Source organism: Microbispora sp. NPDC088329, from assembly GCF_040685655.1.
Taxonomy (GTDB): domain Bacteria; phylum Actinomycetota; class Actinomycetes; order Streptosporangiales; family Streptosporangiaceae; genus Microbispora.
Genome location: NZ_JBFBIP010000002.1, coordinates 224,578 through 454,290 on the forward strand (window position 1 = coordinate 224,578; position 229,713 = coordinate 454,290).

Annotated in this window: 200 protein-coding genes, 1 tRNA gene, 4 pseudogenes and 1 riboswitch (1 of these 206 only partly in view); of the genes and pseudogenes, 60 read left to right on the plus strand and 145 right to left on the minus strand. The window is 71.8% G+C overall.

Going from position 1 to position 229,713, the window contains the following annotated elements; genetic code table 11:
• Positions 1 to 112: the end of a hotdog fold thioesterase gene (locus tag AB0O28_RS05500; protein ID WP_363637246.1), read on the plus strand. Its footprint begins 269 nt before the window's first position; only the last 112 of its 381 coding nucleotides appear in the window; the start codon falls outside the window, past its left edge; it ends in the stop codon at positions 110 to 112.
• A 290-nt stretch (positions 113 to 402) separates the two neighbouring features.
• Here AB0O28_RS05500 and AB0O28_RS05505 read toward each other — a convergent pair whose 3' ends face one another.
• From AB0O28_RS05505 to AB0O28_RS05525, 5 genes are read right to left on the minus strand one after another with little or no spacing between them, the layout of a single operon-like run.
• Entirely contained in the window at positions 403 to 1,257 is an 855-nt protein-coding gene (locus tag AB0O28_RS05505) for a hypothetical protein (RefSeq protein WP_363636594.1), read from the minus strand.
• A gap of 21 nt (positions 1,258 to 1,278) precedes the next feature.
• Complete coding sequence (locus tag AB0O28_RS05510; protein WP_363636596.1) at positions 1,279 to 2,130, minus strand: ABC transporter ATP-binding protein; 852 nt, start codon at positions 2,128 to 2,130, stop codon at positions 1,279 to 1,281.
• Positions 2,127 to 3,056 (minus strand): ABC transporter ATP-binding protein, encoded by a 930-nt coding sequence (locus AB0O28_RS05515; protein WP_363636598.1) that lies wholly within the window; start codon positions 3,054 to 3,056, stop codon positions 2,127 to 2,129. Before AB0O28_RS05515 ends, AB0O28_RS05510 begins: the two co-directional genes overlap by 4 nt.
• Positions 3,046 to 4,032 carry a branched-chain amino acid ABC transporter permease gene (locus tag AB0O28_RS05520; protein ID WP_363636600.1) on the minus strand — a complete coding sequence of 329 codons (987 nt, stop codon included), beginning with the start codon at positions 4,030 to 4,032 and terminating at the stop codon, positions 3,046 to 3,048. The genes AB0O28_RS05515 and AB0O28_RS05520 overlap by 11 nt, the downstream gene beginning before the upstream one ends.
• 12 nt (positions 4,033 to 4,044) lie before the next feature.
• Positions 4,045 to 5,334: a branched-chain amino acid ABC transporter permease gene (locus AB0O28_RS05525; RefSeq protein WP_363636602.1), complete on the minus strand. Its 1,290-nt coding sequence runs from the start codon at positions 5,332 to 5,334 to the stop codon at positions 4,045 to 4,047.
• Positions 5,335 to 5,621: 287 nt separating this feature from the next.
• On the opposite strand from AB0O28_RS05525, the gene AB0O28_RS05530 reads away from it, so the two are divergent.
• A complete protein-coding gene (locus AB0O28_RS05530) occupies positions 5,622 to 6,062 on the plus strand; it encodes a hypothetical protein (RefSeq protein WP_363636604.1) in 441 nt (146 codons plus the stop codon).
• A gap of 99 nt (positions 6,063 to 6,161) precedes the next feature.
• Here the strand turns inward: AB0O28_RS05530 and AB0O28_RS05535 are convergent, their stop codons facing one another.
• Both AB0O28_RS05535 and AB0O28_RS05540 read right to left on the minus strand, forming a co-directional pair.
• Positions 6,162 to 7,451, minus strand: a complete 1,290-nt coding sequence (locus tag AB0O28_RS05535; RefSeq protein ID WP_363636606.1) for an ABC transporter substrate-binding protein — start codon at positions 7,449 to 7,451, stop codon at positions 6,162 to 6,164.
• A gap of 197 nt (positions 7,452 to 7,648) precedes the next feature.
• On the minus strand, positions 7,649 to 8,245 hold the full coding sequence (locus AB0O28_RS05540; RefSeq protein WP_346227737.1) for a response regulator: 597 nt from the start codon (positions 8,243 to 8,245) through the stop codon (positions 7,649 to 7,651).
• 121 nt (positions 8,246 to 8,366) lie between these two features.
• Here AB0O28_RS05540 and AB0O28_RS05545 point away from each other — a divergent pair.
• Positions 8,367 to 8,440 (plus strand) — tRNA-Leu (locus AB0O28_RS05545).
• 212 nt (positions 8,441 to 8,652) lie between these two features.
• On the opposite strand, the gene AB0O28_RS05550 is transcribed toward AB0O28_RS05545, so the two are convergent.
• Both AB0O28_RS05550 and AB0O28_RS05555 read right to left on the minus strand, forming a co-directional pair.
• Positions 8,653 to 9,210 carry a hypothetical protein gene (locus tag AB0O28_RS05550; RefSeq protein ID WP_363636609.1) on the minus strand — a complete coding sequence of 186 codons (558 nt, stop codon included), beginning with the start codon at positions 9,208 to 9,210 and terminating at the stop codon, positions 8,653 to 8,655.
• A 52-nt stretch (positions 9,211 to 9,262) separates the two neighbouring features.
• Positions 9,263 to 10,441: a helix-turn-helix domain-containing protein gene (locus AB0O28_RS05555; protein ID WP_363636611.1), complete on the minus strand. Its 1,179-nt coding sequence runs from the start codon at positions 10,439 to 10,441 to the stop codon at positions 9,263 to 9,265.
• Between the two features lie 187 nt (positions 10,442 to 10,628).
• Between AB0O28_RS05555 and AB0O28_RS05560 the strand changes: the two genes are divergently transcribed.
• From AB0O28_RS05560 to AB0O28_RS05585, 6 genes are all read left to right on the plus strand, one after another.
• Positions 10,629 to 11,519, plus strand: a complete 891-nt coding sequence (locus tag AB0O28_RS05560) for an ABC transporter ATP-binding protein (RefSeq protein ID WP_363636613.1) — start codon at positions 10,629 to 10,631, stop codon at positions 11,517 to 11,519.
• Entirely contained in the window at positions 11,516 to 12,400 is an 885-nt protein-coding gene (locus AB0O28_RS05565; RefSeq protein WP_363636615.1) for an ABC transporter ATP-binding protein, read from the plus strand. Before AB0O28_RS05560 ends, AB0O28_RS05565 begins: the two co-directional genes overlap by 4 nt.
• The gene (locus AB0O28_RS05570; protein WP_363636617.1) at positions 12,400 to 13,290 is read left to right on the plus strand and encodes a branched-chain amino acid ABC transporter permease; all 891 of its coding nucleotides are present in this window, start codon (positions 12,400 to 12,402) and stop codon (positions 13,288 to 13,290) included. Before AB0O28_RS05565 ends, AB0O28_RS05570 begins: the two co-directional genes overlap by 1 nt.
• Before the next feature lie 148 nt (positions 13,291 to 13,438).
• Complete coding sequence (locus tag AB0O28_RS05575; RefSeq protein ID WP_363637248.1) at positions 13,439 to 14,509, plus strand: branched-chain amino acid ABC transporter permease; 1,071 nt, start codon at positions 13,439 to 13,441, stop codon at positions 14,507 to 14,509.
• The gene (locus tag AB0O28_RS05580) at positions 14,470 to 15,756 is read left to right on the plus strand and encodes an ABC transporter substrate-binding protein (RefSeq protein ID WP_363636619.1); all 1,287 of its coding nucleotides are present in this window, start codon (positions 14,470 to 14,472) and stop codon (positions 15,754 to 15,756) included. The genes AB0O28_RS05575 and AB0O28_RS05580 overlap by 40 nt, the downstream gene beginning before the upstream one ends.
• A gap of 161 nt (positions 15,757 to 15,917) precedes the next feature.
• Positions 15,918 to 16,343, plus strand: coding sequence for a thioesterase family protein (locus AB0O28_RS05585; protein ID WP_363636621.1), 426 nt, complete (start codon positions 15,918 to 15,920; stop codon positions 16,341 to 16,343).
• A 13-nt stretch (positions 16,344 to 16,356) separates the two neighbouring features.
• On the opposite strand, the gene AB0O28_RS05590 is transcribed toward AB0O28_RS05585, so the two are convergent.
• The 8 genes from AB0O28_RS05590 to gltB all read right to left on the minus strand — a co-directional run bounded on the left by AB0O28_RS05590 (position 16,357) and on the right by gltB (position 30,928).
• On the minus strand, positions 16,357 to 16,965 hold the full coding sequence (locus AB0O28_RS05590; RefSeq protein WP_363636623.1) for an NAD(P)-binding oxidoreductase: 609 nt from the start codon (positions 16,963 to 16,965) through the stop codon (positions 16,357 to 16,359).
• Entirely contained in the window at positions 16,962 to 17,132 is a 171-nt protein-coding gene (locus tag AB0O28_RS05595) for a hypothetical protein (protein ID WP_363636625.1), read from the minus strand. The genes AB0O28_RS05590 and AB0O28_RS05595 overlap by 4 nt, the downstream gene beginning before the upstream one ends.
• A gap of 198 nt (positions 17,133 to 17,330) precedes the next feature.
• The gene (locus AB0O28_RS05600) at positions 17,331 to 19,250 is read right to left on the minus strand and encodes an ABC transporter ATP-binding protein (protein WP_363636627.1); all 1,920 of its coding nucleotides are present in this window, start codon (positions 19,248 to 19,250) and stop codon (positions 17,331 to 17,333) included.
• On the minus strand, positions 19,247 to 21,028 hold the full coding sequence (locus AB0O28_RS05605; protein ID WP_363636629.1) for an ABC transporter ATP-binding protein: 1,782 nt from the start codon (positions 21,026 to 21,028) through the stop codon (positions 19,247 to 19,249). The genes AB0O28_RS05600 and AB0O28_RS05605 overlap by 4 nt, the downstream gene beginning before the upstream one ends.
• A gap of 140 nt (positions 21,029 to 21,168) precedes the next feature.
• Positions 21,169 to 22,602: a pyruvate kinase gene (pyk, locus tag AB0O28_RS05610; protein ID WP_363636631.1), complete on the minus strand. Its 1,434-nt coding sequence runs from the start codon at positions 22,600 to 22,602 to the stop codon at positions 21,169 to 21,171.
• 442 nt (positions 22,603 to 23,044) lie between these two features.
• On the minus strand, positions 23,045 to 24,685 hold the full coding sequence (locus AB0O28_RS05615) for a S8 family serine peptidase (protein WP_363636633.1): 1,641 nt from the start codon (positions 24,683 to 24,685) through the stop codon (positions 23,045 to 23,047).
• A 176-nt stretch (positions 24,686 to 24,861) separates the two neighbouring features.
• Entirely contained in the window at positions 24,862 to 26,346 is a 1,485-nt protein-coding gene (locus AB0O28_RS05620; protein ID WP_363636635.1) for a glutamate synthase subunit beta, read from the minus strand.
• Positions 26,347 to 26,401: 55 nt separating this feature from the next.
• Positions 26,402 to 30,928, minus strand: coding sequence for a glutamate synthase large subunit (gene gltB, locus AB0O28_RS05625; RefSeq protein WP_363636637.1), 4,527 nt, complete (start codon positions 30,926 to 30,928; stop codon positions 26,402 to 26,404).
• Between the two features lie 158 nt (positions 30,929 to 31,086).
• On the opposite strand from gltB, the gene AB0O28_RS05630 reads away from it, so the two are divergent.
• From AB0O28_RS05630 to AB0O28_RS05640, 3 genes are all read left to right on the plus strand, one after another.
• The gene (locus AB0O28_RS05630) at positions 31,087 to 32,667 is read left to right on the plus strand and encodes a bis-aminopropyl spermidine synthase family protein (protein WP_363636639.1); all 1,581 of its coding nucleotides are present in this window, start codon (positions 31,087 to 31,089) and stop codon (positions 32,665 to 32,667) included.
• Between the two features lie 978 nt (positions 32,668 to 33,645).
• On the plus strand, positions 33,646 to 34,353 hold the full coding sequence (locus tag AB0O28_RS05635) for an ABC transporter ATP-binding protein (RefSeq protein ID WP_363636641.1): 708 nt from the start codon (positions 33,646 to 33,648) through the stop codon (positions 34,351 to 34,353).
• The gene (locus AB0O28_RS05640; RefSeq protein WP_363636643.1) at positions 34,350 to 36,404 is read left to right on the plus strand and encodes a hypothetical protein; all 2,055 of its coding nucleotides are present in this window, start codon (positions 34,350 to 34,352) and stop codon (positions 36,402 to 36,404) included. Before AB0O28_RS05635 ends, AB0O28_RS05640 begins: the two co-directional genes overlap by 4 nt.
• Positions 36,405 to 36,447: 43 nt before the next feature.
• Here AB0O28_RS05640 and AB0O28_RS05645 read toward each other — a convergent pair whose 3' ends face one another.
• From AB0O28_RS05645 to AB0O28_RS05775, 27 genes and pseudogenes are all read right to left on the minus strand, one after another.
• On the minus strand, positions 36,448 to 37,356 hold the full coding sequence (locus AB0O28_RS05645; RefSeq protein WP_363636645.1) for a hypothetical protein: 909 nt from the start codon (positions 37,354 to 37,356) through the stop codon (positions 36,448 to 36,450).
• Complete coding sequence (locus AB0O28_RS05650) at positions 37,353 to 38,072, minus strand: VIT1/CCC1 transporter family protein (RefSeq protein WP_363636647.1); 720 nt, start codon at positions 38,070 to 38,072, stop codon at positions 37,353 to 37,355. Before AB0O28_RS05650 ends, AB0O28_RS05645 begins: the two co-directional genes overlap by 4 nt.
• The gene (gene lgt / locus AB0O28_RS05655; RefSeq protein WP_363636649.1) at positions 38,069 to 39,097 is read right to left on the minus strand and encodes a prolipoprotein diacylglyceryl transferase; all 1,029 of its coding nucleotides are present in this window, start codon (positions 39,095 to 39,097) and stop codon (positions 38,069 to 38,071) included. Before lgt ends, AB0O28_RS05650 begins: the two co-directional genes overlap by 4 nt.
• A gap of 73 nt (positions 39,098 to 39,170) precedes the next feature.
• Positions 39,171 to 40,154, minus strand: a complete 984-nt coding sequence (locus AB0O28_RS05660; RefSeq protein WP_363636651.1) for an ADP-ribosylglycohydrolase family protein — start codon at positions 40,152 to 40,154, stop codon at positions 39,171 to 39,173.
• 106 nt (positions 40,155 to 40,260) lie between these two features.
• Positions 40,261 to 40,950, minus strand: a complete 690-nt coding sequence (locus AB0O28_RS05665) for a hypothetical protein (RefSeq protein ID WP_363636653.1) — start codon at positions 40,948 to 40,950, stop codon at positions 40,261 to 40,263.
• Between the two features lie 346 nt (positions 40,951 to 41,296).
• Positions 41,297 to 42,043 (minus strand): thioredoxin domain-containing protein, encoded by a 747-nt coding sequence (locus AB0O28_RS05670; RefSeq protein WP_363636655.1) that lies wholly within the window; start codon positions 42,041 to 42,043, stop codon positions 41,297 to 41,299.
• Between the two features lie 51 nt (positions 42,044 to 42,094).
• Positions 42,095 to 42,664, minus strand: a complete 570-nt coding sequence (locus AB0O28_RS05675) for a DoxX family protein (RefSeq protein WP_363636657.1) — start codon at positions 42,662 to 42,664, stop codon at positions 42,095 to 42,097.
• 137 nt (positions 42,665 to 42,801) lie between these two features.
• Positions 42,802 to 43,596 (minus strand): tryptophan synthase subunit alpha, encoded by a 795-nt coding sequence (gene trpA / locus AB0O28_RS05680; protein ID WP_363636659.1) that lies wholly within the window; start codon positions 43,594 to 43,596, stop codon positions 42,802 to 42,804.
• Between the two features lie 23 nt (positions 43,597 to 43,619).
• Positions 43,620 to 44,825 carry a tryptophan synthase subunit beta gene (gene trpB / locus AB0O28_RS05685; protein ID WP_363637250.1) on the minus strand — a complete coding sequence of 402 codons (1,206 nt, stop codon included), beginning with the start codon at positions 44,823 to 44,825 and terminating at the stop codon, positions 43,620 to 43,622.
• Positions 44,826 to 44,890: 65 nt separating this feature from the next.
• Positions 44,891 to 45,715, minus strand: coding sequence for an indole-3-glycerol phosphate synthase TrpC (gene trpC / locus AB0O28_RS05690; protein ID WP_363636661.1), 825 nt, complete (start codon positions 45,713 to 45,715; stop codon positions 44,891 to 44,893).
• Positions 45,716 to 45,860: 145 nt separating this feature from the next.
• The gene (locus tag AB0O28_RS05695; protein ID WP_363636663.1) at positions 45,861 to 46,292 is read right to left on the minus strand and encodes a DUF2752 domain-containing protein; all 432 of its coding nucleotides are present in this window, start codon (positions 46,290 to 46,292) and stop codon (positions 45,861 to 45,863) included.
• A 5-nt stretch (positions 46,293 to 46,297) separates the two neighbouring features.
• Complete coding sequence (locus AB0O28_RS05700) at positions 46,298 to 46,651, minus strand: CD225/dispanin family protein (RefSeq protein ID WP_363636665.1); 354 nt, start codon at positions 46,649 to 46,651, stop codon at positions 46,298 to 46,300.
• A 57-nt stretch (positions 46,652 to 46,708) separates the two neighbouring features.
• A complete protein-coding gene (locus tag AB0O28_RS05705) occupies positions 46,709 to 47,098 on the minus strand; it encodes a DUF4190 domain-containing protein (RefSeq protein ID WP_363636667.1) in 390 nt (129 codons plus the stop codon).
• A 173-nt stretch (positions 47,099 to 47,271) separates the two neighbouring features.
• On the minus strand, positions 47,272 to 47,898 hold the full coding sequence (locus AB0O28_RS05710) for a Trp biosynthesis-associated membrane protein (RefSeq protein ID WP_363636669.1): 627 nt from the start codon (positions 47,896 to 47,898) through the stop codon (positions 47,272 to 47,274).
• Entirely contained in the window at positions 47,895 to 48,245 is a 351-nt protein-coding gene (hisI, locus tag AB0O28_RS05715) for a phosphoribosyl-AMP cyclohydrolase (RefSeq protein WP_346227706.1), read from the minus strand. The genes AB0O28_RS05710 and hisI overlap by 4 nt, the downstream gene beginning before the upstream one ends.
• A 109-nt stretch (positions 48,246 to 48,354) precedes the next feature.
• Complete coding sequence (locus AB0O28_RS05720; RefSeq protein ID WP_363636671.1) at positions 48,355 to 49,317, minus strand: LLM class flavin-dependent oxidoreductase; 963 nt, start codon at positions 49,315 to 49,317, stop codon at positions 48,355 to 48,357.
• Positions 49,318 to 49,347: 30 nt separating this feature from the next.
• A complete protein-coding gene (locus AB0O28_RS05725) occupies positions 49,348 to 51,546 on the minus strand; it encodes a peptidase domain-containing ABC transporter (RefSeq protein WP_363636673.1) in 2,199 nt (732 codons plus the stop codon).
• On the minus strand, positions 51,543 to 54,371 hold the full coding sequence (gene lanM, locus AB0O28_RS05730; RefSeq protein WP_363636675.1) for a type 2 lanthipeptide synthetase LanM: 2,829 nt from the start codon (positions 54,369 to 54,371) through the stop codon (positions 51,543 to 51,545). The genes AB0O28_RS05725 and lanM overlap by 4 nt, the downstream gene beginning before the upstream one ends.
• 82 nt (positions 54,372 to 54,453) lie before the next feature.
• Positions 54,454 to 54,657 (minus strand): hypothetical protein, encoded by a 204-nt coding sequence (locus AB0O28_RS05735; protein WP_363636677.1) that lies wholly within the window; start codon positions 54,655 to 54,657, stop codon positions 54,454 to 54,456.
• Between the two features lie 102 nt (positions 54,658 to 54,759).
• A complete protein-coding gene (locus tag AB0O28_RS05740; protein WP_363636679.1) occupies positions 54,760 to 57,759 on the minus strand; it encodes a type 2 lanthipeptide synthetase LanM family protein in 3,000 nt (999 codons plus the stop codon).
• Positions 57,760 to 57,849: 90 nt separating this feature from the next.
• Complete coding sequence (locus AB0O28_RS05745) at positions 57,850 to 58,035, minus strand: plantaricin C family lantibiotic (RefSeq protein WP_363636681.1); 186 nt, start codon at positions 58,033 to 58,035, stop codon at positions 57,850 to 57,852.
• A gap of 141 nt (positions 58,036 to 58,176) precedes the next feature.
• The gene (locus tag AB0O28_RS05750; RefSeq protein WP_363637252.1) at positions 58,177 to 58,503 is read right to left on the minus strand and encodes a helix-turn-helix transcriptional regulator; all 327 of its coding nucleotides are present in this window, start codon (positions 58,501 to 58,503) and stop codon (positions 58,177 to 58,179) included.
• A gap of 610 nt (positions 58,504 to 59,113) precedes the next feature.
• Positions 59,114 to 59,605 (minus strand): annotated as a pseudogene (locus AB0O28_RS05755) (hypothetical protein); the annotation flags it as partial.
• 58 nt (positions 59,606 to 59,663) lie between these two features.
• Positions 59,664 to 59,771: pseudogene (locus AB0O28_RS05760) on the minus strand (helix-turn-helix domain-containing protein); the annotation flags it as partial.
• 113 nt (positions 59,772 to 59,884) lie between these two features.
• Entirely contained in the window at positions 59,885 to 60,109 is a 225-nt protein-coding gene (locus AB0O28_RS05765; RefSeq protein WP_363636683.1) for a hypothetical protein, read from the minus strand.
• 174 nt (positions 60,110 to 60,283) lie between these two features.
• On the minus strand, positions 60,284 to 62,080 hold the full coding sequence (locus tag AB0O28_RS05770; protein WP_363637254.1) for an ABC transporter ATP-binding protein: 1,797 nt from the start codon (positions 62,078 to 62,080) through the stop codon (positions 60,284 to 60,286).
• A 46-nt stretch (positions 62,081 to 62,126) separates the two neighbouring features.
• On the minus strand, positions 62,127 to 63,905 hold the full coding sequence (locus AB0O28_RS05775) for an ABC transporter ATP-binding protein (protein WP_363637256.1): 1,779 nt from the start codon (positions 63,903 to 63,905) through the stop codon (positions 62,127 to 62,129).
• A gap of 305 nt (positions 63,906 to 64,210) precedes the next feature.
• Between AB0O28_RS05775 and AB0O28_RS05780 the strand changes: the two genes are divergently transcribed.
• From AB0O28_RS05780 to AB0O28_RS05790, 3 genes are all read left to right on the plus strand, one after another.
• A complete protein-coding gene (locus tag AB0O28_RS05780) occupies positions 64,211 to 64,846 on the plus strand; it encodes a TIGR03085 family metal-binding protein (RefSeq protein ID WP_363636685.1) in 636 nt (211 codons plus the stop codon).
• A 102-nt stretch (positions 64,847 to 64,948) separates the two neighbouring features.
• On the plus strand, positions 64,949 to 65,113 hold the full coding sequence (locus tag AB0O28_RS05785; RefSeq protein ID WP_363636687.1) for a hypothetical protein: 165 nt from the start codon (positions 64,949 to 64,951) through the stop codon (positions 65,111 to 65,113).
• Positions 65,114 to 65,276: 163 nt separating this feature from the next.
• Entirely contained in the window at positions 65,277 to 65,438 is a 162-nt protein-coding gene (locus AB0O28_RS05790) for a hypothetical protein (RefSeq protein ID WP_167530286.1), read from the plus strand.
• Between the two features lie 349 nt (positions 65,439 to 65,787).
• Here the strand turns inward: AB0O28_RS05790 and AB0O28_RS05795 are convergent, their stop codons facing one another.
• Positions 65,788 to 66,075, minus strand: coding sequence for a chorismate mutase (locus AB0O28_RS05795; RefSeq protein WP_363636690.1), 288 nt, complete (start codon positions 66,073 to 66,075; stop codon positions 65,788 to 65,790).
• A 231-nt stretch (positions 66,076 to 66,306) separates the two neighbouring features.
• Here AB0O28_RS05795 and AB0O28_RS05800 point away from each other — a divergent pair, with 231 nt between their 5' ends.
• Positions 66,307 to 66,537: a hypothetical protein gene (locus AB0O28_RS05800; protein WP_363636692.1), complete on the plus strand. Its 231-nt coding sequence runs from the start codon at positions 66,307 to 66,309 to the stop codon at positions 66,535 to 66,537.
• Between the two features lie 41 nt (positions 66,538 to 66,578).
• On the opposite strand, the gene hisF is transcribed toward AB0O28_RS05800, so the two are convergent.
• The 9 genes from hisF to hisD all read right to left on the minus strand — a co-directional run bounded on the left by hisF (position 66,579) and on the right by hisD (position 72,840).
• On the minus strand, positions 66,579 to 67,349 hold the full coding sequence (hisF, locus tag AB0O28_RS05805) for an imidazole glycerol phosphate synthase subunit HisF (protein ID WP_363636694.1): 771 nt from the start codon (positions 67,347 to 67,349) through the stop codon (positions 66,579 to 66,581).
• 63 nt (positions 67,350 to 67,412) lie between these two features.
• Positions 67,413 to 67,832: a RidA family protein gene (locus AB0O28_RS05810; RefSeq protein ID WP_363636696.1), complete on the minus strand. Its 420-nt coding sequence runs from the start codon at positions 67,830 to 67,832 to the stop codon at positions 67,413 to 67,415.
• On the minus strand, positions 67,829 to 68,554 hold the full coding sequence (gene priA / locus AB0O28_RS05815; RefSeq protein ID WP_363636698.1) for a bifunctional 1-(5-phosphoribosyl)-5-((5-phosphoribosylamino)methylideneamino)imidazole-4-carboxamide isomerase/phosphoribosylanthranilate isomerase PriA: 726 nt from the start codon (positions 68,552 to 68,554) through the stop codon (positions 67,829 to 67,831). Before priA ends, AB0O28_RS05810 begins: the two co-directional genes overlap by 4 nt.
• 4 nt (positions 68,555 to 68,558) lie before the next feature.
• Entirely contained in the window at positions 68,559 to 68,942 is a 384-nt protein-coding gene (locus AB0O28_RS05820; protein WP_363636700.1) for a hypothetical protein, read from the minus strand.
• Between the two features lie 134 nt (positions 68,943 to 69,076).
• Positions 69,077 to 69,709 carry an imidazole glycerol phosphate synthase subunit HisH gene (gene hisH, locus AB0O28_RS05825; RefSeq protein ID WP_363637258.1) on the minus strand — a complete coding sequence of 211 codons (633 nt, stop codon included), beginning with the start codon at positions 69,707 to 69,709 and terminating at the stop codon, positions 69,077 to 69,079.
• Positions 69,706 to 69,858 (minus strand): hypothetical protein, encoded by a 153-nt coding sequence (locus AB0O28_RS05830; RefSeq protein ID WP_363636702.1) that lies wholly within the window; start codon positions 69,856 to 69,858, stop codon positions 69,706 to 69,708. The genes hisH and AB0O28_RS05830 overlap by 4 nt, the downstream gene beginning before the upstream one ends.
• Positions 69,858 to 70,463 (minus strand): imidazoleglycerol-phosphate dehydratase HisB, encoded by a 606-nt coding sequence (gene hisB / locus AB0O28_RS05835; RefSeq protein ID WP_363636704.1) that lies wholly within the window; start codon positions 70,461 to 70,463, stop codon positions 69,858 to 69,860. The genes AB0O28_RS05830 and hisB overlap by 1 nt, the downstream gene beginning before the upstream one ends.
• Positions 70,460 to 71,536, minus strand: a complete 1,077-nt coding sequence (locus AB0O28_RS05840) for a histidinol-phosphate transaminase (protein WP_363636705.1) — start codon at positions 71,534 to 71,536, stop codon at positions 70,460 to 70,462. The genes hisB and AB0O28_RS05840 overlap by 4 nt, the downstream gene beginning before the upstream one ends.
• Entirely contained in the window at positions 71,533 to 72,840 is a 1,308-nt protein-coding gene (hisD, locus tag AB0O28_RS05845; protein WP_363636707.1) for a histidinol dehydrogenase, read from the minus strand. Before hisD ends, AB0O28_RS05840 begins: the two co-directional genes overlap by 4 nt.
• A gap of 199 nt (positions 72,841 to 73,039) precedes the next feature.
• Here hisD and AB0O28_RS05850 point away from each other — a divergent pair, with 199 nt between their 5' ends.
• From AB0O28_RS05850 to AB0O28_RS05860, 3 genes are all read left to right on the plus strand, one after another.
• Entirely contained in the window at positions 73,040 to 73,804 is a 765-nt protein-coding gene (locus tag AB0O28_RS05850; RefSeq protein ID WP_363636709.1) for a DeoR/GlpR family DNA-binding transcription regulator, read from the plus strand.
• Between the two features lie 75 nt (positions 73,805 to 73,879).
• Positions 73,880 to 74,236: an arsenate reductase family protein gene (locus tag AB0O28_RS05855; protein ID WP_363636711.1), complete on the plus strand. Its 357-nt coding sequence runs from the start codon at positions 73,880 to 73,882 to the stop codon at positions 74,234 to 74,236.
• Positions 74,237 to 74,387: 151 nt separating this feature from the next.
• The gene (locus tag AB0O28_RS05860) at positions 74,388 to 75,272 is read left to right on the plus strand and encodes an alpha/beta hydrolase (RefSeq protein WP_363636713.1); all 885 of its coding nucleotides are present in this window, start codon (positions 74,388 to 74,390) and stop codon (positions 75,270 to 75,272) included.
• 282 nt (positions 75,273 to 75,554) lie between these two features.
• On the opposite strand, the gene AB0O28_RS05865 is transcribed toward AB0O28_RS05860, so the two are convergent.
• Complete coding sequence (locus AB0O28_RS05865) at positions 75,555 to 78,179, minus strand: DUF222 domain-containing protein (RefSeq protein ID WP_363636715.1); 2,625 nt, start codon at positions 78,177 to 78,179, stop codon at positions 75,555 to 75,557.
• 224 nt (positions 78,180 to 78,403) lie between these two features.
• Here AB0O28_RS05865 and ybaK point away from each other — a divergent pair, with 224 nt between their 5' ends.
• Together ybaK and AB0O28_RS05875 are read left to right on the plus strand one after the other, a co-directional pair.
• Entirely contained in the window at positions 78,404 to 78,901 is a 498-nt protein-coding gene (gene ybaK, locus AB0O28_RS05870) for a Cys-tRNA(Pro) deacylase (protein WP_363636717.1), read from the plus strand.
• A 77-nt stretch (positions 78,902 to 78,978) separates the two neighbouring features.
• Positions 78,979 to 80,436, plus strand: a complete 1,458-nt coding sequence (locus tag AB0O28_RS05875; RefSeq protein ID WP_363636719.1) for an amidase family protein — start codon at positions 78,979 to 78,981, stop codon at positions 80,434 to 80,436.
• On the opposite strand, the gene AB0O28_RS05880 is transcribed toward AB0O28_RS05875, so the two are convergent.
• On the minus strand, positions 80,433 to 80,918 hold the full coding sequence (locus AB0O28_RS05880) for a hypothetical protein (protein ID WP_363636721.1): 486 nt from the start codon (positions 80,916 to 80,918) through the stop codon (positions 80,433 to 80,435). The two genes, AB0O28_RS05875 and AB0O28_RS05880, sit on opposite strands and share 4 nt — an antisense overlap.
• Before the next feature lie 128 nt (positions 80,919 to 81,046).
• Between AB0O28_RS05880 and murA the strand changes: the two genes are divergently transcribed.
• From murA to AB0O28_RS05900, 4 genes are all read left to right on the plus strand, one after another.
• Complete coding sequence (gene murA / locus AB0O28_RS05885; protein WP_363636723.1) at positions 81,047 to 82,351, plus strand: UDP-N-acetylglucosamine 1-carboxyvinyltransferase; 1,305 nt, start codon at positions 81,047 to 81,049, stop codon at positions 82,349 to 82,351.
• A 52-nt stretch (positions 82,352 to 82,403) separates the two neighbouring features.
• Positions 82,404 to 85,148, plus strand: a complete 2,745-nt coding sequence (locus AB0O28_RS05890; RefSeq protein ID WP_363636725.1) for a transglycosylase domain-containing protein — start codon at positions 82,404 to 82,406, stop codon at positions 85,146 to 85,148.
• A 66-nt stretch (positions 85,149 to 85,214) separates the two neighbouring features.
• Positions 85,215 to 85,583, plus strand: coding sequence for a hypothetical protein (locus tag AB0O28_RS05895; protein ID WP_363636727.1), 369 nt, complete (start codon positions 85,215 to 85,217; stop codon positions 85,581 to 85,583).
• Positions 85,584 to 85,587: 4 nt separating this feature from the next.
• A complete protein-coding gene (locus AB0O28_RS05900; protein ID WP_363636729.1) occupies positions 85,588 to 88,176 on the plus strand; it encodes a tetratricopeptide repeat protein in 2,589 nt (862 codons plus the stop codon).
• Between the two features lie 334 nt (positions 88,177 to 88,510).
• On the opposite strand, the gene dnaE is transcribed toward AB0O28_RS05900, so the two are convergent.
• Entirely contained in the window at positions 88,511 to 92,032 is a 3,522-nt protein-coding gene (gene dnaE / locus AB0O28_RS05905) for a DNA polymerase III subunit alpha (protein WP_363636731.1), read from the minus strand.
• A 79-nt stretch (positions 92,033 to 92,111) separates the two neighbouring features.
• The gene (locus AB0O28_RS05910; protein WP_363636733.1) at positions 92,112 to 93,131 is read right to left on the minus strand and encodes a chorismate mutase; all 1,020 of its coding nucleotides are present in this window, start codon (positions 93,129 to 93,131) and stop codon (positions 92,112 to 92,114) included.
• Positions 93,132 to 93,500: 369 nt separating this feature from the next.
• On the opposite strand from AB0O28_RS05910, the gene AB0O28_RS05915 reads away from it, so the two are divergent.
• Positions 93,501 to 96,191 carry a serine/threonine-protein kinase gene (locus tag AB0O28_RS05915; RefSeq protein WP_363636735.1) on the plus strand — a complete coding sequence of 897 codons (2,691 nt, stop codon included), beginning with the start codon at positions 93,501 to 93,503 and terminating at the stop codon, positions 96,189 to 96,191.
• Between the two features lie 188 nt (positions 96,192 to 96,379).
• Here AB0O28_RS05915 and AB0O28_RS05920 read toward each other — a convergent pair whose 3' ends face one another.
• The gene (locus tag AB0O28_RS05920) at positions 96,380 to 96,871 is read right to left on the minus strand and encodes a hypothetical protein (protein ID WP_363636737.1); all 492 of its coding nucleotides are present in this window, start codon (positions 96,869 to 96,871) and stop codon (positions 96,380 to 96,382) included.
• Between the two features lie 237 nt (positions 96,872 to 97,108).
• Positions 97,109 to 97,882 (minus strand): MerR family transcriptional regulator, encoded by a 774-nt coding sequence (locus AB0O28_RS05925; protein ID WP_363636739.1) that lies wholly within the window; start codon positions 97,880 to 97,882, stop codon positions 97,109 to 97,111.
• A 201-nt stretch (positions 97,883 to 98,083) separates the two neighbouring features.
• On the opposite strand from AB0O28_RS05925, the gene AB0O28_RS05930 reads away from it, so the two are divergent.
• Positions 98,084 to 98,788, plus strand: a complete 705-nt coding sequence (locus tag AB0O28_RS05930) for a GNAT family N-acetyltransferase (RefSeq protein ID WP_363636741.1) — start codon at positions 98,084 to 98,086, stop codon at positions 98,786 to 98,788.
• A 15-nt stretch (positions 98,789 to 98,803) separates the two neighbouring features.
• Here AB0O28_RS05930 and AB0O28_RS05935 read toward each other — a convergent pair whose 3' ends face one another.
• The gene (locus AB0O28_RS05935) at positions 98,804 to 99,304 is read right to left on the minus strand and encodes a hypothetical protein (RefSeq protein WP_363636743.1); all 501 of its coding nucleotides are present in this window, start codon (positions 99,302 to 99,304) and stop codon (positions 98,804 to 98,806) included.
• A gap of 47 nt (positions 99,305 to 99,351) precedes the next feature.
• Positions 99,352 to 99,966 carry a 30S ribosomal protein S4 gene (gene rpsD, locus AB0O28_RS05940; protein WP_363636745.1) on the minus strand — a complete coding sequence of 205 codons (615 nt, stop codon included), beginning with the start codon at positions 99,964 to 99,966 and terminating at the stop codon, positions 99,352 to 99,354.
• A gap of 67 nt (positions 99,967 to 100,033) precedes the next feature.
• Here rpsD and AB0O28_RS05945 point away from each other — a divergent pair, with 67 nt between their 5' ends.
• From AB0O28_RS05945 to AB0O28_RS05975, 7 genes are all read left to right on the plus strand, one after another.
• The gene (locus tag AB0O28_RS05945) at positions 100,034 to 100,753 is read left to right on the plus strand and encodes a DUF2470 domain-containing protein (RefSeq protein WP_363636747.1); all 720 of its coding nucleotides are present in this window, start codon (positions 100,034 to 100,036) and stop codon (positions 100,751 to 100,753) included.
• Positions 100,754 to 101,037: 284 nt separating this feature from the next.
• On the plus strand, positions 101,038 to 102,450 hold the full coding sequence (locus AB0O28_RS05950) for a PLP-dependent aminotransferase family protein (RefSeq protein ID WP_363636748.1): 1,413 nt from the start codon (positions 101,038 to 101,040) through the stop codon (positions 102,448 to 102,450).
• Positions 102,451 to 102,820: 370 nt separating this feature from the next.
• Entirely contained in the window at positions 102,821 to 103,630 is an 810-nt protein-coding gene (locus tag AB0O28_RS05955; protein ID WP_363636750.1) for an AfsR/SARP family transcriptional regulator, read from the plus strand.
• A 58-nt stretch (positions 103,631 to 103,688) separates the two neighbouring features.
• Positions 103,689 to 104,231, plus strand: coding sequence for a dihydrofolate reductase family protein (locus AB0O28_RS05960; RefSeq protein ID WP_363636752.1), 543 nt, complete (start codon positions 103,689 to 103,691; stop codon positions 104,229 to 104,231).
• 275 nt (positions 104,232 to 104,506) lie between these two features.
• The gene (locus AB0O28_RS05965; RefSeq protein WP_363636754.1) at positions 104,507 to 106,336 is read left to right on the plus strand and encodes a cellulose binding domain-containing protein; all 1,830 of its coding nucleotides are present in this window, start codon (positions 104,507 to 104,509) and stop codon (positions 106,334 to 106,336) included.
• A gap of 190 nt (positions 106,337 to 106,526) precedes the next feature.
• Positions 106,527 to 107,675, plus strand: coding sequence for a sensor histidine kinase (locus AB0O28_RS05970; RefSeq protein WP_363636756.1), 1,149 nt, complete (start codon positions 106,527 to 106,529; stop codon positions 107,673 to 107,675).
• The gene (locus AB0O28_RS05975; RefSeq protein WP_363636757.1) at positions 107,672 to 108,307 is read left to right on the plus strand and encodes a response regulator transcription factor; all 636 of its coding nucleotides are present in this window, start codon (positions 107,672 to 107,674) and stop codon (positions 108,305 to 108,307) included. The genes AB0O28_RS05970 and AB0O28_RS05975 overlap by 4 nt, the downstream gene beginning before the upstream one ends.
• A 54-nt stretch (positions 108,308 to 108,361) precedes the next feature.
• Here AB0O28_RS05975 and AB0O28_RS05980 read toward each other — a convergent pair whose 3' ends face one another.
• Together AB0O28_RS05980 and AB0O28_RS05985 are read right to left on the minus strand one after the other, a co-directional pair.
• Positions 108,362 to 109,792, minus strand: coding sequence for a M1 family metallopeptidase (locus AB0O28_RS05980; protein ID WP_363636759.1), 1,431 nt, complete (start codon positions 109,790 to 109,792; stop codon positions 108,362 to 108,364).
• Positions 109,793 to 109,857: 65 nt separating this feature from the next.
• Entirely contained in the window at positions 109,858 to 112,689 is a 2,832-nt protein-coding gene (locus AB0O28_RS05985) for a M14 family zinc carboxypeptidase (RefSeq protein ID WP_363636761.1), read from the minus strand.
• A gap of 411 nt (positions 112,690 to 113,100) precedes the next feature.
• On the opposite strand from AB0O28_RS05985, the gene AB0O28_RS05990 reads away from it, so the two are divergent.
• Positions 113,101 to 115,068, plus strand: coding sequence for a protein kinase (locus AB0O28_RS05990; RefSeq protein WP_363636763.1), 1,968 nt, complete (start codon positions 113,101 to 113,103; stop codon positions 115,066 to 115,068).
• A 93-nt stretch (positions 115,069 to 115,161) separates the two neighbouring features.
• Entirely contained in the window at positions 115,162 to 116,787 is a 1,626-nt protein-coding gene (locus AB0O28_RS05995; protein ID WP_363636765.1) for a serine/threonine-protein kinase, read from the plus strand.
• Between the two features lie 44 nt (positions 116,788 to 116,831).
• Here the strand turns inward: AB0O28_RS05995 and AB0O28_RS06000 are convergent, their stop codons facing one another.
• Genes AB0O28_RS06000 through AB0O28_RS06010 form a run of 3 tightly spaced genes read right to left on the minus strand, consistent with a single transcriptional unit; the run spans position 116,832 to position 118,751 of the window.
• Positions 116,832 to 117,761 (minus strand): RluA family pseudouridine synthase, encoded by a 930-nt coding sequence (locus AB0O28_RS06000; RefSeq protein ID WP_363636767.1) that lies wholly within the window; start codon positions 117,759 to 117,761, stop codon positions 116,832 to 116,834.
• A complete protein-coding gene (gene lspA, locus AB0O28_RS06005) occupies positions 117,754 to 118,392 on the minus strand; it encodes a signal peptidase II (protein WP_363636769.1) in 639 nt (212 codons plus the stop codon). Before lspA ends, AB0O28_RS06000 begins: the two co-directional genes overlap by 8 nt.
• The gene (locus AB0O28_RS06010; protein WP_363636771.1) at positions 118,356 to 118,751 is read right to left on the minus strand and encodes a TraR/DksA C4-type zinc finger protein; all 396 of its coding nucleotides are present in this window, start codon (positions 118,749 to 118,751) and stop codon (positions 118,356 to 118,358) included. Before AB0O28_RS06010 ends, lspA begins: the two co-directional genes overlap by 37 nt.
• Before the next feature lie 806 nt (positions 118,752 to 119,557).
• Here AB0O28_RS06010 and ileS point away from each other — a divergent pair.
• On the plus strand, positions 119,558 to 122,716 hold the full coding sequence (gene ileS / locus AB0O28_RS06015) for an isoleucine--tRNA ligase (RefSeq protein ID WP_363636773.1): 3,159 nt from the start codon (positions 119,558 to 119,560) through the stop codon (positions 122,714 to 122,716).
• 89 nt (positions 122,717 to 122,805) lie between these two features.
• Here ileS and AB0O28_RS06020 read toward each other — a convergent pair.
• From AB0O28_RS06020 to mraZ, 19 genes and pseudogenes are all read right to left on the minus strand, one after another.
• A pseudogene (locus AB0O28_RS06020) lies at positions 122,806 to 123,003 on the minus strand (DUF3099 domain-containing protein); the annotation flags it as partial.
• A 61-nt stretch (positions 123,004 to 123,064) separates the two neighbouring features.
• On the minus strand, positions 123,065 to 125,317 hold the full coding sequence (locus tag AB0O28_RS06025) for a hypothetical protein (protein ID WP_363636775.1): 2,253 nt from the start codon (positions 125,315 to 125,317) through the stop codon (positions 123,065 to 123,067).
• A gap of 46 nt (positions 125,318 to 125,363) precedes the next feature.
• Positions 125,364 to 126,227, minus strand: coding sequence for a DivIVA domain-containing protein (locus AB0O28_RS06030; RefSeq protein ID WP_363636777.1), 864 nt, complete (start codon positions 126,225 to 126,227; stop codon positions 125,364 to 125,366).
• A gap of 49 nt (positions 126,228 to 126,276) precedes the next feature.
• On the minus strand, positions 126,277 to 126,564 hold the full coding sequence (locus tag AB0O28_RS06035) for a YggT family protein (protein ID WP_030509057.1): 288 nt from the start codon (positions 126,562 to 126,564) through the stop codon (positions 126,277 to 126,279).
• An 83-nt stretch (positions 126,565 to 126,647) separates the two neighbouring features.
• On the minus strand, positions 126,648 to 127,175 hold the full coding sequence (gene sepF, locus AB0O28_RS06040) for a cell division protein SepF (RefSeq protein ID WP_363636779.1): 528 nt from the start codon (positions 127,173 to 127,175) through the stop codon (positions 126,648 to 126,650).
• A 134-nt stretch (positions 127,176 to 127,309) separates the two neighbouring features.
• Positions 127,310 to 128,008 carry a YggS family pyridoxal phosphate-dependent enzyme gene (locus AB0O28_RS06045; protein WP_363636781.1) on the minus strand — a complete coding sequence of 233 codons (699 nt, stop codon included), beginning with the start codon at positions 128,006 to 128,008 and terminating at the stop codon, positions 127,310 to 127,312.
• Positions 128,009 to 128,032: 24 nt separating this feature from the next.
• On the minus strand, positions 128,033 to 129,481 hold the full coding sequence (gene ftsZ / locus AB0O28_RS06050; protein WP_363636784.1) for a cell division protein FtsZ: 1,449 nt from the start codon (positions 129,479 to 129,481) through the stop codon (positions 128,033 to 128,035).
• Positions 129,482 to 129,728: 247 nt separating this feature from the next.
• Positions 129,729 to 130,400 (minus strand): FtsQ-type POTRA domain-containing protein, encoded by a 672-nt coding sequence (locus AB0O28_RS06055; RefSeq protein ID WP_363636786.1) that lies wholly within the window; start codon positions 130,398 to 130,400, stop codon positions 129,729 to 129,731.
• Between the two features lie 43 nt (positions 130,401 to 130,443).
• A complete protein-coding gene (murC, locus tag AB0O28_RS06060; protein ID WP_363636788.1) occupies positions 130,444 to 131,868 on the minus strand; it encodes a UDP-N-acetylmuramate--L-alanine ligase in 1,425 nt (474 codons plus the stop codon).
• The gene (gene murG, locus AB0O28_RS06065) at positions 131,865 to 132,944 is read right to left on the minus strand and encodes an undecaprenyldiphospho-muramoylpentapeptide beta-N-acetylglucosaminyltransferase (protein ID WP_363636790.1); all 1,080 of its coding nucleotides are present in this window, start codon (positions 132,942 to 132,944) and stop codon (positions 131,865 to 131,867) included. The genes murC and murG overlap by 4 nt, the downstream gene beginning before the upstream one ends.
• Positions 132,941 to 134,425 carry a putative lipid II flippase FtsW gene (ftsW, locus tag AB0O28_RS06070; RefSeq protein WP_363636795.1) on the minus strand — a complete coding sequence of 495 codons (1,485 nt, stop codon included), beginning with the start codon at positions 134,423 to 134,425 and terminating at the stop codon, positions 132,941 to 132,943. The genes murG and ftsW overlap by 4 nt, the downstream gene beginning before the upstream one ends.
• Positions 134,422 to 135,798 (minus strand): UDP-N-acetylmuramoyl-L-alanine--D-glutamate ligase, encoded by a 1,377-nt coding sequence (gene murD, locus AB0O28_RS06075; protein ID WP_363636797.1) that lies wholly within the window; start codon positions 135,796 to 135,798, stop codon positions 134,422 to 134,424. Before murD ends, ftsW begins: the two co-directional genes overlap by 4 nt.
• Positions 135,780 to 136,856: a phospho-N-acetylmuramoyl-pentapeptide-transferase gene (gene mraY / locus AB0O28_RS06080; RefSeq protein WP_363636799.1), complete on the minus strand. Its 1,077-nt coding sequence runs from the start codon at positions 136,854 to 136,856 to the stop codon at positions 135,780 to 135,782. Before mraY ends, murD begins: the two co-directional genes overlap by 19 nt.
• Positions 136,853 to 138,220 carry a UDP-N-acetylmuramoyl-tripeptide--D-alanyl-D-alanine ligase gene (gene murF / locus AB0O28_RS06085; protein WP_363636802.1) on the minus strand — a complete coding sequence of 456 codons (1,368 nt, stop codon included), beginning with the start codon at positions 138,218 to 138,220 and terminating at the stop codon, positions 136,853 to 136,855. Before murF ends, mraY begins: the two co-directional genes overlap by 4 nt.
• 60 nt (positions 138,221 to 138,280) lie before the next feature.
• Positions 138,281 to 139,852: a UDP-N-acetylmuramoyl-L-alanyl-D-glutamate--2,6-diaminopimelate ligase gene (locus tag AB0O28_RS06090; RefSeq protein ID WP_363637260.1), complete on the minus strand. Its 1,572-nt coding sequence runs from the start codon at positions 139,850 to 139,852 to the stop codon at positions 138,281 to 138,283.
• A 124-nt stretch (positions 139,853 to 139,976) separates the two neighbouring features.
• Entirely contained in the window at positions 139,977 to 141,707 is a 1,731-nt protein-coding gene (locus tag AB0O28_RS06095) for a penicillin-binding protein 2 (RefSeq protein ID WP_363636804.1), read from the minus strand.
• A 950-nt stretch (positions 141,708 to 142,657) separates the two neighbouring features.
• A complete protein-coding gene (locus AB0O28_RS06100) occupies positions 142,658 to 143,509 on the minus strand; it encodes a hypothetical protein (protein WP_363636805.1) in 852 nt (283 codons plus the stop codon).
• Positions 143,506 to 144,429, minus strand: coding sequence for a 16S rRNA (cytosine(1402)-N(4))-methyltransferase RsmH (rsmH, locus tag AB0O28_RS06105; protein ID WP_363636807.1), 924 nt, complete (start codon positions 144,427 to 144,429; stop codon positions 143,506 to 143,508). The genes AB0O28_RS06100 and rsmH overlap by 4 nt, the downstream gene beginning before the upstream one ends.
• A gap of 286 nt (positions 144,430 to 144,715) precedes the next feature.
• On the minus strand, positions 144,716 to 145,147 hold the full coding sequence (gene mraZ, locus AB0O28_RS06110; protein WP_079318531.1) for a division/cell wall cluster transcriptional repressor MraZ: 432 nt from the start codon (positions 145,145 to 145,147) through the stop codon (positions 144,716 to 144,718).
• Between the two features lie 479 nt (positions 145,148 to 145,626).
• Here mraZ and AB0O28_RS06115 point away from each other — a divergent pair, with 479 nt between their 5' ends.
• The 3 genes from AB0O28_RS06115 to AB0O28_RS06125 all read left to right on the plus strand — a co-directional run bounded on the left by AB0O28_RS06115 (position 145,627) and on the right by AB0O28_RS06125 (position 150,496).
• On the plus strand, positions 145,627 to 146,607 hold the full coding sequence (locus AB0O28_RS06115; protein WP_363636809.1) for a MoxR family ATPase: 981 nt from the start codon (positions 145,627 to 145,629) through the stop codon (positions 146,605 to 146,607).
• 161 nt (positions 146,608 to 146,768) lie between these two features.
• A complete protein-coding gene (locus tag AB0O28_RS06120) occupies positions 146,769 to 148,010 on the plus strand; it encodes a DUF58 domain-containing protein (protein WP_363636811.1) in 1,242 nt (413 codons plus the stop codon).
• 35 nt (positions 148,011 to 148,045) lie between these two features.
• A complete protein-coding gene (locus tag AB0O28_RS06125) occupies positions 148,046 to 150,496 on the plus strand; it encodes a DUF3488 and transglutaminase-like domain-containing protein (RefSeq protein ID WP_363636813.1) in 2,451 nt (816 codons plus the stop codon).
• Between the two features lie 178 nt (positions 150,497 to 150,674).
• Here the strand turns inward: AB0O28_RS06125 and AB0O28_RS06130 are convergent, their stop codons facing one another.
• The 16 genes from AB0O28_RS06130 to AB0O28_RS06205 all read right to left on the minus strand — a co-directional run bounded on the left by AB0O28_RS06130 (position 150,675) and on the right by AB0O28_RS06205 (position 164,379).
• The gene (locus AB0O28_RS06130) at positions 150,675 to 151,052 is read right to left on the minus strand and encodes a DUF3040 domain-containing protein (RefSeq protein ID WP_363636815.1); all 378 of its coding nucleotides are present in this window, start codon (positions 151,050 to 151,052) and stop codon (positions 150,675 to 150,677) included.
• 147 nt (positions 151,053 to 151,199) lie between these two features.
• A complete protein-coding gene (locus tag AB0O28_RS06135) occupies positions 151,200 to 152,444 on the minus strand; it encodes a DNA polymerase IV (protein ID WP_363636817.1) in 1,245 nt (414 codons plus the stop codon).
• A gap of 42 nt (positions 152,445 to 152,486) precedes the next feature.
• On the minus strand, positions 152,487 to 153,209 hold the full coding sequence (locus tag AB0O28_RS06140) for a methyltransferase domain-containing protein (RefSeq protein WP_363636819.1): 723 nt from the start codon (positions 153,207 to 153,209) through the stop codon (positions 152,487 to 152,489).
• Positions 153,210 to 153,294: 85 nt separating this feature from the next.
• On the minus strand, positions 153,295 to 153,705 hold the full coding sequence (gene nusB / locus AB0O28_RS06145; protein WP_363636821.1) for a transcription antitermination factor NusB: 411 nt from the start codon (positions 153,703 to 153,705) through the stop codon (positions 153,295 to 153,297).
• Between the two features lies 1 nt (position 153,706).
• Positions 153,707 to 154,267, minus strand: a complete 561-nt coding sequence (efp, locus tag AB0O28_RS06150; RefSeq protein WP_346228513.1) for an elongation factor P — start codon at positions 154,265 to 154,267, stop codon at positions 153,707 to 153,709.
• 25 nt (positions 154,268 to 154,292) lie between these two features.
• A complete protein-coding gene (locus tag AB0O28_RS06155; RefSeq protein ID WP_363637262.1) occupies positions 154,293 to 155,351 on the minus strand; it encodes a Xaa-Pro peptidase family protein in 1,059 nt (352 codons plus the stop codon).
• A 111-nt stretch (positions 155,352 to 155,462) separates the two neighbouring features.
• Positions 155,463 to 157,253 (minus strand): FtsX-like permease family protein, encoded by a 1,791-nt coding sequence (locus AB0O28_RS06160; RefSeq protein WP_363636823.1) that lies wholly within the window; start codon positions 157,251 to 157,253, stop codon positions 155,463 to 155,465.
• A 5-nt stretch (positions 157,254 to 157,258) separates the two neighbouring features.
• Positions 157,259 to 158,014 (minus strand): ABC transporter ATP-binding protein, encoded by a 756-nt coding sequence (locus AB0O28_RS06165; protein WP_363636825.1) that lies wholly within the window; start codon positions 158,012 to 158,014, stop codon positions 157,259 to 157,261.
• On the minus strand, positions 158,011 to 158,544 hold the full coding sequence (locus AB0O28_RS06170) for a PadR family transcriptional regulator (RefSeq protein ID WP_363636827.1): 534 nt from the start codon (positions 158,542 to 158,544) through the stop codon (positions 158,011 to 158,013). Before AB0O28_RS06170 ends, AB0O28_RS06165 begins: the two co-directional genes overlap by 4 nt.
• A 178-nt stretch (positions 158,545 to 158,722) precedes the next feature.
• A complete protein-coding gene (locus tag AB0O28_RS06175; protein ID WP_363636829.1) occupies positions 158,723 to 159,757 on the minus strand; it encodes an LLM class F420-dependent oxidoreductase in 1,035 nt (344 codons plus the stop codon).
• A gap of 109 nt (positions 159,758 to 159,866) precedes the next feature.
• Complete coding sequence (locus AB0O28_RS06180; protein WP_363636831.1) at positions 159,867 to 160,442, minus strand: nucleotidyltransferase family protein; 576 nt, start codon at positions 160,440 to 160,442, stop codon at positions 159,867 to 159,869.
• Positions 160,439 to 161,542: an XdhC/CoxI family protein gene (locus AB0O28_RS06185; protein WP_363636833.1), complete on the minus strand. Its 1,104-nt coding sequence runs from the start codon at positions 161,540 to 161,542 to the stop codon at positions 160,439 to 160,441. Before AB0O28_RS06185 ends, AB0O28_RS06180 begins: the two co-directional genes overlap by 4 nt.
• Positions 161,535 to 162,755, minus strand: a complete 1,221-nt coding sequence (locus AB0O28_RS06190; RefSeq protein WP_363636835.1) for a VWA domain-containing protein — start codon at positions 162,753 to 162,755, stop codon at positions 161,535 to 161,537. The genes AB0O28_RS06185 and AB0O28_RS06190 overlap by 8 nt, the downstream gene beginning before the upstream one ends.
• On the minus strand, positions 162,748 to 163,650 hold the full coding sequence (locus AB0O28_RS06195) for a MoxR family ATPase (protein ID WP_363636837.1): 903 nt from the start codon (positions 163,648 to 163,650) through the stop codon (positions 162,748 to 162,750). Before AB0O28_RS06195 ends, AB0O28_RS06190 begins: the two co-directional genes overlap by 8 nt.
• A 114-nt stretch (positions 163,651 to 163,764) precedes the next feature.
• Positions 163,765 to 164,106: a metalloregulator ArsR/SmtB family transcription factor gene (locus AB0O28_RS06200; protein WP_363636839.1), complete on the minus strand. Its 342-nt coding sequence runs from the start codon at positions 164,104 to 164,106 to the stop codon at positions 163,765 to 163,767.
• A gap of 129 nt (positions 164,107 to 164,235) precedes the next feature.
• Positions 164,236 to 164,379, minus strand: coding sequence for a hypothetical protein (locus AB0O28_RS06205; protein ID WP_363636841.1), 144 nt, complete (start codon positions 164,377 to 164,379; stop codon positions 164,236 to 164,238).
• Between AB0O28_RS06205 and AB0O28_RS06210 the strand changes: the two genes are divergently transcribed.
• Together AB0O28_RS06210 and AB0O28_RS06215 are read left to right on the plus strand one after the other, a co-directional pair.
• Positions 164,378 to 164,743 carry a hypothetical protein gene (locus AB0O28_RS06210; RefSeq protein WP_363636843.1) on the plus strand — a complete coding sequence of 122 codons (366 nt, stop codon included), beginning with the start codon at positions 164,378 to 164,380 and terminating at the stop codon, positions 164,741 to 164,743. The genes AB0O28_RS06205 and AB0O28_RS06210 overlap by 2 nt on opposite strands.
• A gap of 33 nt (positions 164,744 to 164,776) precedes the next feature.
• Complete coding sequence (locus AB0O28_RS06215) at positions 164,777 to 165,391, plus strand: metal-dependent phosphohydrolase (protein WP_363636845.1); 615 nt, start codon at positions 164,777 to 164,779, stop codon at positions 165,389 to 165,391.
• A 125-nt stretch (positions 165,392 to 165,516) separates the two neighbouring features.
• Here AB0O28_RS06215 and AB0O28_RS06220 read toward each other — a convergent pair whose 3' ends face one another.
• Positions 165,517 to 165,783 carry a DUF4031 domain-containing protein gene (locus AB0O28_RS06220; RefSeq protein WP_363636847.1) on the minus strand — a complete coding sequence of 89 codons (267 nt, stop codon included), beginning with the start codon at positions 165,781 to 165,783 and terminating at the stop codon, positions 165,517 to 165,519.
• Between the two features lie 1,045 nt (positions 165,784 to 166,828).
• Here AB0O28_RS06220 and AB0O28_RS06225 point away from each other — a divergent pair.
• Positions 166,829 to 167,422: a hypothetical protein gene (locus tag AB0O28_RS06225; protein WP_363636849.1), complete on the plus strand. Its 594-nt coding sequence runs from the start codon at positions 166,829 to 166,831 to the stop codon at positions 167,420 to 167,422.
• Between the two features lie 24 nt (positions 167,423 to 167,446).
• Here the strand turns inward: AB0O28_RS06225 and AB0O28_RS06230 are convergent, their stop codons facing one another.
• Positions 167,447 to 168,580, minus strand: coding sequence for an epoxide hydrolase (locus AB0O28_RS06230; RefSeq protein ID WP_363636851.1), 1,134 nt, complete (start codon positions 168,578 to 168,580; stop codon positions 167,447 to 167,449).
• Between the two features lie 89 nt (positions 168,581 to 168,669).
• Here AB0O28_RS06230 and AB0O28_RS06235 point away from each other — a divergent pair, with 89 nt between their 5' ends.
• The 6 genes from AB0O28_RS06235 to AB0O28_RS06260 all read left to right on the plus strand — a co-directional run bounded on the left by AB0O28_RS06235 (position 168,670) and on the right by AB0O28_RS06260 (position 176,133).
• A complete protein-coding gene (locus AB0O28_RS06235) occupies positions 168,670 to 169,635 on the plus strand; it encodes a YafY family protein (RefSeq protein ID WP_363636853.1) in 966 nt (321 codons plus the stop codon).
• A 69-nt stretch (positions 169,636 to 169,704) separates the two neighbouring features.
• Complete coding sequence (locus AB0O28_RS06240) at positions 169,705 to 170,559, plus strand: ABC transporter permease (RefSeq protein ID WP_363636855.1); 855 nt, start codon at positions 169,705 to 169,707, stop codon at positions 170,557 to 170,559.
• Positions 170,532 to 171,356 carry an ABC transporter ATP-binding protein gene (locus AB0O28_RS06245; protein WP_363636857.1) on the plus strand — a complete coding sequence of 275 codons (825 nt, stop codon included), beginning with the start codon at positions 170,532 to 170,534 and terminating at the stop codon, positions 171,354 to 171,356. Before AB0O28_RS06240 ends, AB0O28_RS06245 begins: the two co-directional genes overlap by 28 nt.
• Complete coding sequence (locus tag AB0O28_RS06250) at positions 171,353 to 172,342, plus strand: ABC transporter substrate-binding protein (RefSeq protein ID WP_363636859.1); 990 nt, start codon at positions 171,353 to 171,355, stop codon at positions 172,340 to 172,342. The genes AB0O28_RS06245 and AB0O28_RS06250 overlap by 4 nt, the downstream gene beginning before the upstream one ends.
• A complete protein-coding gene (locus tag AB0O28_RS06255) occupies positions 172,339 to 173,508 on the plus strand; it encodes an LLM class flavin-dependent oxidoreductase (RefSeq protein ID WP_363636861.1) in 1,170 nt (389 codons plus the stop codon). Before AB0O28_RS06250 ends, AB0O28_RS06255 begins: the two co-directional genes overlap by 4 nt.
• Before the next feature lie 99 nt (positions 173,509 to 173,607).
• Positions 173,608 to 176,133, plus strand: a complete 2,526-nt coding sequence (locus tag AB0O28_RS06260; protein ID WP_363636863.1) for a CHAT domain-containing protein — start codon at positions 173,608 to 173,610, stop codon at positions 176,131 to 176,133.
• Between the two features lie 15 nt (positions 176,134 to 176,148).
• Here the strand turns inward: AB0O28_RS06260 and AB0O28_RS06265 are convergent, their stop codons facing one another.
• From AB0O28_RS06265 to AB0O28_RS06285, 5 genes are read right to left on the minus strand one after another with little or no spacing between them, the layout of a single operon-like run.
• Entirely contained in the window at positions 176,149 to 177,123 is a 975-nt protein-coding gene (locus AB0O28_RS06265) for an ATP-binding protein (protein ID WP_363636865.1), read from the minus strand.
• Positions 177,124 to 177,132: 9 nt separating this feature from the next.
• Entirely contained in the window at positions 177,133 to 177,456 is a 324-nt protein-coding gene (locus AB0O28_RS06270; protein WP_363636867.1) for a hypothetical protein, read from the minus strand.
• Positions 177,457 to 177,484: 28 nt separating this feature from the next.
• Positions 177,485 to 177,955, minus strand: coding sequence for a hypothetical protein (locus AB0O28_RS06275; protein WP_363636869.1), 471 nt, complete (start codon positions 177,953 to 177,955; stop codon positions 177,485 to 177,487).
• A gap of 24 nt (positions 177,956 to 177,979) precedes the next feature.
• Complete coding sequence (locus AB0O28_RS06280) at positions 177,980 to 178,468, minus strand: hypothetical protein (RefSeq protein WP_363636871.1); 489 nt, start codon at positions 178,466 to 178,468, stop codon at positions 177,980 to 177,982.
• Positions 178,469 to 178,500: 32 nt separating this feature from the next.
• Positions 178,501 to 179,091: a hypothetical protein gene (locus tag AB0O28_RS06285; RefSeq protein WP_363636873.1), complete on the minus strand. Its 591-nt coding sequence runs from the start codon at positions 179,089 to 179,091 to the stop codon at positions 178,501 to 178,503.
• 263 nt (positions 179,092 to 179,354) lie between these two features.
• On the opposite strand from AB0O28_RS06285, the pseudogene AB0O28_RS06290 reads away from it, so the two are divergent.
• A pseudogene (locus AB0O28_RS06290) lies at positions 179,355 to 180,583 on the plus strand (macro domain-containing protein).
• 8 nt (positions 180,584 to 180,591) lie between these two features.
• Here AB0O28_RS06290 and AB0O28_RS06295 read toward each other — a convergent pair.
• From AB0O28_RS06295 to ribD, 8 genes are all read right to left on the minus strand, one after another.
• Positions 180,592 to 182,214, minus strand: coding sequence for a CATRA conflict system CASPASE/TPR repeat-associated protein (locus tag AB0O28_RS06295; protein WP_363636875.1), 1,623 nt, complete (start codon positions 182,212 to 182,214; stop codon positions 180,592 to 180,594).
• 10 nt (positions 182,215 to 182,224) lie between these two features.
• Positions 182,225 to 182,587: a CATRA system-associated protein gene (locus AB0O28_RS06300; RefSeq protein ID WP_363636877.1), complete on the minus strand. Its 363-nt coding sequence runs from the start codon at positions 182,585 to 182,587 to the stop codon at positions 182,225 to 182,227.
• Positions 182,588 to 182,934: 347 nt separating this feature from the next.
• Positions 182,935 to 183,384 (minus strand): PH domain-containing protein, encoded by a 450-nt coding sequence (locus tag AB0O28_RS06305; protein WP_363636879.1) that lies wholly within the window; start codon positions 183,382 to 183,384, stop codon positions 182,935 to 182,937.
• 146 nt (positions 183,385 to 183,530) lie between these two features.
• Entirely contained in the window at positions 183,531 to 184,001 is a 471-nt protein-coding gene (ribH, locus tag AB0O28_RS06310) for a 6,7-dimethyl-8-ribityllumazine synthase (protein WP_363636881.1), read from the minus strand.
• Positions 184,002 to 184,115: 114 nt separating this feature from the next.
• Entirely contained in the window at positions 184,116 to 185,405 is a 1,290-nt protein-coding gene (locus AB0O28_RS06315) for a bifunctional 3,4-dihydroxy-2-butanone-4-phosphate synthase/GTP cyclohydrolase II (protein ID WP_363636883.1), read from the minus strand.
• Entirely contained in the window at positions 185,402 to 186,037 is a 636-nt protein-coding gene (locus AB0O28_RS06320; RefSeq protein ID WP_363636885.1) for a nicotinamide mononucleotide transporter family protein, read from the minus strand. The genes AB0O28_RS06315 and AB0O28_RS06320 overlap by 4 nt, the downstream gene beginning before the upstream one ends.
• Entirely contained in the window at positions 186,034 to 186,630 is a 597-nt protein-coding gene (locus AB0O28_RS06325; protein ID WP_363636887.1) for a riboflavin synthase, read from the minus strand. Before AB0O28_RS06325 ends, AB0O28_RS06320 begins: the two co-directional genes overlap by 4 nt.
• 1 nt (position 186,631) lies before the next feature.
• The gene (ribD, locus tag AB0O28_RS06330; protein WP_363636889.1) at positions 186,632 to 187,714 is read right to left on the minus strand and encodes a bifunctional diaminohydroxyphosphoribosylaminopyrimidine deaminase/5-amino-6-(5-phosphoribosylamino)uracil reductase RibD; all 1,083 of its coding nucleotides are present in this window, start codon (positions 187,712 to 187,714) and stop codon (positions 186,632 to 186,634) included.
• Between the two features lie 157 nt (positions 187,715 to 187,871).
• Positions 187,872 to 188,023: riboswitch (FMN riboswitch) on the minus strand.
• Between the two features lie 338 nt (positions 188,024 to 188,361).
• On the opposite strand from ribD, the gene AB0O28_RS06335 reads away from it, so the two are divergent.
• The 5 genes from AB0O28_RS06335 to AB0O28_RS06355 all read left to right on the plus strand — a co-directional run bounded on the left by AB0O28_RS06335 (position 188,362) and on the right by AB0O28_RS06355 (position 194,399).
• The gene (locus tag AB0O28_RS06335) at positions 188,362 to 189,381 is read left to right on the plus strand and encodes an ABC transporter permease (protein ID WP_363636891.1); all 1,020 of its coding nucleotides are present in this window, start codon (positions 188,362 to 188,364) and stop codon (positions 189,379 to 189,381) included.
• A gap of 32 nt (positions 189,382 to 189,413) precedes the next feature.
• The gene (locus AB0O28_RS06340; protein WP_363636893.1) at positions 189,414 to 191,210 is read left to right on the plus strand and encodes an ABC transporter substrate-binding protein; all 1,797 of its coding nucleotides are present in this window, start codon (positions 189,414 to 189,416) and stop codon (positions 191,208 to 191,210) included.
• A gap of 76 nt (positions 191,211 to 191,286) precedes the next feature.
• Positions 191,287 to 192,267, plus strand: a complete 981-nt coding sequence (locus tag AB0O28_RS06345; RefSeq protein ID WP_363636895.1) for an ABC transporter permease — start codon at positions 191,287 to 191,289, stop codon at positions 192,265 to 192,267.
• A 39-nt stretch (positions 192,268 to 192,306) separates the two neighbouring features.
• The gene (locus tag AB0O28_RS06350; protein WP_363636897.1) at positions 192,307 to 193,371 is read left to right on the plus strand and encodes an ABC transporter ATP-binding protein; all 1,065 of its coding nucleotides are present in this window, start codon (positions 192,307 to 192,309) and stop codon (positions 193,369 to 193,371) included.
• Complete coding sequence (locus AB0O28_RS06355; protein WP_363636899.1) at positions 193,368 to 194,399, plus strand: dipeptide ABC transporter ATP-binding protein; 1,032 nt, start codon at positions 193,368 to 193,370, stop codon at positions 194,397 to 194,399. Before AB0O28_RS06350 ends, AB0O28_RS06355 begins: the two co-directional genes overlap by 4 nt.
• 21 nt (positions 194,400 to 194,420) lie before the next feature.
• Here AB0O28_RS06355 and rpe read toward each other — a convergent pair whose 3' ends face one another.
• The 22 genes from rpe to pyrR form a co-directional block, all read right to left on the minus strand.
• Positions 194,421 to 195,092, minus strand: coding sequence for a ribulose-phosphate 3-epimerase (gene rpe, locus AB0O28_RS06360; RefSeq protein ID WP_363636901.1), 672 nt, complete (start codon positions 195,090 to 195,092; stop codon positions 194,421 to 194,423).
• A 245-nt stretch (positions 195,093 to 195,337) separates the two neighbouring features.
• On the minus strand, positions 195,338 to 196,225 hold the full coding sequence (locus tag AB0O28_RS06365; RefSeq protein ID WP_363636903.1) for an MBL fold metallo-hydrolase: 888 nt from the start codon (positions 196,223 to 196,225) through the stop codon (positions 195,338 to 195,340).
• 231 nt (positions 196,226 to 196,456) lie between these two features.
• Positions 196,457 to 197,965: an RsmB/NOP family class I SAM-dependent RNA methyltransferase gene (locus AB0O28_RS06370; RefSeq protein WP_363636905.1), complete on the minus strand. Its 1,509-nt coding sequence runs from the start codon at positions 197,963 to 197,965 to the stop codon at positions 196,457 to 196,459.
• 250 nt (positions 197,966 to 198,215) lie between these two features.
• The gene (fmt, locus tag AB0O28_RS06375) at positions 198,216 to 199,145 is read right to left on the minus strand and encodes a methionyl-tRNA formyltransferase (protein ID WP_363636907.1); all 930 of its coding nucleotides are present in this window, start codon (positions 199,143 to 199,145) and stop codon (positions 198,216 to 198,218) included.
• Positions 199,145 to 199,693, minus strand: a complete 549-nt coding sequence (def, locus tag AB0O28_RS06380; RefSeq protein WP_363636909.1) for a peptide deformylase — start codon at positions 199,691 to 199,693, stop codon at positions 199,145 to 199,147. Before def ends, fmt begins: the two co-directional genes overlap by 1 nt.
• Before the next feature lie 46 nt (positions 199,694 to 199,739).
• On the minus strand, positions 199,740 to 200,981 hold the full coding sequence (locus tag AB0O28_RS06385) for a hypothetical protein (protein WP_363636911.1): 1,242 nt from the start codon (positions 200,979 to 200,981) through the stop codon (positions 199,740 to 199,742).
• Between the two features lie 23 nt (positions 200,982 to 201,004).
• Positions 201,005 to 202,687, minus strand: a complete 1,683-nt coding sequence (locus tag AB0O28_RS06390; protein ID WP_363636913.1) for a hypothetical protein — start codon at positions 202,685 to 202,687, stop codon at positions 201,005 to 201,007.
• A gap of 40 nt (positions 202,688 to 202,727) precedes the next feature.
• Positions 202,728 to 204,971, minus strand: coding sequence for a primosomal protein N' (locus tag AB0O28_RS06395; protein ID WP_363636915.1), 2,244 nt, complete (start codon positions 204,969 to 204,971; stop codon positions 202,728 to 202,730).
• A 357-nt stretch (positions 204,972 to 205,328) separates the two neighbouring features.
• Positions 205,329 to 206,516, minus strand: a complete 1,188-nt coding sequence (gene metK / locus AB0O28_RS06400; protein ID WP_363636917.1) for a methionine adenosyltransferase — start codon at positions 206,514 to 206,516, stop codon at positions 205,329 to 205,331.
• A 187-nt stretch (positions 206,517 to 206,703) separates the two neighbouring features.
• A complete protein-coding gene (locus AB0O28_RS06405; protein WP_363636919.1) occupies positions 206,704 to 207,072 on the minus strand; it encodes a hypothetical protein in 369 nt (122 codons plus the stop codon).
• A 68-nt stretch (positions 207,073 to 207,140) separates the two neighbouring features.
• Positions 207,141 to 208,439: a bifunctional phosphopantothenoylcysteine decarboxylase/phosphopantothenate--cysteine ligase CoaBC gene (coaBC, locus tag AB0O28_RS06410; RefSeq protein WP_363636921.1), complete on the minus strand. Its 1,299-nt coding sequence runs from the start codon at positions 208,437 to 208,439 to the stop codon at positions 207,141 to 207,143.
• 14 nt (positions 208,440 to 208,453) lie between these two features.
• The gene (gene rpoZ, locus AB0O28_RS06415) at positions 208,454 to 208,717 is read right to left on the minus strand and encodes a DNA-directed RNA polymerase subunit omega (RefSeq protein ID WP_030508986.1); all 264 of its coding nucleotides are present in this window, start codon (positions 208,715 to 208,717) and stop codon (positions 208,454 to 208,456) included.
• Positions 208,718 to 208,730: 13 nt separating this feature from the next.
• The gene (gmk, locus tag AB0O28_RS06420; protein WP_363636923.1) at positions 208,731 to 209,291 is read right to left on the minus strand and encodes a guanylate kinase; all 561 of its coding nucleotides are present in this window, start codon (positions 209,289 to 209,291) and stop codon (positions 208,731 to 208,733) included.
• A 122-nt stretch (positions 209,292 to 209,413) separates the two neighbouring features.
• Complete coding sequence (gene mihF, locus AB0O28_RS06425; protein WP_030450375.1) at positions 209,414 to 209,737, minus strand: integration host factor, actinobacterial type; 324 nt, start codon at positions 209,735 to 209,737, stop codon at positions 209,414 to 209,416.
• A 275-nt stretch (positions 209,738 to 210,012) separates the two neighbouring features.
• Positions 210,013 to 210,711 carry an orotidine-5'-phosphate decarboxylase gene (gene pyrF, locus AB0O28_RS06430; RefSeq protein WP_363636926.1) on the minus strand — a complete coding sequence of 233 codons (699 nt, stop codon included), beginning with the start codon at positions 210,709 to 210,711 and terminating at the stop codon, positions 210,013 to 210,015.
• Positions 210,708 to 211,682 (minus strand): dihydroorotate dehydrogenase, encoded by a 975-nt coding sequence (locus tag AB0O28_RS06435; protein WP_363636928.1) that lies wholly within the window; start codon positions 211,680 to 211,682, stop codon positions 210,708 to 210,710. Before AB0O28_RS06435 ends, pyrF begins: the two co-directional genes overlap by 4 nt.
• Before the next feature lie 21 nt (positions 211,683 to 211,703).
• A complete protein-coding gene (locus AB0O28_RS06440) occupies positions 211,704 to 212,561 on the minus strand; it encodes a dihydroorotate dehydrogenase electron transfer subunit (RefSeq protein ID WP_363636930.1) in 858 nt (285 codons plus the stop codon).
• Between the two features lie 74 nt (positions 212,562 to 212,635).
• Positions 212,636 to 215,914, minus strand: coding sequence for a carbamoyl-phosphate synthase large subunit (carB, locus tag AB0O28_RS06445; protein ID WP_363636932.1), 3,279 nt, complete (start codon positions 215,912 to 215,914; stop codon positions 212,636 to 212,638).
• Positions 215,907 to 217,022 (minus strand): glutamine-hydrolyzing carbamoyl-phosphate synthase small subunit, encoded by a 1,116-nt coding sequence (gene carA / locus AB0O28_RS06450; protein WP_363636934.1) that lies wholly within the window; start codon positions 217,020 to 217,022, stop codon positions 215,907 to 215,909. Before carA ends, carB begins: the two co-directional genes overlap by 8 nt.
• Positions 217,019 to 218,320 carry a dihydroorotase gene (locus AB0O28_RS06455; RefSeq protein WP_363636936.1) on the minus strand — a complete coding sequence of 434 codons (1,302 nt, stop codon included), beginning with the start codon at positions 218,318 to 218,320 and terminating at the stop codon, positions 217,019 to 217,021. Before AB0O28_RS06455 ends, carA begins: the two co-directional genes overlap by 4 nt.
• Before the next feature lie 26 nt (positions 218,321 to 218,346).
• A complete protein-coding gene (locus tag AB0O28_RS06460; RefSeq protein WP_363636938.1) occupies positions 218,347 to 219,282 on the minus strand; it encodes an aspartate carbamoyltransferase catalytic subunit in 936 nt (311 codons plus the stop codon).
• Positions 219,279 to 219,836 (minus strand): bifunctional pyr operon transcriptional regulator/uracil phosphoribosyltransferase PyrR, encoded by a 558-nt coding sequence (gene pyrR / locus AB0O28_RS06465; RefSeq protein WP_363636940.1) that lies wholly within the window; start codon positions 219,834 to 219,836, stop codon positions 219,279 to 219,281. The genes AB0O28_RS06460 and pyrR overlap by 4 nt, the downstream gene beginning before the upstream one ends.
• A 444-nt stretch (positions 219,837 to 220,280) precedes the next feature.
• Here pyrR and AB0O28_RS06470 point away from each other — a divergent pair, with 444 nt between their 5' ends.
• Complete coding sequence (locus AB0O28_RS06470) at positions 220,281 to 220,775, plus strand: transcriptional regulator (RefSeq protein ID WP_030508976.1); 495 nt, start codon at positions 220,281 to 220,283, stop codon at positions 220,773 to 220,775.
• 121 nt (positions 220,776 to 220,896) lie between these two features.
• Positions 220,897 to 222,141 (plus strand): arginine deiminase, encoded by a 1,245-nt coding sequence (locus tag AB0O28_RS06475; protein ID WP_363636943.1) that lies wholly within the window; start codon positions 220,897 to 220,899, stop codon positions 222,139 to 222,141.
• A 45-nt stretch (positions 222,142 to 222,186) separates the two neighbouring features.
• Here AB0O28_RS06475 and AB0O28_RS06480 read toward each other — a convergent pair whose 3' ends face one another.
• Together AB0O28_RS06480 and AB0O28_RS06485 are read right to left on the minus strand one after the other, a co-directional pair.
• Positions 222,187 to 222,624 carry an SAV_6107 family HEPN domain-containing protein gene (locus AB0O28_RS06480; protein ID WP_076432068.1) on the minus strand — a complete coding sequence of 146 codons (438 nt, stop codon included), beginning with the start codon at positions 222,622 to 222,624 and terminating at the stop codon, positions 222,187 to 222,189.
• A 398-nt stretch (positions 222,625 to 223,022) separates the two neighbouring features.
• The gene (locus AB0O28_RS06485; RefSeq protein ID WP_363636945.1) at positions 223,023 to 223,883 is read right to left on the minus strand and encodes a L,D-transpeptidase family protein; all 861 of its coding nucleotides are present in this window, start codon (positions 223,881 to 223,883) and stop codon (positions 223,023 to 223,025) included.
• Between the two features lie 126 nt (positions 223,884 to 224,009).
• Between AB0O28_RS06485 and AB0O28_RS06490 the strand changes: the two genes are divergently transcribed.
• Together AB0O28_RS06490 and AB0O28_RS06495 are read left to right on the plus strand one after the other, a co-directional pair.
• Positions 224,010 to 224,486, plus strand: a complete 477-nt coding sequence (locus tag AB0O28_RS06490; protein WP_363636947.1) for a YbaK/EbsC family protein — start codon at positions 224,010 to 224,012, stop codon at positions 224,484 to 224,486.
• A 43-nt stretch (positions 224,487 to 224,529) separates the two neighbouring features.
• Complete coding sequence (locus tag AB0O28_RS06495; protein WP_363636949.1) at positions 224,530 to 225,102, plus strand: GNAT family N-acetyltransferase; 573 nt, start codon at positions 224,530 to 224,532, stop codon at positions 225,100 to 225,102.
• A 41-nt stretch (positions 225,103 to 225,143) separates the two neighbouring features.
• Here the strand turns inward: AB0O28_RS06495 and metF are convergent, their stop codons facing one another.
• Positions 225,144 to 226,073 carry a methylenetetrahydrofolate reductase [NAD(P)H] gene (gene metF, locus AB0O28_RS06500; protein ID WP_363636951.1) on the minus strand — a complete coding sequence of 310 codons (930 nt, stop codon included), beginning with the start codon at positions 226,071 to 226,073 and terminating at the stop codon, positions 225,144 to 225,146.
• A 139-nt stretch (positions 226,074 to 226,212) separates the two neighbouring features.
• Here metF and AB0O28_RS06505 point away from each other — a divergent pair, with 139 nt between their 5' ends.
• Positions 226,213 to 227,280, plus strand: coding sequence for a polyprenyl synthetase family protein (locus AB0O28_RS06505; RefSeq protein WP_363636953.1), 1,068 nt, complete (start codon positions 226,213 to 226,215; stop codon positions 227,278 to 227,280).
• A 100-nt stretch (positions 227,281 to 227,380) separates the two neighbouring features.
• Here the strand turns inward: AB0O28_RS06505 and thiE are convergent, their stop codons facing one another.
• The 3 genes from thiE to AB0O28_RS06520 are packed head-to-tail and all read right to left on the minus strand — an operon-like array spanning position 227,381 to position 229,660.
• Positions 227,381 to 228,034 carry a thiamine phosphate synthase gene (gene thiE, locus AB0O28_RS06510; RefSeq protein ID WP_363636955.1) on the minus strand — a complete coding sequence of 218 codons (654 nt, stop codon included), beginning with the start codon at positions 228,032 to 228,034 and terminating at the stop codon, positions 227,381 to 227,383.
• Positions 228,035 to 228,063: 29 nt separating this feature from the next.
• Positions 228,064 to 228,438, minus strand: coding sequence for an Rv2175c family DNA-binding protein (locus AB0O28_RS06515; protein ID WP_363636957.1), 375 nt, complete (start codon positions 228,436 to 228,438; stop codon positions 228,064 to 228,066).
• A 43-nt stretch (positions 228,439 to 228,481) separates the two neighbouring features.
• Positions 228,482 to 229,660, minus strand: coding sequence for an FAD-dependent oxidoreductase (locus tag AB0O28_RS06520; RefSeq protein WP_363636959.1), 1,179 nt, complete (start codon positions 229,658 to 229,660; stop codon positions 228,482 to 228,484).
• Positions 229,661 to 229,713 lie beyond the last annotated feature (53 nt).

Below are 229,713 nucleotides of genomic sequence, written 5' to 3' on the forward strand. Positions count from 1 at the left end.
CCGGGTGCACGGCGGGCGCACGCTCGCGACGTACGCCATCGAGATCACCGACGACGAGGGCGGCGCGGTCTGCACGGCCCGCCTGACCTGCATGCTCAGGGACGCCCGCTGAGGCCTGCCGGCACGCGGACCGCGGTCTCGCGAGCCGGCCGGGCGAGCACCACGAAACCCCCCTTACGACGCATTGGGCCCCATAACGGAACGCCTTGCGACTCTCTTTGCACGGGAGTCGCTCGGGTCGCTACCGTTGTGGCTCCAGAGCCCGTGGGATGACCGAGTAGACAACGTGCGGAGCCGGGGAAGCTGTGTACGGTCCCAAAGGCTCCCACGGGCTCACCGCCATTCGTGCCCGTCAGGCCGGTCCCGCGGCCGGCGTGTGAGGCCGGGCGGGCAACGGCCCGATCAGCGGGGCTCGGCGCAGACCTCGGTGATGTAGGACTCGAAGAGCCGCTGGGTCGGCTGATCCGGCACGACGATCAGCCGATAGGTCTGCGTCCCGGCCGCGGACGCCCACAGGGAGAACAGGAAGGCCTGCTTGGCCTCTCCCATGGCGTGCCGGTCACACCGGCTCGGCGTCACGACGACGGGCAGGTCACGCGTGCCGGTGAGGACGGCCACCGGCTTCCGTTCTCCCGACGCCGGCCGCAGGTCGTAGTGGGTCGTGCCGGCGATGTCCTGGATGGTCACCGGCCCGGCGCCCGTTTTGAGGCCCACCCGCAGCGCTCCTCGCAGCTCCCGCCCGGACCGGGTCCAGCCGGCGCCGAAGGTCACGTCGATGGACTGCTTCAGCAGGAACTCCCCGCACTCGGTGTTCACCAGTTGCCGCAGCAGCGGGTCGGGATGAGGAACGCGCCACCTGACCTCGTGCAGCGGGCCCTTCCCGACCGACACGTGCGCCACCACGGTCGCCGGTTCGACGTCGGGGATGCGCGTGGACGCACAACGGGCGGCCCCGTAGGAGATGGGAAAGTCCGTACGCGGAGTCCTTCCCAGGACCGTGTCCACCGGCTGGGGCGGCGTCTCCCGGAAGGAGTCCGTGAGCAGTCGCACGTCCTTGAAGTACACCGGAGTGGCGGTGTCGTTGCGTACGGCCACCTGCATCTTGTGCACCGGGACGTCCGAGCGGTTCTGCTGCAGGCTGACGCTGACGCCGGGCGGGGGCTCGGCCGGCGGTTCGGCGCCGTCGCCGCAGCCGGCTGCCGTGACCACGGCGACGACCGCCGCGGCGAGCAGGGAAAACCGCCGCCACTCCCCCACCCGAATGCTCCTCGTCTCGCGTCAGGCCCTCGCCAGTGTGCCCAGGTAGAGCTCGATCACCTTGGGATCGTTGATGAGATCGCGCCCGCTCGCCATGTACGCGTTGCGCCCCTGGTCGAGCACGTAGCCCCGGTGGCAGATCTGCAGGCACCGCCGGGCGTTCTGCTCGACCATGATGACGGTCACGCCCGCCTTGTTGATCTGCTGGGCCTGGATGAAGACCAGGTCCTGCAGTTTGGGCGAAAGACCCGCGGACGGCTCGTCCAGGAGGAGGACCGACGGCTCGGTCATGAGCGCACGGCCCATGGCGACCATCTGCCGCTCACCTCCCGACAGTGAGCCGGCGCGCTGCTTTCGGCGCTCCCGGAGGGCGGGGAAGATCTCGCAGACGAACTCGAACCGTTCCTTGAACTTGCCGGGCACCTGGAAGGCGCCCATCTCGAGGTTCTCCTCGATGCTGAGGCTGGGGAAGACGTTGTTCGTCTGCGGGACGTAGCCGACCCCGCGGGACACAAGGGAATGGGCCTTGAGGTTCGTGATGTCCTCGCCGTTCAGGGTTACCGTGCCGCTGCGCACGGGCACGAGCCCGAACAAGGTCTTGAGCAGGGTCGACTTGCCGGCGCCGTTGGGGCCGATGATGCCGATCAGCTCGCCCTTCTTCACGTACAGGTCCGCGCCGTTGAGAATGTTGACGCCGGGGATGTAACCGGCGTACAGCTCGTCGGCGCGCAGGAGCGCATCCTGGGCGCCGGCCAGGTGGTCGGAGCGGTCGGTGACGGCCGCCCGCGACTCGGCCTCGCCGGCGGTCTCGGGCCGCTCCTCGCCGACGGGGACGTCGAGCGCGGGGTCGCGGTCTGACTCGGGGGCGGTCATGCCTTCTCCTCGATCTCCGACTCCAGCTCGGCCTCGGCCTCCTGCAACTGCTCCTCGGCCTCCTCCGCGGACAACGGCGCGTCGTGGTGGGCGCCCAGGTAGGCGTCGACCACCCTGGGGTCCGACATGATGGTGTCCGGCGGGCCCTCGGCGATCACCGAACCCTGGGCCATCACGACGACCCAGTCGCTGATGTCGCGGACCATGTCCATGTCGTGCTCGACGAACAGCACCGTCATGCCCTCCTCGCGCAGGTCCTTGACGTGACCGAGCAGCGACTGGGTGAGGGCGGGGTTCACGCCCGCCATGGGCTCGTCGAGCATGACCAGTTCGGGGCCGACCATCAGCGCGCGGGCCATCTCCAGGAGCTTGCGCTGGCCGCCGGACAGGGACCCGGCGAAGTCCTCGCGCTTCGCGGCGAGCTTGAAGCGCGTGAGGAGCTCTTCCGCGCGTTCGGTGATCTCGTTCTCCTGGCGGCGCCAGATGCCCGGGATCAGCGCGCGGAAGAAGTTCTCCCCACGCTGGCCCTGCGCCCCGAGGCGCATGTTCTCCATCACGGTCAGCCGGGACAGGGCCTTGGTGAGTTGGAACGTGCGCACCATGCCCTGCCGCGCGACGCGGTGGGCGGGCATGCCCTTCAACTGCTTGCCGTTGAAGGTCCACGACCCCTCGTCGGCGGTGTCGAACCCGGTGAGCTGGTTGAAGAACGTCGTCTTGCCCGCGCCGTTCGGGCCGATCAGCGCGGTGATCGACCCTCGCTGGATCTCCAGGTGCTCGACGTCGACCGCCGTGAGGCCGCCGAACCTGCGTACGACCTTGTCGATGACCAGGATCGGGTCGGGCTTGGGGACCCCGGGCTCGGTGGGCAGGCCTTCGAAGACGGCCAGCGCGGCCGCCTTCCTGGTGGTGACGGCTTCAGCGTGCATCGAGCGCGATCTCCCTCTTGTCGCCGAAGATGCCCTGGGGCCGGTAGATCAGCAGGAGTATCAGGCCGACACCGACGAGCATGTAGTTGATGGAGCCCACCTGGTTCACGCTGATGAACGTGATCACGTGGTTGTTGACGGCCTCCTCCATGCCGGTCTTCACCAGGATCAGCAGCAGCCAGAAGATCGCCGCGCCCACCACGGGCCCGAGCACACGCGCCGCGCCTCCGAGGATGAGGACGGTGTACGCGAAGAACGTGATCTCGGTGCTGAACAGGTCGGGCTGGGTGGCGGCCCGGCTCAGCGCGAAAAGGAAGCCGCCCAGCGCGCCGACGACACCGCCGAAGACGAGCGCCTGCATCTTGTAGGCGAACACGTTCTTGCCCAGGCTCCGCACCGCGTCCTCGTCTTCGCGGATCGCCTTGAGCACCCGGCCCCAGGGGCTGTTCATCACGAGGTACACCAGGACGCACGCCAGGGCGACGAGCACCCAGCCGACCGTGAGCACCCACATGGTGCGATGGTCGAACCCGATGGGCCCGATGCCGTACTCGCCCGGCGAGTAGGGGTTCATGGCGTAGAAGTCGTCGGAGAACGCCTCCAGGCCGTCCGTGCCCCCGAAGGTGTCCCGGAGTGCGACGGATCGCACGACCAGGCGCACGATCTCCGCGGCGGCGATGGTGACGATCGCCAGGTAGTCCGCTCTCAGCCGCAGGGTGGGAATGCCGAGGAGAAGGGCGAACACGACGGCGCCGGCGATGCCGGTGGCGATGCCCACCCAGAAAGGCAGGCCGAACGTCGCGATCGTGGTGGCCAGGCCGTACGCGCCCACCGCGAGGAAGCCGGCCTGCCCGAAGTTCAGCAGGCCCGTGTACCCGAAATGAATGTTCAGGCCGATCGCCGCGAGCGCGTAGATCACCGCTTCGGTGCCGATCCCCGCCTCTATCGCCCGCGTGAAGATGAGGTTCCAGTCCATGAGGCTGCCTTCCTACCCGATGCGCTCGCGGCGCCCGAGGATGCCTTGCGGCCGGACGAGAAGAACGATGATGAGCACGGCAAGCGCTCCCACCGTCTTCAACTCCGGCGGAATCCACAGCGTCGAGACCTGGACGAAGAGCCCCACCACGAGGGAGCCGACCAGGGCCCCGAAGGCGGTGCCGAGTCCGCCGAGGGTGACGCCCGCGAACATCAGCAGCAGCACCTGCTGCCCCATCTGGTAGTTGAGGATCTGCGTGGTCCCGAGCAGCACTCCCGCGAGGCCCGCGACCGCGGCGCCCATCGCCCAGACGATTCTGACGATGCGGTCCACGTTGATGCCGGAGGAGGCGGCGAGCGCGGGATTGTCGGAGACCGCGCGGGTCGCCTTGCCCAGTCGCGTGAACAGCAGGGCCGACCCCACCAGGATCAGGACGAGGATCTCGACACCCATGGCCACCAGGCTCTTGGGGGTGGTGGAGATCGGCCCGATCTGGATGCCGTCCTGGGCGACGTACTGCCGGTAGGGCACGTTCTCCCCGCCGAACAGGAACAGGAGCAGATAACGCAGGAAGATCGCCACACCGATGGAGATGATCATCATGGCGATCAGCCCGCTCTTCCGCCGGCGCAACGGGCCCCAGAAGAAGCGTTCCTGCCCGTACCCGAAGATCCCGGCCACGATCACCGCCAGCGGCGCGGCGAGGAGCAGGTGCAGGCCGAGCGTCGTGTTGAAGACGTAGGCGATGAAGGCGCCCACGGTCAGCAGCTCACCGTGCGCGAAGTTCGTGAGTCCGGTCGTCCCGAAGATCAGCGAAATGCCCAGGGCTCCCAGGGCGATCACCAGGCCGAGATTGAGCCCTTCGAACGCCAGCTGGGCGAACTCGTCCCAGAAGGTGCTCTCGTCGTCGGCGGAGGCCGTGCCTCCCTGGTCGGCGCCCCCCTGCGCGGCGCCGGCCGGCACCAGGGGGAACAGGACGTTGCGCTTGTTGCCCTCGAACACCTGCAGGGTGAGCGAGGTGCGGTCCTTGAACTTCAGCGCGACACCCGCGGGAAGGGTCGCCTGGTCCAGCGTCACCTTGTACGTGCCCGCCTTGGGAACGGGGATCTCCCACTTCCCCTCGGCGTCGGTCGCCGCATCGCCTACCGGCGCGTCGGCCTCCGTCACCGCGGTGATCTTCACGCCCTGCACTGGCTGGCCCTGGCTCTGGAGTGTGCCCCGCAAGCCCTCACCGTCCGCCCACGCCGCGGAAGAAGTGAGCAGGATGACGAGACCGCCCAGGAAGGCCGTGAACGCAATCACGGCTCTGCGCAATGGTGCTCCCTCAAATGATCTTGTCGGGTTCGTGTCCCGAGGTAGGAGGCGGGATCGTGCCGCCCACTTTCGTCGGAGCTTAGTTCCCAACGTCCTATTACCTATGGTTTGTCACTGATTGGTGACCAGTGTGTGGCCCAGGTGTGAGCAATACCGAGGTCAGAGGCTACTTGGACCTCCTTCGCGGCGGAACCGGCCGTGTCGATGCGCCTCCCCCGTCCGCGGCGAGGTTTCGAAGAGACCCCCGCGCGCGACGAGGATGCTTCCATGGATCCATGAACAGGCGTCCCCTGGCCTTCCCCGTGGGAGCGGCGCTGGCCCTCCTCACTCTCGCCGCGTGCGGTTCCCCCGCCCTTCCTCCGGCGCCTTCGCCGTCCTCGTCCGCGCATTTCCTCGTGGGCGCGGATTTCGGCGACGACCCCTGCGCCCGGATCGTCTCCGCGATCGGATACGCGGAGCCCCTGCTGGTGCCGGCGGGCGAAGAGGACACGCAGAAGTTCGGTGAGGGGGTGCGCGGCAGGCTCGCCTACGTGCACGGTGTCGTGCTCGAGTACGGCCCGCGCCTGCCGCGCGAACTGCTTCCCTATGAACCGGTCCTGGTGGCGACGACGGATCGGCTCTCGCCGGCGGCCACCCCGTTCGATCAGCAGGTCGGCGCGCTCAAGGAGTACAGGGCCGCGGCCGCCGCCGTGAAGAAGGGATGTCCCGCCTCCTGAAACGCGGCGGCGGAACCCACGGCGGCGACCAGGCCGCGGCCATGCCGAGGGCCCCGGCCGAACGCCAGGGCCCTCCATCTGCCGCTTCCCGGACTCTCGTCAGCTGATCTTGCCGGACTGGTAGCCCACGTTCTTGTACTTGTTGTCGTCGCCGTACTGGTAGACGCCGATCGTCGCCTCGGTCGGGTCACCGGCGTCGCTGAACTCGACCGGCCCGCTGATGCCGTCGTAGTCGATGTCCTTGCCGGCCTTCAGCAGCTCGACGCAGGACTTGAAGTCCTTGCACTTCTCGCCGCCCTTGCTGACCTCCACCAGCTTGGACGCGATGCCCTTGCCCGAGTCGTCCTGTGCGGCCTCGGCGGCCAGCGCGAGCAGATTCGTCGCGTCGTAGGCCTCCGGCCCGTAGGTGAAGTCCTTCAGCTCCGGGTCGACCTCGAGGATCTTCTTGCGGAAGTCGTCCGGGGCGGCCGCGCCGGGGATGGTCCCCTTGATGCCCTTCAAGGTGCCCTTCGGGAAGTCGTCGGCGTAGTCGGCCGTGTTGCCGTCGACGAAGTAGATCTTCACCTTGTCCGGGCCCAGGCCCTGCTTCTTCAGCTCGGGAATGATCTTCGTGGTCTCGTTGAACGCGATGAGCGCGATGGCCTTCGGCTTGGCGGCCTTGATCTTGGAGACGTCCGCGGAGAAGTCCGCGGCCGCCGGGTCGTACGCCGTCTTCGCCACGACCTCGCCACCACCGCTGGTGACCGACTTCTCCACCTCGTCTGCCAGCCCCGTGCCGTACGAGTCCTGCCGGTTGAGGATGGCGACGCTGTCACTGCCGTCCTGAATGATCAGGTCACCCAGCACGCGGCCCTGCAGCACGTCCGAGGGAGCGGTGCGGAAGTACAGGCCCTTGTCGTTGTAGGTGGTGAACTCCGGCGAGGTGTTGGCCGGCGAGAACTGCACGACGCCGGCATTGGTGATCTTGTCGATCACCGTCTTCGACACACCGGACGAGGCGGCCCCGATGATGGCGTCCGCCTTCTGCTGCAGCAGCTTGTCAACAGACTGGGAGGCAATGTCCGTCTTCGTGTCGCCCGAGTCCGTGTCGATCTCGGTCACCGGCTTGCCCAGAACACCGCCGGCGTCGTTGATCTCCTTGACGGCCAGCTTGATTCCGGCGAACTCCGGCGGGCCGAGGAAGGCCAGGTCGCCCGTCTGCGGCAACAGCGCGCCTAGGGTGAGAACGCCGTCACCCTGGGCGGTGGTGGCGGCGGGCGCGGAGGACTGGGCCGCCGGTGCCGAGGACGCCGGCGCGGCGCTGTCCTCGCCGCCGCCACAGGCCGTCAGCGCGAGGCTGGCGGCCGCGGCGACGGCCAGCGCCCGCCCAAGGGGGGCAATGCGGATCATGAAGCATCTCCTTCATCCAGGCCCGGGAATCGGCAGCGCTGCCGACTGGTACCCGATCGAATGGCTGAAAGGTACATAGGCCAGCCACGGCCCGACCAGGGATGCATCAGAACTGTCCGCACTTGGATGCGGAGTCGTAATAACTCCTCAACCGTGGCCCGCGGGCCCCTACCAGGAGCCTTCCGGGCGCGCACCGCTCACGCGGGCGGCTGGGCCTCGCCCCCGCTCTCGTTCACCACGATCTGCGCCACCTGGCGCATGCTCATGCGCCGGTCCATCGACGCCTTCTGGATCCACCGGAAGGCCTGCGGCTCCGTCCACCCGTGCTGGGCCATGAGCAGGCCCTTCGCCCGCTCCACGAGCTTCCTGGTCTCCAGCCGCTCCGAGAGGGTGGAGACCTCCTTCTCCAGCGCGGCGATCTCCTCGTGCCGGCTGACCGCCATCTCGATCGCCGGAACGAGGTCGCCCTTCGTGAACGGCTTCACCAGGTAGGCCATCGCACCCGCGTCCCTGGCCCGCTCGACCAGGTCGCGCTGCGAGAACGCGGTGAGGATGAGGCACGGCGCGATCCGTTCGGAGACGATGCGCTCGGCCGCGGAGATCCCGTCGAGCACGGGCATCTTCACGTCCAGGATCACCAGGTCGGGGCGGAGCTCCATGGCGAGCTTGACCGCTGTCTCGCCGTCGCCGGCCTCGCCGACCACGGCGTAGCCGTCCTCCTCGAGCATCTCCTTCAGGTCGAGGCGGATCAGCGCCTCGTCTTCCGCGATCACCACTCGCCTCTGCGTACTCACGCACAAGAGGTTACCGACGTCCGCTACATTAGGACCACGGCAGGGGATGCCCCAAGCGATCTCCGTAACAGATCGATGGCTGAGGGATAGCCGTTGCCAGAGCTGGACAAATCCAGAAATAGCCCCGATAGACCAATCGGCAGAGTCGATGGCCTCAAAATCCATTCAGTGTGGGTTCGAATCCCACTCGGGGCACGTGCACCAGGTGCGATCGGCAGGAGCGGCCGGCGGCCAGCGCGACCGTGGTCATGCAGCCTCTCTGATGCGCCATGGTCGTGCTCGAGTCGGCACCGGTGACATACTGTGATCGCCGGGCTCCGCTGGGGCCGCGGAAGTGAGGCCGGGACCTCCCGATGGAATCGGGCGCCCGGCCTTCGCGATTTCGGGTCAGACCCGGCGGCGAGCGGCTACAAGAACTCGATCTTCGGCCGGATGATGTCGAAGCTCTCACCCTCGCCTCCAAGGCACCACACGACACTGCCCACGAGCACGTCGGCAAGCCAGAGCAGAGGTTCGTCCACCGACCTCCTCCATTCCGCCTGCAGGCTCCGCCCGGCTCGTCCGGCCCCTCGCAGCGCGCCCACCAACGCGCGATCTCGTCTGTCATGCCACTGGTCGCGCGCCTCGATGCAGACCGTCTCCACCTTCTGCTGAGACAGCTCACACAGGAGTCTGTCGAGACAGAGGCGCCTCGCTCGTTCCGCTCTACCGTTCTCCGGATAGATGTCGACTACAACCATCGCCCGTAACGGCATTCCTGCCACCAGCTCGGTGATGAGCGATTGACGAGCGGGGGATTCGTCCCGCCGGTGAATGCTCTGGCTTCTGCCAACCCTGAGACCCAGCAACCGCTCTCGCGGGTCCGCACAGACATGCTCGTCCAGCAGTACGGCTGCCAGGGCATGGACATGGGCGTCACCGCTCCTGCGCCGCATGCTTTCGTCGATGAACGCCAAGAGAGCCACAGCGGGCGAATGATACGCATTGTTACCACTCTGTCACTCTGAATGCGCGAAATCAGCCGCCGGGGAGGAGGCGGACGGCGTCGAGGGCGAGGGAGAGCTCGACGACGTCCAGGGGACGGGCCAGCGAACGGCCGGTGAGCTGCTCGATACGGCGCACCCGATTGAAGACGGTGTTGCGGTGGCAGTAGAGTTCGGCCGCCGCCCGGGCCGCGGACCCCTCGCAGCGCAGCCACGCCTCGAGCGTCGCCAGCAGCACGCCGCCGTCGGGTGAGGCGGTGATCGGGCCGAGGACGCCACCGGCGAGGTGCCCGGCCAGCTCCGGCTGGCAGACCACCAGGGCGGCGGGCAGCCGCCGGTCGAGCCGTGCGATCTCCGGCCCGGTGCCCGAGCAGGTGCGCATGGCCACCTCCGCCAGGCGGCGGGCCGTGCCCAGGTCGGCGAGGCTCTCCACCACCGGGCTGACGCCGGCGCTCGCGCATACGACCGGAGCGATGGCGGCGACCAGGTCGTCCAGCTCCCGGCCGCCGAGATACACGACCGCCACCTCCAGGTCGGGGCGCATACGCCAGAGGAAGCGCAGCCCGCCGATGTCGTCGGGCCGGTGCACCCGGTCGGGCTGGGCGGGCAGCCGTGTCGCGACGACCGCATAGCGTCCGTGCTCGGGCAGGCCGAGGGCGCCGGCCGCCACGCCGGCCACCGCGGGATCGGCGCGGCCCTCCAGGAGGGCGTCGAGCATGGCGTCCACCCGCTGGTTCGTCCGGCCGAGCAGCTCGTTCTCCCGGCGGCGGTAGGCGTCGGCCGCCGCCACGGCCTGGCGGTCGATGGCATGCCACACGTGGGTGGCGCTGCGCAGCAGGGCGGGCAGCCGTTCGGGGCCCTGGTCGCCGATGATGCCGATGAAGCCGTCCCAGGTCACCTGCGCCGCCAGCCGGTAACTGCGCATGAGCGAGTCCAGCGGGAGCCCGAACTCGGCCCGCCTGCGCCCGACCGTCTGGGCGTAGGCGACGTCACGCCGCTCGTGCCGGGGCTGCAGGATCGCGGTGATGCCGACACGCAGCCCCTCGTGGGTGCTCTTCCAGTGGTCCTCGTAGGGGACCGTCATGCGGTAGGCCTCGTCGCTTTCCCTGCCGCGCTTCACCAGCTCGTCGGCGAGCTCGGGAAGCCGTTCCAGCAGGCCCGCGGCGGAGGCCCGCAGCATTTCGCGCACCTCGGAGTCCGTCCTGGACCTCATGTCCCGAATGTGCCAGCCGGCCGCGTCCGGAACAAGGTTCGGTTTTCGTTTCGTGATGCGGGACTGTGCTGGAGCACAACCCGCGGGCTACGGGCGTGGGCCGGCGTCCCGACTTGCCTCCCGGTGCTGGACGGCCCTCGACCACGGTGGGTTGGGTGTGCCTTCATCGAAGTCACAGGAGGCGCGGATGTTCGGTGAGGCGGGCCCGGCAACCGGCGGCCCGGAGATCGGGAGCCCGGAGACTGCGAACCCGGAGACTGCGAACCCGGAGACCGACGGCCTCGAGATCAGAGGCCTGGAGGTGCGGTACGGCCCCGTGCGCGCCCTGCGGGGCGTCCACCTGGCCGTGCCCCGCGGTTCGGTGGCGGCGGTGCTCGGCGCGAACGGCGCGGGCAAGACGACGCTGCTGCGTGCTGTGTCGGGGACGTTGCGGTTCCACCGGGGCTCGATCACGTCGGGGACGGTCGCCTTCGGCGGACTCCGGCTCGACGGCGTGCCGGCGGCGGCCGTCGTCCGGCGCGGAGTGGTCCAGGTGCCGGAGGGACGGCGGGTGTTCGCCCGGATGACGGTCGCGGAGAACCTGCGCGCCGGTGCGCTGGGCGTGCCGGGCAGGCGGGCGGCGGCGGCCCGTGAGCGGGTGCTCGGCCTCTTCCCGGTGCTGGCCGAGCGCGCCCATCAGCGGGCGGGCCTGCTGTCGGGCGGTGAGCAGCAGATGCTGGCCATCGGCCGGGCGCTCATGGCCGGGCCCTCGCTGCTGCTCCTGGACGAGCCGACGCTCGGGCTCGCGCCGCTGATGGCGGCCCGGATCGCCGAGACCGTGCGGCAGATCAACGCCCAGGGCACGTCGGTGCTGCTGGTGGAGCAGAACGCGGCGATGGCTCTCGCCCTGGCCGGGCGGGCGTACGTGCTGGAGGTGGGCGAGGTGGCGCTGTCGGGGCCGGCGGCGGACCTGGCGGCCGGCGACGAGGTGCGCCGCCGATACCTGGGCGTCGGCGTGCCCGAGACAGACCGACCGGTCGGTACCGACCCCGCGCGGGCGAGGCGAGAGAGAAACGGGCTGACGAGATGGACGGCATGACGCACCGCCTCGGCGAACCGCCCGCGCAGCTCACGCGGCGCCTTCGCGTGCTCCAGAGAAACCAACCGGTCGGTACGGTCGACGGCGACGGGCCGGTGGAACTCGTGGTCAGCGAGGTCACGGTCCGGTTCGCCGGGCTCATCGCACTCGACGCGGTCAGCTTCACCGTGGCCCCCGGCGCCGTGCACGCGCTGATCGGCCCGAACGGCGCGGGCAAGTCGACCTGCTTCAACGTGCTGTCGGGCGTCTACCGCGCCGCCTCCGGCAGCGTGCGCCTGGGCGGCGCCGAGCTGACCTCGCTTCGCCCGCATCGGGTGGCGGCGCTGGGCGTGGCTCGGACGTTCCAGAACATCGCCCTGTCCCCGCGGCTGACGGTCCGCGACAACCTCATGCTCGGCCGGCACCGCCTGACCCGGGCCGGTCTCGTGTCGGCCGGCCTGCGGCTGCCCTCGGCCAGGCGTGAGGCCCTACGGCACGGCGCGCGCGTGGCGGAGATCGCGGAGTTCACCGGTGTCGGCGACGTGCTGTCCGCCCCGGTGGGGCTGTTGCCGTACGGCACGCAGAAGCGGGTGGAGCTGGCCCGGGCGCTGTGCATGGAGCCGCGGCTGTTGCTGCTGGACGAGCCGGTCGCGGGGATGAACGGCGGCGAGCGGCGGGAGATGACGGCCCTCATCCGGTCGGTGCGCGACAGCCTCGGCATCTCGATCCTGCTGGTCGAGCACGACATGGGCATGGTCATGCGGATCGCCGACGCCGTGACGGTGCTCGACTTCGGCAGGCGCATCGCGGACGGGCCGCCCGAGGAGGTCCAGCGCGACCCCGAGGTGATCCGCGCCTATCTGGGCGACTTCGGCGACGACCACAGCGGCGGGGAGGCGTGATGGCGGTCTTCCTGGAGCTGCTCGTCAACGGCGTCTCGGTCGGAGCCGTGTACGCGCTGATCGCGCTCGGCTTCGTGGTGATCTTCAAGGCGACCGAGGTGGTCAACTTCACTCACGCGTCGCTGCTGCTGGCCGGCGGTTACGTGATCGCCCGGTTGCACCCGCTGATCGGATTCTGGGCGGCGCTGGCCGCCGGGGTCGCCGCGGCGGCGCTGGTCGGCGCGCTGGTGGAGTTCCTGATCCTGCGCCGGGCACGCGCCGGCTCGCGCGGCGTGCCGGCCATCGTCACGATCGGCGTGGACATCCTGCTCACAACCGAGCTCACCCGCCAGATCGGCACCGAGGTGCTCGCCCTGGGCGACCCCTGGGGCGACCGGGTGCTGCGGCTTGGCCCGATCACGGTCGCCGAGACCCGCGTCGTCGCCCTCGTAGTGGCCGCCGCGCTGATCGTGGCGTTCCTGCTCGCCTTCAGGTTCACCGGCTGGGGTGTGGCGATGCGCGCCACGGCCGAGGACGCGGAGACCGCCGCGCTGATGGGCGTGCGGCTCGGCCGGGTGTCACTCAGCGCCTGGGCCGTCGCCGGGGCGCTGGCCGCGGTCGCGGCGGTGTTCCTGTGCGTCTTCCCGACGCCGGGTCTCGACAGGGGCACGGCCGCGGTGGCGATGAAGGCGTTTCCCGCGGCCATCCTCGGCGGGCTCGACTCGACCACGGGCGCGCTGGCCGGAGGGCTGATCGTGGGCGTCACCGAGACGCTGATGAACGGCTACCAGAGCGAGCTGGCCTTCCTGGGCCGCGGCATCGGCGACGCGGCGCCGTTCCTCGTCATGATCGTGATCTTGCTGCTGCGGCCCTCCGGGCTGTTCGGCACGAAGGAGCCGGCCCGTGTCTGAGCCCACGCCCGCGCCCGGCACGGCCCCCGCCGGGACACCCTCGCCAGACACCCGCACAGCCGGCGCGCCCGCGCTCACCGCGTTCACCGTGCCCACCGCACCCACCGTGCCCACGCCCGCCACGTCCGGGCGGCGCGCGTTCCGGCCCCTGCGGGCCGCGCTGTGGGCGGCGGCGCTCGCGGTGGCCGTCGCGGTGGCCGTCGCGGTGCCCTTCTACCTGGAGGGGTTCTGGCTGCAGGCGGGGCTGTTCGCGATGTCGGCGGCGATCGGCGCGATCGGGATCACCCTGCTGACCGGGGCGACCGGGCAACTGTCCCTGGGACATGCCTTCTTCCTCGCGGTCGGGGCGTACTCCTACGTCTCCCTGTCGTCGGACGCAGGGCTGCCGACGCCGCTCGCGGCCGTGGCGGCGGTGGCCGTCGCGGGGGTGTCCGGTGGCCTGTTCAGCCCGATCGCGGGCCGCCTCAGGGGCGCGTACCTCGGCATCGCCACGCTCGGCCTGATCTTCGCCGGGCAGCACATCCTGTTCAACGCCGAGCCGGTGACCGGCGGCTTCAACGGACGGCCGGTGCCGCCGATGGAGCTGTTCGGTCTCGTCTTCGCCGACACTCCGGAGCTGGTGGTGCTGAACGTGCCGTTCGGTTCGCTCGAACGGCTGTGGTTCCTCGGGATCGTGCTGCTCGCGGGGGCGGCGGCGTTCGCCAAGGGCGTGCTGCGCGGCCGCCCCGGCCTGGCGATGAACACGATCAGGGACCACGAGATCGCCGCGGGGGTCATGGGCGTCCCCGTCGCCCGGTACCGCGCGGGCGTGTTCGTCCTGTCGTCCATGTACGGCGGGCTCGCCGGGGTGCTGGTCGCCCTGGTCTTCCAGCAGGTCGTGCCGGACTACTTCGGCGTGCTGCTGTCGCTCGACTACCTCGCGATGATCGTGATCGGCGGCCTGGGGTCGGTCGCCGGGGCGGTCGCCGGGGCCGCGTTCGTCTCCCTGCTCCCCCAGCTGCTCACGCGCTACAGCGACGCCCTGCCGCTGGTGGCCGAGCCGGGTTCCGGCGGGGTCTCCCCCGCCGAGGCCGCGCGGATCCTCTACGGCGCCGCCGTCGTCGCGGTGGTGCTGTTCCTGCCCGGCGGTCTGGCCGGGCTCGCCACGCGGCTCGGCCGCGTTCGACTCAAGGAGCTCAGATGGGCGAAATCGGCACCCGCGCCGGCGTCGCGGCGATAACCCTGCTGTCCCTGGCCGTCGCGGCCTCGGCCGCGGGCTGCGCCAGCGGCAAGGCCACGGGCGGTGGCGGAGGCGCCGGGGCCGCGGCCGGCGGTGACGGGACCAAGACTGGCCCCGGCGTCACGGCCACCACGATCACCGTGAGCGCGCTCACCGACCTCACCGGCCCGTACGCGTCGTTCGGTAAGAGCCAGACGCAGGCGCAGCAGCTGTACTTCGACCAGGTCAACGCCGCCGGTGGCGTCTGCGGCCGCAAGTACGAGCTGGTCGTGCGCGACCACGGCTATGACACGCAGAAGGCGGTGGCCGCCTACACCGAGGTCGCGCCCAAGTCGGCGGCCATCGTGCAGTTCATCGGATCCCCGATGATCACCGCGCTGAAGCAGCGCATCGACGGCGACAAGCTGCTCACGATCCCGATGGCGTGGGCGACCACGCTGCTCGGCAGCCGGGCCATCCAGGTGACCGGCACGACGTACGACGTCGACATGATCAACGCTGTCGAGTTCCTGACGAAGGAGAAGGGGATCAAGTCCGGCGACAAGATCGGGCATCTGTACTTCGAGGGCGACTACGGCGAGAGCTCGCTGAACGGCTCGACGTACGCCGCGGGCAAGCTCGGCCTGGAGGTCGTCGAACAGAAGATCAAGGCGACCGACCAGGACATGAGCGCGCAGGTGGCGGCGTTCAAGGCGGCCGGGGTGAAGGCGGTGCTCGTCTCGGTGGGCCCCCGGCAGACGGCCTCGCTGGTCGGCGTGTCCCTGGCCAAGGGCATGGACGTGCCCTTCGTCGGCAGCAACTCGGCGTACTCGCCGCAGCTGCTCGCGACGCCGGCCGGGCCGGCCCTGCTGAAGGACTTCTCCTACGTGTCGGCGGGGACGCCGGTCAGCGCGCAGAACCCGGCGATGCGGAAGCTGGCGGCCGACTACCGGGCGAAGTATCCAGGCGAGACGCTCGACAGCGGCGTGCCCACCGGCTGGAGCGCGGCGATGATCGTGGACGAGGCGATGAAGAAGGCGTGCGAGGCGAAGGACCTCACCCGGGAGGGCGTTTTGACCGCGCACCGCTCGCAGTCGAACTTCGGCGGCGACTTCGGCACGCCGATGGACTTCACGTTCTTCGACAAGCCCGCCTCCCGGTCGTCGTACGTGCTCAAACCCGATAAGGCGGCGCTCGGCGGCGCGGTGGTCTCCAGGGAGGCGGAGGTCTCCGAGCTGGCGAAGGACTACCCGGTGCCGGTGGGCTGACAGGGACAGGCCGGCGCCCGCGCCGGGGTGGGTGCTCGCTACTATCCCGGTACCGAACAATCGTCTGGAGAATCGATGCGACGCACCGTCTACGGCGAGGACCACCGGACCGGGGAACCCGCCGCCGGACGCATGGCTCCGGCCTCCAGGGACCTGGGCCTGTGAAGGACCGAGCAGCGTATCCGCACTGGCGGGACGTGCCCACCCGCTGGCAGGACAACGACGTCTACGGGCACGTCAACAACGTCGTGCACTACTCGCTGATGGACACCGTGATCAACACCTGGCTGATCGAGGAGGCCGGGCTGGACATCCACGAGGGCCCGGCCATCGGGCTGTGCGTGGAGTCACGCTGCTCCTACCGGGCCTCGGTGTCCTTCCCGCAGGTGATCGGCGTGGGCCTGCGGATCGGTCACCTCGGCAGGTCCAGCGTGCGCTACGAGCTCGGCCTGTTCGCCGGGGACACGCTGGTCGCCGAAGGCGTCTTCACCCACGTCTTCGTGGACCGGCGCACCCGCCGCCCGGTGGAGATCGGCCCGCCCCTGCGTCCCGCCATGGAGCGCCTCCTCCCTCCACCTCCGGCATGATCTCGTAGTCGGCTCAGCGCCCGTGGACGTTCACGGCCACGCCGCTCAGGTGACCCTCCTGCGCGATGTCCAGCAGGGTGTTCGCCACGTCCGCCCGGGTCAGGGCACGCGGCTTGGCCGGCAGCTCGCGGTGGATCACGACCGCCCCGGCGGCGGGCCGGTCGGTGAGCCGGGTCAGCCGGACGATGGTCCAGTCCAGGTCGCTCGCCCGGACGGCCTGTTCCAGGTCGCGGGCGTCGGCATAGGGGACGGCCAGCAGGCGGCGCAGCAGCCACATGAGCGGGAACGGCCTGCGGGCGACGATCGGGTAGGGGGTGGTGACGATCAGCCGCCTGACCCCCGTCTCGGTCATGGCCCGCATGATGGTGCGGGTGGCCTGCGCCGCGCGGTGCGGGTCGCGACTGTCGCCGCCGTTGATGATGGAGATCACCGCGTCGGCGCCCGCCACGGCCGTGCGCATCTTCTCCGGGTCGCGGCCGTCGCCTTCGACCACGACGTGCGGCCGCGCCTCCAGGGCCGCGGCGTCGCGGGTGAAGGCGGTGACCCGGTGGCCGCGCCGCAGCGCCCCGGCCAGGACGTGGCGGCCGGTGCGGCCGGTCGAGCCGACAAGAGTGAGGTTCACGACTCCACCGCCCGGGTGATCGCATCGGCGCTGCCGTCGATGCGGTATTCGAGGCCGGGGGTGCGGTAGCGGCCCACGATCGTGACCGGGTCCTCCCGGCCGAAGGCCGGTTCGTACGGCGGGCGCGTCAGGAAGGCGTGGAAGCCGGACGTCACTCGGGTTCTCATGACCGGCAATCGTCGCCCTGCGGGAGACCGGCGTCGTCCCGCTCACGGAGTCATCTGCCGCTACCTCACAGGGATCACCCGCGACCGGCCGGGCTAAGACGCCGGGAGTAGTCCGGCGATCGCGAGACCACGAACGACGTCCGGCATGCGTGTACGGCCCGCGCGCGGATGTGCACGATCAGGCGGGGTGGGAGGGGATCAGGCGAGGCTGTCGAGCCAGGCGCGGTGGAGGCGGGCGAAGCGGCCGGCGCCGGCGATCAGCCGATCCGGTGGGCCGTCCTCCACGATCCGGCCGTGCTCCATCACGAGCACCCGGTCGGCGATCTCCACGGTGGACAGGCGGTGCGCGATGATCAGCGCGGTGCGGTCGGCGAGGATCGTCCGCAGCGCCCGCTGCACGAGGCGCTCGCTCGGCACGTCGAGGCTCGAGGTGGCCTCGTCGAGGATCAGCACGGCCGGGTCGGCGAGGAAGGCCCGGGCGAACGCGACGAGCTGCCGCTGCCCCGCCGACATCCGGCCGCCGCGCTTGCCGACCTGCGTCTCGTACCCGTCGGGAAGCGCGGAGACGAACATGTGCGCGCCGATGGCCTCGGCGGCCTCCGTGATCTGCGGCATCGTGGCCCCGGGCCGGCCGAACCGCACGTTGTCCGCGATCGTCCCGCTGAACAGGTAGTTCTCCTGGGTGACCATCACCACGTGTCGGCGCAGGGTGTCCTCGTCCAGGTCGCGCAGGTCCACGCCGTCGAGCAGCACCCGCCCGGTGACCGGATCGTGGAACCGGGCGATGAGCTTGGCCAGCGTGGTCTTGCCCGCGCCCGTGGTGCCGACGACGGCCACGGTCTGCCCGGCGGGGATCTCCAGGTCGAGCAGCGGCAGCACCGGCGGGCCGTCGGAGTAGGCGAACCGGACGGCCTCGAAGCGCAACTCCCCCGCGGCACGCGGCAACGGCGCCGGACGGCGGGGCTCGGCCACCGAGGGCCGCTCCTCCAGCACACCCGACAGCTTCTCCAGCGCCGCCCCCGCCGACTGCAGGGTGTTGTAGAACTGGCTGATCTCCTGCATCGGCTCGTAGAACTGGCGCAGGTAGAGCAGGAACGCCGCGAGCACGCCGACCGTGACCGTGCCGTGCAGCGCGAGCAGGCCGCCGTACAGCAGGACCGCGGCGACGGTGACGTTGCCGATCAGCTTGATGCCGGGCATGAACACGGCCACCAGGCGCGAGCCGCGCACGTTGGCGGCGCGGTAGTCCGCGTTGAGCCGTTCGAAGATCTCCTGGTTGCGCGGCTCCCTGCGGAACGCCTGCACCGCGCGGATCCCGGTCATCGACTCCACGAAGTGGACGATGACCAGCGCGACCGCCTCCCGCGTACGGCGGTAGACGACGCTCGACTGGCGGCGGAACCACCGGGTGAACAGCAGCAGGACCGGCAGCGGCAGCAGCGCCACCAGGCCGAGGCGCACGTCGAGCACGAGCAGCATGACCGCGGTGCCGCACAGCGTGAGCACGGCCGTCACCAGGCCGTCGAAACCCGAGTCGAGCAGTTCCGCGATGGCGTCGACGTCGGAGGTCAGCCGGGAGATGACCCGCCCTGAGGTGTACTTCTCGTGGAACGACAGCGACAGGCGCTGGAAGTGGTCGAAGACCCGGCGGCGCAGCTCCAGCAGGATGTCCTGCCCGATCCGGCCTGACATCTGCAGGAACGCCTGCCTGGTGAGCGCCTGCGTGAGCGCGGCGGCCAGCACCGCGCCGACGATCGCGAGCAACGTGCCCGTGCCCTGCCCGCGCAGCATGGGCGGGATGCCGTCGTCGATGCCCGCCTTCACCAGGTACGGCAGGGCCAGCCCGGCCGCGTTGGACACCACGATGACCGCCGTGAGCACGGCGATCGCACCGCGGTGCGGGCGCAGCAGGTCGCCGAGCAGACGGCGCGACCGGGTGCGCAGCAGCAGGGAGACGCGCTCGGAGATGTCGTCCCTGTCCTCGGCGGCCACCCCCCGCCAGGTTGTGTTCCCCTCTTCGCCATCGGCTCGCTCGGTGTTGCCCGCTCGCTCGTCGGCTCGCTCGGTGTTGCCCGCTCGCTCGTCGGCTCGCTCGGTGTTGCCCGCTTCGCGGCTCATCGCATCGATCCCTCGGGGTCGAGGTCGGCGTCCTGGGCGAGCAGTTCGCGATATTCCGGCACGGCCGACAGCAGGTCGCCGTGGCGGCCGACGTGGGTGACGGTCCCGTCGCGCAGCAGCGCCACCCGGTCGGCGAGCAGCACGGTCGAGGCGCGGTGCGCCACGACGATGCCGGTGGCCTCGGCGAGCACCCGCCGCAGCGCCTCCTCCACCAGCGCCTCGGTCTCCACGTCGAGCGCCGACAGGGTGTCGTCGAGGACGAGCACCCGTGGCCGACCGAGGATCGCCCTGGCCAGCGCGAGCCGCTGCCGCTGACCGCCCGACAGCGACATTCCCTGCTCTCCGATGCGGGTGTCGAGCCCCCACGGCAGGTCGTAGGCGAACGTCGCCTGCGCGATCTCCAGTGCCTGCCTGATCTCCTCCTCGGAGGCGTCGCCGTGGCCGAGCGTGACGTTCTCGCGCACGCTCATCGAGAACAGCGTCGGCTCCTCGAACGCGGTGGCGACCACCGAGCGCAGCGAGGTCAGCGACAGGTCCCGCACGTCGTGCCCGTCGATCGTGACGCGCCCGGCGGTGACGTCGAGCAGGCGGGGCACGAGCGCGGTCAGGGTCGTCTTGCCCGACCCGGTGGCCCCCACCAGCGCGACGGTCTCCCCTGGCCGCACCTCCAGCCACACGTCGCGCAGCAGCGGACGGCCGGCCCCCGGGAACCGGAATTCCACGCCCTCGAAGCGCACGAGGCCGCGCGGGCGGTCGATGACCGCCGGGCCGCCGCTGATCGCGGGCACCGTGTCGAGGACCTCGACCACCCGGTCGGCGGAGGTCATGGCCTCCTGGCCCATGGCGAGGATGTAGCCGAGCGAGGCGACCGGCCAGACGAGCTGCAGGACCAGCGTGGTGAAGGCGACCAGGGTGCCGAGCGTCAGCGCGCCGGCGCCGACCGCGATCGCGCCGAGCAGCAGAACCAGGGCGAGTGTGACGTTCGGCACGACTTCGAGGAAGGTGAAGAACCGGGAGGCCAGCCGCACCTTCGCCAGGGAGGTGCGGCGGATCTCGCGGGCGGCGGAGGCGTAGCTCGCGAAGACGTGCTCGCGCCGGCCGAACGCCTTGACCGTGCGGATTCCCACGGCCGACTCCTCGACCAGCGTGGCGAGGTCGCCCTGCTGGTCCTGCACCTGCCGGGAGATGACGATGTAGCGCCGCTCGAACCGCAGCGACAGGACGACGACCGGGACGGCGGAGACGGCGACGAGCAGGCCGAGCGGCCAGTACATCCGCAGGAGCACCACGGTGACCGCGGTGAGCTGCAGGATGTTCATGATGAGGAACAGCACGCCGAAGCCGAGGAACCGGCGGATCGTCGACAGGTCGGTCGTCGCCCGGGACAGCAGCTGGCCCGACTGCCACCGGTCGTGGAAGCCCATCGGCAGCCGCTGGAGGTGCCGGTAGAGGTCGTCGCGGATGGCGGTCTCGAGGCCGAGGACCGGCCCGGCCTGCGACCACCGGCGGACGAACGTGAGAACGGCCTCGGCGACGCCGAGGCCGAGGGCCAGCAGCCCGAGCGGGATCAGCCCGGCGAGGTCCCCGTGGGCCACCGGGCCGTCGATGATCTCCTTGCTCACCAGCGGGATCACCGTGCCTGCGGCGATCCCGAGCAGCGCCGCGAGCCAGGAAACCACCAGGCTGGGCACGTAGGGGCGCAGGTAGGACCTCAACCGCCACAGCGAGCGCCATGACGACAGGCGGACATCAGGCTCGGGTGCCTGGCGGGATGCCATCAACGGGCGCAGCGCTCCTCCGGCGTCTGACAGGACGGATCGACTCGCTCCTGTCATGCTCCGTCGAAGGGCGCCGCGCCTTCAAGGGGTTTTCCCCCGCCGCCGGGTGCCCCAGGCCCGTGGCCCGGGGGAAACCGGCGTCAGGACGACGGGTGGGCGACCGCGGAGCCGATCGTGTGGACCCGCAGCGCGTTGGTGGAGCCGTGGTTGCCGGGCGGGGAGCCTGCGACGACGACGACCTTGTCGCCCTTCTCGCAGACGCCCAGCGACAGCAGCGACGCCTCCACCTGACGGACCATGTCGTCGGTGTGGTGGACGAACGGCACCTCGAACGTCTCCACGCCCCAGGTCAGCGCGAGCTGGCCGCGCACCTGCGGGTTGGAGGTGAACGCCAGCAGCGGGATCGGCGAGCGGTAGCGGGCCAGCCGCCGGGCGGTCTCCCCGGACATCGTGAACGCCACCAGGGCCTTGGCCCCGACGATGGCGCCGACCTCGGCCGCGGCGCGGGCGATGGCGCCGCCGGTCGTCTCGGGCAGGCGCTCCAGCGTGTGGGTGGCCTGCAGGTAGGTGCCCTCCGCGGCGACCGCGATGCGGGCCATCGTGGAGACCGACTCGATCGGGTAGGTGCCGACCGAGGTCTCGCCGGACAGCATCACCGCGTCCGCGCCGTCCATCACCGCGTACGCGACGTCGGACGCCTCGGCGCGGGTGGGCCGCGGGGCGCTCATCATCGAGTCGAGCATCTGGGTGGCCACGATCACCGGGTGGGCCTTCTCCCGGCACAGCTCGATGATGCGGCGCTGGACGATCGGCACCTGCTCCAGCGGGAGCTCGACGCCGAGGTCGCCGCGGGCGACCATCACGCCGTCGAAGGCGTCGACGATCTCCTCGAGGTGGTCGACGGCCTGCGGCTTCTCGATTTTCGCGAGGACCGGGAGGCGGACGCCCTCCTCCTCCATGATCGCGTGGATGAGCGTGGCGTCGTCCGCCGACCGGACGAACGACAGGGCGATCATGTCGAAGCCGGTGCGCAACGCCCAGCGCAGGTCCTCCTCGTCCTTCTCCGTGAGCGCGGGAGCGCTGACGGCGACGCCGGGGAGGTTGAGGCCCTTGTTGTCGGAGATCATGCCGCCGATGACGACACGGGTGACGACGCGCGGCCCTTCGACGGCGGTCACCTCGAAGTTCAGCCGGCCGTCGTCCACGAGGATCGTGTCACCGGGCTTGACGTCGCCCGGAAGGCCCTCGTACGTCGTGGAGACGATGTCACGGTCGCCGGGGACGTCCTCGGTGGTGATGGTGAAGACGTCGCCGTAGCCGAGCCGTACGGGGCCGGAGGCGAAGCGGCCGACGCGGATCTTGGGGCCCTGCAGGTCGGCGAGGACCCCGACGGCGCAGCCCAGCTCGTCGGCGGCGGCCCTGACCCGGTCGAACACCTCCTTGTGCAGCTCGTGGCTGCCGTGCGAGAGGTTGAAGCGGGCCACGTTCATGCCCGCCTTGATGAGCTCGCGTAGGCGCTCCGGCGAGGAGGTGGCGGGCCCGAGGGTACAGACGATCTTTGCTCGACGACTCACAGCACTACCCTAATTGGTACAGACCACTTGCAATGACGCGCACACAGCTGTCGCCAAATGTTCAGACACTTCACGCGATCATCCGCGTGCCCTAGCCTTGGCAGCCTTGGGACGTACCCGGACCTGGGGGGTAATAACGGCGCTGTTCACCCTGGCGGCGTGCGGAGGCCAGGGTACCGAATCGGACGCGCCACCGTCGGGCGTTTCCGTGTCGCTCGACCGATGGCGCAGCGACGAGACGTCCCACGAGCTGGAGATCTCCGTGCGCGACGACACCGACACACCGGTGCGCTTCCGGGGCGTCCAGCTCGTCACCGGCGCGTTCGCGACGCTCCCGCCGGCCCGGATGGACACCACGCTCGCCAGGACGCCGCGATCGCGCGACCCGCCCGGGAGACGGGCACGCGACCAGGGCCGGCCACTCAGGGCGGCGTTCGAGGGATCAGGGCGAGACGGTGGCGGCCCGTGCCGCGTCGACCAGGCCGTGGCCGAAGAAGCCGTTCTTCGCCCCGGGACCCTCGCAGAGCTGGGTCTCGCCCGTGCCGTACCGGTGGGTCCGGGGGGTGGGGCAGCCCTTCGGGGTCGCCGTCGCGTACAGCAGACGCTCCACCTGGGCGGGGTCCATCTGGAGCCCGCCCTTGCCCGGCTTGCCGAACCGCCCGATGATCAGCGCCGCCACTCCGGTGACGTGCGGCGCGGCCATCGAGGTGCCCTCCATGTACTGGTAGTAGGCGCACTTCCCGTCGTGGCACTCGCGGATCACCGAGGACGTCTTCGGCTTGCCCGCGGCGTCGATGAGACCCTTGGCACGCATGACGTTCTCGGGAGCGGCGGCCAGGATCTCCCGGCTCGCGCCCTGAAGACCGGTGCCGCTGTCGAACATGTCACCGCCCGGCGCGGCGATGTCGGTCTGCTCGACGCCGTAGTCGGAGTACGGCGCCTTGCGGCCGCTCGGGCCGACGGAGGACACCGAGATGACGCCGTCGAGTTCGGCCGGGACGTTGAGGCAGGTGTTGTCGATGGTTCGCTTCTTCTCGTGGCCCTTGGGGTAGTCGGGGCTGGAGGCGTCCGTCTTCGGCTTGCCGAGGTCGAGGCCCTCGTTCCCGATGGCGCTGATCATCGTGACGCCGTGCGCGCGGGCGTACTTGACCGCGCGGCGCATCCCCTCCAGGATTCCCCGCTGCTCCAGGCTCTCCCTGGTCGTGTCGCCCGGGTTGGCGGCGCAGTTGAACGTCCAGGGATCGACGTAGAAGCTCATGTTGACCACGTCGACGCCCACGTCGGCGGCGTACTCCAGGGCGTCCATGGTGGGCTTGAGGAAGAAGAAGCCCGAGTCGGTGCCGGCGCGGAGGTTGACCAGCGACACGTCGGGGGCGACTCCGCCGACGCCGAGGCCGTTGATCGGCGAGCCGATCGTGCTCGCGACGTGGGTGCCGTGGCCGTCGTCGTCGACGTCGGCGGGGTCCTTGCAGCCCTTGTGCTCGCAGGGCCCGTCGAGCTGCTTGCCGTTCTCGTCGGTGGGCTGGTCGATGACGAAGTTGCGGCTGAGCGCGCGGTTGAAGTTGGGCGCGATGTCGGGGTGCTTGCCGTCGACTCCGGTGTCGATGACGCCCACCAGCACCTTGTGGCTGCCCCGGGTCTTGGCGTACGACCCGGTGGGGGTGGCGCCGATCATCTTCATGTCCCACTGGCGGTCCGACAGCGGGTCGCCGCCGGGCGCCCGCCGGGCGGCGCCGCCCGCCGCGTGGTCCACAGGCCGGGCGGCGGAGGCGGCGGGTGCGCCGGCGGCCTTGCCGATGGGACGGTCGAGCGTGACGCCGACCACGGAGGGGTCGGCGCCGATCTTCTCGGGGTCGGACGCGCGTACGACGAGGTAGCCGAGCTTGTCGTCCCTCCCTTGGATCGTTCCTCCGGCGGCCTCGGCCGCCCGCTGCGCGGCGTCGCGGCCGCCGTCCTTGTAGAAGACCAGGTAGTTCTGCGCGGGCTCGGTCGCGGACGCCGCCCCCGGCAGTGCCACGGCCCCCAGCCCGCCGAGCATGGTGATGGACATGATGGCCCCGGCGAGCCGCCCCCGTGCGTGCAACGATCCTCCTCGGTTGCGGGACCCCTGCGCCGGGGTCCCTCGATCCGGGCTCAGCATCCTCCCCGGCGGCCGTGCGCGCTCGCAACCCGGCCCCCGAGAAGGGGTATGCCCGTTTTATCCCTTACACCCCGACCGCCGTGGTCCGGTCCCCTGGGACCACGGCGGCGGGTCACATCTCAGACGAGAGGCCGCGCGGTCGGCGGAATGGGAACGGGCAGGACGGTCCGCCCGCTCAGGTAGCGGTCCACCGCCGCCGCCGCCGATCGGCCCTCGGCGATCGCCCACACGATCAGCGACTGGCCCCGGCCCATGTCGCCGGCCGCGAAGACGCCCTCGACCGACGTCTCGTACGACGCGTTCCTGGCCACGTTGCCCCGGGCGTCGAAGAACGACTCGGGGTCGCCGGACAGCGCCGCGAGGTCGTTCAGCAGCGGCCCCTTCTCCGGGCCCAGGAAGCCCATGGCGAGCGTCACCAGCTCGGCCGGGATCTCCCGCTCGGTGCCGGGGATCGGCGTGAACCCCGCCGCCGGGCCCTCGACCTCGACCAGGCGCAGCGCCCGCACGTTGCCCTCGTCGTCGCCCGCGAACTCGGTGGTGGACACCGCGTACACGCGGTCGCCCGCCCCGGCCTCAAGCTCCTCGTGGGCGCTCTCCATCTTGAACAGCATCGGGTACGTCGGCCACGGCTGACTGCCCGGGCGGGCCGCCGGCGGCCGCGGCATGATCTCCAGCTGGGTCACCGACAGGGCGCCCTGACGGATCGCCGTGCCGATGCAGTCGGCGCCGGTGTCGCCGCCGCCGATCACGACGACGTGCTTGCCCTCGGCGGAGATCGGCGACTCGTCGTAGTCGCCCTCCTGGACCTTGTTGGCCGGCGGGAGATACTCCATCGCCTGGTAGACGCCCTTGAGCTCGCGACCGGGCACCGGCAGGTCGCGCCAGGCCGTGGCGCCGCCCGCCAGCACGACGGCGTCGAACTCCTCGCGGAGCCGGGCCACGGTGACGTCCACACCGACGTTGACGCCGGTGCGGAACTCGGTGCCCTCGGCCTCCATCTGGGCGATGCGGCGGTCGACGTGCCGCTTCTCCATCTTGAACTCGGGGATGCCGTAGCGGAGCAGCCCGCCGATCCGGTCGGCCCGCTCGAACACGACGACGTCGTGCCCGGCGCGGGTGAGCTGCTGGGCGGCGGCGAGGCCGGCCGGCCCCGAGCCGACGACCGCGACCTTCCTGCCGGTCTTGGCGGCCGGGGGCTGCGGGGTGACCCAGCCCTCGGCGAAGGCGCGGTCGATGATCTCGACCTCGACCCGCTTGATCGCCACGGGGTCGGAGTTGATCCCGAGGACGCACGCCGACTCGCACGGCGCGGGGCACAGGCGGCCGGTGAACTCCGGGAAGTTGTTGGTCGCGTGCAGCCGCTCGATCGCCTCACGCCAGTCGTCGCGGTAGACGAGGTCGTTCCACTCGGGGATGAGGTTCCCGAGCGGGCAGCCGTTGTGGCAGAACGGGATGCCGCAGTCCATGCAGCGGGCCGCCTGCTTGGTGAGCGCGGGCGTGGGGAAGTCCTCGTAGACCTCGCGCCAGTCGCGGATGCGCACGTCCACCGGGCGGCGCGCCGGCAGCTCGCGCCCGTGTGTCAGGAACCCCTTCGGGTCAGCCATCGGTGTACCCCCCTTTATCGCTTAACGGTGATGGTCGTGGTGATTCGCATCGGCGTCACCCGTGAGCCGCGGCCATGACGGCCTCGTCGATGTCCCGGCCCTCGGCCTCCGCGGCGGCCCGCGCCAGCAGGACCCGCTTGTAGTCGGACGGCATGACCTTGACGAACCGGCCGAGCGCGGCGTCCCAGTCCTCCAGCAGCGCCTTGGCGACCGTGGAGCCGGTCTCCGCCAGGTGCCTTTCGACGATGTCCCGAAGGAACTCGGCGTCCTCGTCGTCCAGCGCCTCCAGCTCGACCATCTCGCGGTTGACCCGCTCGGGCCGCAGGTCGAGCACGTACCCGACGCCGCCCGACATGCCGGCCGCGAAGTTGCGGCCGGTCGCCCCGAGGACGACGGCCTTGCCGCCGGTCATGTACTCGCAGCCGTGGTCGCCCACGCCCTCGACGACGGCGGTCGCGCCCGAGTTGCGGACGCAGAACCGCTCGCCCACGATGCCGCGGACGAAGACCTCGCCGGACGTCGCGCCGTACAGGCCGACGTTGCCGGAGATGACCTGCGTCTCGGCCTCGAACGGCGCGTCGGGGTGCGGCCGGACGACGATACGGCCGCCCGACAGGCCCTTGCCGAGGTAGTCGTTGGCGTCGCCGGTGAGCCGCAGCGTGACGCCGCGCGGCACGAACGCGCCGAACGAGTTGCCCGCCGAGCCGGTGAACGACACGTCGATCGTGTTGTCCGGCAGGCCGGCGCCGCCGTACCGCTTGGTCACCTCGTGGCCGAGCATCGTGCCGACCGTGCGGTTGACGTTGCGGATGGGCAGTTCCAGCGTGACCGGGTCGCCGAAGTTCAGCGCGCCCTCGGCGAGCTGGATCAGCGTGTTGTCCAGCGCCTTGTCGAGCCCGTGGTCCTGCTCGACGACCTTGCGCCGCGGCGTGCCCTCGGGCAGCTCCGGCTGGTGCAGGATCGGCGACAGGTCGAGGCCGGAGGCCTTCCAGTGCTCGACCGCGCGGGTGGTGTCGAGCAGGTCGGCCCGCCCGATGACCTCGTCCAGCGAGCGGTAGCCGAGCTCGGCGAGGTACTCGCGCACCTCCTGGGCGATGAACTCGAAGAAGTTCACCACGAACTCGGGCTTGCCGCTGAACCGCTTGCGCAGCTCGGGGTTCTGCGTGGCCACGCCCACCGGGCAGGTGTCGAGGTGGCAGACCCGCATCATGACGCAGCCGGAGACCACCAGCGGAGCGGTGGCGAAGCCGTACTCCTCGGCGCCGAGCAGCGCCGCGATGACGACGTCGCGGCCGGTCTTGAGCTGGCCGTCGGCCTGGACGACGATGCGGTCGCGCAGGCCGTTGAGCAGCAGCGTCTGCTGGGTCTCGGCCAGGCCGAGCTCCCAGGGGGCGCCCGCGTGCTTGACCGAGGTCAGCGGGGAGGCGCCGGTGCCGCCGTCGTGGCCGGAGATCAGCACGACGTCGGCGTGGGCCTTGCTGACGCCCGCCGCCACGGTCCCGACCCCGACCTCGGCGACCAGCTTCACATGGACGCGGGCCCGCGGGTTGGAGTTCTTCAGGTCGTGGATGAGCTGGGCCAGGTCCTCGATCGAGTAGATGTCGTGGTGCGGCGGCGGCGAGATGAGGCCGACGCCGGGCGTGGAGTGCCGGGTCTTGGCGATCCACGGGTACACCTTGTGGCCGGGCAGCTGGCCGCCCTCGCCGGGCTTGGCGCCCTGCGCCATCTTGATCTGCAGGTCGTCGGCGTTGACGAGGTACTCGCTGGTCACGCCGAAGCGACCGGAGGCCACCTGCTTGATCGCGCTGCGCCGCTCGGGGTCGTGCAGCCGCTCGGGGTCCTCGCCGCCCTCACCGGTGTTCGACTTGGCGCCGAGCCGGTTCATCGCGATGGCCAGCGTCTCGTGCGCCTCCATCGAGATCGAGCCGTACGACATGGCGCCGGTGGAGAACCGCTTGACGATCGACTCGACCGGCTCGACCTCGTCGATCGGCACGGGCGCGCCGGCGGGGCGCAGCCTGAACAGGCCGCGCAGCGTCATGAGCTTCTCGGACTGCCCGTCCACCAGGGACGTGTACTCCTTGAAGATCTCGTACCGGCGGGTGCGGGTGGAGTGCTGCAGCTTGAAGACGGTGGTCGGGTTGAACAGGTGCGGCTCGCCCTCGCGGCGCCACTGGTACTCGCCGCCGACCTCCAGCCGCCGGTGCGGGTTCTCCGCGCGGGGGTAGGCCCGCGCGTGCCGCTCCAGCGCCTCCGCGGCGAGCACGTCGAAGCCGACGCCGCCGAGGCGGGAGGTGGTGCCGGTGAAGCACTGGTCGATGACCTCGGCGCCGAGGCCGAGCGCCTCGAAGATCTGCGCGCCGGTGTAGGAGGCGACCGTCGACACGCCCATCTTGGACATGACCTTCAGCACGCCCTTGCCGTACGCCTTGATCAGGTTGCGCACGGCCTTGCGCGGGTCCATGTCGAGCCGGCCGGTGGCGACCATGTCCTCGGCCGTCTCCAGCGCGAGGTAGGGGTTGATCGCGCTGGCGCCGTAGCCGATGAGCAGGGCCATGTGGTGGCACTCGCGGGCCTCGCCGGTCTCAAGGACGAGACCGACGCGGGTGCGGGACTTCTCCCGGATGAGGTGGTGGTGCACCGCGCCGGTGAGCAGCAGCGACGGGATCGGCGCCCGCTCGCGGGAGGAGCCGCGGTCGGACAGCACGATGATGCGCGCGCCGTCCTCGATGGCCCGGGAGACCTCCTGGCGGATCTCCTCCAGCCGCCGCACCAGCGCCTCGCCGCCGCCGGCCGCGTCGAACAGGCCGGACACGACGTACGGCTGGAAGCCGGGCAGCGCACCCTCGTCGTTGATGTGAACGATCTTCGCGAGCTCGTCGTTGTCGATCACCGGGTAGGGCAGCACGAGCCGGCGGCACGAGGCCGGGCCGGGGTCGAGCAGGTTGCCCTCGGGGCCGATCGTCGACTGCAGCGAGGTGACGAGCTCTTCGCGGATGGCGTCCAGCGGCGGGTTGGTGACCTGCGCGAACAGCTGGCTGAAGTAGTCGAACAGCAGCCTCGGCTTCTCGCTCAGGACGGCGACCGGGGTGTCGGTGCCCATCGAGCCGATCGGCTCGGCGCCGTTCTTGGCCATCGGCGTGAGGATGACCCGCAGCTCCTCCTCGGTGTAGCCGAAGGTCTGCTGCCGCTTGACCAGCGCCTCGTGGGTGGGGTGCTCGTGCTCGCGCTCGGGCAGCTCCTCGAAGCGGACCAGACCCGCGTGCAGCCACTCGCCGTACGGCTCGGCGGCCGCGAGGTCGGCCTTGATCTCGTCGTCCTCGATGATCCGGCCGCGCGCGGTGTCCACGAGGAACATGCGGCCCGGCTGCAGGCGGCCCTTGCGGACCACCTTCTCCTGCGGGATGTCGGACAGCACGCCCGCCTCGGAGGCGAGCACGACCAGGCCGTCGTCGGTGACCCAGAACCGGCCCGGGCGCAGGCCGTTGCGGTCGAGGACCGCGCCGACCAGCGTGCCGTCGGAGAAGGTGATGGACGCGGGGCCGTCCCACGCCTCCATCAGCGTGGAGTGGAACTCGTAGAAGGCCCGGCGGGCCGGGTCCATCTCGGTGTGGTTCTCCCACGCCTCCGGGATCATCATCAGCACGGCGTGCGGCAGCGACCGGCCGCCGAGGTGAAGCAGCTCCAGCGTCTCGTCGAACGAGGCGGTGTCGGAGCCGTCGGGGTCGCAGATCGGGAACAGCCGCCGCAGGTCGCCCGGGATGAGGCCGCTGGCGAGCATCGCCTCGCGGGCGCGCATCCAGTTGCGGTTGCCGCGCACGGTGTTGATCTCGCCGTTGTGCGCGACGTACCGGTACGGGTGGGCCAGCGGCCAGGAGGGGAAGGTGTTGGTCGAGAAGCGCGAGTGGACCAGCGCGATGGCGCTGACGTAGCGCTCGTCGGACAGGTCGGAGAAGAACGGCTCGACCTGCAGCGAGGTCAGCATGCCCTTGTAGACGATGGTCCGCGAGGACAGCGAGGAGAAGTACACGTCCGCCTCGTGCTCGGCCCGCTTGCGGAAGGCGAACACGATCCGGTCGAGGTCGACGCCGGTCTCGCCGCCGGGCGAGGTGACGAACAGCTGGGCGAAGTGGGGCATGACCGCCCGCGCGGTGGCGCCGGGCAGGTCGCGGTCCACCGGCAGGTCGCGCCAGCCGAGGACGGTGACGCCCTCCTCGGCGGCGATCTGCTCGATGAGGCCGATCGCGGTCCGCCTGGCCTGCTCGTCCTGCGGCAGGAACGCGGTGCCCGCGGCGTAGGCGCCCTCGGGCGGCAGCGCGAAGTTCGCGACCGCGCGGAAGAACGCGTCGGGGATCTGGGTGAGGATGCCCGCACCGTCGCCGGTGTCCGGCTCGCTGCCGCTGGCACCCCGGTGGTCGAGGTTGCGGAGCGCGGTCAGTGCCTTGGCGACGATGTCGTAGCTGCGGCGGCCCCGCACGTCCGCGACCATGGCCACGCCACAGGCATCGTGCTCGAATGCGGGGTCGTAGAGTCCCTGGGGCTCGGGGAGACCTTCGGGAAGGCCAAGGCGGGCAGCAGGCATGTAGTCACTCCCGTCGTCAACGTCTGCGTGGAACAGAGGGACGACGCTGGCCCTGCTGCGGTTGAGTGCTTAAGAGATTACAACACGCTGCCGGAATAGTGCCCCCCAGGCCCGCTTCGCGAACCTTGGCAGGTCAGCGCCGTGGATATGGTTTGCGCATGAGTGGTCATGAGGCGATCGACGAACTGCTGGCGGAGGCGGGTGTGGACGGCCTGCGCCTGCGCGGAGCGCTCGCGCTCCTGGCCGGCGGCCGCTGGTGGACCCTGCCTGACCTGGTCCGAGAAACCGCGACGTCGCGGCGGACGATCGAGTCGCTGCTGCGGGTGCTCCCCCTCGAGCACAGCGGCGACCGCGTCCGTATTCCCAGCGATCAGGTCAACCGCTACAACGTCGGCATTGATACGGATATTTCCGGTCTCGGGAATCCGGTCGCCGAAATGGTCCCCGCGCACGCCGAGGCGCTCGGGCGCCTCGAGACGCTGATCGCCGAGGCCCCCCGGGGACGGCACGCGCTCGACCACGTCTCCGCGACCGCGGAGACCGTGCTGCGCCGCGCCCTGCTGCTGGGGAGGCGGTTCTGGCTGCCCGGCGCCCGCCTGCTGTGCGTCGGCGACCACGACCTGACCTCTCTGGCCGTGCGGATGATCCACCCCGAGGTCGAGGTCGCCGTGGCCGACATCGACGACCGCATCCTGGAGTACATCGACGCCCAGGACCTGGGGGTGCGCACCCACTGGGCCGACCTGCGCCTCGGCCTGCCGCCGTCGCTGCGCGGCCGGGCGGACCTCGCGGTCACCGACCCGCCGTACACGCCCGAGGGGATCGGGCTGTTCGCCGCCCGCGCCGCCGAGGGCCTGCGCGACCGCGACCGGGGGCGGATCCTCGTGGCGTACGGCGCATCCGAGCGCACCCCGATGCTCGCGCTGAAGGTGCAGAAGGCCCTCCTCGACCTCAACCTTCTGCACGAGGCCATATTTCCGCACTTCAATCGGTATCACGGCGCGGAGGCGATCGGCAGCGCGGCGGACCTGTACGTCCTGCGGCCGACCACCAAGACCTGGCCGGCGATCGCCTCCCGGCTCGACCGTCTCGCGACGGCCATCTACACCCAGGGTCCCCAGTCCGTCGAGTCCGCTCCCGCGGCTCCGCCGGACGAGACGGCGGTGACCGCGTTCGGTCCGGACCTGCTCGCCGGGGAGTGGCCGCGCGGCCTGCTGCCGAAGGTGCCGCGCACCCGGCTCGCCACCCTGCTGAGCAAGCCGTACGCCGCCGATCCCGAACGGGTGGCGATCGCCGTGCCGGCCGGGCTGGAGGCGGCGCTGCCCCGCCTGCTGCTCGCGACGCGCGCCCGGCACGTTCGCGTGCTCACCGCGGGCCCAGTAACGGACACGGTCGCGGACCTGCCCGCGCTCGCCGCCCTGCTGGCCCCGGTGTACGAACTCGTCCACCGCCCGGCCGCCGAGGGCCACGTGCTCGACGCCGTACGGCTGCCGCCCCCGGACGGCGGCCCCGGCCGGGTGCTGCGCAAGATCATGGACAGCGCCCACGGAAAGGTCGCCAACACCTGGCGTGAGGCGCTGACCGAGACGGCCGGCCTCACCAAGCGACAGGCCAGAGCGGCCGTCGAAGAGGCCGCGCCGTGGGCCGGCGACGCCACCCCGCTCGAGCTCCCCCTCCACCGCCTCACCACTCTCCCGGCCGCCGTCCTCCGCACCCTCGACGCCGGCGGGGAGCGATGAGCGGCCCGCGAAGCGCGTGCGCGGCGGAGGAGGCGATCGGCCGGGACTCGCCGCCGCAGGCCGACGATCTTTCCGATTATCCGAATCAGTCCGGAACGACACGGCCCGGCCAGGACTACATTTGTTCTAGACGTCGGCTAGATATTGTCTAGAGAAACTCCCCGCTGGAGTCTCCGCCACATCCGCCCACGTCAGGCCTCGAATCAAGCCCTCGAACGAGAAGTTCGTTTTTGATGACCGCCGCCCCGCCGGCGGCCATCCGTTAATCCCCATAAATGCTTGACACCTGAGAAGTCGATCATGTTAGCATGCCTGTCGTTCGGGCGTGTCAGGATAATTCCGGATACCGATGCATCCCGTTCTCCGCGAGGGGGGAACGGGCTCATCGTTACCCTTCGGTCGTCATGTCGTATCCGGGACACAACGAAGGGCTCGGGTAATGGCCAGAAGTAATCGCTTCACATCTGCAACCCGACGACCGGCCCCACCAAGTATCGCTCCGCCGGTCTGACGTTCTCGGGATCGGGCCTTCCCACGAGCTACAGCATCACCGGCTGTGGTTCCAGCGCGATTTCCGGCCGGCAGGTGACCCTCAGCCCCAACGGCACGGTCACCGTCACCGTGAGGAGCATCACGGGCGCGACGGGGAGCCGCACGATTCCCCGGTAGTCCTCCGCGGAAGGGTGGTCAGTCAGTCACATGGAATCCGCACCGATCGATCCGCCCCCGCCTCCGCCTCCCTCCGCGATGGAAGCGGGTCATGAGCTGGTCGTCGACCACGGCTCGTGCACCGCCTGCGGAGCTCCGGCCGTCCGTGATGGCCTCTGTGCCGAGGACTTCATGCGCGCCGCGCTCCGCGACACGACGCGGCGCTCCAGGCAGGTGTCCCGGGACACTCCCTGATCGCCTCTTCACCGAGACAGGCGGCCTCCCAGCCGGCGGCGCCGCCTGTGCGACTATGAGGAAAGGCAAGCCCGCGTGGCGAACCAGGAATCGGCAGTCTTACGACTGGACGACGTCTCAATCTCCTTCGACGACCAGGCCACGCTCACCTCGGCCGATCTCACCCTCGAGAAGGGCGAGTTCGTCGCTCTGGTCGGTCCCAGCGGAAGCGGCAAGTCGACGCTGCTGCGGTGTGCCGCCGGGCTGCTCCCTCCCGATTCCGGGCGGGTACTGTTCACCGCCGAATCGCTCTATCGGCTTCGTCCGGCCGACCGCACGGCGCTGCGCGCCCGGCGCTTCGGCTTCGTCGCCCAGCACGGTGATCTCATCGACGAACTGACCGTGCGGGAGAACATCCAGCTGCCTCTGGAGCTGAACGGCATGCCGGACATCGGCCTCCGGACAGCGCAGATCATGAGGATGCTGGGCCTCGACCACCTGTCGAAGCGACATCCATGGCAGATCTCCGGGGGAGAAAGGCAGCGTACGGCGATCGCCCGCGCGCTCGTTCATCACCCCGACGTGTTGTTCGCGGACGAGCCGACCGGAGCGCTGGACGCCGCCAACAGCGAGATCGTGGCCGACCTGCTCGTCACCGCGGCCCGGCGTCACGGCACCGCGGTCCTGCTGGCCACCCACGACCTGCGGATCGCCGAACGCGCCGATCGCGTGGCGACGCTGACCAACGGCCGAATCGTCGCATCGGAGGAGGTTCTGACACCGGACGGTGGAGCGAGACTATGACGCCGCTGTCGGCCCGGCTGGCTTATCGCATGCTGCGCGGTTCGCCTCGCGCCGGGCTGAGCCGGATGGCCGCCTTCGTGATATGCGCGGCGGCCGCGGTGCTGTTCGGCCTCATCGCCGCTTCGGTGCCAGGCATAGCGGACGCACAGCTGACGCGGGACCGTCTCCGTGCCGTGCGAAACGACACCGGCCGCGTCGCGGCGGAACCGGACGCCGGAATGAAGATCTTCGTCTCGGACATCATGGTCGCCGAGACCAGACGATGGCGCCGGGTCTTCGTCTACGACGTGCGGAATCCGGCGCGAGCGGCGACGCCGCCGGGCATCACGCACGCTCCGCTGCCCGGTGAGGTGTTCCTGTCTCCGGCTGCCGCCCGGTTGATCGACTCGCAGCCGCGATATGCCACGTGGGCCCCGGGACGACGCGCGGGCGTCATCGGCCCCGCCGGGCTCGGCCACCCCGACGAGCTGTACGCCTACGTGGGACGGGCATCGAACGCACCGCAGGAACCCAACCTGGACGTCACCTTCGGAGTCAGCCCGGCCGAATACCGGATCACTCCTGACCGGTCGGGAATGACCTGGGAGACGTCCTGGAGCCAGGGCACCATGCAATACCTGGACGCCGGAGCCGTTGTGATCCGGCTTGTTCCCGCCACCCTGGTTCCCGTCGCCGCTCTCACCCTCGCCGCGCTCGGCATGTCGTCGGGGGTCTACCGCCGCCGCTGGGCGCGCGCGTACCTCGCGGGCATGTCCCGTGGGCTGATCGGGCGGATCGCGGCATGGGAAGGCGCGGCCGCGGGACTGACCGGCGGCGTCGCCGGGTGCCTGGCGGCCGCGCTCGCCTGGCCCGGCCTCGGCACCGCCGGCATCACCCAGCTGAGCTGGTATCCGCAGGACGCCGCGCTGCCGCCGTCGGTCCTCGTCGCGGCGGTCGCCGTCGCGACGATCACGCTCGCGGGTGTCACCGCGCTGTCGGCGGTCCGGTGCCTGCGGCCGGACGGGCAGATCCGGCGAGGGGCGCCGAAGGCCCAGCGGCTCATACCCGCCGCCGCCGTGCTGGCCTGGTCGCTGGCCGCCGTCCCGCTGGCGGACTACAAAGGCCTGTTCGGACGCCCGGATCCCGGCGGGCTGCTGGCACGGGCGTACTCTCCGCAGGTCGGCTATGCGCTCATGACCATCGCGATCGTCGTGACCATCGCCGCGATCGAGCCGATCACCGTGGCCCTCTCGTCTCTCGTGCGCCCTCGGCACGGGCTCCCGACCCGGCTGGCCGCCCGCTTCGCCGCGGGAAACCCCGCACTTGCCCCTCGGCTGGTGGCCGTTCCCATGTTGCTGATCAGTCTGCTCGGCCTGCACGCCGGGAACCTCGACGCCGTGAACGAGGTCAGGCAGACCGCCTACGGAGCCGACGGCCGGCAGAGCGTCGGGATCGACCAGATAGACGAGACGCTCAAGCAGCGTTTTCTCGCGTCCCCGGTGGCCCGCTACGCGCGGGTCACCCGGCAGCGGAACGGCATTGAGAGCCTGGACATCGTCTTCCCGCGAGCACGCGCCGACGACGTGATGTCCGACGTCCAGGCGATCATGCCGGAACTGCGGTTCGAGCGCGGCATGGAACAGACCCTCCAGCAGCGTGCACAGCTCTACGCGGTGCTGCTACCGGCGATCTTCCTGATCGGCCTCGCCTTCTCGATGCCCATGGTGGTCCTGGGCGCGGCCGACGCGCTGCGGGGTGACAACCGGTTCGCCACGGCGCTGCACCTGATCGGGGCACCGGAGAGGCTCACTCGCTCGGCGATCTCCCGGGCTCTGACGGCCATGACGCTCGCCGGACTCGTCGTGGCCTCCATCGCGGTCGCCGTCACCTACAACGTCGTCTACCTCGGCACGCTGTACGGCACGGAAACAGAGGCCGCCTTCGGCTTCCCGGCGGCCTACGTGCTGGGCGGCGCGGCGGCTATCGGCCTGGTCCTGTGGCTCTGCCGGCGCACCTGCGCACGCTGCTCGCGGCCGGAAGGGCTCGTCCTCCCCGGGAGACGGCGAGGGTGAACCGACGGCTCCGCCCCGGATGGTCTCCCCGCACGCTCCCGATTCACAGAGCGGTGGAGGGCGAGGGGGTGGAGGAGATCGCCGGGGAGGCACCGGGGTCGGTCGGAGGAGCCTCCGAGGGCTGCGCGGTGTCGGCCGGGCCCGGCGGCTGCGCGGGGTCCGACGGCACCCCGGCGACCTTGACCACGCGGCGGAAGACCGCCTTCTCGACCTCCCGTGCGGCCAGGCCGAGCATGATGAAGTCGTCCTTCTCCCCTGGCTCCGCGCCGTCGGTCCGGCCGATCCAGGCCACCCCGAGGTAGTGCCCCAGGGCATAGGCGTTCGCCTCGCTGTAGGCGCCGAACTTCGCCCGAGGCGACTCGAGCGGCTGCACCCAGGCGCCCCGGTAGAGCGAGGCCAGCGACTTCGCCAGCGACTCGGCCGCCGCGACGTCCGCGAGGTTGAAGACGGTGTACTGCGCGACGTACACCCCGTCCGCCGTGGCGTACAGGCCGCGAACCGCCTGGCTGCATCCGGCCTCCGCCAGGGCGTCGGTGAGATCGGCTCCCCACACGGCTCCCGCGCACGCCTGGTCCAGGCGGGCGGCGAGCCTGCGCAGCGTGACCTTCCCGGCCGTGAGCGTCCGCGCGCCGAACACCTCTTGCGCGGTCAGCGGCGCGGTGTCGGCCTTCCTGTCCGCGATCGGGGCCAGTTCCTTCAGCGAGGGCCAGTCCTGGAAGGACACGGGCAGCCCCTCCCCGACCACCCCGCCCGCGGCCTGCGCCGGCTGCGACGGTGCTCCGCCGATCGCGTTGACCGTCAGCGTCAGCACCAGGGCGATCACCAGCACTCCCACAGCGGTGACCGACCACACGAACACCCGCTGCTGCCTGTCGTCCAGCCCCAGCTCGGTGAGGGTGGACCCGGTCCAGCCCTCGGCCGGCGCGGACGACCGGCGCTTGCGCCTGGTCATAGACCGCCGGTTCCGATCAGCGAGCCCAGGCCCCAGGTAAGCGCCGCCGCCACGGCCCCCACCACGAGCTGGCGCAGGCCGCTGAACCACCAGCTGCGGGCCGTCACCCGGGAGACCACGGCGCCGGCGGCGAACAGCGCCACCATCGACACCACGGCGGAGACCCACAACCCCCGCACGCCCAGCAGGTACGGCAGGAGCGGGACCAGCGCGCCCAGACTGAACGACAGGAACGACGACACGGCGGCCAGCACGGGCGAGGGCAGGTCGTCGGGGTCCACGCCCAGCTCGGCCCGCGTGTGGACGGCCAGGGCCTCCTCCGGGTCGCGGGAGATCTGCCGGGCGACCTCCCTGGCCGTCTCCGGGTCCACGCCTCGCTGCTCGTACATCCGGGCGAGCTCGGCCTCCTCGGCCTCCGGGTGCCGCTCCAGCTCCCGGCGCTCCACGTCGATCTCCGCCAGGGCGAGCTCCCGCTGGCTGGCGACCGACACGTATTCGCCGCCCGCCATGGAGAACGCTCCGGCGGCCAGACCGGCGATGCCGGCGAGCGCGATGATCCTGGTTTCGGCGGTGCCGCCGGCGACGCCCGCGATCAGCGCGAAGTTGGAGACCAGCCCGTCCATGGCACCGAAGACGGCGGGGCGTAACCAGCCGCCGTTGACGTCGCGGTGCTCGTGGTGGACCTCGGCCCGCGCCCCCGTCGACGCCTTCGTCATCGCCGGCCGGCCTCGGGCTCCGCCGCGCCGTCGACCGCGGCGCCCGCCGTCTCCTTGCCGGAACCGCCGTCCCGTTCCTGTCGATCCTGTGCCGTCACGTCTTCCGCCGTCGTCTCCTGGGCCTCCTCGCGCAGGAGTTCCGGCTCATCGGCCTGGTCCGGCCCATGGGCGGGGTCGGCGGGGCCGGGGCCGGCGTCGCCGCTCTCCACGCCCAGCGGCTCCTCGCCCGTACGGTTGCGGGCCAGCCACAGGTACGCCAGGGCGCACAGGAAGATGAGGATCGAGGTCCACTGGTTGAGCCGCATGCCGAGGATCTGGTGGGCGGGGTCCACCCGCAGCCCCTCGATCCAGAACCGGCCGAGCGTGTAGCCCGCGACGTACAGCGCGAACACGCGGGCGTGCCGCAGGCTGAACCGGCGGGCGGCCAGGATCAGCACACCGGCGAGCGCGAGGTCCCACAACGACTCGTACAGGAACGTCGGGTGGTAGGTGGTCGCGCCGGGGACGGTGCCGGGGCGGCCCGGCTCGATCTCCAGGCCCCACGGCAGGTCGGTGGGGCCGCCGAACAGTTCCTGGTTGAAGTAGTTGCCCCACCGGCCGATGGCCTGCGCCACGGCCACGCCGGGGGCGAGGGTGTCGGCGACGGCGGTGAAGGAGATGCCGCGCCGGCGGCAGGCGATCCACACGCCGAGCGCGCCGAGGGCGATGGCACCCCAGATGCCGAGGCCGCCCTCCCAGATGAACAGCGCGTCGATCGGCCGCTTGGGCGCGTCCGAACCGAAGTAGATCTGCCAGTCGGTGATGACGTGGTAGAGACGTCCGCCGACGAGGCCGAACGGCACGGCCCAGACCGCGAGGTCGACGATCGTCCCGGGGGCGCCGCCACGGGCGCGCCAGCGGCGTTCGCCGATCCAGACGGCGACGATGACACCGAGCACGATGCACAGCGCGTACGCGCGGATCGGGATCGGTCCGAGATTCCAGACCCCCTGCGAAGGGCTGGGAATCGAGGCGAGGAGGGGCATGTAACGTGACGTTACCGCAAGAGAGGGCGAGCCTGGAGCGAGGCGCGGGCATCCGCCGCGCGACCTGCGCCGATCACCCCGCGCCCTCCGCCCGGAGCCCGGCGGCGGCCGTCTCGCGGAGAGCCGACAGGCGTACGGCGAGGTCTCCCAGGCCCGGGTGTTCACCGAGATCCACCAGCCTCAGCCATCCGAGCGCGGTGACCCCGTCGGGGTCGCGCGCGCCGAGGACGCCGCCCGCGAGCGCCGCGACCGTGTCGGTGTCCCCGCCGAGCGACACGGCGTACGGCAGGGCCGCGGCCGGGCCGGGAGTCTCGCGGATCACGTGGACCACCGCGGCGACCGTTTCCACGGCGTCGAGGGAGACACCTTCGCGCGGAGGCGACCACCGGCCGCGGGCCGCGTCCGCCACGGCGTCCATCGGCCCGTAGCGCTCGCCCGCCCAGCGGGCCTCGGCCGCCGCCGCGTCCAGCAGATCGTCCGCACCGGCCCCCTCCACCGCGAACGACGCCATGGCCGCGATCACGCAGGCCGCCCCCACCGCCGCCGGCGCCCGATGCGTCGCGGCCGACAGCGTCTCGCACAGAATCCGCCGGCGCTCGGTCCTGTGGGGCGGTACGGCCCAGCCGACCGGGGCGATGCGCATGGCCGCGCCGTTGGTGGGCAGGTCGCCGGCCGAGGGCGCCGGCAGCTCCCCCGTGGCGTGGAAGTGCGCGAGGGCGCGCAGCGTCGTCGGCCCGAGACCGCGCACCCCCGGCGCCGCGTCGGCCAGACGGGTGAGGAAGTCCATGGAGGAGGGCCGCCCGCCCGTGTCGGCCAGGCATCGGGCGGCCAGCACCATCTGCGCGGTGTCGTCGGAGGTCGAGCCGCGCGGCCATCCCCTGTCCGGCGCCGGCAGCCGGACGACCTCGGCCGCGTCGACGCGCTCCGGCGGACGGCCCTCCCAGGGCACGCCGAGCGCGTCGCCCGCCGCGAAGGCGACCATCGCCCCGTGGATCCTCCTAGCGGCGTCCCCGGGTCCGGCGGATGTGTCGAGAGGAGACCGGTCGTCGTTCGGCATGCGGGCATGCTAACCACGCACCCGGAGGCGAAACCCCGGTGAGATCGGCAGGGAAGGCGGCCGCGCGGCGGCCGCCTGGTCCCGGCCCCGCCCGGGGGCGGGCGGATCAGAGCTGCTCGCGCACGCCCGCCTCGTGCGCCAGCCCCTTCGTCTGGTCGTGCAGGTCGCCCCGGACCGCCGTACGGGCCCGGCCCCGGCGGGCGACGGGAAGGAGCGCGCGCCCGTGCGCGTCCTCCAGTTCGAACGCCAGCGCGGCGTAGTAGGCGACGACGGCGAGCACCAGACCGGCGATGCCCGCCGCGGTCCTCCACCCCGAGGACGCGGTGATCTCGAAGACGCCGGTGATCGCGAACCTGGTGGCGGACAACGCCATCACGACGGCGGCCACCAGCTTGGGCAGGCCCGCGAGGGCCGGGACGAGCATCGCCGCGGCGGCCGTGAGCAGGACGACGCCCAGCGCCGGGTTCGCCGTGCCGGGCGCGGAGGTGAGCGTGACGCCGCCGATCACCGCCCACGTGCCCGACAGGACGCCCATCGCGGCTCCGGCGACCGAGTCGCGGGCGAGGAAGCCGAGGATCGCGACGAGGAACTGCAGCGGCGCGGTGAACAGCAGCGCGGCCAGAGCGACGACACGCCCCTGCGCGGCGGGCACCCAGCCGAGTTCCATGGCGCCGAAGGCGGTCGTGGCGAGGGCGAGACCGAGGAAGCCCAGCGGCAGCGGGCTTCCCATGGGCCTCAGGACGACGCGGGCGACGCCGTCCCGCCCGGCGGCCTGCGCACCGGTGTGGGCGGGCACGGCGCCTCCTCGCTCAGCTCGTCGCTTGCGGTTCGCTAGCGCGAGCCGTGGACGGGACTGGTGTGGACGGGACACGACCGCGCCCACGACCGCACTCGCACCGGCGATCAAAACCTGCGGCCGCACCACGCTCGCGCCGACGATCACACTGGGGCCCGCCCTGCGCGGAGCCTGTGACATCGCGCCGATACCCGGTCGCGGGACGGCCACGCGGCCCTTGCCCGATTCTTGGCGACGACGCCTCGCTGCAACGACCTCTCGGCGGCGCTTCCTGGAGCGACGGCCTCCCAGGCGACGGCTTCCCGGGCGGCAACCTCCCGGCGACGGCCGGGGGGGACGGCGTCTCCTACTTCCCGGCCTTCTGCACCGCGTCGCGCAGCGAGCTCGGCGAGAAGAGGGTGGTGAGCTCGAGCTCCTTGCCGTCGAGCTTGACGGTCGGTGTGCCGGCCAGCTTCTGCGCGGCCATGGTCTGCTGGGAGAACTGCTTGTGCGCGGCGACGTCGCGCTGCTCCCGCACGCAGTTGTCGAAGTCGGGAGCGGTCACGCCGGCCGCCTTGCCCCACTTGATCAGCTCGTCGGTCGTGAAACCGGTCACGGTCTCGCTTGGCTGGTTCTGGTAGAGCTTGTCGTGGAACGCCAGCCACTGCTGCCCGTCGGTCACGCACCGGGCCGCGTTGGCCGCCCGCAGCGAGTTGCCCGCGGTCGGCTCCTGAGTGAAGATCGTGATCGGGTGGTACACGACCTTGGCCTTGCCCTCGGCGGCCAGGTTCTTCAGCGTGGAGCCGCTGGTCGCCTCGAACTCCTTGCACGTCGGACACTGGAAGTCCTCGTACACGTCGACCACGGGCGCACTGACGCCGGACTTGGCCATCACGACCGTTCCGTCTTTTTGGACGGTGACGGGCGCGAGGCCGCCCGCGACCTTCTCCGAGCTTCCCTGCCGCACCGACCACACGGCGACGGCGGCCGCGATCAGGACGATCACCACGGCGGTGACGATCATCGTGATCCGCTTGCGCTGCTCCTGCTTGCGCAAGGCCTCCCTCTGGGCCGCGATGCGGGCCCTGGCCGCCTCACTCGTCCGCTTGCTCACGAAACTTCCCCCCTGGCTGTTCTCACGGCGGCGTCCCGCGGTCGTCCGCGGTCACGCGCCGTCGTCCTCCCCGCCGTCCGAGCCGTCCTCGTCCGCCGTTTCCCGCTCCCCCGTGAAGCCCAGCGCGGAGTCGAGCGACAAGCGGCCCGCCGGCCTGGCGACGATCCACGCCGCGCAGACGAGCAGCCCGAAGTCGCGCATCAGCTCCCAGAAATAGTTGGGGTCCTGTCCCGCGGCGAGCGTGCCGTCGCCGCCGAAGCAGCCGCAGTCGATGCGCAGCCCCCTGGCCCAGGCCGACCCGATGCCGATGACGAACGCCACCATCAGCACCCCGGCGACGACCGCCGCCGCACGCGTGAACAGGCCGACGAGCAGCAGCAGGCCGGTGATGATCTCCAGGACCGGCAGGCCGTACCCGACGATCTGCGCGACGGAGCCGGGCAGGAGCTCGTAGGCCCGCACCGCCTGCACCGACAGCGCGGGTGCTCCGATCTTGAGCGCCCCGGCGACGATCAGTACGCCGGCGAGCACGACCCGTGCGGCGGTCGTGACCCAGGAGAGCGCGGGTTTCGCAGGCTGTAACCGTTCGGACACCGAGGCGCCGGATGCCAACTGAACCATGAGTCTCCTCGCCCGGTAGGCAACACCGACTGAACAGTACCGGGACCCAACCTCACCATGTGCTGGATAAGAGCATGGTAAGCCGCCTTATCTCGGCTGGTCGCGGCGCATGTGCGGGAAGGAAACCCCCGGGTGGCTCAGCGCCGGACACCCTGGGCTAGTTCGGACGCGAGCTCGCGTACGGCCGCAAGACCGGACTTCTCGTCCGGCGCGTCGAGCAGGCGCCGGATGAAGGCCGACCCGACGATGACGCCGTCGGCGTACGCCGCGACCTCGGCGGCCTGGGCGCCGGTGCCCACGCCGAGCCCGACGCAGACGGGCAGCGACGTGTGCGCCCTGGTCCGCTTGACCAGGCCCTCCGCCGCCGAGCTGACGGACTCCCTGGCACCGGTCACGCCCATCAGCGAGGCCGCGTACACGAAGCCCGTGCAGCAGGCGGCGACCCGGGAGATGCGCTCGTCCGGCGAGCTGGGCGCCACGAGGAAGACCATGTCGATGCCGGCCTCCTTGCTCGCGGCGAGCCAGGGCTCGGACTCCTCCGGCGTCAGGTCCGGCGTGATGGTCCCGACACCGCCCGCGGAGGCGAGGTCGCGCGCGAAGCGCTCGGCGCCGTAGCGGTCGATCGGGTTCCAGTACGTCATGACCAGCGTCGCGGCACCCGACTTCGCCACGCCCTCGACGGTGCGCATCACGTCGGCGATGCGGGTGCCGTTGATCAGCGACCGGTGCACCGCGTCCTGGATGGTCGGGCCGTCCATGAGCGGATCGGAGTACGGCAGGCCGATCTCGATCACGTCGCAGCCGGCCTCGACCATCGCGGTCGCCGCGGCGACCGCGCCGTCCTTGGTCGGGAAGCCGGCCGGAAGGTAGCCGACCAGCGCGGCCCTGTCCTCGGCGCGGGCCTTGTCGAACACCGCTTGGAGTGTCGTCATCGGGATGTCCTGTCGATGCTGAATCAGAGGTTGAAGTACTTCATGGCGGTGCCCATGTCCTTGTCACCGCGGCCCGACAGGTTCACCAGGATGACGGCGTCGGGACCGAGCTCGCGGCCCAGCCGCAGCGCGCCCGCCAGCGCGTGCGAGGACTCGATGGCCGGAATGATGCCCTCGGTGCGCGCGAGCAGGGCGAAGGCCTCCATGGCCTCCTTGTCGGTCACGCCCTCGTAGGTGGCGCGGCCGGTGTCCTTGAGCCACGCGTGCTCGGGGCCCACGCCCGGGTAGTCGAGACCGGCCGAGATCGAGTGCGACTCGATCGTCTGGCCCTCCTCGTCCTGCAGGACGTAGGTGCGGGCGCCGTGCAGCACGCCGACGGTGCCCTCGGTCAGGGTCAGCGCGTGTTCGCCGGTCTCCGCGCCCCGGCCTCCGGCCTCGTAGCCGTACAGCCGGACGTTCCGGTCGTCGACGAAGGCGTGGAAGACGCCGATGGCGTTCGACCCGCCGCCGACGGCGGCGCAGACCGCGTCGGGCAGGCGGCCGGTGAGCTCCAGCACCTGGCGGCGCGCCTCCACCCCGATGATCCGGGCGAAGTCCCGGACGATCTCGGGGAACGGGTGCGGCCCTGCGACCGTGCCGAACAGGTAGTGCGTGTGGTCGACGTTGGTGACCCAGTCGCGGAACGCCTCGTTGATGGCGTCCTTGAGGGTCTGGCTGCCGTTGGTCACCGGCACGACCGTCGCGCCGAGGAGCTTCATCCTGGCGACGTTGAGCGCCTGGCGCTCGCAGTCGACGGCGCCCATGTAGATGACGCACTCCAGGCCCATCAGCGCCGCGGCGGTGGCGGTGGCCACGCCGTGCTGGCCCGCCCCCGTCTCGGCGATGACGCGCCGCTTGCCCAGGCGCTTGGTCAGCAGCGCCTGGCCGAGCACATTGTTGATCTTGTGCGCGCCCGTGTGTGTCAGATCCTCGCGCTTGAGCAGGATCCGCGCGCCGCCCGCGTGCTCGGCGAACCGCGGCACCTCGGTCAGCGTCGTGGGGCGGCCGGCGTACGTGCGCAGAAGGTGATCGAACTCGCGCAGGAAGGCGAGGTCGGTCTTGGCCTTCTCGTACTCCGCGGCGACCTCGTCGAGGGCCGGGATGAGCGCCTCGGGCACGTACCTGCCGCCGAACCTGCCGAACTTGCCGTGGATGTCCGGGTCGTTGCCGCGGACACCGCCCCCGGCCAGGTCGGCGGGGGTGATGATGGTCCCATCCGTCGGGGTCACGCGGCCTCCCTCTGCAGCGCCGTCGTTCACGAGTGCCTCTCGGAGCCGGTGTCCTGCCGCGAGGCCGGGTGGGCGCCCGCGGTCACCAGGTCGTTGACCGCCGTCTTGGGGTCCCTGCCGGTGACGAGACTCTCGCCCACCAGCACGGCGTCGGCTCCCGCCCGCGCGTACGCGAGCAGGTCGTGCGGGCCGCGCACCCCCGACTCGGCGACCTTGATGACGCCGTCCGGCACCTTGGGCGCGAGCTTGGCGAACACCTCGCGGTCCACCTCGAGCGTCTTGAGGTTGCGGGCGTTGATGCCGATGATCTTCGCGCCGGCGTCGGCCGCGCGGGCCAGCTCCTCCTCGGTGTGCACCTCGACGAGCGGGGTGAGCCCGATCGACTCGGCCCGCTCGATCAGCGAGACGAGTGCCGACTGCTCGAGGGCCGCCACGATGAGCAGGGCGAGGTCCGCGCCGTTCGCCCTGGCCTCCCACAGCTGGTAGGAGGTGACGATGAAGTCCTTGCGCAGGACGGGGATGTCCACGGCCGCGCGCACGGCGGCGAGGTCGGCGAGCGTCCCGCCGAACCTGCGCCGCTCCGTCAGCACGCTGATGACGTGGGCGCCGCCCTCCTCGTAGTCCGCCGCGAGGGCGGCGGGATCGGCGATGGCGGCGAGCGCGCCCTTCGAGGGGCTCGACCGCTTCACCTCCGCGATGACCGACACCCGGTCGCCGCCGAGCGCGGCGTAGGCGTCCCGGGGTTCCGGCGCGCGAGCGGCGAGCCGCTTGAGCTCCTCGATCGGCATGTCACGCTGCCGCTCCTCGAGGTCCTCCCGCACACCCGAGATGATGTCCTCAAGAACACTCACGCGTCCTCCTCGCCTTCGGCTCGGAGCTCGCGCGATTTGCCTGTCCGCTCGCTCACGCGTAAGGGTCCCCTCCGGTCGGCTGCTCTGCGTGTCCTGCCCTGCGATGGTATCGGCCCGTCTCGCGTCGATCCGCCACCGGGTCGATTCACGGTGCGAGGAAATGCCCGAAAGGCGTATTACGCACCACCCAGAAAACGATCACGATGGCGAGGAGTCCCCACAGGTACGCGGGGTGCGCGAGGCTCGTGCGCACAGGCCGTCCCTGCCATGATCGTAATGCCCACAGGGCCCAGCGGTAGAACAGGAACGGCACGGCCACGGCCGTGAGCGGGTTGAGGTGCAGAGCGCTCAGCACGTCGGCGTGTCCCAGGGCGTGGACGGCGCGCAGCGAACCGCATCCGGGACAGTAGAGCCCGGTGAGGAACAGGAACGGGCAGGTCGGATAGTGCCCGGGCTGGTTGGGGTCCACGGCGGCGACGTACGCGGCCGCCGCCGTGGCGACGGCCGCCACGCCGAGCGGCGCCAGCAGGGACCGCAGCCGGTCCGCCGGGCGCCGCGCCGGGACGGTCGATGTCATGACCCTCAGTATGACGTGGTCGTGGTGGCGCTGAAGACCCCGAGCACGACGAAGAAGAGGATGTACAGGACCCAGATCACGATGCCGGTGATCAGGGACGCCATCCACCACTTCTTCGCCGACTCCGAGGACGCGACGGCGCCCTGGTAGTCGCCCGCCATCCACTTGGAGTTGACCTGGGTGGCGTAGACGATCGACACAACGCCCAGAGGAAGGCAGCACAGGATCGTGCTGACGATCGCCATCACGAGGTGGTTGTTCGGGGGGGCGCCGCCGGGCTGCATCGGGGCGCCGTAGCTGCCGGGGGGCGGAGGCGGCGGGAAGCCGCCGGGATTGCCGGGGTCGTTGCCGTAGGCCATCTTCTGTCGCTCCTGCTGTGCGTAGGGGGAGAGGTTCGATGTGAGACGGGACCGGGGTCAGTGACCGCTGTTCGAGGCGCCCATGGCGATGACTCCCGGGATGCGGAGCACCACCGGAACGGGCCACGCCATGCCCGCGTGGGGCGTGGCGAGGCCGGCGACCGCCATGCCGCGACCCTCCTGGCCGTTCCGCCTGATCTGATTCAGAGCGACGTTGCCGAAGATCACATCGAGGTTCGACGTGAAGCCGCACGTGAGCAGGCCGGCGACGCCCGGGACGGGCGACGCGACCGGCGTTCCGCCGGCGCCCCGCCCCAGGTGTGGCGGGCAGCCGTACGGAACCGGAGACGGATGCCCGTCACCACCCGCGTGCGGGTGCGGGCATCCCCCGGCGGACGGGCGGGGACCCGGGCCCCCGTAGCCGTCCGGCCGGTGCTGGTAGCTCATCCGAAGCTCCCGTGAGATCCTTCAAGTCGGCGGGAAGCTTAGCGAGAAGGAACGACCCTACAGGGCGAAATTTCGCTTCGTGGGCAACTTGTGATGAAAGAGTTGGGAACGATCCAATGGGCGTCCCAGGACGACCGCTCTTCCCTTTCCGCGGAGCGGTCCACTGGGCCGTGCTACCGGACGGTGGGGTCGTCGCCCTCGTCGATCGCGTCCCACATCGCCCTGTCGGCGTCCTTCACGCGGCCGGCCCCGCCCGTTTCCGCGCGCCCGGTCCCCCGCTCGTACCTGCTCGACATACCGGGCCAGCGGGGGCTCAGGACCGCCGCCGCCGCGCCCGCCCCGGCCAGGACGAGCCCGCCCGCGGCGGCCAGCACCGGCCAGGCCCAGGCGCGCGACTCCACGGAGATGTGACCGGCGGCCGTCACCACGCCCGTCATGTGCCCGGCGGCCGCCGCGATCGCCCCGCCGCGCGTGCCGTCCCAGGCCCCGGCCGCCACCGCCAGGCCGAGGAGGGCGACGACGGCGCTCGTCACCCGGCGCGCCACCCCCCGGGCCGCCAGCACGGCCAGCACGGCGGCGAGCGCGGCCAGCGCCGCGGGGGTCAGCCAGGCCACCAGGTCGTTGCCGGTGAGAGAGCCGGCGCCCGCTCCTGCGGGGCTCCCCGCCGTGCCGAGCGTGACCCAGACGCGGCCCGCGGCCAGCAGCGCGAGCCCGCCGCCCACGGCGCAGGCGGCCAGCCAGGCGAGCAGCGAGCGCCGGGCCGTACGCGCCCGGTCGCGGGCGGGTGCGGCGGCGGTCACGGCGCGCCGCTCACGTCGAGGACGTCGGCGTCGAAGCAGGTGCGGTCGCCGGTGTGGCAGGCCGCCCCCACCTGGTCGACCTTGAGCAGGATGGTGTCGCCGTCGCAGTCGAGCGCCACGTGCCTGACCCACTGGACGTGGCCGGAGGTGTCGCCCTTCACCCAGTACTCCCCGCGGCTGCGGGACCAGTAGGTCGCCCGGCCGGTGGTGAGCGTGCGGTGCAGCGCCTCGTCGTCCATCCACGCGAGCATGAGCACCTCGCCGGTGTCGTGCTGCTGGACGATCGCGGGCACCAGGCCGTCCGGCGTGCGCTTGAGCCGGTCGGCGATCTTCGGGTCGAGGGCCATGAGGCCAATTGTGCCGCAGGCGGGTGGCGCCCTTTCCTCCTCCCGGCCTTGGGCGGCGAGCGCCCTCATCCGGGTGACCCGCTCCCCGTCACGTCACATCGCACGCGCGTCAGGCAGGCGTCGCCGAGACGATCGTCTCCAGTTCGTTGAGCGCCGATCTGAGGCCCTCTTTCAGGAAGACCCCGGTGGGATTCAGAACGATCTCGTCCACGCCCGCGCGCCAGTAGTGCGACAGCTTGCTCACGATGTCGCCCGCGTCGCCGAAGAGGAACGCGTCTCCCGCCGCGAGCGCCGCGCCGCTCGCCCGCGGGTCGCGCATGTCGACCGCGATCCCCGACCTGCGCAGCATGTCGACGTAGTGCGGAAGAAGCATGTGTGCGGCGCTGCTCGCCAGAGCCATGTCACTCGCGTCACGACCCGGACCGGACAGCGCGAAGGGAACGATCGCCACAAGGCGGGGCACGGGACGGCGCGCCGCGGCGGCGCCCGCGGCCATCGAAGGCAGGATGACGTCCCGCAGATACGCCGCGGGCGCGAGCCAGGCGACGGCCACGTCCGCGACCTCACCGGCCAGCCGCGCCGCCCCCGGCCTCAGTACGCCCAGCCCGACCTCCACCGGCGGCCGGGAAAGAGACGGGAGTTCGGCGTGGCAGGTGAAGTACTCTCCCGCGCAGTCCGCCTTCCCCTCGTCCAACAGGGATTTCATGATGACGAGGTACTCTCTGGCCGCTCCTATCTGGCTGCCGTAGGCGCGGCCGAGCAGCATGTGCTGGAGGGCCGCCCAGCCCGCCCCGTATCCGGCGACCACCGGATGCTCCATGGTCGTCGCGAGATGGCTCGCCTCCAGGGCCGCGCCGAGAGGATGCCGGAACGGCATGAGTGACACGCCGATTCCCACCGGCAGGCGGTAGCCGCGTCCCGCGACGTAGGTGAACGTCTGGTGCGGGTCGCAGGTCATGCTCTGCCCCTGCCACAGGCGATGGGCGCCGCTCTGCCGGGTGAAGGCGGCGAACGGCAGGGCCTGGCCCGACCACGGGGTGGCGTGCGGAACGAAAACCGAGAGCTTTCCCATCAGCGGGCTCCATGAGGTCGGACGCACAGCTCAGGACAGCGCCTGATCGTGCTCCGCGTAGGCGGACATTTCGCGGCTGTACGCACCGCTGACGGCGACCTGCGAGCGCACCAGATCCCGATACACGCCCGGCACCGAGAGCAACTCCTCGTGCCGTCCGCTCTGCACGACCCTCCCCTGCTCGAGCACGACGATAAGGTCCGCGCTCATGATCGTGGACAGCCGGTGGGCGATGATGACGCGCGTGCACTTCAAGCCGTCGAGCGCGTTCGCGATGAGCGACTCGGTCACCGTGTCGAGCGCGCTCGTCGCCTCGTCCAGCACCAGGACCCGCGGACGCCGGGCCAGAGCGCGGGCGAGAGCGATGCGCTGACGCTGCCCTCCCGACAGGTTCCCGCCCAACTGCCGGATCTGTGTGAAGTAGCCCAGCGGCATGGCTTCGATTTCACGATCGATGTGCGCCTGCCGGGCGGCCTCCCGCACCGCCTCCATGTCGATGTCGCCGTTGCCGAATTTGATGTTCTCGGCGATCGAACGATTGCTGAGGACGATCTCCTGCGGGACGTAGGAGACACTCCGGTAGAGGGAGTCCGGGCTCAGGTCGCGAAGCGGTATGCCGTCGTAGGCGATATCCCCCGCCTGCACGGGATAGAGGCCGAGGAGGAGTTTCCCCAGTGTGCTCTTTCCCGAACCGCTGCTCCCGACTATGGCGACCCGCTGCCCGGGCCGGACGTCCATCGACACCCCTTCGAGCGCCGGCACCTTGGCGCCGGGATAGGTGAAGCTCACCTCACGCAACGAGATGGACCCCTCGATCCCGGCCTTGCGGTCTCCGAACGTGTCGCGCGAGGCGGGCTGGTTCACGATGTCGCCCAGACGGTACACCTGTGCGTTGACTGTGATCATCTGCGTGAACGCGCTGGACAGCGACGCGACTCTGCCCAGGCTTGTGGCGGTGAGCGTCTGCACGGCGATCGCCGATCCGAGGTCGAGGCTCCCGCTCAGGACCAGCCACAACCCCGCCAGCAGGACGAACAAGGGACCGAACATCTGCAGGAGGGCGTATCCGCTGGAGACCGCTCCCTGCAGGACGATCCGCCGCCGCGTCTGGTTCAACGCCCCGGCATAGGTGCTCTCCCATTCCTTGAAGAACGCGTCCGTCATTCCCGAGACCTTCAGCAGCTCGATCGAGGAGAGCGCCTCCAGTTGCATGGACGTCGATTTGACGGTCTCGCCGATCTCACGCTCCGTGGTGTTCCGGATCGGCCGGTACGTGACCAGCGCCAGGACGAACATGCACAGGAAGACCCCGAGCGCCGCGAAGCCGAGTGAAGCCGAGCGGAAGAAGATATAGGTGAAGGCCGCGATCAGGCTGCCGACATCCAGCAGCACGGTCGAGACCTCGCCCGAGATCAGGTCGCGTACCGAGGTGATGCTCGACAGGCGATACATGAGTTCGCCTTGGGACCGGCCGGAGAAGTACTTGTAGGGCAGCCCCAGCAGCGTCTTGAAGGTCCTGCCCATCATCACCTCCCCCAGGTTGCGTATGGCCTGGGCCAGGCAGAGGCTCCGCACCAGGGAGACGGCGAAGTAGGCGACCATCGACACGGTCAGCATGAGGATCACCAGCGCCAGCGGCCTGCCCTGGAAGAGGCCCGCGTATTCGTTGACCGCGAACTGCGTGGCGATCGGCAACAGCAGCGTGAACGCGTAGAGCAGAAGCGACATCGTGAAAACGCCGGCCAGCGGTCGCGCCTCGCGTCCGCCCGCTCGCAGGAACTCCCGCCACACGCTGGGCTCGCGGTCACGGACCGGTGTGTAGGAGGCGCCGGGCGTCGCCTCGATCACCAGGCCGGAGTAGATCTCCTCGAACTCCTCGATCGAGTACTTCCTGCGGCCCGCCGTGGGATCCACGACGGTGACGCTCTTTTCGCCGACGGTCTCCACCACGACCAAGTGGCTGTCGTAGCAATAGGCGATGAGGGGCAGGGCAAGACTGCCCAGCCTGTTCACCGTCGCGCGGAAGAACCTCACCCGCATCCCGTGGTCCCGCAGGATCGACGCGACCTCGCCGAGGGTCAGCCCGTCACGACCGACCTCGTACCGGCGGCGCAACTGCGAGATGCAGTCCCGGGACCCGTAGGCCGTCAGGACCATCGCGGCGCAGCAGAGCCCGCACTCCGCCTCGGTGAACTGCTGCACTTCCCTGACCCGGCGCACGCGCGTCATCGTCCTCCCAGGCACAGGGGCAGCCCGATCGCAGGCGCCTCGATCATCAGTTGCGCGTAGTACCACCCGGACAGACCGAAGAAGAAGGAGGGAAGCCCCGCTATCGGGCCGATCCCGCACCTCCAGCCCGCCTCGGCGGACCGCTCGATGAAGCGACTGCTCAGATCCTTGGCCTCGTCGCGCAGTTCCGGCCAGGAAAGACGTCCGGCCAGCCAGCACGTCAACGCCAGCCGGCCCGCGACGCCGTGGCAGAAGCTGATGTCGTCGCCCGGATCGCCGTAGAGCATTCCTTCCACTTCCGGCGTGATCGCGTCACGGATCTGCGCGTCGGAATACCCGACGGCGGCCAGGAGCTTGGTCGCGGCGAAGGCCACACCGGCGTACCCCTTGCACCAGCCGGCTCGGCGCGCGGGATCCCGGAGGCAGTCGTCGGTCCACCTGCCTCTGAGGTAGGCCGACGCGAAGCGCGTCAGGTGCTCCCGCGCACGCCCATCGGTGTCGGCCCCCGCGGCGACGAGCGCGCTCATGGCCGCGATGCGGCCGAAGCGCCCATGGACGAGCCCCAGATCGCCCTCCTGCTCCTCCGGAGGCCCGTCCACCTCCACGAGGCGCCGCAGCAGTCGTCCCGCGGCCGCTTCGGCCACTGCGGGAACACGGTCCCCGTAGTACTCCGAGAGAAAGACCGCGTATCCGCCGAAGCCGTTGAGGTAGTCGAAATCCTCCTTCGACAGCCGCTCGGCCTCGACCTGGTTCGCGAGGGAGAGCGCTCTGTCCGGCCCGGAAGCCCCACCGACGTCTTCGCCGGTCCAGCCGTCGCCGGGTATGCCGACGCCGCACCTGCGCAGTTCGAGGCCCGTGACCAGACGCGACAGTATGCCCGTGAACGGCGAGACCGTCAGTGGTGTGACGGCTTCGCCGATCCTCAGCGGGTGTGCCGCTGCGTAGATCTTGCCCACGTCCCACCCGAACGCGGTGTGCCCATCGACCGCCGCCGACCGGGCAAGGTAGAGCAGCAGTCCCCCGCCCTCGTGCAGCAGCGTGTTGGCGGCGCCGAGCCGCAGCCCCTCCCCGTCCAATTGCGGCATCAGAAACGACGGCGTATCGCCGTCGCCGACCACGAGGTCCCGCAGAGCCGCGATCCAAGGCCGCGGATCGTTGAGATCCGGCAGAACGTCCCTGTGACGCGCGCCTGCACGTCTCCGCACGGGACGGGCCTTCCACACGTCGTCGGAGGAACTGGCCAGGGAGTACGTGATGTAGGCGAGGTCACGGCGCACGGGCCGGCCGAAGAACCCGTCGATTCTCGCCAGGAGGGATTGCCGGGGAGTGCCCAGCACGCCGTTCTCCACCTCCGCGCGCCGGCCCAGTTGCAGGTCACGTGAATCACACCGAACACCGAAGAAGGGAACGTCGAGATCGAGGAGCGCTCGTACCTCCTCATCGTGCACCGCATCGGTCACCTCCGTCGCGATCCCCTGATGCTGTCTCGGCAGTTGCGCGAGGAACTCCTCCCGGCTTTCCCTGCTCGTCAGGTACGCGGGGTGCGTCGACGCCTCGAGGAACCGGGCGTACAGGAAGGTCGGACGGGGGATGTGACGAACCGACCAGCCGTCGACTCGTGAGGCCACGTGCCGGATGGCGTCACGGTTGGCGGCAAGGAGCTCACGGGCTTCCTCGAACCCCGTGAGGATCTCATCCATCCACAGCCGCGGGTCCACCGGCTCGCCGTTCACGGCCGCCATGTTCGTGCCGTGGTTCATGACCACCGGCACATGCTCGAATCGAATCCCGTCGGTCCCGGCGTCGACCACGACAAAAGTCTTCAGTCGGTGGGATGGTGTCGGGTCCGGACAACCGATCGCCGAGATGTCGACATCCAGCGCCGCCCCCTTGTAACGGGCCGGAAACATCAAGGTGTTGAGCACCGAATTGTTGATGTCCAGAACGAGTGCGCCGAATTCCTCGCGAGCGAGCAGGGACACGAGTGTTTCCGGATCGAGCAGGACGGGACCGGCGGGCAGGGCGATGACGTTCTCGAGATGCAGGTCACCGGCACCCAGCATGCTGAACAAGGCGGCCGCCCGGCCGAAGAGCCGGAAATACCGGCCGGGTCCCGCACTCTCGTCGAGTTCTGCGTACTGGATGTACTCCTGCCACAGATGCGTCGGGCTGATGACCGCTCTCGGGTAGAGGGGGCCGAAGAAGGCGCCGTCCTCGTCGACGACGCGCCGCACTTCGGCGAGCAACTTCTGACAGCTCTCATGCTGCGGTTTGTAAACCGCCGACATCCCGTTACTCCACGACACCCGAGAGACGGTTCTTCCGCCGCAGTGAGAGTCGCCCATCCCCATGGTGATCCTGGTGACTCGGCCGCGCACGCCCAGAACGGCCTCCAGAGACGCCCTGTCCCGCCATGCCGCGCGCAGCACTTCTTCCGCGTATGACATCTGCCGCTCGGTGATCAGGGTCAGCAACCGGTGCAGTTCGGGGAACCGGGCGAGGATCGTGTCACGCCCCTCCGTACCGCCGGCCCATTCATGGAACCCTTTGTAATCCAGCGCCGATTGGCCGCGGAAAGTTGTGATCAGGGTTCGCGTGCCGATCGCGACGAGGGAGTCCATGACCGATGGGAGCAGAGAAGCGGCCACTTGGGCAAGCTCGGTCGACTCGGCGAACTCCGGCTCCCATTCACGCTCCCACTCCCGCAGTCTCAGGGCGCACGCAGACAGAAAAGGCCAGTAGAAGTCCCCGAACACGTCGGCCCTGGCGTGGGCGCAGTCACGCGTCAACTGGTCCAGGTTCGCGTCGTCCAACCCTGTCGTCACCGTTCTTCTCCTGATCACTCACCGTCCGAACGGGGCGCCGCCACCTGTGAGGACGGTGGCGGCGCCCCTCACCTGCGGCTTGTCAGCAATAGTTGGTGCAGGCCTGAGTCGGGCAGGCACCACCCAGAGCCACGCTCACCCCGGTGATGGAGGCCGTGATGGCGGTCGCGCAGAGGATGCCGCTGGCGTTCACGCCGGCGACGAGATCGTCCGGCACCTCCGCAAGCTGCACCAACTCGTCCACGGGCACGAAACCGGTGCTCGCGTCCTTGATGAGATCGGCCATCTCTTCTCCTTTCCTTTCCTTGTTCCGGTCGGGCCTCCGGCGGTTCCGGAAACCCCGCTGAGAACGCGCTTCACCGCTCCACGAACGGGACTTCCCGGCCGCTCACTCGAAGCGCAGGACGGATGGATATGTCTCGGGATCCAGGTGCCGGAGGATCGACCAGGCGAGACCCGCCTGCCCGACCATGAAGCTGTTGCTGTAGGCGTACTTGTTGTCGTTTCGGTCCTCGTAGCGTTCGAGGACCTCGATGAACAGCCGGGGATACAGCTGATCGACGACGCCGGCGCCGAACAGCCCGGGAACATCCCGCTCGGCCACGCCGATGATTTCCGCCGCGCCCAGGTCGCCGTGACAATAGGTCAGATTCCTGCCGAAGCCCCGTTCGAGGGTCAGCTCGGCAAGCCGGGCCAGCCGCTCCGGGGAGACGACACCGGGCGCGTGGCGGACGAACGTGAGCGCCCCGAGGAGCATGCCCGGCGCGCCGTGGCACCAGGCGTACGAGCGGACCGGTTCCTCCCAGGCTCTCGGCCAGTCCCCGTCATGTTCGTCGAAGGCGTCCAGGGCGGCCTTGGCGACACTCGCCGCGAGCAGACGCGCATCGGGGTCGTCGAAGAGGACTCCGTACTCGAGGAGGGCCGGGCCTATGCCCATGGCCCCGTGCGCGAATCCGGTGTGCGAGGTGACCCGGCCGTCGGTCCCCGCCGACCGGCGCACCGCATCGATCAGCGCGCCCGCGACGCTCCGCGCCGCGTCCTCGGCACGCCTGCTGTCGATCCCGCTGTCCGCGTGCCGCCAGAGCGCCAGACAGACGCTCAGTGTGCCGGCGAGGCCGGAGACGAAGTCGATCTCGCCCCTCGGGTCGGACCGACGGGCCAGCCGGGAGGCCAGCTCACCGGTCGTCATACGGCCGCCGACCCCGAGCAGTCTCCTGGCCAGGGCGAGCGCGTAGACGATCCCGGCGAGGCCGGTCATCCCGTCGCCGGGAATCAAGGTCGTCTGGGAGCTCTCGGTCTCGAGCGCCGCCTCGACGGGATCGAACACGCGCAGGGCGGCATCGGCGTACCGATGGTCCCCGGTCTCACGGGCCAGACCGGCCAGGAAGAGCGCGGGCCCGATGCTCCCCCCGTACAACTCGAAGCCGAGACTCCCCGGCATCCACTGCCTCTGGTCCGGGACTGTGATCAGAGGAGCGACCCACGTGGCAGGGGCGTTCTTTCCGCCGCCGTCGATCATGCTATCGACGAATGCATCACCGATCCTGACGGCCTCGTGGACGTATCTCGACTGGCTCGGTCGCGGAACCGGAGCGTCGCCCGCACCCGAGAAACCCGTCAGCTCCTGGCCCGGGGGAAGCTTGTTGACGAAGGCGAGATCGATCATCCTGAGCTGCCGCTCGACCGCATCCGGCCCGAGCTCGCGGATGCGGGTGCGCACCGTCTCCAGAGCCGGCTCCTCGAAGGCGTGTGGATAGACGATTTTCCCGCCGCTGGACAGCGCGCAAGAGCGTGGCTGGAAGGAGAAGTAGGGGACGTCCCCATCGCTGAGCTGCCGCGCCTCTTCGTCGGCGACCGAATGGTCGGCTCCCGCGGTCAGGGCCACGCGGTTCAGTACGGCCGCCCTGACAAGCGGGTCCGTGACGGCATCGGGATGCGTCGCCATCCGGAGCAGCTGGGAGTAGAAAACGGTGGGATTGTTGATGTACCGGAGCTGGACGTCGCCCAGGTACTTCTCGAGAGCTGCGCAGACCTCTTCACGGTTGGAGAGGGCATGGGCCAGGACGCGGCTGAACTCCGACTTGATGATCTCTCGTTGTCTGCGTACCGGCAGCTCGCCGGTGCTCTGCACCGAGGGATTCGCGTTGACCGCGGTCATCTCGGCGTCACCCAGTTCGATGTACATGTCGTCGCGGCCCACGTTGCGCAGCTGCAGCGTTTTGAAAGGAATTCGCTGTCCCGGGTCGTATCCGATGGCTCCGACGTCGAAACCGTCACCCGCGCCCACCAGCATCGGCAGGATTCCGATCCTCGCGACCGACTCGTGAGCCTCGCGGATGGCGTTGAGGGATACACCGGAATTCACCTCGTTCACGAGGCGGAGACGTGGAGTGAGTAATGTCTCCGTATCGACGACCACCGGCCCTGCGGCGCAGGTCACCACATTCTCGTAGTGGATGTCGGTCGCCTTCAGGAGATAGAGGATTCCGGCGAGCTGCCCGATCTGGGCGAAGTAACCCTCGACTCCGCTCAGGCACTCCCCGTGCTCCACGTATTCGACGAAGCCGCCGCCGTCGCAAGGGAGTACGGCAATGGTACGGAGACGCGTTCCCATGCCCTCGTTGATCCAGGCGAGAAAGGAGTTGTAGCCCTTCTCGGCCTCGACCGGGTGAGGCTTGTAGAGGACGCGGCCGGAGTCGGCGAACAGAATTTTCGCCACCGATTTCGCGCCGTTGTGAGTGTCGCCTTCTCCGAGCCTGATACTCATGATTCGGAGACTGTCGCCCAGGCCGGGGATCGCGTCGGGCAACCGGTCCCGGTTCCTCTCCGTCTCGGCGATGACGTGCGCCAGGTAGTCAGCGGCCAACCGGACACGCCTGTGGGCGAAGCGGAACAGATACGGGTACCGGTTGAGGAGATGGGCATGTCCGGCTTCGCTACTCATCCACTCGCGGTAACTCCGGTAGCGAGCCTCCGGCGTGTTCCCGGACAGAAGACCGGCCACCTTGCGCTCGTGAAGCTCCTCGAGCAAGGTCCTCGTCATGATGCCGGCGACCACCATCACCTGGTTGTCGACGAAATCCTCGACGATGGTGTTGCCGCGGGCCGCCATGTCGCACGTCTCGACGGCTGTCCGCACCGGCCCCGACCACAGGGTGACGAAGTGAGAATAGTAATCCGAGAAAACTCCGTCGGAATCGCGCGCCGGATCATATGGCGGCGGTGCGGCCGGTCGGCCCGGCATAAGGCGGTCGGTCCCGGATTTTGTCACCCGGAGCAGCTTCCCGTAGAGGTGATCTCTCGTGTCGTCTGAGGACAGCTCCGGAAGATATGTGGCAAGTATGTTCGCCACATCGTTCGGAATCGGGGTTGCGACAGTCGTCACCATGCACGCCGTTTCTGATCACAACAGGAGATCACAAAAAGGAGACACGACGAAAGAAGGCGCCTGACGCATGGCGCCAGGCGCCCGGGAGAATCAGTGCTGGCAGGTCTTCTGGCACTCCACGCTGAGGGTGCAGATCGCGCCCGGGTTACCGAGGACCCAGCTCGCCACCGTGTAGCACTCGATCAGGGTCAGGCTCCCCGCCGACCTGGCGGTCTCGATGTCCTGGTTCTCGATCTCCTGCAGGATGCCGGCGTTCGGACTGGTGGTTCCCTTCATTTCCGCTCCCTTTCCCGAAGACGGACGTTCATGGGCATGCGGGAATCCCACAACGAAGGGCGACTGTCCCCTGTCTCGCTTCTTCGCGGTTCGGAGTGGGGTTCCCTCCAGAGAATCGCATCGCGATCACCGCGCCAGCAATTACTCGTTCGAGTTATCTTTCCCGTCGAAGCCGTGACGGCAGATCATGTACGTATAGCCGACGATGCCGGCCTGCAGGCGGGACTCCACACCCAAGGCCTCGAGCACTCTGGACGTGTGAATCTTCACAGTATGCTCGGTGAGAGTGAGATGCGCCGCGATGTCCTTGGTCGTCATTCCCATTCCAAGGCATTGCAGCACCTCTCGTTGACGCCTGGTCAGGCTACGGACACGTCCGGTGAGTTCGGCCGACCTGCATGGGCATCGACCATTAACACGCGCCTTTTCATTTGAATGGAAATCGTTGTAACCGGCCTCTTGCGACATCACCGTTCACTCCTCGCCGGGAGCAACGCCTGCGATTGACACGATGGCGGTTGGGGCCCGGTCCCCGCCTGATCCTTTGCGGCGGTGAGACCTGCCGGCCGCGGCTTCTACAGCGGCGCCACAGGGGCAGAGCCACCACTGTGCCGAAGACGTCGTCTCAGCAAATCAATAGTGGACATGCGCTGACGGACCGCACGGCGAACGCCGGGAACGGTGATACTCGCCCCGATCGATCGACGTCACCGTCGAGGATGGCGACCGGTCAGCGCCCGATCGTGAACCAGCGGCTCCCCCGTCTCAAGGAGTCCGCATGTGGAGACTTATCGCTCGAACACATGGGGACCGAGCCGGCTCGATCGATGCCGCGAAAGTCCCACAGCGGTCCCGCGGGACCGAGGATCGACAGGGCCGGTACACCCGGGTCCGGGCACGCATGAGCAGACAGACATATGCAAGCAGTCCCCCCGTCAAGAAGAAAGTCGACCTCATACGCATCGGCCTGTCCGTGAGTCACAGAAGACGATGCACTCGCGCCCCCGCTCACGTCCCCACGGAGCGGGGGAACAAAAATCTTGGGTGTCGTCCAGGTCCGAGGACACAACGGACTCCACTAATTTCGGTCACCTCTCGCGTTCATTTCGGGTGCGTCATAATTGGCACGCACCCCTCCCGCCTTGGTACACGTTTTGACAACGATGATTACCAGTTGACCTACGGTAAGTAATGAAAACTTATAAGGATTGCTCAGGTTACGTCCAGATTTCACCGATGTGACGTACGCCACACAAATTTGATATCTAGAAACTATGTAGAGTGTGCGGCTACCCATAACGGCGACGACGTTTCGGCCGCGCCATCCCTGTCGATCTGCGGATCGTGATCCTGCGCCGTGCGACGTCCCGCATCGTCCTGGGACGGTCAGCCGTCCGCACCCGTGCGGGAGGCGCAGACAGGGCCGCAGGAGGGCGGCGATCTGCCCGGGAGGCGCGTCGCGCAGCTCTTCGAGTTTCAGCAGGTGCCTCCCGAGGACCACGCCGATGAGCACGGCGCTGATCACCGCCGCCCGAACGCCGGCGTCGGCGGCGGGGACGGCTTCGGCGAGCTGCTCCCGGTAGAGGGCCGCGCCTTCCGCGACGGGCTCGGAGGCTCTTGGAGCCGAAGTAGTGCATGACGAGCCCGGGGTTCACCCCGGCGGCCGCGGCGACGGCCCGGATCGTCGTGTCCGCGTATCCCGACTCCGCGAACAGGCGGGCCGCCGCGGCGAGGATCCGCGCCTGTGTCCCGGCGCATCGAGGGCCGCGAGGTCATCCGCGACGGACTGATCCTCCTCCTTCGCGACCGCTGGAACCCGCTTGGCCTCTTCGGCGCCTTGCGCGCCTGATCAGGGCCGGAAGACGTCGGCCGCGGTGATCGGCAGAACGCCCTCAGGCACGTGCGTGACCTCCTCCCGGACGCATACGGCGTACTTCAGCGAGTCCACGTCGCCGGTGAGGTCGACCGCCTTGCGCGACAGCCGCGCCCGCAGCCGTTCCGCGTCCGCCGTACGGCTCCACTTGGCCTCGCCGACGAGGACCGGAACGCGCGTGCGGGCGGGTTCCGCGAGCACGACTGGCGTCGATCCCGTCCTGCCCGTCGTCCTTCCACCAGGGCCCGACGGCGACGACCCGGGGCCCGAGTTCCCCCGTCGCTGCGCGCCGCCTCGGGTGGTCGCGGAACGCCTCCTCGTAGACCAGCCCGAGATGCTCGCTCATCGCCTCGTACACGGCCTGGACGACGTAGATCAGCGGGCGGTGGTGGCGGTGGTCCAGGAGGCGTAGAGGTCGGCGTACACGCCGGGCTGCCCGACCAGGACGGCGTGCGGGCCGCGCTGCACGATTCGGCCGTGCTCGAACACCAGGACCTCGTCGGCCGCCTGGGCGGTCGAGAGCCGATGGGCGATCGAGACGGCCGTACGGCCCCGGGTGACGCCGTCGAGGGCGCGGGCGAGCCGCACCTCGGTGGCGGGGTCCACGGCGGAGGTGGCCTCGTCGAGCAGCAGCAGGTCGGGGTCGGCGAGGTAGGCCCGGGCGAGCGCGACGAGCTGCCGCTCCCCGGCCGACAGGGACTCGCCCCGCTGGCCGACCGGAGTGTCCAGACCGGCGGGCAGGCCGTCGAGCCAGTCGGCCAGGCCGAGCTCGGTCAGCGCCCGGGTGATCTCCTCCCGGGTCGCCGAGGGCCGCCCGAAGCGGATGTTGTCCTCCAGCGTCGAGTCGAACAGGAAGCCGTCCTGCGGGACCATCACGATCCGCTCCCTGAGCGAGGAGAACGTGACCGTCCGCAGGTCGATCCCGTCCACGAGGATCCGGCCGGAGGTCGGGTCCATGAGCCGGGTGAGCAGCTTGGCGAAGGTGGTCTTGCCCGATCCGGTCTCCCCCACCACCGCGATCCGCGTCCGCGGCGGGATCTCGACCGACACCTCGTGCAGGACGGGCGGCCCGCCGGGGTAGGCGAAGCCCACGCCGTCGAAGCGGACCGAGATCGGGCCGCGCGGCAGCGTCGCGCCGTTCTCCGGGTCGGCCACGTCGGCGGGGGTGTCGAGCACACCGAGGATGCGCCGCCATCCCGCGATGGCGTTCTGCGCCTCGTTCAGCACCTCCGTCGCGGTCTGGAGCGGGCTGATGAACAGCGTGATCAGGAACAGGAACGCGATGAGCCGCCCCGCCGTGATCGACTCGGCGACGCCGAGCCACACCCCGGCCACGACCACTAGCGCGACCGTGATCGAGGCGACCAGCTCGGTGGCGGGGAAGGTGAACCCGACGATCTTCTGGGCCCGGGTCTGCGCCGCGCGCATCCCGTCCACCGCCGTGTCGATCCGCTCGGCCGTGCGGTCCTCCGAGCCGTACGCCCGGATCACCGCGCTGCCGACGACCGACTCGCTGACGGCGGCGAGGACGTCGCCGGCGCGCTCGCGCACCCTGGTGTACGCCCTGGCCACCAGGCGCTGGAACCGGGGCAGGGCCAGCACCAGCGGCAGGAAGCAGGCCCACACGATCAGCGTGAGCTGCCAGGAGTAGACGGCCATGAGCACGGTCGCCACCACCAGCTGGCCGGCGGAGACGATGACCATCAGGCCGCCCCACTGCATGAACGTGCTGATCTGGTCGACGTCACCCGTCACCCGGGAGACCAGGCCACCGCGCCGCTCGGTGTTCTGCGTCAGCACCGACAGGTCGTGCACGTGCCGGAAGCCCTTGCCGCGCAGGGCCGCCAGGCCCGACTCGGTGGAGCGGTAGAGCCGGACGTTCATCAGGTAGCCGCACAGCGCGGTCAGCACCACGGCGAGCGCGCACAGGACGACGGCGTTGCGGATGAACGGCAGGTCGGGCCCGCCCGCCCGCAGGCCCCGGTCGATGACCTGCTGCACGGCGATCGGCACGACGACCTTGCCCAGCGTGGCCAGCACGGCCAGCACGAGCGTCCCGGCGAGCCCGCGGCGGAACTCCGGCGACAGACGCAGGCCCTGCCTGAGCGTCGCCAGCGCGCTCCGATCGGCCGCCCGCAGGGACGAGGTCCCTCCGGCGGCCGTGTCCGTCACGACGGTCACCGCGTCACACTCCTCGCGAAGGGCTTCGAACCGTGCGTCATGCCACGATCTCCTCATCGGTGTCGAGGGTGGCCCGCTCGGCCTCCTCGCGCTCGTACGCGGTCACAAGGGCGCGGTAGCCCGCACAACGGGCCAGCAGCTCCTCGTGCGTGCCGTGGTCGGCGACCAAGCCCTGCTCCAGGTAGACGACCTCGTCGGCCAGCGCGATCGTCGCCATCCGGTAGGCGACCACGATCACCGTGGCCTCGGCGGCGCCGTCGCGCAGCCCGTAGAGGATGCGCTTTTCGACCTGCGGGTCGACGCTGGAGGTGGCGTCGTCGAGGATGAGCAGCCGGGGCTCGCGCACGACCGCGCGGGCCAGCGCGAGGCGCTGCCGCTGCCCGCCCGACAGCGTCGCGCCGCGTTCGCCGATCCGGGTGTCCAGACCGGACGGCAGCGCGCTGACGAAGCCGTCGGCCTGCGCGAGCCGCAGCGCGGCCCAGACCCGCTCGTCCGGCACCTGCCCGCCGAGCGCGATGTTGCCGCGCACGGTGTCGTCGAACAGGAACGTCTGCTGCGGGACGAGCGCCACCGAGGCGCTCACCTCGCCCCTGGCCACCTCGCGCAGGTCGGTGCCGTCGACGCGGACGACGCCCTCGCCGGGGTCGATCAGGCGCGCGAGCAGCTGGGTGAGCGTCGACTTGCCCGCCCCGGTCGGCCCGACGACCGCGATCGTACGGCCCGGCTCGACGGCGAGGTTCACGTCCCTCAGCACCGGGTTCCCCGGCACGTACGCGTAGGAGACGCCCTCGGCCTCGATGCGGGCCGGGCCGGAGGCGTCCAAGCGGGCGGTGCCGTACTCCATGGAGCCGGTGGCGTCGAGGACGTCCCTGACCCGCGTCCAGCCGACGACGCTGCGCGGCAGCTCGGCCAGCACCCAGCCGAGCGCCCGGATCGGGAAGGCGAGGAGGGTGAACAGGTAGGCGACCTGGATCAGGTCGCCGGCCGCGACGCCGCCCGACTCCAGCCGAAGCGACCCGACGAGCAGCACGGCCAGCACGCCCAGCGTGGGCAGTGCCTCCAGCATGGGATCGAACAGCCCGCGGACCCGGCCGACGGCGACGTTGGCGTCCCGCAGCGCGTCGGCCTTCGCCTGGAACCGCGCGGTCTCCGCGTCCTCGCGGCCGAGCGTCTTCACGACGAGCGCGCCGTCGAAGCTCTCGTGCGCGACCTCGCTCACCTCCGCCCGCAGCTGCTGGGCCCGCATCGCCAGCGGGGACAGCCTGCGCTGGTAGACCAGGTTGAGCACGGCCACGGCCGGGAAGATCAGGAAACCGACGACGGCGAGCACCGGGTCGACCAGCACGATCGCCACGGCGGCCGTCACCAGCATCACGACCACGCCCACCGCCATCGGCAGCGGCGCGAGCGGCGCCCAGGCCGCCTCGACGTCGGAGTTGGCGTTGGACAGCAGCTGCCCGGTCGGGTGGCGGTGGTGCCAGGCGAGGGGCAGCCGCAGGTACTGCCGGGTGACCGCGCGGCGCGAGTGGGCCTGCATGCGGTACTGGTGGATCCCGGCCATGATGCGCCTGCCCATGATCCCCGCGGCCTTGAGCACCGCCACGCCCACGATCAGCAGCGCCGCCGCGACCAGTGCGCCGGCGCTCGCCGTGCCGTCCCGGAACGCGGGCAGCACGGCGTTGTCGGTGGCCCAGCCGAGCGCCCAGGACGAGGCGACGGTCATCGCGCCGTAGAGGGCGCTGGCGAGGACCGCGCCGGTGAAGATCCTCGGCTCGGTCCTGATCGCCACGCCTATGACCTTGAGACCCTGGAGCATGACTGAGCTGCCGGGCCGCGCCGGAGACTCCTTTGTCGGCACGCGGTGCTTTCCTTCCGATCTGGGGATCAGCCGGGCCGCTCCCTGCGAGCGCCCCGGAAGGGACATTAGTCACTCGGGGACGCCACCGGATCGGTCACCGGACCGACGCCGCCCAAGCCCTTGGTCCTACTCATGTCTCGCCGATCACCCGCGACCGCGCGGCGTCCGCCAGACACTCTCGACACTCCCTATCATCCTGATCAATCCGTTTATTCCTCGGACACGCCCGGCCGCCGCCCGTGGCCGGCGCATAGGCTGATCACGTGACACACGCCCAGACGGAGCGCGCGGCGCTCTGCGACCTGCTCGACCGCCTCGGTCCTGAGGCGCCCACGCTCTGCGAGGGATGGGCCACCGTGGACCTCACGGCCCACCTCGTCCTGCGCGAGCGCCGGCTCGACGCCGCGCCCGGCATCGCGCTGCCGTTCCTGGCGGGCTACACCGCCGCCGTGCAGGACCGCGTCAAGCGGCGCCACCCCTACCCCGAGCTGGTCGGGCTCGTCCGCCACGGCCCGCCGCGCTGGACGCCGTACGGCCTGGTCCCCCGCCTGGACGAGATCGTCAACACGGTGGAGCTGTTCGTCCATCACGAGGACGTGCGCCGGGCGCAGGCCGGATGGGAGCCTCGTGTCATCCCGAGGGACCTGCAGGAGGCGTTCTGGAACCGGCTGCGCGGCGCCGCCCGGCTCTTCCTGCGTAAGGCCCCGGTGGGGGTCGTGCTCCGCCGCCCCGACGGGGCGAAGGCCGCCGGGCGGAAGGCCGAGCCCGCGGTGGTGGTCACCGGCGAGCCGTCGGAGCTGCTGCTGTTCGCCTTCGGCCGGCAGGCGCACGCCCGGGTGACGTACGACGGGGACGCGGCGGCGGTCGCCCGGCTTCAGGAGGCCCGGTTGGGGCCATGAGGACGCCAGGGCGGGACATGTCCGGAAACCTCCACGTAAACGTCGTGCGATGGGGCAGCATGAGACCAGCACACGATGTGTGGGAGCGTTTGGGAGCCCCGGATGAACCTCAAAAAGGTCCTGACCTATGTGGCCATCGCGTTCGTGATCTTCTATCTGTTCACGCAGCCGGCGAACGCCGCGGGCGCGGTCAGGAACGTGTTCGAGGGCGTCACCACGGGAGCCGAACGCCTGTCCGCCTTCTTCACCTCGCTCTTGTCGCACTGAGCCGCCCTCTTGGCCGCCCTCTTGCCGGGCCGGGCCGCGACCGGGCGTCCGCGCCCTCCGTCTCACGATGAGGGCGGAACGGCCTCATGTCCTCTCGGCTAGTTATGATCAAAACTGCCGCCGGGTACAAACGACCGGGATACCGACTGCAGGAGGCCCCCCGATGAAGGCGAAGAAGGTTCTTACGTACGCGGCCATCGCGTTCGTGGTCTTCTACCTCTACAGCCAGCCGCAAGCGGCGGCGGGCGCCGTGCGAGGCGTGTTCGACACGGTCAACACCGGAGCCAGCCGGCTGGCGACCTTCTTCACCTCGGTCCTGAGTTGAGGCCGCGGACTCCCCGTCCCCGAACTCTTTCCGGCGACCCCGACCGTCACCACAGTCGGCGACCGGCGACGGCACGACAGCAGCCGACGTAGCAGTAGCAGACAAAACGACCTTCAGAGCCGCAAGGCTCTCCGCGTACAGGGCCGGCAGGGCATCCGCCCTTGCTCCGCCGGCCTCTTCTCCCGCATCCCCGCGCGACTTTCTCCCGCGCGCCTACGATCGGCGACGAGCGCACGCACTCGGCGCGCCGTGGAGGCTCACCCCCGGATCGGGGTCGTCTCCCCTGCCCCGGCATCGCGCTCTCACACCTGTCCGTCCCGACTGGGAGCGGGCCAGGCGGCCGCAGGCGTCACCCGCCTCGCCGGTGCTCGGTGAGCTCGTACTCCACGAACGCGCCGATCATCGCCCGCCAGACGGCCTCGGCGACCTCCGGGGACAGCCCCTCACGCTCCGCCCGCTCCCGGGCCGCGGCCACGACCCGCTCCACCCGGCCGGGAGCCCGCACGGCCTGCTCGTCGGTCTTGAAGGCGGCGGCCGCGCGGACGAGACGCTGCCGCTCGGCCAGCAGCGTCGTCAGCCGGGCGTCGATCCCGTCGATACGGCTGCGGACCTCGTCGAGCGAGGTGGGATCGGACATGCGTTTCCTCCCGATGGCCGGCGGTGATCACTGGTCGGCGGTGATCATTGGCAACCATAGAGGACCTGACCGAACATGACCGATAAAGACCCCACAATCGCATATGCCGGTTTTCGCCCACTATCACCCTATTTGCAGTGTTTGGTATGGACGATGGCGTGATGGTCGGCTGACCATGAGGAAGGCGGACTCCGGAGCGCCGCACGGTTCCTCTACGGACAGGAGACAGCTATGCGTGCCAAGCGTTTCCCGAGCCTGCTGGGCCTCGCGTTCCTCGCCGCCGTCGGTCTGGCCGCGGCCCAGCCGTCCCACGAGGCGTCCGCGGCCACCACCTGCTGGGGCGACCACGGGTGCGGCAACGGCGGATCCTTCCAGGGGCAGTGGCAGTACCAGTCGATGGCGTCCTCCTCGCTCGGCACCGGCCCGGACGCCTTCCCCACGGCGATCGTCGACATCGACTGACAACCACGACCGGGGGCCGGAACCCGGCCCCCGGCAGGCGTTCAGCGAACCGGGTGACCGGCCGAACGCAGCGTGTCCTTGACTTCGTGGATCTTGAGCTGCCCGAAGTGGAAGACCGAGGCGGCCAGCACGGCGTCCGCCCCCGCTTCCACCGCGGGCGGAAAGTCCTCCAGCCGCCCCGCGCCACCGGAGGCGATCAGGGGGACGCTCACCGCCGCCCGTACGGCGCGCAGCATCTCCAGGTCGAATCCCGACTTGGTGCCGTCGCCGTCCATCGAGTTGAGCAGGATCTCGCCGACGCCGAGCTCCTCCCCCCGCCTGGCCCACTCCACCGCGTCGATGCCCGTCCTCCGGCGCCCGCCGTGAGTGGTCACCTCGAACCCGGAGGGCGTGGGCGGACCGTCGACCACCCGGCGCGCGTCCACCGACAGCACGATGCACTGCGAGCCGAACCGGCGCGACGCCTCGGTCAGCAGTTCGGGCCTGGCGATGGCGGCGGTGTTGATGCCCACCTTGTCGGCGCCCGCGCGCAGCAGCCGGTCCACGTCCTCGGCGGAACGCACTCCCCCGCCGACGGTCAGCGGGATGAACACCTGCTCGGCCGTGCGGCGCACCACGTCGAGCATGGTCCCGCGCTCGCCGGAAGAGGCGGTGATGTCGAGGAAGGTCAGCTCGTCGGCCCCCTCGGCGTCGTAGCGCGCGGCCAGCTCGACCGGGTCGCCGGCGTCCCTGAGGTTCTCGAAGTTGACCCCCTTGACGACCCGGCCGGCGTCGACGTCCAGGCAGGGGATCACCCGCACCGCCACCGTCATCGCCGCACCTCCTTCGACACCACGGACCCCGGCACCACGGGACCTACCGCCAGGATCACGGGCTCAGCCCTCATCGTTGCCACGTTCCACCGGCCGATACGCCTCGACCTCCACCTCGACCAGCATGCGCTCGTCGACCAGCCCGGCGACCTGCACGCTCGTGCACACCGGCCGTACATCGCCGAAGATCTCGCCGTGCGCCTTGCCGACGGCGTCGAAGTCGGCGGCGTTCACCACGTACAGGCGGGTGCGCACCACGTCGGCCCGGGTGGTGCCGGCCTTCTCCACGGCGTCCAGCGCGATGGAGAAGGCGGTGAGCGTCTGCTGGTAGGCGTCGCCCACGTGCCGGACCTCGCCGCCCACGGTGGCGGTGCAGCCGGACACGAGCACGTGCGGCCCGGCGACGACCGCGCGGGCGTAGCCGTAACGGTCCTCCCAGGGACCGCCGGAGGAGATCCGCCCTTCGGGCATCTGGGTGCTCATGCGCTCTTCACCACCGCGAGCGCCTCTTCCAGGGTGAACGCCTGGGCGTACAGCGCCTTGCCCACGATGGCGCCCTCCACACCGTCCGGCACGAGCGTCGCGATCGCCCGCAGGTCGTCCAGCGAGGACACGCCGCCGCTGGCGATGACCGGGCGGTCGGTCCGCGCGCAGACCTGGCGCAGCAGGTCGAGGTTGGGACCGCGCAGCGTGCCGTCCTTGGTGACGTCGGTGACGACATAGCGGGGGCAGCCCTCCGACTCCAGCCGGTCGAGCACCTCCCACAGGTCGCCGCCCTCCTGCGTCCAGCCGCGGGCGGCCAGCGTGGTCCCGCGCACGTCCAGTCCCACCGCGATGCGGTCGCCGTACTCGGCGATCGCCTTGGCGCACCAGGCGGGGTCCTCCAGCGCGGCGGTGCCGATGTTGACCCGGCGGCAGCCCGTGCTCAGCGCGGCGGCGAGCGAGGCGTCGTCGCGGATCCCGCCGGACAGCTCCACGTTCACGTCGAGCGCGCCGACGACGGAGGCGAGCAGCTCACGGTTGCTCCCCCTGCCGAACGCCGCGTCGAGGTCGACCAGATGGATCCACTCCGCGCCGGCCTCCTGCCAGGCCAGGGCGGCGGCGAGCGGATCCCCGTACGAGGTCTCCGTCCCCGCCTCGCCCTGTACGAGGCGGACGGCCTGGCCGTCGGCGACGTCGACGGCGGGGAGCAATACGAGCGACATTTGGTCATGACCTCCGGTCGAAAACGATGGTGACGAGCACCGGGAGCAGCAGGATCGAGCCGAGGAACACGCCCAGCCGGGCCATCCACGAGTCGAGCAGGATCCAGGCGAGCACCTGGACGAGGAACCACAGCACGGCGACGACGGCGTTCTCGGTGCGGCGGCGGCGGGCGAGATATCCGCGCTGCCGGGCCACCCGGACCGGTTTCGCCGTCCGCGGCAGCACCGCGCCCACGACCCCGGCCACGGCTCCGGCGACGGGAGCGACGACCCGCTCGCGCATCTCGCGCCGTCTGGCGGCCCTCGCCTCGCGCTCGGCACGGGCCGCCGCGAGGCGTTCGCGCTCGGCTTCGCGCTCCGCCCTCCGGCGTGCCCGTTCCTTGCTCATCGGGCCTCCCGATCAGGTCCGGTCACGGCCTGGCCGGCCGAACGCGCCGCGGCCGGGCGACGGATGGACACCGTCGCGTGCCGCCGATCTCCAGTGTCGCACCGCCGCCCCGAGATTTCGCGTGCCGCGCACGCTCAGACCGTGCTCAGCCAGTTGGACAGCAGCACGGCCCCCGCGTCCCCGGACTTCTCGGGGTGGAACTGGGTGGCCATGAGGGGACCGTTCTCGGCGGCGGCCACGAACGGCACGCCGTGCTCGGCCCAGGTGACCAGCGGCTCGCGGAAGCCGTCGCCGGCCTGCAGCCGCCAGTCGCGCACCCCGTAGGAGTGGACGAAGTAGAAGCGCGTCTTCTCGTCCAGCCCGCGGAACAGCACGCTGCCCTCGGGCGCGGTCACGGTGTTCCACCCCATGTGGGGAAGCACGGGCGCGTCGAGCCGCTCGACCGTGCCGGGCCACTCGCCGCAGCCCTCCGTGTGGACGCCGTGCTCGACGCCCTTCTCGAACAGGATCTGCATGCCGACGCAGATCCCGAGCACCGGGCGCCCGCCGGCCAGGCGGCGGCCGACGATCTGGTCGCCGCGCACGGCCTTCAGCCCCTCCATGCACGCGGCGAACGCCCCGACGCCGGGGACGACGAGCCCGTCCGCCTCGACGGCCGCGTCGAAGTCGGCGGTGACGGTGACGTCCGCCCCCACCCGGGCCAGCGCACGCTCGGCCGAGCGGAGGTTGCCCGAGCCGTAGTCGAGCACGACCACCCGCTTGTTCACTGCCACCACATCACCCCCGCGGTGATCGCCAGGGCCGCGCCGACGCCGGCGAGCGCCGCCAGCAGCTTGAGGCCCTGCCGTATGCCCGATATGACCCCGCCGATCAGGAAGAGGCCGATGAAGATCATGCCCCCGGACGCGAGGGTCATCAGAGGACGCCCTTGGTGCTGGGCACCCCGCTCGCCCGCGGGTCCCGCTCCGAGGCCTCCCGCAGCGCCCGCGCGAGCGCCTTGAACTGCGCCTCCACGATGTGGTGCGCGTTGCGCCCGTACGGCACGTGCACGTGGAGGCAGATCGCCGCCTGCGCGACGAACGACTCCAGGATGTGCCGGGTCATGGTGGTGTCGTAGTCGGGCCCGATCATCGGGGCCATGCCCTCGGGCTCGGTGTGGACGAGATAGGGCCGGCCGGACAGGTCGACCGTGACCTGCGCCAGCGACTCGTCCAGCGGGCAGGAGGCGTTGCCGAACCGCCGGATGCCCGACTTGTCGCCCAGGGCCTCACGGAACGCCGCGCCGAGCGCGAGCGAGGTGTCCTCGATCGTGTGGTGGGCGTCGATGTGCAGGTCGCCCTCGGTCTTCACGGTCAGGTCGAACAGGCCGTGCTTGCCGAGCTGGGCGAGCATGTGGTCGTAGAACCCGACGCCGGTCGAGACGTCGACGATCCCGGTGCCGTCGAGGTTCACCTCGACCAGCACGGACGTCTCCTTGGTCGTGCGCTCGACCCGGCCGCGACGCTCGTTGAGCTCGGTCATGACAGGACCCCCTCCAGCGCGGCGCGGAACGCCGCCATCTCTTCCGGCGTGCCGATCGACACGCGCAGCCAGCCCGCGGGACCGGTCTCCCGGATCAGCACCCCGCGCTCGAGCAGTCCCTCCCATACGGACCGCCGATCCGGAAACGTACCGAACAGCACGAAGTTGGCATCGGAGTCGGCGACCTTCAGGCCGCGCTCGCGCAACCAGGTGACGGCGGCGTCCCGCTCGGCGCGCAGCGCGTCCACCGTGCCCAGCAGTTCCTCGCGGTGCGCCAGCGCCACCCGGGCCGCCGCCTGGGTCAGCGTGGACAGGTGGTACGGCAGGCGGACCAGCAGCATGGCCTCGACCACCGCGGGGTCGGCGGCGAGATAGCCGAGCCGGGTGCCGGCCATCGCGAACGCCTTCGACATGGTGCGCGTCACGATCAGCCGGGGGTTGCCCGGCAGCAGGGTCAGCGCCGACGGCGTGCCGGTGCGGGCGAACTCGGCGTACGCCTCGTCCACCACGACCACGCCCGGCGCGGCGGCGAGGATCCGCTCGATCACCTCCAGCGGCAGGGCCGTGCCGGTCGGGTTGTTCGGCGAGGTCAGGAACACCACGTCGGGGCGGTGCTCCTCGATCGCGGCCACCGCGGCGGCGGGGTCGATCGCGAAGTCCTCCTCGCGCAGGCCCTCGATCCACCGGGTGTTCGTGCCGCCCGCGATGATCGGGTGCATCGAGTACGACGGCTCGAACCCGATCGCCGAGCGCCCGGGGCCGCCGAACGCCTGCAGGATCTGCTGGATGATCTCGTTGGAGCCGTTGGCCGCCCACATCTGGCGTGCGGTCAGCCCGTGACCGAGGTAGTCGGCGAGGTCCTTGCGCAGCTCGACGGCGTCCCTGTCGGGGTAGCGGTTGAGCGTCGCCGCGCCCTGCCGTACGGCACGGGCGAGGTCGTCGATCAGCGCGGCCGACGGCGGGTAGGGGTTCTCGTTGGTGTTGAGCTGGACGGGCACGTCGAGCTGCGGCGCGCCGTAGGGCTGCTTGCCGCGCAGGTCGTCGCGGATCGGCAGGTCGTCGAGGGTCGTCATGCGGGCACTTCCCAGTCGAAGCGGGCGCGGATCGCGGCGCCGTGGGCGGGCAGGTCCTCCGCGTCGGCGAGCGCGCACACGTGCGGCGCGGCGCCGGCCAGTGCCTCGCGGCTGTAGTCGACGACGTGGATGCCGCGCAGGAACGTCTGCACCGACAGGCCGGAGGAGTGGCAGGCGCACCCGCCGGTCGGCAGCACGTGGTTGGAGCCCGCCATGTAGTCGCCGAGCGACACCGGCGCGTACGGCCCGATGAAGATGGCACCGGCGTTGCGCACCCGGGCGGCGACCGCGCGGGCGTCGGCCGTCTGGATCTCCAGGTGCTCGGCGGCGTAGGCGTCCACGACCTTCAGGCCGTCCTCGACGTCCGAGACGAGCACGATGCCCGACTGACGGCCGGCGAGCGCCTCGGTGATGCGCTCGGAGTGCCGCGTGGCGGCCACCTGGCCGGGCAGCTCCTTCTCCACCGCGTCGGCCAGCTCCGGGCTGGTGGTGACCAGGACGGCCGCCGCGATCACGTCGTGCTCGGCCTGGCTGATCAGGTCGGCGGCGACGTGGGCGGGATCGGCGGTCTCGTCGGCGAGGATCGCGATCTCGGTGGGGCCGGCCTCGGAGTCGATGCCGATACGGCCCTTGAGCAGGCGCTTGGCCGCGGCCACATAGATGTTGCCGGGGCCGGTCACCATCGTGGCCGGGCGGCACTCCTCGGTGCCGTAGGCGAACATCGCCACGGCCTGGGCGCCGCCCACGGCGTACACCTCGTCGACGCCGAGCAGCGCGCAGGCGGCGAGGATCGTGGGGTGCGGGAGCCCGCCGAAGTCCTTCTGAGCGGGCGAGGAGACGGCCAGCGAGGGCACGCCCGCCTCCTGGGCGGGGACCACGTTCATGACCACGCTCGAGGGGTAGACGGCCCGGCCGCCGGGGACGTAGAGCCCCACGCGGTCGACCGGCACCCAGCGCTCGGTGACCGTGCCGCCCGGCACGACCTGCGTGGTGGTGTCGGTGCGCCGCTGGTCGCGGTGGACGAGGCGGGCGCGGCGGATCGACTCCTCCAGCGCCGCGCGCACGGCCGGGTCCAGCTCCTCCAGGGCGCGGGTGAGCGCCTCGGCGGGCACCCGCGCGGACTGCAGCTCGACGCCGTCGAATCTCGCGGTCAGCTCCCGTACGGCTGCCGCGCCACGATGGCGTACGTCCTCACAGATGGGCCGCACCTTGTCCAGGGCGGCCTCGACGTCGAGTTCGGCGCGGGGCAGCACGTCGCGCAGGTCGGCAGGAAGGGACCCGCGCAGGTCGATACGGGAAATCACCGTCCCAGTCTACGGATGACCAGGGACGGATCCGCGTGTGTCCAGCATGCGGGACGGGCGTTTCACCGGCGCGCGCACCGGCCCGGAGCTGCGGCGTCGCCGCCGGTGGCCGATTCGGGGCTCCGCACTTGACAGGTTTTCGGGCACCCGTCCACACTCTCGGGCACCAGCAGTCGCATTCGGTCACAGGAAGGATCTCGTGCTTCCGGCCCAACGCCACCAGCGGATCACCGAGGCCCTCGGGCGGAAGGGCACGGTGCGCACCGAGGACCTGGCCGCGCTGCTCGGCGTCTCCCACGAGACCGTGCGGCGCGACCTGGCGTTCCTGGAGCGCCGCGCGCTGCTCGTCCGGGTGCACGGCGGAGCGACCGCGGCGCCGTCAGGCACCGGCGAGGAGTCGTCCTACCTGGAGCGCTCGACGAGCCGGTCCGAGGCGAAGGCGATGATCGGCGAGCTCGCGGCGCGACTCCTGAGGCCGGGCCAGACCGTGATCATCGACGTGGGCACCACGGCCGTCCACGTCGCCAGGGCCGTCCCTCCGTCCTTCCGCGGGGTGGTCGCCACCTGCTCGCTGCTGGTGGCGGCCGAGCTGGCCGGGCGGCCCGGCGTGGAGGTGCTGGTGGCGGGCGGGCGCGTACGACGGGGCGACCTGGCCGTCTCCAACGCCCACACGCTGGCGTTCTTCCGGGACCTGCGCGCCGACGTGGCGTTCCTCGGCTCGGGCGGGATGGACGCGGAGGCCGGGCTCACCGACCACTTCCTCGACGAGGTCGCGACCAAGCGCGTGATCCTCGCCCACACCGCCCGGACGTACGCGCTCGCCGACAGCGCGAAACACGGCAGGGTCGCCGCCTACCGGGTGTGCGGCCCGGAGGACCTGACCGGCCTCGTCACCGACGAGGAACCCCCGCCACCGCTCGCCTCCGCCCTGGCCAGGGCGGGCACGGAGGTGATCGCCCCATAAGCCGGCCCGGCGGGGCGGCCGCGCCGGGTGGGCGCGAGGGCCCGTCCACGCGTGGCCGGGCGGGACAATGGCCGCATGGAGATCTGGATCAATCCGGCCTGCTCGAAGTGCCGGTCGGCCCTGTCCCTGCTGGACGACGAGGGCGCCGGGTACACGATCCGGCACTACCTGGAGGACCCGCCGGGCGCGGAGGAGCTCGCCGAGGTGCTGCGCCGCCTCGGGCTGGAGCCCTGGGACGTCACCCGCCTCGGCGAGCCCGTCGCGGCCGAGCTGGGCATGGAGTCGTGGCCGCGCGACCCGGCGGCCCGTGAGCGGTGGATCGAGGCCCTGTCCGCCCATCCGATCCTGATCCAGCGGCCGATCATCACCGCCGACGACGGCTCCGCCGTGGTGGCCCGCTCCCCCGAGGCCGTCCTCTCCGTCCTGCCCTGACGCGTCGCCCACGGACCGGCGTACGGACGCGGGGCGGCGGACGATCCCGGTAGCCCGCCGTCCCTCCGGGCATGTACGTTCGCCGTGCGCTTGTACCGCGACGTGTACGGCAATCCGCGCGCCACCTGACGCCGAAGGGGCCTGTGCCGAGATGACGACGACAACGCACACCGTGGAGACCACCGGAGCCACCCTCGTGTACGACGTGGACGGCCCGCCGCCGGCCGCCGGGGGCCGCCCGCCGCTTTTCATGGTCGGCCAGCACATGGACGCGACCGGCTTCCGCACGCTGGCCTCGTACTTCCCGGACCGGACAGTGGTCAGATACGACCCACGCGGCCGGGGCCGCAGCACGTGCGAGGACGGCCGGGCCGCCAGCTCTCCCACGGTCCAGGCGGGCGACGTGCACGCCGTCATCGAGGCACTCGGCGCAGGACCCGTCGAGATGTTCGCGAACGGCGGCGGCGCGATGACCGCGCTCGCGCTCGTGGCGGCCCATCCGCACGACGTGACCACCCTGGTGGCGCACGAGCCGCCGCTCATCCGCCTGCTTCCCGACGCCGAGGCCGCCGAGCGCGCCTTCCTCGGATGCATGCGGGCGTACGAGGCCAAGGGGTTCGGCGCGGGCATGGCGGCCTTCCTCACGATGACGAGGTGGCGAGGTGAGTTCACGGACGCCTACTTCGCGCGGCCCCCGGCGGACCCCTCCCAGTTCGGGCTGCCCGCCGAGGACGACGGTTCCCGTGACGATCCCCTGCTGTCCGACCGATCCACGGGTGTCGGCAGCTATCGCCCCGACGCCGGGGCGCTGGCCGCGGCGCCGACGCGTGTCGTGATCGCGATGGGCGAGGAGTCCCGCGACCTTTTCACCGGGCGCACCGCGGCCGCCACCGCCGAGTTGCTCGGCCAGGAGGTGACCGTGTTCCCGGGTCACCACCGCGGCTTCCTCGGCGACGGCGCCGGACGGCCCGAGGCCTTCGCCCGCGCGCTGCGCGAGGTGCTCGACGCAAGCGCCCGGCGGAGCTCCGGCGGGTGATCCGCCACGCGGTGACGAGCCGCCCGCAGGGGGCGGGCAGGAGGCGGGCAGGGGGCGCGCCGCACGACCTGGTGGAGTGTTCATGGGTCTCGGCGGGGTCGGTCGCTGCGCCGTGTCGGTCGCTGCGCCGTAAGGAAGCTCCGGTCTTCGCGAAGCCGGCTCCGCTGGGCGCAACGCTCGCGGTCCTGGTTTCCTTCCGCTCCGTTCCCTCAGTGGCGATGGAGCCCGGTTCGATGGAGTCCGGTGGACAGCGCACAGACGACCCTCGCGTCGGCCCTGTCGTCATCGCCCTAGTCGTGTGGCTCCTGTCAGCCGGTGGTAGGTGAAGGCCCAGCGGTCTTTGCCGGTTGTGTGGCGGGTGTAGCGCTCGGGGTGCTGGTAGCGGTCGCGGTTGTGGAACTGGCAGGCCGGGCCGAGGAGCTTCAGGTCCGTGAGCCCGCCGGTGCTCCAGTTGTCGGCGTGGTCGATCTGCCACATGGTGGCCGGTAGCGGGCAGCCGTCGATCCAGCAGGTGGCGTAGCGGGCGAAGACCGCCCGGCGTTGGGCCGGGGTGGCCAGTCTGACTTTTCGGCCCATGTCGAGCACCTGTCCGTCGGCGTCCATGACCAGGCGTACCAGGGCGGAGGTGCGGGCCAGGCGGTGCACGCCGGAGACCGGCAGCACCTGCCCGGTGGCCAGCAGCAACCCCGGGGCCCTGCCCAGCAACGCTCCCGGCAAGGTTCCCGGCCATGTCTTCGGGCCCGTCTCCGGGCCCGTCTCCGGGCCTGGACCCAGCCCCGGCCCTTGCTCCGGGGCTTTTCCCGGCCCTGCGGATGGCGTCTGCGGCGCTCCTTCCGGTGGTCCCGGTGGTGTCACCGGCGACTCGCTCGACGAGCGTCGCGCCCCGCCGCACCCGCACGCGCTCTCGCCGTGCCCCCAGCGCCCGTCACCGTGATTCACACAGCCGTGGATCTCACAGCCGTGGATCTCGCACGTACCCAGGCCAGGCGTGCGCTGCCCGCCGCGCACGTCGCCGTAGGCCTCGCACATGTCCAGCCCATGCCGGGTTCCCCCCGCAGGCCGAGGCCCGGCGTGGGCGTGGCGGGCAGAGATGTCTCCGGGAGGAGGATCCGGCGGTTGCCACTCAACCCAGCGCGACCTACCCGACCCTGGCCCGCTCTGCTGTGACTCGCCCTGTCGTGACTCGCCCTGCTGTGACTCGCCCTGCTGTGACTCGCCCTGTTGCGGCTTCTCCTGCTGCGATTCACGCTGTCGCGGCTTGTGCTGCTGCCGCTCGCTCAACCGCGCCCCCTCCGGCTGCACCTTCTCCGACTGCGCTCCTTCCGGCTGCGTTCCTCCCTGCTGCCCGACCTCCGGCTCGTTGCTCTTCGCCTGTGCGCATCCGTCCGCGTCACCGAGCCCGGCGGCACCGGTGCCGGGGGCCACCGTGTCAGTCCATCCGGCCTCGCCGGGCGCACCGAGTGTGAGCTCGACCGCCTCGGCGGGTTCCACGGACTCGCCCGAGTCGATGAGCTCGGGGGCGGTCGGCTCGGTGGCGTACGTGCCCTGCCCGTCGCGGCCATCCCGGCCGTCTTGAACGTCCGCGGGGTGGTTGGCGTCGTCACCCTGCTCACCCTGCTCGCCCTGCTCGCCCTGGTCTGCGACCGGGTCGGCGTCCGGGGCGGGGTCGGTGGGAAGGGATTCGGCGTTGACCAGGACCAGAAGCTCGGCGACGATCTTCTGTTCCAGCAGCGCGATCAACGCATCCGCCTGACGCACACTCAGCGGCCGGTCATCCCCCTCCGCCCGTGGTCGGGCGTAGGCGTCCAGAAGCGCCCGCAACCGGGCGGCCGCCTCACGCGGGAGATGGAATTCTCCTTCCAGCCCGCCGCCCTTGCCCGGGCGGACCCGCAGGAAGCGCCGCCCGTAATCGGCCCGCTCATCACGCTCTTCCCCGTCGGGGTCCAGCACCGCCCGCAGATACCGGCCCGCCCTGGCCACCTCCGCCGGGCCCGCCTTGACGGCCAGTTCCAGCAGGATCGGCTCGGCCAGCCCCGCCTGCTCCTCATTCAAGCCCGCGGTGGCCGTGCAGATGGCCTCCACCACTCCCGCCGTCAACCGCCCCTCAGCGAACGCTTCCTGCACCCTCGGCAACCGGGCCAGTTCGATACCCAGGGTGAGCAGCCGGCCGGCACCCGCGACGGTCATTCCTCCGGCAGTACGCAACCAGCTGCGGGTGGAGGCATGCCCATACTGCTTGGCCAGCCCCGACCGATGCACCCGACCGACACGGCCGGCCAACGCGGAGGTGATCCGATCCCGGACCACCATCAACTCCTCAGCCTCAGCCAGGCAAACGCCCGCATCGTCGGGAAGTGGCGTCAGCGCCAGCGCCTGCGCCGACTCCCGCAACGACCCCACCAGCACCCACGACGACCTACGGCCCCCGTCCCGGCCTGCGCCCCGGCCCCGGCCTGCACCACCATCGGCATCCCCGGCATCACCCAAACCAGCACCAGCACCAGCACCGCTACCGGTATCGACCCCGGCGGAATTAGCCCCAGCGGCATCGCCGGCAGTGGCCGTGTCGTCCTCCGCATTGGCCGAACCGTCCCCGGCCGAACCGCCAGTGACGGCACCGCCAGTGACCGAAGCGCCCTCGGCTGAACCGGCGCGCGGGCTCCCGGAACCCCGTGATTCGGGGTTTCCGCCGAGAAGATGACCAACAGGGAATCCGTCACGGGCGAGGGAACCATCCGATGACCACAACGGGGAATTGGCGATCAGCTGATTCCACCAGTCGCCGTCGGCCCTGTTCGATCGACGAGAGTGCTCAGGATCAGAACCAAACGGATCCATCGCACCCCCTTCAACGAATTCGAAAACCTGTATGAATTCTGTCACCGCCCCGCCACTCACAGCAACCATCAGAAGCGGATAGTTGGAGCATCAGGTCACCCCGAGAACGGGCACCAGCGCATGAGGCCACCTGCCGCGCCGTCCATCCATGTTCACCGCAGTGAAGGGAGCGGAAGGAGCGAGTACCACGAGCGTCGCGCCCAGCGGAGCCGGCCCCACGAGGACCGGGGATTCCTTTCGGCCCGGCGACCGACCCCGCCGAGGGCCACGGACACCCAACTAGGCTTGCCGGCGTGAGCAAGACCAAGAGCAAGGGCGGCCAGGGCACTCCGGCGACGGTCGCCCTCACGCAGGCGAAGGCGGAGTTCACCCTCCACCCCTATGACCACGACCCGAACGCCCAGGCGTACGGCGAGGAGGCGGCCGACGCGCTCGGCGTGCCGTACGAGCGGATCTTCAAGACGCTGGTGGCGGAGACGGAGGCGGGCCTGGCCGTCGCGGTCGTGCCGGTGGCGGGCAAGCTCGATCTCAAGGCGTTCGCGGCCGCGCTGAAGGGCAAGCGGGCGGCGATGGCCGACGCGGCCAAGGTGGAGCGCGTCACCGGCTATGTGGTCGGCGGCATCAGCCCGCTCGGCCAGCGCAAGCGGCTGCCGACCGTGGTGGACGCCTCCGCGCTCGGCTTCGAGAGCATCTACTTCTCCGCCGGGCGGCGCGGCCTGCAGATCGAGACCTCTCCGGGCAACCTCATCCGGCTCGCCCAGGCGGTGACCGCCCCCATCGCGAAGCTCTGAACCTGTCGAGTGTTGCCATCGCCCGTACGGCTCCGGCCACCCGAGACTGGCGGAAGCCGTAAGGAACCGGGGGGAAAGTGAACGAGCACGAGCGGACCGGGCAGGACGGCGGCCGCACCGAGGTGGCGGGCGCGCCCGCCGGCCTCGCCGGTCTGACCGCGACGGAGATGGCCGCGTTGCTGCGGGCGCGCGAGGTGAGCGCGGTCGAGCTGACCGAGGCGTGCCTGCGGCGCGTCGAGGAGACGAACCCGCACGTCAACGCCATCGTGACGCTGACCGCCGAGCGGGCGCTCGACCGGGCCGCGCGCGCCGACGAGGACCTGCGGCGCGGCCTCGTGCGCGGCCCGCTGCACGGCATCCCCGTCGCGCACAAGGACCTCGCCGACACGGCGGGCGTGCGGACCACGTACGGCTCACGGGCGTTCGCCGACCACGTCCCCGCCGCGGACGACCCGCTCGTGCGGCGCATCCGCGAGGCGGGCGGGATCGCGCTGGGCAAGACGAACACCCCCGAGTTCGGCACCGGCTCGCACACGGTCAACGAGGTGTTCGGGGCGACGCGCAACCCCTACGACCTGTCGAAGAGCGCGGGCGGCAGCAGCGGCGGCGCGGCGGCGGCGCTGGCGTGCCGGATGGTGCCGCTCGCCGACGGCTCCGACATGGGCGGGTCGCTGCGCAACCCCGCGTCGTTCTGCAACGTGGCGGGCCTGCGGCCCACCCCGGGGCGGGTGCCGGCGAAGTCGTCGGCGGCGGCCTGGTTCACGCTCAGCGTGCCGGGGCCGATGGCCCGCACGGCCGCCGACCTGGCGCTGTTCATGTCGGCCGTCGCCGGGTTCGACCCGGCCTCGCCGTTCTCGATCCGCGAGGACGGCGCGGCGTTCGCGGGGTCCCTCGACATGGAGCTGTCCGAAGTCCGTGTCGCCTTCAGCCCCGACCTCGGCGGTCTCCCGGTCGACCCGCGCACGGCCGCGGCGACGGCACGGGCGGCCGAGACGCTGGCCGGTCTGGGCGCGAAGGTCGAGCGGGTGGACCTGGACCTGTCCGACGCCGAGGAGGCGTTCCGCGTCTACCGGGCGTGGTACTACGCGCTCAGCTTCGGCGACCTGCCCGAGGTGGGCCCCAACGTGGCCTGGAACGTGGCGCAGGGACGGAAGGTCACCGGTGAGGACCTCGCCCGGGCCGAGCGGCTGCGCACCGGGCTGTTCCACCGCATGTGGGAGTTCTTCGGTCGGTACGACTTCCTGGTGGCGCCCGTCAGCCAGGTGCCGCCGTTCCCGGTCGGGCAGCCGTACGTCACGGAGGTGGCCGGGGTGGAGATGCCCGACTATCTGGCGTGGATGCGCTCGTGCTACTGGATCAGCGTGCTGCACGCGCCCGCCATGTCGGTGCCGTGCGCTTTCACGCCCGAGGGTCTCCCGGTCGGCCTGCAGATCGTGGGCAGGCCGTGGGCCGACATGGACGTCCTGCGCCTCGGGCACGCCTTCGAGCAGGCGACCGGCCTCTGGCGGACAGAGCCGAGCCTCGACGGCTTTTAACGGCGCCGCTGGTTGTAGGTCACGGCGAACTCGACGACCCAGAAGACGGCGGTGGCCACGAGCGGCCAGGCGAACAGCACCCCGTACGCCGTCAGACCCAGCGAGGACGTCATGGTGTACCCGCCCGGTCCCGCCGCCTGCACCTCGCCCTCGGCCCTGCCGCCGACCAGCATCGCGACGTACCCGGCGAGCAGCCCGCCGGCGGCGAGCCCCACGAGGACCTCGACCGGCCGGGTGCGCGACAGCACGTATCCCACGATGCCGCTGACCAGGCCGAACCCGCCGGTGACCACGGCGAACCAGCCGTCGGCCTCGATGAGCGACTGCGACTCCGGATCGGCCGGATGCGGCACCCCGTCGATCAGCACGTATCGCGTGGCGGGGGCCAGCGCCCACCACATGTATCCGGCGACCACGCCGAGGACGGCGAGCACGAGGACGGTTACGACGATCGTCGCCAGATTGCCCCTCAAATGCCGCACCGTCCCGATAGTACCCACCTGGTGATCGCGTCCGGTCCCGTTAGTCTTGCTGCACGTGCCCAATCGAGAGTGCCGAATCGAAACAGGGCGCGGGGGGCGCACGGCACATGTGGGGCCAAGGAGGCCGAGTGAGCGAAGAGGTATGGCAGATCGACCCGTCCGGCCCGTTGCGGGGGGACGTGGAGGTACGGGGATCGAAGAACGCGGTCTCGAAGCACATGGTGGCGGCGATGCTCGGAACCGGTCCGAGCACTCTGCACAACGCCCCGGAGGTCGGCGAGGTGGGGCTGACCGCCGCCATGCTCGAAGCCCTCGGCATCCACGTGGAGATCACGCCGGGTGAGATCACCATCGAGCGGGGCGCCGACATCCGTCCGCGCGTGCCGGAGGAGTACACCGGGCTCAACCGCATCCCGATCCTGATGCTCGGCCCGCTGCTGCACCTGGCGGGCGAGGCGTTCGTCCCCCTCGTCGGCGGCGACCCCATCGGCAGGCGGCCGGTCAACTTCCACGTCGAGGCGCTGCGGTCGATGGGCGCGGAGATCGAGGTCGGCGACAAGGGCATCACCGCCAAGGCGGCCCGGTTGCGCGGCAGCCGCATCACGCTCCCCTACCCCAGCGTGGGCGCCACCGAGACGATCCTCATGACGGCGGTGCTCGCCGAGGGCAAGACCGTCATCAAGGGCGCGGCGATGGAGCCCGAGGTGGTGGAGCTGGCGCTGTTCCTGCAGCGCATGGGCGCGATGATCGAGCTGAGCCCCGACCGCCGCATCGTCATCGAGGGGGTCGAAAAGCTGCACGGCGCCTCCACCTGGCTGGCCGGCGACCGCATCGAGGCGTTCTCCTACCTCGTGGCGGGCCTGGTGACGGGCGGCGAGGTGCGCGTGCACGGCTGCCCCCAGGATCGGCTCGTCACCGCGATCACCACGCTGGCCCGGATGGGCGCGCGGTTCGAGATAACCGACGACTGGCTGTGCGCCTCGGCCCCGGACGGCCTGCGCGCGGCGGCGGTGCAGACCGACACCCACCCCGGGTTCATGACGGACTGGCAGACGCCGCTGATGGTGCTGTTCACCCGCGCCGAGGGCATGTCGGTGCTGCACGAGACGGTGTTCGAGAACCGGCTGGTGTACGTCCCCGCGCTGCAGAAGATGGGGTGCGAGATCGAGGTGTTCGCCCAGTGCCTCGGCGGACCGGCGTGCCGCTACCACGACACCAACGCCAAGCACTCGGCGGTCGTACGCGGAATCTCCAGCCTGCGCGGGGCCGACGTCACGCTCCCCGACATCCGCGCCGGGTTCTCCGCGGTGCTGGCCGCCGCCGTGGCCGAGGGCACCTCGACCCTGCGGGGCGTCAACCACATCGAACGCGGTTACCACAGGCCGTTCGAACAGTTCACCTCCCTCGGGTTGAAGATCAACAGGTTGACGTAAAGCTTCGCGGCCCGCGGGTTTGGACAAACGCCAGAGGTCGCACTGATATCCCGTGACCTCTCGTCTTCTCGGGCGCGCCGCCCTCGCGTTGGTCCTGTGCGGCGCGGCCGGGGGCACGCTGGTCGCCGGGCTGGTCATGCCCTATGTGGGCGGGGCCGGCCTGGCGGCCAAGAGCGCCGCCTCCACCTTCACCGACCTGCCCGCGCCGCCGCGCGAGGAGCCGCTGCCCGAGGTGACGCGGCTGCTCGACCGCGACGGGCGGCAGATCGCCCAGTTCTACTACCAGAACCGGCAGTCGGTGCCGCTCAGCGCGGTCGCCCCGGTCATGCGCCAGGCCATCGTGGCCATCGAGGACTCCCGGTTCTACGAGCACGGCGGCCTGGATCTCAAGGGCACGCTGCGGGCCTTCGTCACCAACACGCAAGCCGGCGGGATCCGGCAGGGCGGGTCGTCCATCAGCCAGCAGCTCGTCAAGAACATCATGCTGAACCAGGCCGAGTCGGAGCAGGAGCGGGCGCAGGCCCTCGTCCGTTCGTTCCGCCGCAAGCTGGACGAGCTGCGGTACGCGCTGGCGCTCGAACGCAAATACACCAAGGACCAGATCCTCGAGCGCTACCTCAACATCGCCTATTTCGGCGCGGGGGCGTTCGGCGTCCAGGCGGCGGCCAGGCGGTTCTTCGGCGTCGACGCCGCCGACCTCACGCTCACGCAGGCCGCGACGCTCGCCGGCGCCGTGCGCACGCCGTACGACACCGATCCCTCCCTGGGCGACGAGCACCGTGACCGCCTGCGCACGCGGCGCGACCTGGTCCTGAGCCGGATGGCCGAGCTCGGGATGATCGGCACGGACGCGGCGCGCACGGCGGCGGCCGAGCCGCTGACGCTGCACCTGCGCCCCGAGCCCGGCGGCTGCGCGGGCAGCGCCTATCCCTTCTTCTGTGTGTACGTGGAGCGCGAGGTGCTCACCAACCCCGCGTTCGGCTACACCAGGGCCGACCGGGAGCGGCGCCTCCAGCGGGGCGGGCTCACCATCTGGACGACCATCGACCCGGCCGCCCAGCGGGCCGCGGAGCGGGCCATCGCCGCGCGGGTCAGGCCCCGCGACAACCAGACGGCGTCCGAGACGATGATCGAGCCGGGCACCGGGCACATCCGCGCGATGGCGGTGAGCAAACGGTACGGCCGCAACCCGCACGACCGCGACCTCGGGCCGAGCACCACCTACAACCTGGCGGCCGACACCGCGCACGGCGGCGGGCTCGGCCTGCAGGCGGGCTCCACGTTCAAGGTCTTCACGCTGGCCACCGCGCTCAAGCAGGGCATGCGGTTCGGCGACGGCTTCACGATCCCCGGCTCGTACGTCCCCTCCTACGGCTACCGCGACTGTTCGGGCAGGGCCGTCAACGACCCGCACACCGTCATCCACAACGCCGGCGGCGAGGGCGGCGGCGGGCCGTACAGCCTGGAGATGGGCACCTGGCAGTCGGTGAACATCTTCTACATGCGGCTGGAGCGCGAGGTCGGCCTGTGCGACGTCGTGCGGACGGCCACGTCGCTCGGCATCAGGCGGGCCGACGGCACGCCGCTCCACGAGGTGCCGACCTTCACGCTGGGCGCCAACGAGATGGACCCCACGACCGTGGCGGCGGCGTACGCGGCGTTCGCCGCCCGCGGCCGCTACTGCCGGCCGATGGCCATCGCCGCCGTCGTGGAGCGCGACGGCACCCGCACCGAGATACCGCCGGCCTGCGAGACCGCGCTCGAACCCGCGGTCGCCGACGCGGTGAGCCACGTGCTCACGGGAGTGTTCACCAAGGGCACGATGCGCGGCCAGTCCATCGGCCGGCCGGCCGCCGGCAAGACGGGCACGAACAACGGCTACACCTCGGCCTGGTTCGCCGGGTACACACCCGGCCTCGCCGCCGCCGTCAGCGTGGGCGACATCCGCGGTTCCTATCGCTATCCGCTCACCGGCGTCACCATCGGCGGCCGGTACTACGGTTCCGTGCAGGGCGCCTCGCTGCCCGGCCCGATCTGGGTGGACTCGATGCGCGCGGCGCTGAGGGACACCCCTGTGACCGGCTTCGTCCCGCCCGACATGGCCCGGTTCGGCGGCGGGTTCACGCCCGGTCTGAAGGAGGCGCTGGAGAAGCAGCGCAAGAAGGAGAAGAAGAAGCGGCAGGCCGAGCGTGACAAGCACGACGACGACCACGGCGCCTCGACCTCCGAGGAGGACGCGACGGACGGCGCGGCGGCTTCCGGCAGCGCCGGCACCACCCCCGCCGCCGCCCGGGCCACCGCCAGGACCACCCCCACCGCCGTGCGGGCCGCCGCCCCCGCGGCCCCTTCGAGCCGCTCGGCCACGGTCCACCCCGCCCGCAACCCGTCGGCCGCCGCCGGCACCCACTCGGTGGCCCGCGGCGTCTCACCCCGTGCGCCACTTCGCAGAGGCCCCGGCCGCACGCAGTCGAGCGAGGCGGGCTGGGCGAGTCTCGCCCGCCCCCACGCCGCTCCCCCAGCGGCGCCGCCCGCCGTTCGGCACGCCAAGGCCCACCGTGACGCGGCCCGACCCGGCACGGCGAAGCGCGGGACGCCGGAACACCGCGCGGCGGGCCCGGCCCGCACCCCCCGCGGCCGCGGCCATGCCGTGAGCCACGAGGGCCGGCGCCCGCGGACCACCACCCACGACGCGGCGCACGCGGCGAAGCACCCGGCGCCGCGAAGCCGGGGAGCCCGCCGGGCCGAAGGGCCGGCCCGGCACCACCATCCCGTCCACCGCGTACGGCGCCACGCCTGAGCGGCCGGACGCCGCGCCCGCCGTCGCGCCCGCCGCGGAGGGAGACGGGGGGGCCATGATGGGGGCATGCGCGGACGTGCTCGCACACGTATTCTCACTTGGGCCGGCGGGATCGCCGCGCTCGGCGCCGGCGCGGCGCTCGCCGTCTACCTCTCCTCGGTGGGGCTGGACAAGGCCGACAAACTCGCGAGCGTCATCGGGCTCTTCGTCGGCCTCGCGGGCCTGGCCGTCGCGGTATGGGGGCTGCTGCCGACGCGCCGGCAGGAGACGACCCCACCGGCGAGCGGCACCGGCAGGGTGAACCACGCGGCGAACCACGACGTGCACACCGCGGTTCACAACGAGATCAGCGGCGGCACGGTCCACGGCCCGGTCATCCAGGCGCACACCGTCAACGGACCGGTCGTGCCGGACGATCGCGCGGGGAAGGACTGAGCGCGTGGCCGCGACGCGCAACACGATCAGCGGCGGGCTCTTTTTCAACGCGGTGATCCAGGGACACACGATCACCGTGCGGCTTCCCCCGCGGGTGACCCCGGCGCTGTCCGGGGCGCCCCCGCGGTCGGAGGCGTTCACCGGCAGGGACGACGAGCTGTCCATGCTGCTCGGCCTGCTCGGCCCCGCTCGGGACACCGGTGCCGGTACGAGCGCCGGGCCGGACCGGCCGCGTGCCGCCCTTGTCACGGGCCTCGGCGGATCGGGCAAGACCGAGCTCGCCCTGCAGGCCGCGCATCTCGCCCGGGAGCGCGGCTGGTTCCCCGGCGGGGTGCTGTTCACCGACCTCCGGGGCTACAGCGACATCCCGTGCCATCCCGAACAGCAGGACGACCACCCCTCCGGGGCCGGGCACCGCCGCGGAGCACCGGGCCACCCCGGCACCCGCCCGGACGAGGGGTCCGGCCGCCGCGACAGGGCGGGACACGGTCGAGGGTGCGGTGCGCGGCCGGTCGAGGTGCTCGGCGAGCTGCTGCGGGCGCTGGGGCTGGACCCAGAACACGTCCCTCCGGGCGTCCAGGACCGGACCCGGCTGTTCGCGACGGTGCTGGACGCGTACGCCGAGCAGGGCCGGCCGATCCTGCTGATCCTCGACAACGCCTCATCGGCCGAGCAGGTCAGGCCGCTGCTGCCCGGCACGGGGAAGGTGCTGATCACCTCCCGGCACACGCTGGACGTGGGGGCGCGCCTCCTCGATCTCGGCATGCTCGCGCCCGGCGCGGCCGTCGAACTCCTGGCCCGCGCGCTTCGCCTGGCCCTGGGCGACGCCGACACCCGGGTCGCCCGGGAGCCCGCCGCGGCGGCGGACATCGCGGAGCTGTGCGGAGGGTTGCCGCTGGCCGTGCGGATCGTGGCCGCGCTCCTGGCCGCCGATCCCTCCCGTCCCCTGCAGGCGATGGCCGAGGATCTGGCGGAGACCGCGACCCGGCTCGACGAGCTGTCGTACGAGGAGCGCGGGGTGCGCGCGGCCTTCGAGTTGTCCTACCACCGCCTGGAGGCGGAGGAGGCCCGGATGTTCCGGCTGATGACCGCCGCCTCCGGCCCCGACCTGTCCACCGAGAGCGCCGCCGTGGTGGCGGACCGCGAGCCCCGCCGTGCCCGCCGTCTGCTGGAGGCCCTGCACCGTGCGCATCTCGTGGAGCGCGGCGGCGCGTACGGCCGGTGGCGCATGCACGACCTCGTCCGCCTGTACGCCGAGGAGCGGGCCCGCGACCAGGCGGGGCCCGACCGGCACGAGGAGGCCTGCGAGCGGTTCGCCGGCCACTGCTGCGCCCGGGCCCGTGCGGCCGGAGCGTGGCTGTCCCTGCCGGAGGCCCAGGCCCGGCAAGAGACACAGGCCCGGCAAGAGACACAGGCCCGGCAAGAGACACAGGCCCGGCACGAGACGCAGAACCGGCGGGAGGCGTTCGCCTCGAGGGAAGAGGCCGTGGCGTGGCTGGACGCCGAGGGACGCACGCTCGTGGCGGCCGTCACCGCCGCGGCCGGACGCGGCGACTGGGCACGGTCGCACGCGCTCGCGGTGGACCTCGCGCCCTACTTCGAGTTCCGGCAGCGCGCCGGCGAGTGGATCACCACGGCCCTGGCCGCCGTGGACGCGTCGGAGCGACTGGGACATCACGCCGAACTCGCCGCGGCCATGACCCTGGGCAACGCCTACCGCCTCGCCCGCCGCTACGACGAGTCCTCCGCCCAGCTGCGCAGGGCCCTCGGGCTGGCGCGCGACGACCGCGCCCGCAGCCCGGTGCTGCACAACCTCGGGCTCACGTACCTGCGGATGGGGGCCCTGGCCAAGGCGGAGGCGTGTCACCGCCGCGACCGGCGCATCTGCGCTCTCGCGGGCGATCTGCGCGGCAGGGCGCAGGCCGCCGTCGCGCTGGGCGACGTGCTGCGCGCGAGGCGGCGCTACGGGGAGGCCGCCACGGTGCTGACCGAGGCCGTCACGCTGCTCCAGCGGCTCGGCGCACTCGGCCTGGGCAGCCGCACCGCTCTCATGCACGCGCGGGTCAACCTCGCGCTCACCTACCTGGCGGGCCGCCCGGACCGCACGCCCACGTACATCCTCTGGCAGTTGTGCGCCGCCCTCGCCGCCGCGCGGGACCTCGACGACCGCCACGCGCAGGCCATGATCTTCATGAACCTGTGCACGGCCTACCGGAACAGGTGCGCGGCCTGCCACGGACCGTCCGCTCTGGCGTGGGGCCGGCTCGCGGTCGCGCTGTTCGACGAGCTGGGCGATCCCTACCACCGAGCCCTGGCGCTGACGGCGCTCGGCCTGGCGGCCGGGCCGGAGGAGGCCCGCCGCAGCCTGGCCGAGGCGCTGTCGATCTTCCAGGGTCTCGGCGCCGAGCGGGAGTGCCGGGAGGTGCGCGCCCTGTCGCGGACGGACCGCACGGAGCCGCCCCGCCGGGAGGCGTGTACGGCCGACGAGTCCGAGCAGGTGCGCGACTGGGTGGACGACCTCCCGCACGCCGTGCTGCGCGGCGACGACGGGCGCCTCGGCGAGGTGCTCATCCCCGGCTGCAACGTCGGCTGAGACGCACCGCGGCGGAGATCAGCCGGGGTTCTCATCGGGGCCGGGACGGTCGCCGTCCATCTCCTCCGCGCGGCGAAGGGCATTGGCGAGTGGGGGCACGTCCCATTCGGCCCGCTCCTCGTCCGTGGTGGCCGGATCGACCCGGTACAGGCGCCGTCTTCCCCCTGTGTCGACGTATTGCGTTCCGTATCGCTGGGGAAGACCGCGATGCGCCCGGGACCGGGCCGTGCGCCTGTGATGCCGTGAACCGCTCATCGCGCCGGGCCGGGAGCAGGCGCGTGGACGCCGGGCTCCCCCGCTGTCCACGCGCCTGTCACGTTGGCCGGGCGACCGGTCAACCGGCCAGGCAGGCCGGGCCGAGCAGTTGCTTGAGGTCGCCCATCAGGGCGGGTGAGGGGCTCACGCGGAGCCGGTCGTCCAGCCGCATGACCGTCGTACGCGGCCCGTTGTGCACCTGGAGGTGGACCTCCGTGGTCCCCGGGTGGGTGGTGAGCACCTCCTTGAGCCGGCCCACGACGGGCGGCGTGCAGCGGTTGATCGGCATGCTCACCACCAGCGGCCCGCCCGACTCGGCCGTGAGGTCCGGCGCGGTGACCTCCATCGCGATGATCTTCGCGACGTCCTCCCGCTTGTCGATCCTGCCCTTGACGAAGACGATCGCGTCCTCGGCGAGCACGGTCGCGCAGAGCTGGTAGGCCGACGGGAAGATCATGACCTCGATGGAGCCTTCCAGGTCCTCCAGCATCGTGAGGACCCAGGTGTCGCCCTTCTTGGTCACCTTGCGCTGCAGGCCCGACAGGATGCCGCCGACCGTGACGACCTGCCCGTCGGGGCGGCTGTCGTCCTGCAGCGCCGCGATCGAGCAGTCGGCGCCCGCCGACAGGATGTGCTCGACGCCGAACAGCGGGTGGTCGGAGACGTACAGGCCGAGCATCTCCCGCTCGAACTGCAGCAGCGTCGTCTTGTCCCACTCCCCCGGCGGGATCTGCACGTCGAAGGTCTGGTCCTCGGCGCCGTCGATCGCGCCGAACAGCGAGTCCTGGCCGATCGCCTCGTTCTTCTTGATGTCGATGATCGCGTCGACGGCCTGCTCGTGCACCATGAGCAGGCCCTTGCGCACGTGCCCGAACGAGTCGAACGCGCCCGCCTTGATCAGAGACTCGATGACGCGCTTGTTGCAGACGATCGCGGGGACCTTGCGCAGGAAGTCCTTGAAGTCGGTGAACCTGCTCTTCTCCTTGCGCGCCGCGATGATCCCGTCCACGACGTTCGCGCCGACGTTGCGGATGGCCGACAGGCCGAAGCGGATGTCGGTGCCGCGCGGGGTGAAGTCGAAGTCGGAGTCGTTGACGTCCGGCGGGAGCACCTTGATGCCCATGCGGCGGCACTCGTTGAGATAGAGGGCCGACTTGTCTTTGTCGTCCTTGACGCTGGTGAGCAGCGCCGCCATGTACTCGGCCGGGTAGTTGGCCTTGAGATAGGCGGTCCAGTACGACACCAGGCCGTAGCCGGCGGTGTGGGCCTTGTTGAACGCGTAGTCGGAGAACGGGAGAAGGATGTCCCACAGGGCCTTGATGGCCGCTGCGGAGAACCCGTTCTCCTTCATGCCCTTCTCGAAGAACTCGAACTGCTTGTCCAGCTCGGACTTCTTCTTCTTGCCCATCGCGCGGCGGAGCAGGTCGGCGCCGCCGAGCGTGTAGTTGGCCACCTTCTGGGCGATGGCCATGACCTGCTCCTGATAGACGATCAGGCCGTAGGTCGTGTTGAGGATGTCCTTGAGCGGCTCCTCAAGCTCGGGGTGGATCGGGATGATCTCCTGCTGGCCGTTCTTACGCAGGGCGTAGTTGGTGTGCGAGTTGGCGCCCATCGGGCCGGGCCGGTAGAGCGCGAGGGCCGCGGAGATGTCCTCGAAGTTGTCGGGCTTCATCAGCCGCAGCAGCGTGCGCATGCCGCCGCCGTCCAGCTGGAAGATGCCGAGCGTGTCGCCCTTGGCCAGCAGCTCGTAGGTCCTGGTGTCGTCCAGCGGCAGATCGAGCAGCTCGATCCTGTTCCCGGTGTTGCCCTCGATCATCTTCAGGCAGTCGTCGATGATCGTGAGGTTGCGCAGGCCCAGGAAGTCCATCTTCAGCAGGCCGAGCGTCTCGCAGGTCGGATAGTCGAACTGCGTGATGATCGCGCCGTCCGAGTCGCGGCGCATGATCGGGATGTGGTCGGTCAGCGGCTCGGCCGACATGATGACGCCCGCGGCGTGCACGCCGGTCTGCCGGATCAGGCCCTCCAGGCCGCGCCCGAGGTCGATCGTCGCCTTGACGTCGACGTCCTCGTCGTACAGCTTGCGCAGCTCGCCCGCCTCGTTGTAGCGCGGGTGGTCGGAGTCGAAGATGCCCGACAGCGGGATGTCCTTGCCCATCACGGCCGGGGGGAACGCCTTGGAGATGCGGTCGCCCAGCGCGTACGGGTAGCCGAGGACGCGGCCGGCGTCCTTCACGGCCGCCTTCGCCTTGATGGTGCCGAACGTGGCGATCATGGCGACCTTGTCGGCGCCCCACTTGTCGGTCACGTAGCGGATCACGTCGGCGCGCCGGCGCTCGTCGAAGTCGATGTCGATGTCGGGCATCGAGACGCGCTCGGGGTTGAGGAACCGCTCGAAGATCAGGCCGTGCGGGATCGGGTCGAGGTCGGTGATGCCCAGCGAGTACGCGACCAGCGAGCCGGCGGCGGAACCACGGCCGGGACCGACCCGGATGCCGTTGTTCTTCGCCCACATGATGAAGTCGGCGACCACGAGGAAGTAGCTCGGGAAGCCCATCTGGAGGATGACGCCGATCTCGTTCTCGACCCAGACGCGGTGTTCCTCGTCCACGCCGCCGGGGAAGCGGCGCTTCATGCCCTCCCAGACCTGCTGCCGGAAGTACTCCTCCTCCGTCACCCCCTCGGGGATCGGGTAGGTCGGCATCAGGTTGTGGTAGGGGAAGAAGCCCTCGGGGTCGACCTTCTCGGCCACCAGCAGCGTGTTGCGGCAGCCCTCCTGCCAGATGTCGGAGGAGTCGACCGCGCGCATCTCGTCGGCGGTCTTGATGTAGTAGCCGCTGCCGTCGAACCGGAACCGGTCGGGGTCGCTGAGCTGCTTGCCGGTCTGGATGCACAGGAGGGCGTCGTGACCGGCCGCGTCCGACTCGTAGGTGTAGTGGGAGTCGTTGGTGACGACCGGAGGGATGTCCAGCTCGCGGCTGATCCGGATCAGGCCGTCGCGGACCCGGCGCTCGATGTCGAGGCCGTGGTCCATGATCTCCAGGAAGTAGTTGTCCTTCCCGAAGATCTCCTGGTACTTCGCCGCGGCCTTCAGCGCCCCGTCATACTGGCCGAGCCGCAGCCGGGTCTGCACCTCTCCCGACGGGCAGCCGGTGGTGGCCATCAGGCCGTCGGCGTGCTCGGCGAGGATGTCGGCGTCCATCCGGGCCCACTTGCGGACGAAGCCCTCGGTGTAGGCGCGCGAGCTGAGCTTCATCAGGTTCTTCAGCCCGGTCTTGTTCCGCGCCCAGATGGTCATGTGGGTGTAGTAGCCACCCGCGGACACGTCGTCGCTCTTCTGGTGCGGCTCGCCCCACAGCACCGGCTTCTTGTGCATGCGCGACTCGGGCGCGACGTACGCCTCGATGCCGAGGATGGGCTTCACCCCGGCGCCGGTCGCCTGCTTGTAGAAGTCGTAGGCGCCGTGCATGTTGCCGTGGTCGGTGATCGCGATCGCGGGCATCTCCAGCTCGCCCACGAGTTTGAACATCTGCTTCAGCCGCGCCGCTCCGTCGAGCATCGAGTACTCGGTGTGGACGTGCAGATGCACAAACGAATCACCCATGAGACCCCCATCGTCACCGGACCGCGGACCAGAGCCTACGCCGTGATCGCCAACCAGTGGGACTCAGGTGAAACAGAGTTTATCTCCGTTCCTCGCCGTCCCGCCGCTCCTCCGACAGGCGCAGTCCGGCCTCGATCACGGCGTTCATGATCGGGGCCAGCAGCCCGGCGCCGAGACGGGGCGCGCGGCGGGCCATGGCCGCGACGAGGCGGCGCTCGCGCTCCATGTCCCGTCCCTGGAACCCGCCGACGGGCTTGAGCCGCTGGATCCGCCCGGCCAGCGCGACCCGGCGTTCGAGCAGCGTGGCGAGGGCCGCGTCCACACGATCGATCGCGGCCCTCGCGGCGTCGAGGGTTCCCGGGTTCTCCGGCCGTACGAGCGCCGCCATGACGGTGGCCGCCTCGTGCGCCGCCGCGAGCGTGCCCTCGGACGCGGCCGGGCCGACCAGCAGGCCGTCCGCCCCCGCCGCCACCGCGGCGCCCGCCAGCGCGCCGTCACCGCCCAGGCCCGCGAGCACCGGGCGGCCGCTGCGGTCCCGCGCCGCGCGCATCAGCCCGAGGTCGGGCGCGGCGTCCTCCGGCTCGCCGCGGCCGCCGCTCTCGCACAGCACGACCGCCTCGTTGCCCTCGGCCACGCAGTCGTCGACCGCGGCCAGCCACTCCTCCAGCGTCGCCACGCGCCCGCCCCGCACGATCCCCCGCTGCAGGACGACGGGCAGCCCGAGGCGGGCCGCGGCGCGGACGAGGCCGGGGTCGCCCGCCCAGCCCGCCCCCACCACCACCGCGTCGGCGTGCCGCGCCACGGCGGGCAGGTCGTCGGCCGAGGCGGGCTCCATCAGCAGCGGCCCCGCCCGGCGCGCCCCGGCCTCGCCGGCCGTCCCGGCCGCCGCCGTGTCCGGCGAAGACCCGGCCGCCGTGTCCTTAACCGCGTCCTTCACCGCGTCCTTCACCGGCATGTCGCCCGTTGACGGGCCGCCGTCGCCGCGCAGCCGCAGCCAGCGGGCGTCCCGGCCGCCGATCACCACCACGGGTAGCCCGTCGCCGATCACGAGATCGCCGATCCGTACGGCGTCGCGGTCGAGTTGGGCTGCCTTCGACATGTGTGCTCCTCCGTACGCAGGCCCAGCGGAACCGGCCGCCTGACATCGGGACTCGCTGGGATCGGACTGTGCTTGGACTGTGCTTGAACTGGGTTCGGACTGGGCTCCGACTGCCGGAAAACGAAAAAGGCAGAGACGATGGCGTCCCTGCCTCAAGCCGGCTCCGGATGGTCGCTAGCTCATCGTCACGCGACCGGCCCTCCCGGAGCCGGCCTTGTAAACGAGCTGTACGTACCCATAACAAGGACCTTAGCAGCGACAGGCCACGACTCGAACCGATCTGTCTCGCATTCCGGGATCGTCGGCCATGGAGGCGGTTGATCCCTTTGCCATCCATGGGACGATTCATGGGTCCAGGAAGGGGTTCGAGTGTCGCGTGCGGAAGGCCGGCTCGTCGGAGGCCGGTACCAATTGGTGGAGCCGATCGGCCGGGGTGGCATGGGCGTGGTCTGGCGCGCCCACGACCAGTTGCTGGACCGCGAGGTCGCGGTCAAGGAGGTCCGATACGACAGCGCCATGGGCGACGAGCTCAGCGACCTCAACCGGCGGACCATGCGCGAGGCCCGGGCCGCCGGGCGCCTCACCCACCCGAACGTGGTGGTCGTCCACGACGTGATCGAGGAGGACGACCGGCCCTGGATCATCATGCAGCTGGTGCCGTCCCGCTCGCTGGGCCAGGTGATCAGGGAGGACGGCCCGCTGTCCCCCGAGCGCACGGTCGAGATCGGCCTGCAGATCCTGGACGCGCTGCGCGCCGCTCATCGCCAGGGCGTGCTGCACCGCGACGTCAAGCCCGAGAACGTGCTGCTCACCGACGACGCCCGGGTGGTCCTCACCGACTTCGGCATCGCCCGGCTCGAAGCCGACTCCACCATGACCCGCACCGGCCTCGTCGGCACCCCCGCCTTCATCGCCCCCGAACGGCTCCGCGGTGAGGCCGCGCAGCGCGAGTCGGACCTGTGGTCGCTCGGCGCCACGCTTTACACGGCGGTGGAGGGCAAGCCCCCGCACGACCGCGGCATGGCGATGGCCACCATGCACGCCGTGCTGAACGACGACCCCGCCCCACCCCGGCGCGCGGGCGCGCTGGGCCCGGTCCTGCTGCGGATGCTCGCCAAGGAGCCCGTCGACCGGCCCGGCTACGAGGAACTGACCCGGCTGCTCAAGCGGGCGTCGCGGGACCTGTCCCCGTCGTCGTCCCGGCCCGCCTCCCCCGCTTCCGCCGACCCCGCCCCCGCCGAGCCCGCTCCGCGGTCCACCAAGCCCGAGGCCCGGAGCCCCCGCACGCCCGCCTCCGGGTCCGGGGCGGGCAAGGCGTCCCGGGGCGCGGCGCCGTACCCGCCCGTGTCCTCCCCGCCCGTCTCTTCCCCGCCCGTGTCCTCCGCATCGTCGTCGGCGCGTGACGACGCGGCGGGCGCGGCGGGGCCGGGCCGTACGGCGTCCGCGCGCGCGGACGCCGAGCGCGGCGCGACCCGGGACGGAGCCGCGGGCGACGCCGCGGGCCCCGGCGAGATCACCTCGCCCCTCCCGGTCATCCAGGACGACTTCGAGGCCCCGCAGGCGGACGACGGCAAGGCCCCGGGAAAGGCCGGGAACGCGTCCGCGCCCATGCCGGAGACCGGCGTGCAGGCCCCGCCCGCCCGTACGACGCCGTCGGTGAGCCAGGCCGCCTCCGGGAGCGGACAATCCTCGGAGGCGAAGGACGCGGACGGCACGGTCAAGGTCTCCTCAGCCGGGACGATCGCCGCCGGCAAAGCCGGGAAGACGGGGAAGGCCGGCAAGGACGGCAAGACCGGGAAGGACGGTGGAACGCCGAAGGGCGGAGCGGCCTCCGGTGAGGCGGCGGCCCCGGCGGCCTCCACCACGGGCGGGACTCCGCAGGACTCCGCGAGGACGGGCGGGGACGCGGCCGGCACGGGCGCCGGCACCGCCCGGAAGGGCGATTCATCCGGCGCGGGCACAGCCTCGGCGAGCGCGACGAGCGCGGGCGCCGGCACGAGCACCGCAGCGGACGGGGCGCGTCCGGCGTCGCCGTCGCTCCGCGAAGCGGGCGGCTCCGGTGGCGCCTCCGGTGCCGCTTTCAGGGCGGGGGCCGGGGGCGCCGGCCGTACGGACCTCGCGGGCGACCGCGCCGAGAGGTCCACGTCCTCCGGGGGCGGCGGTTTCGCACGGGGCACGGACGACGAGCGGCGTGCCGCCACGGCCGACCGGGTGAAGGACGCGCCGGGCGCGGGCGGGGTCGCCGGCGCGGGAAGCCCGATCGCCGGACTGAGGCAGGCGCCCGCGGCGGTGCCCCCGCAGGGCGGCCAGATGTGGCACGAGGTGTCGACCACCCCGGTCCAGCCGCGATCGTCGAACAGCCTGCTGAAGGTCGCGCTGGTCCTCATTCCCGCGCTGCTCCTGGTCGCGGGCATCGCGGGCTATCTCGGCCTGAAGGCGGGCGGGAACGACTCGGGGGACGATTCCGCCGCCGCGTCCGACCCGGCCGGAACGGGCACGACCTCAGGGAAGCCCTCCGCCTCGGCGCCCTCCTCCGGCGAGCCGTCCGCGTCCCCCTCGGACCAGGCCGCGTCCCCGTCACCCGAGCCCTCCACCGGCTCAGAAACCCTCCAGCCCGGGGACGTCCCCGAGGGCTGGCACAAGTACAAGCACCCGAGCGGGTTCTCCATCGCGCTGCCGAAGGGGTGGCACGCCGACGGCAGCGGCAACGGCGAGGTTCGCCTCCGCGGCGACTCGCACACCTACCTGGAGATCCACCACACCTCCAGTCCGGAGTCGGACGCGCTGAAGGTGTGGCGGCGCGATGTGCCCGGGATGAGCCGCAACTTCCCCGGCTACAAGCTCGTCGCCATCAGAGAGGTCAAGGACTACTGGAAGACCGCGGCCGACTGGGAGTTCACCTTCGGCGACAGCCGCTACCGGTCGCGCGTGATCGACCGCGGCTTCGTCACCGACAAGCACAACGGCTACGCCCTGCTCTACAAGACGCAGGACAAGGACTGGAAAAAGAAGAAGAAGCTCTTCGAGACCATGGCCGCCACCTTCAAACCGGCGAAGTAGCGCGGCGGCCCCGCCTCAAAGCCGGCGGCGGCCGGGGTGTTCGACGCCCGGCCGCCGGTGCCGAAGGGGACGGCGGAAAGGACGAGCCTCTCACCCTGCCCGACGGGCCTGTCACAGGTGGCGGATGGGCGCCTGCCGGCGTCGCGACGTACCGGGGGTCACGGCAGGGCGGCGGCGCGATGCGGAGGTCAGGGCTGGCCGACGTAGTCGACCAGGACGGTCGCCGCACGGGCGGTCCAGCTGGTGGGCACCGGCGTGAACGTCACCTTCCCCGACCCGTAGCACGGCAGCGTCGCGGTGACCGGGATCTCCGCCTTGACCCCGTAGTAGCGCAGCGCGAGCGCCCTCGCGACGGTCGACGTGTCGCCCAGGTCCACCGCGATCGTGGTGCCACCGCCGCCGGTGTAGCCGGCGCTCGCCGCCGACGACGAGATCGCAAGGGGCCGCACCTCCACACTCTGCCCGGCGAGCGGATGACCGGTCTGTCCTGGGTACACCGGCCCGAAGCACGCCATCTTGATGGTCGCGTGACCGGTCTGACCATTGACGAAGCCGTAGAAGTACTGGTGGGGGGCGATGGGAGCGGGGTCGACGACCTCGGCCGAGGCGGGCAGCGCGGTGGCCGCCACGAGGGCGGCGGCGGCCAGGGGGACGAGGCGCGCTGCTGCGGTGCGGAACACGGGACCTCCGGCGGACGACAGGGACGGGGGCGTGCGACCCGCACGGTAGGCCGGTCCTTCCGGCGGGTCAACGCTCCCGTTCCCCGCCGGATCCGGTGCTCGGGAGACGCGGCGGACCCCGTGAAAGGTTCACCCCGCACCGAGGGCCGCCTCCGGCACCCGGTGTGGCCGGCTCCGCCTCCACCGCGGACGCGGGCGGGACCGGGGTGAAGCACCGTGTCCGCCGTGGTGGCGGGCTCAGCCCGCCCGGCGGGCCTCCTCCAGGTAGGCGACCAGGCCGGCCATCCGCTCGGCCGGCCAGGGCAGGGTCCCTCCGATCTCCGCGCTGTTGTCCCGCCACATCCTGCGGGCCGCCGCCGCGGTCTCCGCGCCCGCGGGTCCCTCCGGGTGGAACCGGCCCGCCAGCGCGTCCCAGCGGCGTACGAGGTCCCGGGCCCGCGGGTCGTCCGCGGGGGTGCCGCCGGCCAGGTGCCGCAGGCCCTCCTCGACGAGGCCGGCCCACTCGCGCCTGGCGTCCTCGACGCCTTCGGGGCCCAGCGCGTCCCTGCGCTCGGCGAGCCGGCCACGCTGCTCTTCAGTGAAATATGTCTCGAACACCGACACGACCTCCAACGTCGTCATCAACCGATCCGGATCGGGGCCGTACGGGTCGTCGGCCTGCCGGAGCAGGTCACCGATCCGCTGCCGCAGCACGCCGATCCGCTCGGCGTGCTCGTCGAGCCTGCGCAACTGCTCAGCCAGCAGGTCGCGCAGCGACTCCGGGTCGTCCGCCGTGCCCGCGAGGACGGCCGCGACCTCCTCCAGCGGCAGCCCGAGCCCGCGCAGCGCCCGTACGCGGTAGAGCCGGCGCAGGTCGCGGGTGGTGTACCGGCGATGTCCGGCGGCCGTGCGCTCGCTCGCGACGAGCAGCCCTATCTCGTCGTAGTGGTGCAGCGCGCGGACGGTCGTCCCGGCCGCCCGCGCCAGTTCTCCGATGGACCACCGTCGTCCGGCGTCGTCTGCCCCGCTCACGCCGGAAACGCTACGACCTCCCCCGACGTGAGGTTCAAGGGCCACCGGCCCGCTGGGGTGGCCGGGGTGGCGACGGTCCTGGCCTTCACGCGTACCCGGACGACGAGGCGCGGACACCAGGTCGGAAACCGCCTGGCTAGACTGCGGCTGGACGCAGGTCGCGGCCCGGCACGGAAGGCACTGAGTGGAAGGCACTGGGCGATGATCGACCGCGACGCCGTCGCACTCGACGACCCTGTCGGCGAGTCGCTCCGCGGCCACCACACGCACCTGGCCCGCCGGTCCGGCAGGGCGGCCGGTTATCTCCCGGAAGTCGCGACCTTCTCCACGGTGTCCGCCGACCCCGACCCGGCGGAGTGGGCGGACCTCGCACGGCTGCTCGGCCGTGGCGAGCTCGCCGACCTGTTCAGCTGCCCGGCCACCCCGCCCGCGGACTGGGAGCCGGTCTTCCGCTTCGGTGGCTTCCAGATGATCCGTCCCGCGGGCAGCCCGCCCGGCCGCGCCGATGCCGAGACCGATCCGGAGATCGTCGAGCTGGGCGCCGACGACGTGCCCGAGATGCTCGAGCTCACCGGGCGGACCCGGCCGGGGCCGTTCTGGCCCCGCACTCGTGAACTCGGTGCCTATCTGGGTGTCCGCGAGAACGGCGCCTTGGCCGCCATGGCGGGCGAACGACTCCACCCGCCCGGATGGACCGAGATCAGCGCCGTCTGCACCGCCCCCGAAGCCCGCGGGCGAGGTCATGCCGCCCGCCTGGTGCGCGCCCTGGTCACACGAATCACGTCCCGGAACGAGCGCCCGTTCCTCCACGTGTCCGATGCCAACATCGGCGCGATCAGACTCTACGAGCGGCTCGGCTTCGTGATCCGCAAGCCCGTCACGTTTCGCGGGTTCCGTACGCCGTGACCCCCTGGCCGCCGATCAGGCCGTAACGACTCCGGTGCCTACCGCGAGGAGTTCGCGCAACTCGCCGACAGTCCTGCGGCCTCGCTGGTCCACCGGTATGGCCCGCAGCACCAGGTGTCCGGTCTGCACGATGTGGTGGCTGCGATAAGCGGCCGGAAGAGTGGTGATCACGGTGGCGGCCTGGCGCATGCCCACATCCGCTCCTCCCTTGGAGACGGTGCAAAGCGCCTCGTGCAGCCGGACATCAGCGTCGTACCGGTAATCGCGGATGGCGTCGAGCACCTGCTCCCTGGCGCGATCCGCCGCCGCCTCGTCGCCGGCCCCGGCGAACACCCAGCTCTGCGCGAAGTGGATCTGGTCGGGCTTCCAGAAGCCGAACGTGTCACATTCGACGCCGCCGGCCGCGTGGGCGACAAGGGCGCGCACGGTACCGCGCGCCTCGTCGTGCCTGCCCAGCAGGCTCAACGCCTTCGCTCGGGCGGTCAGCAGGGCCGCCGTCTCCAACTGCCGCCGCACGATTTGAAGTTCCAGCCAATGTCGGAAACGAGGGAGAGGCCGGGGCGTCAGCGGGAGTAGTACTCGACCACGAGCTGCTCGTCCACCGGGACCACGATTTCCTCGCGCGCGGGGCGCCGCAGCAGGGTGAAGTTCAGCCCCCGGTGGTCGACGCCGAGGTAAGGGGCCGTCCGATCGTCCGCGTACGTGCCCTCGGCGGCGGCCACGAACGGCTGCCTCCCGGCCGACCGGTCCCGTACGCCCACCGACTGGCCCGGCTTGACCTGGTAGCTCGGGATGTCCACCTTGCGGCCGTCAACGGTGATGTGCCCGTGGTTCACGTACTGCCGGGCGGCGTAGATCGACGGCGCCAGACCGGCCCGCAGGACGAGCGAGGCGAGCCGGGTCTCCAGCAGCGCCACCAGTTCCTCCCCCGACCGGCCGGGGCGGCGGACGGCGAGGTCCCAGTAGCGGCGGAGCTGACGTTCCGACACGTCGTAGTACCAGCGGAGCTTCTGCTTCTCCAGCAGCCGCATGCCGTAGTCGCCGGTGTTGCGCCGGCTGGTCTTACGGCCGTGCTCCCCCGGCGGGTAGGGCCGGGCCTCGAAGTACTTCACCGCCTTACGGGTGAGCGGAACGCCCGCCCGCCGCGACAGCCGCACCTTCGGTCCCGTGTATCGCATGACCCCTCTTCTCAAGTTAGGTAACCCTTACTAAGGTAAGCCTAACCTACTCAATCAAGGAGCTCCCATGCGCCACCCGGTCACCGCCGCTCCCGCCCCCGAACGCGTACGCACGCTCGCGGCCCTGGCGGCGCCCACACACGTCTCCGTCGCCGGGTCCGACGTACCCGCGGCCACCGCCCGCGGCGGCGTGGACGACAGAGGGCGGCCGGTCCTGCTGGTGAAGCCGGGCGAGACCCTGTACGCCGCGCCCACGGAGACCCTGGTGACCGTCGACCTCACGGCGAGCAGGGAGGTCGGCGGGGTCGAGAGGCCCCGTGCCCTGCTGAAGGTGCGAGGGTGGACGCAGCCCGTGCCCGCGGCGGAGACGCGCGCCGCCGCCGTCGCCATCGCGGAGGCGTGCCCCGACGAGGGCCTGTTCGCGGCCGTCGAGGGCTGCGGTCCCGCGCTGCTGCGGGTCGACGTCTGCCACGTGATTTACCTGACCGGACAGGAGTCGGGCATCCTCGACGCCGAGAGTTACCTCGCCTCGGCTCCCGACCCGTTGCTTCCCCTGGCCGAACGCATGGTGCGCCACGTCAACGAGTCCCACTTGCAGCAGTTGAGGGAGACGGCGGAGAGGCTGACGGGGGAACCTGCCCAGGAGGTGTGGCTCTGGGAGCTGGACCGCTACGGCGCCACGTTGCGGCCGGGCCCCGGCCATTTGGTCAGGGTCTCCTGGCCGTCGCCCGTCGCGACGCCCGCGGCGCTCGAACGTGCTCTGACCTGCCTCATGCAGCCCTCCTGAGCGGCGGCCTCCCCGCAAACGGCAGGCCGCGCCCGCGCGGGCCGCGTTCGGCACACCTGCGGACATCCCGATGCGGCGCGCTCAAGGTCTCCCGCTCTTTGCAACGCTTTTGTAAGCGAACTGAAAGTCGGCTGAGATTGCCTGTTTCGGGAGCCGCGACGGTGGAGTGGCCGTTCCGCGAAGCCGGCGCAGTCCAGAGGCCGGCGCAACCCAGCGGACCTCCCGCCCCGCCGGCCGCGGCGTCACCCGTGCGAGACCCGTAGTTTGTGGAGAGCCGAAGGGGCATGATGCGGACGTCGACGACTCTGTCGATCTATGTCGAGCTGGCACGTGGTTCTGCCGAGTCGATGGCGGCGCAACTGGCCAGGCAGCTGCGGCAGGCCGTGCAGGACGGCCGCCTGCCGCCGGACACGCGCCTGCCGTCCAGCCGGACCCTCGCCGAGCTGCTGGAGGTGTCCCGGCCGGTGGTGCAGGAGGCCTACCGCGTCCTGGAAGCAGAGGACCTGATCGAGAGCAGGCGGAGGTCGGGGACCTACGTCAAGCGGGCGGAGAAGGCCGCCGGGGAGCCCTACCGGGAAAGGCCGCCCGCGGAACCGGTCCGCCGGGCCCTCGTCGATCTGTCCCCCGACCAGCCGTCCGGAGAGGACTTTCCGGTGCCGGTGTGGCGGGCCGCGTGGCGCCGGGCCGCGCACCGGATCCCGGACCTGGTGGAGGGGCCCGGCGAGGCGGTGCTGCGCCGTGCGGTGGCCGCGCACCTGCGGGCGACACGCGGCCTGGACGCCGATCCGGAGAACGTGCTGATCACCACCGGGGCCCGCCAGTCGCTGGACCTGGTGGCGGCGGTCGCGATACAGCCGGGCACCCTCGCGGCGGTCGAGGACCCCTGCCTGCCCACGGTGATCCGGCTGCTGCGCCAGCGCGACGTCGCTCCCGTGCCCGTGCCCGTGGACGCGGACGGAGCCCTGGTGGAGGCCGTGCCCCCCACCGTGGGGGCGGTCGTGGTGCGCCCCTCCCACCAGATGCCGCTGGGGGTGGAGCTGTCCCTGGCGCGGCGGCGCGCGCTGATCGAGCTGGCGGTCGCGCGCGGCGCGCTGATCGTGGAGGACGACCGGGACCACGACTTCACCGAGACGATCCGGCCGCAGTCGCTGTGGGACCTGAGCCGCGGCCGCACCGACGAGGTCGTCTACGTGGGCTGTCTGTGCCGGGTGCTCCCGGACGTGGTGTGCACCGGGTACATCCTCGCGCGCGGGCGCCGGCTGCGGCAGCTGGCCGAGCACCTGTCACTGCGGCAGTCGGGCACCGTGGCGGTGGCGCAGCGCGCCGTGGCCGAGATGCTCGGCTCGGCCGAGACCCGCGCCCGCGTCGACCGGCTGCGCAACGCGTACCAGGCCAGGCGCCAACTCGTGGTGGAGTCCCTCGCCGGTCACCCGGCCGTGGAGCGGCTGGGCGGCACCCGGTCCGGCTCGCACGTCCACGTCGAGCTGCGCCCCGAAGCACCCGTCGACCGGGTCGTGCGTGCGTTCGAACGGGAGGGCGTCGTGACGCCGACCACCGCGCGATACGAGTGGAGCGGCCTGGTACGTCCCCGGAACGGTTTCCTCGTCAGCCACAATCACCTGGCCGAAACGGTGCTGTCCCGCACGCTGGAGAAGATCACTCGCTGCCTGGATCGCGCGGTCCCCTGTCCCTGCTGACGCGCGGGCGCCTGTCCACTAACGACCGCGAATGCCCGCCAACTGGCTATCCTCGTCCGTCCCGTGCACCGGCAGGATGAGAAGCAGCCGGCCAGGCCCGTCAACGTGGACGCTCTGGGAGCGACGCGTCGCCATGGGCGCGTGAGAAGGCGAACCCCCGCCGGCGTCGACACCGACGCCCCTCGATAAGCCGCGACCGGAAGCGGGCGCCGCCGCCCGGCCTCCCCGCTCCTTCCGGCCCCCGTCGCGGCGTCCGGTACACCGCAGGGCCGGTGCGTGGACGGCCGGGCACGAACTCCCCGCCCCGCCCGCCGGTGAACCGGCCTTCGCGCGAGGCCGCCGTATCCGAGTGCCAGAGAAAGGTCACAACATGCTCTTCCGCCTGCTGGGACGTGTTCAGGTCGGCGACGACGCACCCCTGACCGTCGGATCCGCCCCGGTGAGGGGACTGCTCGCCGCGCTCCTGCTCGAAGAGGGACGGTCGGTGCCGGTGGAGCAACTGATGAGATACCTGTGGGAGGACCCTCCCGGCTCTGCCCGTAAGAACCTGAGACTGCACGTCGCCCGGCTGCGCGGCCAGCTGGCCGCCCTGGGGCTGCGCGACCGCCTGATCACCCTGCGGGGAGGCGGCGGCGAGGGCGGCTACCGGCTGCCGGCCATGGCGGAGGAGGTGGACGCGGTCATGTTCAGGCGGCTCGCCACCGAGGGCTTCGCCCGGCTGCGCGCCCGGCAGCCCTGCGCGGCGGAGGAAACGCTCACTCGGGCCCTGGATCTGTGGCAGGGGCCGATCGGGCAGGACTGCACCGCCTCGGAGCTGTTGCGGGCCCGGTTCACGGCCTTCGGCGAGCTGCATCTGACGGTGCGGGAGCGGCTGGTGGAGGCCCGCCTGGGCTTGGGCCGCACGACCGACCTCATTCCCGAGATCCTGGAGGTGCTGGCCGACGCTCCCTTCCGGGAGACCTCCTGGGCGCACCTGATGCGCGCGTACTATCTGGGCGGAGATGTGGCCGGGGCGATCTCGGCCTGGGGACGCGCCACGACGGTGCTCGGCGACCAGCTCGGCCTCGACCCGTCGGCCGAGCTGCACGAACTCCACCTCGCCGTGCTCCGCCGGGACGACGACGCCGTCCGGGGCGCCGTCGTCCCCCGGCCGGAGGCCGCCCTCCGGCTGGTGCGGTGACCACCACCGGCCGAACTATGATCCAGGTCTCGGGCTTGAAGATCTCTGGAGAAAACGCATGAGTGATGTGAGCACCGGCACCGGCAAGGTGGTCGTGAACAGGGCGATGTCACTGGACGGCTTCATCGCCGGTCGTGGCCACGCGATGGGCTGGGTCGCCGAGCACCTGACTCCGGACGCAATCCCGGAGGTGATGGCGGCCACGGGCGCCATGCTCATCGGCCGGGGCACCTACGAGGTCGCCAAGCGCATGTCCGCCGAGGGCACCGCCTACGACGGGGGAGCACAGTTCGTCCTCACCCACAGGCCTCCGGACGAGCCGGACCCTGCCGTCACGTTCCTCACCTGTGAACTCGAGGAAGCCGTCGCCACGGCACGCAGCGCCGCGGGCGACAAGAACCTGGAGATCCTCGGTGCCGACCTGGCCGCCCAGTGCCTGCAGCGCGGGCTCGTCGACGAGATCCTGGTGTATGTCCTCCCCGTGCTCCTCGGCGACGGCGTCCGCTTCTCGCCCCCGAGCCTGGGCAGGATCGACCTGGAACCTTTCGGCAACACCCAGTCGGGCGCCGTCACGACGCTCCGCTTCCGCGTGCGGAAGTAGGCGCGGAACTTACGCGCAGCCGAGGCGCCGGCGCAGGAATGCGTGCAGCCGGCGGGCCGGAGCGGGGTGGATGAGCACGCTGGGCCGCCCCGTCCGCCGACGGCCCGGGCGGCCTCCTTCCACCGATGAAAGTTGCACGTCCAAACGAAATCAGCACCAGGTCAGGGGCTTGCGGGCCACCTTCGCGTTGACCATCCGGCAGGGCAGGCAAAAGGATGCCCTCGACGTTCGCCCTCGGAGAGGGCGACAGCGCGACCGCTCGAAGGAGCTCCCCCATGCACGGCTCGCTCACCCGCCGGCGGCGCGCCGGCCTGGCCCTGCTGACGTCGGCGGCGCTCGCCGCCGCGTCGGCCCTGGTGGCGGCGACGGCCGTCACCGCGCCCGCCTCGGCCGCGACCTCCGCCACCGTGTCGGTGAACACCGGCACGAGCCTCGGCACGATCCCGGCCGCCGGCCACGGCGTCAACGTCGCCGTCTACGACGGGAACATGAACAGCTCTCCCATCTCGGGCCTGCTGCGGGACGCGGGCTTCACCGCCGTCCGCTACCCCGGCGGGTCGTACGGCGACATCTACCACTGGAAGACGCACACCACCGAGGGTGGCTACGTGGCCCCGGGCACCGACTTCGACACCTATGTGAGCACGGTGCGCTCGGCCGGCGCGCAGCCCGTCGTCATCGCCAACTACGGCACGGGCACCGCGCAGGAGGCCGCCGACTGGGTGCGCTACGCCAACGTCACCAAGGGCTACGGCGTCAAATACTGGGAGATCGGCAACGAGGTCTACGGCAACGGCCACTACGGCTCGGGCTGGGAGCAGGACAACCACTCCGACAAGAGCCCGAAGGCGTACGCGAACAACGTCCTGCAGTACATATCGGCGATGAAGGCCGTGGACTCCTCGATCAAGGTGGGCGTCGTGCTCACCACCCCCGGCGGCTGGCCGGACGGCGTCGTCGGCTCCGGTGACACCGCGGACTGGAACAACACGGTCATGTCGATCGTGAAGGACAAGGCCGACTTCGTCATCGTCCACTGGTACCCGGGCGCCACGTCGGCGGCCGACAGCCTGACGAAGGTCTCGCAGATCGCCCCGATGGTGAGCACGATCCGCTCGCTGCTCACGAAGTACGCCGGGAGCGGGGCGTCGGGCATCGGCATCGCGGTCACCGAGGCGAACCTCAACTATCAGCTCAACAGCGCGACGACGGCCCTGGGCGCCGCGGACAGCTACCTCACCTGGTTCGAGAACGGGGTGATGAACGTCGACTGGTGGAGCCTCCACAACGGCACCAGCAGCAGCCCGAAGACCAACGACGACGGGACCGCCGACTACAACGACTTCGGCATCCTGTCCTCGGGCAGCTCCGGGGAGCCCCCCGTGAACACGCCCCTGCCGCCGTACTACGGCCTGGCCATGGTCGGCAGGGCCGGTTCGCCGGGTGACACCCTGGTCAAGACCTCCTCGTCCAGCTCCCTGCTCGCCGCGCACGCGGTGCGGACCTCCGGCGGCGTCAACGTCGTACTGATCAACAAGGATCTGAACAACTCCACGACGGTCTCGCTGTCCTACTCCGGCTTCTCCCCCGGCGGCGCGGCCACCGTCGTGCAGTGGCGCAAGGGCGCCACCTCGATCAGCACGAGCAGCGCGTCGTCGGCCACCTCGATCACGCTTCCGCCGTACTCGGTCACCGTGCTGAAGGCGGCCGGCGGCGGCACGCAGTCGCCGTCCCCGTCCCCGTCCGCCTCGCCCTCACGTACGCCGTCCCCGTCCCCGTCGCCGTCGCTCTCGCCCGGCGCGGGCCAGGGGTGCTCCGCGGCGTACAAGGTGGTCAACTCCTGGCCCGGCGGCTTCCAGGCCGAGGTGACGGTCACCAACACCCGCACCACCGCGATCTCCGGCTGGACCGTGGGCTGGTCGTTCCGCAACGGCCAGACGATCGGCTCCTCGTGGAACGCCTCGGTCTCCCAGTCGGGCGCCGCCGTCACCGCGAAGAACGTGAGTTACAACGGCGCCCTCGCGGCCGGTGCGTCCGCGTCGTTCGGCTTCACCGCCGACGGCGCCGGTGACGTGCCGTCGCCCGTCGCCTGCACCGCCGGCTGACGCCCGCCGCGCCCGCCCGTGCGCTCGTCGCCGGGCGGGCGCGGCCCCCGCCGCTCCCAGGCCGTGTCGCCGGGCACCGGAACGGGCGCCGACCCGCGGCAGCGCCACCGGCGGATGGACGCGGGCATGACCGCGGTCATGGTTCCATCGGGCGATTGCGTCCGATCCGAATCGCTCTAGGGTCGAGACCATGGCGCGTTTCGACTGGCTTCGCGACGCCGACCGGCCGTTCCTGTTCAACATCGTGTTCTGGGCGATGATGGCCATCCTCGCCTTCGGCTTCGCGCAGGGGGTCGTGACCGGCACCGGCACCCCGCTGGACTACGTGCTCTTCGGCGGCAATCTCCTGCTGCTCGCGATGCTCTGGCCGGTGCTCCCCTGGAATCGGGCGCGGGGCCGTCACTGGCTGGCCCCGCTGTTCCTGGCGGCGGCGATCATGCTGGGGTTCACCGGGTCGTGGCAGACCCACCTGCCCCTGATTCTCATCGCGGTGGCCGACCTCGCCTTCCTGTACGGCATGCGCCTCGCGACCGCCATCCTGTCCTGCGTCGTGGCCGGGTCCCTGTTCGTCCCCCCGCTCCTCGGGTCGACGATCGCCGACGGCGTCGTCCAGGCCGCCGCCATGGCGGTGTTCTCCGCGTTCGTCCTGGGCATGGCGGCGTCCACGCTGGAGGCGCGGCGCAGACGTGAGGAGGCCCAGGGGCTGCTGGAACGGATCAGGGAGCTGGCCGTCGCCGAGGAGCGGGCCCGGATGGCGGCCGACATGCACGACTCGGTCGGCCACCACCTGACCGTCATCAAGATGGGCCTGGAAAACGCCGAGCGCTTCCGCGAGCGCCGTCCCGAGGCCGCCTGGGCGGAGGTCCGCCAGGCCAAGGAACTCACCGTGGAGGCGCTGACCGACGCGCGGCGCTGGGTGCGCGCGCTGCGGCCGCTCGCGCTGGACGGCCGCGTCGGCAGCGCCGCGCTCGAACGGCTCGCGGCGTCGTTCGACGGCACCGGCATCAGCGTGAGCTTCGAGGTGCGGGGCGAGGAGCGGAATCTGGAGGCCGACACCGAGCTCGTCCTCTACCGGGTGCTGCAGGAGGGGCTCACGAACGCGCTACGGCACGCGAAGGCGCAGCATGTGCACGGCACGCTCACGTTCGGCGACGACAGGGTGGCGCTCGTGGTCAGCGACGACGGAACGGGCAGGGACGCCCGGGCGCGCGGCGGCTTCGGGCTGACGTCGCTGGCGGATCGGGCCAGGGCGCTCGGCGGCACGCTGGCCGGTGGCAACAGGCCGGGCGGCGGATTCGAACTGCGCGCCGAGCTGCCGTCGCCGGGGGTGCGGGCATGACGCGGGTCAGGGTCGTCCTGGTGGACGACCAGGCGCTGCTGCGCCAGGGGCTGCGCAAGCTGCTGGAGGTCGAGGACGGCGTCGAGGTCGTCGGAGAGGCGGCCGACGGGCACGAGGCGCTGCGGGTCATCGGCGAGTGCCGCCCCGACGTGGCGCTCGTGGACATGCGGATGCCGGGCATGAACGGCGTGGAGCTGATCGTCCGCCTGGCCGCCGAGCACCCGGAGGTGGCGGTCGTCGTGCTCAGCACGTTCGACGAGGACGAGTTCATCTTCGGCGCGCTGCGCGGCGGCGCGACCGGTTACCTGCTGAAGGACTGCTCGCCGGAGGACCTGGTCACGGCCGTGCACCGGGTGAGCCGCGGAGAGACCGTGCTGGGCAGCCCGGTGGCGGCCCGCCTGGTCGCCGAGCTGCGGCACCTGCCGGTGAGCCCGGTCGCCTTCCGCGGGCAGGAGTTGCTGTCGGCTCGCGAGGTGGAGGTGGCGCGGATGGTCGCCGCCGGAGCCGCCAACAGGGAGATCGCGGCGCACCTGCTCATCACCGAGGGCACGGTCAAGAACCACGTGTCCAGCGTGCTGCGCAAGCTGGGCCTGCGCGACCGCATCCAGCTCGCCCTGCATCTGCGGGCATGACCCCGCCGCCCGGACCACCGGCGGCTCCCCTGCCGGGGAGCCGCCGGCGCGGGATCACCAGGAGGCGGGCTTGCCCTTCTGGTAGAGCCACACGTCGAAGAACGCCTTGAGGTCCACGCCCGAGACCTTCTCCGCCGCGCGGATGAAGTCGGCGGTGCTCGTGTTGCCGTACCGGTGCCGCGCCGCCCAGTCCTTGATCAGCGAGAAGAAGGCGGAGTCGCCGATCTTGCCGCGCAGCGCGTGCAGCGTCATCGCGCCGCGGTTGTACGGCACGTTGCCGAACATGTCCTCGGGCCCGGGGTCGGCCGTGACGACCTGCCAGAACGACGAGGTCGCCGCCCGGCCGTAGTTGCCGGCGCTGTTGAACGTCTGCTGCGCGGTGGCGCCTCCGGTGTGCTCGGTCCACAGCCAGGTCGCGTATGTCGCGAAGCCCTCGTTCAGCCAGATGTCGGACCACTTGCCGACGCTCACGCTGTCGCCGTACCACTGGTGCGCGAGCTCGTGCGCCATCGTGCCGACGCTCGGCGCGCTGGAGAAGATCGGCTTGGTCTGGCTCTCCAGCGCGTAGCCGACGTCCGGCGCGCGGTCGATGATGGCGCCCGCCTGGTCGAAGGGGTACGGCCCGAAGATCGAGGAGAAGTAGCCCAGGATGTCGGGGATCCGCGCGACGGCCGCGGCCGACTGGGTCACCAGGCGCGGGTCCACCGCCGTGTAGACCGGGATGCCGCCGGGCGTGGTCGTCTCGTTGACGACGAAGTTCCCCAGGGTCACAGTGGCGAGGTAGGTCGCCATCGGCTCGGCCGAGTCCCAGACGAACGTCGTCTCGCCGTTCGCGGTCGTCTTGGAGACCAGGCGGCCGTTGCCGACCACCGTGACGCCCTCGGGGACCGTCGCCCGGAAGGTGAACGTCGCCTTGTCGGCCGGGCTGTCGTTCGACGGCAGCCACGCGGGCGCGCCCTGCGGCTCGCCCGGCACGAACACGCCGTCGTCGGTCGGCACCCAGCCCTCGATCGAGCCGTCGGGGTCGGTGACGACCGGCGGCGTCCCCGCGTACGTCACCGTGACCGTGAAGACCTCGCCGGTCTTGAGCTTCGGCCGCGGGGTGACGACGAGCTCCTGACCGTCGCGGGTGAAGCCGGCCGGGTGCTTGCCGACCTTCAGCGACGTGATCCGCGGGCCGCGGAAGTCCAGGTTGAACCGGTCCAGGTCCTGGGTGGCGACCGCGGTGATCACCGTCGTGGCGTCCATGACCTTGGTGGCGGGGTCGTAGGAGAACCTGACGTCGTAGTGCCGCACGTCGTAGCCGCCGTTGCCCTGGTCGGGGAAGTACGGGTCGCCGAGCGAGGGGGCGCCGGCGGAGTAGCGCGGCTCCCCGGGGTTGCCGGGAGCCGCGAGAGCGGTGGTCGCCTGGGTCGCGGTGAGCAGCGCGGCCGCGAGGGCGGCGCCGCCGATCCGCGCCGCCCGGCGCGAACGGGACGATGACATGGAAGTCCTTTCATGGGGCCGAGCGGCCGGGGAGCCGGCCGCTCGGCCCGGTTTCCCGTGTGGGATCAGGCGACGACGGAGCGGAGCGGGATGCCCGCCGCGCCGAGGTCGCGGACCAGGTCGCGAACGAACGGGTGCTCGTCGGCGGACAGTCCGTCGGGGTTCGGGATCGTGATGTAGGACGAGCCGTCCGCGGACGCGGTCAGCGCCGTGTCCGTGTAGCGCTCGACCACGGCCCGCGTCCGCGCCAGGTCGGCGTCGGCCACCTGGATGACGATCGGCCGCCACTCCCCGCCGAGGTTCGGCGGCTCCTGCGCCGTCGCCGCGGCGCTGCGCAGGGACTCCGTCTCCGGCTGTGCCGAAGCGATGCGCTGCTTCGCCTGCGGCGTGCCCGCCGGGTAGAGCAGCGCGTTGGCGAGGAGGTGGATGCCGTTCTCGTTGTACGCCCTGAACAGCGGGTTGTACGCGAACAGCACGGCGTGTCCCGCCCCGGTCGGCTCGTCGACGAGAGAGGCGGTGCCCTTGAGCGCCTCGGCGCCCACCGTATAGCCGTTGGACCAGAACGTGTCATCCGAGGGGTAGGTGAGCACGTTCACCCCGGTCTGGCTGGGGTTGAGGATCGGGTCGCCGTTGTTGAACTGGAAGTCCTCCGCCGGGCGGCCGAGCGACACCGGGCTGCCCTGGGTCACGTCCACCCGGAAGTGCGAGCCGATGACCTGATAGCCGGTCGGCTTGGCCTTCTCGGTCGTCGAGGTCAGGCCCGCGGACCTGGCGACCCGGGTGCCCTCGTTGCGCAGCCCGACGTACGTGCCGCCGGCGGCCACCCACTGCCTGAGGTTGGCCAGGCCCTGCGCGGTCAGCCCGCCGTTCGCGCTGCTGCCGTCCGGGACGAGCAGGACGGTCCGCCCGGTGAAGGCCGGGGTGTTGCCGTTGACGTCGGCCGTGGTCACCGGCGTGAGCCGAAGGCCCCAGCGGTCGCCGAGCACGTAGCGGGCCTCGCCGTACGAGCCGGAGGTGGTGGAGACGCCGGTGCCGGCGAACAGGCCGACATCGGGGGCGCGCAGCGCGGCGCCGGAGGCCGGGGCGGCTGCGCCCTCGACCGTCACGCCGAGCGAGCGGGCCAGCTTGTCCAGCTCGCCGCGGTTCATCGCCGTCGCGGGCAGGCCGACGACCCCGGTCCGGTCGTCACGCGTGAGCGGCACGCCCGCGCCGAGCAGCCGGAAGGTCAGCTCGGAGGCGGCGGCCGAGTCCATCGGGTAGGAGTACGACCCGCCCTTGGGCGCGGCGGAGGCCACGCCGCCGTCGACGTCCTTCACGAGGGCGGCCTTCGGCGACAGCGCGTCGCCGGTGGAGATGACGTCCACGCCCGCGAGCAGCGGGTTGCTCCAGGAGGAGACGTCGTAGAAGTAGGGGAACGGGACGTAGGGGTCCTCCCCCATGACCGCCTGGATCCAGTGCTTCTGCGGCTGGTCCATGGGGATCCAGTAGGCCCCCTCGGGGACGGTCACGTCACTGGCCGTCCGGCCGCCGAAGACCCGCGCGGAGGGCACCTTCACGGGCTTGCTCACCCGGTAGACCTCGACGTCCATGCGGCGCAGCCGCTCGACCAGCCGGCGCACGTCGCCGAGCTGGCGGTCGGGCAACAGGAAGTACGACCGGATCGCGATGTCGGGCACCGGGAACCGGACGGTGTTGGTCGGCTGGACGACCTCGTTCGGCTCCAGCACCCCGGCGGCCCCCTCGGCGAGCGCGGTCCGCCAGATCGAGTAGTAGCCGTTCAGGACCTCGCGCCGGTTGTCGGCGGCCCAGCCCGTCGTCGCCCACTGGGTGTTGAACTGCTGCTGCACCCGGTCCTCGACCGCCGACGAGCTGCCCTTCTCGAACGTCATCCCGGCGGCGCCGAAGCCCGCGGCCGGGACGCTGTCGCCGTAGCCCATGTAGAACAGGTCGTACGTCGCGTAGTTGAAGTAGCACTCGGTGGTGACCGCGCCGCCGCAGGCGCCGTTGTAGCCGAAGCCCACCGCGTTCGCCGCGCCGATTCGGTTGATCCAGTTCACCGGCTGGTCGGCGATCTCATGGTGGATCGGGTCGGCGTTGGGCGGGAAGAAGTACTGCCGCCCGCCCATCTCGTGCGCGTCGACGAAGACCTGCGGCGGATACTGACGCAGCATCTCGATCTTGCCGTCGGTCTCCGGCTGGGTGCGGGCGAACCAGTCCCGGTTGAGGTCGAAGCCGTACTCGTTCGTCCTGCGGCTCGCATCGCGGCCGTCCGGGTTCTGGGTCGGCATGATGACCGTGACCAGGTTGTCGTTGCGCTTGGCGACGTCGCAGGACAGGCCGCCGGCCAGCTCGTACAGGGTCTTGAGCGCGGCGTCGGCGCCGCTCTTCTCGCCGCCGTGCACGTTGCCGGCGATCCAGACGATGGCCGGCGAATCGTCGGCGATGCGCGCCGCCTTGTCCGCCCGCAACGACCTCGGGTCGCGCAGCGAACGGATCTGGTCCGCGATCTTCTTGAGCTGCCCCGGGACCATGTTGCGGGAATTCGACACGATGGCGTACGGCAGGTCCTGGCCGGTCACGCTGTGCGCCACGGTGCCCGTGACCACGCGGTCCGAGGCGCCTCCCACGGCTTCCACGTACTTCTTGATCTCTTCGGTCGTGAGCACCCGGGGCTGGCCCTTGCCCAGCGGGAAGCCGAAGAACTGCTCGGGAGCCGGGACCTTGCCCAGGTGAGCGTCCGGGTCGGTGCTGCATCGATCGGGCGCTTTACGCGCGTCGGCCGGGTCGGCCTGCGCGGGGGACGCGGGCGTCAGCGTGAGCGCGGCCGACACCAGGACCGCGACGCCGAGCGCCATGCCGTAGGGGGATCTTCCGCACAACGTCGTGCGTAACCGCATCTCGCCTCCAGGCGGGGGGACGGGGGATGTCTCGGGGGAGCACCCGTCCGGGAAACGACAAAGTCACTGCGGACAGTATTAGAAGGGAATAAACCGGACAAGGCGCCGCGAAATATAACCACACCCGGATGGAAACTGTGAGCAATGGCGTTTCCGCATGTCAATGTGGAATCGCCTGACCGAATCGTCCTTTTATAACGTCCGATAACGACTGGGCATCGGGTTCGCCCGCTGTCGATCTCGGTGCGATCGGAGCGTTCGTCGCCGTCGCCGAGGACGGGCGCTCCTCGAGGCCGCGGCCGGGCTGGGCATCAGCCGGCAGGCCGTCTCCGAGCGGATCGCGTCCTGATCGAAAACGGACGGCCGCGCGCCGGGCTGTGGGACCATTCAGGGGGTTTAGAGGAGGGCAGGGTGGACGAGGAGCGTCGGGTGGCGGGCAGGTATCACCTGCTCGAACCGATCGGCCGCGGAGGCATGGGCGTCGTCTGGCGTGCCCACGACGACCTGCTCGACCGTACGGTGGCCGTGAAAGAGGTGCTCTACCATCCCACCTCGGAAGAGGACAGGGAGACCTTCAACCGGCGCACCATCCGCGAGGCGCGCGCGGCGGGCCGCATCGACCACCCGAACGTCGTCGTCGTCCACGACGTGATCGAGGAGGACGGCCGCCCCTGGATCGTGATGCAACTGGTGCAGTCGCGGTCGCTTGGCCAGGTGCTGCGTGAGCAGGGCCCCCTCCCGCCCGGCAGAGTCGCCGCGATCGGCCTGCAGGTGCTCGACGCGCTGTGCACCGCGCACGCCGCGGGAGTGCTCCACCGGGACGTCAAGCCGGAGAACGTGCTGCTCAACGGGGAGACCCGGGTGGTGCTGACGGACTTCGGCATCGCGACGATGCCGGAGGAGAGCGGACTGACCATGACCGGGGGCATCGTCGGCACCCCCGCGTTCATGCCGCCCGAGCGGCTGAACGGCCACCCCGCGATTCCCGAGTCCGACCTGTGGTCCCTCGGCGCGACGCTGTACGCCGCGGTCGAGGGCAGGACGCCGTTCGACCGCAACTCCCCCGTGGCCACGATGGCGGCCGTCCTGCACGACGAGCCGGCCCCGCCTCAGCGGGCGGGCGCCCTGACACCGGTGCTCGAGGGCCTGCTGCGCAAGGATCCGGCCCGGCGTATGGGCGCGGCCGAGGCCGCCGCCCTGCTCAACGCCGCCCTGTCGGCCGGTCCGGGTTCCCCCGCCGCGGAACCGGGCTCGTGGAGCGGCGCGCCGCCGCGGCCTTCCGCCGGCCCGTGGCCGCAGACCCCGTCCGGCGCGTATCAGTCGTACGGCGGGCCGCACGGGTCCGGTGGTTCCGAGCCCTGGCCGGGGGCCGCCGCTCATCCCGGGGCGACCGGACCGGGCGGCGGGGCCTACCCGAACGACCACGTCACCGGCCACCCCGAGGGCCCCGGGATCACCGGGCCGGGCGCCGCCGTGGGCGCGGGACGCTTCGCCACGAATCCGGGCGGCGGCGGGGCCCACCCCGGCCCGGACGGCTTCGGTCCGAACGGCTACGGTCCGAATGCCCACGGATCAGGCGGCCCGGCCGGTCCCGCGGCGCCGGGCCCGCGGCGCGCGGGACGCGGCTCCGCCAGGGTGGCCCTGTTCGTCCTGTTACCGCTGCTGCTCGTGGCCCTCGCCGCGGGCGGCTGGTACGGCTACACCAAGCTGAACGGCGACGGAACCGTCGCCGAGAATCTCACCCCGTCGGATTACGGTCACACCTCGGGCGCCGCCGGCCCCACTCCGGCCGACACCGGGGCGACCGGCGCCACGACCAGGCCGAGCACCGCCGGGGACGCGTCCGGCGAGCCGTCCGCGCCGCCGTCGCGGACACCGCCGGAGGAGCCGTCGCAGGAGCCGTCCCCGGCACCCCCGACGCCGACGGCGGCCAGGCCGCCCGCCGGATGGAAGACGCACCGCGACCCGCTGGGCTTTTCGATCGCCCTGCCGGCCGGCTGGGTCCCGTACGGCAGGGAGGACACCCGGGTACGCTTCCACGACCCGCGCGGACGGGACTACCTGCAGGTGGACCTGACGCCGTGGGACACCACGGATCCGGTGACCGCCGTGCGCACGGTCGAGGCGGCCTCGACCAAGCAGGGATACCTGCGCGGCTACGAGCGCATCGGCATCACGAACGGGGAGTACCTCGGCGTGCCCTCCGCGGACTGGGAGTTCACCCACAGGACCGACGCCGGCAGGGTGCGGGTGCTCGACCGCGTCTTCCGGCTCGACGACGGCCGCTGCGTCGCCATCTACTGGCAGGTCGCCGACTCCCGATGGACTTCCGGTTTGTCCTACTTCAACGCCTTCACGCGCACCTTCCGACCGAAATAACGATTCGGTGAAGATCCGCAGGTCGAGGGGGATTTCTCCCCTCAAGAGCAATGATGTCGCATGCGTTCGCTCAAGAGGGGTAGCGCGACAATCATGGCTGATGCGCAGACCTCCGAACGTGTCGTGGCAGGACGCTATCGCCTGATCGAGCCGCTGGGGCGGGGCGGCATGGGCACCGTGTGGCGCGCCGTCGACCAGGTGCTCGAACGGGAGGTCGCCGTCAAGGAGCTGCTCGCGTCGGCCGAGCTCACCGGCCCGGAGCGGGAGGTCTTCACTATCAGGACCTTCCGCGAGGCCAGGGCCGCGGGCCGGTTGAGCCATCCGAGCGTGGCGGCGGTGTACGACGCCTTCGAGGAGAACGGCTACCCCTGGATCGTCCTCGAACTGATCCCGTCCCGGACGCTGGGGTCGGTCATCCGCGAGGAGGGCCCCCTGCCGCCGCGCAGGGTGGCGGAGATCGGGTCGCAGGTGCTGGCCGCGCTGCGCGTCGCCCACGCGAACGGGGTGCTGCACCGGGACGTCAAACCCGACAACGTGCTGCTCGCCGACGACGGCCGGGTCGTGCTGACGGACTTCGGCATCGCCGCGATGGAGGACGACTCGCCGGTCACCCGCACCGGCATGCTGATCGGCACACCCGCGTTCATCGCCCCCGAGCGGGCGGCGGGACGGCAGGCGCAGCGGGCGTCGGACCTGTGGTCGCTCGGTGTGACGCTGTTCATGGCCGTCGAGGGCCGCTCGCCGTTCCATCGGGGCCACGCGCTCGCGACGCTGGCCGCGGTCATGTACGAGGAGGCCGGCCCGATGCACCACGCCGGCCCGCTGGCGCCGGTCATCGAGGGCCTGCTGATCAAGGACCCGGCCCTCAGGATGACCGCGGACTACGCCGCGCAGCACCTGCACGCCGTGGCGTCCGGTCAGGTGACCGGCCCGGTGGTGCCGCGTCCGCGGCAACCGCCCCGGCTCGCCCGGCTGATGCCGATGTTCGACACCACCGCGCCGACGCCCGCGCCCACTCCTCTGCCCGGGGTGACCCCGACGCCGGCCCCGGTGCCCGCCGCCGTACCGGCGGGCGGACACCGCAGGCCCTGGGCGCTGGCGGCGGGCTCCGGGGCTCTCGTCCTGTTCGTCGGCCTGGCGGCCGGCGCCGTCGCGTTCGCCACCGCCCGGCACCCGGCCGACCCGAGGGGGACCGCCGTGGTGAGCACCCCCACGGTGACGGTCTTCGCGACCAAGACCGCCGAGGCCGCGAAAACCACCGAGGCCGCCAAGGCCGGCAAGCGGACCGAGAGCCGCGGGGCGGAGAAGACCACCACCACCCGGCCCGTGACGAACACCGGGAGCGGCGCGTACGGCGGCGCCGGCGGCGGGCACCGCACAGACGACCGCGGCGGGCCGGCGGACGGGGTCAGTCGGAGACCGCCCGGCGGATCCGGCCGGGACAAGCCCGAGAAGAAGCACACCGGAGCCGCCTCCAAGGGTGCGGGCACGTCCAAGGGCCAGGGCAAGTCCAAGGGGTCTCCCCCGGCGAAGCAGGCGGGCAAGGGACCCGGCAAGGGGAAGCCCTCCACGCCCGGGAACGGCCGCGGAAGCGCCGCGCCGTCCCAGGGCAAGGGTGGGGGCCCGGGAAAAGGCGAGGGCCAGGAGGCCACCACGGACGAGGGCATCGGTGACATCCCCGACGGCTACACCCAGCCGGAGAACGACTGGGACGCCTGACCGGCGAACGGCGCGGAAGACTCCGCACCGCCGCTGACGCCGCGTCAGCCCTCGTCGGAGAGGATCTCCAGTGCCCGGGCCAGGTCCGGGGGGTAGTCGCTGGTGAAGGTCATCCACTCCCCCGTCGCGGGGTGCTCGAACGACAGCGAGACGGCGTGCAGCCACTGCCGGCTCACCCCGAGGCGGGCGGCGAGGGTGGGGTCGGCGCCGTACAGCATGTCTCCCACGCACGGGTGCCTGAGCGCGGCCATGTGCACCCGGATCTGGTGGGTCCTGCCGGTCTCCAGCTTGATGTCGAGCAGCGAGGCCGCCCGGAACGCCTCGACCGTGTCGTAGTGCGTGACCGAGTCCTTGCCCCCGGCCACCACCGCGAAGCGCCCGTCGCCCGACGGGTGCCGGTCGATCGGCGCGTCCACGGTGCCCCGCAGCGGGTCCATGTGCCCCTGGACGAGCGCGTGGTAGCGCTTGTCGACGGTGCGTTCCTTGAACGCCCGCTTGAGATGGGAGTAGGCCCGCTCGCTCTTGGCGACGACCATGACGCCGGTGGTGTTGGCGTCGAGCCGGTGGACGATGCCCTGCCGCTCGGCCGCGCCGCTCGTGGACACCCGGTGGCCGCCGCCGAGCAGGCCGCCGATCACGGTGGGGCCGGTCCAGCCGACGGTGGGGTGCGCCGCCACGCCGATCGGCTTGCTCACCACGACGACGTCGTCGTCCTCGTACAGGATCGTCATGCCGGGCACGGGCTCGGCCACGGGCATCGGCGCGGCGGGCGGCGGCGGGATCGTGACGTCCAGCCAGGCCCCGGCGTGGACGCGGTCGGACTTGGCCGGCACGGCGCCGTCGACGAGCACGTCCCCCGAGGCGATCAGTTCGGCCGCGCGGGTGCGGGAGAAGCCGAACAACCGGGCCAGGGCCGCGTCGAGGCGCTCGCCCTCCAGGCCGTCCGGCACGGGCAGGCTGCGCTGGTCACCCATCGGCCCGCTCCTCTGTCTGCTGCTGCGCCCGGTCCTGCGCCCGGTCGCGCGCCCGGTCCTCCGCACGGTCCTCGCCCGGTTCCGTCTGGCGGGTGCCGTCGATCTGGTAGCCGCGCCAGGCGAGGAGCACGGCGAGCACGCCGCCGCACACGATGGCCGAGTCGGCGAGGTTGAACACCGGGAACCGGGTGGCCGGGAACACCTGGATGAAGTCGACCACGTGCCCCTGGAACGGGGCCGGCCAACGGAAGATCCGGTCGGTCAGGTTGCCGACCGCGCCGCCGAGCAGCAGGCCGAGCGTGATCGCCCAGGGCAGGCTGTGCAACTTCCGCGCCGTACGCAGGATCGCGACGACGACGGCCAGCGCGATCACGGTGAACACGATCGTCATGCCGGTGCCGATGCTGAAGGCGGCGCCGGCGTTGCGGATCACGGTCAGCACCAGTGCCCCTGGCACGACGGTGAGGGGCTCCTCGTGCTCCAGGAACTCCACGACGAGGTACTTGCTGACCTGGTCGAGCGCGTAGACGACCGCGGCCACGACGACGAGAAGGGCGATCCGCCGCGCCCGGCCGGGCCTCGCCGCACCACCGCTCAGCGGCGCTCCTCCCGCTGCTTGCACGCTACGCACAGCGTCGCCCTCGGGAAGGCCCGCAGGCGATCCTTGCCGATCGGCTTGTGGCACGATTCGCACTCTCCGTAAGTCCCCGCCTCGACGCGGGCGATCGCCCGCTCGTTCTGCGCGAGCAGGTCGCGCGCATTCAGGGTAAGGGCGATCTCGCGCTCACGCTCATACGTCTTGGCCCCGGCATCAGCCGGATCATCCCCCGCGCCCTGGCTCACGTCCCCGGACGCGAGCTGTTCCTCCGCCCTGGCGATGTCGGCGCGCAACTCCTCGATCTCGTGCCGCAGCCGCTCATGGACCTCGGCGAGCTCCTCGTCGGACCAGACGTCGTCACTGATGGCGGTTCTCGCCGTGCGCGTCGTCATTGCGGGCCTCCCCTTCGCCCATGGACGTTCGAGCCCCGGGACCTGCGAGCCCCCGGACCCTTCGAGCCCGGAGCCCCTCGAACCCCGGAATCTGCAGCCCCGGACCCTTCGAACCCCGGAATCTTCCGAGCAGGGTGCACATCGAGCCGGTCCGGGCAGAATAAGTCGCCGATAACGGATCGGCAACGGACTCGCCGAGGCTTTTACCCCACCCGTAACCGGGTGACGCATTCGGCCAGTTCCTCCTCATCGCCCCCTATTTCGATCAATCGCGAGGGATCGGTGCGCCGGACGACGTCGGCTCCTGCCTCCGCGGGCGGCACGCGCACGCGCCCCGGGATTCCCGAACGGCTGAAGCGACGGCCCGCAGGGCCTCCCCCGCCCCCGCCTACTCCCGCGTACCCGCTCAGAAACCACGGAGTCTCCGTACGCTCCTCCCACGTATTCCCGCGATGAACCGGGTCTCACTCGGATCGTCACGCGCATATCGGGAAGCCCTTCCGGCCTGGTTGCGTTATCGTCATAGTCTGCAAGGCGTTGATGGGGACGAGTACCTCCGCATCCGCCCGCTCAGCGACCCGGGGACGGTGTGAGCCCGGGGCGGGCCGCGTAGGGAAGATCACCCCGGAGCCGCCGGAAGAAAGGCCGTCAGGCCGAGTAGACCCGGCAGCGGAGGAAAACGAGAGGGCGCCCGGCCGTCGGTCCGGACGTCAAGAAGGGTGGTACCGCGGAGCCGTCCGGCGGCTTCGTCCCTTCACGCCATGTCAGCAGCTGTCACAGCCACCGCGTGGAGGTCCCGCCCGACGATGTCTTCCCACTATTTCCGCTCACTTCCCGCGCAGGTCGACCTGCCGGCCCTCGAACACGAGACCCTCGAACGCTGGCGGGACGGGAAGGTTTTCGAGCGCTCGCTGGAGCAGAACGCCGGCGGCCCGTCCTGGGTGTTCTTCGAGGGCCCGCCCACCGCCAACGGCATGCCCGGCGTGCACCACGTCGAGGCCCGCGTCTTCAAGGACGTCTTCCCCCGCTACAAGTCGATGCGCGGCTACCACGTCCCCCGCAAGGCCGGATGGGACTGCCACGGCCTGCCCGTCGAGGTCGCCGTCGAGAAGGAACTCGGCCTGTCCGGCAAGCCCGAGATCGAGTCGTACGGCATCGCCGAGTTCAACGCGCGCTGCCGCGAGTCGGTGCTGCGGAACGTCGACGCGTTCGAGGAGATGACCGAGCGGATGGGCTACTGGGTCGACATGTCCCAGGCCTACCGCACCATGGACCCCCAGTACGTCGAGGCCGTGTGGTGGTCGCTCAAGACCGTCTGGGACAAGGGCCTGCTCTTCCGCGACCACCGGATCACGCCCTACTGCCCCCGCTGCGGCACCGGCCTGTCCGACCACGAGCTCGGCCAGCCCGGCGGCTACGAGACCGTCTCCAGCCCGTCGGTGTACGTCCGCATGCCCGTCGTCTCCGGCCCGCTGGCCGAGCTGGGCGCCTCGCTGCTCATCTGGACCACCACTCCCTGGACCCTGGTGTCCAACACCGCGGTGGCCGTGCACCCCGACGTGACGTACGTCGCGGCCCGGCGCGGCGACGAGGTGCTGGTGGTGGCCGAGCCGCTGCTGCGGCGGGTCCTCGGCGAGGACGCCGAGGTGCTGGCCACCTACCAGGGCTCCGAGCTGGAGCACACGCCCTACCGCCGCCCCTTCGACCTCGTGGACATCGAGGGCGCCCACTACGTCGTGCTCGGCACGTACGTCACGGTCGAGGACGGCACCGGCCTGGTCCACCAGGCCCCCGCCTTCGGCGCCGACGACATGACCGTCTGCAAGCGCTACGGCCTGCCGGTGGTCAACCCGATCGGCCCGGACGGCCGCTTCCTGCCCGACGTGCCGTTCGTCGGCGGCCTGTTCTTCAAGGACGCCGACGAGCCGCTGACGGAGAACCTGCGCGAGCGCGGGCTGCTGTTCCGCGGCGAGCACTTCGAGCACAGCTACCCGCACTGCTGGCGCTGCCACACCCCGCTGCTGTACTACGCGCTCCCATCCTGGTACATCAGGACCACCGCGATCAAGGAGCAGCTCCTCGCGGAGAACGAGCGCACCAACTGGTTCCCCGAGACGATCAAGCACGGCCGCTACGGCGAGTGGCTGCGCAACAACGTCGACTGGGCGCTGTCGCGGTCCCGCTACTGGGGCACCCCGCTGCCGCTGTGGGTCTGCTCGGAGAACGAGGACCACGTCACGTGCGTCGGCTCGCTGAAGGAGCTGGGTGAGCTCGCCGGCCAGGACCTGACCGGCCTCGACCCGCACCGCCCGTTCGTCGACGACGTGACCTTCCCCTGCTCCGCCTGTGGGGCCGAGGCTCGGCGCGTGCCCGACGTCATCGACGTCTGGTACGACTCGGGCGCCATGCCGTTCGCCCAGTGGGGCGCGCCGCTGGTCAACAAGGACGTCTTCGAGAGCTCGTTCCCGGGCCAGTTCATCTGCGAGGCGATCGACCAGACCCGCGGCTGGTTCTACTCGATGATGACCGTCGGCACGCTGGTGTTCGGCCGGTCGTCGTACGAGAACGTGCTCTGCCTCGGCCTAATCCTCGCCGAGGACGGCCGCAAGATGAGCAAGCACCTGGGCAACGTGCTGCGGCCGATGCCGCTCATGGACCAGCACGGCGCCGACGCCCTGCGCTGGTACATGGCCACCTCCGGGTCTCCCTGGGCGCCGCGCAGGATCGGACACGCCGCGCTGGAGGAGATCGTCCGGAAGGTCCTGCTGACCTACTGGAACACCGCGTCGTTCTTCACGCTCTACGCCAACGCCGAGTCGTGGTCGCCGGCCCGCCTGGCCGAGGCCCCGGCGTACGCCGAGCGGCCGCTGATCGACCGGTGGGCGCTGGCGGAGCTGCACCGCACGGTGGCCGACGTCACCGCCTCGATGGAGGAGTTCGACACCGCCCGGGCGGGCCGCCGGCTCACCGAGTTCCTGGACGACCTGTCCAACTGGTACGTCCGCCGCTCGCGCCGCCGCTTCTGGTCCGGTGAGGAGTCGGCCTTCGCCACGCTGTACGAGTGCCTGGAGACCGTCACCCGGCTCATGGCCCCGCTCGTGCCGTTCCTCACCGACTACCTGTGGGACGTGCTGCGCGACCCGGACGCCCCGGCCTCGGTCCACCTGGCGACCTGGCCGGAGGTGAACACAGCGCTGCTCGACCCCGAGCTGTCGGAGCGGATGGCGCTGGTGCGCCGGCTCGTGGAGCTGGGCCGGTCGGCGCGTGCCTCGTCGTCGGTCAAGACCCGTCAGCCGCTCGGCCGCGCCCTGGTCGGCGCCCCCGGCTGGGCCGCACTCCCCGGCGAGCTGCGCGACCTGATCGCCGACGAGCTCAACGTGCAGCGGCTGGAGGACCTGTCCGGGTTCTCCGCCGACCTCGTGACGTTCACGGTCAAGCCCAACTTCCGCAGCCTCGGCAAGCGGTTCGGGTCGCGGACCAAGCTCGTCGCCGCGGCCGTGTCTGCCGCCGACCCCGGGGAGCTGGCTCGCGCCCTGCGCGCGGACGGGTCCGCGACGGTCGAGGCCGGGGAGCTGGGCACGGTGGAGCTGGGCGCGGACGACGTGATCGTGACCGAGCAGCCCAAGTCGGGCTGGGCCGTCGAGACCGGCGCGGTGGACACCGGCACCGGCGAGACCGTGGCGCTGGACCTGGCGATCACCGACGAGCTGCGCCGGGCCGGCCTGGTCCGCGACGTGGTCCGGCTCGTCCAGGAGGCCCGCAAGTCCACAGGGCTGTCCATCACCGACCGCATCCACCTGTGGTGGTCGGCCGACGGCGAGCTGGCCGAGGCGCTGCGCGAGGGCGGCGACGCCGTCGCCGACGAGGTGCTCGCCTCCAGCGTCACCGAGGGCGCCCCGGACGAGGACCTGCCGGTCCACGAGGACACCGACCTCGGGCTGTCCTTCCGCCTCAGCAAGGCCTGACACCACGTCGGTGGGGCCGGTCGCCGACCGGCCCCACCGACGTATCCGTGAGACCGCGGTCGGCCCGAACCGCCCTCGTGACCGAGGCGTCACTCGTCATGGTCGTCGTCGCGACGGTTCGCCACGATGACGGCGAACGGCGGGATCACCAGTGCCACCACGAACATCACGATCGCCGCGGTGGTCGAGAACATCCGGACGACGGTGCCGGCCAGCACGAACAGCGTGAGGCACGTGCCCATCATCAGCAGGTACGCCTTCTGCCGGCGTCGCACGCCTCCAGCGTAGGGCCGATCCGCATGACACGGCCACGGGCGGCATTTCCCAGCCCGGCGGGCCGGGAGCGCGTCAGCGGTCGTTCTGGCAGACCGAGCAGGGGGTGAGGCCGGCCTCGTCGGCCTCGGCCCGCGTCATCGTCTCGACGCCGCCGTCGTCCACACCCTTGACGAGGGGGCAGCTGCGGTTGTGGTAGCGACGCGTTCCGACGATGACCTGCACCGGCGTTTCCCCGGCGGCGCCGCCGCCGGCACCGGACCCGCTCCGGGCCGCGTCGCCCTTGTCAGCGCCACCCTTGTCAGCGCCGCCCTTGACCGCGCCGCCCGGGCCGGACATCCGCGTCATGCCGGGACCGGGCGTGTCCGCGTCGTCAGGCGCCGTCCGCGTGGGTCCTTCTGCTCCCCGCGCGCCCCCGATAGCAGAGGAACGCGGCGCATCGGACTCGCCGGCATCGGAAGAGGACGCCTCACGAGCCTTCCCCGCGGCCGGCACATCGGCCGTGGCGGTGTTCTTCCCTGTGCTCTTCCCGGCGCTTTCCTCCGCGGCCTTGCCGACGGCAGGCCTGCCGGAGGTGGAGCCGGCCGAGGCCGCGAATCCGGCGCGCCCGGATTCGCGGGTCTCTGCCGGCTCCACCGGCTTTCCTGTCCCCGTACGCGGGGACGTGGGAGCACCCTCCACGCGGGACGCGGCTTTCGCGTCAGCGCCGGAGTCGCCCTGGTCGTCACGGGCATGGTCGTCGCCGGCCTGCTCGTCCTCCGCCCGAGAGGAGGGAGCCTTCTTCGACGAGGCCGGAGCCGATGCGGGGGCCTTCTTCCCCGCCGCCGTCGCACCCGGCTCGTCGTCTCCCGACGACGGCGCGTCCTTCGCCCCCTCACCGGCGGCGCCCGTGGAGCGTGCGGGGTCCCACGGCCGGGAGGCGCCGGGCCTGAACCAGTCGTGCTCCGCGGTGTCGGTCAGGGAGTCGTCCGTCTCGTCGTCCGTCCGGCCCGACGCCGATCCTGCCGCCGGCGGAGACCAGGCCGGTGCGGACCATGACGTGGCAGAAGGCCTGGACGGCGCGGGGGATCCCGACGGCGACCCGGAAGGCGACTGCGAAGGCGACCCCGAAGACGCGGCGGAAGGCGAGGACGTCGGCTCGGCCGCGGCAGGCTCCGGCGTCTTCGAGCCGGACGACTGTGACGCGCCCCGGCCGAACCAGTCCACCGGCGTGGGCCCGTCACCATCGGTAGCGGCGTCGGCCTCGGTGGCCGTCTCGCCCGCCGGACCGGCGGATGCGTCCGTCTCGGCTGCGGCGTCGCCGTCCCCGGGCGCCTTCCGCGGCGTATCACGAGGCTCTTCCCGCGCTTCGTCGGAGGACTCGCCCTCGGACTGCTTGCCCTCGGACGGCTGCTTGTCCCCGGCCGGTGCGGACGGGCCGGCCGCGGCGGGACCGGACGCGGTGACACCCGCGGCAGCGCCTGAGACACCGGGAACGGACGACTCTGAGACGGACGACTCGGGCAGGCGTGGCCCCGGGACGCCGGGCTGAGGGAGCCGCACGACGGGCGGCTCGCGATCAGCGGACGTGGGACGGGGCGGTTCCTGGCCGGTCGTGCCGGAGGTCCCGGCTGGAGGCGTGATGGTCGGCGTGGCGGTCGTGGGAGCGGCTTCGGCGCGCAGGCTCTCGTCACGGACCGCGTCGTCGCGGAGTGCGGGTTCCTCCGGCCCCACCGTACGGGCGGAGGTCTCGGGGAGGCAGGTGGTGCAGGGGGTGAAGCCCTCCTCGCGGGCCTCCTCGTGCGTGAGCTCCTCGGTCTCACGCCCGGCGAGCTGTCGGCACGTGGCCAGGTGGAAACGCTTGCGTCCCGGGATCACGAGAACGATCGCGTCGGGGGCGAGGCCGCGCCCGACGCCGGCCGGCGGCCGCGTGATCGGTGCCGTCGGCTGAGGGGGCGAAGAGGGGAAGGTCTGGGGGGGCGGAGACGGGAAGGCCTGCGGGGGCAGTGCCCCGTGATGCGTGACCGGCGGTGCCGCCACCATGGGCGTCGCCACCGGATGCGCCGGTGCCCCGGCGAGGGCTCCGCCGTACGCCCCGCTCACGGCACCGACGTGCGCGAGCTGGGGCACGGACGAACCCTGGGGGGTGGGGGCCGTTCCTTCGGCGGCGGCACGCCCGCCGGCCGGGAACAGCTCGTGGCGCCTCAGCAGTGCCCCGATCAGCAGACAGACCGCCGACAGCACGCTGACGACGATCGACCACATCACTAGAAGGGGCGTCCCCAGCACGACACCTGCGATGAGCAGGACGATTGCGGCGAGGACCAGGGCGGCACTGATGAGGATCACGGGGGGTTCTCCGAGCTACCGGGTCCCTGCGGGGACCCGTCACTACTTACCGGCGGTCGTTGTGGGGGCCGTCGGGTCCGGGGAAGGCGCCGGAGTGCTGCGCGGGCTCCTGGCCGAACGGGTTGGGGGCGGCGGTCATCTGCTGGGGAGCGGGGGCGACGGCGTGGGCCATGGCCGGGGCGGCGCCCACGATCGGGAAGCCTCCGCTGCCCTCACCCGCGACGTTCAGCTCGGCGAGCTGGTTCTCCAGGTACAGCTTGAGGCGGCTGCGGTACTCGCGCTCGAAGCTACGCAGCTCCTCGACCTTACGCTCCAGCTCGTCGCGGGTCTGCACCAGGGTGCCCATGGCCTGGCGGTGCCGCTCCTGGGCGTCGCGCTCCAGTGTCTCGGCGCGGGCGCGGGCGTCGCCGATGATCTGCTCGGCCTGGCGGCGGGCCTTGCCGAGGATGTCGTCGGCCTCGCGCCGGGCGCGGGTGACGGTCTCGTCCGCCTCGCGACGGGCGTCGGCGATCGCCTGGTCGGCCGTCTGCTGGGCGAGGGCGAGCACGCGGGCCGCGGTGTCCATGTTGTCCTCGGCGGGCGGCAGGCCCATGCCGACGGGCACCGGCTCGGGACGGGCCGGCTCCGGAGGCTTGATCGGCTCCGGCTGGGGGGCCATCATCTCGGGCTTGGGCTCGGCCACGGGGGCGGGCGCCATCTGCATGGAGCCGGGCATGCCCATGCCTCCGGGGACCTTCCCCCTGAGGCACTCGGCCAGCTTCGCGCGGAGTTCCTCGTTCTCCTGAATGAGTCGGTCCAGCTCTGCCTCGACCTCGTCGAGGAACGCGTCGACCTCCTCCTCGTCGTACCCCGGCCTCAGCCGGGTGGTACTGAACTGCTTGTTCCGCACATCGGCGGGCGTCAACGGCATTTGGGTCTCCTTGGCGCGCTTGGAGTCTGTCCGGTCGGACGGTACCCGATCAACGAAGCGCGTTCACGACTTGGATCAAGACCAAAACCACAATGAACAGCACTGTGAAGCTCAGGTCAAAGGCCACCGTACCCAACCTGAGGGGCGGAATGAAACGGCGGAGGAACTTGAGAGGCGGGTCGGTCACTGTGTAAACGACCTCCGCCAGCACCAGGACGACCCCGGTGGGCCGCCAGGCGCGGGCGAACGCCTGCACCGTATCTATGATCATTCTGCCGATCAGCAGAACCAGGAAGAGGGTCAGGGCGATGACCAAGATCTCGCTAATGATCCCCACGGTCGAGCCCCGCCTCCCCTCGGTCCAGCCGTCCCCGGGCCGCGCGGGCACCGTTCAGCCGGTCACTGTTCATGTAAGGAACTCTAGCTCTGGTTGAAGAAGCCGCGTTCCGCGATTCTGGCCTTGTCTTCGGCGGTCACCTCAACGTTGGCGGGGGACAACAGGAACACCTTGTTGGTAACACGTTCGATGCTGCCGTGTAGGCCAAAGACGAGACCTGCCGCGAAATCGACAAGGCGCTTGGCGTCGCTGTCGACCATCTCTGTCAGATTCATGATGACCGGTGTGCCCTCGCGGAAGTGCTCGCCGATCGTCCGCGCCTCGTTGTACGTGCGGGGATGCAGGGTGGTGATGCGCGCCAGATCGGTCGTACGGCGCTCCAGCACGGTTGTGGGGGGACGCGGAGCGGGGACGGCCGTCTCGGCGTCCTCCTCGCGCTCCAGAGGCTCGGCGTGCGGGACCGAGGATCCGGCGAAGCCGCGCCGCGGCGACTCGTACTCCTCGTCGCCGTACTCCTCGTCGGTACCGTACTCTGCCGCGTACCTGTCTTCGTAGCGGTCGTCCTCCACGAGACCGAGGTAGACCGCCATCTTGCGCATCGCGCCGGCCATCGCTCGTCGTCCTCCGCGTTACTGGTGCCTTCAAGGTCCCTTCGGAAGGCCAGGGCGGTAGCCGTACCCCCCTTGGAGCTCACCGCTGATCGACCTCTACCTGTGCGCGGACACCATGGTCCACTTGGGGGACATTACCTGACGAAGGGCTTTCTGCGGCCGAGCAACGCCGTACCGACTCGCAGGTGTGTCGCGCCGTTCGCCACGGCCTGGGGGATGTCTCCACTCATCCCGGCCGATATCACATCGGCGGCGGGATGATCCTCCCGGACGCGCCCGGCGACGGCCCGCAGCCGGGCGAACGCGGCGGCCGGGTCCTCCCCCAGCGGAGCGACCGCCATGACCCCCCGCAGCCGCAGCCCCTCCGCCTTCGCGACGAGCGCGGCGAGCGCCGGCACCTCCTCCGGCACGGCGCCGCCCCGTCCCGCCCCGCCGTCCAGTGCGACCTGCACCAGGCAGTCCACCTCGCGCCCGGCGCGTGCGGCCTCGCGGCTGAGCGCGTCCACCAGGCGGGGACGGTCCACCGAGTGGACCATGTGGGCGTAGGAGACGACCGACCGGACCTTGTTGGTCTGTAACTGACCGATGAAGTGCCACGTCAGGCCGAGACCGGCGCACTCGGCCGCCTTGGTCGCGGCCTCCTGGTCGCGGTTCTCGCCGACGTGCGACACGCCCAGCTCCGAGAGCAGCCGCACGTCGGAGGCCGGGTAGGTCTTCGTCACGGCGATCAGCGTGATCTCCGACCGCGACCGGCCGGCGGCCCGGCAGGCGTCCTCGACGTGCCGCTCGACCTCGGCCAGAGCGGCCGCCAGCTCCTCGCGCCGGTCACCCACGGACCGCGACCCCGGTTGCGAGGGTCACTTGAGGAAGTCCGGCACGTCGAGCTCCTCCTCCTGCTCCTCGAAGATCACGCGAGGCCGGGGAGCCGGCTGCGCGGTCCGCGAGGTGATCGGGGTCGGCGGCTCGGGCGTGGGCCGCGGGATCGACACCGGGCCGGTGGCACCCTGGTCGCGCCCGCCGTCGGCCTGCGCGTCCCGCGGGAACGGCGTGACCGCCTCGGCCTGCTGCGCCTGCGGCACGGGCGCGGCCTGCTGGACCGGCTGGCTCGCGGGCTGGGCCGGCGGCGGCACCGGGTTCACCGGGACCTGGTTCACCGGGGCCTGGTTCACCGGCAGCTGGTTCACCGGCTGCGCGGAGGCGGGCGCGGGCTGCGCGCTCACCGGCCGGACGGGCGGCTGGGCCGGCTCCGGGCGCGGCTCCGGCTTGACCGGGGCGGGCGCGGGACGGGCCGCGGGCGCGGCCGGCGCCGGACGGGCCTGCTGGGGCCGCGACAGCGGCGCGGCCACCGACTTGGCCGGTTCCGGCTCGTCGAACCCGGCCGCGATGACCGTCACCCGCACCTCGTCGCCGAGCGCGTCGTCGATGACCGTGCCGAAGATGATGTTGGCGTCGGGCGCGGCGGCGTTGCTGACGAGCTGGGCCGCCTCGTTGATCTCGAACAGGCCCAGGTCGGAGCCGCCCGCGATGGACAGCAGCACGCCGTGGGCGCCGTCGATGCTCGCCTCCAGCAGCGGGCTGGAGACCGCCATCTCCGCGGCGGCGACCGAACGGTCGTCGCCCCTGGCGTGGCCGATCCCCATGAGGGCGGAGCCCGCGCCGGACATGACCGACTTCACGTCGGCGAAGTCCAGGTTGATCAGACCGGGGGTGGTGATGAGGTCGGTGATGCCCTGCACACCGGACAGCAGCACCTGATCCGCGGCCTTGAACGCGTCGAGCACGCTCACCTGGCGGTCGGAGATCGACAGCAGCCGGTCGTTCGGAATGACGATCAGCGTGTCGACCTCCTCGCGGAGGGTCTCGATGCCGGCCTCGGCCTGCATGGCCCGGCGCTTGCCCTCGAAGCTGAAGGGCCGGGTGACGACGCCTATCGTGAGCGCGCCGAGCGAGCGGGCGATGCTGGCCACGACCGGCGCGCCGCCGGTCCCGGTGCCGCCGCCCTCGCCCGCGGTCACGAAGACCATGTCGGCGCCCTTGATGACCTCCTCGATCTCCTCCCGGTGGTCCTCGGCGGCCTTGCGGCCCACCTCCGGGTTGGCGCCCGCACCGAGGCCCCGGGTGAGCTCGCGCCCCACGTCGAGCTTCACGTCGGCGTCACTCATCAGCAGCGCCTGGGCGTCAGTGTTTATGGCGATGAACTCGACGCCCTTGAGTCCCTCCTCGATCATCCGGTTGACGGCGTTCACTCCGCCGCCGCCGATGCCGACGACCTTGATGACCGCGAGGTAGTTCTGCGGTGCTGCCACGACGAGGGGCCTTTCCGCTCGTTTGCGTTTCATGCGGGCAGGGCCCGCCGTCTTCTGAACTCTCACCCTCAAGTTGAGATTTAGAGTTATGTCAACCTGAGGATTGATACGGACAGTAGGGTTGCCCGTCCCCCAGGGTCAACTAACCGCGCCGCAAGGCCGTCCGGCGTGTCGCGCGCTGTCCTTTTCGCACGATGCCCCGCTCCGGGGCGGGCCCCGATCATGCGCTCACGGTCCGTGAGATATCTCACTTGACCGTCACCACCTGCGGCGAGCTGACATCGTAGCTGCTTCCGGGCTTGGCGAGGGCGGCGAGCAGGACACGCCCCTTCTGCGCCGAGTGCCCCGCGTCTCCCCAAACGACCGTCCGGCCGTCCGTGAGTTTGAGCGTTATCGACCGGGGCGAGGGGACGCGCAGCTCCCGCAGCCGCTCCAGAACGCTCTCCGGCAGCGCCTGCAGCACGGTGAGCCCTGCCCTGGTGGCGGGGTCGTCCATGGCGGCCCGCTGGACGCGCAGCACCGGCAGCCGCGGCGGGGCCACGGTGACCTGCTGCAGGACGACCCCGTACCGGTCGATCACCGCGGTCGTCGCGCCCATGGGCACGGCGGCGGCGGGGACGCGCTCGACCACGCTGATGCGCAGCGTTCCCGGCCAGCCGCGGTCGACCGCGGCCGACTCGACCGCGCGCATCGCCCGCAGCCGCCGTTCCACCTCGGCGAGGTCCACGGTGGCGAGCGGGGTGCCCGTGCGCACCGCGGCGGCCTGGCGCAGCTGTTCCGCGGGAATCCGGCTGTTTCCGGTGATCTCGACCTCACGCACGCCGAGGACGGGTGAGAAGAACACGACCCACGTGGCGACGCCCACCACCCCGCCGGTCAGCAGCGTGGCGAGGGCCGAACGCCGGACGGCCCGCCTCACCGGTCCCCCACGCTCCGGATCACTGCCCGGATCACTGGGCGAATCACTGGGCGGACAGCTCCGCGACGATCTTCGGGCCGAGTTCCGTCACGTCTCCCGCGCCCATCGTGAGCACGATGTCCCCGGCGCGGGCCCGCCCGGCGACGAGCGCCGGCACGGCCTGCCGCTCGGGCGCGTAGACGATCCGCTCGGCGGGAAGCGGGATCTTCCCGGCGACGAGCGCGCCGGAGACCCCGGGCTCGGGGTCCTCGCGCGCGCCGTACACGTCCAGCACGATCACCTCGTCGGCGAGGCCGAGCGCGGCGCCGAACTCGTCGGCGAAGAACCGGGTGCGCGAGTACAGGTGCGGCTGGAAGACCGCGATGACCCGGCCGTCGCCCGCGACGACGTCGCGGGCGGCACGCAGGTCCGCGGTCAGCTCGGTCGGGTGATGGGCGTAGCTGTCGAAGACCGTCACACCCGCGGCCTCGCCCTTGGACTCGAACCGCCGTTTGGCCCCGGTGAAGGCGGCCAGGCCCTCCTTGACGTCGTCGAAGCGCAGGCCGAGGTGGAGCGCCACGGCGATCACCGCGGTCGCGTTGAGCGCGTTGTGCCGGCCCGGCACGGCGAGGCGGACCTCGCCCCGTCCGGGTCCTCCCGGCGCGGCGGGGCCGAGCTCCACGTCGAACTCCACCCCGAGCCCCCGCGGCACGATGCCGGTCGTGCGCAGGTCGGCGCCCACGCTCTCGCCGTACGTGACGACGGTGAGGCCGCGCTCACGGGCGACCGGCACGAGGGCGGCGGCGCCCGGGTCGTCGGCGCAGACCACGAGCAGCGACCCGATCCGCTCGACGAAGCGGGCGAAGCTGTCGTGCACGGCCTGTGGGTCTCCGTAGTTGTCGAGGTGGTCGGCCTCGACGTTGGTCACCACGGCGATGCCCGGCGCGAGCATGAGGAACGAGCCGTCGCTCTCGTCGGCCTCCGCCACGAACACCTCGCCCGCGCCGTCGTCGGCGCCGAGGCCGGTCGTCACGAGCTGGCCCCCGACGCAGTACGACGGGTCCTCGCCGCACTTCTGCAACGCCACGGTCAGCATCGAGGTGGTCGTGGTCTTGCCGTGCGTGCCGGCGACGGCGATGCCGGTGCGGCCGGTCATGACCGACGCCAGCGCGGCCGCGCGCGGGATCACCCGCAGGTTCTGCCGCAGCGCCTCCCCCAGCTCGGGGTTGGAGTCGCGGATCGCGGTGGACACCACGACCGTGTCGACGTCCCTGATGTGGGAGGCCGCGTGGCCGACGTGGATGACGGCGCCCAGCTCGCGCAGCTCGGTCAGCAGGTCGGAGGGCCGCGCGTCGCTGCCCGACACCGGCACGCCCCGCTTGAGCAGGATCCGGGCGATGCCGGACATCCCGGCGCCACCGACGCCGATGAAGTGCACCCGCCCCAGGTCGGCCGCCGGGACGGGATCCACGAGCTTGACGAGACTCATCGGTGAGCGATCTCCAACACCTTGCGGGCGAGCGCCACGTCGGCGTCCTTGCGGCCCATCCGGGATGCGGCCTCGGACATCGCGACCACGCGCTCGGGGTCGTTCAGGATCGGCAGCAGCGTCTGGACGATCCAGGCCGCCGACAGGTTCGCGTCGTCGACCATCAGGCCGCCCCCGGCCCGCACGATGGGCTCGGCGTTGAGGCGCTGCTCGCCGTTGCCGTGCGGCAGCGGCACGAACGCCGCGGGCAGCCCCACGGCGGTGAGCTCGGCGCAGGTCATGGCGCCCGCGCGGGACAGCACGAGGTCGGCCGCGGCGTAGGCGAGGTCCATGCGGTCGACGTACGGCAGGATCACGTACTGCGGGTCGCCCGGCGGGGGTTCCACCTCGACGGTGTTCTTGGGCCCGATCACGTGCAGCACCTGGACGCCCGCCGCCCGCAGGTAGGGCGCGGCCTCCAGCGCCGCCTGGTTGACGGAACGGGCGCCCTGCGAGCCGCCGAACACGAGCAGCGTCACCCGGTCGGGCTCCAGCCCGAAGTACGACCGCGCCTTGTCGCCCATCGACAGGCGGTCCATCGTGCTGATCTCGCGGCGCAGCGGGATGCCGATGTACTCGGCGTTCGGGAGCACCGCGTCCGGATGGCCGGTGAAGACGCGCTCGGTGAGGCGGGCGCCGAGGCGGTTCGCCAGACCGGGCCTGGGGTTGGCCTCGTGGACCACGATCGGCACGCCACGCCGCCGGGCGCCGAGATAGCCGGGCGTGGCGACGTATCCGCCGAAACCGACCAAAACGTCCGCTCCGACCTTGTCGAGGATGCTCGCCGCGCTGCCGATGGCCCCGGCGAGGCGGCCCGGCACGGTGAGGAGCTGAGGGCTGAGCGATCGGGGCAGCGGCACGGCAGGCACGAGTTCGAGCTCGTAGCCCCGGGCGGGCACCAGGCGGGTCTCCAGGCCGCGCTCGGTGCCGAGGCAGGTGATGCCGATCCCCGGGTCGAGCCGGCGAAGCGCGTCGGCCAGCGCGAGCGCCGGCTCGATATGGCCGGCCGTCCCGCCGCCGGCGAGGACCACCCTCATGTCACTCCCTGTCTTCGCGGATGTTCTCGCGGATGCTCTCGCGGGTTCTCCCGCGTCCGTTCCTCCGTCGTTCCTCTTCGCGCCGTCCGTGGCCGTGCCGGCTGTGGGGCCGCCTGCCGCCGGGCCGATGCCCGCGAGGACGCGGGCCGCCGCCCGGCGCGGCCGTTCAGGCCAAGCCAGCTTAGAGCCCGCGCGGCCGGTCCCGGGCCACGGGCGGCCAGCGCCTCGGCCGCTCCGGGCTCCCGTTTGGCGAACGACACCAGCATGCCGAGCGCGGCGAGCGTCGGCAGCAGCGCCGATCCGCCGTACGACACCAGGGGCAGCGGGATGCCGGTGACCGGGAAGACCCCGATGACCGCGCCGATGTTGACGACGGCCTGCCCGGCGATCCAGGCGGTGACGGCGGCGGCCGACAGCCGGATGAAGGGGTCCTTCGTCCGCATGGCGATGCGCAGCCCGGCGTACCCGAGCAGGCCGAACAGCGCGACCACCACGAGCGTCCCCATCAGCCCGAGCTCCTCGCCCAGGATGGAGAAGATGAAGTCGCTTTCCGCGTGCGGAACGTAGTTCCACTTCTGCCGGCCCGCGCCGAGCCCCAGGCCGAACCAGCCGCCCGAGCCGATCGCCATCAGCCCCTGGGCGGACTGGAACCCCTCGTCCTGCGCGGTCTCCCACACGTGCATGAAGCCGGTGAGGCGGCCGAGCCGGTAGGGCTCGACGATGATCATAGTGGCGGTCGCCAGCGCGAGCAGCGCGAGCATCCCGCCGAACAACCGCACGGGCGCGCCGACCACCCACAGCAGCGCCAGGAAGATCATCATGAGCACGAGCGTCGTGCCGAGGTCGCGTCCCAGCATGACCAGGACGGCCAGCAGGGCCACCCCCGGCATCAGCGGGATCAGCAGCTTGCGCCACTCGATGCGGCCGGCGCGCGCCCGCGTCGCGAGCAGGTCGGCGCCCCACAGCACCAGGGCCAGCTTCGCCGGCTCCGACGGCTGGACCGAGAACGGGCCGATGACGATCCACCGCTGGGCGCCCAGCACCTCCTGGCCGAGGAAGATGACCATCAGCAGGCCGAGGATCGCCAGGCCCATCAGCGGATAGCCGGCCAGGCGGAAGAACCGCTGCGGCAGCCGGGAGCAGACCCACATCAGCGGGAGCCCGATCGCCACCGATGTGACCTGCTTGAGGAACCAGTAGAACGGGTCACCGGTTTCCTGCAGTGCCGCGATGCTCGACGCCGACAGCACCATCATCAGCCCGAGCGCCAGCAGCAGCGCGCTGCAGCCGAGCACCAGGTGGTAGGACGTCAGCGGGCGGCCGAGCAGCTCGCGAAGCGCGGCGAGCTGGTTGGCGGCCCAGCCGAGGGGCTCGGGCCCCCCACGCTCGGATGCCTGACGCTCGGGTCCCTGGCGATCCGCCTTCGGCGCGGCCGCGGCACCGGCGGGGCCGGTCGCCGGGCCCGTCCCCGGGCCCGTCACCGGGCCGCCAGCCGCTGCACGGCTCGGGCGAAGGCCTCCCCACGTGCTCCGTATCCGGCGAACATGTCCAGCGACGCCCCCGCGGGGGCGAGCAACACGGTGTCACCCGGGGTGGCGAGCCGGGCTGCTTCGGCGACGACACGGTCCATGACCCCAGTGTCTTGCCCCGGCACGTCCACGACGGGGACATTCGCGGCGTGTCGCGCCAATGCGCGGCGGATCACATCCCGATCGGCCCCCAGCAGCACCGCGCCGCGCAGCCTGGGCGCGGCCTGCCGTACGAGGTCGTCGACGTCGGCGCCCTTGAGCTGACCGCCCGCGACCCACACGACGGACCCGTAGGCGGCCAGCGACGCGGCGGCCGCATGCGGGTTGGTGGCCTTGGAATCGTCCACGTAGTCGACCTCGCCGACCCGGGCCACGTGCGCGATCCGGTGCGGGTCGGGCGTGAACTCCCGCAGGCCGCGCCGTACGGCCTCGGGCGGCACGCCGTGCGCGCGGGCCAGCGCGGCGGCGGCGAGCGCGTTGGCGACGTTGTGCGGCGCGAAGGGGCGCACGTCCTCCAGCGAGGCGAGCTCCTCCGCCGAGGTCACCGGGTCGGCCACGAAGGCCCTGTCGACCAGCAGGTCCTCCACGACCCCGAGCTGCCCGGGCCGGGGCACGGCGAGCGTGAAGCCCACCCGGGAGGCGTACGGCTCGGCGAGGCGGGACGACCACGCGTCGTCGGCGTTGTAGACCACCGTCCCCGCTCCCGCGTAGACCCGCGCCTTGGCCGCGGCGTACTCCTCCATCGAGCCGTGCCAGTCGATGTGGTCGGGCGCCACGTTGAGCACGGCCGCCGCGAGCGGGGCCAGGGTCGACGACCAGTGGAGCTGGAAGCTCGACAGCTCCACCGCCAGCACGTCGTACGGCCCGTCGACGGCCTCGACGATGGGGACGCCGACGTTGCCCACGGCCACGGCCTTGTGCCCGGCGGCGGACAACATGGACGTGAGCATGCGGACGGCGGTGGTCTTGCCGTTGGTGCCGGTCAGCGCCAGCCAGGGGGCCGCGGACTCCGGCCGCAGCCGCCAGGCCAGCTCGACCTCCCCGATGACCTCGACGCCCGCGTCCACCGCGGCGGCGAGCAGCGGATGGGTGGGACGCCAGCCCGGCGAGGTGACCAGGAGCGAGGTCCCGGCGGGCAGGGCGGGCTCGCCGAAGCGCACCTCCACACCCAGCCCGGCCAGCTCGGCCGCCGACGCGCGCTGCCGCTCGCCGTCCGCGGCCTCCAGCACCGTCACGCGCTCGCCGCGCGCCGCCAGGGCCCGCGCCGCGGCGGCGCCCGACACGCCGAGACCGGCGACGACGACGTTCACTGTTTCGGCATCCATTCGAGGTAGAACAGTCCGAGACCGGCGGCCACGCACAACGCGGCGATCAGCCAGAAGCGCACCACGATCGTCGTCTCGGCCCAGCCCGACAGCTCGAAGTGATGCTGGAGCGGCGCCATCCGGAAGACCCGTCTGCGGGTCAGTTTGAAGGACCCGACCTGGATGATGACCGACATCGTGATGATAGCGAAAAGGCCGCCCAGGATGACGAGCAGAAGCTGGGTCCGGGTGGTGAAGGCCAGACCGGCGATCACGCCGCCGAGGGCCAGCGAGCCGGTGTCACCCATGAAGATCTTGGCCGGCGGGGCGTTCCACCACAGGAAGCCCAGGCAGGCGCCGAGCACCGCCGCCGCGACCACCGCCAGGTCGAGGGGATCTCTCACCCAGTAGCAGTTGGGGCCGAAGCCGACCGTCGTGCAGCTGTTGCGCAGCTGCCAGTTGCCGATCAGCACGTACGCCGCGAGGACCAGGCAGGTGGCGCCGGAGGCCAGGCCGTCGAGCCCGTCGGTCAGGTTCACCGCGTTCGAGAAGCCCACGATGAAGAAGAGGACCCAGATGATGAAGCCGATGAGCCCGATGGACGGGCCGATGTCCCGCAGGAACGACACGTGCGTGTCGGCCGGGGTGACGGCGTAGGCGTTGGGGAACCGCAGCACCAGCACCGCGAAGATCGCGCCGATCACCAGCTGCCCGCCGGCCTTGGCGCCGCTGCGCAGGCCCAGGCTGCGCTGCTTGTAGATCTTGATGAAGTCGTCGAGGAAGCCGACCGCGCCGAGGCCCGTCATCAGGAACAGCACCAGCAGTCCCGAGGCCGTCGGGGGGTCGCCGACCGCCGAGAAGACGGTCGCCCCGTGGGCCACGAAATAGCCGATCAGCGACGCGATGACGATCACCGTGCCGCCCATCGTGGGAGTGCCCTTCTTGTCGTAGTGTCCCGACGGGCCCTCCTCCCGGATGTTCTGGCCGTAGCCTCTGCGGGCGAACAGCCGGATGGCCAGCGGCGTGCCGACCATCGACAGGATCAGCGAGATCGCCCCCGCGATGAGGATGTTCCTCACCGGGCGTCACCTCCGAGGATCGCCTCGGCGACCCGCTCGAGTCCGGCCGCACGCGGCCCCTTCACCAGCACGACGTCGCCGGGCGCGAGCCGGTCCGACAACTCCCGCGCCGCCGCCGCGACGTCCGGCACGTGGATCGCGCCGGGCGCGCCCCGGAGCACCGGCTCGGCGTCCTCCCCCACGACGACGACCGCCTCCAGGCCCGCGCCCGCGGCCAGCCGCCCGAGGTCCTCGTTCAGCGCCGGGCCGTCCTCGCCCAGCTCGATCAGCGCGGCGATCACCGCGAACCGCCGCCGCCCCTCCCCGATCACCGCGAGGCTGCCGAAGGCCGCCCGCATGGAGTCGGGGTTGGCGTTGTAGGCGTCGTTGATCACGGTCACGCCGTCGGGCCGCTCGGTGACCTCCATGCGCCAGCGGCTGCGCGGCTCGGCCGCCGACAGCTCCTCGGCGATGGCGGCGACCGGCAGCCCCAGCTCGTGCGCGGCCGCCGCCGCGGCCAGGGCGTTCTCCACCGTGTGCCGGCCGTACAGACGCAGCCGGACCGGGGCCGTGCCGGACGGCGTGCGCAGCGTGAACGAGGCGCGGCCTGACGCGTCGAGCGTCTCGTCCTCCGCACGCACGTGCGCCTCCGGCGAGCGCCCGAAGTAGGTCACCCGCGCGCTCGTACGCCCGGCCATCGCGCGCACCAGCGGATCGTCGGCGTTGAGCACGGCGACCCCGTCGGCGGGCAGCGCCTCTACGAGCTCGCCCTTGGCCTGTGCGATCGCCTCCTTGCCGCCGAACACCCCCAGGTGCGCGGTGCCGACGTTGAGCACCACGCCGATGCGGGGCGGGGCGATCCTCGCCAGGTAGGCGATGTGGCCGATGTTGCGCGCGCTCAGCTCCAGGACCAGGAACCGGGTGGTCTCGTCGGCCTTGAGGACGGTCAGCGGGTGGCCGATCTCGTTGTTGTGGGAGCCGACGGGGGCGACCGTGGGACCGAGCCTGGCGGCGAGGCCGGCCAGCAGGTCCTTCGTCGTGGTCTTGCCCGCGGACCCGGTCACGCCGACCACGGTCGTGGCGGGCAGCTCCGACAGCACGGCCGTGGCGAGCGAGGCCAGGGCCGCGAGCGGGTCGCCCACGATCACGGCCGGCTCCTGGACGGGCCGGGTGGCGAGGACGGCGGCGGCGCCTGCGTCACAGGCCTGCGGGGCGAAGTCGTGCCCGTCGGCCCGCTCGCCCTTGATCGCCACGAACAGCGAGCCCGGTCCGGCCGCACGCGAGTCGATCACGACGGGGCCCCGGACCACGGCCGCGGGGTCGGCCGCCCCGTTCAGTTCTCCGGACGTGATCTCGGCGACCCGGGCCAGCGGCAACGGGATCATGGTTTTCCTGCTCTCTTTCGCGTCGCTAACTCGGTCGCCGGGGCACGACCCGGCATCGGCTCACGCATCGGCGGCCTCTCGCGCCGCCCGCCGCGCCCGGCCCCGCTCCGCGATGGCCGCGGCGGCCACCTCGCGGTCGTCGAAGGGAATGACCTCGCCCCCGACATACTGCCCCTGCTCGTGCCCCTTGCCGGCCACAACTACCACATCTCCGCACGTGGCACCGCCGACCGCCAGGCGGATGGCGGCCGCCCGGTCCGGCTCCACGACCACGTGGGCCCGCTCCTGTATGGGTACCCGCAGCGCGCCCTCGAGCATCGCGGCGAGGATCGCGAGCGGGTCCTCCGTACGAGGATTGTCGCTGGTGAACACGACCAGGTCGGCGAGGCGGACGGCGGCCTCGCCCATCATCGGGCGCTTGCCGCGGTCGCGGTCGCCGCCGCAGCCCAGCACGATCACCAGGCGACCGCCGGGCCCGTCGTCCAGCACGGCGCGCAGCGAGCGCAGCACCGACTCGACCGCGCCCGGCTTGTGCGCGTAGTCCACGATCACCTGGACGTCGTCCGCGCCCGGCACCCGCTCCATCCGGCCCGGCACGCCGGCGAACTCGCCGACGCCGGTCACCGCGGCCTGCAGCGGGACCCCGGCCTCCACCAGCGCCACCAGCGCGCCAAGGGTGTTGGCCACGTTGAACGGGCCGGGCAGGGCCACCGACACGTCGGCCTCGACCCCTCCGGGACCGACCAGGCGGAACCGGCTGCCCGCGGCGCCGAGGCGCACGTCCTCGGCACGCCAGTCGGCCTCCGGCGCCCCGGCGGCGGAGAAGGTGGTGATCGGGATCTTGGCCATGGCGGCCAGCTCCCGCCCGTGGGCGTCGTCGATGTTCACCACGCCCGCCCGGCTGAACTCCGGGGTGAACAGGCGCGCCTTGGCCGCGAAGTAGTCGTCCAGGTCGCGGTGGAAGTCGAGGTGGTCCTGCGACAGGTTGGTGAAGATCGACACGTCGTAGAAGAGCCCGTCCACCCGGCCGAGGGCCAGGGCGTGGCTGGAGACCTCCATGGCGGCCGCGCTCACGCCCCGCTCGCGCATCAGCGCGAACAGCCCCTGCAGGTCGGTCGCCTCGGGAGTGGTGAGCTCGGGGGTGAACCGCACGTCGCCCGCGCGGATCTCCACGCCGCCGACCAGGCCGGTGCGGTGGCCCGCCGCCCGCAGGCCCGCCTCCAGCAGGTACGTGGAGGTGGACTTGCCGCTGGTGCCGGTGACGCCGATGAGCGTGATGCCGGCCGCCGGCTTGCCGTACACCCAGGCGGCGACCTGTCCGAGCACCGCCCTGGGGTCGGGCACGACGAGCACCGGCAGTCCGGTGGCGACGGCCCGGTCGCGGCCCTCGGCGTCGGTCAGGATCGCCGTCGCCCCCGCCGCCAGGGCGTCGCCGGCGAACTCCGCGCCGTGCCGGGCCTTGCCGGGGGCGGCCACGTAGAGGTCGCCGCGCCGCACCCGGCGCGAGTCGAGGGTGACGCCGGTGACCGTGCCGCGGACCACCCGCGCTCCGGGGGACGGTACGGTCGCCGGCGCGCCGAGCAGCGACACGAGCGCGGACAGCGGGCGGGCCTGGACGGCCTCGGGACGCATGGACGACGGGGAACGCACGGCGAGAGCGTACCCCCCTCCGCCGCTCTCCCCTGCCACTCCGGCACCGGTCCCTCCGGCTCCGGCAGCTCCGACACCGGGCACTGCGACTCCGGTCACTCCGCGGTCACTCCACCGGGCGAAGGACCATCGCGGGCGCCTTCGTGCCGGTCGGGGGGATCTTCCTGCTCTTCAACGCGAAAGTCATGACGTCCTTGAACACCGGGGCGGCGACGGCGCCGCCGTAGTGGCCTTTCTTCGGATCCTGGATCACCGCCAGGGCCATCAGCCGGGGCTGGTCCGCCGGGGTGAAGCCGACGAACGTCGCGGTGTATCCGCAGTATCCCGCGCACTTCTCGTCGTATCGCATGGCGGTGCCGGTCTTGCCCGCGACGCGGTAGCCCTCGATCGAGGCCTCCTCCCCCGTCCCCTCGTGGCCCACAGCCGCCTCCAGCATCAGCGCGATCCGCCGGGCGGTCGTCTCACTGATCACCCGCGTGCCCTTGGCCGCCGGGCTGGGAACGAACGCGCCGTGCGCGTCGGTGGTGCCCGCCACGATCGAGGGGGTCACCCGCACGCCGCCGTTCGCGATCGTCTGGTAGACGCTGGCCATCTGCAACGCGGTGACCGAGATGCCCTGGCCGTAGGCGATCGTACAGCGCTGGCTGCCCGACCATGTCTCCCACTGCGGCAGCAGGCCGGCCTGCTCGCCGGGGACGCCCGATCCGCTGCGGGCGCCGAAGCCGAAGGACCGGAACATGTCGTACAGCCGCTGGCTGGAGATCTTGTCGGATACCATGATCGTGCCGACGTTGCTCGACTCGGCGAGGATCCCGGTGAACGTCAGCGGCTCGGGCTTGTGCGGGTGGGCGTCCCTGAGCTGCCGGTCGGCGCACTGGATGTGGTCGGGCACGCGGAAGACGCTGTCGGGGGTGACCACCCCCGCCTCCATCGCCGCCGCGGCCGTGATCACCTTGTTGGTGCTGCCCGGCTCGAACACCTCCGACACGGCACGGTTGGCGCGCTCCTCCGCCGTCGCCGACTGCCAGTGGTTGAGGTCGGCCTGGGGCGCGTTCGCCATGGCGAGGATCTGCCCTGTGGGAATGTCCATGACGATCACGCTGCCGCTGCGCGCCCCCGTCGCGCGGACCTGCCGGTCCAGCGACTGCTCCGCGGCCCACTGGATGTCCCTGTTTATGGTCAGACGCACGTCACGTCCCGGCACCGGAGCCTCGCGCTGGCTGCGCGTCATCGGGATGCGCTGGCGGTTCGCGCCGAGCTCGATGCTCTGTTTGCCGTCCTTGCCCGCCAGGATGTCGTCGTACGCGCTCTCCAGGCCCTCCAGGCCTCTGCCGTCGACGCCGACGAAGCCGAGCAGGCCGCCCGCCAGCGAGCCTCCGGGATAGAGGCGCCGGTAGGTGTCCTTGACGCCCACGCCCTTGAGCTCGAAGCCCATGATGCGCTTGGCCCGCGGCGGCTCGACGTCGCGGGCCAGCGGGATGTACCGCTGCGTGGTCTTGGCCAGCGCGGCGGCGATCTCCTCCTTGGGCTTGTTCAGCTCCCGTGCCAGCGTGGTCGCGACCAGGTCGCGCTTGGCCGGGTCGACGTCCTTGGGATCGACGTAGATCTCCCTGCCCTCGACCGTCACGGCGAGGTCGTGGCCGTCGGCGTCGGTGATCGAGCCGCGGCGCGCCGGCAGCGTCTCCGGCTGCACACGCTGCTGCGCGGCCCTCGCCTGGAGCACTTTGGAGTCGAAGCCCTGAAGCTGCACCAGCCGGCCGGCGAACAGCGACAGCACGATCGCCATGACCACCAGCGCCGCCCTCAGCCGCCGGGCCGGATTGCCCAGCCGGAGCACCGCGGGCGGACGCGGCGGGCCCGGCGGACCCGGCGGGCCCGGTGGGCCCGGTGGGCGCTGCGCGCCGGAAGAGCGCTGGGAGCCTGGGGGACGCTGCGGACGCGACGGGCCGCCGCCGGGACGGGAACGGCCCGCGCCGGTCCCGCCGGGTGCCCCCGGCATGAAAGACCCCGGTGCGGAAGCCCCCGGCGTGGCAGTCCTCGAAGTGGCAGTCCTCGAAGTGGAAGGCCTCGGCACGCCGGTCCTGCCGGGAGCCCCGGCCTTGGCGGAAGCACCGTCCGCGGGACCCGGCACGCCGCCACGCGGCCGGTCGGGGGCGCCGGGGGCGCCCGCCCGTGACTGCCCCGACCCCGCGCCGCCCGCGCCCGTTCCCCGCGATCCCGCCGGGGACCGCTTGTCGTTGCCGGGTCCGGCGCCCCGAGGCCGGTCCCCCGCGTCGCCCGGTCCGTTCGCCCGCCCGCCGCGCGGGCGCCCCTCATCGGGAACCGGGTGCTGTGCGGCGGCGCGGCGCGGGCCGCCGCCGGGCACGCCGGACCCGTCCCTTCTCGTCGTACGCGCGGGTGACGGGGACCTGCCCGAGGCACGGGCGGACCCGCCCGGCGCGGACCCGCGCCTCCCGGGCGACTCGCCTGAGCGGTCGTCCCGGGCGCCGTCACGTCCGCCCGCGGCGTCGCGTGCGCCGTTCTGCCTGCCGCCGCTCTGCCTGCCACCGCCATGCGGGGCGCCGCCGTTCCCGCCGCGCCGGACCGGGCCGCTCGCCCTGCCGTCAGGGCCGGTGTCGTCAGGGCCGGGATCGGAGGACCGGCCCTGACGACCGGGCCTCGGCGGCCCGTCCTGCCTCGACGGCCGCCCCGGGGAGCCCGGGCTCCTCCTGTCACCGCCCGGGCCCTGGCCACCGCCGCGCCCGCTGGGACCCCCGCGGCCGGGACCCGGGTTCCGGCCGCTGTCTCTCACCGGTCCGTGCCCTCCTTCTGGGCTTGCTCCGGCGTCGTCGCGCCGCCGCCCGCGTCGATGAACTTCGGTGCGGTCCTGTCGGGTTCGAGGCCCTGCCCGGCGGCCTGCTCCCGCACCGCGTTCGGCTGCGTCCACTGACGGAGCTGGTTCTCCTGCTCCGCGGCCTGCTCGTGCAGCTCGTCGATGCTCGACCGCAGGTCGCTCAGTCTGAACGAGTCCTGCGCGAGAACCGTGTTGAGCAGCAGGAGAGTCACCAGGCCGCCGCACATGAGTCCCACGACGAGGAGCACGAACGGCGCCCTCGCCGGCCGCCGGAACGCCCGCCGCGCCATTGTGGCACGCGTGGACGCCGCCGGCCGGGTTTCGGAGCCGCCGCGCCGGGCGGTTCGCGGCGTGGGCGCGACCTCGGTGAGGCTCCGGGCCTCACGGGACGGCGCGGGACGGGCGCCCGTACGGGGCGTGGCCGTACCGGGAGCGGCGGGGGCGGCCGTACGCGCCCGGGCGCCGTCACGCTTCGGGGCCGCGACGGAACCGGCGGACGCCGCCCGCGCGCCGTCGGGCCGGGCGGCCGGAACCGCCTCACCCCGGCGCGCGTCCGTACGGGACCTCCGGGGAGCCGGAACGGCCTCGCCTTGGCGCCGGCCGTCCGCGCCCGGCCGGGGAGCCGGAACGGCCTCGCGCGCACGCTCGTCACCCGCCGTGGGGGCGCCGGGGCGGACACGGCGCTTGCCCGGAGTGGCCGCGGTCTCGCCCGCCGTCGCGGCGGCCCGGCCCGGCGTGCGGCCGGGCACGCGCGGCGGCACGGCCGTGCGCGCGGCCGCCCTCCTGGTCTCCTGCTCTGTCCTCATCCCTCGCGGATCCTCTCTGCCGCCCGCAAGCGGGCCGAGGTCGCCCGCGGGTTGCGGGCCACCTCCTCGTCGTCCGGGAGCTCCGCTCCCCTCGTCAGTAGGCGGAACCGGGGCTGGTGAGCCTCCAGGGGGACGGGCAGCCCGGGGGGGCTGGTGTCCCTGGTTCGCGCCACGAGGACCTGCTTGGTGAGCCGGTCCTCCAGGGAGTGATAGGCGAGCACGACCACGCGCCCGCCCAGCGCGAGCGCGGCGAGCGCGGCGGGGAGCGCGCGCTCGAGCGCCGACAGCTCCCCGTTCACCTCGATGCGCAGCGCCTGGAACGTTCTCTTCGCGGGGTTGCCCCCGGTCCGCCTCGTCGCGGCGGGTATCGCCGCGCGGACCAGGTCGGCAAGCCGTTTCGTGCTGGTGATGGGGTCCTTGGCACGCTCCTTGACGACGAGGTTCGCGACGCGTGCCGCGAAACGCTCCTCGCCGTAGTCGCGCAGGATTCGGGTGAGGTCCGCGGCGGAGTAGGTGTTCACCACATGCTCGGCGGTGAGCTCCTGCTCGCGGTCCATCCGCATGTCGAGGGGGGCGTCGTAGGAGTAGGCGAAACCGCGCTCGGCCTCGTCGAGCTGAGGGGAGGACACGCCGAGGTCGAACAGCGCGGCGTCCACGCGGGGCCGTCCGGCGTCGTGGAGCACGTCGGCAAGTTCGTCGGAGACGGCGCGCACCAAGGTGACGCGGTCCGCGTACGGCGCGAGCCGTGCGGTGGAACGCTCGATGGCGGTGGGGTCGCGGTCGATGCCGATGAGATGGAGAGAGGGGTGGGCGGCCAGAAGCGCCTCGGCGTGCCCGCCGAGACCCAGGTTGGCGTCCACGGCCACCGGTTCCGGCCCGGACAGCGCCGGAGCGAGCAACTCCAGTACGCGATCGAGCATGACCGGAACGTGACCACCCGGCTGACCGGGCTCTTGCGACAACGCTTCCAACCCCCATTTACGCCGCAGTACTCGCGGATTCGCGGCTGTGCCGCCGGTGACTACCCAACGGATCCCCACCCATGCCGGTTCCCGGGAGGAAACCGACCCGTCCGGCCAGGTCCCCATCCGCGTCGCCGGCCGTGGCGTCTGACACCGGGGAAGGTGCATCAGCTGCCACATGGGAGCGGGTGGAGACCTCGCCGAACGTCACCGACGGGTCAATTGATCAAAAGGAAAGAACGATCTACAGAATCCCGGGCAGCACCTCCTCCGACAGATCGGAGAATGCCTGCTCCTGGGCCTCCAGGTAGGTGTCCCACGCCTGGGCGTCCCAAATCTCCAGCCGCGTGTTGGCGCCGATCACGACGCAGTCACGTTCCAGCCCGGCGTACCGCCGCAGCGTCTGGGGAATCGTGATGCGTCCTTGCTTGTCCGGCACCTCGTCGGACGCGCTGGCGAAGAAGACACGGCTGTAGTCGCGGACCGCCTTCGCCGTCACCGGAGCGGTGCGCAGGGCCTCGGTGATGCGCTGGAACTCCTCTACGGGGAAGACGTAGAGGCAGCGCTCCTGGCCTTTGGTGATCACCAGACCCTCCGCCAGCTCCTCGCGATACTTCGCCGGCAGGAACAGCCGTCCTTTGTCGTCGAGGCGTGGGTGGTGGGTGCCGAGGAACACCGGACCCACCTCCTGTGCCTTGTGGAGCGCTCAGCGCTATAGCCCCTGCCCTCCACTGCGCACCACCATACTCCACTTCTCCCCACCGTCAACTGATTCCGCACGTGCCGGCATTCAAAATCGGCGGCGTTTTCGCAGGTGAAATGGGGTGGGTCGGAGTGGGGCGCCGCGGCGCCCCCCGGCGCGCGCGCGGGCGTGTCGGCACTCGCGAAACCTCCGGCGGCTACGGGGTTCCGGGGCCGCCCCGGGGGCCGGGTGGGGGGAAGTGGAGCGCGCCGGGGCCGCCCCGCGTTTGCGTGTCACGGGATTCGGACGAGCGCGGCACGTGACCGCGAAGAGATGCCACAACACTGTGGGCAGTTCACTCGGATTTCCGGACAAAGTCGCCCTGGAACGACAGGGGACATAGGGTCAGTGCACAGAATGGAAAAGGAACGTTTAATGCCCCATTCTCGGGGACGCACCCTCATGGAGGCCTGGTGGCAGTAACACCCGACGTCACCGATGCGGCAGCCCGGCTCGAGGATCTGGTCGACACCGCCCACCGGATCCGCAACGCGATCGAATCAGTGATCGAGGGCAAGAGCGACGTCGTCCGCCTGACTCTCACCGTGCTCCTGGCGGAGGGCCACCTGCTGATCGAGGACGTGCCCGGCGTGGGCAAGACGATGCTCGCCAAGGCCCTGGCGCGCTCGATCGACTGCCCCGTCAAGCGCGTCCAGTTCACCCCCGACCTGCTGCCGAGCGACATCACCGGGGTCAGCGCGTACAACCAGCAGACGCGGGAGTTCGAGTTCAAGCCCGGACCGGTCTTCGCCAACATCGTCGTCGGGGACGAGATCAACCGGGCCTCCCCCAAAACGCAGTCCGCCCTCCTGGAGTGCATGGAGGAGCACCAGGTGACGGTCGACGGCGTGACGTACGCGCTGGAGTCGCCGTTCATGGTCATCGCGACGCAGAACCCGATCGAGATGGAGGGCACCTATCCCCTCCCCGAGGCGCAGCGCGACCGCTTCACCGCCAAGATCGCGATGGGGTACCCGGAGCCGGCCGCCGAGCTGGAGATGCTCGACGTGCACGGCGCCTCCCAGCCGCTGGACAAGATGGAGCCGGTCGCGACCACGGCCGAGGTGGCCGCGCTGATCCAGGCCGTACGCGCGGTCTACGTCTCGCAGCCGGTCAAGCGTTACGCCGTCGACATCGTGGCGGCCACCAGGCACTCTTCCGACCTGCGGCTCGGCGCCTCCCCACGGGCCACCCTCCATCTGGTGCGCAGCGCGCGGGCCCACGCCGCGCTGTCCGGCCGCGACTACGTGATCCCCGACGATCTGCAGGACCTGGCGGTCCCCGTGCTGGCACACCGCCTGATGCCGAGCCTGGAGGCGCAGGGGCAGCGCCGCCACCCGGAGCAGCTCGTCGGCGAGCTGCTCCGGCGTGTCCCCGTCCCCGACGCCTCGTGACACGGACACCCGCGAAGCACCCAGTGAGGCCACTTCGGTGACGACCCCAGTAGTACGGACGACCCACGCGCGGCGGAACCCCGCGCCACGCCGCATCTCCGAGGGCGTCCGGTTCGGCGCCCGCCCCCGCGTAACGACAGCCGGCGAGTGACGGAGGGCCGATGACCGGGCTCAAGGCTCTGACCCCGCGAGGACGCTCGTTCCTCGCCTCCGGCGTGGCGGCCCTGCTGTGCGCCCTCGTGCTCGGCGAGCAGGACCTGCTCCGCGTGGCCGTGCTGATCATCGCGATGCCGTTGCTCGCGTCGCTGGTCGTGGCCCGCACCCGTTACCGGCTGGCCTGCGCGCGGCGGCTGGGCCCGGCACGGGTGCAGGCGGGCGAGGAGAGCACGGTCACCCTGCGGCTGGAGAACGTCACCCGTCTGCCCACCGGCCTGCTGCTGGTCGAGGACACCCTGCAGTACGCGCTGGGCACACGGCCGAGGTTCGTCCTGGACCGGATGGAGCCACGCGGCATCCGGGAGATCGACTACAAGGTGAGCTCGGACCTGCGCGGGCGCTTCCCGATCGGGCCGCTGTCCGTGCGGATCGCCGATCCGTTCGGGCTGGTCGAGCTGGCCCGTTCGTTCACCATCACCGACACGCTGGTGGTCACCCCCGAGGTGGTGCCGCTGCCGCCGGTGCGTCTGTCGGGCGAGTACAGCGGCGGAGGCGACAGCAGCACCCGCTCGGTCGCGGCGGCGGGCGACGACGACGTGGCGCCTCGCGAGTACCGCCAGGGCGACGACCTGCGCCGGGTCCACTGGCGCTCCACCGCACGGCACGGCGAACTGATGGTCAGGCGCGAGGAGCAGGAGTGGCAGAGCCGGGGCGCGCTGCTGCTCGACACCCGCAGGCACGCCCACCGGGGAGAGGGGCCGCGCTCGTCGTTCGAGGTCGCGGTCTCGGCCGCCGCGTCCATCGGCATACACCTGTCCGCCGAGGGGCTCGCCCTGCGCCTGGTCACCGACCAGGGCGCGCGGCACGTGGTGGAGACCGGCCAGTCGTGGTCGCTGCTCGACACGCTCGCGGTCATCCGGCAGAGCACGGCGCGGTCGCTCGAGCACGGCGTCGGCGCGCTGCGCCAGGGCGCCGGCGAGGGGCTGATCGTCGCGGTCCTCGGGGCGCTCGACCCGGAGGAGGCCCGGACGCTCGCCCAGCTCAGGCACCCGGGCGTGACCGCCGTCGCGGTCCTGCTCGACCTCGCCTCCTGGGACGGCGCGTCCTGGGACGCCGTCGCCGCGGAGAACGCGCGGACGGCGCGGTCGGTCCTGACCGGCGCGGGGTGGCGGGTGCTCGACCTGCCCGCCGGCGCCTCGCTCGCCGGCGTGTGGCCGCAGGCCGGAAACAACAGGAGCGCGGCCTGAGCCGGCCGCTCCGGCGTGACGGAAGGTAGAAAGCGATGAAACTGCCGGTTGCGGCGGGGCTGGCCACGGCGGCCGTCACGGTCACGCTCTATCCGCTCTTCGAGGGCGGCGCCTGGTTCTGGTCCTGCTTCGGCGCGATCCTCGTGGCCACCGTGGCCGGGCTGGCGGTCTCTCTCCTGGGCGCCCGCCCGTGGGTCGCGCCGGCCGCGTCGTTCGTGGCGGTCCTGCTCTACCTGACGCTCGTCTTCACGCCGGAGGAGGCGTGGCTGCGGATCGTCCCCACCAAGGACTCGATCGTCCGGCTCGCCGAGCTGGTCGGCTCCGGGTTCGACGACATCCAGCGGTACGCCGCCCCGGTGCCGGACGATCCCGGCATCACGCTGCTCACCACGGCGGGAGTGGCGCTGATCGCCCTGCTCGTGGACGTCCTCGCGGTGCGGCTGCGCCGGGCCGCGCTGGCCGGGCTGCCGCTGCTCGCCCTGTTCACGGTGCCCGCGGCGGTGGTCACGGAGCCGATCGGGTGGATCGCGTTCGTCATCGCGGCGTTCGGCTACATCGGCCTGCTCGTCGCCGACGGGCGGGAACGCCTGAGCCGCTGGGGCCGGGCCGTCGTGGTGCGCCGTTCCTCCGGCTCCGCGCGCGGCGCCGCCCCCGACACCGAGCGGCTGGCCCTGTCCGGCAAGCGCATCGGCGTGACGGCGATCGCGCTGGCGATCCTGGTGCCCGCGGCGCTGCCGGCGCTCTCCCCCGACCCGCTGTTCGGTTTCGGCGTTGGCAACGGCTTCGGCGGGGGCGGCGGCAACATCGGCATCCCCGACGCCATCGCCAAGCTCGGCGGCCAGCTCAGGCAGCAGCGCAACGCCACCGTGCTCACCTACACCAGCAGCGATGACGTGTCGCGCTATCTGCGGATCTACTCCCTCGACATCTTCGACGGGACGAAGTGGACACTGGCCCCGCTGCGCGGGCGCCCGGAGGACCGCGTGTCGGAGGGGCCGCTACCGCCGACGCCCGGGCTCCGTCCCGGGGTGTCGGTGAAGCGGGCCGAGATGCGGGTCACGATGAGCGAGGACATCGGCACGCTCAACTTCCTGCCGCTGCCGTACCCGGCGCGGCAGGTCGAGGCGGACGGCGACTGGCGCGCCGACCGGTCCTCGCTCATGGTCTTCTCCACCGAGGACGAGGCGGCCGGGATGGAGTATCGGGTGGTGACCGAGGAGCCCGAGCCCACCCTGACGGAGCTGCGCACGGCGGTGACGCTTCCGGACAGCGACCGTTACCTGCAGCTGCCCGACGGGCTCGACCCCCGGGTGGCCGCCCTCGCGCGCCGGGTGACCGCCGACGCCACCACGCCGTACGAGGCCGCGGTCGAGCTCCAGGAATGGTTCACCCAGGCCGGCCGGTTCACCTACGACGTGCGCGCGTCCGGGTCGGGCGCGCAGGCGCTGTCCCGCTTCCTGTTGCGCGACCGCAGGGGCTACTGCGAGCAGTTCGCCGGGGCGATGGCCGTCATGGCTCGTCTGCTCAACATCCCGGCGCGGGTGTCCGTCGGCTACACGGGCGGCACCAAGATCGACAACGTCTGGACGGTCCGCACCCACGACACGCATGCCTGGCCCGAGCTGTTCTTCGACGGCATCGGCTGGCTGCGGTTCGAGCCCACCCCCGCCGGGACGGGCGGGCAGGGCACGGCCCAGGTGCCGTCGTATTCGCTGCCCGTCACGCCGACGGCCGATCCCACGGCGGGCCCGTCCGCGGGGCCGACGTCGGACGAGGAGGACACCGGCCAGGACGCCGGGCCGGTCCGGCCGAACCCGCGCCAGCTCGACCGCGACCTCGACGGCACGGCCATCGCGGCCGACCCGGGCAGGCCCGTGGCCGTCAAGGCCGGGATCGGCGCCGCCGCCGCGCTCGCGCTGCTGTTGCTGCCCGCCGCCGCACGGCTCCTGGTGCGCCGCCGGCGCCTTGGCAGACTCACGCGGACGGCCGCGGACGGCCACGCCGCCTGGGCGGAGCTGCGCGACACGCTCACCGACCTGGGCATGGCCGGGGAACCAGGCGAGACGCCGCGCGCGCTCGGCCGCCGGATCGCCGGGCGGCACCCGCTCGGGCCGCAGGCCGCCGAGTCGCTCGCCCGCGTCGTCACATCCGAGGAACGGCTGAGGTACGCCCCCACGCCCTCGGCGTCGGGGCCCGTCCCGGCGGACCTGCGTCACATCAGGCGCGATCTGGCGGCGAGGACCTCACGGTGGCGGCGCCTGGGGGCCGCACTTGCCCCGATGTCCGTCCTGCTGCGGGTGCGGGCGGCCGGCGAGGGCGTGCTCGACGTGTTCGACCGGCTGGAGGGACTGCGGCTCCGGCTCTGGCGGACAGGGCGGACGGGCGCGCGTGAGACGGCCGCGGCCGCGAGGCGTCCCGGCGCGGCGGCGGCGGCGGGAAGCGGCGATTCCGGCAAGGACCGGACTCTGACCGGCGCCCGCCGCTGATCTGCCGCCTCCCCGCCCGCCCCTGCCATGCGGGGGGCGGAGTCCCTGCCGTGCGGGGACGGAAGCCCCTGCCGTGCGGGGACGGGAAAGAGCGCCGGTCGCCGCAGACGACTCGGTGGGCCCGCGGAGCGGGCCCACCGACGGTGGCTCAAATGGGGAGCAGTGGTTCAGATGGGGATCAGTGCTCGTCGTGGCGGCGACGCCAGCGCTCTTCCATGCGCTCCATGAAGCTCTGCCGCTGGGGACGGCGGCTCCGGTTGCGGGACGGCGGGGAGTCATTGAACCCGTTCATGCGCTTCCAGCTCGACAGGCCCCACAGACAGGTGGCCAGCATGACCACGAAGCCGGCGGCACCGAGCCAGATCTGGGCCGCGACGACGCCGACCATCAGCAGGACCACGCCGAGTGCGAAGCCTATGGAGGCCTTCACCAGGCGGCGCTTGTAGTGGCTGCGCGGATCACTGATCCGTACGGTGTTCGCCCACTTCGGGTCCTCGGCATAGAGGGCCTGCTCGATCTGGTCGAGCAAGCGCTGCTCGTGCTCAGACAGCGGCACGGCGCCTCCCAAGGACGGCCCCATTCAGGGGAAGACGGCAACGGACGACACGGGGTGTCCGAACCTCGCGGTCGGTTATCCCCAGAATACGAGGCCTCAGACGTAGGCGAAAGAAAACGTCCAACGCGGTCCAAACCGGAGGTGACGTCATGGACCTATTGGACCAAACGGACGCCGAACAAGCGACGCCGGCTTCACCGCGTCCGGACCGAAGCGGCGAGCGGCGCGGTCCATGGCCTGTTCCGCCTCCCGCCAGCCGGTCTCCCGCTCGCCCAGGCCCAGCTGGCGGGTCGCCGCGGCGGCCGGGAGCAGGTTCTCCACGCGCACGCCGACCAGCCGCAGCCGCACCCGCTCCAGCCCGGCGGCCTCGAAGAGCCCGCATGATGTGTCGAAAATCTCCTTCGCGACGTCGGTAGCCTCGCGCAGCGTACGCGACCGGGTGATGGTCGTGAAGTCGGATCGGCGGAGTTTGACGCTGACCGTTCGGCCGACGTGCCCGCCGGACCGCAGGCGCGCGGCCACCCGCTCCGACAGCCGCAGCAGCTCACGCCTGATCGTCTCGGGGTCGTCGACGTCGTGGGGAAACGTCTCCTCGTTGCCGATGCTCTTGTCGGGCGCGTGCGGCACCACCCGGCGCTCGTCGCGGCCCCACGCCAGGGCCGCGAGGTGCGCGCCGACGGCGCCGAACTCACGCTGGAGCGTCGTCACCGGCACCTGGGCCAGATCCCCCACGGTGCGGATGCCGAGCCGTACGAGGGCCTGCTCGGTGCGCTCCCCCACGCCCCACAGGGCGGCGACGGGCAACGGGTGCAGGAACTCCACGACCCGGTCGGCCGGGACCACGAGCAGGCCGTCCGGCTTGCACTGCCGCGAGGCGAGCTTGGCCACGAACTTCGTGCTCGCCACCCCCACCGAGCAGGTGATGCCGTACCGCTCGGCGACCTGGGCACGGATCATCCGGGCGATGGCCACGGGGCTGCCGAGCCTGCGGCGGGCCCCGCCGACGTCGAGGAACGCCTCGTCGGAGGCGATCGGCTCGACCTCCGGAGTGATCGACTGGAAGATCTCCATGACGCCGCGGGACACCTCGGCGTACGCGGCGTGCCGGGGCGGGATGACCGTGGCCTGCGGGCAGATACGCCGGGCCCGCGTCATCGGCATCGCCGAGTGGACCCCGAACCGGCGGGCCTCGTAGGTGGCGCTGAGCACCACTCCTCGCGCGCCGGTCGCGCCCACGATGACCGGGGTGCCCCGCAGCTCCGGACGGTCGAGCAGCTCGACGCTGGCGTAGAAGGCGTCCATGTCCACGTGCAGGATGGGGCAGCCGCTGTCGTCGACCGGCCCGTCCGGCGGTGGCGACGGATCCCGAGGCAGCAGCTGGTTCCGGGACATGAGACCAGCCTACCCGACCACCGCATTATCCGAACATTGTTTCTACTGGCGGTAGGCGACGACATGGATCTGGGTGGCGACGTCGCGGAGCACCGGATGGGTCGCCGCCGCCCGCTCCAGTGCGACCAGGCCGTCGGGGTCGCCCTCGGCCAGCATGCCCGGGACGAGGTCGGCGAAGATCCGCACGCCCTGCACCTCGCCGACGGTGAACCCGGCGCCGGCCAGCAGCGCGCCCAGCGTCTCGCGGGAGAAGCGGCGCGGCGTCGGGTCGCGGTCGCCCCAGCGGCCCGCCGGGTCCGACAGCACCCGGCGCGCCTCGTCGAAGTGGCCGGCCAGCGAGCGGTGGACGGCCGTGGCGACCGAGTTGGCGGCCAGCACGCTCACCACCCCGCCCGGCCGCAGGATGCCGCCGACCGCGCCCAGGGCGCCCGCCGGGTCCTCGACGTACTCCAGCACGCTGTGGCACAGCACCAGATCGGCGCTGCCGGGCTCGAGCAGCTCGCCGAGGTCGGCGGCGTCGCCCTGCAGGCCCTTCACGCCGACGCCCGTCTCCGCCGCGCGGCGCTCCAGCGCGGCCAGCGAGTCCGGGGTCGGGTCGACCACGGTCACGGCGTGTCCGAGCGTGGCCAGCGGCACGGCGAAGCCGCCCGTGCCGCCGCCGGCGTCCACGATGTCGAGCGTGTCGCGCCCGGTGGCGGCCGTCCGCTCGGCCAGGAGCGCGCGCAGCGCCTCCCAGACGACGGCTCGGCGTGTGGCGTCACGCACTTACGGCCTCCCTGTCGGGCCTCTCGAAGCTGTCGGCCCCCGGAACCGCCGGTCTCCCGGAGCCGCCGGTCCTAGGGACGTGGGGTCAGAGCGAAAGCGAGGGCTTGAGCTGCTTGAAGCGGGCCAGCAGTCCGTTGACGAACTGCGGCGACTCGTCGGTCGACAGCTCCGCGACCAGGTGCACCCACTCGCTGATGACCACGCCCTCCGGGACCTCCTCCGACCACAGCATCTCGTAGGTCCCGCCGCGCAGGACGTTGCGGTCCACGGCGGGCATGCGCTCCAGGGTCCAGCCCTCGGCGTACGTCGAGATCAGCTCGTCGATGCGCTCCAGGTGCCGGACCACGCCCTCGACGAGAAAGGACGTGTATTCGTTGACCGGCGGGTCCGCCCGCTCCACCCGCTCGGCGAGCACGTCGAGCGGGCTCAGCTGCCGTGCCTCGGCCTCGAAGAGGATGTCCAGCGCGCGGCGGCGGGCCTTCCCCCGAGCCGACACGTCAGGCCCGACCGAGGTACTCGCCGGTGCGAGTGTCGACCTTGACCTTTTCGCCGGTCGTGATGAAGAGCGGGACCTTGATCTCGGCGCCGGTCTCCAGAGTGGCGGGCTTGGTGCCGCCGGTGGAGCGGTCGCCCTGCAGGCCCGGGTCGGTGTGCGAGATGGTCAGCTCGACGGCCGCCGGGAGGTCGACGTACAGCGGGTTGCCCTCGTTGAAGGCGACGGTCGCGGTCGTGTTCTCCAGCATGTAGTTGGCGGCGGTGCCGACGACCGAACGCGGGATGTTGACCATGTCGTAGGTCTCGGTGTCCATGAAGACGAAGTCGTCGCCGTCGAGGTAGGAGTACTGCATGTCCCGCTTGTCGACGTTCGCCACGTCGACCTTCACGCCGGCGTTGAAGGTCTTGTCGACGACCTTGCCGGACAGGACGTTCTTGAGCTTGGTGCGGACGAACGCGCCGCCCTTACCCGGCTTGACGTGCTGGAACTCGACAACGGTCCACAGCTGCCCATCGTCGAGCTTGAGCACGAGTCCGTTCTTCAGGTCGTTCGTCGTCGCCACGTAGCGTCTCCCGCGTGCGGCTGCCCTACAGGACGAGCAGCTCCTTGGTCGTCAGTGTGAGAAGCTCCGGCCCGTCACCACGCGTCACCAGCGTGTCCTCGATGCGCACACCGCCCCTGCCCGGGAGATATACCCCCGGCTCGACGGTGATCGGAACTCGATCCTCTAGTCTACCGGTCCTGCCAGGGCCCAGGAACGGCAGCTCGTGGATCTCCAGGCCGACTCCGTGACCCAGCCCGTGGCCGAACCGCTCGGCGTGGCCCGCCCGCGCGATCACGTCACGAGCCGCGGCGTCCACCTCGTGCGCCGTCGCCCCCGGCCGTACGGCGTGCCGGCCCGCACGCTGGGCCTGCCGTACGAGGTCGTAGAGGTCGCGCTGCCACGGGGTGGGCGGGCCCACGGCGACGGTGCGGGTCATGTCGGCGTGGTAGCCGTCGTAGCGGGCGCCGAAGTCCATGGTGACCAGGTCACCCCGCTCGATCGGCCGCTCCGAGGGCGAGTGGTGCGGGATCGACCCGTTGGGGCCGCTCGCCACGATGGAGTCGAAGGCCGGCTTGTCGGCGCCGAGCTCGACCATGGCGGCCTCCAGCCACCGGGCGACCTGCCGCTCGGTGACGCCGGGAGCGATGCGCTCCACGACCAGGGAGAACGCCTCGTCGGTGATCGCGCAGGCCCGGCGCAGCGCCGCGATCTCCCCCTCGTCCTTCACGGCCCTGACGGTCTCCACGAGTCCGCCGACCGGCGCCAGGGCGGCGTGATCGGCGGACAGCCGCAGGAACAGCCCCACCGGCATGTGGTCGGCCTCCACCAGCACCTTCGCCGCGCCCGGCCCCCGCGCGAGCAGGGCTCCCGCGACGTCGCGGTCCTCGATCACCTCGACGCCCGAGCACATCGCCCGGGCCGTCTCCAGGTAGCGCGAGTCGGTGGCGAGCACGGCCTCACCCGCCGCGGTGACGAGCACGGCGGCGTTGGAGCTCGTCAGGCCGGTCAGGTAGCGGACGTTGACCGGCCAGGTGACGAGGGCCGCCGCGGCCTCGTGCTCGCGCAGCGCCCCGGCCAGGCGCGCGCGGCGGGATGTGTGCATCACGCCCGGGACTTTACGCCCACGCGGGGCGTCTCTCACCTGGCAGATCCAGTTCAGGAGCCTGCCCCTCGCCGCCGGTCTGACGGCCGGCGGTCCGCCGGACGGGGCCGGTCACGCCGCTTCGGCGCTGAGGGTCTGTGCCACGGACCGGCGGGCCGCCAGGCGTGCGGGCAGGGCGGTGAGTGCCGCCGTCGCCACGAGAGTCGCGAGTGCGGCGCCGAGCAGCCAGGAGGAGGGTGCCTCCACCGCGTTCCTGGCCGAGAAGAGCGAGAGCAGGCCGGCGCCCAGAGGGCCGCCGATGAGGGCACCGGGCAGGCCGGGCAGGAGCTGGGCGGCGGACAGCCCCGCGGAGATCTGTCCCGGGGTGGCGCCGAGCGTACGCGCGATGGCCATGTTCGCCCGGGCCTCCATGGCGGTGGTCCAGGTGAAGGTGACGGTGTTCACGACGGCGAGTGCGACCAGCAGGATGGTGACGGCGAGCATCAGCATGCGGTCGTGCTCGCCGCGCAGGTTGGGCAGGGCGGATGAGCCGTTCAGGCCGTAGCCCCTCTCCGGCTGGGCGTGGAGGGTCAGCAGGGCGACGATCGCGATCACCGTGGTGGCGGTGGCACACGCCTGCAGCACGGCGCGGCCCGGCCGGCGGGCGGTCAGCCGCAGCCCGAGCAGCAGCGGCGTGGGCAGCAGCGCGGACAGCGCGGTGAGCCAGGGCCGGTGACGGGGCTGGTGAGCGGTGGCGGACAGCGCCGTGACGGTCGCCGTGCGCATGGCCCGCAGCGTGGGGCGCAGCGTGGACAGCACCGCCACCGACACGGCGAGGACGGTCGCCGCGGCGACGGTGGCACCACCGGGCCCGAAGGCGTCGCCGATCCGGCTGGCGGTGGGGCTGGCGATGGCGGGCACGGTCAGGCGGGCGATCACCAGCCCCAGCGCGTCGCCGGCCAGCGCCAGCGCCAGATACTCGGTGAGCAGAACGGTGGCGATCAGGCCCGGGGCGGCGCCGACGGCCTTGAGCAGCCCGGCCCTGCGCGTCTGCTCGACGGCGCGTCCCGCGGCCAGCGCCGCCACTCCGGTGATGGCCAGGAAGCTGAGCAGCCAGCTGCCGACGACCAGGATCGGCTGGGTGTCCCTGAGGATGACCATGTCCTGTACGGCGGTGAACTGCCAGGAGTGGAAGTTGATCCTGATGTCGACGAGCCGGTGGGCGTGGCGGAATGCCTCGGCGGCGGCGGGGTCGCGCAGCTTGAGGTCCACGGCCGTGGTCACCGGGAGATCGTGGGACGACGCCAGCGTCCGGGCGTCCGACCGGGTCATCCAGGCCAGGCCGCTGTAGTCGCTGGGGCCGCCGCCCGGGCCGATCTGCGCCGCCCAGGGGTAGATGGAGGTGGCCGCGGTGACGGCGATCCCGACGACGGGGTAGGACCGGCCGGCGATGGTGACGTGGTCGCCGACGCCGACGCCCAGTGCGGTGGCGAAGCCGCGCTCGAGGACCGTGCCGCCGGAACGTACCCAACGGCCCGAGGTCACCAGCGGCCGGTTGACCGCGCCGGGCGTCTCGGCGAAGCCCTGCACCACCACCGGGGACGAGACGGAATCGCGCGTGCCGAGGGTGGCGTAGACGATGCGATAGGGACCGTGATGGGCGATCACTTCGGGAGCGTCCGCAAGCGAGGCCAGGGCCGAGGTCACGGCGGGCCCGGTGTCGCCGGAGAGCGCGACCACGTCCGGCCCGGCGGTGGCCGCGCGGGTCTGCTCGTACAGCGCGTCGCTCACGCCGCGCAGGGACAGGCCCAGGGCCATCGTGGCGGTGGCCACGGTCACCGCGAGCAGGAGCATCGCGGCCTGTGCCCTGTGCCGGCGCACGTCGGCCAGCACCAGACGCACGACGAGCACGACGGAGCCCATGGCGTTCAGCCCTCCAGCCCGATCAGCCCGCCGAGCCCGCCGAGCCGCCCGGTGCTGGGGCCGGTGCCGGCCAGCCGGGTGTCGTCGACGAACATCCCGTCGCGCATCGAGATCAGCCGGTCGGCGGTGGACGCGACCCGCTCGTCGTGCGTGACGATCACGAGGGTCTGCCCCGCGGCCCGCAGGTCTTCGAAGATCCTCAGCATGTCGAGGGTCGCCGCGGTGTCGAGGTTGCCCGTCGGCTCGTCGGCGAAGACGACCAGCGGGTCGTTGACCAGCGCGCGAGCGACGGCGACCCGCTGGCGCTGCCCGCCCGACAGCCGCGACGGCAGGTGCCGGGCGCGGTCGGCGAGCCCCACCCGCTCCAGCAGCAGGCTCGCGCGGCGCCCGGCCTCGCGGCGCGAGCGCCCCGCCAGCAGCGCGGGCAGCTCCACGTTCTCGGCCGCCGACAACTCCTCCACCAGATGGAAGGCCTGGAAGACGAACCCCACCGACCGGCGCCGCATGCGCGCCAGAGCCCGCTCGCTCAGCGTGTCGATGCGCCGCCCTGCCACCCACACCTGTCCATCCGTGGGCCGCTCCAGGCCACCCAGGAGGTGCAGCAGAGTCGACTTCCCGCAGCCGCTCGGCCCCATCACCGCCAGCGTCTGTCCCTGGGGCACCTCCAGGTCGACCTCGTCCACCGCGCGGACCCGGCCCTGTCCCCGGCCATGCGTCTTCACCAGGCCGCGGGCCCGGACCACGGCGCTCGGCACGTTCATCCGCCCTCGATTCCGCCGTCGGCTTCGGACCAGGCCCGCTCGCAGGCGTCCAGCCAGCGCAGGTCCGCCTGCAACCGCAGCACGACCCCTTCCAGCAGCAGGCCCGCGCCCGACCCCGCCGGCTCGGCAAGCGCCGCCTGCTGCGCCTCACGCAGGTGGCGCAGCAGCTCCCGGCGCTGCGCCGCCACCAGCTGCACCGGGTCGGCCAGCCGGGCCGCGGCGGCGGCGGTGAGCTTGAGATGAAACTCCGCCAGGTCCGGTTTCGGCCAGCCCACCTCGGCCAGCCAGGCGGCCACCCGTTGCTGCCCGGCCGGCGTCAGCGCGTAGACCTTGCGCTCCGGCCGCTCGGGCAGGCCGTCCGCCCGCTCGCAGACGACCAGCCCCGCCCGCTCCAACCGGGCCAGCGTCACATAGATCTGACCGCGATTCATCGACTCGCCCAGCGGGCCGAGACCGCGCCGCAGCCGGGCGTGCAAGTGGTACCCGTGCGACGGCTCCTTGGCGAGCATCGCCAGCACCGCGTCCTGCATGTCACCCCCTAACGGTTGGCCAATAGATAGCGGTTACCCATAGGACGTGTCAAAGCGCTGCACACGGCGATCTCGTGGACTCGCCCGCCGCCGATCGGGGAGGGAGGCGAAGACAGCGGGGGCGGCCGGCGCGGGACGGGCGGCGCGGGACAGCCGGCTCCCCGCGCCGCCGGACGGCTCAGGAGGCCAGGTCGCGGATCTTCTCGATGAGCCGCACGCGCTCCTCGTGGGTGTGGGCCACGGGGGCGACGTTGAGCGTCGTGACCCCCGCCTCGCGCAGGGCCGCCAGCCGCTCCCTGATGTGGCCCTCCGGGCCGACGAGCGACACACGCTCCAGCAGTTCCCGCGGCACCAGCGCCTCGGCCTCCTTCTTCTTGCCCTCCAGGTAGAGGTCCTGGATCTGCTCGGCCTCCTTCTCGTAGCCGTAGCGGCGGGCGAGGTCGTTATAGAAGTTCTTTCCCTTGGCGCCCATGCCGCCGATGTAGAGGGCGGCCATGGACCGGCCGAGCTCCAGCACGCCGTCGGCGTCGTCGCCGATCGCCAGCACGGCCTGCGCGATGACGTCGAGCTCGCCGAGCGCGGGGTCCCGGCGCTCCCGGCCGGCGGCCAGCGACGGGCCCCACACCTCGCCGGCCTTCTCGGGCATGAAGAAGATCGGTTCCCAGCCCTCCGCCAGCTCGGCCGCGAGCTTCACGTTCTTGGGCCCGATGGCCGCGATCACGATCGGGACGCGCTCGCGCACCGGATGGTTGATCAGCTTGAGCGGCTTGCCGAGGCCGGTGCCGCCCTCCAGGGGCAGCGTGTAGTGCCTGCCCGCGTACTCCAGCCGTTCGCGCCGCCACACCTTGCGGCAGATCTCGATGACCTCTCGGGTGCGGCCCAGCGGCGCGGTGTACGGCACGCCGTGGAAGCCCTCGATGACCTGCGGCCCGGACGCGCCGAGGCCCAGCGTGAAGCGCCCGTCGGAGACGTAGTCGAGCCCCGCGGCCGTCATGGCCAGCAGGGCCGGCGTGCGGGAGTAGATGGGCAGGATGCCCGAGGCGATCTGCAGCCGCTCGGTCCTCGCCGCGATGTAGCCGAGCTGGCTGACGGCGTCGAAGCTGTACGCCTCGGCCACGAAGACGATGTCCAGCCCGGCCTTCTCGTAGTCGGCCAGCTCGGCGACGGTCTCCTTGAAGCCCCCCGAATAGTTGAGGGCCATCCCGATCCGCATCCGCTTCATCCTTCCGCGTCAACCCATCAGTAACCGAATGATGTTCCGTATTCGGATTCCAAGGCTAGTGCCGCGACAGGGGCTCACCAAGAATGGCGTTTTCCGCGGATCACTCCTTGTGGAGTCGCCGCAGGTCATCGGGGGTGTCGACATCGGCCGGGTCGCCGACGTCGTCGCAGGGCACGGCCGTGACCAGTTCCGGGTGCGCCCGCAGGAAGGGACGCGCGCCCACGTCGCCCTCGGCGAGCGCGGCCACCTCCGCCAGGTGCTCGCGCGCGATGAGCACCGGGTTGCGGAGCGCCCCGCCGTACGCCGCGACGGCGACGCGGGCGCCCGCCTCGAACGCGGCGATCAGCCGGCGCACCGCCCCGGGCCGCACCAGCGGCTGGTCGGCCAGCGCGATCACCACCGCGGGGGCGGCCGGCGGAAACGCGTCCAGCCCCGCCCGCAGCGACGACCCCATGCCGGACGCCCAGCCGGGATTGCGCACGACGACCGCACCGGCGATCGGCACGTCGGCGGCCCCGAGGACGACCAGAACCGGCCGGCACCCGCCCTCGGCGAGCAGCCGCACGCCGCGGTCGGCCAGACGCTCCCCCTCGAACTCCACCAGCGCCTTCGGGCCGCCGAACCTGCTGCCGCCCCCGGCGGCCAGCAGCAGTCCGGCGACCGCCGCGCCGCTCACCGCGGCTCGCCGTGGATGCGTCCCGAGGTCTCGGTGAGCGGCCTGCCGCTGCCGCCCCAGCGCAGCTGGATCAGCTCGGCCGCGATCGACACGGCCGTCTCCTCGGGCGTGCGCGCGCCGAGGTCGAGCCCGATCGGCGACCTCAGCCGGGCCAGTTCGTCCTCGGTCAGGCCGGCCTCGCGCAGCCGCGCCAGCCGGTCCGCGTGCGTGCGCCGCGACCCCATCGCCCCGACGTACGCCGCGGGGGTGCGCAGGGCCACCTCCAGCAGCGGCACGTCGAACTTCGGGTCGTGGGTGAGCACGCAGATCGCGGTGCGCTCGTCGACCTCGGCGGCGGCCAGGTAGTCGTGCGGCCAGGCCACCACGACCTCGTCGGCCTCGGGGAAACGCCTGGCGGTGGCGAAGACCGGCCGCGCGTCGCACACCACCACGTGATAGCCGAGGAAACGCCCGATCCGCGCGACGGCCGCCGCGAAGTCGATGGCGCCGAAGACCAGCATGCGCGGCGGCGGCGCGAACGACTGGACGAACACCCGCAGGTCGTCCAGGCGCCGCTCGCCGTCGGGGCCGTAGCGCCGCACACCGGTCAGGCCCTGCGCGAGCATGCCCCGCACGTCGTCGTCCACCGCGTCGTCGAGCCGGGCCGAGCCGAGCGGGCCCGCCGCCCGGTCCGGCCAGACCACGCGGCGCGCCCCCACGCGGCCGGGGCCCGCGACGATCGTGGCCACCGCGACCGGACGCCGCGCGGCGACGTCGGCGGCGACCTCCGCCAGCTGCGGATAGTCCCGCCTGGAGACCGGCTCCACGAACACGTCGATGATCCCGCCGCAGGTCAGGCCGACCGCGAAGGCGTCGTCGTCGCTCACGCCGTACCGCTGCAGCACCGGCGTTCCGGTGGTGACCACCTCCGCGGCGAGCTCGTAGACCGCTCCCTCGACGCAGCCGCCCGACACGCTTCCGGCCGCCTCGCCGTCGTCGAGGACGGCCATGGCGGCTCCGGGCGGGCGCGGCGCGCTGCGGAAGGTGCCGACCACGGTGGCGAGCCCGAACCGCCGCCCCTCCTCCCACCAGCGCAGCACCTGGTCGAGCACGTCACGCACCGGCCCCTCCCTTCCGTGCGGCCCGTACGGGCCGGTCGCCGGCCAGCAGCGCCGCGAGCTCCTCGTACGCGGCCAGGCTGTGCCCGGCGACGAAGTCCGTGACGTACGGCAGCGCGGCGCGGATGCCCGCGGTCAGCGGCCGGTACGCCGGGTCGCCCTTGTGCGGGTTGACCCACACGACGCGGCGGGCGAGCCGGGACAGCCGGGCCATCTGCGCACCGAGCAGGTCTGCCGGGCCCCGCTCCCATCCGTCCGAGGCGATCACGACGATCGCGCCCCGGGGGTCGGGCAGGCGCAGCAGCGCGCGCAGCTCCTCTCCCAGCCTGGTGCCGCCGCTCCAGTCGGGGATCGCCGCGAAGCACTCGTCCATGGCGAGGCCGGGGTCGCGGCGGCGAAGCGCCGCGGTGATCCTGGTGAGCCGGGTCCCCGCGCTGAACACCTCGGTCGCCCTCGGCTCCGCGCGCACCAGCGCGTGGGCGAAACGAAGCAGCGTGCCGGCGTAGGCGGCCATCGAGCCGCTGACGTCGACGAGCATGACGACCCGCCGCGGCCGGTCCTCGCGCACGCGGCGGCGCAGCCGGGCCGGCTCGCCGCCGTGCCGCAGGATCTCCCTGATCGTGCGCCGCGGGTCCGCCGCACCGCCGTGAGGCGACGGGCGGTGGCGCCGGGACCTGCGCGGCTGCCGCGCGCCGCGCAGCAGCGCGAGCAGCCGGTGCACCTCCCGCCGCTCGGCCTCGCTCATCCGCGCCACGTCCCTGTGCCGCAGCACCTCGATGTCGCTCGCCGTGGCCGGCGGCGCGCCGGGCTCGCCCGTTCCCTCCCGCTCCCCCGCGCCGTACGGCACGGCCACCGGGCGGGTCACGGTGACGGTCGTCCCCCGTGCGCGGCGCTGCGGGGGGAGCCCGCCGGAGAAATAGGCGGCGAAGCAGCGGTCATAGCCGGGCAGGTCGCCGGGCCCGGCGCACAAGGTGAGACGGCCCGCCCAGTAGACGTTGCGCCCGTCGGCGGCGTCGAGATGGCCGAGCGCCGCGAGGAAGTTCCCGGTGCGATGGTGGTCGGCCGCGACGCCGGCCGCCCGGAGCGCGCGGGCGAACCCGGTCACGACACGGGCGATCCGCATGGCGTCGCCGGCCGCCGTCTCCCGGGCGTCGGTCACGCCGCCGGGGCCCGGCGTGTCGCGGCCCGCGGGGGGACGGGGGCGGGCGTCAGCCACGGCCGCCGTCCGGTGTGAGCAGCCTCTGGGCCCGCACGGCCTCCTGGTCCTCCCGGTGCTTGAGCACCGCGCCCAGTGTGGCGGCGGCCAGGACGGGGTCGAGCTCGGCCGCGCCGAGCGTGAGCAGGGCCTCGGCCCAGTCGAGGGTCTCGGCGATGCCCGGCGGCTTCAGCAGGCCGGCCGCGCGCATCCGCCCGGCCGCCCGCGCCACGTCCGCCGCGAGCCGCTCGGCGCATCCGGGAAGGCGCCGCCGCAGGATCGCCACCTCCCGGTCGAACCCCGGATGCTCGAGCCAGTGGTAGAGACAGCGCCGTTTGAGCGCGTCGTGCACCTCGCGGGTCCGGTTGGAGGTCAGGACGACGACCGGCGGGGTCACCGCCCTGATCGTCCCGATCTCCGGCACCGAGATCGTGAAGTCGGACAGCACCTCCAGCAGGAACGCCTCGAACTCGTCGTCGGCCCGGTCGATCTCGTCGACGAGGAGCACGCTCGGCTGCGTCTCCAGGGCCCGCAGCAGCGGCCTGGCGACGAGGAACCGCCGATCGTAGATCTCGCCCTCGAGCGCGGCGACGTCGGCCGCCCCGGCCGCCTCGGCGGCCTTGAGATGCAGGAGCTGACGCGGGAAGTCCCAGTCGTACATGGCCTGCGCGGCGTCGAGCCCCTCATGGCACTGCAGCCTGATCAGCGGTGCGCCCAGGATCGCCGCCAGCGTCTTGGCCAGCTCGGTCTTGCCGACGCCGGCCTCGCCCTCCAGGAAGAGCGGCCGGCCCATCTTCAGGGCGAGGTAGGCCGCGGTCGTCACGCCTTCGTCGGCCAGGTAGTCGTGATGGTCGAGCAGCTCCGCCAGCCTCGCCGGCGCGTCGATGTCCGAGATCGTGGTCGTCCGCCGCAGCACACGGACAGGCTACGCGGCGGGCCTTCCGCAAGGCTCTGGCCGAATCCACCAAAGCCTGGCGAACCACGCGGCGCCGCGCCGCCACGATCACACAGATCCCCGGCTTCCCGTGTCCTACCGGCCTGGGGTGCTCTGCGGCGGTGAAGGCGCGCCGAGCACGGCGTCCAGCAGGCCGGGGAAGCGGCCGTCCAGGTCCTGCCTGCGCAGGCTCACGTAGCGCTGCCGGCCCTCGGGGACGTTGCGGATGACACCGGCCTCGCGGAGGGTCTTCAAGTGGTGCGACAGCGTCGACTTCGGCACATCTCCCCCGGTGGGCTGGCACGCCGCCACCTCCAGCGGGCCCTGCGTGAGCCGCCGCACGAGCTCCAGCCGCGAGGGGTCGCTGAGCGCGAACAGCACGTCGGTCAGCACCAGGCTCGCGGTCTCGGGGTGCGGGAGGTCCCGGGCTCCAGGCATGGTTCGATAATAATTGAACTATCGGCCATCCCGTCGTACGGTGTAACGGTTCGACAATTTTAGAACAATCGAGCCGGGAGTGCCGTGATGACGAACTCGGGGGGCTGCGCCACGCCCGTGAACACCCCTCTACCTGTCGCTGGGCGGCTCGCTGACCACGGGCGTCCTGCGCGTTTCCGACCGCCTGGCCGGCGGGCTCGTCGTCGCCGCGCTCACCGCCGCGGGCGCCGTGGCGTCGGTGGCCGTACGCGACAGGCCTGCGGGGCGGGTCATGGCGGGCGGGTCGCTGGTGCTCGCCGCCGGCACCGGCCTGACCCTGGCGGCGCTCGCCGCCGCCTCCACGCCGCTGTTCTTCGCCGGGACGGTCGTCGCGGGCTGCGGGTTCGGCAGCGCCTTCCTCGGCGCGCTCCGCTCGCTCGCGGCGCTGGCCGGCCCGGCCGAGCGGGCCGCGCTGTTCGCCTCCGTCTACGTCGTCAGCTACCTCGCCTTCAGCGTCCCCGCGCTGGTGGCGGGGCTCGCGGTGTCGTCGCTCGGCCTGCGGGCCACGGCCACCGTGTACGGCTGCGCGGTCGTCGTCCTGGCCCTCCTCGCGGCGGTCCTGGGCGTCGTCCGCGAGCGTGCCGCCCGCACGGCCTGAAAGACCCCGCGCGGCGCCCTTAGGGTTCGGCACATGACCGACGATCGGAGCCTGCCCCGGCCCGGCCGCCTCACCGGCTCGCCGGCCGGGCGGGCACTCGCCGCCGAACTGGCCGCCCGCTGGGCGGAGCCGCATCGGCGCTACCACACGACCGACCATCTGCGGGTGGTCCTGGCCGCGGTCGAGCCGCTCGCCGCCCAGGCCGCCGACGCCGACGCCGTACGGCTGGCCGCGTGGTTCCACGACGCCGTCTACGACGGCCGGCCGGGATGGGACGAGGAACGCAGCGCCCAGCTCGCGCAGGCCCGGCTGCCCGCCTGTGGTCTGCCCGCGGGACAGGTGCGTGAGGTGGCCCGGCTCGTGCGGCTCACGGCGGGGCACGCCTACAAGCCCGGCGACATGAACGCGGCCGTCCTGTGCGACGCCGACCTGGCGATCCTCGCGGCGCCGCCCGCCGCCTACGCGGCGTACGCGAGGGCCGTACGCGAGGAGTATCGGCACGTGCCGGACGCGGCCTTCAGGGCCGGACGGGCCGGGGTGCTGCGGGAGCTGCTCGCCAAGCCCCGCCTGTTCGGCACTGCCGTGGGCCACGACCTGTGGGAGCTGCCGGCACGCGAGAACGTCGCCGCCGAGCTGGCCCGCCTCTGAACTGGCCCGCCTCTGAACGACGCCCGGGAGCGAGTGCGGGCACGGGCCGGGAGCCGCATGCCGGGAAGTGCCGCACGACCCCGGCGCACCGGGGTGTCGCCGCCCGGCAGCCTTTACGGTGTAGATCAGGTGCGGGTCTTCGGCCGGCGCAGGCCCGACTCGCGCAGGCGGCGCACCAATTCCCGGCTGCCGACGGGCTCGGCCCCGAGATACACGGCCCGGTCGTAGACCGTCTCCGGCACGTCGTAGTGATCCCGGTCGAAGGCCCGCTCGGGCACGCCGAGCAGCCGGGCGAACTCGTGCAGCTCCTCCAGCGAGGAATCGCTGACCAGATGGGACCACAGCAGGCCGCGGGGTCCCGGCCAGTTCGGCCGGTCGATCAGCACCGTCATGCGCCCTCCCCTGCTCCGGGGCGAGCATAGCCCGGGCGGCGGCCGCGACCGCGCCCCGCGCCCGCGCGGACGAAGAGCGATACGGCGGGGCCCGGGCCAGAGCACATGCGGACACCGCCCGGGGACGGACCGCCGCCGATCACGTTCGAATCGTCAGGTGACCGGAGAGGGGCAGGCGCGAGCGGCCCCGACGGGGGCCGCCACGACACGGCCCGTCTCCGCGTTCACCGCGATCGCCCTAGCATGTCCCCTTTACCCTCTGACATTTGGGACAGCACTTGTATTTACGATGGTTTGTGCATCGATAAGTGCACTTGGGCGGCTTCGGCTTCGCGTACGAATTGCCGGGGGCCGCTTGCACGACCGCCGCGTCGCCGGCGCCCGCGAACGCCGGAGCCGCTCCGGCCGGCCAGAGCACCATCGCGCCGAGCAGCACCGAGCCGGCGATCTTACTGAGACGCGCACCTCGCATGACCTTTCCCCTCTCCGATCATGCCATGAATGGCGGATTGGGTTGTTCCTCCCTCATTGTCCGAGTCGCTTCCGGGAGGCGTCCAGACCACCGTCCGGCGCCCGGGATGATCCAGAGGAAATCCCACACGAACCCTCATTCGGCGATTGACATGGATCGACGAACAACGCGCGGGATCGCACCCGTATTTGTTTTCCCGCCGCACCCTTCTGGCCTGTGATCTACGCCCGGACAAACCGCCCGGCCGCGCCTGCCGGGATTTCCCCGGCGAAATGGTCAGGCGTTCCACGCTCTCGCCATACGAACCGCACGGCGGTCTCAAAATGTCCGTCCGGGCGCGGCATGGAAAGCGCCCCAACCCGGCAAAAGCCCGCATAGTCGGCGCAAGGATGGCAACCGTCGTCCAGAACGCGCCCTCGCGCCGGAGGTCAGGACGGCCCGCGACATCGCGACCGCGTCGTGAGCGCTCGCGGCGAAGGGCGCCGGCCACACCGCGCGACCGCCCGGATCCGGGACGCCAGACGGTGCTCGGGCCGGTGCGCCGCGGAACACAGGGTCCCATAGGGGGAAACGATGGCTGCACGAACTGTTCGATCCCTTACCGCGCTCGCGGCGGCGGCCGCGCTGACGATGGCACTGCTCGTCGGCTGCGGCGGCGGCACGACCACCGCCCCGGCGTCCGGGGGCGCCGTCGCGGCCGGCCCGGCGGCGCTCGTCACGCCGACCGCGGCCGAGACCGAGTACAACTCGCCGTGCCCGACCGGCGGCAACGCCAAGAAGTTCGCCAAGACCCGGTTCGCGCTGCACGCGGGTCTCGCGCTGGGCGCCTTCCACCGCTACATCTACAAACCGCTGCGCAGCGGCGGCTTCAGGGCCGGAGCGGAAAAACGCAAGCGCACGATCGCGAAGGCCGCGATCGCCGGCGCCTTCGCCCTGCACCAGCTGAAGGTCGCCAAGAGCTTCGCCACCGCCAATCCGAGCCTGTGCAGGGCCGTGGAGGGCGTCAACTCCCAGTTCGCCGCGCTGACCGACAAGCTGCACAAGGGCACCGCCACACCGGCCGACGTCGAGGCCGGCAAGAGCTCGATGACCGGCCTGCAGCGTGACGCCGCGAAGACCGGCTACAAGTTCAAGGAGCAGAACGTGAAGATCCCCGGCGCGAGCTGACCGGAAGGCGCCGGTGCGCGCGGGTCAGTCCACCTTCGCGAAGAACGCGCCGATGTCGGCGGCGAGGCGATCCGGCCGGTCCATCGCGATGAAGTGGTGGCCACCCGGGTTGTCCTCGGGCCAGTGGAGGATGGTGTTGTGGCGTTCGGCGAGCCTGCGGATGCCGGGCGGCCCGCTGTACACACCGGTCGGCGCGACGGTCTGGCCCTCCGGCCAGCCGAAGCCGGTGCTCTCGTAGTACGGCCACGCCGACGTCCCGAACGTCCCGGTGAACCAGTACAGGCTCACGTTGGTCAGGAACAGATCCCGGTCGATCACCTCCTCGAGCGGCCTGCCCGAAGCGTTGAACTCGTGGAACTTCTGGGTCATCCAGGCCAGTGCCGCGAGCGGGGAGTCGTGCCAGCCGTACGCGAAGGTCTGCGGCGCCGCGCGCAACAGCGCGTGGTGGTCGACGCCGTTCATCCAGTCCTGCTCCATCAGCCGGGCATAGGCCGCCCGCTCGTCCTCGGTCATCTCCGGAAGATCCTTCTCGGTGGGGAAGCCGAGGCCGCTGACGACGTAGACGCCGGCCACGTTGCCCGGCGCCGCCTTCGCCACCTCCGGGGCGACATAGGCCCCGAAGTCACCGCCCTGCGCGCCGTACCGGTCATAGCCGAGGCGACGCATCAGCTCGGCCCAGATCCGCGCCACGCGCGCCGCGGACCAGCCGGCGCCGCGCGGCGGCGCGGAGAAGCCGAAGCCCGGCAGGGAGGGCACCACGACGTGGAACGCCCGGGCGGGGTCGCCGCCGTACGCACGGGGGTCGGTGAGGCGGCCGATGAGCTCGGTGAACTCCAGGAACGAGTTCGGCCAGCCGTGCGTGAGGACGAGCGGCAGGGCGCCGGACTCGGCCGAGCGTACGTGCAGGAAATGGATGTCCTGACCGTCGATCTCGGTCATGAACTGCGGGAACTCGTTCAGCCGTGCCTCCTGCCCGCGCCAGTCGTAGTCCTGGCGCCAGTGGCGGGCGAGCTCCCTGAGGAAGGCGGCGGGGACGCCGCGGCCCCATCCGTCGCCGGGAAGCTCGCGGGGCCACCGGGCACGGTCCAGTCTGTCGTTCAGGTCGTCCAGGTCGGCCGAGGCGATCTCGATGCGGAACGGGCGGATCTCGGTGCTCATGTCTCTCCCGATGCGGTGTGACGACGAGATCGACGTTATGGCGCATGTAGGTCGTGGTCTGTCCTACATGACCGGGCATGCTTGGTGCCATGCGTGACATGTCCGCACGGTTGCTGGCTCTGCTGTCGCTGCTGCAGACTCCCCGCGAGTGGCCGGGGAGCGAGCTGGCCGAGCGCCTGGAGGTCAGCCCCCGGACCATCCGCCGCGACGTCGACCGCCTGCGCGAGCTGGGATATCCGGTCCAGGCGACGATGGGCGCGGTGGGCGGTTACCGGCTCGCCGCGGGTGCGGCGATGCCGCCGCTGCTGCTGGACGACGAAGAGGCGGTGGCCATAGCCGTCGGCCTGCGCACGGCCGCCGCGCATCCGGTGGACGGCATCGACGAGGCGTCCGTGCGCGCCCTGGCCAAGCTGGAGCAGGTGCTGCCCTCCCGCCTGCGGCACCGGGTGGGTGCGATCGCCGCCGCGACCGTGCCGATGCTCGCCGGAGCCGAGCCGCCGGTGGACCCGCGGACCCTGGTGGTGCTCGCCGTGGCCGCCGCCAACCGCGAGCGCCTGCGCTTCGCCTACCGGTCGGGCGACGGCGCCGAGACCAGGCGCCTGACCGAGCCGTACCGCCTGGTCGCCTCCGGACGCCGGTGGTACCTGCTGGCGTACGACAACGACCGCGACGACTGGCGGATCTTCCGCACCGACCGGATCGGCGACCCTCACCCGACCGGCGTACGGTTCCCGGCCCGCGTGCCGCCGGAACAGGACCCGGTCGAGTTCGTCGCCGCCATGCTGTACTCGTCCGCACCCGTCTACGAGGTGGTGGCGACCCTGCGTCTTCCGGCCGGCCAGGCCGCGCGCCGGCTCGGCGGGGCGGCGTGGAACGTCGAGGCGATCGGCGAACACAGCTGCCGCCTGCGCGGACCGGCCGACACCCTGGAGTGGCTCGCGTCGCGCCTGCTCATGCTCGGCTGCGAATTCGAGGTGCACGAGCCGCCCGAGCTGCGGGCGTATCTGCGTGCGCTCGGCGCCCGTGCCACTCGTGCCGGTGCCTCCATGGAGTAAACCTATTGACTTGGTAGGAAATATGGGCAATTCTGGTGGCGCTTTCGTCGTCATCTGAGAGGTGTGTCCATGTCCGTCGTCGAACTCGAGGGCGAGTTGGGGAGCGCGGTCCGGGGCGATCCCCGCCCCCGGACCCGCTCCGGCACCCTCTCCGGGGTTCGCGGGCCCGGGAGAGGGTGGCACAGGTGGGTCAGTCCCCTCGTCGTCGTGCTGCTGTGGCAGGCCGCCAGCGCGTCCGGGCTGCTGCCCGCCCGGCTGCTCGCCGCCCCGACGCGGATCGCCGCGACCGCGCTCGATCTGGTGGGCTCGGGGACGCTGCCCACGGCGATCGCGGTGTCCCTCGAACGGGTGCTCCTCGGCTTCGCCGCGGGAGCGGTCGCCGGCGTCGGACTCGCGCTGGTCGCCGGGCTGAGCCGGGCCGGTGAGAACGCCGTCGACCCGATCATGCAGATGCTCCGGGCGCTGCCGTTCTTCGGGCTGATCCCGCTGTTCATCCTCTGGTTCGGGATCGGCGAGACGCCCAAGGTGCTGCTGGTGGCGCTCGCCGTCTCCTTCCCGCTCTACCTCAACACGTTCGCGGGCATCCGGGGCGTGGACGGCAAGCTCGCCGAGGTCGCCCGGACGCTGAGGCTCGGCAGGGCCGCGCTCGTACGGCACATCGTGCTGCCCGGCGCGCTCCCCCAGACGCTCGTCGGTCTGCGGCAGAGCCTCGGCGTGGCCTGGCTGGCGCTGATCGTGGCCGAGCAGGTCAACGCCGACGCCGGCCTCGGTTACATGATCAACGACGCGCGGGAGTTCCTGCGCACCGACGTGATCGTGGTCGGCCTGCTGGTCTACAGCGCGCTCGGCCTGCTCACCGACGCCCTGGTCCGGCTCCTGGAAAGGAGGGCGCTGGTATGGCGCCGCGAGTTCCTGTCCCGCTGACCGCCCCCGCCCCGCCGGCTGAGGAGACCCCGCGGAACCGGAAGCGTCCGGAGAGCGAGCGGACCCCGGCCGGGGCCGCGTCACCCGGTGTCCGTCCCGCGGCCACCGTACGCGGGCTCACCCGCAGGTTCGGCGACCGCACCGTGCTCGACGGCCTCGACCTGACGATCGGGCGCGGCGAGTTCGTCGCGCTCCTCGGCCGCAGCGGCTCGGGCAAGTCCACGCTGCTGCGCGCGCTCGCCGGCCTGGACGGAGAGGTCGAGGGCGGCCTTGAGGTGGACGGCTCGGTGGCCGTGGCCTTTCAGGAGCCCCGGCTGGTGCCGTGGAAGCGGGTGCGCGACAACCTCACACTCGGCCTGGACGCGCCCGACCCGGCCGGGAAGGCGGAGGCCGCGCTGGCCGAGGTCGGCCTGGCCGAGCGGGCGCGGGCGTGGCCGCTGACGCTGTCCGGTGGCGAGGCGCAGCGGGCGAGCCTGGCCCGCGCCCTCGTCCGCGAGCCGGGTCTGCTGCTGCTCGACGAGCCGTTCAGCGCGCTCGACGCGCTGACCCGGATCACCGTGCACCGCCTGGTGCTCGATCTGTGGGCGGCGCACGGCCCGGCCGTGCTGCTGGTGACCCACGACGTGGACGAGGCGCTGCAGCTGGCCGACCGGATCCTGGTGCTCGACGACGGACGCGTCGCGCACGAGTGGACCGTCGCCGCGCAGCGCCCCCGGCACCGCGACCACCCCGACCTGCTCACCCTGCGCGCGGCCCTGCTGGCCGCCCTCGGCGTCCCCCCGGAGGGAACGGCATGACGAGAAGACTCCTCGCCGCACTGCTTGTCCTGGCGGCCGGGACGGCCTGCGCCCCGGCGGGACAGGGCGCGTCCGGCGGTCAGGACGGACAGGCCGGTGGCCGCGTCACCCTCCGGGTCGGCGACCAGAAGGCCGGATCGCAGGCCCTCCTCAAGGCCGCCGGGCTGCTCGACGGCACCTCGTACGCGATCACGTGGTCGCAGTTCACCTCCGGGCCGCCGCTGCTGGAGGCCGTGAACGCCGGCGCGGTCGACATCGGCGGCGTGGGCAACACCCCGCCCGTCTTCGCCGCCGCCTCCGGCTCGAAGATCAAGGTCGTCTCGGCGTACCGGCAGAGCGCCAAGGGATCGGCGATCCTCGTCCCCGAAGGGTCCCCCATCACCTCGCCGGCCCAGCTCAAGGGAAAGAAGGTCGCTGTCGCCAAGGGCAGCTCGGCCCACTACCACCTGCTGGCCGTCCTGAAGAAGCAGGGCCTGTCCTTCACGGACATCCAGGCGCAGTATCTGCAGCCCGCCGACGCCCTGGCGGCGTTCTCGTCCGGAACCGTCGACGCCTGGGCCATCTGGGACCCCTTCACCTCCCAGGCCGAGATCCAGCACAGGGCGCGGCCGGTCGTGGACGGCTCGGGCATCGTCAACGGCCTGGGCTTCCAGGTCGCCGCTCCCGCCGCGCTCGACGACGCGGGCAAGCGGGCCGCGGTCGGCGACTTCCTCACCCGCCTGGCCAAGGCACGGATCTGGGCCGCGGCCCATCTGAACGAGTGGGCGAAGGTCTGGGCACAGGAGACCGGCCTGCCCGGCGAGGTGGCCGACGCGGCCGTCGCCAACGCCGTGGCCACCCCGGTCGTGATCGACGACTCCGTCGTCTCCTCCGAGCAGGAGATCGCCGACGCGTTCACCGCCGAGGGCCTCATCCCGGGCACGGTCACGTTCTCCCAGTTCGTCGACGACCGCTTCAACGACGTCGTCAGGAAGGCGCAGCAATGAGATTCCACTGGTTCCTGCCCACCTCGGGCGACGGCCGCTCCATCACCGGCGGCGGTCACGGCCTGGCGCGCCGGCACGGGCAGTCGAGGGCCGCGGCGTCCCGGCCGCCCACGATCGACTACCTCGCCCAGGTGGCCCGCGCGGCCGAGCAGGCCGGCTTCGAGGCCGTGCTCACCCCCACCGGCACCTACTGCGAGGACGCCTGGCTGGTCACCGCCGCGCTGACCCAGGTGACGACCCGGCTGAAGTTCCTGGTCGCGTTCCGGCCCGGGGTGCTGTCCCCCACGCTCGCGGCGCAGATGGCCGCCACCTACCAGCGCCTGTCCGGCGGCCGGCTGCTGCTGAACGTGGTGACCGGAGGGGAGGCGGCCGAGCAGCGGCGGTTCGGCGACCACCTGGGCAAGGACGAACGGTACGCGCGGACCGCGGAGTTCCTGTCGATCGTGCGCGGCGCGTGGGACGGCCCGTTCGACTTCCGGGGCGACTACTACGACGTCGAGGGAGCGGCGGTCGCCGAGCGGCCCGACCCGGTGCCCGAGCTGTATTTCGGCGGCTCCTCCGCCGCCGCGGGCCCGGTGGCGGCCCGGCATGTGGACGTCTATCTCACCTGGGGAGAGCCACCGGCGCAGGTCGCGGCCAAGCTCGACTGGATGCGCGAGCTGGCCGCTGCCGAGGGCCGCGCGCTCCGCTTCGGCGTACGCCTCCACGTGATCACGAGAGACACGTCCAAGGAGGCGTGGGCGGAGGCGAAACGGCTGCTCGACCAGATCTCCCCCGAGGACATCGCGTCGGCGCGGGCCGTCCTGTCCCGCAGCGAGTCGGTCGGGCAGCAGCGGATGCTCGCGCTCCACGAAGGCTTTCACGGGAGCTCTCGCGGACGCTCCGGCAAAGGCTCCCGCGGCGGCGGGGTCAGGGATCTGGAGATCCACCCCGGGCTGTGGGCCGGGGTGGGCCTGGTGCGCGGCGGCGCCGGCACCGCGCTCGTCGGCAGCCACACGGAGGTCGCCGACCTCGTCGAGGAGTACGCCTCCCTCGGTGTCGAGGAGTTCGTCCTGTCGGGCTACCCGCATCTGGAGGAGGCCTTCTGGTTCGGCGAGGGCGTGCTCCCCGAGCTGCGCAGGCGCGGCGTGCTCGGCGCCGCCGCGCCCGTACGGCTGAGCGCCTGAAGGCCGGCGGAATGATTTTTCCGCGCTCGCGGTAACGGGGAGGACGCCGGACGTCGATGTGCGGGCTGAACCCGCACGCCAGACCCGGAGAGCCCGCCCATGACGACCGTTCCCGACGTTTACTACCGGCTGTGCGCGAAGATCGACCTCGCGCTCCGGTCCGCCGCCGATGCCCCGAGGACGCGCTTCCTCGCCGAGCACGCCTTGGGCTGGTGCCGTCGCCACCTGCCGGGCGACGACCCTGAGCTGGCCGCGGCGCTCGTACGGGCGGGGCACACGGCGTTTCACGGCAACGTCGTCATCGAGCAGGACAACGAGGTCCTCTGGCACTTCGAGCCCTACTTCGAGGAGGCCGTGAAGATCCGGCGGTCCGTCTACGGAGCCACCAGCGCACCGGTGCTGGACACCTTGGACACCCTGAGCCTCCTCCTGACGAGAAAGGAGAGGTGGCAGAAGGCCGCCGGCCACCTGCGCGAGCAGATCTCCATTCTGGAGGGACTGCACGGGCCGGAGCATCCGGGCGTCGCGAGCGCCGAGCAGCGCCTCGCCGACTGCCTGCGATGGTCGGGGAACCATGACGAGGCCGAAAAACATTACCTGACCTCGCTCGCCATCTGGAGATCCAGCCCTTTCGCTCACGGAGCCCACCTGGCCTGGTCCGGCTGGGGTTTCCTCTGTGAGAACAGAGGTGATCTGGGCACGGCGAGAACGGCGTTCACGGCGGCGGCGGAGATCCTGCGGGCACACGCGGGAGTGGCCGCCCCCGGTCTGGGCATCTGCCTGCCGGCAATCGGGCGTGTCGCGTCCAAACAGGGCGAGCTGGAGGAGGCCGCACGGCTGTACCGGCAGGCGGTGGCGATCCAGCGGGCGGTTCTGGGCGCTGCCGACCCGCAGGTCGCGGCGAGCTGGGAGACCATCAGCCACCTGACCGCGGCGAGTGACCTCACAAGGTCGCTGGAAGCGTCGCGGGAGGCTCTGCGGGCGGACGGGCACTGGTTGAGGGCGGGCGCGGCGATCGGCCCGGGTCAGGGAGGCGTCTACGGCAGGCTGTCCACGTTGATCGCCCGCTCCGACCACCACCTGTCGCTGCTCCTGACCGGAGGTCCCGCCACGGATGTGACGGCGGAGGCGGTGGCGGTCGCGGCGTGGCGGCGCCGGCTGCCCGGGCTGCTCGTCCACTTCTCCTGGTTGACGTCGCCGGGTGCCGACGCCGACCTCGCCGAGCAGATGCGCAGGCTCTCCGCCGAGCAGGCGGCGTACCAGCTGAACGAGCTGACCCCGATGGAGAGCACCATCGATTCCTGGCTCAGACGGGCCTCTTTCCGAGGGCCGGAAGCTCTCGGCGACACCCTTCGATCCGCATCGGCACTCCGGCCCGAGGCCGACCCCCTGCCGTCTCCCCCGCCGGACCCCTCCCGCGTGGCACCGCCGGACGAGTGCGTGGTGGAGTTCATCCGCCTCCCCGGGCACTCCGGAGTGCGGTATCACGCCGTCGTCTTCGCGCCCGGTGATCGTGCGGCCACCGCGGTCGATCTCGGTCCCGCCGAGGAGATAGACACCGCCGCGTTGCGCGCCCGGATCGCCCTGATGGGCGGCGGGGGCGCGGACGCGTTTCGCGGCGCGCTGCCGGAGGACGCCGGGGAGATCGACGCCGAGGCGCCGCACACGTTGCGCCGCCTCGTCGTCGATCCCCCCATGTCACTGATCGAAGGCTGTCACACGGTGACCTTCGTACTCGACGGGCAGCTGTTGCACGTTCCGCTCGGCGCCCTGCCCATGGGCCGCGACTCCCGCCCCCTGCTGACGGAGTTCTCCGTCAGGTACGCCAACGGGCTGGACGAGGTGGTGCGCGGCCGGCAGCCGTCCGAGACGATCGCGCCCGGTCCCGATGTCGTGGTCGCCGCGCCGGACTTCGACCTCGGGATCGAGCCGTCCGCGCCCTTCGGCCGCTTGTTCGACGATCTCCTGGGAACCTGGCTGGAGGGAGAGGAGGTCGCGGAGAAGCTCGGCGGCGCCATCCTGCTCACCCGCGATCAGGCGCTGAAGTCCCGGGTCCGTTCGGTGTGGTCTCCGCGAGTGCTGCACATCGCGAGCCACGGCTACGCGTTCTCCCTGACCGAAGCCCCTCCCGACGACCCGGAGCCATGGCCGCGCTTTCTGCGGCTGCGCAGGCATCGCGATCCGGCGCTGCGGAGCGGGCTGGCGCTGGCGGGGGTCAACACCTGGCTCTGCGGCGGCGACCCCGGCCCCGAGGCCGAGACCGGCCTGCTCACCGCGGCCGACATCGCGGGACTCCACCTCGTGGGCACCGATCTGGTGGTGCTGTCCGCGTGCGACACCGGCCGCGGCGACATCGATCGGGTTCTCGGGCACGCGAGCCTCGGTTTCGCGTTCCTCCAGTCGGGCGTGCGGACGGTCGTCGCGAGCCTGTGGAAGGTGCCCGACAGCGCCACCCGGAGGCTCATGGCCAGGTTCTACGATCACCTGCTGGACGGCCGGGGCAAGATGGAGGCGTTACGGCTCGCCCAGCTCGACATGCGCCGGGCCGGATTCCCCGCCTCGGACTGGGCGGCCTTCGTCTGCTACGGCGACGCCGGTCCGTTGAGCCGTACCGCCTCCGGATGACCGCGCGGACGCGCTTCAGCCGGCCTCGCCGGCGTCGGATGTGACCGGGACGGGCAGGGCGTCCAGGTGGTCGGCCGACACCTCCCTCATGGGCCGCGGCTGCTTGCCCACCTCGGACCTGGCCTGCCGTACGGCGTCGATCTCCGTGAGCAGGTCCGGCGTCCGCACCACGCGGTCGGCTTCCGGCCGGCCGACGGCCGTGGCGGCGGCGGCCATGATCGCGTTCACCATGTCGCCGCCCGCGAGGCCGGTCGATCGCTCGGCCAGCGCGTCGAAATCGAGCAGCGCCGCACCCGGCAGCTCCGGGGGCGTCAGCGTCTGCCACAGGCGGCGGCGCGTCGCCGCGTCGGGCAGGTCGAACCGCACATGGGCCAGGATGCGGCGCACGAAAGCGGCGTCGTAGTTGCGGGGGAAGTTCGTCGTGAAGATCACCAGCCCGCTGAACCTGTCCAGCTGCGACAGCATCACCGCCCTGGACACGTTGACGCTGTGGTCGGCGCTCTGCGTCACGTTGCTCAACCGGCTGCCCAGGATGGAGTCGGCCTCGTTGAACACGAGCACGGCCCCCTCGCGTCTGGCCGCCTCGAAGCAGGCGATGATGTTCTTGGGGGTGTCGCCGACGTACTTGGACTCGATCTCGGCGTAGTCGACGTCGATGAGCGGCCGGCCGCGGTGGTGCGCGATGGCCTCGGCGGCCAGCGACTTGCCCGTGCCCGAGGGGCCGTAGAGGTTGAGCGCCGTACCCTTGCGATGCGGGTCGATCTTCTGCAGGTTCCACTCCTGATAGAGCACCTTGTGGTGGTCGAGCTGCCGGAGTGCGAGATCGATCCGGGATCGGACGGCGTCGGGCACGATGAGTTCCTTCATCGAGCGGACGGGCGGCCGCACCTCGAAGCGCGGAGTCGTCTCCTTCGCGGCCTCGTCGCGCGGCGCGGGCGCCGCCGGCGCGGTGACGGCCGTGAACGGCTCTTCCCGCCAGTTGCCGGGCATGGGTCCTCCCTACAGGTGATGCATGATGTCGATGCTCGTGTGGCGGTCGCGCGCCAGTTGCGCTTTGACCGCTGGGTCGTCGATCTGGTCGTACGCGATCTCCTCGTCGGAGATGATCCGGACGCCGTGTTGCCTCGTCTGCACCCGGATGCGCCGCCGCACGGCGCTGGCGATGTCATCCAGCAGGATCACCGCCGACATCAGAGCGCCACGGTTCAGGTTGTGACGATGGAGCCAGGCCGCCACGGAGGTCCTGACGTCGTCCCAGAAGACGACCGTGACCGTCGCGGCGCCGGCGGCCGCGACGACGGCCGCCACCACCCAAAAGATCATTCGAGCCCCGCTTCCTCGCCGCCGGGGATCACGTGACCGCCTGCTCTTCCGGTACGGCACGCCACGTGCGGAAGGCGGTGGACCGCCCGGTCTGCAGAAGCTCCACCCGCACACCGCCGGGAAGTGACTCCCAGGGCAGGCGGAGCCGGGCGGTGGAGTGTGCGCCGTCATGCCGGTAGGCGACGGTGACCGTCGCCGGCGCGCCCCCTCCACTGTGGTCGAACCGCACGTCGACCACACCGATCTCCCTGTCGAGCCGCTCGCGCAGGTCCGGGTGGGCGTCCCCGAGGACCGCGTCGCGTACCTCCTCACGCGAGCGTCCGAACTGCTTGGCCCACTCGGTGCCGTACGCGTCGAGCACGACCTTGCCGACAGCGTTCGTCCGCAGGTCCCTCGCGTTCGCGCGGTCGGCGGGCGGGTGCTTCTTCAGCCGGCCGGCCCATCGCCTGGCGACGACGGCCGCCACGACCGCCACCGCGCCCATCACCAGCCACGTCATGGTCTTCCTCGCTTTTCTCATCGGTCAGTTCGTTTCGGTGAGCAGGCGGTCGTGGACGTCGACCATGTCGACCAAGACGTCGTCGACGCCCTCGCGCAGCAGGTGACTGCGCACCTGGGGAGGCAGGTCCTCCCAGCTCAGCGCCTCCTCCGACTCGCTGATCCTGCGGACGAACCGTTTGTCGCCCCCCTCCGGCTGCTTCAGATAGGAGGTGATGCGGACGATCCACTTGTCGCTGCCGGGCACCCGCAGGAACTCGACGACCTGCGAGAGGAGGAAAGAGCGGATCCGCTGCCAGGCGTCCTTGATCACCGCGCGGGCGGCGGAGGCGAGTCGCTCCGCCTCCCCGAACACCAGGCGGATGTCGTGGGCGAACATCGGCAGGTTGCGGTCCACCCAGGGCAGCAGGTGGTTGTGCGCCCAGAGCGATATGCGGGGCCAGAAGTGGAGCAGGGCGCCCGCGACCGCGCCTCCCACGAGGGGCCCGAGCACGAAGACAAGAGCGGGCAGCATGAGGAGTCCTCCGTTGTCGCAGAGGGCCGGGCTCAGCCGGCCAGGGGATAGAGCCGGAACCGGATGGCCTGCTGCCGCTTGGCCATGGCGCGTCGCCGCACGTCGGCGGGCACGTCCTCCCAGCGCAGCTCGGTGACGTCGCTGAACTTCCGCATGTTCCTGTGCGTGCCGGTCTGGTCGAAGAGGATCTCGATGAGCCGGCGGGGCGGTTCCTTCGGCGGCACCTGGTAGGTGACGGTGATCCACAGGAGGTGCCTGCCCAGCAGGGCGAGCAGCTCCGGACCGGTGGGCCGCAGATCGCGGATCAGCGGCCGCGCCTTCTCGTCGTCGCAGAGCTCGATCAGCGCCGGCAGGACCTCGTCGATCCGCCGGCCGACCAGGGGGGCCACACGCTCGGCCACGACCTGGTAGACCAGTGCGATCTCCGCCATCTCCTCGTCGGCGAGGCCGGCGACGGGGTCGTCCAGCAGCCGTTTGAGCAAGGTGACGGCGTAGGCCGCCGCGGCTTCGACCAGCTGACTCTGAAGGCGGGAGCGTTCCTGGAAAGAGTTCCACTCGTGCCGTGCGCGCGCCAGATACGCCCTGGCCGTGCCGGCGAGCGGGTTCGGCGGGCATGCGGTCATGACTCCCCTTTCATGGGTGAGGTGGTATGCCGACGTCCTTCAGGCAACCGCCATGGGCCCTTCCGGCGAAATGTCGTGACGCTTCCGGTCCGCTTCCGATGCCCTTCTTTCCATCCTGGCCATCGCGATCCACCGCATTTCAGTAGCATCGGGGCGGATGATCGGGGGGGAGGGAGGATCGTCTGATGGGGGTCCGGCTGACCCTTATGGACCGTGCCAGGCTGGAGCGCGACGGCGTGCCCGTTCCGCTGGAGCCGCGCTTCATGGCGGTGCTGATCCGGCTCGCGGTCGACGCCGGCAAGAACGTCGATGTCGACGACCTCAGCCGGGACGTGCTGCTGCCGAACCCCGGCCCCGGCGATTCCCCCCGGCTGCGCCGCAGCCACGTGCACAAGTGCGTCTCCACCTTGCGCAAGGCGCTCGACCCCGGCCGGCCGGGGGACGCGTCGGCCGTGCTGATCACCGATCGGGGCAGCAACCCCAGCTATCGCCTCGAACTCGGCGCCGGCGAGATCGACCTGCTGCGGTTCGACCACCTGATCTCCACCGCACGCGCCGCACCGCCGTTACAGGCGATCTCGGCGCTGGAAGAGGCGCTGAAGCTCTGGCAGGGCCGCCCCCTCGTGGACGTCAAGCACCACGAATGGGCCCACAAGCGCGTCGTGCTGCTGAACCAGGCGTACGACGAGGCCAGACGCCGGCTCATGGAGCTGTACGCCGGCATCGGGCGGGTCGACCGGGCCATCGAGACGGCCAACGCGCTGCTCGCCGATCACCCCGGCGATCCCGAGATCCGCGGGCGGCTCCCCGCCTTCTACCAGGAGTACGCCCCCACGGCTGTCAACGTCCGCCGCCTGGCCCCTCCGGGCACCGAGATCAGCGTCTGCGCCGGGGACCTGTTCGACCAGGACGACGCCCACCTCGTCGTCGGCTTCAGCGACACCTTCGAGACCAACACCGACAACGACTTCCTGGTCAGCCGGGCCAGCGTTCAGGGACAGCTCGTCTACCGGCTCTACGGCGGCGACCATCGCTGGACCGGGAGCTGCGCAAAGCGCTGCGGAACGCCCCCAAGACCGTCGAAAGTCGCGCCGTGAAGAAGTACGGCAAGCTGACCAGGCGTCCGGTCGGCACGGTGGCCGTGCTGCACCAGGGGGGACGCCGCATCTTCGCGGTGGCCTACAGCAGGGTCGACGCGGACGGCGTGCGGGCCCAGTCCAGCATGGAGCGCATGCGCCACAGCCTCGATCAGCTCTGGCTGGCCGTGCGCGCGGAGGGGCAGCACCGCCCGGTCGCCATGCCGATCGTCGGCTCGGGACTGGCCAGGATCTACGACCTCGACCGTGAAGGGCTGATCGAGCTGGCCGTGGGATCGTTCCTGGCCCATGCCCGCCGCGGCAGGCTCGCCGACGAACTGCGGATCGTGGTGCCGCCCGCGGAGCTCGCCAAGATCGACATGAATCGGGTCGACGAGCTGATCCGGCGGCTGTGAGCCACGTCCTACGATCGCCGGCTCCAGGCGTCGAGGCCGGCGAAGTACCCAGTCTCCGGCCGGCCTCGTTCCGGGTCGCGCACCGGGCATCCGGCGATCTTCAGGCGGGAGACGATTTTGTCCTCGCAGTCGGCCGAGTCGTCCAGCCGGATGTAGTTGAGGGCGGCGAGGTCGGCGACGCCCCTCATGTGACCGGCGGAGACGATGATCGTCCGGGTCGGATACAGCGCGTAGGCCATGCCCAGCTCGAAGAAGACGTTGGGCCGTGACTGCATGCCGTGCCCCGATTCATCCGGAGTGTCCCAGGGCAGTTGCAAAGCGGGGTGCAGGAGCACGGAGTCGTCCGGCGACATGATCGCGACGACCGCCGCGGCGAGCGCCAGGCCGCGGGCGATGGGGGCGCGCAGGTCCGGGGTCGCGGCACCCGTCGCGCCGACCAGCGACTCCCATTCCAGCGGTCGCAGGCCCAGCTCGCGAAGGAAGCCGAACACGCGGATCCGCAGCTGCTCGTCCCGTCCGTGGATGACGAAGACCCTGCGCGAGTCGAAGGGTTCGACGCCGGTGCCGGGGCGTGTCACCAGGGTGGCGCCGGTGACCGTACGAGCGGGCGTGTCCCCGGCCGGGCTCTGCCGGGCCGCCGCGTCGAGGTAGACGGCGTCGTCGTCGAGTTGTGTCGCGAACCACGCGGCCAGTCCCCGGTCGTCGTGGAACGGCCCCCGGTCGACGGCCGCGACCCCGGCGATGCCGAGCGCCCGCTCCATGTTGTCCGCGGTGATCTCCACGGTGCGCCGCATGGCCCTGACCCTCGCGGCGGCATCGGCGGCCCGTTCGCCCGTCGCCGACTCCACCGCGCCGTGATCGCGCTGCCAAACCCGCAGCTCGTACCGGAGTTTGGCCGCGTGCAGCAGATAGCGCGCCAGCGGCGGGATGGCGCAGTCCCCCCGCGACCACAGCCAGGCGCTCACCTGGGGGTCGCGGGCGGCGTCGCCGAGCACGAGCATCCGGCGCAGCTCGCGGGTGTCCCCGCCCGACAGCTCCCACAGTGTGCACCCGGCGTCCACGTCTGCCGCACGCGTCCACCACTCCCCGGTTTCGGGGCCCGCCGGGAGAAGCGGCCGGATCCGGCGCGCGAAACCGCCGTACGACCCCTGGCCGGCGTCCTGTCCCGCCGCCGGCCGGATACTCGCCAGATAGATCCTCGCCTCGCCCAGGAGGGCCTCACGCGCGTCGTCGACGACCTCGCCCCACTTCTCGTCGGCCTCATGCCAGCCGGGCCACTCCTCCATCGGCCGCCCGGCGGCCGGAGGCGTGACGGTCACCGGCACCGCGACCGACAGGTTGAGCGCGTCGTGATGGCGCCGCAACAGCACGTGGCCGCCGTTCGGGTCGCCCTGGGCGGCCACCGTCAGCTCCGGAATCGTGGGCTGCGGGAAGGCCGGGAGGTCCGCCGCCGAGCGGGGGAGGTGGGACGGCACATCCAGGCCGGGAAGGGGATCGGTCGTCGCCAGCGCCCGGCGGCACCGTGACCAGATCTCGCGGACAGCGCGGTAGGCGTCCGCGGCCCGGGGACCGTCGGCGGGGGCGTAGAGGTGAACGATGAGGTGCTGCTCCACCAGCGGGAGTTCGCTCATCACGGCCGAGTCACCGCTCGGTGTGGTCGTCGCCGTCCTGCTCCACCTGCTCGGTGAGCGCGTGGATCATCCGGTTCAGCCGTTCCCGCACCGGGTCGGGAGGAGGCACGGCGGGAGAGGCTCCGGCCCGGAGGATCCGGTGACCGCTCGCCGCGTCCTCGACTTCGCCGACGAGGGCCGCGGAGAAGACGCCGGCCCCGGCGATGACGTCCTCCTCAAGCCTTTCGAGCGCCCTGTCGGTTCGCGTCCAGGAGTCGGCCGGCAACCGCAGCATGCCGAGCAACCGGACGATCCGCAGCACCTGGCCGGCGGTCAGGTGCTCCTCGCTCGCGGACGCGGCGTTCCGCTCACCTTCGGTTTCGGGGATTCGCATGCACTGCTCCTCGCGGCGGCCGGCGATCTGGGCCGCCCTCCGGGCCGGACACGAGGACGCCGGAGCATGCCGGCGCCGCTCCTTCGGCCGCGGAGGAGACGGGTCCGTAGTCCGGGTCCCGGCATCGGCACGGGATCGCGCCACATCGCTTCGACGGGGTAGGCCAGCGATCTTTCCGACATCGCGGCGAGCATGTCAACCACTCGTGAAGCGGGCCACGCGCCCCGGGGAGATCCGACCGGCGACAGCCCGCGGCCGGCGGCGAACGGCGAAATTCCGGCGCCTCGCGGCCGCGCCCCGGACAGCCTCGGGCACCAGGGACAGCGCGACTCCGGCCGGGAGGGGCACTAGGTCGGGTCCGGGGCCTCGCCGCGCTCGCGGATGAGGGCGGTGAGCTGGGCCACCGCCCGGCGCGAACGCTCGCGCTCGCTGCTCTGGATGCCCATCGCGCCGAGGCTGATTCCGTCGGCGAGGTCCAGCTTGGGCCAGGGGTCGCCTTCCAGCATCGTGACGTCGAGCACCTCGGCCCATTCGAAGCGGTGCACCCGCAGCGGGTTCACCACCGTGATCCCCTTCTCGTCCGCCCGCACCCGCAGGCGGCCGAGCAGGTGCAGCACGCACGCCACCGCCACGCCGAAGGCGACCATGCCGATCCGGTCGAGAATCCTGAACTGCTCCGGCAGGATGACGGCCAGCACGATCGAGCCGATCACCATCACCGCCGCCATGCCGTACGCGATGATCGTCGTGACGCGGGGCCGCCAGGTGACGGGCAGCGGCGGCGTGCTCTCAGGCATGACGCCACCCGCCGGTGGGCACGGCGCGGTGACGTACGGCGTGCCCGGCCGGCGCGGCCGCGGGCGGATACTGCGTGATCACCAATAAAGTCTTCCCGGCTCGGCTCTGCGGATGTGAAGGGTGCGACGACGAGGATCGCGCGAGGTCAGCCGGCGAGGCCGCGCAGGAGGAGCGCGGTCTCCAGGGCGGCGATCGTCGCCTCGTACCCCTTGTCCTCCTTGCTGCCCGGCACACCGGACCGCTCAACCGCTTGATCAAGGGTGTCACAGGTCAGCACCCCGTTGCCCACCGGGGTCGACTCGTCGAGCGAGACCCTGGTCAGGCCCGCGGTCACCGAGTCGCAGACGTAGTCGAAGTGGGCCGTCTCCCCCCGGACCACCACCCCGAGCGCGACGACGGCGTCGCAGCGCCGGGCCAGGGCCTGCGCGATCACCGGGATCTCCAGCGACCCGGCCACCCGGGCCGTGACCACGGCCGCGCCGCTGTCCCGCGCCGCCCGCTCGGCCCGTGCCAGCAACTGGTCGGTGATCTTCTCGTGCCACCGGGCGGCGACGATGCCGACGGTCAGCCCGCCCGCGTCCACCGCCGTCGCGTCCGGCCGTCCCGCACCGCTCACGCGTCCTCCTCAGCCGAAATCTCACAGCCGCATGAGCGGATCACGCCGTGTCCGCCGATTCGCCTGCTTCGCTCGCTCATGCCGTTTCCTCACGCTCGGCGCCGGTCCGGTCGTTCACGACGCCTCCCTGCCGAAGTGCTCACCGTGGATGTCGCGGGGCACCCCGCCGGAGATCTCGTGGCCGAGCCGGTCGCGCTTGGCCGTCAGGTATCTCTCGTTGTACGGGTTCATCGCCACCGGCATGGGCTCGCGGCCCAGGACCTTGATGCCGTACCCGTCCATGCCCCGCACCTTCGCCGGGTTGTTGGTGAGCAGCCGCACCGACCTCACACCGAGGTCGGCGAGCATCTGCCCGGCGTTGGAGAACTCCCTGGCGTCCACCGGCAGCCCCAGCTCCAGGTTGGCGTCGACCGTGTCGCTGCCGTTGTCCTGCAGGCTGTAGGCCTGCAGCTTCGCCAGCAGGCCGATGCCCCGTCCCTCGTGGCCGCGCAGGTACACGATCACGCCGCGCCCGTTCTCGGCGATCACGCGCATCGCGGTGTCGAGCTGCACGCCGCAGTCGCAGCGCAGCGAGCCGAGCACGTCGCCGGTGAGGCATTCCGAGTGCGCCCGGACGAGCACGTTCTCGCCGTCCTCGATGTCGCCGTAGACCAGCGCCAGGTGCTCGCCGCCGTCGAGGGCGCTGGCGTAGCCGTACGCGCGCCAGACGCCGTAGCGGTTGGGGATGCGGGTCTCGGCGACCCGCGTGACCATCCTCTCCGACCTGCGGCGGTGCTCGATGAGCTGCTCGATCGACACCAGCGCGAGATCGTGCTCGTCGGCGAACTCGCGCAGGCGGGGCAGGCGGGCCATCGTGCCGTCGTCGTTGACGATCTCGGCGAGCGCGCCGGCCGGGGTGAGCCCGGCGAGCCTGGCGAGGTCCACCGACGCCTCGGTGTGCCCCGGCCGCACCAGCACGCCGCCCTCCCGATAGCGCAACGGGAAGATGTGCCCCGGCCGGACCAGCTCGTACGGCTCGGTGGCCGAGTCGCACAACGTCCGGATGGTCTTGGCCCGGTCGGCGGCGGAGATGCCCGTCGTCACCCCGTCCCTGGCGTCCACGCTGATCGTGTACGCGGTGCGCAGGCGCTCGCGGTTGTCCTGCACCATCAGCGGCAGGCCGAGCCGGTCGAGGGTGGCGCCCTCCATACCCACGCAGATCACGCCGCTGGTGTAGCGGATCATGAACGCCACCAGCTCCGGCGTCGCCTTGGCCGCCGCGAAGATGAGGTCGCCCTCGTTCTCGCGGTTCTCGTTGTCCACGACCACCACGGGCCGGCCGTCCGCGATGTCGCTCACGGCCCGCTCGATCGGGTCCAGCCTGATCACGCCCTGCTCACCGGTTCGCCCGCCTCGCTCACTCATGCGGTCACCGCCCGCAACTCGCGCGACTGCCGCAGCCAGCCGCGGAACCCGATCACGACCATCACGAAGAACACTCCGTAGACCAGGCCGGAGACCACCAGCCCGGAGCTGAACGCCAGCGGCACGCCGACGAGGTCCACGGCCACCCAGACGACCCAGAAGTCGACCAGGGCCCGGCCCTGCGCCCACGTCGCGACCGCGCTGCCGACGAAGATGTACGCGTCCGGCCAGGGCGCCCAGGAGATGTTCAGGCCCAGCGTGTTGAGATAGGTGAACACCAGGGCGACCGCGACCGTCCCGGCGACCATGACGCCCACGAGTGCCGCCCGCTCCACCGGCCGCGCCGAGCGGATCGGCAGCTCCGCGCCGCCCCGCATGCCGCGTGACCACTTCACCCAGCCGTAGATCGCCAGAATGCCGAACAACGCCTGCTTGAGCGCGTTGCCGGTGACGTGCGCGCTGACCGACGCCACGAACAGCAGCACCGACCCGAGCAGCTGCACCGGCCAGGTCCAGATCGTCTTCCTGATCGCGAGCACGACCGTGCCCAGCGCGCACACGTTCCCCACCAGGTCGGTCCACAGCACCGGCTTGCCGAACACATAGAACGCCGCGGCGTCCGTCCAGCTCATGCCACCAGCCCCTTGGTCAGCTTCTCGACGTACTTGGCGATCACGTCCACCTCGAGGTTGACCGGCTCGCCCGGCTGCTTGCGGCCCAGGGTGGTCAGGTCGAGGGTGGTGGGGATCAGGCTGACGGCGAAGGAGTCGTCCGTCACCGCGGCCACGGTGAGGCTGACGCCGTCCACCGCGATCGATCCCTTCTCCACGACGTACCGGGCGAGGTCCGCGGGCAGTGAGAGCCGGACGACCTCCCAGTGCTCCCCCGGCTCGCGCGACAGCACCTCCCCGGTCCCGTCCACGTGGCCCTGCACGATGTGCCCGCCGAGCCGCTGGTCGGCCCGTACGGCCCGCTCCAGGTTGACCCGCGAGCCGGGGGTCAGGGCCCCGAGCGAGGACCGGTCGAGGGTCTCCTTCATCACGTCGGCCGTGAAGGAGTCCCCCTCGGCTCCGGCCACCGTGAGGCAGACGCCGTTGACGGCGATCGAGTCGCCGTGGCGGGCGTCGCCGGTGACGACCGCGCCGCGCACCGTGAGGCGCGCTGAGTCGCCTCGCGGTTCGAGCGCCACGACCTCGCCGAGCTCCTCGACGATTCCGGTGAACATCTCAGCTCTCCTTAGGGGACTGCAGGCCGGCGGACTTCGGACGCAGGACCAGCCTGAGATCCGGTCCGACGGGGGTGACTTCGGCGAATTCCAGCCGGTGGATCTCGGTGATCGTCGAGACTCCGGCGGAGCCGAGCGCGGCCGCCCCCGCGCCCAGCAGCGCCGGGGCGAGGTAACCGACGACCCGGTCGACCAGGCCCTCCTCGATGAAGGCGCCGGCGAGGGTGGGCCCGCCTTCGAGCAGCACGCTCACGATCTGCCTCCCGTGCAGCTCAGCCAGGAGAGCGTGAAGATCTATTCCCCCGCGGGCGCGCGGGAGCCGTACGGCGTGCCGGGTCAGGTGGGCGGGGACGTCGGCGTCCTCGGCCACGGCGACCAGCGTGGGGGCCTCGTCGTCGAGGACGCGGGCTGTGGCGGGGGTGCGGGCGCCCGGGTCGACGACGACGCGCAGCACGGGCGCCGCGCGCAGGGGTGCGGGGACACGGGCGGTCAGGCGGGGGTCGTCGGCGAGCACGGTGCCGATGCCGGCGACGACGGCGTCGCTCCCGGCCCGCAGGCGGTGCACGTCGGCCCTGGCCTCGGGCGAGGTGATCCACTGGCTGGTGCCGTCCTCGGCCGCCGAGCGGCCGTCCACGGTGGCGGCGAACTTCCAGGTCACATGCGGCCTGCCGGCCCGCACGAAGGTCAGCCAGGCGGCGTTGACCTCCTCGGCCTCGGCGGTCAGCACGCCCTCGTCCACCACGACGCCGTGCCGCCGCAGGACGGCGGCGCCGCCCGCGGCCTTCGGGTTGGGGTCGGGAACGGCGACGACGACCCGGGCCACGCCCGCCTCCAGGAGGGCGGTGGAGCAGGGGCCGGTCCTGCCGGTGTGGTTGCAGGGTTCCAGGGTCACGTAGGCCGTGCCGCCCCTGGCCCGCCCGCCCGCCTCGCGCAGCGCCACGACCTCGGCGTGCGGGCCGCCCGCGTAGGCGTGGAAGCCCTCACCCGCGACCTCGCCCGACGGGCCGAGGATCACGCAGCCGACGACGGGATTGGGGCTGGTGCCGCCCAAGCCCCGGGCGGCGAGCGCGATCGCGCGCCGCATGTGAAGGATGTCCCCTGAGGTCACCCCGGTCTTCCTCTCGCCGTTGTCTACGGCGGGCCCCGGGGATCTTCGGGATGCGGCCTCGCATCACCGGCACGGACGGCGCCGCTGCCGGCGCGGCCGCATCCGGCCGCCCGGCGGCGTCACGGCCGCCCGCTCGCGCGCTTCCTCCCATCCGGACTTTCACCGTCGGTCCTGGAATCTCACCAGGTCCACCGGCCGATGGCTTCGGCCGGGTCGCGGACTGTCACCCCTGGGGGCAGGGGTGTCACCGCCGGTTCGGAATTACACCGACCCCGGAGCACGCTGCTCTGCTACCGCCAGTGTAGCCATGCCCGGCTCGTTGCCCTAGCGGGGGATTGCGGTGATCTGGGGCGGACGATTACCGCACGCGGTCCGTCTCGACCACGTGCGGGTTGTGTCACAAAACTGTGACACAAAGGCATTTGTGTAATAAGTAGTGTTCCGCACCGCGTATACCGAGGTCAACGCGGTCGCAGGACACAAGGTGATTTACTTTGCACAACGAAGCAAGCAAGTGGCGAACTACCCGCGTCAAGTGATTGACCCCTGCCAAATAAGTTGCCAGGGTTCCCTATAGTCGGATCTCTTCCGATCGTTATTGGGCCATCCGGGAGCACAGCACCATGACGTTCCCCTCCTCGACCGCGACCGACGCCGCCGCGGGGTCCGCGGACACCGCCGGCTCGGCCGAGTCCGGCATCGCCGTCGTCGGCCGCTCGCCCGGCCAGCTGATGTGGCGCCGTTTCCGGCGCGACAAGACGGGCGTGGTCTCGGCGATCATCGTGCTCGCGTTCTTCCTGATCGCGCTTCTGGCTCCCGTTATCGCGGCGCTGTACGGCAAGGACCCGTACACGACCTATGGCCAGAACCAGCCCGGCCTGCTCAACGAGTTCGGCTATCCCATCGCGCCCAACGGCGGCATGAGCGGCGAGTTCTGGTTCGGGCTCGAGCCCGGCCTGGGCCGCGACGTGTTCACGCAGCTCGTGTACGGCATCCGCACCTCGCTGAGCATCGCGGTCATCGTGACCGTGGTGTCCACGATCGTCGGCATCGTGATGGGCATCACGTCGGGCTACATCGGCGGCAAGACCGACTACGTGATCGGGCGGGTCATCGACACGCTGCTCGCCTTCCCCTCGCAGCTCTTCCTGATCGTCTTCCTGCCGGTGGTCGAGGCGGCGTTCGTGCTGCCCGAGGAGGAGACGCCGGTCTGGCTGCGTTACGTGTCCATCTGCGTCGTCCTCACCGTCCTCGGCTGGGCCACGATCGCCCGCCTGCTGCGTGCCCAGGTGCTGTCGCTGCGGGCTCGCGAGTTCGTGGAGGCCGCCCGCGTCACCGGTGCGTCGCCGGCACGGGTGATCTTCAAGGAACTGCTGCCCAACCTGTGGACGCCGATCATCATCCAGGCCACGCTCGCGCTCCCCCTGTACGTCGGCGCGGAGGCTGGCCTGGGCTTCCTCGGCGTCGGCATGACCGAGCCCACCCCCGACTGGGGCCGGATGTTCCAGGTGGGCGCGAACGTCTACCACTCCGACGTGACCTACCTCCTGTTCCCCGGCGTGTCGATGCTGATCTTCGTCGTCGCCTTCAACCTGCTCGGGGACTCCATCCGCGACGCCTTCGACCCCAAGACAAAGCGCTGACCACGCGCGCTCTCCCCCATAGGAAGGACCACATGAGATCGCACAGCAGGCGGATCGCCTCGATGACGGCCGTGCTCGCGGCGGGCGCGCTGGCCCTGGCCGGCTGCGCCAAGGGCGGGGGCGGCGGGGCGCCCCAGGGCGCGGCGGGCACCTCCCAGAAGCCGCTGGAGAACAAGGCCGTCAGCGCGATCGCGGTCGGCACCGCCGCCGACTCCACCGGCCCCGCCCCCGAGGTGACGGGCGCCAAGTCCGGCGGCACGGTCTACATGATCGACCGCGACGACTTCAGCCACCTGGACCCGGGCCGCATCTACCTGAACTACAACGCCTCGGTGTCCAAGCTGTTCACCCGCACGCTCACCGACTACAAGCGCGACGACGCGGGCAACATCAAGCTGGTCGGCGATCTCGCCACCGACACCGGCACCACCACCGACGGCGGCAAGACGTGGAAGTTCACGCTCAAGGACGGCCTGAAGTGGCAGGACGGCACGCCGATCACCTCGGCTGACATCAAGTACAGCTTCGAGCGCCTGTTCGCCGACTTCATCACCGAGGGCCCGGACTACGCCGAGACGTGGCTGGTGCCGGACGCGAAGAAGCCGTTCCGCGAGCAGTACAAGGGCCCGTACGACGGCAAGGAGCTCGACACGATCGAGACTCCGGACGACAAGACGGTGGTCTTCCACCTCAACGGCGCGCACCCGGACTTCAACTTCACCGTGGCCATGACCGGCTACGGCGCGGTGCCCAAGGCGCAGGACACCAAGCAGAAGTACGACAAGCAGCCGTTCTCCTCGGGTCCCTACAAGATCGTGAGCCACATCACGGACAAGTCGCTGGACCTGGAGCGCAACGAGAACTGGGACCCGAAGACCGACCCGATCCGGCACGCCTACCCGGACAAGTTCCACATGGAGTTCGGGATCCAGGCCCAGCAGACCACCGAGCGTTTCCTCGCCGACGCCGGCAACGACAAGTACGCGTTCACCTTCCACAACGCGGTCGCCCCCGAGCGGGTCCAGGAGGTGCTCGGCAACGCCGAGGCGATGAAGAGGTCGATCCAGGGCCTGACGCCGTTCACGACCTTCTACAACATCAACACCAAGCGGATCACCGACATCAACGTCCGCAAGGCGATCATCACGGCATGGCCGGCGAAGCAGATCCAGCAGATCGGCGGCGGTGAGATCAACACCGGCAAGATCGCCACGACGGTGATGAGCCCGACCGTCCTCGGCTACGAGGCCTTCGACCTGTACGGCAAGCTGGCCAAGCCCGAGGGCGACCCCGAGGCGGCCAAGAAGCTGCTGGCCCAGTCGGGCACCCCGAACCCTACGGTGGTCTACGCCTACAACCAGACGCCGACCCAGGAGAAGGTGACCGTCGCCATCAAGGAGGCGCTCACCAAGGCCGGCTTCAAGGTCGTGGCCAAGCCGCTGAACGCCGGCACCTACTACGACGCCATCGGCCCGGTGGACAACAAGTACGACATCTACTGGGGTGGCTGGGCCGCCGACTGGCCGACCGGCTCCACAGCGATCCAGCCGCAGTACGACGGCCGCCTGATCACGGACAACTCGCCGAACTACACGCACCTCAACGTGCCGGAGATCAACGACGCCATCGACAAGGCCAACGCGATCACCGACGCCGCCGAGGCGGGCAAGGCGTGGGCCGCGATCGACCGTCAGATCATGGAGCAGGCCGCGATCGTGCCGGAGTACTACCAGACGTACTTCGGCCTGTACGGCTCGGGACTCGGCGGAGTGCGCTTCGACCCGGTCTGGGGCGAGCAGTCGGCAATCGACATCTACGTCAAGCAGTAGCAACCCGGGTCCGCCGCCCCTCCGCGGGGCGGCGGGCCCCCGGCCCGTCCCGCCCGCAGGGAGCAAGTGCGAGACCATGACCAGCTATCTGGTACGCCGCGTCACCGGCGCCCTCGTGATCCTGGTGATCATCAGCGCGATCACGTTCTACCTCTTCTACGCCGTCCCGCGTGACCCCGCCCGGGCGTTCTGCGGCAAGATCTGCCAGCCCGAGACGCTGGCGCTGATCCGGCACAACCTGGGCATGGACGAGCCGCTGTTCGTGCAGTACTGGCACTGGCTGGTCGGCATCTTCGCGGGCCGGGACTTCGTCCAGTTCGGCTCCTGCCCGGCGCCCTGCCTCGGCTACTCCTTCGCCACCCAGGAGCCCGTCTTCAGCGCCATCGTCGACCGTTTCCCGGTGACGCTGTCGCTCACCCTCGGCGCCTCGGTGGTCATCCTGGCGTTCGGCATCCTCACCGGCATGATCGCGGCCTGGAAGGTCGGGCAGCCGCTCGACAAGATCGCCAGCTCCTCGTCGGTCATCGGGGCCTCGCTCCAGATCTACTTCGTCGGGCCGCTGCTGGCGTTCTACCTCGTGGACACCATGCAGCTGATCCCGAGGCCGTCCTACGTGCCGATCACCGAGAACCCGCTGGACTGGTTCACCCACCTGCTGCTGCCGTGGGTGGTGCTGTCGATCATCTTCACGGCCAATTACACCCGTATGACCCGCTCGCAGATGGTCGAGCAGCTCGCCGAGGACTACGTCCGCACGGCGCGCGCCAAGGGCATGTCGAGCCGCACGGTGTTCTTCCGCTTCGCCTGGCGCGGCGCGATGATCCCCATCCTCACGATCTTCGGTGTCGACCTCGCCACGCTCCTGGGCGGCGCGATCATCACCGAGCAGACGTTCAGCCTCCACGGCATCGGCGAGCTGGCCGTACGCGCCGTGCAGAACACCGACCTGCCGATGCTGCTCGGCGTGACCATCGTGGGCGCGGCGGCGATCGTCCTGCTGAACATCGTCGTGGACGTGCTGTACGCGTTCATCGACCCGCGGGTCCGCCTCAGCTGAGCCGCGTCCCATACGTCGACCCTGTAACTGGAGCAGCAAGTGACCACCGTGTCGTGGAGCGGCGAGCCGGGGACCTCGCGCGGCCCCGGGCCGTTCCTGTCCGTCCGCGACCTGAGCGTCGAGTTCAGCACCGAGGACGGCATCGTCCACGCCGTCGACGGCCTGTCCTTCGATCTGGAGAAGGGCACCACGCTCGGCATCGTCGGCGAGTCCGGATCGGGCAAGTCGGTGACCAACCTCGCCATCCTCGGCCTGCACGACCCCGCCCACACGAAGATCGGCGGGGAGATCTGGCTGGAGGACCAGGAGCTGATCTCGGCGGGCCGCGGCACGATGGAGAAACTCCGCGGCAACCGCGTCGCGATGATCTTCCAGGACCCGCTCACCGCGCTGTCGCCGTTCCACACGATCGGCAGGCAGATCGGCGAGGTCTACCGCAAGCACAAGGGCGCGAGCAAGAAGGAGGCCCGCGACCGGGCCGTCGAGATGCTCCGGCGCGTGGGCATCCCCCAGCCGGAGACGCGGGTGGACCACTACCCGCACGAGTTCTCCGGCGGCATGCGGCAGCGCGCGATGATCGCGATGGCGCTGGTGTGCGACCCCGACCTGCTCATCGCCGACGAGCCGACGACCGCGCTCGACGTGACCGTGCAGGCGCAGATCCTCGACCTCCTCAAGGAGCTCCAGCAGCAGTTCGGCACCGCGATCATCCTGATCACCCACGACCTCGGCGTCGTGGCCGGCACCGCCGACAACGTCCTGGTCATGTACGCGGGCCGGGCGGCCGAGCGCGGCACCGTACGCGAGGTCCTGCGCGAGCCGCGCCACCCCTACACCTGGGGCCTGCTGTCGTCGATGCCGCGCCTGAACTCGTCGGTGGACGTCCCGCTGAAACCGGTGCGCGGCACTCCCCCGAGCCTGCTCAACCCGCCGTCCGGCTGCCCGTTCCACCCGCGCTGCGACTACCCGAAGCTCGCCGGGCCGGAGCTGTGCTTCAACCAGCGGCCGTCGGTCTCCCCCGAGACCGGGCACGGCGACGCCTGCTACCTCACGCTGGAGCAGAAGAAGGAACTCCGCACCGCCCAGACCAAGGATCACGCATGAACGAGACGCTGCTGGAGCTGCAGGGGCTGGTCAAGCACTTCCCCGTGCGGGGCGGCACGCTGATCAAGCGTCAGGTCGGGGCCGTCCACGCGGTGGACGGCATCGACCTCGCGGTCGGCGCGGGCGAGACCGTCGGACTGGTGGGCGAGTCGGGCTGTGGCAAGTCCACCACCGGCCGCCTGGCGGCCCGCCTGCTCGAGCCCACCTCGGGAAAAATCGTTTATCGCGGCCGGGACATCGCGCACAGCTCGCGCAAGCAGCTCAAGCCGATCCGGCCCGAGATCCAGATGATCTTCCAGGATCCCTACAGCTCGCTGAACCCGCGGCAGACGGTCGGCACGATCATCCGCGGCCCGATGGAGGTCAACGACATCAACCCGCAGGGCGGGCGCAAGAAGCGGGTCCAGGAACTGCTGGAGATCGTCGGACTCAACCCCGAGCACTACAACCGCTTCCCGCACGAGTTCTCCGGGGGCCAGCGGCAGCGCATCGGCGTCGCCAGGGCCCTGGCGCTCGACCCCAAGCTGATCATCGCCGACGAGCCGGTGTCGGCGCTGGACGTCTCCATCCAGGCGCAGGTGGTCAACCTGCTGCAGGAACTGCAGCGCGATCTCGGCATCGCGTTCCTGTTCATCGCGCACGACCTCGCGATCGTGCGGCACTTCTCGCAGCGCGTCGCGGTCATGTACCTCGGCAAGATCGTCGAGGTCGGCGACCGCCAGTCGATCTACGAGCGGCCCCGGCATCCGTACACGCACGCCCTGCTGTCGGCCGTGCCCGAGCCCGACGTGTCGAGCGAGCCGCGCGAGCGCATCCGCCTGGCGGGCGACGTGCCCTCGCCGATCAACCCGCCGTCCGGCTGCCGGTTCCGCACACGCTGCTGGAAGGCTCAGGACAAGTGCGCCACCGAGGTGCCGCCCCTGGTCCGGCTCAGCGGCAACCGCGAAGGTCACCTGACCGCCTGCCATTTCCCCGAGGCGCCCACCACCCAAGGCGAAGACGTCGTCCTCGACCCGGCCCTCGCCTGACCCCGCACCTGGGGGTGACGGTCAGGCGGGCGGGGTGACGCCGGAGGCGAGAGAACGAAGCTCCTGGACGGCGCGGACGGGGTCGTCGGCGCCGTAGACGGCGTTGCCCGCCACGAAGACGTCGGCCCCGGCCTCGGCGCATCGCTCGATGGTCTCCACCGAGACGCCGCCGTCGACCTGGAGCCACACCTCGCCGCCGTGCTTGTCGATCAGCGCTCTCGCCCGCGACACCTTCGGCAGCACGACGTCGAGGAAGCGCTGCCCGCCGAAGCCCGGCTCCACGGTCATGACGAGCAGCATGTCGATCTCGGGCAGCAGGTCCTCATACCCCTCGACGGCGGTGGCCGGGTTCAGCGCCAGACCGGCCCTCGCCCCCGCCGCGCGGATCGCCCGCAGCGTACGCACGGCCGCCTTGGCCGCCTCGGCGTGGATCGTGACGCTGCCCGCTCCGGCCTCCGCGTAGTCCGGCGCCCATCGGTCCGGGTCCTGGATCATCAGGTGGCAGTCGATCGGCGTCGAGGTCGCCTTCAGCAGCGATTCGACGACCGGCAGGCCAAGGGTGAGGTTGGGCACGAACTGGTAGTCCATCACGTCGACGTGAAGCCAGTCGGCGACGTTCTCGACCCTCGCGGCCTCGTCGGCGAGGCGGGCGAAGTCGGCGGACAGGATGCTGGGCGAGATCTGAACGGCCATAGTCCCTGAAGTCTATTCAGCCCTCGCCCCTCCTTCAGGACGGGCGGCTCCGTCCCTGACATGGGCATGTCCACGCCGCGGATTCCCCCGGGCCGACGGCTGCGGCCGCCGCCTGCCGGAGCCGGCCGCGCGCCTCGGATGGCACTGTGGCGGGGGGTGGCACTGTGTCGGGGGTGGCACTGCGTCGGGGGTGGCACTGTGTCGGGGGTGGCGCGGCCCTCCCGGGCCGCGCCATTCGTGGAATGTCAGGCGACGGGGATCCAGGTGAACCGGCCGTCGGAGCCGCGCTCGGCCCGTCCGAAGACCACGTCGGCGAAGTGGCCGCCGTAGCCGATGGTGCCGGGACGGCTCAGCTCTTCGACCAGGCGGCGGCGGCGTTCCTCCGATTCCACCGGGTCGTGGTCGATCGCGCAGGACCACTCGGGATGGATGACCTGGACCGGCGAGTGGAGAGCGTCGCCGAAGGCGATGAGCCTCTGGTCGCCGCCGGTGATGACGTACGTGGTGTGGCCGACGGTGTGCCCGGTGACGAAAGACGCCCGGACGCCGGGGAAGATCTCCTCGCCGTCGTCGACCGTGCGGACGCGGGAGGCGAAGGCGGCCAGGCGGTCCGCGGTCGCCCCGGCCTGGGCGGCCAGTTCGCGCCGCTCCCATTCGGGCGCAGCGACGAGGTGGGGAGCGTGCGCGAACGGCGGAGCGCCGTCGCCGGGGGCGGCGCTCCAGGCCCAGCCCAGGTGGTCGATGTGCAGGTGGGTGATCGCGACGGCCTCGATCTGGCCCGGCTCGCGGCCCAGCCGCCGCAGGTTGTCGAGCAGTTCACCGCCGGACAGGCTGCCCAGCAGCGGGTTGCCGGGGTCGTCGGGGAGCGACGCGGGCCCCAGACCGGTGTCGATGAGCAGCGCCCGCTCGCCCCGCTCCACCAGCAGCGCGCCGAAGGCTCCGATCAGGAAGCCGTCCTCGTCGAGATAGTCGTGGAGGGTCTCCCAGTCGGCGGCGGTGGCGGCGGGCAGCCATCCGCGCTTCAGGCGCCCCGCCCCGTCCGGGACGAAGCTGACCGTGAGCTCGCCCAGGCGCAGCGAGCGGATGCGCGGTGGGCTGGTCAACCGGGCGTGGTCGAAGTCGGTCGTGGTCATGGGCCTGCCTCGTGCTCACCAGGGCGCCGCCGGGCGGCGGCACGGCCCGACGTTATCAACCAAGATCCCTCCGCATCCCGGGAACAGCCGCGAAAACGCCGTCGCGGCCGCTCTCGTCGCCATGGGGTCCGACCGGTACGCCGGATATGGACGTCCTCCTCGACGCGCCTTCGGAACACCCCGCGTCAGGAGGACGTCGTGGCGTTCACGATCTCCGAGGACCCACCACGGCTAGGCCCGGCGCAGCAGCGCCAGGAACATCGCGTCGGTGCCGTGCCGGTGCGGCCAGAACTGCGCGTACGGCCCGTCGCCGAGCCCTGACACCTCGGGCAGGAACGCGCGGGCGTCCAGCACCTCGGCCCGGTCGCGCACGTCCTCCACCACGGCCCGGGTCTCGGCCAGGTGCGGCGAGCAGGTCACGTAGGCCACCACGCCGCCCGGCCGAACGGCTTCCAGCGCGGAGTCCAGCAGCCGCCGCTGCAGCGCGGTGAGCTCGGGGATGCTCCGGGGGTCGCGCCGCCAGCGGGCCTCCGGCCGCCTGCGCAGCGCGCCGAGCCCGGTGCAGGGGGCGTCGAGCATCACGCGGTCGAACGCGCCGGGCCGCCAGGCGGGCCGCGTGCCGTCGGCGGTGATCACCTTCGCCTCGCGGGTGGTGCCCCACACCAGCCGGGCGCGGTGATACTGCACGTCGGCGCCGAGCAGCCGGGCGCCCCGCTGCGTCGCCACGGCGTCGAGCAGCCCGGCCTTCCCGCCGGGGCCCGCGCACATGTCCAGCCAGCTGCCGTCCCGATCGAGCGGCACGCGGGTCAGCGCGAGCGCCACGAGCTGGCTGGCCTCGTCCTGCACCGCGGCCCTCGCCTCCCCCACCGCGGGGATGGCGCCCGGATCGCCCTCGGGCAGATAGGCCGCGTACGGCGAGTAGGCGGCCGGCTCGGCTCCGGCCGCCACCAGCTCCTCCACCGTGGCCCGGCCCGGCCGCGCCACCAGCGTCACACGGGGCCGCTCGTTGTCCGCCTCCAGCAGCGCGGCCGTCTCGTCCACGTCCCCGCCCACGGCGTCGCGCAGGGCGCTGACGATCCAGCGCGGGTGGCTGTAGGTGACAACCAGATTGCCGATCGGGTCCTGCGCGCGCGGCGGAGCGACGATCTCCAGCCACTGCTCCAGCGTGCGGCCCGCGACCTTGCGCAGCACGGCGTTGGCGTAGCGGGACGGGCCCGGCCCGACGCGCAGCCGTACGAGGTCGATGGTGGCGCTGACCGCCGCGTGCGGCGGGATCCGCGTGCGCAGAAGCTGGTGGACACCGAGACGCACCGCGTCGAGCAGCGGCGGGTCCACCTCCTCCGGCGGCCGGTCGCTGCACGCGGCGATGACCTCGTCATAGGTCCCGAGCCCGCGCAGCGTGCCGTACGCCAGCTCGGTGGCGAGCGCCGCGTCGCGGCCGGTGATCCGCCGCTGCCGCAGCAGCGTCGGCATGAGCAGGTTGGCGTACGCGTCGCGCTCGTCGACGGCCCGCATCAGGTCGTAGGCGGCGTTGCGCGCCTCGTCGCGGGGCGGGCGCCCACGACCCTGCCTGGGCTGCCCGGCGTGCGCGGCGGCCGCGCCCTGCCCGGCCCCGCCCTGCCCGGCGCGGCCCTGACCCGTCTTGCCGCCACGACCCGGGCGGGCCTGTCCCGCGCCGCCCTGTCCGCGCCGGGGCCCCGCACCCCGCGCGTCGCCGCCCTGACCTCTGCCCTGCTTCACCCTGCCACCTTCGGCCCTGCCACCCTCGACTCCGCCACCCTCGGCCCTGCCATTTACCGGTTCGCCGCCTTCGCCGTCCTCGGCTCCGTGGTCCTCTCACGTCGTCCGCCGCCCCGGTCTGGTCCGGTCCGGCGAAACCCGCCGCCACGGCCCGCGTACCGGCCGCACGCCGTCCGCCCGGCCGTCTTCTCTCCGGTGCCGTCTCTTTTGGGCACGGCACCGGAGCGGGGTGCCGGCGGACAGAGGCCCTTCAGACCAGGGTCTCACCCTCCGTGAAGCGGACACCGCGGCCCCACTCGGCGGCCGCCATCTGCCGCTTGCCCTGGGGCTGCACCTCGCCGAGCTCGACGGGGTGGGTGCCTGTCCCGACGAGGACCGACTTCCTCGTGGCCGCGATCTCTCCGGGGGCGAGCTCGTCCGCGTCGGGCGCGAGCCGCACCGGGCCGATCTTCACTCGCTGGCCGCGGAACTCCGCCCATGCGCCCGGAGCCGGAGCGCAGGCCCGGATGAGCCGGTCCACCCGCATCGCGGGCGCGGCCCAGTCGATCCTGGCGTCCTCGACCGTGATCTTCGGCGCGAGGCTGACACCGTCCGCGGGCTGGGGACGCGCCTCGAGCGTGCCGTCCTCGACGCCGTCGAGCGTGGCCAGCAGCAGACCGGCACCGGCCTCCGCGAGCCGGGCGAGCAGTGTGCCGCTGGTGTCGCCGGAGCGGATCGGCTCGGTGAGCACGCCGAAGACCGGACCCGCGTCCAGCTCCTTCACGATGCGGAAGGTGGAGGCGCCGCTCACGTCGTCGCCGTGCAGCACGGCGTGCTGTACGGGGGCCGCGCCGCGCCAGGCCGGCAGCACCGAGAAGTGCAGGTTGATCCATCCCTGGGCGGGAATGTCGAGCGCCGCCTGCGGCAGCAGGGCGCCGTAGGCGACCACCGGGCAGCAGTCGGGACCGATCGCCCTCAGCCGGTCGAGGAACTCCGGGTCCCCGGCCTTCGCCGGTTTGAGCACCTCGATGCCCGACTCCTCCGCGAGCTGGGCCACCGGGCTCGGGTGCACCTTGCGCCCCCGGCCGGACTGCGCGTCCGGACGGGTCACCACGGCCGCCACCTCGTGGCGGGGCGAGTCCAGCAGGGCGCGCAGCGACGGGAGCGCGGTCTCGGGGGTGCCGGCGAAGACCAGGCGCACTACACGGCCCTTCCCTGCGTGGCGTGCGGCGAGAACTTCACCACCGGCGCCGACAGGCCGCTCCACTCGGCCTCGCGGATCGCCTTCATGGCGAGCTTGCGCTGCTTGAGGTCCATACGGTCGATGAACAGCACACCGTCGAGGTGGTCGGTCTCGTGCTGAAAGCAGCGCGCCATGAGGTCGGTGCCCTCGATCGTCACCGGCTCGCCGTGCATGTCGAAGCCCCTGGCCACCGCCCTGATCGCGCGGGGTGTCGGGAAGGACAGGCCGGGGAAGGACAGGCAGCCCTCCTCGCCCTCCTCGTCCAGCTCGCTGCCGAGGTCGAGATCGGGGTTGATGAGGTGCCCGAGCTGCTCGTCGACGTAGTAGGTGAACACGCGCAGGCCGACGCCGATCTGCGGCGCGGCCAGGCCGGCGCCCGGCGCGTCCATCATCGTGTCGGTCAGGTCCTTGACGAGCTTGCGCAGTTCCTTGTCGAAGTCGACCACCGGCTCGGCCGGGGTGCGCAACACCGGGTCGCCGAACAGGCGGATCGGCTGAATGGCCAAGGGTTGGCTCCGTTCACGTCGCATGCACGAGGAGGATCACCCCAGTCTACGGGCGTGAACGCACCTTCATCGCCGTCTTCCTGGCGGTCTTCGCGATCAGCGGATCGGGATGGTGCCTGCCGAGCATCTCCAGCACCGCGAGCGCGTCGGGGTGGTCGGCCCGGCCCATCTCGGGCACCAGCGTGAGCAGGTCCTCCCCGAGGAGGTCGAAATGGGCCACCGAGGCGACCGGAGCGCCGATGTAGAGCAGGGCGGCGAGGGTGTCCACCGCCACCCAGGCCCCGTCGCCCTGGCCGAGGGCGGGCGCGTCCAGGTCGCGCACGCCCAGCCAGGCCGCGGCGTAGCGCCACATCATCGGTTCGTCCAGGGCCTCCCGTACGGCCTGCTCGGCCTCCGGGCCCAGCTCCTCCAGCACGGTCCCGGCGGTGCCGCGCTGGGCGGCGTTGCCGGACGCGGCGATCTTGATGAGTTCGCGCGCCGCGTCCTCCGGCACCCGGCGCTCCAGCCACAGGGTGGCGGCGCTGGCGGAGGCCCGGCCGGTCAGCATGGCGTCGATGAGGTCGGCGGCGCCCAGCTCGGCGAGCGCCGCCACCTCCCCGAGGGACGGCGCGTCATGGCCCTCCCTGAGCAGATCGCGGCGCACGGCCCACACGCCCGGCTGGGTGAGCCGCACCAGCTCGCCGGTCAGCTCGACCAGCCCGCAGTACTCCAGCAGCGCCATGGCCGCCGCCAGTTCCCCCGGCAGGGTCATCCGCAGCCGCCGCAGGTCCGCGGGCCGCGCCTCGCACCCCACCTCGTGCGCCTGGAGGATGCCTCCGGCCAGGGCGGCGAGCGGCATGCCCTCACGGACCGAGTAGATCGTCGCGAGGATCTCGGTCAGGTGCTCGTCGATGACGGCCGAGCCGGTCAGGCCCTCCTCGGTCCGGTCGAGCACGTCCATGACCACGCCGTCCCAGAACTCCATGGGGTCCGGCACGCCGGACCCGGGGCGGGCGCCCTGCCGGGTGACCTCCACGAGACGGCCGTTGACGGCGACCACCCACAGCAGGCGCAGCCTGCCGGCCTCCAGCCCCAGCTCGGCGACCGCCGCCTCGGCCTCGGCCGGATGCGGCATTCCCTGCTCGGTCACCTCGCAGACGCCCCGTGAGGAGGCCGCCGAGCGGCCCGAAACCCACTCGGCGAGGCGCCGGGCGTCCCGCACGAGCGGGACCTCCCGCACCGCGTGCGCGATCTGCTCGTCGGAGGCGATGTCGACCGGCGGGAATGTGAGCACGTCGCTGTCGGCCATTCCAGCAACTTACTGCACAGCAGTCACCCGATGCCCCGCGAACGAGCCTTGAAAGCCGCTTTCCGGGCGGCTTTGGCGGCCGCCTGGTCCGGCAGCGTGCTGCCGAGCAGTTCGAGAACCTCGACCACGTCGGGGTGGTCCACCCGCCACATGTCCTCGATCAGATGGGCGGGCGGTCCCGAGGCCGCGATGTTCTCCGCGAAGCCCTCCGGATCGGCCTCGGCGGCGGGCAGCGCCAGCGCGAGCATGTCGACGCTCACCCACAGGACCTCCTCGGGGGTGAGCGCGGGCGCGTCCAGGCCACGCGAGGACAGCCAGTGGATGGCGTGCGGGCGGAGCTCGGTGTCGTCCAGGTAGGACCGCACGACCGGCGCCGCCTCCGTCCCCAGCCGGTCCACGATGGTCACCGCGACCCCGCGCACCTCCGCCGGGGCGCCGGCCACGGCGGCGAGCAGCTCCGCCGCCGCCTGCTCGGCGGTGCGCCGCGACAGCCACTCGGCGATGTCACGCTCGGCCGCCTCGTCGGCCGTGCCGTCGCCGATCAGGCCGGCGATCAGCCCGCTCGCGTCCCCCTCGGCAGGGGCGGGCGCGAGCGGCGCGTCCAGGCCCATGCCGGCGTACAGCTCGCGCAGGCCCCACAGCGCGTGCGGGGTCAGGGCCAGGCCGTCCTCGGTACGCTGGACCGTTCCCGCGTACGCCAGCGCGGTCAGCGCCTCGTCGAGCCTGCCCACCGGCCGCCCGGCGGCCACCTCGCGCAGGTAGTCGGCCAGCGCGTCCACCGGGACGGGCGACTGCAGCCGGTAGAGCAGGTCGTGGATCTGGGACATCCCCTCGTCCACCACCGCCTCCCCGGTGAGCGGCCCGCACCTTTCGACGAGGAACTCCAGCGTCCCCCGCCACAGGCCGAGCAGCTCCTCCTCGCTGCGGGAGCCCAGCTCGCGGAACACCTCCCCGATCGCGACGGCGGTGCCGTCGAGCCGGGCCAGGCCCAGGTCGAGCGCGAGACGCCAGGCCGGCTCGGGGCACTCGACGCCGAGCTCGGCCGTGCACGCGCGCGCGTCCCTGACCCGCAGGGACCGGCGCGTCGTCACCGTGCGTCCGCCCTCCACCAGCCATGTCACCACCCGGTGGGCGTCGCGCAGCAGCGGCACCTCGCGCACGGCGCGCGCCACCTCCTCGCGCGGCGCGAGCCGTACGGGCGGCAGGGGCGCGCAGCCGGGGCAGTCACAGTCGTCGCCGTCCACCGCGCCCTGTGTCCCCACGCCCTGGGCCCCCACGCCCCGTGCCGCGTCGAGCTCCAGCGAGTCGGGGCCGATGGCGCTGAACAGGCTTTTGGCCATGCCGAACTTGGACGTGTCGGCCAGCGCTCGCGGCATCTCCGGTTCGATACGGTCGATGGTCTCCCGCATCCGGACGGCCGTCTTGCTGCCGATCTCGCCCGTGTCCAGCAGGAACTCGACCAGTGTCCGCGCCGCGGCGACCGTCTCCGGTGCGCTCTCCGGCGGCGCGATGACCTTACGCGGGTAGATCTCCAGCAGGAGCTCCTCGAAGGTGCCCGGCCGGAAATCGCCCAGTTCGTTCACCTCCAGGTAGTCGCTGGCGTAGTCGCACAGCAGACGTACCTCGTCGACGTCGACCTCGACGCTCCGCTCGCGCCCCCAGGCGCGGAGGCCGTCGATGGCCCGGTTCACCCATTCGATCGACACACAGGCACGCTAACGGCTCGCTTTGTGCGAGGCGAATCGGTCAGATGAGGTCGAGAGGATCAATGTTCACACGTACCACGTCCGGTGCCTTGCGCGCGGAGCGCACACCGGAGGCGCCCTTGAGCGCGCGGGCCAGCGCGGACCCGAGGTGGCGCGGCACCCGGACCATGGCCCGCTCCAGCCCGCCGTCCACCGGAACCGGCCCCAGCACCTGCGCCCCCGTGGGCAGCACGGCGTCCGCCAGCGTCTCCCTGACGGCCGCCCCCGGGCCCGTCAGCGTGGCCATCCGCACCGCGGGGGGGAACCCGAGCTCCGCCCGCTCGTCGAGCTCGCGCTCGGCGAAGGTGACGGGATCCCAGCGCAGCAGGGCCTGTACGGCGGGCACCGCGGCGTCGGCCAGGACGACCAGCTCCCCCGCGGGCCGCAGCAGGGCGGCGGCGTTCGTCCAGCGCCGCAACGCCTCCTCGGCCGCACGCAGATCGGGGCGGCCCAGCAGCGCCCATCCGTCGAGCAGCACGGCGGCCGCGTAGCCGCCGTCCGGCACCGGCTCGGCCCCCGGCGTCGCCACGACCAGCGCCGGGGCTCCGCTCACCGTGGCGAGCACGCCGTCGCGCCCGCTGGTGCGCACGGCCACCGAGGGAAAGGCCCGGCCCAGCTCCTCGGCGGTGCGCCGCGCGCCCACGATGACGGCCCGCACTCCGTTCCCGCCGCAGGACGGGCAGCGCCAGTCGCCCGCGATCCGGCCGCACCAGCGGCAGTACGGCACGGCGTGCCCGCCCCGCAGCGCGAGCGGGCCGGAGCACACCGGCCCCGTGGCGACGGGCTCGGGGGCCGGGCGCACCGGCGGCAGGCCCGAGCAGCGGGCGGGGGCGCGGCAGTGACGGCACGCCAGCGCGGGCAGATAACCCCTGCGCGGCACCTGGACGAGCACAGGCCCGTGCTCCAGTCCCTCCCGCAGCGCCCGCCAGGCGAGGCTGGGCAGGCGGGCCGCCCGGGCCGCCTGGTCACGCGCAAGCTCGGCGTCGTCTCCCGCCGGGCGCACCCGGGGCGCCCGGGCCCGGACCACCGCCCGGTCGGGGACGAGCGGGGCCGCCCAGCCCGTCTCGACGAGCGCCGTGGCCTCGGCCGTGCGCGTGTAGCCGCCGACGAGCAGGCCCGCACCGGCCTGGTGCGCGCGCAGGCCGAGGACCTCCCGTGTGTGCGGGTAGGGCGCGTGGCGCTCGGCGTGCAGGTCGTCGCCGTCGTCCCAGACGACCGCCAGCCCGAGTCGGGCCATCGGCGTGTACGCCGCGGGGCGGTTTCCCACCACGATCCCGACCTCGCCGCGCAGCGCCTTGAGCCAGCGCCGGTAGCGTTCGGCGGGGCCGAGGTCCGCCGTGATCGCCACGTGCGGGGTCTCCCCCAGGGCCGCGGTCACCAGCGCCACGTCCTTGCCGTCGGGGACCACCACGACGACGCCCCGGCCGCCGTCCAGCGTCGCCCGCGCGGCGGCCGCTATGGCGTGCGGCCACGAGGGCCCGGCGGCGTCCGTTCCGGGCAGGGCCGTCCACACGGCGCGCGGCGCCCTGCCTTCGGCCAGCGCCTCCAGGAAGGACGCGCCCGCGGGGTAGGCCCTCCACGCGTCGCCGTACGCCCGCGCCGCCCACCGCCCTGCCGCCTCGTGTGCCGCCGCCTCGTGCGGCGCAGTCTCGTGCGGCGCCGTGCCCCCGCGGGCCTCCTCCCCGCACGCTGTCGCCGCGGGTGCCGCGTCGTCGCGGGCCACCGCCTGCTCTGTATGGCCCGCATCCTGCTCTGTCTGGCCCGCATTCCGCTCTGTGCGGCCCGCATCCCGCTCTGCGGGTTCCGCTCCCTCGACGGGGCTATGCGGGCCACGGGTGTCCGCCGTCACGCGTACGGGCTCCTCGGCCGCCGGGGACACGCCGGCGCCGGGGGAAGCCGCCCGCCGCGCGGGGGCCCTCGCCTCGGCCTCGACCCGGGCGTGCCGCGGCGGGACGGCCAGCCGCAGGATGTCCGGCATGGTCCCGGCGTACCGATCCGCCACGGCGCGGGCCAGCCGCGCGATGTCGGGGGTGAGGACGGGCTCCGGGGAGATCACCCGCTCCAGGAAGGACAGCCGGCCCGTGTGCTCGCTCTCGGCCAGCCGTTCGAGCAGGTAGCCGTCGGCGAGCTGGCCGGCGAAGCGGACGCGCACCCGGCAGCCGGGCACCGCCTCGGCGTCCATCGTGGTAGGGACGAGGTAGTCGAAGGGCCGGTCGAGATGCGGCAGCGGCGTGTCCACCACCACCCGGGCGACGGGGAGGTCCGGCGCCGCCTCGCGAGCGCCCTTGGCCGTGCCTGTGGCCGCGCGTGCAGATGTGCCTCTGGATGCGCCTTTGGACGCCCCCGTGGACGCGCTCGCCCGCTCAGCCGTTCCCCGCGTACGCTCGGTGGCCCGCCGCGGGGCGGCAGGAGGCGCCGGAAGAAGCGCCTCCTGAGGATGCGGGGCGCGGGTCGGCTCGGTCACGTCTACGTCCTACCAGACCCGGCGAGCCGCAATCACACGTACGCCCGCCGTCTGTGGACGTCCGCGCACGCGCAAACGGCGCCCGCCGCGAGGGGCGGGCGCCGCCGGGGCGATGATGGGTCGCTCGTCAGGAGGGGGTCACAGGCCGGCGGCCGTACGCAGGGCGTCGGCCCGGTCCGTGGACTCCCAGGAGAAGCCCTCACGGCCGAAGTGGCCGTAGGCGGCGGTCTCGGAGTAGATCGGGCGCAGCAGGTCGAGGTCGCGGATGATCGCGGCGGGCCGCAGGTCGAAGACCTGGAGCACCGCGTCCTGGATCGCGTCGATCTGCACCTTCTCCGTGCCGAACGTCTCGACGAACAGGCCGACCGGCTGGGCCTTGCCGATGGCGTAGGCGACCTGGACCTCGCAGCGGTCGGCCAGGCCGGCCGCGACGACGTTCTTGGCGACCCAGCGCATGGCGTAGGCGGCCGAGCGGTCGACCTTGGACGGGTCCTTGCCGGAGAAGGCGCCGCCGCCGTGACGGGCCATGCCGCCGTAGGTGTCGATGATGATCTTCCGGCCGGTGAGCCCGGCGTCACCCATGGGGCCGCCGATCTCGAAACGGCCGGTCGGGTTGACCAGCAGGCGGTAACCCTCGGTCTCGATCTCCAGGTCGGCCAGCACCGGCTCGACCACGTGCTCGCGGATGTCGGGGGTCAGCATCTCGCGCAGGTCGATCTCCGGGGCGTGCTGCGTGGAGACGACCACGGTGTCGAGGCGGACCGGGCGGTCGCCGTCGTACTCGATCGTGACCTGGGTCTTGCCGTCGGGGCGCAGGTAGGGCACGGAGCCGTTCTTGCGCACCTCGGACAGGCGGCGGGCCATGCGGTGCGCGAGCTGGATCGGCAGCGGCATGAGCTCAGGGGTCTCGCGGCAGGCGTAGCCGAACATGAGGCCCTGGTCGCCGGCCCCCTGGCGGTCGAAGGCGTCGCCGCCCTCGCCCTCGCGGTGCTCGTAGGCGTCGTCCACGCCCTGCGCGATGTCCGGAGACTGCGCGCCGATCGACACCGACACGCCGCAGGAGGCGCCGTCGAAACCCTTGTGGGAGGCGTCGTACCCGATCTCGAGGATCTTCTCGCGGATCAGCGCGGGGATGTCGACGTAGGTCTCCGTCGTCACCTCGCCGGCGACGTGGACCTGGCCAGTAGTGATCAGCGTCTCGACGGCGACCCGGCTCTTGGGGTCGTCCTTGAGCATGGCGTCGAGAATCGCGTCACTGATCTGGTCGGCGATCTTGTCCGGGTGGCCCTCGGTGACCGACTCGGAGGTGAACAGGCGACGGGACAACTCAGGGCTCCTCATGCAGCGGCTGCTGACGTCCATGAGTGACCGGCGGTAGAGCCGTGCCCTACCTGCGGCCACTCGATGCTCACGCGAGTCTAGCCTTACGGGCTGCGGAGCCGCGAAGCCGTCCGGGTTACGGTCATCGGCGCAGCGGCCGGCGAGAGGACCCGACGCGTCTCCGGACACGCCGTCAAAGGTCGGGTAAGGGATCTCTGGGCAGGTCGCCGGGCGAGAAGGCCTCCGCGTCGGCCGCCGCCACCACGGCGGCGTACTCGTCGTCGACCTCCAGGGTCATGCCGCCGATTTCGATGCGCGGCCCCGATCCGAACTCGACCGGGCCGAGGCGGGTGCGGCGGGGGTAGCGGGCCCACACGCCTGACGGCTCGTTCCTGCTGAACATCTTGGTGGACAGCAGAGTGACGGAGCTGTCCGTGACCACGACGAGGAAACCGATCGTGGCGGGAGGCGGCAGCGCCACCGCGGGAAACACATAGCGGATGTCCTCGCCGGGGCCGAGCATCGCCCGGCAGCGCTCCCTGATCGTGGCGGACACCGGCATGGCGATCGCTCCCTCGACGCACGACCTACGGGGGCGGGGCGGGCGCCCGCACCGGCACCACGCGGAATTCAGGCGAGACGCTGCGCCACCAAATCCCACACTACGTCGGCGAGATCCTCTTTGGGACCCCTCGGAATCTCCACGGAGCCGCCCTCCGCCGTGAGGACGACGGCCGCGTTGTCCGGCGTGCCGAACGCCAGGTTCTCCCCGACCTGGTTCACCACGAGCAGGTCGCAGCCCTTGCGCGCCAGCTTGGCCCGGCCGTTGGCCAGAACGTCGTCGGTCTCCGCGGCGAAGCCCACGATCACCCGCGGCCCCGGCCCTGCCCCGGCCTCCCGCGCGGCGCCGGGCCCGTGTCCGGCTACGCCCCGGCGACCCGCCGGAGCCTCGGGCGCGGGCGTGTCTCCCGCGGCGTACGCCTCTCGCCTGGCCCGGCGGTTCTCCCCCAGCTCGGCCAGGATGTCGGGATTTTTCGTCAGATGGATCGGATCGGGCTCGGCGGACGATTTTTTGATCTTCGTGTCGCTCTGCCGTACGGGCCGGAAGTCCGCGACCGCGGCGGCCATCACGACCGCGTCGGCGTGCCCGGCCGCAGAAAGGACCGCGTCGCGCAGCTGCCGCGCCGACTCCACCCGCACGACCTTCACGCCCGCGGGATCGGGCAGCGTCACGTTCGCCGCCACGAGCGTGACCTCCGCGCCCCGGGCGACGGCCGTACGGGCGAGGGCGTATCCCTGCAGCCCCGAGGACCGGTTGCCGATGAAACGCACGGGGTCGATCGCCTCACGGGTGCCACCGGCGGAGACGACGACGTGCCGCCCGGCCAGGTCCTCGCGCCGGCCCGCCAGCACGCGGCGGCACACCTCGAAGATCTCGGCGGGGTCGGGCAGCCGCCCCGGGCCGGTGTCGGCGCCGGTGAGCCTGCCGACGGCGGGCTCGATCACGATCGCGCCGCGCTCGCGCAGCGTCGCCACGTTCGCCCGCGTGGCCGGGTGCTCCCACATCTCGGTGTGCATCGCGGGCGCGAACACCACCGGGCAACGGGCCGTGAGCAGAGTGTTGGTGAGCAGGTCGTTGGCCATGCCGTGCGCGGCCCGGGCCAGCACGTCCGCCGTCGCCGGGGCCACGACGACCAGATCGGCCGACTGCCCGATGCGCACGTGCGGCACCTCGTGCACCGACTCCCACACCTCGGTGGTCACCGGATTGCCCGACAGCGCCGCCCAGGTCGGCTCGCCGACGAACCGCAGAGCGTCCCGGGTCGGCACGACACGCACGTCATGTCCCGACTCGGTGAAAAGGCGGAGCAGCTCGCAGGACTTGTAAACCGCGATGCCGGCGCTCACGCCCAGCACGACAGACGTCATGACGGAGGCGGTGCTCAGCCCTCGATGGGCTCGGAGGTGAGCAGGCCCTCGGAGACCTCGCGCAGGGCGATGGACAGCGGCTTCTCCTGGGCGTGGGTCTCCACGAGGGGCCCCACGTATTCCAGCAGGCCCTCGCCGAGCTGCGAGTAGTAGGCGTTGATCTGGCGCGCCCGCTTCGCCCCCATGATCACGAGGCTGTACTTGCTGTCGACGATGTCGAGGAGCGCGTCGATCGACGGGTTGGTGATGCCTTCCGCGTAGGCGGAGCTGCTTGCCACGTCAGTGATTCCCCTAGCTAGGTGAGTTTCCCATCAAGGTTATCAGCCGGTGGCACACGTCCTTGACGGACGTGTTGACGATCGTGAGGTCGAACTCCTTCTCCGCCGCCAGCTCGATCCGGCCCGCCTCGAGACGGCGGGCGATCACGTCGGGAGGCTCGGTGCCGCGGCCGCGCAGCCGCCGCTCCAGCTCCTCCCAGCTCGGCGGGGCCAGGAACACGAGCAGGGCCTCGGGCATCGTCGTGCGCACCTGCCTGGCGCCCTGCAGGTCGATCTCGAGCAGGGTGGGGACGCCTGCCGCCAGCTTCTCCAGCACGGGCCGCCTGGGCGTGCCGTACCGGTTGCCGGCGAACTCGGCCCACTCCAGAAGCTCCCCGGAGGCGACGAGCTCGTCGAACTCGTCGTCGCCGGCGAAGAAGTACTCCACGCCGTGCCGTTCCCCCGGGCGGGGCTTCCTGGTTGTCACCGAGACCGACAGCCACACCTCCGGGTGGGACCGCCGGAGCTCGGCGACGACCGTGGACTTCCCCACACCCGACGGACCGGACAGGACCGTCAGGCGCGGGCGAGGCATGGAGTCACCGCCGCGTGCCCGGAATTCGCTGGTCGCGACTGCCTCGTGGGCCCGATCTCCAGCGGACCGGGACGTGTCGGTCACTCCGTACCCCCGTGAAACTCGTTCGTACGCCGCCGAGATCAGCTCTCGGCGCCGCCGAACTCGCGCTCCAGGGAGGCGCGCTGGTTGGCGCCGAGACCCCGCACACGGCGGGATTCGGCGATACCAAGGCGCTCCATGAGCTGCTTGGCGCGGACCTTGCCGACGCCAGGGAGCGACTCCAGCAGAGCCGAGACCTTCATCTTGCCGATGACGTCGTCGGTCTGCCCATCCTTCAGCACCTCAGCCAGAGAAACCGCGCCGTGCTTGAGCCGGTTCTTGACCTCGGCACGCTCCTTGCGTGCCTTGGCAGCCTTCTCAAGAGCTGCGGCGCGCTGCTCGGGGGTCAGGGGAGGAAGAGCCACGCCGGGTCACCTCGAATTTCTTGTCGATGTACTCGGACGATGGGGGAAACTAGCTGGTCTTGGCCGTAACGGCAACGTCAAGCGGGGGTTCTGCGACTACAAAATTGATTTTACTACTTTTGGTATTCGAAAAGTTACTCTTCGTAGATCAAAACCGCCTCAGCAGGCCCGGAACCGGATGACGCTTGGTGACGGCCACATGAGACGTTCACGGGCCGCGAAGACCCTCGCCGAGCCGTTTCCCTCCGGTCTCGCGGACTCCCGTCGGCGAGCCGTCAGGGGCTCACGCGGCGCAGCGCGGCGGCGATCCCGGCGGCGGCCGCGCCGGGGTCGGGCGCCCCGGTGATGGGCCGGCCGATCACGAGGAGGTCGGCCCCCTGGGCGATCGCGTCCTCCGGGGTGGCCACCCTCGCCTGGTCCTGGGTGTCGGCGCCGGCGGGCCGTACGCCCGGAGTGATGAGCGTCACGTCCGGCCCGACCTCGGCGCGTACGGCGGCGACCTCCCTGGGCGAGCAGACGAGGGCCTGCGCCCCCGCTCCGACGGCCACGGCGGCCATACGGCGCGCGGCGTCGACCGGGGGTCCCTGGATGCCGACCTCGCGGAGATCGGCCTCGGAGAGCGACGTCAGAAGCGTCACGGCCGCGATCCGTGTGCCGGGGGAGGCCTCGACGGCCGCCCGCACCATGGCGGGCCCCCCGGCGGCGTGCACGGTCAGGTAGGTGGGCTTGAGCCGGGCGACGGCCCGGGCGGCGGCGGCCACGGTGTTCGGGATGTCGTGCAGCTTGAGGTCCAGGAAGACCTGCACGCCGCTCGCGCCGCGCACCGAGGCGATCACGTCGGGCCCGTACCGCAGGTAGAGCTCCAGTCCCACCTTCACCGTGGAGACGTGCGGGGTGACCAGGCCGGCCCAGCGGGCCGCGGTCTCCAGGTCGGGCGCGTCCAGGGCGACGGCGATGGGAGCGGGCGTGGTCAAAGCGAACTCTCCTCGAGATCTGTGCGTGTTCGTGGTTGCGCGCCCGCCGGGCGGTGGGCCAGGCCCACGACGTCGGCGAGCCGGTCGAACCCGCGCTCCTGCAGGAGCTCCTCAAGCTCCCTCAGTACGCGCGGGCAGGCGTAGGGGTCGTGGAACAGCGCCGTGCCCACCGCGACGGCGCAGGCGCCCGCCAGGATGAGCTCGAGGGCGTCCCTGCCGGTCGTCACGCCGCCCATGCCCACGATGGGCACCCCGGGCAGCGCCGCGTGGACCTGCCACACGCAGCGCACCGCCAGGGGCCGTACGGCGGGGCCGGACAGGCCGCCGGTGCCGGCCGCGAGCGCGGGACGCATCGTGTCGACGTCGATGCTCATCCCGACCGGCGTGTTGATCATCGCGAGGGCGTCGGCGCCGCCGTCGACGCACGCCCGCGCGACCGCGACGACGTCCGCCACATCCGGCGACAGCTTGGCGATCACCGGCACCTCGTACGGCGTGGCCGCGCGCACCGACGCCACGACCTCCGCCGCCGCGGCCCCGTCACGGGCGAACACCCTGCCGCGGTCCTCGACGTTCGGGCACGACAGGTTGATCTCCACGGCGGTGATGCCGGCGGCGCCGGCCAGGCGCCGCGCCAGCGCGGTGTACTCGGTCACGGTGCCGCCGCCGATCGAGACCACCGTGCGGGCGCCCCGCTCGGCCAGCCAGGGCAGCTCGCGCTCCAGGAACGCCTCGACGCCCGGGCCCTGCAGGCCCACGGCGTTCAGCAGCCCGGAAGGGGTCTCGGCCATCCGCGGCGTCGGCCGTCCCGCGCGGGGGGCCATGGTGATCGACCGGGTGACGAACGCGCCCAGCCGGTGGACGTCGGAGAACTGGGCCAGCTCGCGGCCGGTCCCCCCGCAGCCGGAGGCGGTCAGCACCGGGTTGGGCAACTCCACATGCGCCAGATAGGTCCGGAGGTCGGCCGTCACCGCCGGTCCCCCCGTCCCGGCTCAGGCATGCCGGCCGCCGGGCGCGCCGAGCGCGTCGAACGGGATGGTGCCGACGTCGTCGAACCGCACCCGCTCGCCCCGGAACACCGGGCCCTCGGTGCAGGCGCGGACCATGCGGGTCACGCCGTCGTCGCCGATCACCGGCACCACGCACGTCATGCAGACGCCGATGCCGCAGGCCATGGACTCCTCCACGGCCACCTGCACGGGGATGTCGAAGTCGGCGGCGACCGCCGTGACGCCGCGCAGCATCTCCATGGGGCCGCACGCGTAGACCGCGTCGGCCCGAGCGTCGGCGATCACGCCGGGCAGCACGTCGGTCACCGTGCCGCGCATGCCGAGCGAGCCGTCCTCGGTCGTCAGCGTGGTCGTCTCGCCCATCCGGCGGGCCCGCAGCGCCCCGAAGACCCGGTCGGCCGACGGCGCCCCCAGCACGAAGTCGATGCGGCAGCCCCGCTGCTGCAACGCGTCCCCCAGCGCGAACAGCGCCGCCGCGCCGTGCTCGTCGCCCACCAGTACGCAGGTGCAGGGGTCGCGCGGCAGGGGGAAGGGACGGCCGAGCGGGCCGACCAGGTCGAGCGTGTCGCGCGCCCGCAGGTCGGCGAGCCAGGCCGTCCCCGCGCCGCGAACGCCGAAGACGAGCTCCACCGTGCCACCGTAGTCCGGCTTCACGTCGTGAATCGTGAAGGCCCGCCGGGTGAGCATCGAGGAGTCGCGGCCCCCGACGGCGACCGTGACGAAATGGCCGGGCCGGAACCGGTCGGCGATGCCCGGTGCGACGACGGTCAGCGCATGGTAGGCGTCCACGCGGCGCGTCGTCAGCACCGTGCCCGTGACCTGAACCGGACTGCCGGCCACTCCCTGCTCCCTGTTCCTGGCGCCCGCTCCGCTCGCGCGGCGACGGGCGCCCAAGCCCTCCGCGTGTGTTCGGGCTAGTCTCGCAGCCTCCTGGCGTGTTCCTGGAGGGAACGCACGTCGATGTCGCCCCTGGCGATGTGCAGGATGCCCTGGACGGCGGCCGCCAGGCCCTGGACGGTCGTGACGCACGCGATGCCGCGGTTGACGGCGGCGGTGCGGATCTCGTACCCGTCCAGGCGCGGCCCGGACTGGCCGGGGCTGCCGAACGGAGTGCTCACGATGAGGTCCACCTCCCCGTCGAGGATGCGCCGCACGATCGTCGGCTCGCCGTCGGGACCGGTGCCTTCGCTGTGCTTGCGCACGATCTTGGCACGTACGCCGTTGCGGCGCAGCACCTCGGCGGTGCCCTCCGTGGCCAGGATCTCGAAACCGAGGTCCGCGAGCACCTTCACAGGGAAGATCATGGCCCGCTTGTCCTTGTTCGCGACCGAGACGAACGCCCGCCCCTTGGTCGGCAGCGAGCTGTAGACCGCCAGCTGCGACTTGGCGAAGGCCGTGCCGAAGAACTCGTCGATGCCCATGACCTCGCCGGTCGAGCGCATCTCCGGCCCGAGCACGATGTCCACGCCGCGGAACCGGTTGAACGGCAGCACCGCCTCCTTGACCGCCACCGGCGCGTCCATCGGCAGCGTGCCGCCGTCGTACCCGTCCGGCAGCATGCCCTCGGCGCGCAGCTCGGCGATCGTCGCGCCCAGCATCACCCGTGCCGCCGCCTTCGCCAGCGGCACCGCCGTGGCCTTGGACACGAACGGCACCGTACGGCTGGCCCTGGGGTTGGCCTCCAGGACGTACAGCACGTTGGAGGCCAGGGCGTACTGGACGTTCAGCAGGCCGCGCACGCCCACGCCGCGGGCGATGGCCTCGGTGGCCGCGCGGATCCGCTTGATGTCGAACCCGCCCAGCGTGATCGGGGGCAGGGCGCACGCCGAGTCGCCGGAGTGGATTCCGGCCTCCTCGATGTGCTCCATGACGCCGCCGAGGTAGAGCTCCTCGCCGTCGAACAGCGCGTCCACGTCGATCTCGATGGCGTCGTCGAGGAACCGGTCGATCAGCACCGGGTGCTCGGAGGCCGCCCTGGCCATGTAGGTCGCCAGCGTGTCCTCGTCGTACACGATGGCCATGCCCGCCCCGCCGAGCACGTACGACGGCCGTACGAGCACGGGGTAGCCGATCTCGTCGGCGACGGCCTTGGCCTCGTCCACGGTCATCGCGGTGCCGTGCTTGGGCGCGGTCAGCCCCGCCTCGGCGAGGACCCGGCCGAACGCCCCGCGCTCCTCGGCGAGGTGGATCGACTCGGGCGAGGTGCCGACCACCGGCACCCCGGCGTCCTTGAGCGCCTGCGCGAGCCCGAGCGGCGTCTGGCCGCCGAGCTGCACGATGACGCCGGCGACCGGCCCGGTCTCCTGCTCGGCGTGCACGACCTCCAGGACGTCCTCCAGCGTGAGCGGCTCGAAGTAGAGCCGGTCGGAGGTGTCGTAGTCGGTCGAGACGGTCTCGGGGTTGCAGTTGACCATGACGGTCTCGTAGCCGGCCTTGGCCAGCTCGAACGAGGCGTGGACACAGGCGTAGTCGAACTCGATGCCCTGGCCGATGCGGTTGGGCCCGCTGCCCAGGATGATCACCTTGGGCCGGTCCCCCACCGGCACCTCGGTCTCCTCGTCGTACGCCGAGTAGAGGTACGGCGTGCGCGCGGCGAACTCGGCGGCGCAGGTGTCCACGGTGTTGTAGACGGGCCGCACGCCGAGCTCGTGGCGCTCGGCCCGCACCTCGGCCTCCGGCACGCCCAGGATCTCGGCGATCTGCGCGTCGCTGAAGCCGTTCCGCTTGGCCAGCTCGAGCGTGGGCCGGTCGAGCGCGGTGATCGACCGGGCGACCTCGTCGATGGCGAAGAGCTGGTCGACGAACCACGGGTCCACCTTCGTGGCCTCGTGGACCTGCTCGGGGGTGGCGCCCGCCCTGATGGCCTGCTGCATCGTGCGCAGCCGCCCGTCGTGGGGCCTGCGGCAGGCCTCCAGGAGCTCGTCCAGGTCGCCCGGCTCTCCCGCCCAGCTGAACGAGGACCCCTTCTTCTCCAGCGACCGCAGCGCCTTCTGCAGCGCCTCGGGGAACGATCGGCCGATCGCCATCGCCTCGCCGACCGACTTCATGTGGGTGGTCAGCGTCTCGTCGGCCCCGGCGAACTTCTCGAACGCGAACCTCGGCACCTTGACCACGATGTAGTCGAGCGACGGCTCGAACGACGCCGGGGTCTCCTTGGTGATGTCGTTGGGGATCTCGTCGAGGGTGTAGCCGATCGCGAGCTTGGCGGCGATCTTGGCGATCGGGAAGCCGGTGGCCTTGGACGCCAGCGCCGACGACCGCGACACACGCGGGTTCATCTCGATGACGATCATCCGGCCGGTCTGCGGGTCGACCGCGAACTGGATGTTGCAGCCGCCGGTGTCGACGCCGACCTCGCGGATGACCGCGATCGCGACGTCGCGCATGTTCTGGTACTCGCGGTCGGTCAGGGTCAGCGCGGGCGCCACGGTCACGCTGTCGCCGGTGTGGACGCCCATCGGGTCGATGTTCTCGATGGAGCACACGATGACCACGTTGTCGTTGCGGTCCCGCATGACCTCCAGCTCGTACTCCTTCCAGCCGAGGATCGACTCCTCCAGGAGGACCTCGGTGGTCGGGGACGCGTCGAGGCCGGCGCCGGCGATGCGGCGCAGCTCCTGCTCGTCGTGGGCGAAGCCGGAGCCGGCGCCGCCCATGGTGAAGCTCGGGCGGACGACGAGCGGGTAGCCCAGCACGTCGGCCCCGCGCAGGCACTCGTCCATGGTGTGGCAGATCACGCTGCGCGCCGACTCGGCGTTGAGGCCGCGCTCGGCGGCCACCTTGGCGACGATCTCCTTGAACCGCTCGCGGTTCTCCCCCGCCTGGATGGCGTCGATGTCGGCGCCGATCAGCTCGACGCCGTACTTGTCGAGCACGCCCGCCTCGTGCAGCGCCACGGCCGTGTTGAGCGCCGTCTGGCCGCCCAGCGTGGGCAGCAGCGCGTCGGGCCGCTCCTTGGCGATGATCTTCTCGACGATGTCCGGCGTGATCGGCTCGACGTAGGTGGCGTCGGCGAACTCCGGGTCCGTCATGATCGTGGCCGGGTTGCTGTTGACGAGGATGACCCGGAAGCCCTCGCTGCGCAGGACGCGGCAGGCCTGGGTGCCGGAGTAGTCGAACTCACACGCCTGTCCGATGACGATCGGGCCGGAGCCGATCACCATGACGGACCTGATGTCCGTACGCTTAGGCACCCTGGGCCCCCTTCTTCTCCATCAGCTCGCAGAACTCGTCGAACAGGTACGCGGCGTCGTGCGGGCCCGCGGCCGCCTCGGGGTGGTACTGCACGCTGAACGCCGGGCGGTCCAGCAGGCGCAGCCCCTCCACGCAGTCGTCGTTGAGGTTGACGTGGCTGACCTCCGCCGCGCCGTACGGCGTCTCGAAGGGCCCGTCCAGCGGCGCCCGCACGGCGAAACCGTGGTTGTGCGCCGAGATCTCGACCTTGCCGGTCCTTCGGTCCTGCACCGGCTGGTTCACCCCGCGGTGGCCGTACCGCAGCTTGTAGGTGCCGAGATCGAGCGCCCGGCCGAGGATCTGGTTGCCGAAGCAGATGCCGAAGAACGGCACGCTCTCGCCCAGCACCTCCCGCAGGGACTCGACCGCGTATCCGGCGGCGGCGGGGTCGCCGGGGCCGTTGGAGAAGAAGACGCCGTCGGGGTCGAGGGCGAGGATGTCGGCCGCCTTGGCGGTCGCGGGCAGCACGTGCACCTCGCAGCCCCGCTCGGACATCCGCTGCGGGGTCATGGCCTTGATGCCGAGGTCGACCGCCGCGACGGTGAAGCGCTTGCGCCCCACGGCCGGCACGACGTAGGGCTCGCCCGTGCTGACCTCGCGGGCCAGGTCCGCGCCCTCCATGCCGGGCGAGCGCCGCACCCGCTCGACCAGCTCGGCGACCTCGCCGCCCTCGCTGAAGATGCCCGCGCGCATCGCGCCGCGCTCGCGCAGGTGACGGGTGAGGGCGCGGGTGCCGGGCATCGCGATGCCGACGACGCCCTGGTCGCGCAGGTAGTCGTCGAGCGTCCTGCGGGAGCGCCAGTTCGACGGGATCCGCGCCGGCTCGCGCACCACGTAGCCCGCGACCCAGACCCTGCCGGACTCCGGGTCCTCGTCGTTCACACCGGTGTTGCCGATGTGCGGCGCGGTCATCGCCACGATCTGGCGGTGATAGGAGGGGTCGGTGAGCGTCTCCTGGTAGCCGGTCATGCCGGTGTTGAAGACCATTTCGCCGAACGTCTCGCCAACGGCGCCGTACGGCGTTCCCTCGAAGACGCGTCCGTCCTCGAGCACGAGCAGGGCTGTCATACGAGCTTCCCTTCGAGAACGGTGGGACGGCCGCGCAGGAGGGTGGCGACGACGCGGCCGGGCAGGGTCAGTCCCTCGTAGGGGGTGTTGCGGCTCCTCGACGCCATCGCCGCCGGGTCCACGGGCTGCCGGACCGACGGGTCGTACAGCGTGATGTTGGCGGGGACGCCGGGCTCGATCGGGTGGCCGTGCCCGGCCAGCCGGCCGATCCTGGCCGGCCGCGCGGACATGCGGTCGGCGACGCCGGCCCAGTCGAGCAGCCCGGTCTCGACCATGGCCTCCTGGACCACGGACAGGGCCGTCTCCAGGCCGATCATCCCCATGGCCGCCGCGGCCCACTCGGTCTCCTTGTCCTCGACCGGGTGAGGCGCGTGGTCGGTGGCCACGCAGTCGATCGTGCCGTCGGCCAGCGCCTCGCGCAGCGCCCGCACGTCCTCGTCGGTGCGCAGCGGCGGGTTGACCTTGTAGATCGGGTTGTACGACCCGAGCGGCGAGCTCTCCGCGCAGGAGTCGGTCAGCAGCAGGTGGTGCGGGGTGACCTCGGCGGTCACGTCCCAGCCCTTCGACTTGGCCCAGCGGATGATCTCGACGGACCCGGCGGTGGAGACGTGGCAGACGTGCAGCCGGGACCCGACGTGCGCGGCGAGCAGGCAGTCACGGGCGATGATCGCCTCCTCGGCGACCGCCGGCCAGCCGGTCAGTCCGAGCCTGCCCGACACCGCGCCCTCGTTGAGCTGGGCGCCCTCGGTCAGCCGCGGCTCCTGGGCGTGCTGGGCGATGACGCCGTCGAACGCCTTGACGTACTCCAGCGCCCGGCGCATCAGCACGGCGTCCGACACGCACTTGCCGTCGTCGGAGAAGACCCGCACGCGGGCCGCGGAGTCGGCCATCGCGCCGAGCTCGGCGAGCTGGCGGCCCTCCAGACCGGAGGTCACCGCGCCCACGGGCTGGACGTCGCAGTGGCCGTGCTCGCGGCCCAGCCGCCAGACCTGCTCCACGACGCCGGCGGTGTCGGCGACCGGGGAGGTGTTGGCCATGGCGTGGACGGCGGTGTATCCGCCGCGCGCCGCGGCCTGGGTGCCGGTCTCGACGGTCTCCGCGTCCTCCCGGCCCGGCTCGCGCAGGTGGGTGTGCAGGTCCACCAGGCCGGGCAGGGCGATCAGCCCGTCGGCGTCGATCGTCTGGTCCGCCCGCGTGCCCGCGAGGCCGCCCGTCTCCGCCACGGCGCCGTCGCGCAGCAGGATGTCGCTCGGGGCGCCGCCCAGGATCCGGGCGCCCCTGATGAGGATGGTGGTCACAGTCTCCTCGTGAAGGTCGTACGTGCTCATTCGGCGCCGCCGATCGCCGGCTCGGAACCGCCGAGCAGCAGGTAGAGAACGGCCATCCGGACCGTCACGCCGTTGGCGACCTGCTCCACGATCGTCGAGCGCGGCGAGTCGGCGACCTCCGCGGAGATCTCCATGCCGCGGTTCATCGGGCCGGGGTGCATGACGATGGCGTCGTCGTGCAGGCGGGCGAACCGGTCGCGGTCGAGGCCGTAGCGGCGGCTGTACTCCCGCGCCGAGGGGAAGTAGGCCGCGTTCATCCGTTCGAGCTGGACCCGCAGCATCATCACGACGTCCGACTTGGGCAGCACGGCGTCGAGGTCGTAGGAGATCTGGCAGGGCCAGCTCTCCACCGCGACCGGCAGCAGGGTCGGCGGCGCGACCAGCGTCACCTCCGCACCGAGCGTGTGCAGCAGCAGCACGTTCGACCGGGCGACCCGGCTGTGCAGCACGTCGCCGACGACGGCGATCTTCAGGCCCTCGATCCGGCCCAGCCTGCGGCGGACGCTGAAGGCGTCGAGCAGCGCCTGGGTGGGGTGCTCGTGGGTGCCGTCCCCGGCGTTGACCACGCTGCCGCGCACCCAGGTGGCCAGGCGGTGCGGCGCGCCCGAGGCGCCGTGCCGGATCACGACGGCGTCGGCGCCCATGGCCTCCAGGGTGCGCGCGGTGTCCTTCAGCGACTCGCCCTTGGACACGCTCGACCCGCGGGCGGAGAAGTTGATGACGTCGGCCGACAGGCGTTTGGCCGCGGCCTCGAAGGACATGCGGGTCCGGGTGGAGTCCTCGTAGAAGAGGTTCACCACCGTGCGGCCGCGCAGCGTCGGCAGCTTCTTGATGGACCGCTGCGAGACCCGGGCCAGCTCCTCGGCCGTGTCGAGGATGAGGAGCGCGTCGTCGCGGGCGAGGTCGCCGGCCGAGATCAGGTGCTGCTTCATCGGTCGTCCTCCTTGATGAGCACGACCGCGTCGCGCCCGTCCGTCTCCTCCAGGAAGACCTTGACCTTCTCGCTCTTGGAGGTCGGCAGGTTCTTGCCGACGTAGTCGGCGCGGATCGGAAGCTCCCTGTGGCCGCGGTCCACGAGCGTGGCGAGCTGGACCGCCCTGGGCCTGCCCACATCGTTCAGCGCGTCGAGCGCGGCGCGCACGGTGCGGCCGGAGTAGAGGACGTCGTCGACGAGGACGACGGTCCTGCCGTCGACGCCGTCCGGCGGCAGATCGGTGTGGCCGAGCGGGCGCGCGGGCCGCAGGCGCAGGTCGTCGCGGTACATCGTGACGTCGATGGCGCCGACGGGAACCTTGATCCCTTCGAACTGCGCGATGCGCCCGGCCAGGCGCTGCGCGAGGGTGGCGCCACGGGTGGGGATGCCGAGCAGGACGACGCTCTCCGCGCCCCTGGTCCGCTCGATGATCTCGTGCGCGATCCGTGTGAGCGCCCGGTGGATGTCGGGCCCCTCCAGGACGGAACGGGCCTGATTTCGGGCATCAGACATGAAACTCACCACCTTTCCCGCCTCACGGGACGGGTCTTAAAAGGGTGTCAGGTCTGCTTAGAGTATCAGGGCCGTCTGGGAACCCCCCTCCCGCCAGGGGCGATGCCCCGCGGAGGGGTCGTTCACCCGCGGCGTGACGAGGACGCGAGGCGGAAGACCGGGGACGTGCGGGGGACGTGGCAGGGGTCGGAAGCCGCATCACACCGGGTGTCGGGGATTTCGGTGAGAGCACTGTTTGACGCTCTTTTTTCCAATCAGCTTGACCTTTGGGAGTGTCGGCTTTACCGTCACTGTCCGTAACCACAACACGCGACCTTCCTGGGTAAAACCCGACGCAGCGGTCACCGAAGGTGCCGGTCACGGCGCCAGCCCCGGTGTTCGGAACGCTTAGGACAAGGACGCACAATCAAGTGAGAAGAGACATAGAAAGCCGGGGGCCCAACGATGCCGTCTGACTACGCCAAGTCGCTGGGCGCGCGCCTGCGCGCCATCCGGACCCAGCAGGGGCTGTCCCTGCACGGTGTGGAAGAGAAGTCCCGCGGACGGTGGAAGGCCGTCGTCGTGGGCTCCTATGAGCGGGGCGACCGCGCGGTGACCGTGCAGAAGCTCGCAGAGCTCGCGGATTTCTACGGAGTGCCGGTGTCCGAGCTTCTTCCGGGCGGAGCCGCCCCCAGCCCGCTTGCGCCCGCTCCCAAGCTGGTCATCGATCTGGAGCGGCTGTCGCAGCTGCCGAAGGACAAGGCCGGTCCGCTTGCCCGTTACGCCGCCACCATCCAGAGCCAGCGCGGCGACTACAACGGCAAGGTGCTGTCGATCCGGCAGGAGGACCTGCGCTCGCTCGCGGTCATCTACGACAAGTCGCCGGTCGAGCTGACCGAGGAGTTCATCCACTGGGGCGTGCTCGACGCGGAGGCCCGCCGCGCCGTCGAGTCCTTCTGACCTCCCGTCCGGTCCGTACGCGGCTCCCCGTGCCCGCCCTCTCGGCGTAGTCACGGGCGGCGCCTCCGCATCGGGGAGCCGCCGGTACGAGTGATTCCTGTCACGCGGGGATAGGCAGGATATGACGTTTCACGTGGGCTCCGAGGTGGGCAGGCTTCGCCGCGTCCTGGTCGACATCCCCGAACTCGCGCTCAAGCGGCTCACCCCGGGCAACAAGGACGGCCTGCTGTTCGACGACGTGCTGTGGGTGCACCGCGCGCTGGAGGAGCACCGGGAGTGGTGCGAGGTGCTCGCCGGGCGCGGCGTCGAGGTGCACCACCTCGGCGACCTCCTGCGGGAGGTGATCGAGATCCCCGACGCGCGCAAGCACATCCTCGACGGCAGCGTCGACGAGCACTGGTTCGGCCCGCTGGCCGCCGACGCGATCCGCAACACGCTCGACGCCCTCGACGCGGACACGCTCGCACCGCTGCTGACCGGCGGGATCATCAAACGCGAGATCATTGAGCTGGGCTGCGACCCGGGCTCCATCACCTTCCACACGCTGGGCATGGACGATTTCGTCCTCCCTCCGCTGCCCAACCACCTGTTCGCCCGCGACACCTCCTGCTGGGTGTACGACGGGGTCTCGATCAACCCGATGCGCAAGAAGGCGCGCAGGCGGGAGACCGTCAACTACGAGGCGGTCTACCGGTGGCACCCGCTGTTCGCCGCGGGATACGGCAACCCCGCCGGCGGCGGGTTCAACGTCTGGTACGAGGGCGTGCGGATGGCCCCGGCCACCATCGAGGGCGGCGACGTCCTGGTGCTCGGCGACGGCGTGGTGCTGGTCGGCGTGAGCGAGCGCACCCAGCCGCAGGCGGTCGAGATGCTCGCGACCAACCTGTTCCGCGCGGGATCGGCGACCCGCATCGTGGCGCTCGATCTGCCCAAGACCCGTGCGTTCATGCACCTCGACACCGTGATGACCAACGTCGACGTGGGCGTGTTCACGAAATACGCCGGGCTCGGCATGCTCCCCTCCTACACGGTGGAGCCGGGCGACACCGACAAGGAGCTCAAGGTCACCGATCACCCGCCGGAGGACATGCACAAGGCGATCGCGCGAGCCCTCGGCCTGGACGACATCAAGGTCCTGACGCCGACGCAGGACGTGCACGCGGCCGAGCGAGAGCAGTGGGACGACGGCTGCAACGTGCTGGCGCTGGAGCCGGGTGTGGTGATCGCCTACGAACGCAACACCACGACCAACAACCACCTGCGCAGGCACGGCGTCGAGGTCATCACGATCCGCGGCAGCGAGCTCGGCCGCGGACGCGGCGGGCCGCGCTGCATGAGCTGCCCCCTGGAGCGCGACCCCGTCTGATCACACGACGCGCGGCGAGGACCGGGCCATGGCCGGAGACGGAGGTCAGCCTGCCATGGGCAGGGTGGGCCGGCCGGGCAGGCCGAGGATCGACTCCACCTCTCCGACGAACCTGTCCGCCTCCGCTATGATTTCCTCCGCGTCGTTCTGCGTGACGGCGCGGACCATTCCGGCCTCGGCCGCCGCACGCTTGGTCGCGCTCACCGCGAAGTAGGCCGCCCAGTCCGCGAGCTTGGGCTCGGCCTCCGGCAGCAGCTCCCAGGCGCTGCGCAGCCGCCGCCTGCGGCCGTCCATCGGACGTGGACGGGCCGCGAGGATTCCGGCCGCCGCACGCAGGGCCGCCAGATGGGCCGACACGTAGCGGTCCGCGGGGGTGGGCCCGACGGTGGCGTCCGCGAGGCATGCCCTGGCGTCCGCGAGGTGTGCCAGAACCGCCTGAGAGAGCCGGGGCCCGCTCTTCTGATCGTCGTTCTGCTCAGTCATGCCCGCCTCCTTGAGTCGTGGCACTCCGGCGAAGGTCGCCGGTGACTTCACAGTCGCAGACCGCACCGACAATTTCGCCGGCCGGGAGATCTCGTGAACCGCCCGAGATCGCCCGACGCTTTGTCCCGTGGGCGGCCGGACGAGGAGCTTCCCCTCTCCCCGTCCGGCCCACGCCGCGGGCCGTGCCGCATCCGTCTCCGCCGACGACGAAGGCACGAATCCAACGGGGTGGGCGCGAGCCGCGAGTCTCGCGCCCACCCCATCGAACATAGATTCGATCATCTCGCCTGTCAAGGATGTCAACGAATACGTGTTCGAGGACTGCGTCACAAAAGGGGGCGGCAGAGGACGAAGGGGCCCCGCGCGACCACCTCGCGCGGGGCCCCTCCGGGGTGGAACTAGCGCCGGAAGGCGCCCCTGACGTGCACCGGGACCCCCTTGCCGAGCATGCCCGGCAGGATCTCGGCCACGTTCATGGGCAGCCGCACGCAGCCGTGCGAGGCCGGATAAAGCGGCACCGACAGCGCGCCGTGGAGCGCGATGCCGCCGTTGAAGAAGACGGGGTTGTAGAGCTGCCCCAGGTAGGACCGGTGCCAGCCCTTGACCCGCCAAGTGGTCTTGTAGTCGCCGGTCGGCGTGCGGGCGCTGCCGGAGAAGCGCTGCCGCTTGCCGTTCCAGGTGGCGTACTCGGTGTAGGGGACGCCGCTGCCGCTGGAGATGTGGCTGATCAGCACCGGCTCACCGCCCCGATACAAAACCATAACCTGCTTGGTCAGGTTCACCTCGACGCGATTCGCCTTGCCCCCGGACACCAGAACCTTGGGCGCGCGGGGATTCTCCAGCGCCCTCCAGGTGCGGGCGGCGATCGTGCTGGTCGGCGTGATCCCCTGCACCTTCTGGAACGCCCAGACCGCCGTCAGTGTGGCCCCGCCATACTGGCCGTCGAGGCTGCCGGGCACGTATCCCAGCTCCTTGAGCCGGGCCTGCAGCGCCTTGACGGCGGAGCCCTTGGCGCCGAGCTTGAGCGTCTTGCCCGGGGCGGTGAACGACGGGTAACCGGTGGCGCGGGCGGGAACGGCGCTCCGTGCCGCGAGCGCGGGGAGCGCCGTGGACGCCGGGAGCACGGTCCCAGTGGTCACGACCCCCGCGGACGCGTCGGTGCGTGCCTGCGCCGTGCCGCTCACGCCGGTCGCCGCGAAGGCGGTCGCGAACGTCGCCGCCCCCACCGCGACGAGCAGTCGCCGTCGACCTCTCATCATGACCAACCCCCTCATAAGTCCGTTTCTCGATCAAAGGACTCACCTTACGGTCCGATTGTGAGCCGCGTGATCGTAAGTGGCCATAATCGGCCGCGTATGTCCTGGCAATCCGTTTAGAGTGACCGGGTGGCAGAAAAGTTGCATCCCAACGTCGTCCGGGTTCAGGAGGCCCTGCGGGCCCACGAGGTGGAGGGCCGCGTCGTCGTCCTGGACGAGGCCGCCCCGACCGCCGCCACGGCGGCGGCACAGCTCGGCTGCGAGGTCGGCGCGATCGCCAACAGCCTGATCTTCGACGCGGACGGCGCCCCGCTGCTGGTGCTGACCAGCGGCGCCCACCGGGTGAACACCGATCTGATCGCCCGGCTCGTGGGCGCGGCGAAGGTACGCAGGGCCACCCCGGAATTCGTCCGCGAGCACACCGGTCAACCCATCGGCGGCGTCGCCCCGGTCGGGCACCCCGCGCCCGTACGGACGCTGGTGGACGCGTGGCTGGGCAAGCACGACGTCGTGTGGGCCGCCGCGGGCCACCCTCACACCGTCTTCCCCACGTCCTACGAGGAGCTGCTGCGCATCACCGGGGGCACGGCCGCCGAGGTGGAATGACGCCTGCGGACCGGTCCTGCCGGGTTTTGCTAGTGTGCGACGCGTGATCGAACTGCGACGGGTGGGGGCCGACCGATTCAGGGCGGTGCTGGACACGGTGCTGGAGATCTACACGGTCGCCATGCGCCCGCCGTCCGACCAGCTCGCGGGCCGCCTGGCGATCATGCGCAACCACGCCACCTATCCCGACTTCGCCTGCGTGCTCGCCGAGGACACGCAGGAGCCCGGCGGCGTCGCCGGCTTCGCGTACGGCTTCCACGGCGGCCGCGGGCAGTGGTGGCACGACGTCGTACGCGGGGCGCTGCAGGACCGGGCCGGGCCGGTGGTGGCGGAGGACTGGTTCGGCGACGCCCTGGAGATCGCCGAGATCCACGTGCGCCCGGAACACCAGGGCCGGGGAATCGGCCGTCGGTTGATCCACGCACTGTGCGAGGACCGCCCGGAGCGCACGGCCGTGCTGTCGACGCACGACGCGCCCACGGTGGCCCGGCACCTCTACCGAGACGTGGGGTTCGCCGACCTGATGACCCGGTTCGTCTTCCCCGGCGGCTACGAGGAGTACGTCATCGCCGGGGTGCGGCTGCCGCTGCCCGGGCGCGAAGCCCGCGAGAACTGACGGACGCGAACACTGACGGAGGCCGGCGGGACGGCCGGGGCTCAGCCGGCGACGGCGGCCGGCACGCTGTGCAGCGCCTGGAACACCTCGCGGGTCGCGCTCGACCGGTTGAAGGTGATGAAGTGGATGCCGGGCGCTCCCTCGTCGAGAAGCTTCTGGCACAGCTCGACGGCGTGCTCGATCCCCAGGCGGCGGACCGCCACGGGGTCGTCGGCGACGGCCTCGAACCGCTCGGCCACCTCCGGCGGGAACGGCGCGCCGGACAACTGCTCCGACCGGGCGATCGTGCTCATCTGGGTGACGGGCATGATGCCGGGGATGATCGGGGTGTCGCACCCGCGGGCCGCCACGCGGTCGCGCAGCCGCAGGTAGTCGTCCGCCCTGAAGAACATCTGGGTGATCGCGTAGTCCGCGCCGGCCCGGCACTTCTGCACGAAATACTCGGTGTCCGACTCGATGGTCGCCGACCTGGGGTGCTTGTACGGGAAGGCGGCCACCCCCACGCAGAAGTCGCCCGCCTGGCGGATCAGCCGCACCAGGTCCTCGGCGTACAGGACCCCCTCGGGGTGCTTGACCCACTCGTCCAGGGGGTTGCCGCCGCGCGGGTCGCCGCGTACGGCGAGGATGTTGCGCACGCCCGCGTCGGCGAACCTGCCGACGAGGTGGCGCAGCTCGCGGATCGAGTGGTCGACCGCGGTGAAGTGGGCGACGGGGGTCAGCGTCGTCTCGTGCGCCAGCCGCTCGACGATGTCCACCGTGCGGTCCCGGGTCGAGCCGCCGGCGCCGTAGGTCACGGAGACGAACGTCGGCCGCAGCGCCTCCAGCTCGCGGATCGCCCGCCACAGCTGGCGCTCCCCCTCGTCGGTCTTCGGCGGCATGAACTCGAACGAGAACGAGCGCTCGCCCGCCGCCAGCAGTTCGCGGACCGTCGGGACGCGATCAGGAAGCCGCGAGGGCAGACCGAGAGCCATACAGGAGAGGTTACAGCGCTCCGCTTTTTCCGATGGTCGCAGTCTTGCTATGTGGACGTTTTCCCTTACGGAGTGAGTTAACCCACTTGAAGGGGATCTGCTGCTGGGTGTCCGGATCAACCCCGGTTAGTCTCAGAGCATGACCGCTTCCGCCGTCTCGCTCGATTCCATCCGTACGGAGGTGGACCGCGCACTCCGGGAGTTCCTCGACCGGCAGCGACCACACTTCGGTGATTCTCATTTGGCCGCCCTGCTCACCGCCGCGGAGGATTTCCTGGCGGGCGGCAAACGGTTGCGCCCCGCCTTCTGCCACTGGGGGTGGCGCGCCGCCGGGGGCGGCGACGACCCGGGACTGCATTTCGCCGCCGCCTCGCTGGAACTGCTCCAGGCCAGTGCGCTCATCCACGACGACGTCATGGACGCGAGCGACGTGCGCCGGGGCATGCCGTCGGCGCACCGCCGGTTCGAACGGATGCACGCCGAGGCGGGCTGGCACGGCTCGGCGCGGCAGTTCGGCGAGGGCTCGGCCGTGCTGCTGGGGAACCTGTTGCTCGTGTGGGCCGGGGAGATGTGGCGCACCAGCGGCCTGGCGCCCGAGGCGATCGCCGTCGCCCAGCCGTTGCACGATTACATGCTCACCGAGCTGATGTGCGGGCAGTACCTCGACCTACTCGAACAGGCGCAGGGCGAGAGCACGTTCGACAGCGCGCTGCGGGTGGCCCTCTACAAGAGCGGGAAATACTCGGTCGAGCAGCCGCTCCGGCTCGGGCTCGTCCTCGCCGCCCAGGCCCAGCACCCGTGGATCGACCGGCTCTGCGTGCAGTACGGCCAGCAGGTGGGCATCGCCTTCCAGCTCCGCGACGACATCCTCGGCGTGTTCGGCGACCCGGCCGAGACCGGCAAGCCCGCCGGTGACGACCTGCGCGAGGGAAAGCGGACCGTGTTGATCGCACGCGCGCTCGCCTCCGCCACCCCCGCCCAGGCGGAGGTCGTGCGAGCCCTGCTCGGCGATCCCGGACTGGACGCCGAGGGGGTCGGACGGCTGCGCACGGTCATCGAGGAGACGGGCGCGCTCGTCTCGTGCGAGGGCATGATCAAGCGCTATCTCGACGACGCGCTGCACGCCCTCGACCAGGCGCCGATCGAGGAGGGGGCCCGCGAGGCGCTGGCCGGCCTGGCGGTCGCCGCGACCTCCCGCCGCACCTGACCCGCCGCGCCCGGCAGGAGGGGCCCCGCCTCCCGGACCCCACGGCGTTCCCGGACCTCCGGATCCCCGGAGCGTCCGGCCGCCCGGGGAGCGTACCGGGTCAGAGCGGGACGGCGGACAGCCGCGCCCTGAGCGCCGCGGCGGCGGCGCCGGGGTCGTCGGCCTCGGTGATGGCGCGGACGACCACGGCGCGGCGCACGCCGTGCGCCATCACCTCGTCGAGGTTGCCCAGGTCGATGCCGCCGATGCCGAACCACGGCCGGTCGGCGCCCAGGCGCGCGGCGTGCTCGAGCAGCGCGGGGCCGGGCGCAGGGCGTCCGGGCTTGGTGGGCGTGGGCCAGATCGGCCCGCAGCAGAAGTAGTCCACACCCGGCTCCACCGCGGCGGCCGACGCCTCCGCCGCGGAGTGCGTGGACCTGCCGATGAGAACGCCGGGACCGAGGATCTCCCTGGCCACCGGGACCGGGAGGTCGTCCTGGCCCAGGTGCAGGATGTCGGGCCGGGCGGCGTAGGCCACGTCAGCCCGGTCGTTGACGGCCAGCAGCGCGCCGTGCCGGTCGCAGGCCGCGCGGAAGACCTGGAGCAGCTCGAGCTCCTCGCGCGCCTCCAGGCCCTTCTCCCTGAGCTGGACGATGTCCACCCCGCCGGCGAGGACCGCGTCGAGGAATTTCTCCAGGTCGCCGCGGTCCCTCCTGCCGTCGGTGCAGAGGTAGAGCCTGGCCTGCGCGAGCCGCTGTCGCCGGGTGTCGTTCACCCGACCAACAATGCCACGGGGCGGGACGGTCAGAAGCCGAGGGCCTGGGCCCTGCGCTTGACCTCCGTGTGCCGGCCCTTCACGATCGCGTCGATCGGGGCCCCCGGCAGCGAGTCGTCCGGGGTGAACAACCACCGGATCGACTCCACCTCGTCGTATCCGGCGTCCGACAGCACGGTGAGCGTGCCGGGCAGGCCCTTGAGCACCTCGCCGTCCGCGACGAACACCGCGGGGATCTGCGGCTCTCCGCCGCCCCGCCGTACGCCGGCGAGCTTCTTGTCCTTGAGGAGCTGCTTGGCGCGGCCGATGCTGAGCCCGAGCTTCTTGGCGGCCTCCGAGAGGGGGAGCCACTCCCCTACGAGCTGGTCGGTCTCCCGGTCGATCTTCGCAACAGTAAGCGTCACGGATCCACCTTTACCACAGCGGAGCTGCCAGGAAACACCTCGATTACGTCATAATGCAGTCGCGGAGCGGCACGGCCGGGTCGGCCACCCGCGTGGGATCGAGCCGCCGACCGCTCTCGACGATCCGGCGGCCCTGCACCACGTCGCGCGGCCGGTCGACGGTGAGCACCGCGGCGAGCCGGTCCTCCGCCGTCAGCCAGCACACCGCCCACTTCGCGTCCGTACGCGGGTCGCCGCGCAGCAGCACGCGGTCACCGGCCTCCCGATGACCGGCGAACTGCACCATGTGACCGAACTGCTCCGACCAGAAGTACGGCACGGGGTCGTAGACCGCCTCCTCGCCCAGCAGGGTGGCGACGGCGGTGTCGGGAGCCTGGAGCGCGGTGTCCCAGTGCTCGACCCGCAGCCGGGTGCGGAACCTGCGCGACCACCAGTTCGCGCAGTCGCCCACCGCCACCACGTTGGGCAGCGACGTGCGCAGGTGCTCGTCGACGGCCACCCCGTCGTCGAGCCGGACGGCCGAGCCCTTCAGCCAGTCGACGGCCGGGCGCACGCCGACGCCGGTGACGATCACGTCGGCCGGCACCCGGGCGCCGGACATGAGCGTGAGGCCGTCGGCGTCCACGGTGCCGACCATCGCGCCGAGAAGCAGTTCGACGCCCGCCCGCGCGTACCAGGAGGCCGTGTGGCTGCCGACGGCGGGCCCGAGCGCCACGGCGAGCGGGCTCTCCCCCGCCTCCACGACGGTCACCCGGCAACCGGCCCTGGCCGCGGCCGTGGCGACCTCGGCGCCGATCCAGCCGGCCCCGACGACGGCCACGCGGGCGCCGGGGACCAGCCGCTCGCGCAGCGCCAGCGCGTCGTCGATCGTGCGCAGCACGTGCTGGACGCCCTCGCCGCGCAGGCGGATCGGCGTGGCGCCGGTGGCGATGACCAGGCCGTCGTAGTCCAGCTCGCCCTCGGTCGTCTCCAGCACGCCGTCACGCAGGCCCTTGGCCGCCGTGCCGAGGCACAGCCGCACGTCGAGGGCGTCGAGATCGGAGTCGACCACGGTCGAGTCGGTGCCTCCGAGCAGCACCGCCTTCGACAGCGGAGGCCGGTCATAGGGGCGATGGTGTTCCTCGCCGATGAGCGTGATGCGGCCGGTGAACCCACGGGCCCTCAACGCCTCGATGCTTCGCACGCCGGCCAGGCCGGCACCCACCACCACGACGTGATCCACAGCTTGACCATAGATTGTCAACCGGGGCCCTGGCCAACGGGCCCCCCATAACG

Coding starts and splice junctions, on each gene's coding strand:
- AB0O28_RS05510 (WP_363636596.1), bottom strand. CDS start 2,130: ATGACCGCCCCCGAGTCAGACCGCGACCCCGCGCTCGACGTCCCCGTC.
- AB0O28_RS05515 (WP_363636598.1), bottom strand. CDS start 3,056: ATGCACGCTGAAGCCGTCACCACCAGGAAGGCGGCCGCGCTGGCCGTC.
- AB0O28_RS05520 (WP_363636600.1), bottom strand. CDS start 4,032: ATGGACTGGAACCTCATCTTCACGCGGGCGATAGAGGCGGGGATCGGC.
- AB0O28_RS05530 (WP_363636604.1), top strand. CDS start 5,622: ATGAACAGGCGTCCCCTGGCCTTCCCCGTGGGAGCGGCGCTGGCCCTC.
- AB0O28_RS05535 (WP_363636606.1), bottom strand. CDS start 7,451: ATGATCCGCATTGCCCCCCTTGGGCGGGCGCTGGCCGTCGCCGCGGCC.
- AB0O28_RS05555 (WP_363636611.1), bottom strand. CDS start 10,441: ATGAGGTCCAGGACGGACTCCGAGGTGCGCGAAATGCTGCGGGCCTCC.
- AB0O28_RS05560 (WP_363636613.1), top strand. CDS start 10,629: ATGTTCGGTGAGGCGGGCCCGGCAACCGGCGGCCCGGAGATCGGGAGC.
- AB0O28_RS05565 (WP_363636615.1), top strand. CDS start 11,516: ATGACGCACCGCCTCGGCGAACCGCCCGCGCAGCTCACGCGGCGCCTT.
- AB0O28_RS05570 (WP_363636617.1), top strand. CDS start 12,400: ATGGCGGTCTTCCTGGAGCTGCTCGTCAACGGCGTCTCGGTCGGAGCC.
- AB0O28_RS05580 (WP_363636619.1), top strand. CDS start 14,470: ATGGGCGAAATCGGCACCCGCGCCGGCGTCGCGGCGATAACCCTGCTG.
- AB0O28_RS05595 (WP_363636625.1), bottom strand. CDS start 17,132: ATGAGAACCCGAGTGACGTCCGGCTTCCACGCCTTCCTGACGCGCCCG.
- AB0O28_RS05600 (WP_363636627.1), bottom strand. CDS start 19,250: ATGAGCCGCGAAGCGGGCAACACCGAGCGAGCCGACGAGCGAGCGGGC.
- AB0O28_RS05605 (WP_363636629.1), bottom strand. CDS start 21,028: ATGGCATCCCGCCAGGCACCCGAGCCTGATGTCCGCCTGTCGTCATGG.
- AB0O28_RS05620 (WP_363636635.1), bottom strand. CDS start 26,346: ATGGCTGACCCGAAGGGGTTCCTGACACACGGGCGCGAGCTGCCGGCG.
- gltB (WP_363636637.1), bottom strand. CDS start 30,928: ATGCCTGCTGCCCGCCTTGGCCTTCCCGAAGGTCTCCCCGAGCCCCAG.
- AB0O28_RS05630 (WP_363636639.1), top strand. CDS start 31,087: ATGAGTGGTCATGAGGCGATCGACGAACTGCTGGCGGAGGCGGGTGTG.
- AB0O28_RS05640 (WP_363636643.1), top strand. CDS start 34,350: ATGACGCCGCTGTCGGCCCGGCTGGCTTATCGCATGCTGCGCGGTTCG.
- AB0O28_RS05645 (WP_363636645.1), bottom strand. CDS start 37,356: ATGACCAGGCGCAAGCGCCGGTCGTCCGCGCCGGCCGAGGGCTGGACC.
- AB0O28_RS05650 (WP_363636647.1), bottom strand. CDS start 38,072: ATGACGAAGGCGTCGACGGGGGCGCGGGCCGAGGTCCACCACGAGCAC.
- lgt (WP_363636649.1), bottom strand. CDS start 39,097: ATGCCCCTCCTCGCCTCGATTCCCAGCCCTTCGCAGGGGGTCTGGAAT.
- AB0O28_RS05660 (WP_363636651.1), bottom strand. CDS start 40,154: ATGCCGAACGACGACCGGTCTCCTCTCGACACATCCGCCGGACCCGGG.
- AB0O28_RS05675 (WP_363636657.1), bottom strand. CDS start 42,664: ATGGTTCAGTTGGCATCCGGCGCCTCGGTGTCCGAACGGTTACAGCCT.
- trpA (WP_363636659.1), bottom strand. CDS start 43,596: ATGACGACACTCCAAGCGGTGTTCGACAAGGCCCGCGCCGAGGACAGG.
- AB0O28_RS05695 (WP_363636663.1), bottom strand. CDS start 46,292: ATGACATCGACCGTCCCGGCGCGGCGCCCGGCGGACCGGCTGCGGTCC.
- AB0O28_RS05700 (WP_363636665.1), bottom strand. CDS start 46,651: ATGGCCTACGGCAACGACCCCGGCAATCCCGGCGGCTTCCCGCCGCCT.
- AB0O28_RS05705 (WP_363636667.1), bottom strand. CDS start 47,098: ATGAGCTACCAGCACCGGCCGGACGGCTACGGGGGCCCGGGTCCCCGC.
- hisI (WP_346227706.1), bottom strand. CDS start 48,245: ATGGCCCTCGACCCGAAGATCGCCGACCGGCTCAAGCGCACGCCGGAC.
- AB0O28_RS05720 (WP_363636671.1), bottom strand. CDS start 49,317: ATGGGAAAGCTCTCGGTTTTCGTTCCGCACGCCACCCCGTGGTCGGGC.
- AB0O28_RS05725 (WP_363636673.1), bottom strand. CDS start 51,546: ATGACGCGCGTGCGCCGGGTCAGGGAAGTGCAGCAGTTCACCGAGGCG.
- AB0O28_RS05735 (WP_363636677.1), bottom strand. CDS start 54,657: ATGGCCGATCTCATCAAGGACGCGAGCACCGGTTTCGTGCCCGTGGAC.
- AB0O28_RS05740 (WP_363636679.1), bottom strand. CDS start 57,759: ATGGTGACGACTGTCGCAACCCCGATTCCGAACGATGTGGCGAACATA.
- AB0O28_RS05745 (WP_363636681.1), bottom strand. CDS start 58,035: ATGAAGGGAACCACCAGTCCGAACGCCGGCATCCTGCAGGAGATCGAG.
- AB0O28_RS05750 (WP_363637252.1), bottom strand. CDS start 58,503: ATGTCGCAAGAGGCCGGTTACAACGATTTCCATTCAAATGAAAAGGCG.
- AB0O28_RS05775 (WP_363637256.1), bottom strand. CDS start 63,905: ATGCTCCAGGGTCTCAAGGTCATAGGCGTGGCGATCAGGACCGAGCCG.
- AB0O28_RS05785 (WP_363636687.1), top strand. CDS start 64,949: ATGAACCTCAAAAAGGTCCTGACCTATGTGGCCATCGCGTTCGTGATC.
- AB0O28_RS05790 (WP_167530286.1), top strand. CDS start 65,277: ATGAAGGCGAAGAAGGTTCTTACGTACGCGGCCATCGCGTTCGTGGTC.
- AB0O28_RS05795 (WP_363636690.1), bottom strand. CDS start 66,075: ATGTCCGATCCCACCTCGCTCGACGAGGTCCGCAGCCGTATCGACGGG.
- AB0O28_RS05800 (WP_363636692.1), top strand. CDS start 66,307: ATGCGTGCCAAGCGTTTCCCGAGCCTGCTGGGCCTCGCGTTCCTCGCC.
- hisF (WP_363636694.1), bottom strand. CDS start 67,349: ATGACGGTGGCGGTGCGGGTGATCCCCTGCCTGGACGTCGACGCCGGC.
- AB0O28_RS05810 (WP_363636696.1), bottom strand. CDS start 67,832: ATGAGCACCCAGATGCCCGAAGGGCGGATCTCCTCCGGCGGTCCCTGG.
- priA (WP_363636698.1), bottom strand. CDS start 68,554: ATGTCGCTCGTATTGCTCCCCGCCGTCGACGTCGCCGACGGCCAGGCC.
- AB0O28_RS05820 (WP_363636700.1), bottom strand. CDS start 68,942: ATGAGCAAGGAACGGGCACGCCGGAGGGCGGAGCGCGAAGCCGAGCGC.
- AB0O28_RS05830 (WP_363636702.1), bottom strand. CDS start 69,858: ATGACCCTCGCGTCCGGGGGCATGATCTTCATCGGCCTCTTCCTGATC.
- hisB (WP_363636704.1), bottom strand. CDS start 70,463: ATGACCGAGCTCAACGAGCGTCGCGGCCGGGTCGAGCGCACGACCAAG.
- AB0O28_RS05840 (WP_363636705.1), bottom strand. CDS start 71,536: ATGACGACCCTCGACGACCTGCCGATCCGCGACGACCTGCGCGGCAAG.
- AB0O28_RS05855 (WP_363636711.1), top strand. CDS start 73,880: ATGGAGATCTGGATCAATCCGGCCTGCTCGAAGTGCCGGTCGGCCCTG.
- AB0O28_RS05860 (WP_363636713.1), top strand. CDS start 74,388: ATGACGACGACAACGCACACCGTGGAGACCACCGGAGCCACCCTCGTG.
- AB0O28_RS05865 (WP_363636715.1), bottom strand. CDS start 78,179: ATGGTTGCTGTGAGTGGCGGGGCGGTGACAGAATTCATACAGGTTTTC.
- AB0O28_RS05895 (WP_363636727.1), top strand. CDS start 85,215: ATGCGCGGACGTGCTCGCACACGTATTCTCACTTGGGCCGGCGGGATC.
- dnaE (WP_363636731.1), bottom strand. CDS start 92,032: ATGGGTGATTCGTTTGTGCATCTGCACGTCCACACCGAGTACTCGATG.
- AB0O28_RS05910 (WP_363636733.1), bottom strand. CDS start 93,131: ATGTCGAAGGCAGCCCAACTCGACCGCGACGCCGTACGGATCGGCGAT.
- AB0O28_RS05930 (WP_363636741.1), top strand. CDS start 98,084: ATGATCGACCGCGACGCCGTCGCACTCGACGACCCTGTCGGCGAGTCG.
- rpsD (WP_363636745.1), bottom strand. CDS start 99,966: ATGCGATACACGGGACCGAAGGTGCGGCTGTCGCGGCGGGCGGGCGTT.
- AB0O28_RS05945 (WP_363636747.1), top strand. CDS start 100,034: ATGCGCCACCCGGTCACCGCCGCTCCCGCCCCCGAACGCGTACGCACG.
- AB0O28_RS05950 (WP_363636748.1), top strand. CDS start 101,038: ATGATGCGGACGTCGACGACTCTGTCGATCTATGTCGAGCTGGCACGT.
- AB0O28_RS05955 (WP_363636750.1), top strand. CDS start 102,821: ATGCTCTTCCGCCTGCTGGGACGTGTTCAGGTCGGCGACGACGCACCC.
- AB0O28_RS05960 (WP_363636752.1), top strand. CDS start 103,689: ATGAGTGATGTGAGCACCGGCACCGGCAAGGTGGTCGTGAACAGGGCG.
- AB0O28_RS05965 (WP_363636754.1), top strand. CDS start 104,507: ATGCACGGCTCGCTCACCCGCCGGCGGCGCGCCGGCCTGGCCCTGCTG.
- AB0O28_RS05970 (WP_363636756.1), top strand. CDS start 106,527: ATGGCGCGTTTCGACTGGCTTCGCGACGCCGACCGGCCGTTCCTGTTC.
- AB0O28_RS05975 (WP_363636757.1), top strand. CDS start 107,672: ATGACGCGGGTCAGGGTCGTCCTGGTGGACGACCAGGCGCTGCTGCGC.
- AB0O28_RS05980 (WP_363636759.1), bottom strand. CDS start 109,792: ATGTCATCGTCCCGTTCGCGCCGGGCGGCGCGGATCGGCGGCGCCGCC.
- AB0O28_RS05985 (WP_363636761.1), bottom strand. CDS start 112,689: ATGCGGTTACGCACGACGTTGTGCGGAAGATCCCCCTACGGCATGGCG.
- AB0O28_RS05995 (WP_363636765.1), top strand. CDS start 115,162: ATGGCTGATGCGCAGACCTCCGAACGTGTCGTGGCAGGACGCTATCGC.
- AB0O28_RS06000 (WP_363636767.1), bottom strand. CDS start 117,761: ATGGGTGACCAGCGCAGCCTGCCCGTGCCGGACGGCCTGGAGGGCGAG.
- AB0O28_RS06010 (WP_363636771.1), bottom strand. CDS start 118,751: ATGACGACGCGCACGGCGAGAACCGCCATCAGTGACGACGTCTGGTCC.
- ileS (WP_363636773.1), top strand. CDS start 119,558: ATGTCTTCCCACTATTTCCGCTCACTTCCCGCGCAGGTCGACCTGCCG.
- AB0O28_RS06030 (WP_363636777.1), bottom strand. CDS start 126,227: ATGCCGTTGACGCCCGCCGATGTGCGGAACAAGCAGTTCAGTACCACC.
- sepF (WP_363636779.1), bottom strand. CDS start 127,175: ATGGCCGGCGCGATGCGCAAGATGGCGGTCTACCTCGGTCTCGTGGAG.
- murC (WP_363636788.1), bottom strand. CDS start 131,868: ATGAGTCTCGTCAAGCTCGTGGATCCCGTCCCGGCGGCCGACCTGGGG.
- murG (WP_363636790.1), bottom strand. CDS start 132,944: ATGAGGGTGGTCCTCGCCGGCGGCGGGACGGCCGGCCATATCGAGCCG.
- murD (WP_363636797.1), bottom strand. CDS start 135,798: ATGGATGCCGAAACAGTGAACGTCGTCGTCGCCGGTCTCGGCGTGTCG.
- murF (WP_363636802.1), bottom strand. CDS start 138,220: ATGATCCCGTTGCCGCTGGCCCGGGTCGCCGAGATCACGTCCGGAGAA.
- AB0O28_RS06090 (WP_363637260.1), bottom strand. CDS start 139,852: ATGCGTCCCGAGGCCGTCCAGGCCCGCCCGCTGTCCGCGCTCGTGTCG.
- AB0O28_RS06100 (WP_363636805.1), bottom strand. CDS start 143,509: ATGAGGACAGAGCAGGAGACCAGGAGGGCGGCCGCGCGCACGGCCGTG.
- rsmH (WP_363636807.1), bottom strand. CDS start 144,429: ATGCTCGATCGCGTACTGGAGTTGCTCGCTCCGGCGCTGTCCGGGCCG.
- AB0O28_RS06120 (WP_363636811.1), top strand. CDS start 146,769: ATGACCGGGCTCAAGGCTCTGACCCCGCGAGGACGCTCGTTCCTCGCC.
- AB0O28_RS06125 (WP_363636813.1), top strand. CDS start 148,046: ATGAAACTGCCGGTTGCGGCGGGGCTGGCCACGGCGGCCGTCACGGTC.
- AB0O28_RS06135 (WP_363636817.1), bottom strand. CDS start 152,444: ATGTCCCGGAACCAGCTGCTGCCTCGGGATCCGTCGCCACCGCCGGAC.
- AB0O28_RS06155 (WP_363637262.1), bottom strand. CDS start 155,351: ATGCACACATCCCGCCGCGCGCGCCTGGCCGGGGCGCTGCGCGAGCAC.
- AB0O28_RS06160 (WP_363636823.1), bottom strand. CDS start 157,253: ATGGGCTCCGTCGTGCTCGTCGTGCGTCTGGTGCTGGCCGACGTGCGC.
- AB0O28_RS06165 (WP_363636825.1), bottom strand. CDS start 158,014: ATGAACGTGCCGAGCGCCGTGGTCCGGGCCCGCGGCCTGGTGAAGACG.
- AB0O28_RS06170 (WP_363636827.1), bottom strand. CDS start 158,544: ATGCAGGACGCGGTGCTGGCGATGCTCGCCAAGGAGCCGTCGCACGGG.
- AB0O28_RS06175 (WP_363636829.1), bottom strand. CDS start 159,757: ATGCGGATCGGGATGGCCCTCAACTATTCGGGGGGCTTCAAGGAGACC.
- AB0O28_RS06200 (WP_363636839.1), bottom strand. CDS start 164,106: ATGCCTGGAGCCCGGGACCTCCCGCACCCCGAGACCGCGAGCCTGGTG.
- AB0O28_RS06210 (WP_363636843.1), top strand. CDS start 164,378: ATGGCGGGCGGGTCGCTGGTGCTCGCCGCCGGCACCGGCCTGACCCTG.
- AB0O28_RS06205 (WP_363636841.1), bottom strand. CDS start 164,379: ATGACCCGCCCCGCAGGCCTGTCGCGTACGGCCACCGACGCCACGGCG.
- AB0O28_RS06215 (WP_363636845.1), top strand. CDS start 164,777: ATGACCGACGATCGGAGCCTGCCCCGGCCCGGCCGCCTCACCGGCTCG.
- AB0O28_RS06220 (WP_363636847.1), bottom strand. CDS start 165,783: ATGACGGTGCTGATCGACCGGCCGAACTGGCCGGGACCCCGCGGCCTG.
- AB0O28_RS06225 (WP_363636849.1), top strand. CDS start 166,829: ATGGCTGCACGAACTGTTCGATCCCTTACCGCGCTCGCGGCGGCGGCC.
- AB0O28_RS06230 (WP_363636851.1), bottom strand. CDS start 168,580: ATGAGCACCGAGATCCGCCCGTTCCGCATCGAGATCGCCTCGGCCGAC.
- AB0O28_RS06235 (WP_363636853.1), top strand. CDS start 168,670: ATGCGTGACATGTCCGCACGGTTGCTGGCTCTGCTGTCGCTGCTGCAG.
- AB0O28_RS06240 (WP_363636855.1), top strand. CDS start 169,705: ATGTCCGTCGTCGAACTCGAGGGCGAGTTGGGGAGCGCGGTCCGGGGC.
- AB0O28_RS06245 (WP_363636857.1), top strand. CDS start 170,532: ATGGCGCCGCGAGTTCCTGTCCCGCTGACCGCCCCCGCCCCGCCGGCT.
- AB0O28_RS06250 (WP_363636859.1), top strand. CDS start 171,353: ATGACGAGAAGACTCCTCGCCGCACTGCTTGTCCTGGCGGCCGGGACG.
- AB0O28_RS06255 (WP_363636861.1), top strand. CDS start 172,339: ATGAGATTCCACTGGTTCCTGCCCACCTCGGGCGACGGCCGCTCCATC.
- AB0O28_RS06260 (WP_363636863.1), top strand. CDS start 173,608: ATGACGACCGTTCCCGACGTTTACTACCGGCTGTGCGCGAAGATCGAC.
- AB0O28_RS06265 (WP_363636865.1), bottom strand. CDS start 177,123: ATGCCCGGCAACTGGCGGGAAGAGCCGTTCACGGCCGTCACCGCGCCG.
- AB0O28_RS06270 (WP_363636867.1), bottom strand. CDS start 177,456: ATGATCTTTTGGGTGGTGGCGGCCGTCGTCGCGGCCGCCGGCGCCGCG.
- AB0O28_RS06275 (WP_363636869.1), bottom strand. CDS start 177,955: ATGACGTGGCTGGTGATGGGCGCGGTGGCGGTCGTGGCGGCCGTCGTC.
- AB0O28_RS06280 (WP_363636871.1), bottom strand. CDS start 178,468: ATGCTGCCCGCTCTTGTCTTCGTGCTCGGGCCCCTCGTGGGAGGCGCG.
- AB0O28_RS06285 (WP_363636873.1), bottom strand. CDS start 179,091: ATGACCGCATGCCCGCCGAACCCGCTCGCCGGCACGGCCAGGGCGTAT.
- AB0O28_RS06295 (WP_363636875.1), bottom strand. CDS start 182,214: ATGAGCGAACTCCCGCTGGTGGAGCAGCACCTCATCGTTCACCTCTAC.
- AB0O28_RS06300 (WP_363636877.1), bottom strand. CDS start 182,587: ATGCGAATCCCCGAAACCGAAGGTGAGCGGAACGCCGCGTCCGCGAGC.
- AB0O28_RS06305 (WP_363636879.1), bottom strand. CDS start 183,384: ATGCCTGAGAGCACGCCGCCGCTGCCCGTCACCTGGCGGCCCCGCGTC.
- AB0O28_RS06315 (WP_363636883.1), bottom strand. CDS start 185,405: ATGAGTGAGCGAGGCGGGCGAACCGGTGAGCAGGGCGTGATCAGGCTG.
- AB0O28_RS06320 (WP_363636885.1), bottom strand. CDS start 186,037: ATGAGCTGGACGGACGCCGCGGCGTTCTATGTGTTCGGCAAGCCGGTG.
- AB0O28_RS06325 (WP_363636887.1), bottom strand. CDS start 186,630: ATGTTCACCGGAATCGTCGAGGAGCTCGGCGAGGTCGTGGCGCTCGAA.
- ribD (WP_363636889.1), bottom strand. CDS start 187,714: ATGCGGCGCGCGATCGCGCTCGCCGCCCGGGGCTTGGGCGGCACCAGC.
- AB0O28_RS06335 (WP_363636891.1), top strand. CDS start 188,362: ATGACGTTCCCCTCCTCGACCGCGACCGACGCCGCCGCGGGGTCCGCG.
- AB0O28_RS06340 (WP_363636893.1), top strand. CDS start 189,414: ATGAGATCGCACAGCAGGCGGATCGCCTCGATGACGGCCGTGCTCGCG.
- AB0O28_RS06345 (WP_363636895.1), top strand. CDS start 191,287: ATGACCAGCTATCTGGTACGCCGCGTCACCGGCGCCCTCGTGATCCTG.
- AB0O28_RS06355 (WP_363636899.1), top strand. CDS start 193,368: ATGAACGAGACGCTGCTGGAGCTGCAGGGGCTGGTCAAGCACTTCCCC.
- rpe (WP_363636901.1), bottom strand. CDS start 195,092: ATGGCCGTTCAGATCTCGCCCAGCATCCTGTCCGCCGACTTCGCCCGC.
- AB0O28_RS06365 (WP_363636903.1), bottom strand. CDS start 196,225: ATGACCACGACCGACTTCGACCACGCCCGGTTGACCAGCCCACCGCGC.
- AB0O28_RS06385 (WP_363636911.1), bottom strand. CDS start 200,981: ATGGCCGACAGCGACGTGCTCACATTCCCGCCGGTCGACATCGCCTCC.
- AB0O28_RS06405 (WP_363636919.1), bottom strand. CDS start 207,072: ATGCCGGTGTCCGCCACGATCAGGGAGCGCTGCCGGGCGATGCTCGGC.
- coaBC (WP_363636921.1), bottom strand. CDS start 208,439: ATGACGTCTGTCGTGCTGGGCGTGAGCGCCGGCATCGCGGTTTACAAG.
- gmk (WP_363636923.1), bottom strand. CDS start 209,291: ATGCCTCGCCCGCGCCTGACGGTCCTGTCCGGTCCGTCGGGTGTGGGG.
- carA (WP_363636934.1), bottom strand. CDS start 217,022: ATGACAGCCCTGCTCGTGCTCGAGGACGGACGCGTCTTCGAGGGAACG.
- AB0O28_RS06460 (WP_363636938.1), bottom strand. CDS start 219,282: ATGAAGCAGCACCTGATCTCGGCCGGCGACCTCGCCCGCGACGACGCG.
- pyrR (WP_363636940.1), bottom strand. CDS start 219,836: ATGTCTGATGCCCGAAATCAGGCCCGTTCCGTCCTGGAGGGGCCCGAC.
- AB0O28_RS06470 (WP_030508976.1), top strand. CDS start 220,281: ATGCCGTCTGACTACGCCAAGTCGCTGGGCGCGCGCCTGCGCGCCATC.
- AB0O28_RS06475 (WP_363636943.1), top strand. CDS start 220,897: ATGACGTTTCACGTGGGCTCCGAGGTGGGCAGGCTTCGCCGCGTCCTG.
- AB0O28_RS06480 (WP_076432068.1), bottom strand. CDS start 222,624: ATGACTGAGCAGAACGACGATCAGAAGAGCGGGCCCCGGCTCTCTCAG.
- AB0O28_RS06485 (WP_363636945.1), bottom strand. CDS start 223,883: ATGATGAGAGGTCGACGGCGACTGCTCGTCGCGGTGGGGGCGGCGACG.
- metF (WP_363636951.1), bottom strand. CDS start 226,073: ATGGCTCTCGGTCTGCCCTCGCGGCTTCCTGATCGCGTCCCGACGGTC.
- AB0O28_RS06505 (WP_363636953.1), top strand. CDS start 226,213: ATGACCGCTTCCGCCGTCTCGCTCGATTCCATCCGTACGGAGGTGGAC.